General features: G+C 43.9%; 190 protein-coding genes, 2 pseudogenes and 1 riboswitch. Of the genes and pseudogenes, 136 read left to right on the top strand and 56 right to left on the bottom strand.

The window, feature by feature from the left end:
• From PGH26_RS01950 to csaB, 4 genes are all read right to left on the bottom strand, one after another.
• Nucleotides 1-1,587 (bottom strand): hypothetical protein, encoded by a 1,587-nt coding sequence (locus PGH26_RS01950; RefSeq protein ID WP_323692357.1) that lies wholly within the window; start codon nucleotides 1,585-1,587, stop codon nucleotides 1-3.
• A 428-nt stretch (nucleotides 1,588-2,015) separates the two neighbouring features.
• Nucleotides 2,016-3,524 (bottom strand): murein biosynthesis integral membrane protein MurJ, encoded by a 1,509-nt coding sequence (gene murJ, locus PGH26_RS01955; RefSeq protein WP_323692358.1) that lies wholly within the window; start codon nucleotides 3,522-3,524, stop codon nucleotides 2,016-2,018.
• An 88-nt stretch (nucleotides 3,525-3,612) separates the two neighbouring features.
• Nucleotides 3,613-4,788 (bottom strand): glycosyltransferase family 4 protein, encoded by a 1,176-nt coding sequence (locus PGH26_RS01960; protein ID WP_323692359.1) that lies wholly within the window; start codon nucleotides 4,786-4,788, stop codon nucleotides 3,613-3,615.
• Between the two features lie 3 nt (nucleotides 4,789-4,791).
• The gene (gene csaB / locus PGH26_RS01965) at nucleotides 4,792-5,913 is read right to left on the bottom strand and encodes a polysaccharide pyruvyl transferase CsaB (protein ID WP_323692360.1); all 1,122 of its coding nucleotides are present in this window, start codon (nucleotides 5,911-5,913) and stop codon (nucleotides 4,792-4,794) included.
• A gap of 518 nt (nucleotides 5,914-6,431) precedes the next feature.
• Between csaB and PGH26_RS01970 the strand changes: the two genes are divergently transcribed.
• The 5 genes from PGH26_RS01970 to PGH26_RS01990 all read left to right on the top strand — a co-directional run bounded on the left by PGH26_RS01970 (nucleotide 6,432) and on the right by PGH26_RS01990 (nucleotide 16,131).
• Entirely contained in the window at nucleotides 6,432-7,151 is a 720-nt protein-coding gene (locus PGH26_RS01970) for a WecB/TagA/CpsF family glycosyltransferase (RefSeq protein ID WP_323692361.1), read from the top strand.
• Between the two features lie 67 nt (nucleotides 7,152-7,218).
• A complete protein-coding gene (locus tag PGH26_RS01975) occupies nucleotides 7,219-8,493 on the top strand; it encodes a nucleotide sugar dehydrogenase (protein ID WP_323692362.1) in 1,275 nt (424 codons plus the stop codon).
• 295 nt (nucleotides 8,494-8,788) lie between these two features.
• On the top strand, nucleotides 8,789-10,201 hold the full coding sequence (locus tag PGH26_RS01980; RefSeq protein ID WP_323692363.1) for an O-antigen ligase family protein: 1,413 nt from the start codon (nucleotides 8,789-8,791) through the stop codon (nucleotides 10,199-10,201).
• A 402-nt stretch (nucleotides 10,202-10,603) separates the two neighbouring features.
• Nucleotides 10,604-13,519, top strand: a complete 2,916-nt coding sequence (locus PGH26_RS01985) for an S-layer homology domain-containing protein (RefSeq protein WP_323692364.1) — start codon at nucleotides 10,604-10,606, stop codon at nucleotides 13,517-13,519.
• 98 nt (nucleotides 13,520-13,617) lie between these two features.
• Complete coding sequence (locus tag PGH26_RS01990) at nucleotides 13,618-16,131, top strand: S-layer homology domain-containing protein (RefSeq protein ID WP_323692365.1); 2,514 nt, start codon at nucleotides 13,618-13,620, stop codon at nucleotides 16,129-16,131.
• A 508-nt stretch (nucleotides 16,132-16,639) separates the two neighbouring features.
• On the opposite strand, the gene PGH26_RS01995 is transcribed toward PGH26_RS01990, so the two are convergent.
• A complete protein-coding gene (locus PGH26_RS01995) occupies nucleotides 16,640-17,731 on the bottom strand; it encodes an integrase core domain-containing protein (RefSeq protein ID WP_323692366.1) in 1,092 nt (363 codons plus the stop codon).
• A gap of 917 nt (nucleotides 17,732-18,648) precedes the next feature.
• On the bottom strand, nucleotides 18,649-18,990 hold the full coding sequence (locus PGH26_RS02000) for a hypothetical protein (protein WP_323692367.1): 342 nt from the start codon (nucleotides 18,988-18,990) through the stop codon (nucleotides 18,649-18,651).
• Nucleotides 18,991-20,402: 1,412 nt separating this feature from the next.
• Here PGH26_RS02000 and PGH26_RS02005 point away from each other — a divergent pair.
• The 8 genes from PGH26_RS02005 to PGH26_RS02040 all read left to right on the top strand — a co-directional run bounded on the left by PGH26_RS02005 (nucleotide 20,403) and on the right by PGH26_RS02040 (nucleotide 28,032).
• Nucleotides 20,403-21,683, top strand: coding sequence for a replication-relaxation family protein (locus tag PGH26_RS02005; protein WP_323692368.1), 1,281 nt, complete (start codon nucleotides 20,403-20,405; stop codon nucleotides 21,681-21,683).
• A 162-nt stretch (nucleotides 21,684-21,845) separates the two neighbouring features.
• The gene (locus PGH26_RS02010; protein ID WP_323692369.1) at nucleotides 21,846-22,694 is read left to right on the top strand and encodes a bifunctional DNA primase/polymerase; all 849 of its coding nucleotides are present in this window, start codon (nucleotides 21,846-21,848) and stop codon (nucleotides 22,692-22,694) included.
• Nucleotides 22,687-24,192, top strand: coding sequence for a hypothetical protein (locus tag PGH26_RS02015; RefSeq protein WP_323692370.1), 1,506 nt, complete (start codon nucleotides 22,687-22,689; stop codon nucleotides 24,190-24,192). The genes PGH26_RS02010 and PGH26_RS02015 overlap by 8 nt, the downstream gene beginning before the upstream one ends.
• Nucleotides 24,193-24,258: 66 nt before the next feature.
• Nucleotides 24,259-24,570: a hypothetical protein gene (locus PGH26_RS02020; protein ID WP_323692371.1), complete on the top strand. Its 312-nt coding sequence runs from the start codon at nucleotides 24,259-24,261 to the stop codon at nucleotides 24,568-24,570.
• Nucleotides 24,567-25,430 carry a tyrosine-type recombinase/integrase gene (locus PGH26_RS02025; RefSeq protein ID WP_323692372.1) on the top strand — a complete coding sequence of 288 codons (864 nt, stop codon included), beginning with the start codon at nucleotides 24,567-24,569 and terminating at the stop codon, nucleotides 25,428-25,430. The genes PGH26_RS02020 and PGH26_RS02025 overlap by 4 nt, the downstream gene beginning before the upstream one ends.
• A 15-nt stretch (nucleotides 25,431-25,445) precedes the next feature.
• On the top strand, nucleotides 25,446-26,084 hold the full coding sequence (locus PGH26_RS02030; protein ID WP_323692373.1) for a hypothetical protein: 639 nt from the start codon (nucleotides 25,446-25,448) through the stop codon (nucleotides 26,082-26,084).
• 118 nt (nucleotides 26,085-26,202) lie between these two features.
• Nucleotides 26,203-27,102 (top strand): tyrosine-type recombinase/integrase, encoded by a 900-nt coding sequence (locus PGH26_RS02035; protein WP_431312513.1) that lies wholly within the window; start codon nucleotides 26,203-26,205, stop codon nucleotides 27,100-27,102.
• Nucleotides 27,103-27,126: 24 nt separating this feature from the next.
• The gene (locus tag PGH26_RS02040) at nucleotides 27,127-28,032 is read left to right on the top strand and encodes a hypothetical protein (protein ID WP_323692375.1); all 906 of its coding nucleotides are present in this window, start codon (nucleotides 27,127-27,129) and stop codon (nucleotides 28,030-28,032) included.
• A 272-nt stretch (nucleotides 28,033-28,304) separates the two neighbouring features.
• Here PGH26_RS02040 and PGH26_RS02045 read toward each other — a convergent pair whose 3' ends face one another.
• Together PGH26_RS02045 and PGH26_RS02050 are read right to left on the bottom strand one after the other, a co-directional pair.
• The gene (locus PGH26_RS02045; RefSeq protein WP_323692376.1) at nucleotides 28,305-29,066 is read right to left on the bottom strand and encodes a hypothetical protein; all 762 of its coding nucleotides are present in this window, start codon (nucleotides 29,064-29,066) and stop codon (nucleotides 28,305-28,307) included.
• A 335-nt stretch (nucleotides 29,067-29,401) separates the two neighbouring features.
• Nucleotides 29,402-31,099, bottom strand: coding sequence for an ATP-binding protein (locus PGH26_RS02050; protein ID WP_323692377.1), 1,698 nt, complete (start codon nucleotides 31,097-31,099; stop codon nucleotides 29,402-29,404).
• Between the two features lie 216 nt (nucleotides 31,100-31,315).
• Between PGH26_RS02050 and PGH26_RS02055 the strand changes: the two genes are divergently transcribed.
• From PGH26_RS02055 to PGH26_RS02070, 4 genes are all read left to right on the top strand, one after another.
• The gene (locus PGH26_RS02055; RefSeq protein ID WP_323693448.1) at nucleotides 31,316-33,241 is read left to right on the top strand and encodes an Ig-like domain-containing protein; all 1,926 of its coding nucleotides are present in this window, start codon (nucleotides 31,316-31,318) and stop codon (nucleotides 33,239-33,241) included.
• 230 nt (nucleotides 33,242-33,471) lie between these two features.
• Nucleotides 33,472-33,876: a hypothetical protein gene (locus PGH26_RS02060; RefSeq protein ID WP_323692378.1), complete on the top strand. Its 405-nt coding sequence runs from the start codon at nucleotides 33,472-33,474 to the stop codon at nucleotides 33,874-33,876.
• Nucleotides 33,877-34,353: 477 nt separating this feature from the next.
• Nucleotides 34,354-35,232: a tyrosine-type recombinase/integrase gene (locus tag PGH26_RS02065; protein ID WP_323692379.1), complete on the top strand. Its 879-nt coding sequence runs from the start codon at nucleotides 34,354-34,356 to the stop codon at nucleotides 35,230-35,232.
• 732 nt (nucleotides 35,233-35,964) lie between these two features.
• A complete protein-coding gene (locus tag PGH26_RS02070) occupies nucleotides 35,965-36,297 on the top strand; it encodes a magnesium chelatase domain-containing protein (protein ID WP_323692380.1) in 333 nt (110 codons plus the stop codon).
• Between the two features lie 276 nt (nucleotides 36,298-36,573).
• Here the strand turns inward: PGH26_RS02070 and PGH26_RS02075 are convergent, their stop codons facing one another.
• Nucleotides 36,574-37,347, bottom strand: a complete 774-nt coding sequence (locus PGH26_RS02075; RefSeq protein WP_323692381.1) for an IS3 family transposase — start codon at nucleotides 37,345-37,347, stop codon at nucleotides 36,574-36,576.
• Nucleotides 37,348-37,750: 403 nt separating this feature from the next.
• Between PGH26_RS02075 and PGH26_RS02080 the strand changes: the two genes are divergently transcribed.
• The 14 genes from PGH26_RS02080 to PGH26_RS02140 all read left to right on the top strand — a co-directional run bounded on the left by PGH26_RS02080 (nucleotide 37,751) and on the right by PGH26_RS02140 (nucleotide 50,016).
• Nucleotides 37,751-37,894 (top strand): hypothetical protein, encoded by a 144-nt coding sequence (locus tag PGH26_RS02080; protein ID WP_323692382.1) that lies wholly within the window; start codon nucleotides 37,751-37,753, stop codon nucleotides 37,892-37,894.
• A gap of 568 nt (nucleotides 37,895-38,462) precedes the next feature.
• Nucleotides 38,463-39,998, top strand: a complete 1,536-nt coding sequence (locus tag PGH26_RS02085) for a YifB family Mg chelatase-like AAA ATPase (protein ID WP_323692383.1) — start codon at nucleotides 38,463-38,465, stop codon at nucleotides 39,996-39,998.
• A gap of 21 nt (nucleotides 39,999-40,019) precedes the next feature.
• Nucleotides 40,020-40,622: a transposase gene (locus PGH26_RS02090; protein ID WP_323693449.1), complete on the top strand. Its 603-nt coding sequence runs from the start codon at nucleotides 40,020-40,022 to the stop codon at nucleotides 40,620-40,622.
• Between the two features lie 759 nt (nucleotides 40,623-41,381).
• Nucleotides 41,382-41,555, top strand: coding sequence for a Zn-dependent hydrolase (locus PGH26_RS02095; protein ID WP_323692384.1), 174 nt, complete (start codon nucleotides 41,382-41,384; stop codon nucleotides 41,553-41,555).
• The gene (locus PGH26_RS02100) at nucleotides 41,542-42,117 is read left to right on the top strand and encodes a Fic/DOC family protein (protein WP_323692385.1); all 576 of its coding nucleotides are present in this window, start codon (nucleotides 41,542-41,544) and stop codon (nucleotides 42,115-42,117) included. The genes PGH26_RS02095 and PGH26_RS02100 overlap by 14 nt, the downstream gene beginning before the upstream one ends.
• A gap of 422 nt (nucleotides 42,118-42,539) precedes the next feature.
• The gene (locus tag PGH26_RS02105) at nucleotides 42,540-42,749 is read left to right on the top strand and encodes a magnesium chelatase domain-containing protein (RefSeq protein WP_323692386.1); all 210 of its coding nucleotides are present in this window, start codon (nucleotides 42,540-42,542) and stop codon (nucleotides 42,747-42,749) included.
• Entirely contained in the window at nucleotides 42,749-42,979 is a 231-nt protein-coding gene (locus PGH26_RS02110) for a hypothetical protein (RefSeq protein WP_323692387.1), read from the top strand. The genes PGH26_RS02105 and PGH26_RS02110 overlap by 1 nt, the downstream gene beginning before the upstream one ends.
• Nucleotides 42,973-43,209 carry a magnesium chelatase subunit ChlI family protein gene (locus PGH26_RS02115; RefSeq protein ID WP_323692388.1) on the top strand — a complete coding sequence of 79 codons (237 nt, stop codon included), beginning with the start codon at nucleotides 42,973-42,975 and terminating at the stop codon, nucleotides 43,207-43,209. The genes PGH26_RS02110 and PGH26_RS02115 overlap by 7 nt, the downstream gene beginning before the upstream one ends.
• A gap of 65 nt (nucleotides 43,210-43,274) precedes the next feature.
• A complete protein-coding gene (locus PGH26_RS16155) occupies nucleotides 43,275-43,736 on the top strand; it encodes a transposase (RefSeq protein ID WP_431312514.1) in 462 nt (153 codons plus the stop codon).
• A 516-nt stretch (nucleotides 43,737-44,252) separates the two neighbouring features.
• Nucleotides 44,253-45,008 carry an Ig-like domain-containing domain gene (locus tag PGH26_RS02120; protein ID WP_323692389.1) on the top strand — a complete coding sequence of 252 codons (756 nt, stop codon included), beginning with the start codon at nucleotides 44,253-44,255 and terminating at the stop codon, nucleotides 45,006-45,008.
• 14 nt (nucleotides 45,009-45,022) lie between these two features.
• Nucleotides 45,023-46,675 (top strand): hypothetical protein, encoded by a 1,653-nt coding sequence (locus PGH26_RS02125; protein WP_323692390.1) that lies wholly within the window; start codon nucleotides 45,023-45,025, stop codon nucleotides 46,673-46,675.
• A 501-nt stretch (nucleotides 46,676-47,176) separates the two neighbouring features.
• Complete coding sequence (locus PGH26_RS02130) at nucleotides 47,177-48,277, top strand: DNA sulfur modification protein DndB (RefSeq protein WP_323692391.1); 1,101 nt, start codon at nucleotides 47,177-47,179, stop codon at nucleotides 48,275-48,277.
• On the top strand, nucleotides 48,271-49,314 hold the full coding sequence (locus tag PGH26_RS02135; RefSeq protein ID WP_323692392.1) for a DNA sulfur modification protein DndB: 1,044 nt from the start codon (nucleotides 48,271-48,273) through the stop codon (nucleotides 49,312-49,314). The genes PGH26_RS02130 and PGH26_RS02135 overlap by 7 nt, the downstream gene beginning before the upstream one ends.
• 153 nt (nucleotides 49,315-49,467) lie before the next feature.
• A complete protein-coding gene (locus PGH26_RS02140) occupies nucleotides 49,468-50,016 on the top strand; it encodes a competence protein ComK (RefSeq protein ID WP_323692393.1) in 549 nt (182 codons plus the stop codon).
• A gap of 445 nt (nucleotides 50,017-50,461) precedes the next feature.
• Here the strand turns inward: PGH26_RS02140 and PGH26_RS02145 are convergent, their stop codons facing one another.
• From PGH26_RS02145 to PGH26_RS02160, 4 genes are all read right to left on the bottom strand, one after another.
• Nucleotides 50,462-51,976, bottom strand: a complete 1,515-nt coding sequence (locus PGH26_RS02145; RefSeq protein ID WP_323692394.1) for an Ig-like domain-containing domain — start codon at nucleotides 51,974-51,976, stop codon at nucleotides 50,462-50,464.
• 702 nt (nucleotides 51,977-52,678) lie between these two features.
• Nucleotides 52,679-53,662 (bottom strand): lysozyme inhibitor LprI family protein, encoded by a 984-nt coding sequence (locus PGH26_RS02150; protein ID WP_323692395.1) that lies wholly within the window; start codon nucleotides 53,660-53,662, stop codon nucleotides 52,679-52,681.
• Between the two features lie 241 nt (nucleotides 53,663-53,903).
• Complete coding sequence (locus PGH26_RS02155) at nucleotides 53,904-54,701, bottom strand: hypothetical protein (RefSeq protein WP_323692396.1); 798 nt, start codon at nucleotides 54,699-54,701, stop codon at nucleotides 53,904-53,906.
• Nucleotides 54,702-54,848: 147 nt separating this feature from the next.
• Nucleotides 54,849-55,340: a sigma-70 family RNA polymerase sigma factor gene (locus PGH26_RS02160; RefSeq protein WP_323692397.1), complete on the bottom strand. Its 492-nt coding sequence runs from the start codon at nucleotides 55,338-55,340 to the stop codon at nucleotides 54,849-54,851.
• A gap of 689 nt (nucleotides 55,341-56,029) precedes the next feature.
• On the opposite strand from PGH26_RS02160, the gene PGH26_RS02165 reads away from it, so the two are divergent.
• From PGH26_RS02165 to PGH26_RS02220, 12 genes are all read left to right on the top strand, one after another.
• On the top strand, nucleotides 56,030-56,578 hold the full coding sequence (locus PGH26_RS02165) for a competence protein ComK (protein WP_323692398.1): 549 nt from the start codon (nucleotides 56,030-56,032) through the stop codon (nucleotides 56,576-56,578).
• Between the two features lie 187 nt (nucleotides 56,579-56,765).
• On the top strand, nucleotides 56,766-58,121 hold the full coding sequence (locus PGH26_RS02170) for an Ig-like domain-containing protein (protein ID WP_323692399.1): 1,356 nt from the start codon (nucleotides 56,766-56,768) through the stop codon (nucleotides 58,119-58,121).
• 351 nt (nucleotides 58,122-58,472) lie between these two features.
• Nucleotides 58,473-58,607: a hypothetical protein gene (locus tag PGH26_RS02175; protein WP_323692400.1), complete on the top strand. Its 135-nt coding sequence runs from the start codon at nucleotides 58,473-58,475 to the stop codon at nucleotides 58,605-58,607.
• 93 nt (nucleotides 58,608-58,700) lie between these two features.
• On the top strand, nucleotides 58,701-59,681 hold the full coding sequence (locus tag PGH26_RS02180) for a glucosaminidase domain-containing protein (RefSeq protein ID WP_323692401.1): 981 nt from the start codon (nucleotides 58,701-58,703) through the stop codon (nucleotides 59,679-59,681).
• A 314-nt stretch (nucleotides 59,682-59,995) separates the two neighbouring features.
• Nucleotides 59,996-60,349 (top strand): IS66 family insertion sequence element accessory protein TnpB, encoded by a 354-nt coding sequence (gene tnpB, locus PGH26_RS02185; protein ID WP_323692402.1) that lies wholly within the window; start codon nucleotides 59,996-59,998, stop codon nucleotides 60,347-60,349.
• Between the two features lie 67 nt (nucleotides 60,350-60,416).
• Nucleotides 60,417-61,988 (top strand): IS66 family transposase, encoded by a 1,572-nt coding sequence (gene tnpC / locus PGH26_RS02190; protein ID WP_323691474.1) that lies wholly within the window; start codon nucleotides 60,417-60,419, stop codon nucleotides 61,986-61,988.
• Nucleotides 61,989-62,254: 266 nt separating this feature from the next.
• A complete protein-coding gene (locus tag PGH26_RS02195; RefSeq protein WP_323692403.1) occupies nucleotides 62,255-62,878 on the top strand; it encodes an Ig-like domain-containing domain in 624 nt (207 codons plus the stop codon).
• A 45-nt stretch (nucleotides 62,879-62,923) separates the two neighbouring features.
• Nucleotides 62,924-63,454, top strand: coding sequence for a DUF6431 domain-containing protein (locus PGH26_RS02200; RefSeq protein WP_323692404.1), 531 nt, complete (start codon nucleotides 62,924-62,926; stop codon nucleotides 63,452-63,454).
• A 134-nt stretch (nucleotides 63,455-63,588) separates the two neighbouring features.
• Nucleotides 63,589-64,851 carry a DDE-type integrase/transposase/recombinase gene (locus PGH26_RS02205; protein WP_323690949.1) on the top strand — a complete coding sequence of 421 codons (1,263 nt, stop codon included), beginning with the start codon at nucleotides 63,589-63,591 and terminating at the stop codon, nucleotides 64,849-64,851.
• Nucleotides 64,844-65,647, top strand: a complete 804-nt coding sequence (locus tag PGH26_RS02210) for an ExeA family protein (protein WP_323690948.1) — start codon at nucleotides 64,844-64,846, stop codon at nucleotides 65,645-65,647. The genes PGH26_RS02205 and PGH26_RS02210 overlap by 8 nt, the downstream gene beginning before the upstream one ends.
• Nucleotides 65,644-65,901 carry a DUF5348 domain-containing protein gene (locus PGH26_RS02215; protein WP_323690947.1) on the top strand — a complete coding sequence of 86 codons (258 nt, stop codon included), beginning with the start codon at nucleotides 65,644-65,646 and terminating at the stop codon, nucleotides 65,899-65,901. Before PGH26_RS02210 ends, PGH26_RS02215 begins: the two co-directional genes overlap by 4 nt.
• A gap of 133 nt (nucleotides 65,902-66,034) precedes the next feature.
• The gene (locus tag PGH26_RS02220) at nucleotides 66,035-68,203 is read left to right on the top strand and encodes a hypothetical protein (protein WP_323692405.1); all 2,169 of its coding nucleotides are present in this window, start codon (nucleotides 66,035-66,037) and stop codon (nucleotides 68,201-68,203) included.
• A 237-nt stretch (nucleotides 68,204-68,440) separates the two neighbouring features.
• Here PGH26_RS02220 and PGH26_RS02225 read toward each other — a convergent pair whose 3' ends face one another.
• From PGH26_RS02225 to PGH26_RS02240, 4 genes are all read right to left on the bottom strand, one after another.
• Complete coding sequence (locus tag PGH26_RS02225; protein WP_323692406.1) at nucleotides 68,441-69,262, bottom strand: zinc ribbon domain-containing protein; 822 nt, start codon at nucleotides 69,260-69,262, stop codon at nucleotides 68,441-68,443.
• Nucleotides 69,263-69,274: 12 nt separating this feature from the next.
• Nucleotides 69,275-70,681 (bottom strand): TcaA NTF2-like domain-containing protein, encoded by a 1,407-nt coding sequence (locus PGH26_RS02230; RefSeq protein ID WP_323692407.1) that lies wholly within the window; start codon nucleotides 70,679-70,681, stop codon nucleotides 69,275-69,277.
• 393 nt (nucleotides 70,682-71,074) lie between these two features.
• Complete coding sequence (locus tag PGH26_RS02235) at nucleotides 71,075-72,829, bottom strand: GMC family oxidoreductase (protein WP_323692408.1); 1,755 nt, start codon at nucleotides 72,827-72,829, stop codon at nucleotides 71,075-71,077.
• A gap of 28 nt (nucleotides 72,830-72,857) precedes the next feature.
• Nucleotides 72,858-73,661, bottom strand: a complete 804-nt coding sequence (locus PGH26_RS02240) for a gluconate 2-dehydrogenase subunit 3 family protein (protein WP_323692409.1) — start codon at nucleotides 73,659-73,661, stop codon at nucleotides 72,858-72,860.
• A gap of 600 nt (nucleotides 73,662-74,261) precedes the next feature.
• Between PGH26_RS02240 and PGH26_RS02245 the strand changes: the two genes are divergently transcribed.
• The 4 genes from PGH26_RS02245 to PGH26_RS02260 all read left to right on the top strand — a co-directional run bounded on the left by PGH26_RS02245 (nucleotide 74,262) and on the right by PGH26_RS02260 (nucleotide 78,318).
• The gene (locus PGH26_RS02245; RefSeq protein WP_323692410.1) at nucleotides 74,262-74,738 is read left to right on the top strand and encodes a GNAT family N-acetyltransferase; all 477 of its coding nucleotides are present in this window, start codon (nucleotides 74,262-74,264) and stop codon (nucleotides 74,736-74,738) included.
• A 360-nt stretch (nucleotides 74,739-75,098) separates the two neighbouring features.
• On the top strand, nucleotides 75,099-75,878 hold the full coding sequence (locus PGH26_RS02250; RefSeq protein ID WP_323692411.1) for a gluconate 2-dehydrogenase subunit 3 family protein: 780 nt from the start codon (nucleotides 75,099-75,101) through the stop codon (nucleotides 75,876-75,878).
• Nucleotides 75,879-75,901: 23 nt separating this feature from the next.
• Complete coding sequence (locus PGH26_RS02255) at nucleotides 75,902-77,665, top strand: GMC family oxidoreductase (protein WP_323692412.1); 1,764 nt, start codon at nucleotides 75,902-75,904, stop codon at nucleotides 77,663-77,665.
• 80 nt (nucleotides 77,666-77,745) lie between these two features.
• The gene (locus tag PGH26_RS02260) at nucleotides 77,746-78,318 is read left to right on the top strand and encodes an SCO family protein (RefSeq protein WP_323692413.1); all 573 of its coding nucleotides are present in this window, start codon (nucleotides 77,746-77,748) and stop codon (nucleotides 78,316-78,318) included.
• A 64-nt stretch (nucleotides 78,319-78,382) separates the two neighbouring features.
• Here PGH26_RS02260 and PGH26_RS02265 read toward each other — a convergent pair whose 3' ends face one another.
• A complete protein-coding gene (locus PGH26_RS02265; RefSeq protein WP_323692414.1) occupies nucleotides 78,383-80,632 on the bottom strand; it encodes a TOTE conflict system archaeo-eukaryotic primase domain-containing protein in 2,250 nt (749 codons plus the stop codon).
• Nucleotides 80,633-80,967: 335 nt separating this feature from the next.
• Between PGH26_RS02265 and PGH26_RS02270 the strand changes: the two genes are divergently transcribed.
• Complete coding sequence (locus PGH26_RS02270; protein ID WP_323692415.1) at nucleotides 80,968-82,116, top strand: SEC-C metal-binding domain-containing protein; 1,149 nt, start codon at nucleotides 80,968-80,970, stop codon at nucleotides 82,114-82,116.
• A gap of 120 nt (nucleotides 82,117-82,236) precedes the next feature.
• Here the strand turns inward: PGH26_RS02270 and PGH26_RS02275 are convergent, their stop codons facing one another.
• The 5 genes from PGH26_RS02275 to PGH26_RS02295 form a co-directional block, all read right to left on the bottom strand.
• Entirely contained in the window at nucleotides 82,237-82,359 is a 123-nt protein-coding gene (locus PGH26_RS02275; protein ID WP_323692416.1) for a hypothetical protein, read from the bottom strand.
• Between the two features lies 1 nt (nucleotide 82,360).
• The gene (locus PGH26_RS02280; RefSeq protein ID WP_323692417.1) at nucleotides 82,361-82,648 is read right to left on the bottom strand and encodes a hypothetical protein; all 288 of its coding nucleotides are present in this window, start codon (nucleotides 82,646-82,648) and stop codon (nucleotides 82,361-82,363) included.
• Nucleotides 82,649-83,062: 414 nt separating this feature from the next.
• Complete coding sequence (locus PGH26_RS02285; RefSeq protein WP_323692418.1) at nucleotides 83,063-84,817, bottom strand: sulfatase family protein; 1,755 nt, start codon at nucleotides 84,815-84,817, stop codon at nucleotides 83,063-83,065.
• Between the two features lie 106 nt (nucleotides 84,818-84,923).
• Nucleotides 84,924-85,676 carry a hypothetical protein gene (locus tag PGH26_RS02290; protein WP_323692419.1) on the bottom strand — a complete coding sequence of 251 codons (753 nt, stop codon included), beginning with the start codon at nucleotides 85,674-85,676 and terminating at the stop codon, nucleotides 84,924-84,926.
• Nucleotides 85,677-86,446: 770 nt separating this feature from the next.
• Complete coding sequence (locus PGH26_RS02295) at nucleotides 86,447-87,364, bottom strand: NADP-dependent oxidoreductase (RefSeq protein ID WP_323692420.1); 918 nt, start codon at nucleotides 87,362-87,364, stop codon at nucleotides 86,447-86,449.
• A gap of 133 nt (nucleotides 87,365-87,497) precedes the next feature.
• Between PGH26_RS02295 and PGH26_RS02300 the strand changes: the two genes are divergently transcribed.
• The 5 genes from PGH26_RS02300 to PGH26_RS02320 all read left to right on the top strand — a co-directional run bounded on the left by PGH26_RS02300 (nucleotide 87,498) and on the right by PGH26_RS02320 (nucleotide 93,401).
• On the top strand, nucleotides 87,498-87,683 hold the full coding sequence (locus tag PGH26_RS02300) for a DUF4177 domain-containing protein (RefSeq protein ID WP_323692421.1): 186 nt from the start codon (nucleotides 87,498-87,500) through the stop codon (nucleotides 87,681-87,683).
• Between the two features lie 604 nt (nucleotides 87,684-88,287).
• On the top strand, nucleotides 88,288-89,550 hold the full coding sequence (ltrA, locus tag PGH26_RS02305) for a group II intron reverse transcriptase/maturase (RefSeq protein ID WP_323691043.1): 1,263 nt from the start codon (nucleotides 88,288-88,290) through the stop codon (nucleotides 89,548-89,550).
• A 284-nt stretch (nucleotides 89,551-89,834) separates the two neighbouring features.
• Nucleotides 89,835-90,632: a DUF3100 domain-containing protein gene (locus PGH26_RS02310; RefSeq protein WP_323692422.1), complete on the top strand. Its 798-nt coding sequence runs from the start codon at nucleotides 89,835-89,837 to the stop codon at nucleotides 90,630-90,632.
• The gene (locus PGH26_RS02315) at nucleotides 90,632-91,084 is read left to right on the top strand and encodes a hypothetical protein (protein ID WP_323692423.1); all 453 of its coding nucleotides are present in this window, start codon (nucleotides 90,632-90,634) and stop codon (nucleotides 91,082-91,084) included. Before PGH26_RS02310 ends, PGH26_RS02315 begins: the two co-directional genes overlap by 1 nt.
• A 628-nt stretch (nucleotides 91,085-91,712) precedes the next feature.
• The gene (locus PGH26_RS02320) at nucleotides 91,713-93,401 is read left to right on the top strand and encodes a methyl-accepting chemotaxis protein (protein WP_323692424.1); all 1,689 of its coding nucleotides are present in this window, start codon (nucleotides 91,713-91,715) and stop codon (nucleotides 93,399-93,401) included.
• Nucleotides 93,402-93,460: 59 nt separating this feature from the next.
• On the opposite strand, the gene PGH26_RS02325 is transcribed toward PGH26_RS02320, so the two are convergent.
• Nucleotides 93,461-95,167: a methyl-accepting chemotaxis protein gene (locus PGH26_RS02325; protein ID WP_323692425.1), complete on the bottom strand. Its 1,707-nt coding sequence runs from the start codon at nucleotides 95,165-95,167 to the stop codon at nucleotides 93,461-93,463.
• A gap of 281 nt (nucleotides 95,168-95,448) precedes the next feature.
• On the opposite strand from PGH26_RS02325, the gene PGH26_RS02330 reads away from it, so the two are divergent.
• A complete protein-coding gene (locus PGH26_RS02330) occupies nucleotides 95,449-97,143 on the top strand; it encodes a methyl-accepting chemotaxis protein (protein ID WP_323692426.1) in 1,695 nt (564 codons plus the stop codon).
• 285 nt (nucleotides 97,144-97,428) lie between these two features.
• On the opposite strand, the gene PGH26_RS02335 is transcribed toward PGH26_RS02330, so the two are convergent.
• On the bottom strand, nucleotides 97,429-97,971 hold the full coding sequence (locus tag PGH26_RS02335; RefSeq protein ID WP_323692427.1) for a GbsR/MarR family transcriptional regulator: 543 nt from the start codon (nucleotides 97,969-97,971) through the stop codon (nucleotides 97,429-97,431).
• A 195-nt stretch (nucleotides 97,972-98,166) separates the two neighbouring features.
• On the opposite strand from PGH26_RS02335, the gene PGH26_RS02340 reads away from it, so the two are divergent.
• From PGH26_RS02340 to PGH26_RS02355, 4 genes are read left to right on the top strand one after another with little or no spacing between them, the layout of a single operon-like run.
• Complete coding sequence (locus PGH26_RS02340; RefSeq protein WP_323692428.1) at nucleotides 98,167-99,429, top strand: quaternary amine ABC transporter ATP-binding protein; 1,263 nt, start codon at nucleotides 98,167-98,169, stop codon at nucleotides 99,427-99,429.
• Nucleotides 99,422-100,273: an ABC transporter permease gene (locus PGH26_RS02345; protein WP_323692429.1), complete on the top strand. Its 852-nt coding sequence runs from the start codon at nucleotides 99,422-99,424 to the stop codon at nucleotides 100,271-100,273. The genes PGH26_RS02340 and PGH26_RS02345 overlap by 8 nt, the downstream gene beginning before the upstream one ends.
• Nucleotides 100,270-101,172 carry a glycine betaine ABC transporter substrate-binding protein gene (locus PGH26_RS02350; RefSeq protein ID WP_323692430.1) on the top strand — a complete coding sequence of 301 codons (903 nt, stop codon included), beginning with the start codon at nucleotides 100,270-100,272 and terminating at the stop codon, nucleotides 101,170-101,172. Before PGH26_RS02345 ends, PGH26_RS02350 begins: the two co-directional genes overlap by 4 nt.
• Before the next feature lie 55 nt (nucleotides 101,173-101,227).
• Entirely contained in the window at nucleotides 101,228-101,401 is a 174-nt protein-coding gene (locus PGH26_RS02355; RefSeq protein ID WP_323692431.1) for a hypothetical protein, read from the top strand.
• Nucleotides 101,402-101,811: 410 nt separating this feature from the next.
• On the opposite strand, the gene PGH26_RS02360 is transcribed toward PGH26_RS02355, so the two are convergent.
• Nucleotides 101,812-102,738, bottom strand: a complete 927-nt coding sequence (locus PGH26_RS02360; RefSeq protein ID WP_323692432.1) for a nuclease-related domain-containing protein — start codon at nucleotides 102,736-102,738, stop codon at nucleotides 101,812-101,814.
• Nucleotides 102,739-103,133: 395 nt separating this feature from the next.
• Between PGH26_RS02360 and helD the strand changes: the two genes are divergently transcribed.
• The 13 genes and pseudogenes from helD (at nucleotide 103,134) to PGH26_RS02425 (ending at nucleotide 121,913) form a co-directional block, all read left to right on the top strand.
• The gene (gene helD, locus PGH26_RS02365; protein WP_323692433.1) at nucleotides 103,134-105,359 is read left to right on the top strand and encodes an RNA polymerase recycling motor HelD; all 2,226 of its coding nucleotides are present in this window, start codon (nucleotides 103,134-103,136) and stop codon (nucleotides 105,357-105,359) included.
• Between the two features lie 629 nt (nucleotides 105,360-105,988).
• Nucleotides 105,989-106,486 carry a PH domain-containing protein gene (locus PGH26_RS02370; RefSeq protein ID WP_323692434.1) on the top strand — a complete coding sequence of 166 codons (498 nt, stop codon included), beginning with the start codon at nucleotides 105,989-105,991 and terminating at the stop codon, nucleotides 106,484-106,486.
• Entirely contained in the window at nucleotides 106,483-107,958 is a 1,476-nt protein-coding gene (locus PGH26_RS02375; protein WP_323692435.1) for a PH domain-containing protein, read from the top strand. Before PGH26_RS02370 ends, PGH26_RS02375 begins: the two co-directional genes overlap by 4 nt.
• Nucleotides 107,959-108,029: 71 nt before the next feature.
• On the top strand, nucleotides 108,030-108,857 hold the full coding sequence (locus PGH26_RS02380; protein ID WP_323692436.1) for a tryptophan-rich sensory protein: 828 nt from the start codon (nucleotides 108,030-108,032) through the stop codon (nucleotides 108,855-108,857).
• A gap of 458 nt (nucleotides 108,858-109,315) precedes the next feature.
• Nucleotides 109,316-111,502, top strand: coding sequence for an NAD-dependent epimerase/dehydratase family protein (locus tag PGH26_RS02385; protein ID WP_323692437.1), 2,187 nt, complete (start codon nucleotides 109,316-109,318; stop codon nucleotides 111,500-111,502).
• Nucleotides 111,493-112,404: a hypothetical protein gene (locus PGH26_RS02390; RefSeq protein ID WP_323692438.1), complete on the top strand. Its 912-nt coding sequence runs from the start codon at nucleotides 111,493-111,495 to the stop codon at nucleotides 112,402-112,404. Before PGH26_RS02385 ends, PGH26_RS02390 begins: the two co-directional genes overlap by 10 nt.
• Nucleotides 112,394-114,226 carry a DUF2194 domain-containing protein gene (locus PGH26_RS02395; RefSeq protein ID WP_323692439.1) on the top strand — a complete coding sequence of 611 codons (1,833 nt, stop codon included), beginning with the start codon at nucleotides 112,394-112,396 and terminating at the stop codon, nucleotides 114,224-114,226. The genes PGH26_RS02390 and PGH26_RS02395 overlap by 11 nt, the downstream gene beginning before the upstream one ends.
• A gap of 1 nt (nucleotide 114,227) precedes the next feature.
• Nucleotides 114,228-115,643 carry a GT4 family glycosyltransferase PelF gene (gene pelF, locus PGH26_RS02400; RefSeq protein ID WP_323692440.1) on the top strand — a complete coding sequence of 472 codons (1,416 nt, stop codon included), beginning with the start codon at nucleotides 114,228-114,230 and terminating at the stop codon, nucleotides 115,641-115,643.
• A 2-nt stretch (nucleotides 115,644-115,645) separates the two neighbouring features.
• Nucleotides 115,646-118,762 carry an exopolysaccharide Pel transporter PelG gene (pelG, locus tag PGH26_RS02405; RefSeq protein ID WP_323692441.1) on the top strand — a complete coding sequence of 1,039 codons (3,117 nt, stop codon included), beginning with the start codon at nucleotides 115,646-115,648 and terminating at the stop codon, nucleotides 118,760-118,762.
• Nucleotides 118,762-119,472, top strand: a complete 711-nt coding sequence (locus PGH26_RS02410; protein WP_323693450.1) for a polyphosphate polymerase domain-containing protein — start codon at nucleotides 118,762-118,764, stop codon at nucleotides 119,470-119,472. Before pelG ends, PGH26_RS02410 begins: the two co-directional genes overlap by 1 nt.
• 11 nt (nucleotides 119,473-119,483) lie before the next feature.
• Nucleotides 119,484-120,164: a DUF4956 domain-containing protein gene (locus PGH26_RS02415; RefSeq protein ID WP_323692442.1), complete on the top strand. Its 681-nt coding sequence runs from the start codon at nucleotides 119,484-119,486 to the stop codon at nucleotides 120,162-120,164.
• Nucleotides 120,165-120,376: 212 nt separating this feature from the next.
• A pseudogene (locus PGH26_RS02420) lies at nucleotides 120,377-120,760 on the top strand (ATP-binding cassette domain-containing protein); the annotation flags it as partial.
• A gap of 337 nt (nucleotides 120,761-121,097) precedes the next feature.
• Nucleotides 121,098-121,913: an STAS domain-containing protein gene (locus PGH26_RS02425; protein ID WP_323692443.1), complete on the top strand. Its 816-nt coding sequence runs from the start codon at nucleotides 121,098-121,100 to the stop codon at nucleotides 121,911-121,913.
• A gap of 113 nt (nucleotides 121,914-122,026) precedes the next feature.
• Here PGH26_RS02425 and PGH26_RS02430 read toward each other — a convergent pair whose 3' ends face one another.
• A complete protein-coding gene (locus tag PGH26_RS02430) occupies nucleotides 122,027-122,335 on the bottom strand; it encodes a hypothetical protein (protein WP_323692444.1) in 309 nt (102 codons plus the stop codon).
• 296 nt (nucleotides 122,336-122,631) lie between these two features.
• Here PGH26_RS02430 and PGH26_RS02435 point away from each other — a divergent pair, with 296 nt between their 5' ends.
• Nucleotides 122,632-123,945: an S-layer homology domain-containing protein gene (locus PGH26_RS02435; RefSeq protein WP_323692445.1), complete on the top strand. Its 1,314-nt coding sequence runs from the start codon at nucleotides 122,632-122,634 to the stop codon at nucleotides 123,943-123,945.
• A gap of 55 nt (nucleotides 123,946-124,000) precedes the next feature.
• On the opposite strand, the gene PGH26_RS02440 is transcribed toward PGH26_RS02435, so the two are convergent.
• Both PGH26_RS02440 and PGH26_RS02445 read right to left on the bottom strand, forming a co-directional pair.
• Nucleotides 124,001-124,690 (bottom strand): N-acetylmannosamine-6-phosphate 2-epimerase, encoded by a 690-nt coding sequence (locus tag PGH26_RS02440; protein WP_323692446.1) that lies wholly within the window; start codon nucleotides 124,688-124,690, stop codon nucleotides 124,001-124,003.
• 12 nt (nucleotides 124,691-124,702) lie between these two features.
• Nucleotides 124,703-126,253, bottom strand: coding sequence for a maltose/glucose-specific PTS transporter subunit IIC (locus tag PGH26_RS02445; protein ID WP_323692447.1), 1,551 nt, complete (start codon nucleotides 126,251-126,253; stop codon nucleotides 124,703-124,705).
• A 150-nt stretch (nucleotides 126,254-126,403) separates the two neighbouring features.
• On the opposite strand from PGH26_RS02445, the gene PGH26_RS02450 reads away from it, so the two are divergent.
• The 4 genes from PGH26_RS02450 (at nucleotide 126,404) to ltrA (PGH26_RS02465) (ending at nucleotide 132,072) form a co-directional block, all read left to right on the top strand.
• A complete protein-coding gene (locus tag PGH26_RS02450; protein WP_323692448.1) occupies nucleotides 126,404-127,198 on the top strand; it encodes a MurR/RpiR family transcriptional regulator in 795 nt (264 codons plus the stop codon).
• A gap of 388 nt (nucleotides 127,199-127,586) precedes the next feature.
• Nucleotides 127,587-128,999, top strand: a complete 1,413-nt coding sequence (locus tag PGH26_RS02455; protein WP_323692449.1) for a YfcC family protein — start codon at nucleotides 127,587-127,589, stop codon at nucleotides 128,997-128,999.
• 19 nt (nucleotides 129,000-129,018) lie between these two features.
• Nucleotides 129,019-130,203: an amidohydrolase gene (locus PGH26_RS02460; protein WP_323692450.1), complete on the top strand. Its 1,185-nt coding sequence runs from the start codon at nucleotides 129,019-129,021 to the stop codon at nucleotides 130,201-130,203.
• A 606-nt stretch (nucleotides 130,204-130,809) separates the two neighbouring features.
• Entirely contained in the window at nucleotides 130,810-132,072 is a 1,263-nt protein-coding gene (gene ltrA / locus PGH26_RS02465) for a group II intron reverse transcriptase/maturase (RefSeq protein WP_323692451.1), read from the top strand.
• Nucleotides 132,073-132,160: 88 nt separating this feature from the next.
• On the opposite strand, the pseudogene PGH26_RS02470 reads toward ltrA (PGH26_RS02465), so the two are convergent.
• A pseudogene (locus PGH26_RS02470) lies at nucleotides 132,161-132,745 on the bottom strand (manganese efflux pump); the annotation flags it as partial.
• Between the two features lie 945 nt (nucleotides 132,746-133,690).
• Here PGH26_RS02470 and rbsK point away from each other — a divergent pair.
• From rbsK to PGH26_RS02490, 4 genes are all read left to right on the top strand, one after another.
• Nucleotides 133,691-134,593: a ribokinase gene (gene rbsK / locus PGH26_RS02475; RefSeq protein WP_323692452.1), complete on the top strand. Its 903-nt coding sequence runs from the start codon at nucleotides 133,691-133,693 to the stop codon at nucleotides 134,591-134,593.
• Between the two features lie 24 nt (nucleotides 134,594-134,617).
• On the top strand, nucleotides 134,618-135,817 hold the full coding sequence (locus tag PGH26_RS02480) for a M20 metallopeptidase family protein (RefSeq protein ID WP_323692453.1): 1,200 nt from the start codon (nucleotides 134,618-134,620) through the stop codon (nucleotides 135,815-135,817).
• The gene (locus PGH26_RS02485) at nucleotides 135,814-136,734 is read left to right on the top strand and encodes a nucleoside hydrolase (protein ID WP_323692454.1); all 921 of its coding nucleotides are present in this window, start codon (nucleotides 135,814-135,816) and stop codon (nucleotides 136,732-136,734) included. Before PGH26_RS02480 ends, PGH26_RS02485 begins: the two co-directional genes overlap by 4 nt.
• Before the next feature lie 75 nt (nucleotides 136,735-136,809).
• Entirely contained in the window at nucleotides 136,810-138,099 is a 1,290-nt protein-coding gene (locus tag PGH26_RS02490) for a uracil/xanthine transporter (protein ID WP_323692455.1), read from the top strand.
• Nucleotides 138,100-138,111: 12 nt separating this feature from the next.
• Here PGH26_RS02490 and PGH26_RS02495 read toward each other — a convergent pair whose 3' ends face one another.
• Nucleotides 138,112-139,104, bottom strand: coding sequence for a LacI family DNA-binding transcriptional regulator (locus tag PGH26_RS02495; protein ID WP_323692456.1), 993 nt, complete (start codon nucleotides 139,102-139,104; stop codon nucleotides 138,112-138,114).
• A 176-nt stretch (nucleotides 139,105-139,280) separates the two neighbouring features.
• Between PGH26_RS02495 and PGH26_RS02500 the strand changes: the two genes are divergently transcribed.
• The 4 genes from PGH26_RS02500 to PGH26_RS02515 all read left to right on the top strand — a co-directional run bounded on the left by PGH26_RS02500 (nucleotide 139,281) and on the right by PGH26_RS02515 (nucleotide 142,889).
• Complete coding sequence (locus tag PGH26_RS02500; RefSeq protein ID WP_323692457.1) at nucleotides 139,281-140,510, top strand: NupC/NupG family nucleoside CNT transporter; 1,230 nt, start codon at nucleotides 139,281-139,283, stop codon at nucleotides 140,508-140,510.
• A gap of 64 nt (nucleotides 140,511-140,574) precedes the next feature.
• On the top strand, nucleotides 140,575-140,724 hold the full coding sequence (locus tag PGH26_RS02505) for a hypothetical protein (RefSeq protein WP_323692458.1): 150 nt from the start codon (nucleotides 140,575-140,577) through the stop codon (nucleotides 140,722-140,724).
• Between the two features lie 508 nt (nucleotides 140,725-141,232).
• Nucleotides 141,233-142,387 (top strand): PstS family phosphate ABC transporter substrate-binding protein, encoded by a 1,155-nt coding sequence (locus PGH26_RS02510; protein ID WP_323692459.1) that lies wholly within the window; start codon nucleotides 141,233-141,235, stop codon nucleotides 142,385-142,387.
• A gap of 106 nt (nucleotides 142,388-142,493) precedes the next feature.
• Nucleotides 142,494-142,889 carry a hypothetical protein gene (locus PGH26_RS02515; protein ID WP_323692460.1) on the top strand — a complete coding sequence of 132 codons (396 nt, stop codon included), beginning with the start codon at nucleotides 142,494-142,496 and terminating at the stop codon, nucleotides 142,887-142,889.
• A gap of 302 nt (nucleotides 142,890-143,191) precedes the next feature.
• On the opposite strand, the gene PGH26_RS02520 is transcribed toward PGH26_RS02515, so the two are convergent.
• Entirely contained in the window at nucleotides 143,192-144,028 is an 837-nt protein-coding gene (locus PGH26_RS02520) for a GNAT family N-acetyltransferase (protein WP_323692461.1), read from the bottom strand.
• Between the two features lie 110 nt (nucleotides 144,029-144,138).
• Between PGH26_RS02520 and PGH26_RS02525 the strand changes: the two genes are divergently transcribed.
• A complete protein-coding gene (locus PGH26_RS02525; protein ID WP_323692462.1) occupies nucleotides 144,139-144,705 on the top strand; it encodes a hypothetical protein in 567 nt (188 codons plus the stop codon).
• Nucleotides 144,706-144,834: 129 nt separating this feature from the next.
• Nucleotides 144,835-145,572, top strand: coding sequence for a sulfite exporter TauE/SafE family protein (locus PGH26_RS02530; RefSeq protein WP_323692463.1), 738 nt, complete (start codon nucleotides 144,835-144,837; stop codon nucleotides 145,570-145,572).
• Between the two features lie 55 nt (nucleotides 145,573-145,627).
• Here the strand turns inward: PGH26_RS02530 and rsgA are convergent, their stop codons facing one another.
• The gene (rsgA, locus tag PGH26_RS02535; protein ID WP_323692464.1) at nucleotides 145,628-146,692 is read right to left on the bottom strand and encodes a ribosome small subunit-dependent GTPase A; all 1,065 of its coding nucleotides are present in this window, start codon (nucleotides 146,690-146,692) and stop codon (nucleotides 145,628-145,630) included.
• Between the two features lie 373 nt (nucleotides 146,693-147,065).
• Between rsgA and PGH26_RS02540 the strand changes: the two genes are divergently transcribed.
• Nucleotides 147,066-148,493, top strand: a complete 1,428-nt coding sequence (locus PGH26_RS02540; protein ID WP_323692465.1) for an IS1096 element passenger TnpR family protein — start codon at nucleotides 147,066-147,068, stop codon at nucleotides 148,491-148,493.
• A gap of 74 nt (nucleotides 148,494-148,567) precedes the next feature.
• Here PGH26_RS02540 and PGH26_RS02545 read toward each other — a convergent pair whose 3' ends face one another.
• Nucleotides 148,568-149,878, bottom strand: coding sequence for an aminotransferase class V-fold PLP-dependent enzyme (locus PGH26_RS02545; RefSeq protein ID WP_323692466.1), 1,311 nt, complete (start codon nucleotides 149,876-149,878; stop codon nucleotides 148,568-148,570).
• A 182-nt stretch (nucleotides 149,879-150,060) separates the two neighbouring features.
• Between PGH26_RS02545 and PGH26_RS02550 the strand changes: the two genes are divergently transcribed.
• The 3 genes from PGH26_RS02550 to PGH26_RS02560 all read left to right on the top strand — a co-directional run bounded on the left by PGH26_RS02550 (nucleotide 150,061) and on the right by PGH26_RS02560 (nucleotide 153,819).
• On the top strand, nucleotides 150,061-151,221 hold the full coding sequence (locus PGH26_RS02550; RefSeq protein ID WP_323692467.1) for an ankyrin repeat domain-containing protein: 1,161 nt from the start codon (nucleotides 150,061-150,063) through the stop codon (nucleotides 151,219-151,221).
• Between the two features lie 188 nt (nucleotides 151,222-151,409).
• Nucleotides 151,410-152,348, top strand: a complete 939-nt coding sequence (locus tag PGH26_RS02555; RefSeq protein ID WP_323692468.1) for a carbohydrate kinase family protein — start codon at nucleotides 151,410-151,412, stop codon at nucleotides 152,346-152,348.
• A gap of 217 nt (nucleotides 152,349-152,565) precedes the next feature.
• On the top strand, nucleotides 152,566-153,819 hold the full coding sequence (locus tag PGH26_RS02560) for an MFS transporter (RefSeq protein WP_323692469.1): 1,254 nt from the start codon (nucleotides 152,566-152,568) through the stop codon (nucleotides 153,817-153,819).
• A gap of 116 nt (nucleotides 153,820-153,935) precedes the next feature.
• Here the strand turns inward: PGH26_RS02560 and PGH26_RS02565 are convergent, their stop codons facing one another.
• Nucleotides 153,936-155,507 carry a putative bifunctional diguanylate cyclase/phosphodiesterase gene (locus PGH26_RS02565; protein ID WP_323692470.1) on the bottom strand — a complete coding sequence of 524 codons (1,572 nt, stop codon included), beginning with the start codon at nucleotides 155,505-155,507 and terminating at the stop codon, nucleotides 153,936-153,938.
• Nucleotides 155,508-155,818: 311 nt separating this feature from the next.
• On the opposite strand from PGH26_RS02565, the gene PGH26_RS02570 reads away from it, so the two are divergent.
• A complete protein-coding gene (locus PGH26_RS02570) occupies nucleotides 155,819-157,204 on the top strand; it encodes an ABC transporter substrate-binding protein (RefSeq protein WP_323692471.1) in 1,386 nt (461 codons plus the stop codon).
• A gap of 319 nt (nucleotides 157,205-157,523) precedes the next feature.
• Here PGH26_RS02570 and PGH26_RS02575 read toward each other — a convergent pair whose 3' ends face one another.
• Nucleotides 157,524-158,396, bottom strand: a complete 873-nt coding sequence (locus PGH26_RS02575) for a glycerophosphodiester phosphodiesterase family protein (RefSeq protein WP_323692472.1) — start codon at nucleotides 158,394-158,396, stop codon at nucleotides 157,524-157,526.
• Between the two features lie 155 nt (nucleotides 158,397-158,551).
• On the opposite strand from PGH26_RS02575, the gene PGH26_RS02580 reads away from it, so the two are divergent.
• From PGH26_RS02580 to PGH26_RS02595, 4 genes are all read left to right on the top strand, one after another.
• Nucleotides 158,552-159,685, top strand: coding sequence for an ABC transporter ATP-binding protein (locus tag PGH26_RS02580; protein WP_323692473.1), 1,134 nt, complete (start codon nucleotides 158,552-158,554; stop codon nucleotides 159,683-159,685).
• A complete protein-coding gene (locus PGH26_RS02585) occupies nucleotides 159,682-160,584 on the top strand; it encodes a carbohydrate ABC transporter permease (protein ID WP_323692474.1) in 903 nt (300 codons plus the stop codon). Before PGH26_RS02580 ends, PGH26_RS02585 begins: the two co-directional genes overlap by 4 nt.
• Before the next feature lie 56 nt (nucleotides 160,585-160,640).
• Nucleotides 160,641-161,399, top strand: a complete 759-nt coding sequence (locus tag PGH26_RS02590) for a carbohydrate ABC transporter permease (protein ID WP_323693451.1) — start codon at nucleotides 160,641-160,643, stop codon at nucleotides 161,397-161,399.
• 304 nt (nucleotides 161,400-161,703) lie between these two features.
• The gene (locus PGH26_RS02595; protein ID WP_323693452.1) at nucleotides 161,704-163,053 is read left to right on the top strand and encodes an ABC transporter substrate-binding protein; all 1,350 of its coding nucleotides are present in this window, start codon (nucleotides 161,704-161,706) and stop codon (nucleotides 163,051-163,053) included.
• A gap of 931 nt (nucleotides 163,054-163,984) precedes the next feature.
• Here the strand turns inward: PGH26_RS02595 and PGH26_RS02600 are convergent.
• The 3 genes from PGH26_RS02600 to hutG form a co-directional block, all read right to left on the bottom strand.
• Nucleotides 163,985-165,091 (bottom strand): M24 family metallopeptidase, encoded by a 1,107-nt coding sequence (locus PGH26_RS02600; protein WP_323692475.1) that lies wholly within the window; start codon nucleotides 165,089-165,091, stop codon nucleotides 163,985-163,987.
• A 119-nt stretch (nucleotides 165,092-165,210) separates the two neighbouring features.
• Nucleotides 165,211-166,419, bottom strand: coding sequence for a sodium/glutamate symporter (gene gltS / locus PGH26_RS02605; protein WP_323692476.1), 1,209 nt, complete (start codon nucleotides 166,417-166,419; stop codon nucleotides 165,211-165,213).
• Nucleotides 166,409-167,374: a formimidoylglutamase gene (hutG, locus tag PGH26_RS02610; protein WP_323692477.1), complete on the bottom strand. Its 966-nt coding sequence runs from the start codon at nucleotides 167,372-167,374 to the stop codon at nucleotides 166,409-166,411. Before hutG ends, gltS begins: the two co-directional genes overlap by 11 nt.
• A gap of 130 nt (nucleotides 167,375-167,504) precedes the next feature.
• Here hutG and PGH26_RS02615 point away from each other — a divergent pair, with 130 nt between their 5' ends.
• The 19 genes from PGH26_RS02615 to PGH26_RS02705 all read left to right on the top strand — a co-directional run bounded on the left by PGH26_RS02615 (nucleotide 167,505) and on the right by PGH26_RS02705 (nucleotide 188,577).
• On the top strand, nucleotides 167,505-168,383 hold the full coding sequence (locus PGH26_RS02615; protein ID WP_323692478.1) for a LysR family transcriptional regulator: 879 nt from the start codon (nucleotides 167,505-167,507) through the stop codon (nucleotides 168,381-168,383).
• Between the two features lie 479 nt (nucleotides 168,384-168,862).
• Nucleotides 168,863-169,597 (top strand): polysaccharide deacetylase family protein, encoded by a 735-nt coding sequence (locus tag PGH26_RS02620; RefSeq protein WP_323692479.1) that lies wholly within the window; start codon nucleotides 168,863-168,865, stop codon nucleotides 169,595-169,597.
• Nucleotides 169,587-170,195, top strand: coding sequence for a DedA family protein (locus PGH26_RS02625; protein ID WP_323692480.1), 609 nt, complete (start codon nucleotides 169,587-169,589; stop codon nucleotides 170,193-170,195). Before PGH26_RS02620 ends, PGH26_RS02625 begins: the two co-directional genes overlap by 11 nt.
• A 12-nt stretch (nucleotides 170,196-170,207) precedes the next feature.
• A complete protein-coding gene (locus PGH26_RS02630) occupies nucleotides 170,208-171,386 on the top strand; it encodes an MGDG synthase family glycosyltransferase (RefSeq protein ID WP_323692481.1) in 1,179 nt (392 codons plus the stop codon).
• A 236-nt stretch (nucleotides 171,387-171,622) separates the two neighbouring features.
• A complete protein-coding gene (locus PGH26_RS02635) occupies nucleotides 171,623-173,446 on the top strand; it encodes a S8 family peptidase (protein WP_323692482.1) in 1,824 nt (607 codons plus the stop codon).
• 363 nt (nucleotides 173,447-173,809) lie between these two features.
• Nucleotides 173,810-174,985: a hypothetical protein gene (locus PGH26_RS02640; protein ID WP_323692483.1), complete on the top strand. Its 1,176-nt coding sequence runs from the start codon at nucleotides 173,810-173,812 to the stop codon at nucleotides 174,983-174,985.
• A 15-nt stretch (nucleotides 174,986-175,000) separates the two neighbouring features.
• Nucleotides 175,001-176,242 carry a metal-dependent hydrolase family protein gene (locus PGH26_RS02645; protein ID WP_323692484.1) on the top strand — a complete coding sequence of 414 codons (1,242 nt, stop codon included), beginning with the start codon at nucleotides 175,001-175,003 and terminating at the stop codon, nucleotides 176,240-176,242.
• Nucleotides 176,243-176,429: 187 nt separating this feature from the next.
• Nucleotides 176,430-177,857, top strand: coding sequence for a M20 family metallopeptidase (locus tag PGH26_RS02650; protein WP_431312529.1), 1,428 nt, complete (start codon nucleotides 176,430-176,432; stop codon nucleotides 177,855-177,857).
• 16 nt (nucleotides 177,858-177,873) lie between these two features.
• Nucleotides 177,874-179,397 carry an AbgT family transporter gene (locus PGH26_RS02655; protein WP_323692486.1) on the top strand — a complete coding sequence of 508 codons (1,524 nt, stop codon included), beginning with the start codon at nucleotides 177,874-177,876 and terminating at the stop codon, nucleotides 179,395-179,397.
• An 18-nt stretch (nucleotides 179,398-179,415) separates the two neighbouring features.
• Complete coding sequence (locus PGH26_RS02660; RefSeq protein ID WP_323692487.1) at nucleotides 179,416-180,702, top strand: amidohydrolase; 1,287 nt, start codon at nucleotides 179,416-179,418, stop codon at nucleotides 180,700-180,702.
• A 582-nt stretch (nucleotides 180,703-181,284) separates the two neighbouring features.
• Nucleotides 181,285-181,971 carry an MgtC/SapB family protein gene (locus PGH26_RS02665; protein ID WP_323693453.1) on the top strand — a complete coding sequence of 229 codons (687 nt, stop codon included), beginning with the start codon at nucleotides 181,285-181,287 and terminating at the stop codon, nucleotides 181,969-181,971.
• 84 nt (nucleotides 181,972-182,055) lie between these two features.
• On the top strand, nucleotides 182,056-183,696 hold the full coding sequence (locus PGH26_RS02670; RefSeq protein ID WP_323692488.1) for a glycerol-3-phosphate dehydrogenase/oxidase: 1,641 nt from the start codon (nucleotides 182,056-182,058) through the stop codon (nucleotides 183,694-183,696).
• A 401-nt stretch (nucleotides 183,697-184,097) separates the two neighbouring features.
• A complete protein-coding gene (locus PGH26_RS02675; RefSeq protein WP_323692489.1) occupies nucleotides 184,098-184,394 on the top strand; it encodes a rhodanese-like domain-containing protein in 297 nt (98 codons plus the stop codon).
• A 38-nt stretch (nucleotides 184,395-184,432) separates the two neighbouring features.
• Entirely contained in the window at nucleotides 184,433-185,002 is a 570-nt protein-coding gene (locus PGH26_RS02680) for a sulfurtransferase TusA family protein (RefSeq protein WP_323692490.1), read from the top strand.
• Nucleotides 184,999-185,394, top strand: a complete 396-nt coding sequence (locus PGH26_RS02685; protein WP_323692491.1) for a DsrE/DsrF/DrsH-like family protein — start codon at nucleotides 184,999-185,001, stop codon at nucleotides 185,392-185,394. Before PGH26_RS02680 ends, PGH26_RS02685 begins: the two co-directional genes overlap by 4 nt.
• A gap of 34 nt (nucleotides 185,395-185,428) precedes the next feature.
• Complete coding sequence (locus PGH26_RS02690) at nucleotides 185,429-186,550, top strand: MBL fold metallo-hydrolase (protein WP_323692492.1); 1,122 nt, start codon at nucleotides 185,429-185,431, stop codon at nucleotides 186,548-186,550.
• Between the two features lie 18 nt (nucleotides 186,551-186,568).
• A complete protein-coding gene (locus PGH26_RS02695; protein WP_323692493.1) occupies nucleotides 186,569-186,796 on the top strand; it encodes a sulfurtransferase TusA family protein in 228 nt (75 codons plus the stop codon).
• Nucleotides 186,797-186,857: 61 nt separating this feature from the next.
• A complete protein-coding gene (locus PGH26_RS02700) occupies nucleotides 186,858-187,634 on the top strand; it encodes a sulfite exporter TauE/SafE family protein (RefSeq protein ID WP_323692494.1) in 777 nt (258 codons plus the stop codon).
• A 61-nt stretch (nucleotides 187,635-187,695) separates the two neighbouring features.
• On the top strand, nucleotides 187,696-188,577 hold the full coding sequence (locus tag PGH26_RS02705; RefSeq protein ID WP_323692495.1) for a DMT family transporter: 882 nt from the start codon (nucleotides 187,696-187,698) through the stop codon (nucleotides 188,575-188,577).
• A gap of 60 nt (nucleotides 188,578-188,637) precedes the next feature.
• On the opposite strand, the gene PGH26_RS02710 is transcribed toward PGH26_RS02705, so the two are convergent.
• Nucleotides 188,638-188,925 (bottom strand): hypothetical protein, encoded by a 288-nt coding sequence (locus PGH26_RS02710; RefSeq protein ID WP_323692496.1) that lies wholly within the window; start codon nucleotides 188,923-188,925, stop codon nucleotides 188,638-188,640.
• Nucleotides 188,926-189,001: 76 nt separating this feature from the next.
• Nucleotides 189,002-189,099: riboswitch (SAM riboswitch) on the bottom strand.
• 591 nt (nucleotides 189,100-189,690) lie between these two features.
• Here PGH26_RS02710 and PGH26_RS02715 point away from each other — a divergent pair.
• From PGH26_RS02715 to PGH26_RS02765, 11 genes are all read left to right on the top strand, one after another.
• Nucleotides 189,691-190,695, top strand: a complete 1,005-nt coding sequence (locus PGH26_RS02715) for an ABC transporter substrate-binding protein (RefSeq protein WP_323692497.1) — start codon at nucleotides 189,691-189,693, stop codon at nucleotides 190,693-190,695.
• 5 nt (nucleotides 190,696-190,700) lie between these two features.
• Nucleotides 190,701-191,732 carry a FecCD family ABC transporter permease gene (locus PGH26_RS02720; RefSeq protein ID WP_431312530.1) on the top strand — a complete coding sequence of 344 codons (1,032 nt, stop codon included), beginning with the start codon at nucleotides 190,701-190,703 and terminating at the stop codon, nucleotides 191,730-191,732.
• Entirely contained in the window at nucleotides 191,719-192,537 is an 819-nt protein-coding gene (locus PGH26_RS02725) for an ABC transporter ATP-binding protein (RefSeq protein WP_323692499.1), read from the top strand. Before PGH26_RS02720 ends, PGH26_RS02725 begins: the two co-directional genes overlap by 14 nt.
• Nucleotides 192,500-192,919, top strand: coding sequence for an ankyrin repeat domain-containing protein (locus PGH26_RS02730; RefSeq protein WP_431312515.1), 420 nt, complete (start codon nucleotides 192,500-192,502; stop codon nucleotides 192,917-192,919). Before PGH26_RS02725 ends, PGH26_RS02730 begins: the two co-directional genes overlap by 38 nt.
• A complete protein-coding gene (locus tag PGH26_RS02735; protein WP_323692501.1) occupies nucleotides 192,916-193,266 on the top strand; it encodes an antibiotic biosynthesis monooxygenase in 351 nt (116 codons plus the stop codon). The genes PGH26_RS02730 and PGH26_RS02735 overlap by 4 nt, the downstream gene beginning before the upstream one ends.
• A 752-nt stretch (nucleotides 193,267-194,018) precedes the next feature.
• Nucleotides 194,019-194,363 (top strand): antibiotic biosynthesis monooxygenase, encoded by a 345-nt coding sequence (locus PGH26_RS02740; protein ID WP_323692502.1) that lies wholly within the window; start codon nucleotides 194,019-194,021, stop codon nucleotides 194,361-194,363.
• A 131-nt stretch (nucleotides 194,364-194,494) separates the two neighbouring features.
• Nucleotides 194,495-195,391: an ABC transporter ATP-binding protein gene (locus PGH26_RS02745; RefSeq protein WP_323692503.1), complete on the top strand. Its 897-nt coding sequence runs from the start codon at nucleotides 194,495-194,497 to the stop codon at nucleotides 195,389-195,391.
• Nucleotides 195,392-196,129 carry an ABC transporter permease gene (locus tag PGH26_RS02750; RefSeq protein WP_323692504.1) on the top strand — a complete coding sequence of 246 codons (738 nt, stop codon included), beginning with the start codon at nucleotides 195,392-195,394 and terminating at the stop codon, nucleotides 196,127-196,129.
• 3 nt (nucleotides 196,130-196,132) lie between these two features.
• A complete protein-coding gene (locus PGH26_RS02755) occupies nucleotides 196,133-197,248 on the top strand; it encodes a sensor histidine kinase (protein ID WP_323692505.1) in 1,116 nt (371 codons plus the stop codon).
• The gene (locus PGH26_RS02760; protein WP_323692506.1) at nucleotides 197,245-197,850 is read left to right on the top strand and encodes a response regulator transcription factor; all 606 of its coding nucleotides are present in this window, start codon (nucleotides 197,245-197,247) and stop codon (nucleotides 197,848-197,850) included. Before PGH26_RS02755 ends, PGH26_RS02760 begins: the two co-directional genes overlap by 4 nt.
• A 136-nt stretch (nucleotides 197,851-197,986) precedes the next feature.
• Complete coding sequence (locus PGH26_RS02765; RefSeq protein ID WP_323692507.1) at nucleotides 197,987-198,487, top strand: DUF1648 domain-containing protein; 501 nt, start codon at nucleotides 197,987-197,989, stop codon at nucleotides 198,485-198,487.
• 252 nt (nucleotides 198,488-198,739) lie between these two features.
• On the opposite strand, the gene PGH26_RS02770 is transcribed toward PGH26_RS02765, so the two are convergent.
• On the bottom strand, nucleotides 198,740-199,003 hold the full coding sequence (locus tag PGH26_RS02770; RefSeq protein WP_323692508.1) for an excalibur calcium-binding domain-containing protein: 264 nt from the start codon (nucleotides 199,001-199,003) through the stop codon (nucleotides 198,740-198,742).
• 546 nt (nucleotides 199,004-199,549) lie between these two features.
• On the opposite strand from PGH26_RS02770, the gene PGH26_RS02775 reads away from it, so the two are divergent.
• The 4 genes from PGH26_RS02775 to PGH26_RS02790 all read left to right on the top strand — a co-directional run bounded on the left by PGH26_RS02775 (nucleotide 199,550) and on the right by PGH26_RS02790 (nucleotide 203,976).
• The gene (locus tag PGH26_RS02775) at nucleotides 199,550-200,389 is read left to right on the top strand and encodes a MurR/RpiR family transcriptional regulator (protein ID WP_323692509.1); all 840 of its coding nucleotides are present in this window, start codon (nucleotides 199,550-199,552) and stop codon (nucleotides 200,387-200,389) included.
• A 111-nt stretch (nucleotides 200,390-200,500) separates the two neighbouring features.
• Nucleotides 200,501-201,394, top strand: a complete 894-nt coding sequence (gene murQ, locus PGH26_RS02780; protein ID WP_323692510.1) for an N-acetylmuramic acid 6-phosphate etherase — start codon at nucleotides 200,501-200,503, stop codon at nucleotides 201,392-201,394.
• 50 nt (nucleotides 201,395-201,444) lie between these two features.
• Nucleotides 201,445-202,824: a PTS transporter subunit EIIC gene (locus tag PGH26_RS02785; RefSeq protein WP_323692511.1), complete on the top strand. Its 1,380-nt coding sequence runs from the start codon at nucleotides 201,445-201,447 to the stop codon at nucleotides 202,822-202,824.
• 81 nt (nucleotides 202,825-202,905) lie between these two features.
• Nucleotides 202,906-203,976, top strand: a complete 1,071-nt coding sequence (locus PGH26_RS02790) for a DUF871 domain-containing protein (protein WP_323692512.1) — start codon at nucleotides 202,906-202,908, stop codon at nucleotides 203,974-203,976.
• A 52-nt stretch (nucleotides 203,977-204,028) separates the two neighbouring features.
• Here the strand turns inward: PGH26_RS02790 and PGH26_RS02795 are convergent, their stop codons facing one another.
• From PGH26_RS02795 to PGH26_RS02835, 9 genes are all read right to left on the bottom strand, one after another.
• Entirely contained in the window at nucleotides 204,029-205,378 is a 1,350-nt protein-coding gene (locus tag PGH26_RS02795) for an Ig-like domain-containing domain (RefSeq protein ID WP_323692513.1), read from the bottom strand.
• A 238-nt stretch (nucleotides 205,379-205,616) separates the two neighbouring features.
• On the bottom strand, nucleotides 205,617-207,350 hold the full coding sequence (locus PGH26_RS02800) for an AMP-binding protein (RefSeq protein WP_323692514.1): 1,734 nt from the start codon (nucleotides 207,348-207,350) through the stop codon (nucleotides 205,617-205,619).
• An 85-nt stretch (nucleotides 207,351-207,435) separates the two neighbouring features.
• Nucleotides 207,436-208,914 carry an aldehyde dehydrogenase family protein gene (locus PGH26_RS02805; protein ID WP_323692515.1) on the bottom strand — a complete coding sequence of 493 codons (1,479 nt, stop codon included), beginning with the start codon at nucleotides 208,912-208,914 and terminating at the stop codon, nucleotides 207,436-207,438.
• Between the two features lie 618 nt (nucleotides 208,915-209,532).
• Complete coding sequence (locus PGH26_RS02810) at nucleotides 209,533-210,681, bottom strand: acyl-CoA dehydrogenase family protein (RefSeq protein WP_323692516.1); 1,149 nt, start codon at nucleotides 210,679-210,681, stop codon at nucleotides 209,533-209,535.
• Nucleotides 210,682-210,703: 22 nt separating this feature from the next.
• Nucleotides 210,704-211,897: an acyl-CoA dehydrogenase family protein gene (locus PGH26_RS02815; RefSeq protein WP_323692517.1), complete on the bottom strand. Its 1,194-nt coding sequence runs from the start codon at nucleotides 211,895-211,897 to the stop codon at nucleotides 210,704-210,706.
• 222 nt (nucleotides 211,898-212,119) lie between these two features.
• Nucleotides 212,120-212,554, bottom strand: coding sequence for a Zn-ribbon domain-containing OB-fold protein (locus PGH26_RS02820; protein ID WP_323692518.1), 435 nt, complete (start codon nucleotides 212,552-212,554; stop codon nucleotides 212,120-212,122).
• Between the two features lie 13 nt (nucleotides 212,555-212,567).
• The gene (locus tag PGH26_RS02825; RefSeq protein WP_323692519.1) at nucleotides 212,568-213,731 is read right to left on the bottom strand and encodes a thiolase C-terminal domain-containing protein; all 1,164 of its coding nucleotides are present in this window, start codon (nucleotides 213,729-213,731) and stop codon (nucleotides 212,568-212,570) included.
• 16 nt (nucleotides 213,732-213,747) lie between these two features.
• The gene (locus PGH26_RS02830; protein ID WP_323692520.1) at nucleotides 213,748-214,191 is read right to left on the bottom strand and encodes a MaoC/PaaZ C-terminal domain-containing protein; all 444 of its coding nucleotides are present in this window, start codon (nucleotides 214,189-214,191) and stop codon (nucleotides 213,748-213,750) included.
• The gene (locus tag PGH26_RS02835) at nucleotides 214,192-214,641 is read right to left on the bottom strand and encodes a MaoC family dehydratase N-terminal domain-containing protein (RefSeq protein WP_323692521.1); all 450 of its coding nucleotides are present in this window, start codon (nucleotides 214,639-214,641) and stop codon (nucleotides 214,192-214,194) included.
• Between the two features lie 140 nt (nucleotides 214,642-214,781).
• Between PGH26_RS02835 and PGH26_RS02840 the strand changes: the two genes are divergently transcribed.
• Nucleotides 214,782-216,830: a helix-turn-helix domain-containing protein gene (locus tag PGH26_RS02840; protein WP_323692522.1), complete on the top strand. Its 2,049-nt coding sequence runs from the start codon at nucleotides 214,782-214,784 to the stop codon at nucleotides 216,828-216,830.
• A gap of 45 nt (nucleotides 216,831-216,875) precedes the next feature.
• Here PGH26_RS02840 and PGH26_RS02845 read toward each other — a convergent pair whose 3' ends face one another.
• Both PGH26_RS02845 and PGH26_RS02850 read right to left on the bottom strand, forming a co-directional pair.
• A complete protein-coding gene (locus PGH26_RS02845) occupies nucleotides 216,876-217,202 on the bottom strand; it encodes a DUF378 domain-containing protein (RefSeq protein WP_323692523.1) in 327 nt (108 codons plus the stop codon).
• 145 nt (nucleotides 217,203-217,347) lie between these two features.
• Nucleotides 217,348-217,848, bottom strand: a complete 501-nt coding sequence (locus PGH26_RS02850; protein WP_323692524.1) for a competence protein ComK — start codon at nucleotides 217,846-217,848, stop codon at nucleotides 217,348-217,350.
• 347 nt (nucleotides 217,849-218,195) lie between these two features.
• On the opposite strand from PGH26_RS02850, the gene PGH26_RS02855 reads away from it, so the two are divergent.
• From PGH26_RS02855 to PGH26_RS02875, 5 genes are all read left to right on the top strand, one after another.
• Entirely contained in the window at nucleotides 218,196-218,642 is a 447-nt protein-coding gene (locus tag PGH26_RS02855) for a DUF4385 domain-containing protein (protein ID WP_323692525.1), read from the top strand.
• Nucleotides 218,643-218,814: 172 nt separating this feature from the next.
• Nucleotides 218,815-219,537 (top strand): GntR family transcriptional regulator, encoded by a 723-nt coding sequence (locus PGH26_RS02860; protein ID WP_323692526.1) that lies wholly within the window; start codon nucleotides 218,815-218,817, stop codon nucleotides 219,535-219,537.
• A gap of 160 nt (nucleotides 219,538-219,697) precedes the next feature.
• A complete protein-coding gene (locus PGH26_RS02865; RefSeq protein WP_323692527.1) occupies nucleotides 219,698-221,077 on the top strand; it encodes a YfcC family protein in 1,380 nt (459 codons plus the stop codon).
• A gap of 63 nt (nucleotides 221,078-221,140) precedes the next feature.
• A complete protein-coding gene (locus PGH26_RS02870) occupies nucleotides 221,141-222,232 on the top strand; it encodes an NAD/NADP octopine/nopaline dehydrogenase family protein (protein ID WP_323692528.1) in 1,092 nt (363 codons plus the stop codon).
• Nucleotides 222,233-222,336: 104 nt separating this feature from the next.
• Nucleotides 222,337-223,233, top strand: a complete 897-nt coding sequence (locus tag PGH26_RS02875; protein ID WP_323692529.1) for a diacylglycerol/lipid kinase family protein — start codon at nucleotides 222,337-222,339, stop codon at nucleotides 223,231-223,233.
• Between the two features lie 515 nt (nucleotides 223,234-223,748).
• Here the strand turns inward: PGH26_RS02875 and glpK are convergent.
• A complete protein-coding gene (gene glpK / locus PGH26_RS02880; protein WP_323692530.1) occupies nucleotides 223,749-225,242 on the bottom strand; it encodes a glycerol kinase GlpK in 1,494 nt (497 codons plus the stop codon).
• A gap of 138 nt (nucleotides 225,243-225,380) precedes the next feature.
• Nucleotides 225,381-226,382, bottom strand: coding sequence for a YsnF/AvaK domain-containing protein (locus tag PGH26_RS02885; protein WP_323692531.1), 1,002 nt, complete (start codon nucleotides 226,380-226,382; stop codon nucleotides 225,381-225,383).
• A 312-nt stretch (nucleotides 226,383-226,694) separates the two neighbouring features.
• Between PGH26_RS02885 and PGH26_RS02890 the strand changes: the two genes are divergently transcribed.
• Nucleotides 226,695-228,515 (top strand): cation:proton antiporter, encoded by a 1,821-nt coding sequence (locus PGH26_RS02890; RefSeq protein WP_323692532.1) that lies wholly within the window; start codon nucleotides 226,695-226,697, stop codon nucleotides 228,513-228,515.
• Nucleotides 228,516-228,541: 26 nt separating this feature from the next.
• Here the strand turns inward: PGH26_RS02890 and PGH26_RS16160 are convergent, their stop codons facing one another.
• Together PGH26_RS16160 and PGH26_RS02905 are read right to left on the bottom strand one after the other, a co-directional pair.
• Nucleotides 228,542-229,453, bottom strand: coding sequence for a methyl-accepting chemotaxis protein (locus PGH26_RS16160; protein WP_431312516.1), 912 nt, complete (start codon nucleotides 229,451-229,453; stop codon nucleotides 228,542-228,544).
• A 387-nt stretch (nucleotides 229,454-229,840) separates the two neighbouring features.
• On the bottom strand, nucleotides 229,841-230,542 hold the full coding sequence (locus PGH26_RS02905) for a YflT domain-containing protein (RefSeq protein WP_323692533.1): 702 nt from the start codon (nucleotides 230,540-230,542) through the stop codon (nucleotides 229,841-229,843).
• Nucleotides 230,543-230,686 lie beyond the last annotated feature (144 nt).

Here is a 230,686-nt window from a genome sequence, read left to right on the forward strand (position 1 = left end):
TCACCCCTGTTTCAAATGCTTCGTAACCTTCTCAATCAACTCTTCACCGCTATCTTCCAAAAACTTCATCTTCGCATCAATCAACTCATCAAAGAACGCATTCCGCGCCAACCCCATCTCTTCCAGCAGACTCTGTGTCTCCACCAAATCCACCAGCGTCAATTGAGGATAGTCATCGCCGGAAAACGTGCCGTCCGGCCGCGCCTGATACCACAAATCCCCATTCTCCCGAATCCATCCGCCTTGATCCGCGCCAAAGGCTTCAATACCTTTCATGACGCTCTTGGCAGCTTCTAAATACTTCGCATCGTCCGTATCGCGATACGCAGTCAGCAAAATCTTCAAACCGCCCAGCTCATGATTCAATGACGCATGGGGGATAGCCGTCTCCGGGTCCTCATCGAAATAATCGACCACCATGAATCCGTCACCGGCTTCGATCGTTTCGCCTTTTTCAATCCGTGACAGCAAGTAATCCGCATACACCGGCACATACAGCTTCGACTCATCCACCTCGTCGTCGAGTTTCTTCTCCGTATCATCCAAGAAAAAAGCCACGTATTCGTTATACCGCGTGTCGACATAAGGCGCTTTAATGCCATACGCATTATTCAGCCAGGCGCTCGTATACTCCGTCGGCCAGCGCGTCCCGCCGAACTCAGCGATGTAATTCAACAAGTTCACCCGGGAATTCAACACCATCGTTTCAAAAAACAGCGACTCCGACTTCCCATACCAGTCCAGCGCCACATCATCTTCCATGCGGCCAATCACACGGCCATAGCCCATCTTCGTCCCAGGATCGATCGAGAACGGGAGCTTCGTATAAGGCCCATCCATCGTCAGCCAATTCAACTGGGAAAACTGATTCTCTAAAGCGAAGTCAATATAATCATACTCTTCATCCTCAGACTCGAACAACGGCGCATCCGCAAGCAACACCCAAGACTCAGCGACCTGATGACCGTCAGCCTTCGACCCGCGGGCAAACCCATCATCCGTCACCGTCAGATCCTGCACTTCTTTGTCGAGTTCGCGAATCCGACTTTCTCCGACATCATATTTCTTCACAAGTTCTTTCGATGTGAATGAATTCCCGACAACCGCTTCCTGAAAAGCATTGTTTTCAATCGTCAGCTTCCCGAACGGATTCACAGTAGGATCCGTTCCGAACGTATCATGGTGAGGGTGATCCACTTTGCGCGGATTCCAGGAAGTCAGCTGGACATCACTCGCTGCGTTAAAGTGATAAGACGTCTTTAAGCTAAGGCTGAGCCGGCCATCATTCTTCAGCCGCTCAAAAAGAAACTTCGACCCATTGCCAAGCGTCCGTTCCGTTAACTCGAACGTCCCGACCTTCTTGCCGAATCGATGTACAGCATATGTATGGGTAACCTCTTTTGTATTCTCCACGTCCCGGACCGCATCTTTTTCAAAAGACAGCGACACCAACCGCGGCATTTCGACCATCACATGGATCGATTTCGTGGCTAACACCTGATTCGTCACTGTCCCTTTCAAAAAGATCCCCGCAACGCCAGCCAGCACAAGAATCCCCAGCAGCACCCCAACAATCCATTTTCTCACCAATCCCACTCCTTTCGATAAACCCTGTAGTGCCAGAACCGTGGCGGGATGTATGCATTTTTCTCCATTGTTTATGGGCTACTCCATTCATAGGGAGGCAGGCTGTCGCACAATTCGCAAAGGGCGCGAATGGTGTGACAGTCTACCACCCGCCGACCTTCCCGAGCAAAAGTGATCAAGCAACCACCAACCCCGCTCAAGCGAGCACAAAAGTGATCAAGCAACCGCCAACCCCGCTCAAGCGAGCACAAAAGTGATCAAGCAACCACCAACCCCGCTCAAGCAAGCATAAAAGTGATCAAGCAACCGCCAATCCCGCTCAAGCAAGCATAAAAGTGATCAAGCAACCGCCAATCCCGCTCAAGCAAGCACAAAAGCGATCAAGCCACCATCAAATCCGCTCAACCACAAAACGCCCATGCAAACAGTTACCCCCGCTTCAACAACCCAACAAACCGTCTAAACCCAGCACGATAAAACACAAACAGCATCCCCGCATACACCACCGCACCAATCGGAACCAGCGTCGCCAGCTGCACAATAGGACCAAAATGACCCAACCCAACAAACACCTTAGCAGCCCAAACAACAAGCCCCATAATCACAGTAGGAATCAGCACTTGCGGCACCATCCGTCCGAAACGTGCCAATTCTTCCTTGCCCAGGTCCTTATACACCACAACCATCGACACCGCGAAGAAGTAAATACTCACGACTGACGTCGCAACTGCGAGCGCCGGATAGCCGAAACGGTCGACCAGCAGCCAGTTGCTCAGGAAGTTAATCAAAATCGTCGTCACACTAATCCTGAACACAACTGCGGTTTTCCCGCGCGCATACATCGATTTCGACAGCATGAGCTGCATCCCTTGGAAAACGATGACCGGCAAATACAGCATGAGCGCGATATGCGTCTTATGCGTATCGAAAGCCGTGAACTTCCCGTGTTCGTAAATGAATGCAATGACAGAGTCCCCGATAACGAGCAACCCCGATGCAATCGGAAGCAGCGTCACAAGCGAAATCTCCATCCCACGGAAAAACGTTTCTTTAAACTTCGCGCGATCTTCCGTCTGCTCACTCATCAGTGTAAAGATGATGGCGGCGAGCGTCGTCGCGTAAATTGCATTTGGAATACTCACGATAAGCGAAGCGTTATTCAAATACGTCACCGCACCATCACCCGTACCGGAAGCAAACGCCTTGTTCACGAACAGATTCACTTGCCCGACAACCGAGTTCAGCAGGGAAGGGACGATGAGCAGCAAGAACGCATTCCGGAACTTGATATCCATCTTGAATTCCAAACGCCACTTATAATCTGAACGGAACAAGTAAAATAATTGAACAATAACCCCTAAAATCGTTCCGAAGATGAATCCGTAAACGAGCGAAAAGATGCCCCATTGATCATTGAAAAAAATCGCGAATACGACAGAAAACAACGTCGCAAGTAATTTCGATACTTGAGACGGGACGAAAATACGTCGTGACTGCAAATAAGAATCCAGCAATCCGCTGAGGGCAATGACCGTCATGAACGCGAAGAATACCTGCGTCATCGGGATCGCAAGCGCTGCGGTATCCGGCTTCATGTTGCCATATAAAAACGGCAACAAGTAAGGAGCCCCGAACCATCCGATGAAACTGACGGCAACAAATATGATCATCGTCCAGTTCAGCAGCGCGTTCGCATTATGATCACCCATGTCACCTGACTTGCGGTTTTTAATATACATCGGTAAAAAGACATTATTGAATCCAGTGGAAATCATCGCAACGACTAAAGTAATGAACGGAAACGCCAGGAAATAAGCATCCGTTTCATGCGACACTCCGAACTTTGTTCCAACAATCGATTCCCGCACTAATCCCGACAGCTTCAGCACTAGCGCTAACATAGCGGTCCAAAGCGCTGCCTGTTTTAACTTCCCCATAAAAGTCCTCCAATTTTCTTAATGTCAGCCAAACAGCTGACAATAAATTCAAAAAAAGCTCCCTGATTCGCACCAGGGAGCTTCGCAATCAGTGTTTCAATGCTTTCAAGTAAATCGCTTCGTATTTCTCAGCTGCAGCAAAGTGTGAGTACTCTTCAATAATCTTCGCGCGGCCCGCTTCAGCAAGCTGCTCGCCGTATGCCGGATCTTCCAGCAGCTGAATCATCGCGTCACTCAACTCTTCCACGTTTTGCTCTTCAACAAGCAATCCATCTTTTCCGCTGTCGACGATCTCTTTCAATCCTCCTACTGCACACGCAATCAACGGAACACCAGAACCCATCGCTTCCAATGCAGAAATCGAAGTCGCTTCTTCAACACCCGCCGAATAGATCGACGGCACAAGTGCCACATTCGCTAACGCATAATACTGCATCATCACCGAGTGATCGACTGCACCGAGCATCGTAATGTGATCCGATACGCCAAGTTCCGCAGCTTTTTGCATCATCGGCTCCATCATTTCACCCGTTCCCGCAAATACGACACGCGCATTCGGGAACTTCTCAACAACAGCAGGGAGTGACAAAATCGGATACATGACGCCGTTTTTCTTCGTCAATCGACGAGGTACAAAGAAAATCAGCTCGTCTTGAGAAAATCCGTATGTATCCCGGAACTCAGCACGACGTTCAATCTCAGGCTTAAACGACTCAACGTCAATGAAGTTCTTGATCATATTGCCCGTCACGCCAGTTTCTTTCAAAATGTATTCCTTAATACGTGTATCCACTGTAATGACTTCACGCGTCGCTTTATAGCCTTTACGCTCTGCTTCTTGAAGTTCAGCCGCTTCCGGAGACCCTTCAATGACAGAACCTTTCGAAATTCCCTCAAACGTCAAATAACCGTGAACCGTACTCACAACAGGGACATTCGATTCCAGTGCAGCAAATGTCGTAAATACGTCTTGCGCGTTAATGATGTCGTATTCTTTCTTCGACACCGCTTCTTTAATCAAGATCGCAAGCTCGTCCTGACGGCGTTTCAGCGTCCAGACGTAGCCTTTCCCTTGTTTCATTTTGTTCAATAAAAACGCAGGGCCGCGTACGATGCCGTCACGCTTCCATTTCGGAACGTCCGTGAACGACACGACATCCACTTCATGTCCGCGTGATTCAAGTCCTGCTTTTAATGTCGTCAAGTGGACGGACAATCCGCCCAAATGAGGATAATCATATACAGTTGCCAGTAAAATTTTCACCGCTTAACGGCCTCCATTCAAAAACTGTTCCCGCAGCAAGTCCACGTTTCGGATTGCTTCGCTTCGTAATACCTGGACGTTCGGTTCCATCTTTTGTTTCACGGCATCGCTGTTGTCGAGCGCGTAAATCGCCTGTTCCAGCAAGCCTTCTTTTGTAAATGAACCGAGTTCAAATGAATGCTCCCACATCCCCGAACGCTTCAAGAAGCTCTCGACTTTGCGGTCATAGCTCAATCCTACATGAGGAACATTCGACAACGCTGCAAAGATCAGCGCATGCAAGCGAAGCGCAATCGTCAGATCCGTCTGTTCAATGAAGTTATAGAATTGATTCGGCGTAAAGTGCTCACCGAGGATCTTCGTCTGATCCGCATGTTTCATCAACGCTTGTACTTTTTTCGACACGTTTGTATCATATGGCGGCTCCATCGGGACAAATACCGGCGTAACCTTCCGTTGTTCAATCAATTCATCCAGAGTCCATGCCAATTTCTCAATATACGCATCTTCATGCTCAAACCAAGGACGCGGCGCAACCGCAACCAAGCGCTCGTCGCCTGTTAAATTAAGTGAGTCATAAGCAGACGTATCTTCATCCGGTTTAAACGCAAACACGATGTCCGCAGTAACAACCGTTTCAGGCTTTGTAACACCCAAGTTCTCCAAATAAGTCTTTGAATACTCGTCCCGAACTGTGACGAAATCGGCTTTGTTCGCAAGACCCTTCATCAACGTCTTACCCCAGTTACTCGTAACAGGGCCAATCCCTTGAGAGAAGAACATCACTTTCGTTCCGCACAGCTTCGCGAGCAATACGATAAGTAAGTAGTAGGGAAGGGGGCCGAAAAGAAACTTGGTCGGATACGTGTCTTGCAACAACCCGCCGCCTCCAGAAATCAGCAAGTCCGCTTTACGAAGCGCTTTGACCTTCTCCTTATTCCCATGACGCCATCCGCGATACACAGCAGAGACGCTATGATCCGATGCCGTTTTCTCCGGTGACAAGGAAAACACGGTAATCTCCGGGTGATCCAGTTCCGCACGCAAGTTGTCGATGATGGCCTTCAAAATCGCCTCATCCCCTGTATTTCCTAATCCGTAAAAGCCGGACAGTACAATTTTCAAAATGATGATCCTCCTTAGATATATATACGTACATTGTAGATAATTGACCACGGTGTTGCTCTGCGCTGCAGACGGACGCTTTCCGCGGGCTCGATCTCAGCCTCCTCGGTCGCTGCGCTTCCTGCGGGGTCTTCGATCTTCGCTGATTCCGCAGGAGTCGCCGTCTTCCGCTTCGAGCAACGGATCTTGTTATAGATAACGAAATCTCTAGTAGAAAGATTCCTAAATAGACACTTAGGTTTGCGGCAGCGTCCGCTCGACTCCTGAAGGATAAGCGAAGGCTTAAGACCCTGGACTGAGCGCAGCGAGGGAAGCGGCTTAAGTCGAGCCCCTAGGAAAGCGAGCGGTAAGCAGCCGCAAACCGTGCCAAAGTAATCCCATTATAGTAGTAAATAATTATCCCAGTTGTTCACACTATCGGGCTAATTTTAGCACTATCTGAACAGGCTGTGCAAGCTGTTGTGGTTTCTGATATACTAAGACAATTGAAAGTAGCAATTGAGTGGGGGCACCCGGAGATGAAAGAGAGTTACTTAGGCGTGAACGTGTCGCCTTTGACATACGAAGGAATCATAGAAGAAATTTGTCTGCGCATCAGCAGAAACGAACAATCGACAATCATCGCAGTCAACCCCGAAAAGGTCATGACCGCGCAGAAAGATCCACAAGTACGCGACCTCATCAACGGCGCTACGTTCCAGATTGCGGACGGCGTCGGGATTTTGCTTGCGTCGAAATTGAAAAAAGGCACGATTACATCCCGCGTGACTGGGGTAGACATGATGGCGCGGCTCTTGAAATTCGCGCAAGACGACCAGCAGCCGATCTATCTATACGGCGCAAAGAAAGAAGTCGTTGAAAAAGCAGCAGCCAATATCCAAAAAGACTACCCGGGAATTCCGATTGCAGGCATGACGGATGGCTACGAACAAGACGAAGAAGCACTCGTACAGCGCATACACGACAGCGGAGCACGCATCCTATTCGTAGCACTCGGAAGTCCGAAACAAGAATTATGGATTCGCCGCAACATGGAGCGGCTCCGTAACGTCCTAGTCTTTCAAGGAGTCGGTGGCAGTTTTGATGTGTTCTCAGGAACTGTCAAACGGGCACCGTCCTTTTTTAGGAAAACGGGCACAGAATGGTTCTACCGCCTGTGCAGTGATCCGAAACGCATCAAACGGCAGCTCAACTTGCCGCGTTTTCTAGTACGCGTACTAACTGATAAATCACAGTGATTCAACAACTATTAATCCAACAACTATTAATCCAACAACTTATAATGAAGGAAAGAGGCAAATTCCAATGAAAAAAAGCATTTGTATCGTAGGTCTTGGCTATATTGGACTTCCAACTGCCGTAATGTTTGCCAACCACGGCCACCAAGTTCACGGAATGGACGTCAACGAACCTGTTGTAAAGAAAATCAGCAACAAAGAGTTACATATAGAAGAGAATGGACTTCAAGAGTATTTGAATGAAGCCATCGACAGCGGCATGTTGACAGTATCGACAACACCGCAAAAAGCAGACGTCTTCATTCTTGCAGTTCCGTCACCAATCAAACCTGACAAAACAGCAAACCTTGAGTATATCCGCTCTGCAGCAAAATCCATTGCGCCGTTTGTCGAAAAAGGGAACCTCGTCATTTTGGAATCAACAGTCCCACCAAAGACTGTCCAAGATATCGTAATCCCGGAACTTGTCCCGACAGGACTTGAAATCGGCACAGACCTTCTCGTATCCCATTCACCTGAACGAGTTATCCCAGGTAAAGTATTCGAAGAACTTGTCACAAACGACCGGATCATCGGCGGAGTGAATGAAGAATCTGCGCGTGCAACGTCTGAACTGTACCGCTCATTCGTTAAAGGGCAGCTGCATGAAACAGACGATACAACGGCGGAGCTCGTCAAAGTAATGGAAAACACATACCGCGACGTCAACATTGCATTCGCAAACGAACTCGCGAAACTGGCAGAAACAATCGACGTAGACATCTGGGAAGCCATTCGCCTCGCGAACTTCCATCCAAGAGTCAACATTCACCAGCCAGGCCCTGGTGTTGGCGGTCACTGTATCGCAGTAGACCCATGGTTCCTCGTTGAATTAAATCCAGAACTCGCAAAATTGATCCACCTATCCCGTACAACAAACGATGGAATGCCGGAATACACAGCACAACTCACTGTAGATCTGTTGTCCGCATTGAATGCCGAACATCCGAAAGTCGCTGTACTAGGACTAGCCTTCAAAGGCAACATCGACGACATGCGCGAAAGTCCATCACTCGACGTCATCGAAGAGATGACAGCAAAAGGCCTAACTGTCTCAGCATACGACCCGCACATCAAAGTCAACAACATCGATGAGCAAACTCAAAACTTGGAAGAAGCTCTAAAAGACGCATCCGCAGTCGTCATCCTAACAAGCCACGACAGCTTCAAACAACTCGACCCGGCAAAAGTAGGCGAACTCATGAAGAACAAACTCCTCATCGACGCCAAAAACTGCATCGAGCGTACAAAGTGGGAACAAGCCGGCTTCCGCACACACGTACTAGGTAACTCAAAGAACTGAACTCCAAGGGTGCCTGGTCCCGACACCATTTGCGTTCTTTGCGAATTGTGACGGGACCCGGCATCCCGTGCGAGAGTTAAATTTCATTAGCACGTTGATCTGCGCTGCAGGCGGACGCTTTCCGAGGGGCTCGACTTCAGCCTCCTCGGCGCTTCGCTTCTGCGGGGTCTTCAGCCTTCGCTGATCCCTCCGGAGTCGCCGCCTTCCGCTCCGATCAACTAAGTAACTTGCAATCATCTAATCTTATATAGAAGAAGATTAAACTAAACCATATACGAAAGAGGAACCTGCCCCAATGGAACTTAACCGACACAACATCATGCTCGCGCTCGTCGCCTTCGTCATGATCCAGCCGATCATCGACGTACTAACGACAGCGTCGCTCTTGTTCATCGACCTTCCGTTGACACTCGGCGTCATCATACGCCTGGCATACCTAGGCATCATGGCCATCTGGATCGTCAACGAATCACGGAAAAGCAAACGCGCGCGGACTTACTTACTATACCTAGCAGGTCTGGCCGTATTCGTCATCATCAACTTCATCGTCGGATACACCGTCAAAGAACCGTTCTACATCATGCAAGAGCTGACCTACTACACCAAAGTCGTCTACTTCCATGTATTACTCTTCGGTTTCATATTATTACTAGAATCAATGAAAAAAGAAGATGGCTCCGACAACGCACGGCAGCTCATCAACTATTTCCTGATTGCATCACTCACAATCAGCGTCGTATTCATCATCGCTCATCTCACTGGAACGAGCATGGCAAACTATGCCCGCTCGAAAGAAGGGTGGACCGGCTGGTTCTATGCGGGGAACGAAATCGGAGCTTCGATGTCGATGTTGCTGCCGATCACTGCACTCTTTGCAGTCTATAAAACAACGACAACTAGAAAGCTGCTGCACTGGCTGCCATTTGTATTGCTATCTATCGCAATGCTCGGGCTCGGAACGAAAGTTGGCTATGGCGGGATCCTGATCGTTTTATTAAGTATCTTCTTCGGAAGTCTGCTGTTACTCATTACGACAAAAGAATACCCGGCTCGACAACGTGTCAAAGCCAATTCGTTTGTCTCGTTGCTTCTATTGATTGTCCTGATCGTAGCAACACCGTTTACACCAGTATTCGGCAATATGTATGCACATCTCGACATTCTCGGGATTTCCCTAGAAAAGCCGCCTGTCGAACTCGACGCGGATGGCAACGAAATTCTTCCTGAAGACGGGGAAGACGAGGAACCGCTGATCTCAAGCGAACAATTTGAGAATCTAGTATTCAGCAGCCGGGAAACCTATAAAGCGAATTATGTCGAACAGTTCAAAGATGCACCGATCAGTCAGAAGTTATTCGGAATGGGCTTCGCCGGAAACTATGATGCACCAGAACCTCACAAACCATTGAAGATGATTGAAATGGACTTCCATGATTGGTTCTTCTCATTCGGAATAGTTGGCTTCCTTTATATGGTCGCTCCGATTATATGGTTTGCTGGAAGTTTCATTGTGAAACTGGTTATGAACCTCAAACAAAATTTTAATTACTTCAGCATTCTCACAGGAATCTCGTTCTTGATCGGAATTGGTATCAGTTATACAGCGGGTCATGTGCTGACAGCACCTTCTGTTTCGATTTGGCTGGCGTTCTTGCTGGCGGTTGTGACGGTTGTATCCCGGGATGGAGATATACGTCCAGAATTATAAAAAATAATAAAAACAGCCTTGAATCGGTTCAAGGCTGTTTTTATTTTTCTAGAGTTGAGTGGGAATATACAAACTGAAAGATGATAGATTATGTGTGATCTATATGCATTCTGTCAGTATCTCTGTTTATTACTGTCACAGCAGTGTCCCGTGGTGGCAATATAAGTCCCAAATTGTAATCGAATAGAAATGTTTAAAGTTACCACATACAGGTTGCAAACGTTTTTGACTTATGTATAATAGAATAAGAGTTTAGATACTGCAATTTGTCTGTAATTCTTGAAATCTTTTTGAAGATTTGTAGATTTATAGAGAAAGTGGTGGTATAGTTAAACTGTGTTTCACCGTTGGTGGCAACACCGATGAAATTGGATTACCTAAAACAGGGAGGAATACTACACAATGGCTCAACAATCAAAATCTTACAAAAAGTTTGTAGCAACTGCTGCAACAGCTACTTTGGTCGCTTCGGCAATCGTACCAGTGGCATCAGCTAACGTAACAACTTCTGCATTCACGGACGTACCTGCTTCTTATAATGAGGCTGTAGAATTCGTAGTAGCTAACAACATCGCACAAGGTCTAACTGCAACTCAATTTGGCATCAACAGCCAAATCAAACGCGGTGACGTTGCAATCATGATCGCTGCTGCAGCTAACTTGAATGATGAAAAAGCTCCAGCTGCTGGGTTCTCTGATGTACCTAAGCGCGGTGCTTTAGCAATCAACTCTTTGAAAGCTGCTGGAGTTATCAGCGGTAAAACAACTACTAAATTCGGCTTTGAAGACAACGTAACTCGCGGAGAAGCGGCTCTTATGCTTCAAAAAGCTTTCAAGCTTGAAGCTGGAACTACTAAAAATGATTTCTCTGATGTATCTGACCGTTATGATGCAGCAGTTGACGCTTTAGTTGCTAACAAAGTAACTAGCGGTATCAATGCTAAACAATTCGGTACACAAAACAACATCAAACGCGGAGACTTCGCTAAGTTCTTGTTCGCTCTTAAAGAGTTAATCGAAGTTCCAGACGTAGCAGCAGATGTTACTTCTGTTGACGCTACAAACCAAAAAACACTTATGCTTAAAGGTGCTGGCCTAACAGGACTTAAAGCTGCTGACATCACTGTTGAAGGTAACGGCGTTGCTTCTGTAACTCCAGTTGCTGACGGTAAATCAGCTACAGTAACTTTGACTGGTGAATTGGCACCTAACAAAGCAACGACTGTAAAAGTTAAATTGGGTGAAGAAACAAAAGAATTCAAAGTAACTTATACTTTCGGACCTAAAGCAGCTTCAGTTAAATCTGAAGTATATGACGACGATACTGCTAACCAGCGCTTGACTCTAATGATCGATGGCGTTGCTACTGACATCGATTACTTGAACACAGCTGGCTATGAAGTTAAGTTCACTGCTTATGATAAGGATATGAAACCGACAACTGAATTGTTTGACGGTTCTACTTCAAGCACGACAGGCAAATTGAAGACTATCAAAAAAATCGGTGATTACTATGTACAGGCAGTAGTTTCAAAAGACTCTACTATCCTAACATCTGAAATGACTAAAATCGAAGTCCGTAACTTGGATAACGCTGCAACGACTTCAACTGAGTTGACTTTGGTTAACAATGCAAACAAAGATATGGAAATTGACAAGACTTTGGTTGTTGGTGAAACAGCAGTCATCGACTCATTCTACGTTGGAAACGGCCAGACAATCGTCGGCGTTAAAAACCTTAAGGATGTAAAAGTAACTTCTTCTAACGAAGCAGTACTATCTGTTAAAGACAACGAAGTAACAGCTGTTGGTCTTGGAACTGCAACTATTACTTACAAATATGGTAACGCAACTGTAACTCGCGATATCACTGTTGCAGGTGCTAAGCGTGTACCTACAGCTGTAGCTGCAGGCGCTGGTGTTGTTAAACCAATCGTTGGTGGATTCTCAACATTCAAAGTAGCTGTAACTGACCAGTATGGTGACGACTTCCTTCCAACTGCTGGAACAGTAAAAGTATCATTCCCGCAAGGCGTTGACTTCAAGACTGCTCCGACTACTACATTCGGAACAGGCGTCATCCAGCACACATTCGATGTTGCTAAAGGCGGACAAACTGGATCTGTTATTTACAAGGATGCTAACGATAACGTCATCGGTACGTTGACTCTTCAAACTACTGAAGTGAACAACAAAGTATCAACAATGATTAAAGGCGGCACATTCAATGGAGATAACATCATCAACACATTCGATGAGCGTGACACAGTTGCTAACTATACTTTGAAGCAGTACACTTCTGAAGGATTATTCAATGGAGATATCAGCACTGCTGATGTCGCTGGCTACAAAGTGAAATTCGACAGCAAAATCGTAACTGTTAATGGCAACACAAATGGCGAAGCGACTCTTACAAACGCTAAGCTAGAAGTTAAGCCAGCTAACAACAAGGTTTCTGGAACTACAAACGTAGTTGTTTATGATAAGGACGGCAAGTTGGTTGACCAGGTATCTGTAACAGTAACTTCTGGTGCTGCTAGCATCCAAACTGTGAACTGGAAGACTGCTCCAACAGTTAACTACATCAAGCAAGTTAACTACAAAGACGTTCTTGATATCACACCGGCTGCTGCAGGTTCAGACGATGTTGTGAATGGTATTGCGTTGAACATCTCTCCAGTAAACAAAGTACGTATTGATAACACAGGTCGTCTTTACCTTGATAAGAACGACAACGGATCATACAACCCTGGAACAGGCGTTGACAGCGATGAGTACCTAGGAACTCTTTATGCTTATGTAACTACTAACACTAAAGACATGAGCAACGTTGGAATCAGCAATGCTGTAAATGGTTATGTTGGTCTTCCAGTTAAAGCTGGATCAAAAGGTATCATCACATTCGCAGTCCGCAATGACAACAACCAAGCTGTTCTTGCTACTAAAGATGTAGCTGTAGATGTATTGCCGAATGCTGGTACTACACCACCGGTAACACCACCAGTTGGAAATGAAACAATTGCTATCACTTCTGCAACAGGAATTGCACAAAACCAATTAGGTCTTGAGTTCCTTGGTGCTGCTGAATACAATATTGCTGGTACAGTTGCAAACTCTACTGCTTCAGAAGTAGTGTTGACATTCACTGGTGCTGATCCAACTGAAACAGTTAAAACTGCTGTTGTTGATGGAAAATACAATTTCAAAATTGCTGCTACTGAGTTATTTGGAAACTTTAATAAAGTAACTGCTACAATCACGGATAAAGATGGTAAAGCACAAACTGCTACATCTACCATCACTATGACAATTAACTAATTCAATCTGCACTTACCCAAAAGTCTAAAGGGGCAGCATAGCCCCTTTAGACTTAAGGTTTATTCAAAAAAACGCATTAATTATATGGAGGTATTTACATGAAAAAAGCTTTATCGCTAACATTGACTGCTGCTTTGGCTGCATCGGCTTTAACACCTGCTGCCGCGTTTGCCGCTGAAACCCCAACTGCAAAAACTGGTCTTTACAATATTGAAACAGGAGTGTTTTACACTACTACTCAATTCAAAGCACTAACAAAAGTTCAACAAAAGGCTATTATTAAAGATGCTAATTTCTTTATCGTTTCTAATGGTATGGTTTTTAAAGGATTAGACTTAGTTCTTAAAACTACTACTGAACTTACAACTGCAGGTCAAACTCAAGAAGCTTTCCAAAATGAAAAGAAAGTTACTTTGACTCCTCAAGGTACAGTTCTTGATAAAGATGGAAATGTTATAACTAAAGATCCTGTAGCTCCAGGTTCTGTAGCAGTTGAATCTGTAATGGCGATTAACGCTAAACAAGTTGAAGTTAAGTTCAGCGTTGCAGTTGATAAAACAACTGCTGAGAATGAAGATTTATACTTTATTCAACGTACAGGTGATGCTTCACCGGTTAAATTATCTACTGTAGATGCAACAGCTGTTGCTGAACTACAAGAAGATGGTAAAACTGTAGTAATTACTACGACTAATGATATCGAAACTTCATTCTCTATCAGTGGTGCTGCAACTCCATTTAAATTCGCAGTTGATGGAGTGAAAACTGCTGCTAAGGAAGCAATTGAAGCAAAAACTTTCACTATCTCTGTAAGTGACAGTGTAGCTCCTACTTTTGTATCTGCTTCTGCTTCAGCAAAAACAACTACAAACAACGTTACTTTGAAATTCAGTGAGCCAGTTGTAGCAACGTCTGGTGTTGTAAAAGTAAACGGTGTAGCGGCATCTGTTGCTCCAGGAAGCAACCCGACTGAATTAACAGTTACAACTGGTGCAAACCTTGCTTCAGGGTCAACTTATGAAGTTGAGTTATTGAACTTCAAAGATTTTTCTGGAAACTTCTTGACTCCAAACCCAGTGAAAACTTCTGTTACAGTTGCTTCTAACGTTACAGCTCCAACTATTAGCGATGTGAAGGTTGTTAGAGATAATCTAGTGGAAGTAACTTTTGACAAAGCTATGAAAACATCATCTCTAAGTAATACTTCTGTACGTTTACTAGATGGAAATTACACTAACATTGCTCCAACAAACATTGTTTCTGTAACACCAAAAGCTAATACTAGCAACCGTGTATTCCAAATCACTCTAGATAATACACCTGCTTTACCATTCAATAATGGTGTATTTACTGGAACTCTAGTATTCACAGATTCTATTGAAGATTCTGTTGGAAACACTTTAAATACTACTAACCGTGTAGTTTCTATATCTGAAGATACTACAGCTCCTTCTGTTGCATCTGCAAGCTTCAAAAAAGCAGATACTACTGGAGCAACTTATGGAGGAGTTGCATTAACAAACGGTGCTGTTGTTGTTAAATTCAACGAAGGAGTTTCTAAAGCTGTTTCAACAGTTGGAACTCTTAAATTAATTGATAATAATGGTAACGATGTTACTTCAACTTATTTAACAAATGCAGAAATGACAGCTGCTCAAGTAAACCCTAATGATAATACTGAGTTAGTTATTCCATTAAATACAACTATAACTACTGCAGCAAACATTTCTTCATTCACTTTGCGTTTACCAAGTGGGGTAGCTGCTGACCTATCCCTTGCAACTAACAGCAGTAACTCTTCAGTAAACACATTTAATGTAGAAGCTGGCACGAACACTTCTGGTGACACAGTAAAACCAGTTATCGTTTCTGCTACTCCTGCTGCAAACAATGAAATTCAAGTTGCTGTAACTGAAGCTAATCTTGATAACTCAAGTGCAATCAACTTAAACAACTATCGTTTGGATGGAGCTCCACTTCCAACAGGTACTTATGTAACTGTTACTGGAACTGCTCCTAACTATGTAATTCACTTACATTTACCAGCTGGTTCTATCTCTAAATCAAGAGACTACGCTCTAAATGTATCTGGTATTAAAGATACTGCTGGCAATGTGGCTAGTATGTTTGTGGATAACACAGTTGCTTTAGTTGACGATGTTATGCCTGAGCTTAAAACTGCTTCACTAAACACTAACGGGTCTTTAACTTTAGGTTACACTGAAGCATTAGCGGGTGTTATTGCAGCTACTGACCTAAAAGTAACTCTAAACGGTAAAGTTGTAGACTCTGCACAACTTAACCTTGTTGCTGGTACTGGTGGGGAAACAGGTAAAGATGTATTAACTGTTAACCAATTAGTAGACCAAGGTGCGAATTTAGCTTACGGTGGTGGAGATGATACGCTTTACATCGATGTAGATGGTGTGGCTGGATACCTTGCAGGTACAGATATCCTAATCTCTACTGGTTCATTCACAGCAGCACAAAATGGAGTCGTATATGACTTGAGAAATGCAACAACTCTTAAAGTCGGTACTGAAACTTCTCCTGTAACTGCTGATGGTGAAGGAAATGCATTAAAGGGTAACACTACTATTACAGTTAAGTAATAGAGATTTAGAAAAGCATACTACTGCGGACCACAAAAACCAAGCACTAGTCAGACAATTTGACAGGTGAATGAAGTAGAACCCCTCTAATCGAGTAACGGTTAGAGGGGTTTTCTTTTGATTTCACAACCGTACCAACTGGATTTGAAAATATATTTTATAATCCTGAATACACGAAGCGTTCTCATCCATTCAACCGGGTGAGGACGTTTTCTAATTTAGGAGGAGAAACCATGAAAGAAACTAACCCGTACACTCAACACCTGTCGCCTTCAAAAAGTCCATCCGACGAATTTACTCGCAAAATTCGTTGGGTGTCGCCTTTAAAAAGTAAACCCGCACAGAAATCCCTAAGAATTCACTGGTTAGATCTTCTTTTTGACTAGTAGATATAAGAAACCGAATTGGTTTTTCGCTAAAAGAATATGCTCGTAAAGTGACTATAAAAAAGAAAGGCATGACAAATAAGCCTTTCACAGGATATTTTTTAAATTTTAGTGTAATGGAATTAACCAGTTTTTTTGTAAGAGTGATAAAGACCGTTTAATAGAGATGTTGATTCCAGTTTTGTTTCTTCTACTGAGGACGGTAGATAGGCAAGTGAAGTAATTGGCGTTTTGCCATTAATGCCTTGATGTGTTCGATGATTGTTGTAATAGCTGATGTATTCCCGTAACAGTGAATGTAGATGCCTGTCATTGAGTGGGATGATATGATCCAACAGTTCTCTCTTCACTATTCCAATGGCTCTTTCAGCGTACGCATTTTGCCAGGGTGATCGATAGGCGGTTTTCTTCGAAACGATTGCCGATGATTGTAGAAATGATTGAAACGCTTTTGAACGGAAAATTGGGTCGTTGTCATGTAACAAATACTTGGGGACTTTGCCGAAAGGTGTTGCGTTTCGGAATTGTTGGATGGTCCATTCAGCTGTTGGATTAGTGGTAACTCCAAAGAAGACAATTTCCCGGCTTTGATGGTTAATGATGAGCAACCCATACAGCACTTGGAATTTTAATGTGGGAATGGTGAAGAAATCAGTCGCCCACAACTCGTGATGATGATTGCTTAAGAACGTCTTCCAGGATTGCAGCTGTCTTTGAGAAGGTGGCTTCTTGGTGGTCGGTAAGTATTTGGCGATCGTGTTAGGAGCTGGCGTCTTTTCAATCCCTAAAGCAAGTAACCTTTCATGAATTTTCTCCGGTGACAATAATGGGTTGTCCTTATGTATACGTTTAATCAAGTGGATGGTCGCAGGTGAAATGGTAGGTCTGCCTAATTTCTTCGATTTCTTTCGCCAATAAAATTTGAAGGCGGTCCGATGCCACCCGATGACAGTTGCCGGTTGCACAACTAGGATCAGCCCTTTCCAGTTACCTAAATACTTTGAAAGAAATACCCAGAGTTGCCGGAATACCGAAGTCGGCGTAGGGGATGGTAATTTTTCTTTCTCATAGCGTTGAACGTACAACGCGAGCTGGCTTCTAAGAGCGATGTTTTCCATACGAACTGCCTGTGATGATTTGAAATAGAGTAGTATAAAGTGAACTAGATGGCGCATCCATTCTATTATGTGGACTTTAAGCATATAGATATTCATTGGTTTCCTCCTTTGCTATCTCTATAACACCCATTGTAACTGAATGAGTTTGGTAGTTAATACCTGGATTATATACAATTTGAGATAAGCAATCTGCACTGGACCACATGCAATTTAAACACTACTATTCATTTCAAAATTGCATACCTTTGAAAATTTTAAGATTACAGACAGAGACAATAGAATGGAAGGCTAACCATATGGATCGTGACAGTCATAATCCTACATGTTATACTTAAAGTATTATTGGATGCGGTTTAAACTGAGTGGATTAGGCACACTGGGTTTAGTCAGTAAATAGCATCCGTTTTAAAGGCGTTTCGCACAAATGGTGAGAATAAACCACTCTTATGTTGGCAGGCTCAGAGGGGTTTATTTTTTTGCCGATAAACAAATATAATATCGGCTGTAGTGTACATTTTACTGAGGACCAATTAACACGAATGTCCATATACCATATATCCCCTTCATTATCTACATACATAATCAGATAACCTACGTGCCCTTTAATCAACCCCTTGGTCAGAGGGCTTTGTGCTGTTTTTGATCACTGTTTAAAGTCATTCGCAAGATGCTCGTTGAACAGAATTTCATTAAGTGCTAAGTACTTGTACCACCTACAATTTAGATGCTAACCAGATAACTCAATCAACGTTGTAATAATGAAGATTCTCATCAATAGAGGAGTTGGTAAGCATAGCTTATTCACTCTCATAGGTTGAAGATAGTAAGTGTATTCTCTGTTTGAAAACCATTTTTAAAATGTTGTTTATACGAACCTTTGTTAGAGCGGAGATTCGAATTTCTTAAAATGTATCGTCATCGTCGTCATACATACATACATACATACATACATGACAATTTTAGGCGATTAATATAAACCTAGTGTATAAATCAAATAGAATTCAAATTTGATATCAATCACTTTTAGATTCATTTCGAATCTCAATAAACCTCTTTAGGAAATCTTCACGGTCTTTTAGTATCTGGTCTAATGGAGATGATTTTGCTCGAAAATCAGTGATGTCTTTTGTATTTAAAAAGACTCTAGCTCTCTCTGCAAGATCACTACTGTGGGGAGTTAAACGTTGCAAAGTTTTTCTTTTGCTGGTATCTCGTTCATTACTAGATTCATTAAAATTAGACATTGGTGATAAACATAATTCGAATTCAGATTGAGCAAGATAATCGATCAAACGATTTAATTCATCTGCACTATGAAGTGTAATTTTGAAATCCATAGGGAAGTTATCATTCATTTGTATGTAGCTCCTTTTTAAAATAAGATTTTAAAATCTAAAGAATGGTACTCAGATAATTTAATGTCGCTTTATGAAAAATGCATTAAGACATATAGTCTAGCGAGAGTGTGTGGACTGTGTTGCAACCATATTATACGTTACGACTATGGAAAGGTAGTTTGGGTCTCCCCAGAAGCAGAAAGCTCTTGCTGTGACTTATTACTGGCGTGTAGAGCATAGCCATTGAGAGCCATATCAAGGTTTCAAAAATGTGTACTTTAAATTGCTCAACTCTGTACAATGGTTTTTCATACAGTCTTTAAATGCTGCCATTTCATCGTCATAACCGTCATGAATGTCATTTGTTAATCAACAATTCTCAATTTGCAAACGTTAAATGTGGGCTCTCTCGTATAGGGAGTAAATGAATTCACTATAATCTTTTGAGAACTATTCATTCTTTCGAAATTCTCTCAATATGTAGATTGTAGTATAAGCTTGATGTGAATAGTCAATAACTTGGAATCTGAAATAGGATTGTCCATACAATACAGAAAAATTAATATTACGAGTTATAAGCCGTTTACCTTACAATAATATCTCATAATTAATAGCTCCGGGAATTTAATTGCAGTCGTATATTAGTCAATTCAAGGGCAATATTGTCGGGGATTTTGTTAATGGCTGGATGAATGCAGAAAAGTCCATGAGACAGCACTCTTTTGTTAAGTAATCCATGAGGTAATATAGATTACTTAGTAATAGAGTAGGAAATCTTGTTTACTGTTTAATTTTATCAGTGGCGAGAAAATAGTTCTAATTGGCAGCGAGTCATTTAACGGACATGTGTATTTACACAAATATGAAAATCGATGTTTAAACTTTATCTTTTTTAGGGATGCAGATAAACACCGATTATTCATGGAATAGTTTTCTGAATTGATATCGGAATTAAAATAAAGAAGTATTCGGACCTTTTTATCTTTTAACGTATAGTGCAAAATGAAAGTACATATTTTTTCAACTCTACTTGGAGAGTAGGTACTCATCGCTTTCGCAGGCTAATCTAGCCCCTGGATTAGGAACCATGCCAACAGAGGCTCTATGTCAAATTGGAATATTGTATAGTCGTAATTGCAAACTTATGTATACCGGTTTTGCAAAACACAGCTACTGAGTATTTATCTTATCCAGCGATTGATGAGTAAACAAATAAACTTTTTAGTGTTGACAGTCTGGGATCTAATATGTTATTTTAGATGTAGTATATTACTAAGTAATCTTGTCACTGTATATCTAATAAAGACGAATCATTTATTAAATAAATTAGATTAATATATTTAGTTTATAACTTCCATGGAAGCACCAGGAAGCATGCATTTGCATGCCTTCTGGTGCTTTTTTATTTGAAATTTTAAGGAGGCTTACTTGTGTCATCATTTAGCACTTACAACTTATCAGATAGATCCAATGAATTACTTAAATTACTTCATCTATATCGAGGTATGACCGCGAAACAATTAGCTAAGTTCGTGTTTAACGTGAAAGAACTAAGTACTTCTCAGGAAAAATCTATATATAATTATTTATCAGCTTTGCGTAAGCGAAACTTGGTTACTTCTTATCGCTCTACAAATCAACTTAGAGGCTCTTCTATTTTCTATTTATCCCAATGGGGCTACAACTACACATTAGACTTACTAGATATTGGATTAGGTCAGTCGAATGATGGTTGGTTACCGGCAGGAACCGAAGAGAGCTCCAGTTCAGAGTTTTCATACGAACTGTATACACCTCCCTTGAAGCAACTCGACCACCATTTGCAACTGATAGACTTTTTCATAAGTATTCATATTTTTGAGGAAGAAAACTATTTTAGCTATGAAGTTAAACATCGGAATAATTTATATGCGGCTAAGAAATTCAAAGTAGATGGAAAGGTAAGCAGATATAGACCAGATGCTGAAATCTTATTAAATGGGAATTTGTTTACCATTGAAATCGATCGAGGTACTGAGAGTCACGAGCAACTCTGTGCGAAGTTTGAGACTTATAAAAAATATCTAGAGTTGCAGCAGGATAAGGAGTGTCTTAGAGGAATAATTTTTGTAGTAGAGTCGAAGGTTAGAAATCACGGTGTTAGGAGAAGGTGGGAAAATATTTTAGGTGCATTCTTAAAAGTACTATATAAGTTTAAGAAAAATATCAAATTAATTTTAACAACGTCAGACAGTATTGAAGAAACTCTATTACATGAACTTAATCGTGAGAATTATTATAACCGTCTACAATACTTTGTCGACCAATGGAACGTGGAATATGAAGAGATTAAGCAATTGAAGCTGGGGAACGGAACAAAAAGTAACTTCTTTATAGGACAATCAGGTAATAAAGCGCAACTATATTTTGCAGGGATCTCTGGATGTTTTGACAGTACATTCTTAGTAGAATATTTAAGTAACTGTAATTTAATACCTAAAATTGAAGAGACCTTAAGAATGAAAGGATTAAAATCATCTGGCGTTAGTGTTATCGTTTTTACACCTTCAAGTCAGCATCCCCATATACCTTTGAATCTAGATACTTTCAATTTGAATAAAACAATTACAGTTCCATTGGCTAAAATATCTGAAACCATTGAGTATTCTTGTATAGAAACTTATTTAAAAATTCCAGATCATTTTTATAAAGAAGATGTTTTCTATGAATAGAACTTTTATTCTCAAAGAAAGTTTCTTGGTTTTTTTGCAGTATTTTGAATTTGAGGTATGCTCAAATTGAAGGTGATTGGATTATCTAATTGAAAGGGGTGATGCGTAATGTATGTGCTAGCACCATAAGGAAGTATGGAATTATTACGAGGGAGTGATCAGGTGGAAAACAACATAATGGTTGATGAAGCATTAAATCTACTGGAATTGCAACTAGTACCAATGCCATTGAATGGTAAAAGACCACTCATAAAGAATTGGCCAAATAGGTTTGTGAAATGCGGGATAAGTAAAGAAGATATCCTTCATGGGATTGAAGTTGGAAATCGTAAAGTGGTCACATACGCAAACAAAAACATCGGAATTCTTACAGGAGCAATATCAAAATGTATTGTGGTTGATGTAGATGACATGATACTACTAGAAAGGTTAAGGGAGTACGGAGATCTACCAGAGACTTGGATGGTGAAAACTGGGAGAGGTATTCATATCTATTTTGATTACGACCCAGAAGTTGCTTCAATGAAATTGTGGGGTGGAATTGATATCTTATCAGATAAAAAACAATGTGTAGCACCGCCATCCAAAAATACAAAAGGGGGATACTATGAGTGGATACTCTCCCCCAATTGTGTCAAGAAGGCAAAAATACCAGAGTGGTTTAAAATGTTGTTGGCGCAACATAGAACTATCCTACCTTCCCCATCAGTATATCTGAATGACGAAAAGAATAATAGACAGAATGATAATGGCATCAATCTGAGATCTATTCATTGGCTAGCGCATTTAACTAAACATACATCTAATATTAAGGGAAAGGAATGGGTAAGTTGCAGATGTCCTTTTCACGATGATCGAAATAACTCCTTTAGCTTTCACGTTCATACAGGCAGTTGGTCATGCTTTGCGGGTTGTGGAAAGGGAAATGGAATTCAGTTTCTGCAAAGGATTTATAATATTTCGAAAAGTGAAGTGTGGCAATTGTTAAAGGAGCAAAATCGTGATGGATGATAAGCTATTAAATAATGCTGAGGCAAATAAATCTAGTACGCAACTCACAAAAAAAGAACTTGTTCAACAAAGTTTTGAACAGAATGGACTTACTTTTGGTCAAGTCATGATTCAATTAGCATATTGCGCAGAAGAATTTTTTGTTACTGAGACATCTGAAGTTTACGCCACAATTCCCATAAGAAATATCCATGAAAATCTTGCAGTGAAAAGTGCAATGTTTAAGAAGTGGTTACGTGCGGAATTCTTTGAGCTTATCGGTAAAGCACCTTCATCGGGTTTATTAACTGATGCGATTGACATGGTGGCTGCACGTGAAGAACTGACGTCTGAGAACATTAAAAACGTTGCTATTCGAATAGCGGAAAAGAGTGGAAAGCTTTATATTGACTTAGCTAATTCAAAAAGGCAAGTTGTTGAAATCGATACTAGTGGGTGGCGAGTGATTGAGAACAATCGTTGTCCTATCAAATTCATACGTCCTTCCAAACTATTGGAGATGCCAATGCCAGTTAGAAACGGAAGTATTGATGAGTTAAAACGCTTTGTTAACGTTGAAGGACATGATTGGGTTCTGTTTGTATCCTTTATATTGACAGTATTGAGGTCAAAGGGGCCTTTTCCAATACTCGTTTTTCAAGGGATATCAGGTAATGGAAAGAGTACACACTCAAGGGTGATAAAAAGATTGGTAGATCCCCAAACTGTAGAGATTGCATCTCTATCTAGGAATGAGGATGACCTTTTAATCTTTTCAAAAGAAACGATTCTTCCAGTATTTGACAATGTGTCGAATATTAGTAACGAAGCGTCGGATAGTCTGTGTAAGCTTTCTACAGGCGCAGCGATATCTACTCGTAGTTATTATACGAATGGTGAAGAATTTATAATGTCTAGTATGAGACCGGCAATTGTTAATGGTATTGATTATATTGCCCATCGTTCGGACTTCGCAAGTAGATCCATCATAATCAATTTACCTGTATTAGGAGGTAGAAGAAAAGATGAGAAAACTTTCTGGGAACAGTTTGACGAGGCAAAGCCAAGAATATTTGGAGCATTTATAGACGTTTTATGCAAATCCATAACCGACCTACCGACAATTAAGATTGATAATCTACCACGCTTAGCTGACTTTGCATTGTTATCTGTAGCTGCGGAGAAGCACTTTGGATTTGAAGAAGGTGCGTTTATGAGGGCTTTTGAGAGTAATCATTCTGTAGCTGCAAAGGATGCTTTAGAAGGTAGCTTAATTGGGTTAGCGATAGAAAAATGTTTAATGACTCGTGAAATAATAGAAGGGACAGCGGATGAAGTTCTAACCTTACTAAAGACTTTTGTTTCACAAGAAGACTTTAAAGACAAAAATTGGGTCAAGGCAAATCATTTTAAAAATCTAATGGATCGTATGCAACCCACTCTTTTGAAAAATGGCATGACTTACGAGTACGTTCGAAAATCACACGGTAGAATCCATACGATATCGAAGATTCAGTAACCCCTTTTATTTATTAACGATACAAGCAATAATAATCACTGTTTTGTTAAATAGGGAGGAAATATTATGCATATTAGAGAATGGAATACAATTTCGTTCATCTTTTCTGAACATCCTAAACTTAGAAAATATGCTTACTGTATAGACAAGCATGCAGGAATTCTCAATACAATTGAACTCATTCGAGTTTCAAAATCTTGGTCAACTACAGAGAAATTCTTCCTAGATTTTGTATTACATCTATACAGTGCCAATAACAAAATCGACTTAACCTTAATAGATAAGTTAGACGATAAGAACCGAAGATTGATTTTCAGGGCAATTAGTTATCGCTTTAATAACGGAATTGATCTGGATGAGATGGGGGAATTAGCATGACTTATGAAGAGGTTTCAGAAGCCTATTTACAATCTATCAAGATCAGGGGCTTTAGTAAAGAAACCTGTAGAGGCTATATGAGAGACTTAAAACAATTTGAAGTATTCATTATTGAACACTTTAATGGCTCTGTCTACATTGATGAAATTTCTATGAATGATGTTGAGAAGTATATGCACTATTTGACGGAAGAAAGGAAGTTGAAACCTCGTAGTAGGAACAGGTACTTATCCAGTCTTAATTCCATGTTTACGTATGCACTCAAGAATGAGTGGGTCGAAAAAAATCCAGCGGCATTAATTGATGCAGCGAAAGTGATTGAACAGCAAAAAGATTCATTAAGCGAAGAAGAAATCGATCAGCTGTTAAAAGCTGTGGAAAAACCGATTTTAAGAATGGCGATATTGTTAATGGCCAAAACAGGTATGAGGATAAATGAGGTAGTTGAGTTGAAAACATCAGCAGTTGATTTGGAGTTAGATGTAATTCATGTGATTGAAGCAAAAGGAGGGAAGTATAGAAAATTACCTCTAGCAAAATCTCTGAAGCCGGAGATTATTGAGTATTTAGAAACTGTTAGAAAATCTGATTCAGAATATTTTTTTGCAACTACAAAAACAGGACGATTATCAGCGCAGTACGTCAATCTTACGATAAAGAAAACAGGCAAATTAATCGGCATTGAAAAGAAAGTTACCAATCATACACTCCGACGAAGTTTTGCGACAAACCTATTGAAACGTGATGTTAATATAGTTGTCATTCAAAAACTACTAGGACATGCGAGCTTACGGACCACTAGCATATATTTAAACGTGATGACAGTTGACTTGCGCAATGCGGTTGACTTATTAGAGTAAAGGGAGGAAAAAACAATGGTTTCTGAATTACATGATGTAGATCGAGCCACAGAGATTCTACTATTGCTAAAACAAGGTAGCACACGTGAAGATTTAGCGAGTAAATATGGTCATAGTGATTACCGATCGGTAGATGCGTACATGCGACGTAAAAACTATACTTGGTCCCCTGAAATGAAAACGTATATACAAAAAGAAGGTATTATATCAAGTTCAGAGGTTCATGAAGTTCATACAGGAAAGGCATTACAAATTTTAGATCTATTTAGCCAAGGGTTAGACGCAAAATCTATTGCAACAAAGTTATTCTTTACTGATCATAGATCCTTAGCAGATTACATGAAACAGAAGGGATACAAATGGAGCCTAGAAGAACGAAATTATGAGAAGATTAGTGGCTTACAAACAAATGATGTAGAAGATTTTAAGACTATTACAGCTTCGGAAATTGTCGAGCAAATACCAAGATATCTGATTCCTGGCATACCGCAGGGGAAGAACATTCACATGAGTCATTTGTTAAATAGCTTAATAGTTGAGTTTTCTAGAGAGAAAAATATAAAGCAACGTGAAATCTTCGAAACTGCAATTATCGATTTTTTACAAAAATATGGATATGTACATGAAATCAAAGCGCTATTTAAAAGTAAGTGAGACTTTAGTGTTCTTAGAATAGCCCTTCTCGGAACAATCCTAATTAAAATCCCTGTAGATTGTTCCGAGAACAGGGTTGCGATTAAATTTAGTAGTACCGAGAACGATAATGGGGGAAGTGAAGAATTTGGATCTTGTAAATTCATTCTCGAATTATTTAACTGAGGAAGCAAAAGACAAGAAGACGGTTAGCGTCTATAAGCATATTGCATTTGAGTTTTGTGAATGGTTAGGTAGCGAAGATAAAGTTTTGTCGGCAAAGCCAATTACTATTAAGGATTATATAACGCATCTACGACATGAGAAGATGTTAAGTGCAGTAACGGTAAATAAATACATTGCTGCATTGAAATCTTTATACATTTACGTTGAAGACTCGGGACGCTTAAAGCTCAATCCAATGATCCGCATCAAACGGATTGCTGTATCAGAAAACTTTAGTGAAGACAACAAGTGGCTCTCGTATAAAGAGCAGGATCGTTTTCTAGCTTTTGCTGAACTTGAACCAAATGAATGGTTGCGTATTCGTAATGCTGCCATTATAGATTTGATGTTGTATACAGGCTTACGGGTTCAGGAGGTATCTGATTTAATCATGGAAGATATATCTCCTGAAGGAAAGAATATAAGAATAATCATTCGAGATGGAAAGAAAGCAAAGTATGCCGTAGTAAAGCTAGTCCATAAGCATGCTAATAATTTAAAAAAGTGGATGAAGCTTAGAAAGCAATCCTCAAAGCAAATCCACATAGATTCAGTTTACCTTTTTGTATCAGAGCGTTCCGATAAGTTAAACGTGAGAAGTATACACAAATTCATACAGAAGTACGGAATGCTAGCAGGAATGGAATCAGTTTCTCCACATCGTTTTCGACATAGTTTTTGCAAAAACCTTGCAAGGCAAGGAACCCCGATAGAAATCATTCGACGATTAGCAAGACATGAAAAAATAGAAACAACTGCTATTTATATTGATCCGTCAGGAGAAGAGTTGATTGTAGCGCTAAATAAAATGTGAATAAAATTAAGGAGAATAGAAGATTTGAATATTCGGATGACCGTTGCTAATTCCCGAGGTGTAATAATGAGTTTAGATGAATTAGACAATAATCAGGATTTGAAAGACACATTAAGTTGCGTTGATTGTCAAAATAAAATTTCATATGTCTCGGCATCTATTAAAAACAGTAGACGATCTCATTTAAGAGCAACTTGGAATCATAAAGCGGATTGCAAATTCAATGGGATTGGACTGTTTCGACAACTATGTAAAGATTCAGATGGAGCATTCACTGAGATCGGTGAAGGCAAGTTCCTATTTCAGATTGATTTAAATAACAAAGAACGTAGAGGAATGTCTATTTCAAATAGACAAGCTGAAAATAAACCCACTTCTCTTTTAAGTAATCAGAATCTAGAAAATCGATTCACATCCTATATTAGGACGCTTAAACGCATTGTCGAAATAAAAAAGATGCTGGAAGAAAGTGACGAGAATGACGTTCGTGACAGTCAAATACGTAATTTAATAACTCTTCAAATCAATGGACAAAAGGTGAATTGGAGTCAATTTTATTATGAAGAAGAAACTGGGCAATTAAAAAAGTGTTTTAATTATGGACAAAAGGATACGAATAAAATCGTTTGTATAGAAGGGATGTATTCTATTCGTAAAGTACATGATACCTTATACGTTCTGACGCTCAAGAAACCATTTGAAAGAGATAGAAACGAACACGGACATAAAGAAATCCTAAGTGTAAGTTTTCAAATTCGTCAAAAGGAAATCGCAGAGAACTTTCAAAAATCTATAGATGCAGGTATGAATAAGGCAACGGTGTTATCGGTAGTGAATTGCTCTAAATCAGCTGTTAAAAACGATGATTATCTGTATTTAGATATAAGAGGCGACATTATAAGCGGAAAACAAATTTATTTCCATAAGTAAAATCTAAAGGCCCCAGGTTGATCATTCAAACTGGAGCCTTTTGTGTATCTTTGATTACTTATTTGAGCTTTAGGATAATTGATGTGCGAAGCTGCGTGAAGAAAACGCATCTCGTTCTTTAATGTCGAGCTTTAACAGCGTTAGAAAATTATGCGAAGTAGCATCAGTAAGATATATAGTTCTGTATTACGTTAGTGCAATAAAATTTGGAAGTTACGTATGATGGTGCAGAAAAGGTAATATTCTGAGCGCAAAAGAGAATCATTTCAATTTTAATGATTATTACTATCTGGATTACTGTCATATAAATTCATCTCATTCCAGGAGTTTTCCTTTTCATTCCAATAATCTTTGGCTAATTGCATATATCTAACAACGTCTTTAGGAACTAGTAATGGTCTTTCACCTTCAAGAATTAGTCTATCGACAAAATCCTTATTACTGAGAAAATAGATTTTTTTACAATAATCATAGATGTTATCAAATGTATTTAGAAAGTCTATTAGTGGTTGCTTATTGTATCTAGAATTACTGAGTATTAATTCGTCTTTTTTAGTATAATATTGATTTAGATGATAAACAAAAGTATCTAATCTATCAAATGGTTTAATACCTTTAAAACTGTTCATTCCGCCTGTTGCTGGCATGATTGAGAAGTTCAGAAGTGTGTGATGTCTTCTAGAACAATAATTTAAAAGCTCGTTGCTTTCTCCTAATATTTTTTTGAATTTAGATACTTTTTTCTCGTTAAAGTTAAAATCACAATCTCCACCTAAAGTGAATTTTGACCACTTTCTCTCTTCGTTGAAAGAGGAACTATCTATTTTGATACGTACTAAAAGTCTAGTATACGTAATATTCTCATGTTTGAACCTACGTAGTCGTATATTATTTAAATCGAATTTAGCTATTAACGGCCACTGTTTTGTATCGTATACCTTTTTGTAATGTTCCCATGCGAGGGGCGATGAATCAACATCATAATTGACATCATTTTGTTCTTCGTAAATCAGTGAATCCAATTGACATGCCATAATTCTGAAAACACTCCTTTATACTATACGGAATAATACAGAAAAATAAATGAAAATCAAAGAACTGCTTATGATTATAGAAAGTGACTATAATGACGGTGGAATTGGAAAGGAAATTATATCGAGTATTTATTATTTAGGAAAAGGACAATTAAAGGACCATTAATTGTCCTTTAATTGTCCTTTAAAAAAGAGTAGAAACACTGTTATATCAGCGTTTTAAGAAATTCATTATAAAGTTTAGTCCCATTACAGGACAATTAATTGTCCCAAACTGTCATTAAAGGTCCGAAATGGACCATTAATTGTTCCGTTCTATATATGAAATTTGAAAACTAGTCTGTCTTAGGAAGCAAAGTGTATTTAGCTCCTCTCCCTATACCTAACATTACGACACCCTCAGATTCAAGCTGTTTGACAATGCTATAAACTTTTTTTCTATCCCAACCTGTCATGTCTCTAATATCTTTATTTGTAAGATCTTCATCTCTCAAAAGGGTTAAAATTCTCATCTTAACGGCTTCGTCATCCAAATTAATTTGACGTTCATAACTCATCTTACCTTTCAGAGCATCAGAAGTAATCTTTGAAAGGGTATAGTAACGTCCTTTGCCTCTGCCTATTGCTTCAAGAAGACGTAAATCATTTGTTAAATTGCTTAAAAGTTCTCTTGCTTGATCTTGTCCGCGTTGAGCGACTCTCATAGCTATATGAGTATCTATTTGTTCATGTCTGAGTAAGTACTGAAGAATCAGAAGATGATCAACATCTAGAGATACGCCCTTTTTGGATAAATCAGATATAAATTTTTTGAAATCAGGAAAAAGTGATGATGCGATTAAGTTTAATTCAATACTATTTCCAATTTCTCGATAACTAGGAGGCTCTTTACCTTCAATTAATAGAGAACGATAAATGCGAGGAACGCCCATATTCGTTCGGTTTACTAAGTGTAATCGATCAAGAAGTTCCATTAGATGATGATTACGAGGAACTGAAGGATGATGTAAAATGTTTTCAGAATTAATTCCACCAATAAATGAGCCGGGATTAGTTAAGATAAGCTTGTCGGGGTATTGTTTTAGCATTACTGTGCCAAAAATTCTATAATCACGATGAGTAAACGCATTCATTAAAGCCTCTCTGATTGCGATTTTAGGATAGGTACTGAATTCCTGGTGAAACAATCCTGATTCCACAGTAATTATTGGGTTATTGGTTGCTAGATAACGTTCAAGCTCATGGAGAGCAACGGGTATAGGTTGATACCCTTCATCACGGCCAATGTAATCTGTATCATTTCTCATTTTTCTATACGCCCATCTGTACTCTGGTAGTAATCTTTGGATTGCCTCACTTTTACCAAAAATGAGTAATCCTCCTTTTGTGAAATAACGTCCTTTTAAAGCTCCAATAGACTTCAACAGATTTAAATCATCCATATTCAATAAGTCTTCTGGCACGCTAACCTCTACCATCTTTTCTCTCACTTTTTCCAATGCTGCGGCTGAAACGAGACTTGTCCATTCTTCAGGAATAATCTCAGCAGTAATATCTAGAGCAACTGAAGATCCAACCATTTCTTTTCGCAAAGAGCCCGTCAAAGGAATGCATTGATCTCCCTTCCGTATGCTTGCTGAGCCATCCGTATTTGTGTAAGGGGCCATTTCACCGGTAACACTAACTACAAGTAATGTTCCTGTTCCTTCTGGAACGGAAATGAGCTTGAAAACAGCAGATAAATGGGGATCGGTCTTTTCATAAACTCTTTGTTGTAGGGCATATAAATCTAAATCGCTAGGAACCCCTCTGATTGCATTTATTCGTTTTTGAACTTTGTCCGCTACACCATAAACAACATGTCCACCACCGCCATTTGCCATGCAAATGGCCATATGAATTATTTTTTTGACATTATCATTGAAGCTTCTGTTATCCCACTCTTTAAAATCAAGATCTTGATCTTCTAAGTCATCCGCAATGCAATGTTCCAATTGGTCAAGAAGTGGTTCAATCTCATCGACTGATCTCATTTAACCATCTCCCCATATATGATTGTCTCTATAGTGTACAATATAGCCGTCATTTAACAAAAGAATACAAGAAAGATCGAAGACAAGTAAGGATCATTAGGCAGTTGCATCTTGGAAGTTTAAATAAATAAAGGTATATATTTCATTTAATAGTAAATATCACATAATAAAAAACCTTGCAATTATGATGCTTTATTCTTTAAAAGTTTAAAGGCGATTAACGCTAAAGAAGTACAAGTAACATTTAACAAGCCTGTGAAAACAAGCTCAGTTATCAGTGATGTGGCGGCTGGAACACTAGTATCTAATATTTTCACTGTAACACCTTTAACTACAAACTCTGTAGCTGCTTCTAACCCTGGTACTTTAACAGGTTCATTATCAGAAGATGGTAAAGTATTGACTTTAACTGCAGCAACAGCAGCTAAATTTAATGGTCGCTATGATTTCAATATGGCAGCTGATAAAGTTGAAGACTTAAATGGAAATAAACTAGGAAACTATGCGGAAGTTATAACAGCTAAAGATACTGTGAAGCCTACTCTAGTTGGGACAACATATACAAACAACACAACTGCTAAAGTTAATTTCTCTGAAGTTATAAATCGCACAACAGCTTCAGTAACAGCTAAGTATGCTGATGGAACTCCAGTGGCATTAAATCTATTAGGACTTGATTCATTAACAGGAGAAGGTAAAGATATTACTGTTACTTTAGGTGCTGTAGACACTAATAAAGATATCTTAATTACTTTTGTAGGTATTGAAGATATGAATGGTAACCTATCATCACCAAATCCAATAACAGTAACAGTTAAAAAAGATGACAGTGATAAAGTGAAACCGGCAATCGAAACAATTACACCTACTTCTTCTACTTCATTCTCAATTAAATTCTCAGAAAAAGTTGTTAAAAAAGCAGGATTTGCAGGAACAGATATTACAGTAAATACTGCTAGTACTACACCTAGCAATGTAACTGTTGATGCTAAAGATGCTTCATTAGTACATGTGACTGGTATTACTTCTTCAGGAATTGACCAAATTGACGTTGCAGCAGGTGCTTTCTTAGATTTGTCTGGTAACCCTGTGGATGCTACTACAAAACTTGTTAACTTTAAAGCAGATACTACTAAACCAGTTGTAGCTTCAACTGAAGTCAAGACTATTAATAAAGCGGAATACCTTGTTGTTAACTTTAATGAAGAAGTAAATCTTAAGACTGGTAACGCTGTCTTCACTACTAAGAAAGCAAATGGTGAAACTGCTACTGTAACAGTAGCACATACGGCAATGGCGCTTCATGCACCAGTTAACGGTAAGTCAAAAGCGATTCAAATCCCATTAGCTACACTTGCATCAGGAGCAACATATACTGCTGACCTTGATGCAGCATTAGTTGATGATAACTTTGGAAATGCAAACGCAGTTGTTAAAAACTTAACAGTAGCGGTTCCAGGTGCGGTAAAAGTTACTCAAGAAATGAAGGCAGCTGCAGGAAACGTTACAGTGGTACCTGCATCAGCAACAGTTCCAGCTAATAGAGTTCTAAAAGTAGAATTCAAGAATGAGTTAGATGTAGCTAGTGCTGAATTAGCATCTAACTATACTGTTCAGGGCGCTACAGTTGAAAAGGCTGTAATTAATCAAAACTCTGGTGGTAACTACAACGTTTATCTAACATTAGCTCAAGATTCAGTTAAGTTAGATGGTTCATACGAAGTTTCTGTAAAGAACGTTAAAGCTAAAGATGGTTTAGCTTTAGAAAACACATACACAGAAAATGTTTCATTAACTGAAAACGTTGCACCAACTGTTACAGGCGCTAAGTTTGTATCAGCTGCAGGAGGTTCTGCGACAGGTATTGAACTTACATTCTCAGAAGTAGTTGAAGCAACAAATGCTGATTTGAATATCTTTGAAGTATTTGTTGGTGGTTCAACAGTTGCAGTACCTACAGCTAATGCTGATTTATCTAGTAACACTACAAACAAAGCAACTCTAACTGTTTCATTAACTGCAGCACAAATTGCGCAAGGAATTACTGTTAAATTGAATCCTACACCGACTACAACTGGAACAAAAGTTACAGATGCTAACGATAACGTTCTTAAATTTGATTCAATTAAAGCAATTTACTAATCTCTAAAGTGTGTGTACCTGTGCGTAACGCAATTCAGACACTAATCAGATAATTCGATATGTGAATGATTTGGAGAGCCCTCTAATCGAGCAATCGGTTAGAGGACTTTTCTTTTACAATCACAACCGTACCAACTAGCATTTCAAATAGATATTATAATCCTGAATACACGAAGCGTCCTCATCCATTCAACCGGGTGAGGACGTTTTCTAATTTAGGAGGAGAAACCATGAAAGAAACTAACCCGTACACGAACACTCAACACACCTCAGAAACATCACTCACACAGTCTGCACAATCCAATTCACATCTAGCCAAGCTCATTTCCAGTGAAGTCAATTGGTTTGTTCATACCTTGCGAAAAGACTATGGAGTTAAGGTCACTGCACAAGACGTAAGTAAAGAAGGATTGGAGCTAGGTATGGATGAAGTAGACGCGGCATTCATTCCACGAGAACTGTTTGAAATAATTCCAAGTACATTGCTCTACGAATTGATGATTGTAGAAGATAGCGAAAAGAATGTTTGGTGTGGAACGATTGGATTCTATCCGAATTCACCGGAATGGTGTCTGCAAGTCATTACAAAAAACGATGAAGTCCAACTGAGAAAATTGCTGTCAATCATCGACTAATACTCACGACAGAACTAGACAACTATCCTAGCAATCTCACGACCGTTCTACTTTGCAAAAGAAGAATTGGACGAGAAGGTTGCTAGGACAATAATTTGACGGTTTTCACAGGCTAAAAAGACACGACAGAAATATAATACTGTCGTGAGTTTGTCTGTTTGCACATTCCATCATCAAACTGTAATGACCATTCAAATTCTAAGGAGATGCTTTTCATGTGGAAGAAATCAGCACTAGCCATATTGGTAACAGTACTAGCGGAAGTCAGTAAGGAACTCGCTTCATTTCAAGAAATTAGTAAGAAGCTACCGGAAAGGAAATCGTCATGAGTAAGCTACCTAAACTACCCATCACGATTCCAGCACCAGTCATTGAGCTAGTTGTCACACTGCTAGTCATCATCATCAAACGGAAATAGACCATGAATGCCTCTCTTTGAGGTACTCATGGTCTTTTTTTAATGGAGGAGGAACAGTCATGCAATCAACGATAGAAGCATTTGAACAGTGGTTATTTGAAGAAGGACGTGCACCTAGAACGATAGAATCGTACGTGTCAGACGTAAAAGGGTTCCAACAATTCCTAAAGGAAAAAGCAGCAGGTGAAGAACAACCATTGTCGCGGTTCTCATTCGTTCGCTTTAAAGACCACTTACTACAGAAGAACTTTGCAGTCGCGACCATCAACAAGAAGGTGAACAGTCTGAAAGTGTACAACGATTTTCTAAGAACCACGGGAATTCTAAGTGAAAGCATCATCGTATTGAAACGGGATAAGATACATATTGCCGCTGGAAGTGAAGCAGCTGTCACGAGTCTGTCTGAGGAACAAGTGGAACAGCTATTGTTCTTTGTCGAGAACCGCAACAAGGTTAGCGCACGTAACAAGCTCATTGTCTACCTAATGTTATACACAGGCGTTCGAGTGTCTGAACTCGTCAGCATCAAACTCACAGACATTGACTTCCTCACCAGTCATCTTCAAGTCATCGGCAAAGGCGGAAAGAGACGTGAAATCGGCTTGAAACCGGAAGTGCTACGGTTGGTAAGGGAGTACATCAAGGAAGAGCGTTCTGCGTCTGTTTTCTACCAAAGTGACTATCTTTTGGTGAGTCAGCGTGCAGAAAAGATGCATCGGGATGCGGTGAGAAATTGGCTTGCAAAGATTTCAAATGAATTGGGATTCTGGCTACATCCACATATTTTTAGACATACATTTTGCACAAGGTTGTTGAAAAAAGGGGTAGATTTGACGACTGTCAGTAAACTCGCCGGACATTCTACCGTCAACATGACCGCAAAATTCTACATTCAGACAACACGAGAAGAGAAAATGAATGCGATTAATCGTTTGTAGAAATGTAAAATACAGGAAGGAAAACCTGTAAATGCAAGACTGAATTTTAGAAATTTTAATTAGGGGACATTGTGAAATTCAGATAGTGAGGATTCTCGTGATATATGTAAAGGCTAGGGCTACTAGTCCAAACGTCTTTTCCGTCGGGAAGCCTCACTTTCCATAAACATCAAACGGGAAGGCTTGGTCTGTCATGAAATCTTACTGAAATAAGAAAATAAAGTATGTGAAAACCCTTTAGGTAAAGCATTTGGGTGTTGTTCTTAATTGAAATTAAGTATAGGGTGCCTGTGCACCACACAATTCAGACACTATTCCGACAATTATGTATGCAAATGAATCGAAGAGTCCTTTAATCGAGAAATCGGTTAAAGGACTTTTTCCATTCTAACAGGTTCAGCCCTACTATAAGTTTCTCATACCCCTATCGAGATATGGATATGAGAACTTTTTTGTTAATCTTCTACTATGCAGATATCCCTTTTTCATACAGAGAATCTTCGGTTTCATAGCAACTTATAAAATTCCCCATTCTCATACTTTGCATGCTTTTATTGTATCGAACTTCAAGTTTGTGCGGGCTTGGCCGAAATTTTTTTGTGAGAAACGCCTTTGTTAGTGTATTTGTAGTACACATGAATTGTCGGACACTTCGAAAATCCTGTTTTGGCAAGTGATGCCGGTTCAGATATACTATCTGCAATGAGGTAGAAGAGAAGCGGGGTGTAATGGATGGGGCAGGATATATTAAGTGTTGGGCTTGAGGGGATGAAAGGTCATATCGTGCGGGTGGAGGCAAATGTGCGGTCGGATAAGGATCAGTTTGTGATTGTGGGGCTGCCTGATGCCTCGATTAAAGAATCGAAGGAGCGGGTGCTGAGTTGTTTGCATGCGTTGGATGTGGATCTGGATATGAAGAAAGTGACGGTGCATTTGTCTCCGGCGGATAAGCGGAAAACGGGGACGGGGTATGATGCAGCGATGCTGGTGGCCGTTCTTAAGGAAGTGATGAAGGAACCGATTCCTATCGATTCTTCTACATGCATTCTTGCCTCGCTTTCTTAAAAAAACCGGTGCCTGTGCACCACACAATTCAGACACAATTCTGTGAATTGTAGACTGAGTTGAAAAGAGAGATCGCTTTTCCTCCGGGATAGCGGTCTCTTTTTCTTTTGGTGGAGACATCGTGAAAAAAATACTTAGGGTGTAAGCCCCCAATCAAATAACGCATAGGCGACGCAGCGCCCCGCTTGGTACGATATTTGTATTAGTATAAGTATAGGGTGCCTGTAGTCAAGCCCCTTAAAAATGGACACAAGCTTTCATAGTGAATTGTGCGGATTAGGCGCTTTCAAGATACGTAGTTAGGTATGCATTTGGTGATAAATAACCCAACCGTTTCTGACTACGTACTTCTTTATAATATTTGATGAATTTTGGAATAGCTCTCTCAAGAAGTGCTGATGTATCAATTGAATAATGATAGGGTAATTCTGTCTTAAAGTGTGAAAAGAAGCTTTCGATAACGGCATTATCCCAACAGTTTGCTTTGCGTGACATGCTGGCAAGGAAACCAAGTTCACGCGTTAATTGATTATAACGATGCGATCGATAAACATTACCTTGATCAGTATGAATAACGACTTGCGAGAGGTCTTTAAGGTTTCGCTCTTGCATTGCTTTACGAATCGTTTCTTCCATCATCTTGTTGTTAGAAGAACGTCCTACTACGACGCCAATAGGATTACGATCGTATAAATCCATTATTGCGGATACATAAACTTTTTCATCTCCTCGTGTAAATTCAGTCACGTCCATTACCCATTTGCGATTGGGAAGTAAAGCACTAAAATCACGCTCAAGAAGATTGGGATAGATATAACCGCCTACTTTAGTTTTCTCTTCTTTAGTATACTTTTTACGTCGGATTTTTGATTGAATATTCATTTCTCTCATAAGACGAGCTACACGTTTATGATTAATTATATAAGTATAGGGTGCCTGTGCACCGCACAATTCAGACACTATTCCGACAATTATGTATGCAAATGAATCGAAGAGTCCTCTAATCGAGCAATCGGTTAGAGGGCTTTTTCTATTAAAACGTCTTTGCATACCCTTCAAATATATATTATTATACTGAAATAATAATTAGCGTAATTTCCATTTAATGGAGTTGTGCTTATTTTAATTGGAGGGAATATTGATGAAGATACATAAAAAAGAGTACCTGTGCACCATACAATTCAGACACTATTCTGATAATTATTGCAGTTATGCATTGAATTAGTTTACTAATCTGTTAGTGGAACACAAGGGGACAGGTCCACTGTGTCATTCGTAGTTGTTTACTCAGGGGAACAGTGTTGGTTTCATTAGCAGATTAATTTTAAAAGGTTGGTCGTGTGATCGGACTTTTTGTTTGGGATGAAATTTGATAGAATGGGAAGGTAGCTGAAATTGTTGGGGTGGTAGGTTGTCGCAAGTCCTTTCCGTAACTGGAAAGGAGGTGATAATCATGGAACTTTTTCTTGAGTTTTTAAAAGAAGCTTTGAAGGGGGTTACACGGGCGGTAAGCTCGCATTTCTTTCAAAAAGCCTTTTTAAACAAAAAGAAAACCACCCCTCGCCGTCAGAAGCATAAGGGTGGTTCTCGCAAATAAACTTTGTTCGACAACCATCACCCTAACGGCTGAGGCTGCAGGAGGGAAGAGTTAGCGCTCTTCTCTCTTTACTATCTATACCAATTATAACGAAAATGTATACATGATTCAAGGAAATAAAAACGTATACCTGTGCACCGCACAATTCAGATACTATTCCGACAATTGTCTATGCAAATGAATCGGAGAGTCCTTTAATCGAGCAATCGGTTAAAGGACTTTTTCCATTCTAACAGGTTCAACTCTTCTTTAAGTTTTGAATAGCCCAAAATGGATATGAGAACTTTTTTGTTAATCTCCTACTATGAAGATATCCCTTTTTCATACAGAGGGTCTTCGATTTCATAGCAACTTATAAAATTCCCCATTCTCATACTTTGCATGCTTTTATTGTATCGAACTTCAAGTTTGTCCGGGCTTGGCCGGAATTTTTTTGTAAGAAACGCCTTTGTTAGTGTATTTGTAGTACACATGAATTGTCGGACACTTCGAAAATCCTGTTTTGGCAAGTGATGCCGGTTCAGATATACTATCTGCAATGAGGTAGAAGAGAAGCGGGGTGTAATGGATGGGGCAGGATATATTAAGTGTTGGGCTTGAGGGGATGAAAGGTCATATCGTGCGGGTGGAGGCAAATGTGCGGTCGGATAAGGATCAGTTTGTGATTGTTGGGCTGCCTGATGCCTCGATTAAAGAATCGAAGGAGCGGGTGTTGAGCTGTTTGCATGCGTTGGATGTGGATCTGGATATGAAGAAAGTGACGGTGCATTTGTCTCCCGCGGATAAGCGGAAAACGGGGACGGGATATGATGCAGCGATGCTGGTGGCCGTTCTTAAGGAAGTGATGAAGGAACCGATTCCTATCGATTCTTCTACATGCATTCTTGCCTCGCTTTCTTTGGATGGCCGGCTTGAATCGTTCCATGGACTAATTCCTGCAATCCAGCAAGCCGTTCTGCTAGGGTTCAAGCGGGTTTTGCTGCCGCCTGTAGATGTCCGTGTCCTTGGTCAGTCCCTTACTGCTGAGCTAATCCCGCTTGCGGATGTGCAGCAACTGCTCGACTGCCTGCGGGGACAGATGACATTTGAGATGGATGTGCCTAAAGTACTTGTGAAAGAAGAGGAAGCTGTGGATTTAGCGTATCTTCCCGACTTTTCGACAGTTCGTGGTCATAAGGAAGCGAAACGGGCGCTTGAGATTGCAGCGGCGGGAGGTCACCACGTACTGATGACGGGGCCACCAGGGTGCGGGAAAAGTATGCTAGCGGATACATTTCATACGATTCTACCTGATTTACGGAATGAGGAGATGCTTGAAGTATATAGTATCTATCACTTGGCAAAAGAGCGCAGAGGATTTTCTTCACGACCTCCATATCGATCACCCCACCATTCTGCTTCTGCAATTTCCTTGATCGGAGGAGGAACCTATCCAAAACCAGGTGAAATTTCACTCGCTCACCGCGGCGTATTGTTTTTGGATGAACTTGGTGAATTCTCAAGAAAGACACTCGATATGCTGCGACAGCCGATGGAAAGCGGAGAAGTGACGATTAGCCGGGTGCGCCAATCCGTAACCTATCCAGCCACTTTCACGTTGCTTGCCGCGACTAATCCATGCCCATGCGGCTACTTTGGATCTAATGAACGGTATTGTAGCTGTTCGCCACAACAAGTGCGCACGTATCAGCTGAAAGCTTCCGGCCCTCTATTGGATCGACTTGATTTTGTTCTATCTTTAACCAGCGTTGGCTTGAAGCAAGAAGAACACTCAGAGAGATCGGAGGTCATTAGAAAACGAACGGAACAAGCATATCAGTTGCAGTGGAGTCGTTACAAAGGTGGATGGCTAAACGGAACTGTACCAGGGAGTCTCCTGATAGAGGAGTGTGGGTTGACGAAAGAACACACAGAGCAGCTTGAAAGTATTTGTTTCCATGAAAAATGGAGTAACCGGACACAGGTGAAACTCATTCGAATTGCACGGACAATTGCAGATCTTGCCGGATCAGCAACTATAACGGATGCTGCAATTGAGGAAGCTGTTCACTGGAAACGTCTTGCATCCCTACATCACGAGACCAATCGCTCGACGACGATTTGATAATGAAAGGGGGCGGCAATCATTACTCGACGCAAAAGAGACTGGCGGCCAGGAGCCTATTACCATGTCATCATGCGCGGCAACAACCGCGCGAATGTCTACAATAACGACCAAGACAAATATCATCTCATGCGCTGTATCGCGGATGCACACGAACGCTATCCCTTGACCATCCTGGCGTATTGCATCATGTCCAACCACTTCCATATTCTCCTGAAGTCAGAAGATAATCTCAGTAAAATCATGAGTCTTATTAACCGCCGCTATAGCGATTATTACTCCAAGCGATACCGTCACGTTGGCCGAATCTATCAGCGCCGCTACTTCGCTAAAGAGATCGACAGCCCGGCAGCGCTGCTAATTGTCAGCCGCTACATTCACCGAAATCCAATTGAGACAAAGATCCCGATGGTGAAAGCCCTCCGCGATTATCCTCACAGTTCCTATCCAATTTATTCGAAGGTTTATAGCACTCCTCCTACCTACATCGACACCAATCTCCTTCCGCTTTGCCTTCCTCCAACCTTCAAGAAAACGACCGAAGGATATACTGACTATTGCCTGCAAGAGTTCGGAGAAGAAGAGAACGTCCAAGTGATGGAATGGGTGGAGGACATGACATAAAGCGAGTTGCTGTTATAATTCCCTTGTCTATGAAATCAGGTATCTGGACCCTACACAATTCAGACACTAATCTGACAACTCTGTATGATAGAATGAAATTAGAAATCCTTTAACTCGAGAAGTCGGGTTAGGGGATTTTCCTCATCTGGAATGAAAGGGGTGGAGTCTTCTGATCGAGGAACCGGTCGGGTGGCTCTTTTCTGTTTTCCGTGTAAGCGTCAAATACTCCCCACTTCCTAATCAGTCTCCCCTCATGAGATACTTTCCTCATCAGAAAAATGAGGTGAGGTTCTATGACGAGAGACGAACGAAAAGAGTTGTGGGTAGAGCGAATACGCCGATTTTTTAGAGAACCTTCCTCCGCTTCCTGTATGAAAAACGAGACGAAGTATATAATCTGCTGACCGGCGTTCGGGAAGACGGAAAACTTCCGAGATATGCGGTGCCTGGACTTGTCCGAACCAAGGCCATCTACATGAACGACCTGATTGCCAAGCTGACCTCCGAATTCAGCGAAGAATAGAACATCACACGCGGGAGATTGTGGAAGCCGCGATCATCGAGTATTTGCAGAAATACGGCTTCAAGCAGGAGGTGGAGTCGCTGCTGAGAAAATAAAATCATAAAAGAGAGGAAACAACTTCAGCCTTATTTATCGGGGCTGTTTTTTTGCTGCGTATAGCTTTGCTGTAGTGGCAAATACTGAATAGAAATTGTATAATGAAAGGAAGGATATCATGAAGAAGGGGGTTACTGACTGTGAAGGAATTAACGCGGGAATCGAAGGAATTTAAAAGAGTCTTGCACAATCTTCATCTGGAAAATCTGAGTCTTTCTCCCGATATGCAAAAACGAGTGGTTGAGCTGATTAATGCAAAAGCTTCGATTTCTCCTAACTTGATTAAGGACGTATTGCGACATGGAAAAGTATAACGAACGAGATAACGACAATTATCTTTTACAACATAACTTGCTCGGGATTGATTCCCAAGAAGAGTTGAAAAAGGCTGAATCATTGTCTTTCTCACTACGTGCAGCAGCATTGGAACAAGGAGAATTCTCAGTGGATTCTTTTACAATGATGGGGTTTCAAGACCTGCATTTCTATTTATTCCAGGATATTTATCCGTTTGCCGGGGAGTTTCGAGATGTACAATTGATGAAGGGAAACACCCGCTTTTGTCAGGTTCAATTTTTAGAGAGTTATGCTATAGATTTATTTCGTGAGCTAAATGAAGAGCCCTCCTGGAATTCGTTAAAAGAAGCGGCTAATCGTTTAGCTTATTTTAAATCGGAACTCAACATGCTTCATCCCTTTAGAGAGGGAAATGGCAGAACGACACGTATCTATATACGAGCCTATGCGATTAAGCGAGGGATAGATTGGTCGTATGAAACGATTGATCGTGATAGGTACATGCAAGCCATGATTCAATCGGTAGTGGATATAGGCGAGTTACAAGAATTATTTACAGAATCGATTAATTACGTTTAAATTGAGTACCTGGACCCCACACAATTAAGACACTAATCAGACAACTCTGTATGCTAGAATGAAATTAGAAATCCTTTAACTCGAGAAGTCGGGTTAGAGGATTTTTTCATCTGGGGGACAGTGAAATTCTTTATACAATTCAAAACTTATCCACTTTCATACTTTGGCAGGTTTTTGCGTAGCAAAGTTCAAATTTGTCATTAGCACTCCCAAATAATGTATCGTTAAACCCCATACGTATCACTTTTGTACCGACACTGAATTATAAAATACTTTGAAAACACCGTTTTGGCTGGCCTTGCGAGTTCAGATATACTATTTGCAATGAGAAAGAAAAGAAAGCGGGATGAGATGTTTGGGACAGGAAGTTCTGAGTGTCGGGTTAGAAGGAATGAAAGGACATATCGTTCGGGTGGAAGCAAATGTCCGGTCGGATAAACGTTGAGTTTGTGATTGTGGGGCTGCCTGATGCATCGATCAAAGAATCGAAGGAACGGGTGCTGAGCTGTCTGCATGCGCTGGATGTGGATCTCGATATGAAGAAAGTGACGGTGCATTTGTCTCCGGCGGATAAGCGTAAGACGGGAACCGGCTATGATGCGGCTATGTTAGTACAGTTCTCAAGGAAGTGATGAAGGAACCGATTCCGCTCGATACTTCTACATGCATTTTAACGTCACTCTCTTTGGATGGCCGCCTGGAATCGTTCCATGGACTGATTCCTGCCATCCAGCAAGCGGTTCTGCTCGGATTCAAGCAGGTATTGCTGCCGCCCGTTGATGTTGGAGTTATTGGGAAAGCTTTATCTGCAGAACTGATCCCCCTTGCCGACTTCCATCAGTTGCTGGAAGTCTGTTGCTAGCCACTTGCGGACTGACTGATCAACAGAATTACCTGCTGGAGACGATTTGTTTCAGCAACAAATGGAGTAACCGGACCTTGGTGAAGCTGATCCGTCTTGCCCGCGCCATTTATGATTTGGAAGAAGTACCATACATAACAGAAGCGTCCATAGAAGAAGCAATCTACTGGAAACAGATGGCCGACCTCCATCAGGATGCACAACGAATACACAGCACGTCAGAAAGCTGAAGGAGGGATTAACGATTCCCAGACAGAAACGCAACTGGCGTCCAGGAGCCTTTTTTCATGTTGTTATGCGCGGCAACAATCGTGCCAACATTTACAACGACCCGCAGGATAAATACCATCTCATGCGCTGTATCGAAGACGCATATACACGATGTCCTTTTACCATAATGGCATTCTGTATCATGTCTAACCATTTTCATATCCTCATGAAGTCAGAAGAGGATCTCAGTAAAATCATGAAGCTGATCAACCGCAGGTACAGTGATTACTGCTCCAAGCGATACCGTCATGTCGGCCGCATTTACCAACGGCGCTACTACTCAAAACTGGTAGACAATCCTGCTGCCCTCTTGTTTGTCAGCCGGTATATCCACAGAAACCCCATTGAAACAAGAATTCCGATGGTCAATGATCTGAAAGACTCCCCCACAGTTCTTTTCCACTCTATATTAATCCGTATTCGGAACCACAATCCTACATGGATATTAGTCTGCTGCCCCTTTGCCATGCCTGCCCCCTTCATTTGAAAAAACGACAGCCGGATACGGTTTATATTGTTTACAGAAGTTTGGTAACGAAGAAAATGAAGAAATGTTGGAATGGATGATGGAAATGCAGTAGATTTAGAGGTGGCACGACCATCACAATTCAAACTGATTTATAGTGAATTCATCAAGTTATTACAGATAAAGCAAAAGAGCTCATCGTCCCCAAGAGGGAATGGCGAGCTCTTTCTGCTTACAAAGACATAGCTGAAATTGTAACGCCAATAATTGCATGATGATTGCCAATCTAAGATACTTGCACCTCGGTACAGGTAAGCTTTTTTATGATTTCATTGTACCGAGTATGCTAATTTCACGACAGATGAACAATACCTCTGATTTGTGGACCGATGTTGTCGAGATGGGTTAAGTAGAGTTCTGAATAGTGTCAGAATTGTATGTGGTCCAGGTACCTCGTTAAAAAAATTTTCTCATATTGAGTATAGGCCTATTGTAATGTAGTATATAAGTGGTATGTATACAGGGAGAGGAAGAGTGATGACGAGGATGATAAGATCGATTAAAAATGGAATGAGTCTTCTTTTTGCATGTGTTTTATTGCTAGGAGGATTGGCGCCAGCAGTGAGCGCTGCGATCCCTACATGGAGTGAGCCGATTGCTCCGAAGACAACAACGGATGTTAATAAAGCATGGACAGTGACCTATTCGGACACCATCGATGCTTCGACTGTAACTGCTGACAATGTTCGGGTGGTTACGGAGTCTGGGGCACCCGTGAAAACGGATGCTGTGGTTGAAGGAAAGACGATTCGTGTCGTTCCTGTTGCAAGTTATGCACCAGGTAAGTATCTATTGTACGTAGGACCAGGAATCCATTCCAAAAAAGGTGAGTTGCAAAAAGCGGATATCAAGTTTTCGTTCGTTGTGGCTCCTGAATCGGAAGCAAAGCCTCAGGTAATTCAATCGATTAAAGAGGGTAGCGTTCAGATTGGTGGTCAGCAATATACTGTGACACCACAGCTGAAAGAGCTGTTTTCTGTTGCTAATAAGAATGCATTGAAGAATGCTTCCGTTACGTTCACAGCTTCAGGGAGTCAAGTGACTGAAGTTCAAGATTTATATCTTGTGAATGGTGGCGATCAGATAGGGGAACAAGTTCTCCAAGGTGGGGGAGGCAAAATCGTAGGGAATCTATACGTAGAAAGCGACTACTATCATGTGCGCAATCTGGCAGTTCAAGGAGATATTCTGTTCTCGGAAATAGTGACGGAAGCTTCACAGCCGACCACTTGACTGTAGAGGGGAAGGTGACGGTACCTGAAACAGTACAGACGGCTGTCCAAACTTTTGCGGCCTATCCCACTACACGAATGACGATTGTTTTCCAAGACTCCTCGATTGCAGTCATCGAGATTAGTAGGAAGGATACGTATGTACAAGGAATGGGGAACACGCAAGTGACTTCAGTGGCGATCATGGCCAATTCTGAACTGTACTTCGATACGAATGTTATCCTCCCGAATGTGAAGATTTCAAAAGGGGTTACGCACATTGACTTGAACGCGACGATCAAGAACGTTGTGATTGAATCGAGCGATGACATCCACATCACGGGAAGCGGAGACTTTGAAAATGTTACTGTCAGTACAAATAAGACGGTGGACTTTGCTGCGAAAGGATCCATCGGCAACCTGAATATGGAGAATGGGACAGGGACTGTTGAGTTAGGCAATGAACTAAACGTATCGAATGTGACATTGCCTCCGGGCAAGACGGCAAACGAAGTAATTAGCAACTTTGAAGGGGTCAAAGATAAAATCGAAAAAGTCGACAATGTCGATAATCCCGCTTATATCCCTGGACAAGTGCCGGAGAATCCGAACGGTCACTTTACAGCAGGCGTGTCGAAGGTTGAAGGTCGGTATGGGTATGTCTCGTTAAATGTTAAAAACCAAGGTTCTTACGAAGTAAAGTATTTACAAAAAGATCGTTTCGTAACACCCCCTACAAACCCCGGAGCAATCGGACAGCAAGTGCCTAAAGGAGCTGTTAGTTTCAAGGATGGCGATCAAATCATCCAATATTATGGACATGAGCTGTTCGTATACCAAGTGGATGCTGCTGGAACAATCAATGATATGAAGGAACTGGATGATCATACAATTGCCCCACCTCGTTATGAACTGGTTGGCAGATCTCTCACTGTAACAGTTCCCATGATTCCTAAGCATTTATCCAATTATGGAGATAGTACAAACCTCTTTATAACAACCGAGAATTTTGCCCAATCCTTTGCAGATCTTACCGAAGATAAATGGACAAAGGTTGATGGTCTTCTGTCCATCACCCTACGATTGAATGGGGACGTTAAAGGGATTACAAAGGTCATAACTGACTTTCCTTCAGTTAAATTTATGTCTTACCTAAATAGAGAATCCAACCCAGTCACTGAAAAGCTATTATTAAATGAATTATACTTACTTTTAAAGTTCGATCAGCCAAAGACTAGAAGTTTTTACATCTATGATTCTATGCATTATTTAGCTTGTGGATATTACGGTGATTTTTCTAATATGGATGACCGTTGCAAAGAACCAGACTTCAAGCCTTTTCAGAGTGATTCTTTAAGTATGGCAACATATCGACAAGAATTATTGAGAAACGAGTTGTCCATAACTACTGCTATAGACTTCAAACGAATTATTGCGAAAGTCGATCTACAGCTGAAAGACAAAGTAGTGACTTATATCAAAGCGGACAAACAAGTGACCGACTTATTCAAAGATGATTTCTATCAATACGATGAGGGAAATCAACTTAAACCGGAAACGACACAGCGAGATATCGACACCGCTCGCCTGGCGGTAAATCAGGTAAGCGATGAATTCACAGAGAAAATGTACCTGAATTGGTTATTGGACACAGCAGGCAGAGAATTATCTGGAGAGTCTGGTAGATAATTCGAATGAAATAGATCACTCCTCTAACCCGTTGGTATGGGTTAGAGGAGTTTTTGTGTTAGTTGTGGATTGTTTTCCCAATATAGAAAGAAAAATGACCATTACTATGCGGAAACTGAAAGAAGAAGGCATTAATATCTCGTATAGAAGAACGGAAACACATTATGAATATGAATTGCTCCATTCATTCTCCTTTAGATATATAAAGCAAGTCGATTTTCGAGGCGATATTAGTACAGAACATATCATTATTCTTGCCAAGCAGTTATCAGATTAGATAGTAGGAGAAGGTTATGGAAAGTAATCATAATATTTAACGAAATGTGCTATGTAATGTGATCGAATGATGCGATAAATCATGGAGAATTGAATTTGTCAAGGAACTGGAGAAAAGTTGGTTGAAACAACCAAATGACAGAAAAAAAGGAGGTAACTTACATTTAGAGTGGACAACATCCAATTCGCTGATTATACTGAAAATATAGGGAAGGGGGAGGGCAGATGGTTGGAGGAGTAACGACTATAATACCAGGAATCCATTATATGCAATTTGGCAAGGAAGTCCTGTTTACGCACATCCGGTTTGCAACACTTGAAGCAATTTTTGAAGTGGATCAGCAAGTGCAGCGCCAGTTGGATCCTCGTAAACGAAGGGACATACGAGATTTCATCCTCAAAAGTTTGGAACAGGATGAGCCATTCTATTTTTCTCCATTTGTTTTTTCCAGCCGGAAACAGATTGAAAGAGGGGAGGAGGATTTCGAACTAGTTGCAGGGAGCAAACTATACATAATCGATGGCCAACACAGAGCATCAGCGTTCTCGTCAGCACTCAGTCACTTGAAATCTCAAAAAGATGCAGCGGAAGAAGCGGGAGATTTTAAAGATGCTGAAAAAGTCAGGAGTCAAATTGATCGTTTAAAAGTATTTCCAGTAACGATGCAAGTATATTTGGATTTGACACAGCAGCAGGAGAGACAACTTTTTACGGATCTTAATACTGAACGTTGTGAAGCCCATCCAGGGCTCCGTATGCAGTACGATCAGCGAGATGCATATATTGCGTTGACACGTGATGTTGCACATCGGTTGAGCAATCATATGGATATAGAGTTTGAAGCGGCAAGGTTAACGGAACAGAATTCCTCAATAACCACATTGACTGCGATGAGAAAGTGTTTGGTTTCACTATTTGAAGGAACGCTTAGTGAGAAAAAGGGGGAACCCTATTATCGCAATTGCAAACCATCGGAGGTACCCCTTGTTGCAAAGCGGTTCTTTGAATCTTGGGAAGAGATCTTTCCAAAAAAGATGCCCAATCGTGAAAACTATGTTTGTTCAAAAACTGGCATCCAAGTAGCATTAGCACAAACGGCACATACGTTAACACGCGGGGAAGGTATTTCACATAAAGAAGCGTTTGAGCTGCTAAAGCTATTGAATAAGCAATGTACGTGGAAACACGATGATCCTGCATTCGCTCATATGTATGACAAAACAGGAGGTCGTATCAAAAATCATTCCTCCACAACGAGTATCAAGCGGACGGTTCTTCAATTCTTGAAGATGATCGACCAAGAAAGGATGGCGGTTTTGTGCTGACGGCATCTGTATTCACTAGAAAACAAGGCATTGCTGTTTACCGCTTGGACGAACTGATCGAACGGGTGGAGGATGGCCGGATCGAATTACGACATGAGAGTAAACACCAAATCAAGATGATTCGAAGGTATATGCTAGACAATGTAGCAAGCGGACAAGTTTACTTTCCTCCGATTGTCGCACGAGTTGAAGTAGGCGCATTGGCAGAAGGGCGGCCAGAGCAATTTTCTGTGATAGACGGTACGCAGAGACTTAAGGCTATGGGGCAATTGAAATCATTCATCACCCGTCTGATCAGCAGCGACGATCCGGAAGAGCACAGCAAAGGGTACATGATGAACAAAATGCTCAATAAGATTGAGATCGCTGTACAGCTGTTTGAAGGATTTACAGAAGAGGAAGCAGACCAGCTGTTCATCGACCTGAATACGAAAGGAAAGAAAGTGTCGCTGTCAAAGCGGATTTCCTATGACTCACGGAACGAACTGAATCGAACTACCAATCTACTAGTGGAGACGCATGCAGGGCTGCAACGTGCAGGCATTGAACAAGAGAAGATTTCAATTCGAAGACCGCGAAATAAAAATCTAGTCTCCTTATCTCAATTACGGCGGTTGGTCGGGTATTTTATGACCGGACAGGGGATCCATTCAAAGCCGATGGCGCAGCAGGAACAAATTATTGAAGTGGCAGAACATTTAGAAGTAATCGGAATTTGGCTGGACGAGCTGTTTACACTTTCGCCTGAAGAGTCGATCGGAAACTATGAACAGTCCATGCTTGCAAATTTCACGCTGCTAGCTGCGGTTGCGGAGTACGCATACGCCGGCCTGTATGATGTCACGCTTGAACAGAAAAAGTTGCAAATAACGGATCGTATGAGGAAGTTGCAACATATTAATTGGCACTCCAGACGGGAAGAATGGAAGCGCTTCGACGGAGCTACACGAGGAAAAGAGCAGTTGTACTTCTTTAATCAGGATAAGGCTACACACGCCGCTTTGGTTACGTGGCTTCGCCGTGAAGGAGGTGAGTGATTGAGAAGGAAAGAAAACGAAAGAAATCTCCGAGTGTGATAGTCCTGCAAGACCCACTCGGAGATGCTCGGCTGGGGTATACCAGCTATTACGAAGTATACCCCTTTTTTCAAGGGAGCACCACGTTCCCGTAAAAAAAGGAGGAAACTATGAATGACACACAACCAACATGGCATCTTAACTACTGAAGCAAGCATCATCTTTCCACATTTTACTGAACGAGGTGAACTCCACTCCAAGTACATGGAGGGAGATCGATTTTACATCGTTGAGAAGAAGCCCTACGATCTCATCGACTTCAACTTGCGCTTGAGCGGTACCAGCTTAAAGGGCGCTGTGGAAGGAGCCCATGTGGTCCTGGGCTCAGGTACCATGACTCCTGTTGTTCTAAGTAAGAAACATTCGATTTACTGGACACCAATCATGTCACCAAAATCTCCACACTGCATTTGGGTATCACTCGCCCATATCCGGAAATTTGTCAAGAACAAGAAAGGTGAAGTAACGGTGTATCTAAAAAATGAGAGTACTGTCGACTTGCCTTGCAGCTACTATAAATTCGAACGGCGTATTTCACGAGCGTACACACTTCGATACAAGATCGAGTCTAATGCAGACCAAGTAGTGAAAGTGGCTGAACCTTATTTGAAAACGTATTACATTCGGAAGAAGTTGGGATTGAATTATGAGGTGGAGGAGTAAGGGATGAGGATAGGACTAAGTAAAGAATAAACAAACCGCAGTGGAAGGTATGTACCATACATTTTAATCGACGAATACTAAGTATGAGATAGAGTTGAGGAAGTAACGTGTAAAATCGTTGTCTTCTCTGATGTTGCCCATCCGGGTGAGTGTCACTTTTTTAACTGCATCGTTTGAATTCACTTCATTGGATGTAATTGTCTTGCTTAAGAAATGGGAAACTATTTTTTTTAGCTGTTTATTAATGAGGAATTAGGAGAGCGTAACCTAGCTGCGTAGTTATCACACCAATAAGATGGTTTGCGCTTAGTGACTAGCTTTTACCGCCACAAAAAAGTAAGCCCTCTAATCGATTACTCGATTAGAGGGCTTACACTATCTTTTCCTATCTACATAGTTTCTCTACAATGTATGAGTTGTGTGTGGTCCAGGCACCTAATGCGTATTATTTATCTTGTTGAAGTTTATATTCTAACTGTCGAGTGTTTTTGGGAATCGGATAGACCGGTTGCTTGGAATCCCGATTCGCCTTGAAAAACTCAATTTGATAGTCCTTCATTTCCTCGGAATAACCATGACCAATCCCGACATCCAGTATAAACATCGCGTTTCCTCCACTTTGATGGTATAAATCCATCATCATTTCTGCACGGGGGAGTGTTTCTTTACTAAATGCCCGGATAATGATATTACGTTCTGTCTCACTAAAGGCATCCGTGTAAGGCAGTGTAACATTACTGTCGTCTTTACCCATATAGACGAGTTTAGCCATTTTATTTACGTCAGGCAGGCTAAACTTCTTTTCTGTAATCATCTCGTAGTCTGACACACCGATTGGGAAAATCAGACTTTGGCCTTTGTGCTGTGCAACAGGCATCATCATATCATCAAGTGTTGCTCCGGATGCTACCGCTTTAACAACTTCTGGGTGGAGCATAGAGAAACGGTCAGTAAAGGTCCCGCCCGAAGAATAGCCGGACAAGTACATTTGATCCGTCTCTACACTTTGTACGTAACTGTTTAAGTAGGCTGCTGCATGCTTGAACATTGCGATGATTTGCTCGTCGTAATCGATATAATCTTCCGCGTTTAAGCTGAGCTCTTCATAGCCTCTGCGTATATCTTTTGCAAAGTCGAACGTTAATAACTGCTTGAAACGTGCAGTATCTCTATCAAATGAATGTTCATCTATACAGTTCATTTCTCTGTTTTCATCTCTGTAACAGACGTGTGATCTAGGTGCAGCAGGCATAATCATAGGTACCCATAACTGTTCTGCTGTCTGTACTGAAAACTGGGATTGATCGTGCAAAGTACGTTTTACCCAATACTCGGTTCCATCTGCACTTGTAGGGCCGCTATTTGCTGTGTCCAATACGATATAGCGCTTGGCTCGGTTATTACCATCTTGATATTTATAGTTGGCTGAAGGAATGCGAATATAATAAGGGAAATTAAAACCTTTTTCAGGCATTGCGGGTACTCTAATAATTTGGGAATCCGTATAGTTAGGATCTGCTGCAACTTTTACAGGGTCAATGATTGAATTCAAGTCGCTAGTTGTTTTGAAGGGCATCTTATAACGATTACCATTATTCAGGAATATTTTAAGAGTATAAGCTTGATTGGTTTCATACCGTTCAATAGGGTGAATGGTTAATTGGTTTAGTCCGGAAATTGAAATTTTCACTGGTATGAATTCTCCGCTTTTCTCAATTACAGCGCCATCCACTTTGTTTAATGTAACCTCTTGGTTAAAGGTAACTGTCCATTCCTTTTCTAGCGGGACATCGGTTTTTAACGGGAATTCGTTCCATTCACCCGCCTGTAATCTAGCAGTAACCAATGTTTCATTTTTTATTCCAAATTGGTCTAGACCATCGTGCGCACTCGCTGTAAAATTCGGCCACCCTAATAATAGTCCCAAAATTAGGGTGATTGGTAATGTTGTTTTTTTCATTTAGTTCGCCTCCGATGATACTTTTTACCTATTTATCATATGACATAAGACGCTTCATGACAAGGTGAGCTTGATAGGTAACTGTACCTCATACAATTTCATATTAAACGCTGTGTACCACACGATTATTTCACAAAACTACGGCTGGATACAATTCGAATTCTCTTCAAAAGTTTGAAGATGTGAAGAGAAAATGAAGAAATATTGGTCTGGATGATGGAAATACAGTAGGTTTAGAGGTTGCTGTATCGCCATAATTCAACATGATTTATTGTGAAATCATCAAGTTATTTCAGTGAAGTAAAAGAGATCATCGTCCTTTAATGAGGATTGATTAACCCTTTTTGCTTGCAAAGAATAGCTATAAGTATTAACTTCGATGATTTCAGGAAGATTGCCAATTAAAGATAATTGCAGCTTGGTATATGTTTAATTTTAATGATTTTATTGAAATGAATTATGAGTAGTGTATGAACTGCATGTGGTCCAGGTACCTTATACAATATATTTCAGATAATTTTTTAATGAAATATGAAACCCTCTTCTCGCTAAGTTGAGTAGAGGGTTTTTAGGCATGTGAAACCACTTCAGAAATTGCAAATTCTAGTAATGAATATTTTTACTTTGGGAATCTTTTATGATGGTACGCACGTCTGACAACTGCCAAAATCATTTAGCAGCTGTACATTGAAAATTATCTGCTTAACGTAAATAGTTTACAATCAAATAATCCACCCGTTCAGTCGTTTGCGTAGCCAGATAGTCCATTCCAATCGCTCTGTCTATTGCTGTATCTGCAGAATAATCGGCGAATCCTTGCTCTTTTTGCTGTATCCAGCGTTTTTGGTCCGCTTTCAATTTTTCGAATTCATTTGCGGGCATCGTCTGTTTTAATTGCCCCCAAATTTCATTCAGCAAATTATCCCATTCATTGTAGTACTGCCCGTAAAAACCTTGACGCATGTCCTGATCATTTGGATAAGCAGTTCTTGCTTCAAGAATGATCTGGTCACGAAGCTGATCTGCTTTCTGCTGATAACGGGATTGTAAGCTGCCGCTTGGCGCAGCAGGTGAGGTCTGCTTCTTATCCCATTTGGATTTCAGTTCGTTTTCTTTAGATTTCTGTTGCTCACGTTCTTCAGCTTTTGCAGCTTCGTCGTTTGCTTTCTCCTCAGCCAGTGCTTTCTCTTCAGCTTTCTGTCTCTTCTTTTCAGCTGTCTTTGCCGCAATTTCCTCTTGGTCGCGAATCTTTTTTGCAGCAGCTGCTTCCTTTTCTTCTTTCTTTCTAGCTATTTCAATTTCCTTGTCCATATCCAGTACACGCTCGAAAGAGAGGTGAAGATCTTTACTTTCAGCATCCATGAAATTGAGGATCTTGATTTTGTTCTTAGCTTCTATTTTTCCTTCCATAAAAAACTGGTAAGTGGATGTTCCTGGTTCTGCAATGTCAATGATGAATTTGCCTTTCTCCAGTTCAGTAACTCTGTAATCTACAGTCATGGGAGAACTGTCAGCGCCTTCGCGTACTGCCAGCCGTCCATCACCGAATTCGACGTATCGATCTGTGACATCTGCGTTTTTAATCTTCCAAGTACCTGCTAATTCTTCTTCAACGGAACGGCCGCATCCGGTCAATACAACCCCGATAATTACAAATAGCAATGCAAAATGTACAATCTTTTTCATTATAAATCTTCCTTTCTGAGTCTTATCATGAACGAGTAGTAAAAAGAACCTAGTTGTCTAAGTAAGTACTAGGCCAATTATATCCCGGAAGTATTTGGAAGTAAAACCTTATTTATAGAAGAATTGCGGAATAAATAGTCTGTGAAACATAACACAGAGTCAAAATTGTATTTCATTTTTCTTTTGTTTGTACTTTTGAAACAGACCATGAAGCAAAGGGGAGTCGTTTATGAGAATTGTCTCACTCCCCTGGATACGAGAAATCATCCACCGAAACACTATACTCCTGATGAATCGTCGAAAAAAGCTCGTCTAAAATCATTTGACGCAGAACTCCGCTGAAGTATCCGGGCAAGCTGCGGATGTTTTTGGATTTAGAAGCCATGACGGTAATATGAGTTGCCCGATAAGCGAGAGTTTCAAAGAGTTCATCAAGACCTTTATAAATCTCGAATTTCAGCATGCGTCCAGATAATGATTTGTGGATTCCATAAAGTTCCCGTGCTTTTGAGTGATCTCCCGTGAAGGCAAGCAGGGATTTCATTCTTCCAAATAGCGTTGTGGATAACCTTTCAGACGAAGGCTGAGACGTCTTTATAAGATCTTTAGGCTTTTGAGATTTAGAGAAAGAAGGTTCGTTTTTGAATTGTGGCTGAGAAACCGCGTCCTCATTAACTTCCTGACGGGCTGTTCCACTGTCCATTTTCCCCTGGTCAACTATAGGCAAAATAACATAAATGTTAGCTCCCAGACCGCTCATCACTGGCCGTACATAGTGGATGCGTTCGATGATTTCAAGATTTTCCAACTTGCGGAGTGAGCGGCGGACGGTCGAGTTCGAAAGTCCGAGTTTCGTTTCAATCGTCTGGTGTTTCAAATGGGCAGCTAAATATTTGACGGAGTAACAGCGGATCATTTCCAGAACGGAGCGATCTGTTTTGTTCATAGCATTCCAATGGATGTCGACATGGCGACGTGCAGCAGTGTCCATTTCTTCTTTTGAATTGAAATTAGCATAACGAGATAGATAGTGTGTCATGTTAGAATCCCCTTTTTACAAGCTATATAGAGATGAGGGGACGAAAAGTAGACAGGTGGTTCAATTAAATTTTTGAAATGACTCAAACTATGCAAAAATAACGCGCTTCCATAGTGAATAGCGCGTTATTGCTCTTACTTCGTATATTCAGCTAGTCTTTCTGTCAATGAGTTGTCTTCTCAACTTTTGCAGAAGACGTTCTTTGCGTTTCTTTACACCGGGAACGGAAATTCCGAAATGAGCAGCGCACGCAGCTTGCGAGATTCGGTTTTCATAGAGTAAAACAAGCAGCTCCCGTTCTTGTATGGAAAGTTCAGTTAAGATGTCTTCCAATGGACCATAATCGATTTCTGTTAATGGGGTTGCCCCTGCAAATTCCAACAGGTCGTCTTCTGCAGACATATGCACGTCATTGAAACGGGTTTCCCGTTTTAGTTCATCGAGCATCGCACCATAAACAGAACGGTAGGCATAGGGGGTGAAATTCCCTTTGGTTTCGTCGAATCGCTGCCACGCCTGCCATAGTGCAACTCTTCCTGTTTGCCGGAAGTGATCGTAATCACGATAGATGTGCAATTTTCGCATGACGGCAGATAACATCGGTTCATATCGGTCAAGTACTTCTTCGAATGAGTTCAAATTAGTCAGCCTTTACAGGCCGTGCACGACGCGTTTGTATTCCCTGGGTGACTTCATCATAAAGAGAGCATTTCGAAAAAACGAGTTTTGGTTTTTGAAAAACCGCTTAGGATTTAGTGAAGAATTTCATAGAATTTCTTGAGTTTTAGCCAAAGTATAATTCAATTTTCAATGTATAAATATGGATGAAATTATGTTCTGCAGATTTTATCGAATTATTAGTTCATAGATCTACATCAATAAGGGGCCAAATGTGTACCATTTTGATACGTATTGTATTTTTATGGATTTTACTAGTTAAAATTACGTTAAATACTTCTATATATTTCAATTTTTCTATTGCTATTAACATGGGATATTATATAATAAAATTAATTGAGTATATTCTGTTAATTTTATGAAGGTATTGAAATCGTTTTACTGAAATGGGAGATCTTGCATGACGCTGTGGATTCTAAGATTTCGATAACTCATTTGTTCCACAGCAGATTGATAGGATTATGGGAGGTTAGAAAGGTCATTAAAGGAGGTGAGTGCAGTTGTGAATGGAACGCAAAAAAACCTTAAGCGATACTAGTCTGCGCAGACCCAATCGCTTAAGGCAAAGCAGCTGGGTATACCAGCCTATATGCTAGTATACCCTTTTTAAACTAAAAATAAAGAGAAAACTGAAAAAGGGGAGTAGAATCTTGCATACTAAAGAGACTTATATCATTACAACAGAAACGAGTGTCATCTTTCCATATTTTAATGAGTGCGGCAGGTTGCTGTCTATGATACTAGAAGGGGATCAGATTGTGATTGTGCGCTGCTCACCGACAGAAATCATCGATTTCAATTTGCGTCGCGGCGGCAGCAGTTTGAAAGGTGCGGTGGAGGGAGCCAATGAGATCTTAGGAAGCAGTTCGTTGTCCCCGGTTGCGATCAGCAAAAAACATGGCATTTACATGACCCCTACCTGTTCATCCAGACTGCCCGAATGTATATGGATGGCGATTGGACATGTTAAACAGTACGTGGAAAACGAAGAGAAGCAAGTATCAGTCATCTTAAATAATGGCAGTCGAGTGGATCTGCCCATCAGTTTTTATAAATTTGATACGCGCTATCTACGCGCATGTAAGCTTCAATATGGGATTGAAACGAATACCGATCAGGTCATGAAAGTGCGTGAGAAATACACGCAGTCTTATATACTTAAGAAGAATGTGAAAGGATTGAATTATACGGAAGAGTAATCCGAAAGTTAGCGATACTTAGAGTAGAATCCCTTGCCGTTACTATCGGCTAAGGGATTTTTGAATTAAGAAGGACTGTGACCCCTTAAATTACATGAAGAGAAAATTATGCCGATAAAACGATTGATATGTATTTTGGCAGTCAGGCTGTCAGCAAGAAAAAATTACTTTAAAAAAGGGTGAAATCATGAGTAAAAAACAATTTAAAGCAATCGTATCCTATCTTTTTTTAACTGCAGCTATGCTTGTGGCGATCGGAATCGGGGGAGCGAGGTTCCACGCTGCGCATGCTGAAACTTCTATGGCAGCAGAGGATGTCTATTTAACACCAATGGAAATCTCTGATCTGATGAAGCCGTGGACTATCACTTTTTCACAGCCAGTTTCAACAATTGACTTTAAAGAGGGCTTTGTCTATATCCTGAAAAACAATAGAGAGCAGGTGAAAACTGTTCCTTCTTTTTCAGCAGATGGACGAGTCTTGACGCTCACCCCCGTTTTGCCATATGAATGCAATCAAGATTATGTGGTAAAAGTGACGAAAGATGTCACTAGTGCCAAGGGGAGTAAGCTTTCACGCGGAATGCTGCGTTCTTTCTATTGCACAAATCCCGATACCATTGTGCCAAGAAGTGCAGCGGACATACAGAAGAAATGGAACCAGCTGAAACCTGTCTATTCTGGACCGCTCTTTGAAGACGAACCTCTCGCAACTGCGCCGTATAAGAAAGGGAAGCTGGCGTCTGGAGTTTCTGAAGATGCGAAGAATATGGTGAATTTCATACGGTATCTAGCTTATTTAGAGGAAAGTGCCCGTATTGATGAGGATTATGAGAGCGCAGCTCAAGCAGCTGCAGTCGTCAACGCCGCGAATGGTACAATTTCCCACGCGCCGAAGTTACCTAGTGGTATGCCAAATGCATTGTATGAAGAGGGTTTCCGTGGTGCCAGTACAAGTAACTTAGCGATGGGATATGAGTCTATCATTTCTTCTATTAGAAAAGGGTATATGTCTGATGCCGATACGAGTAATCGTGATAGAGTGGGACATCGCAGATGGATTTTGTCTTCTCACTTAGAATCGATCGGTTTTGGGATGGCTTATTCGCAAGCAGGGCGCGCATCTTCAGCCATGAAGGTATTTGGAGACACTGCTAGAGTTCTGCCCTATACAGAAATTTCTTGGCCGGCTAAAGGTCAGATGCCTGCGAGTTTTGTGGGGGAAAATGATCCATGGTCCATTTCGCTAAATCCTGATGTGTACGATGCTTCCTCTGCACAGGACCTGAAAGTTACGTTGACTCGTCAAAGAGATGGACGTACTTGGAAATTTACAGCACTTGGAGAAACTTCGGATGGCTATTTCAATATTGACTATGGGAATTATGGCCACACACCTTTTACGGTAATTGTTCAGCCGAAAGCAACGGGAGGATATATACCTGGTGATGTCTACGATTTGAAAATTACTGGACTGCAAGGAATCGATGGACAGCCATTCGTGTATATGCAAACTACTTCGTTTTTTGAGTTGAAGGAGTGACTTAGTTTTTTTAGACCACGTCATCAGAAAACTAACAACACTGTTATTTGAAGAATTCGTTGGAAATTAAGTTGCGGATCGAGACAATCATGCTCTGATTTTGAAAGGTCTATTATGACACAGAAAACTAAAAGGAGACATATTCGAATGCTCGCGTGTGTCTCCTTTTCTTACTTCAATTTAGTTACCTAAGTAACCAGTCTGATTTCTATTAGAGTGGGGTTCCATTGTTTGTATATAGAAATAGAAGTTCAAACTAGATTTCTTCCGTTAGAATTGTTTAATTAATTCCAAATTCATCCTATAATTTCATTGGTTTTCCTGTATAATCACTCCTTAGGGGGAGATATCTTGAAAACTTTTAAAAAATTTATAGTAACGAATGTACTTATGTGTGCTGTTGTATGTACAGCGTTAATAGTTACAGCTCAGGCTGCAAATAATCCCTGGCCGCATGAACCAAAAACTCCAACGGACATGCAATGAACAATTAAATTCAGCAATCCAGTCGATAAAAAGACTGCTACTGCGGATACAATCTTTGTAACGAATAGTGCAGGTGAACAGTTTTATATTCCTATGGCGAATAGTAAACTGCTGCCGTCACAAACTGTAACGAATCAGTCGTATTACTACGTAAAGAACGGTTCAATATACCACAATCTTTATTCTCATTCTGGTAAAAAGTTTGAGGTTTACGAAGCGGGAAAAGCTCCTGGCTTCATGGAAGAAGGAAAAAAGTATTACAGCACTGACAGCGCTAATTTTACAAGTGAATCAGGCAAATTTGTGGGTACTGCACATCAGTATTTTCAGTACTTGCCATTGCTAAGTAAGACAAGCTATACGGCAGAAGAGATTGATGTGTATATTATGAAGAAACTTCAGCAACTTGAAAAAGACTATCCAAATAATCCAGACTATAAAAATGCAAGTCAACGCAGTAAACTAATTGGAATCGGGACGCTGTTAAAACAAATGGAGAGCACATATCATGTCAATGCCCTCCACGTATTAGGCATCTCACAGAATGAAAGTACTTATGGGTTAAGTGACCATGCTCAAAAGAATAACAACTTATTTGGTTTGTATGTCTCAGATACAAATCCAGCGAATAAACAATTTTCAAGCATTGAAGCAAATGTGAAGGAGCTTATGACAGCTTTTTTAACGAAAAATTATTTACCTCCTAAAGGGGCCTATGCAAATGGGACTAATCTTGGAAACAAAGCGGTGGGGGTAAATGTAAAGTATGCATCGGATCCATACTGGGGTTCTAAAATTGCGGGGCACATGTACCGCATAGACCGTGAAATGGGCGGACATGAACTTGCGAATCCTAAGGATATCCGAATTGCCAACACGAAGTCTTTAAAATTTCGGTTGGATCCTAGTACAAATCAGGACTATGCGTATCACTATAAAAATATTGGAATGCCGCTAACCGTTATTGACGATCAAATTGCCGAAGCGCCATGGATGATAGTCCAGTCTGATATTGCGCCGCATGGTGTGTTGTACACGCATGGGGATTTTGTAGACAAGTTGCAACTGCCTTGAAAAGAAAATGAATAATTCTGCAATAGACCTTCTCTTAACTGATTTTTTGTAAGCCCCCAATTAAATAACGCATAGGCAACGCAGCACCCCGCTTGGTACGATATTCGTATCAAACAGGAGGTGCTTTCTTTGTTTTTAAACCCTTTAACGATAGTCCCCGTTTCCTTACAACCCACCAAAAGTGAACAAACTCCAGCAAATCCAACGAAGACCTCCGGTCACTGTCAAATCAAGATTGGTAGCGCTGAAGTCACACTCCAGAATGGCGTGGATGAACGGATTATCCAAGTCATTATACGGGAGCTGATGAACCAATGAGGCAAGATTATACAGATGTTCAGAATATCTATATTGTCTGCGGAAAAACAGACATGCGAAAAGGAATTGATGGACTCGCTACACTCATTCAAGATTCCTTTGATTTAGATCCATATGGTGATTCTATTTTTCTGTTCGCAGGTGGAAAAAAGGATCGATATAAATGTCTATATTTCGATGGTGATGGTTTCGCTATGTTGTATAAAAGACTCGATGCCGGAAAACTTCAATGGCCACGTAGTGAGCGGGAAGTGAAAAATCTAACGCAGCAAGAACTTCGTTGGTTGCTCGAATGGTTAGCTATTCAGCAGCCAAGAGCGATTGCTCCTTCATTAAAAAGCTCCTTTTAAAAACTTCTGTTCATGGGCTCCGCTATCCGGTATACTACGTTCAACAAGAAAGAAAGCGGTGAAGGAAATGGCCAATCGTACCTCTGAACAAGCATTGGAAAAAGTCATCAGTATGTTGGAAGAGCAATTGGCGCATTCCAATCAACAGAATGAACAGCAGTCCAAGCAAATCGAAAAACTAACTGAGCAGGTTCAGCACTTGACGAAGATGCTTTTTGGATCAAAATCCGAGAAATCAAGATACAATGTGCCCGACGGGCAAAGCTCTTTGTTCGATGAGGAAGAGGACCCTTTTCACGATTCTGAGCAAACAGAAGATCAAAGCCAACAGGTGATTTCTTACACTGTTGTTCGTAAAGCATCGAAGAAGAAGCGGAATGACCATTTTCATGAAGGTGTGGAAACGGAAGTTGTTCATCATTATCCTGACCTACTCACCTGTAGCTGTTGTCAAAATGATTTGGCAAGAATCGGTGGGATAGTCGTTCGAGAAGAAGCAGAATTCATCCCTGCCAAACTGAAACGTATTCAGCATATGGAGCACTCCTATGAATGCAAACACTGCAAACTAGATAGTTCTATAGCAGCCAACATCGTGCGCGGAAAGGCACCTCAACCGGTGATTCAACGGAGTCTCGCAGGTCCAAGTGTGCTAGCCAAGGTCATATCAGACAAATATAATCTTTATCTTCCTCTATATCGTCAGGTAAAAGAATGGCTTCGTCATGGGTTGGAAACGAATGATAAAAATCTATCCAACTGGGTGATCAAGGTTTCAAATGAGTGGCTATTGCCTTTATACCAACGGATGACTTCACTAGCGATGCGAAGGACTGTCCTACATGTTGACGAGACAACAGCGCAAGTGATTTATCGGCCTGATGGAAAGCCTGGGAACACGAAGGCATACAATTGGGTCTACAAAACTGTTCCCTGCCAAGGACCTGTGATGGTGCTTTTCCATAGTTCGCTATCGCGAGCACGAGAAGTTCTGAAGAACTTCCTTGGTGATTACAAAGGAACAATCATTTGTGATGGCTATTCTGCATACGGCGGTTTACCAGGTGTCACCTTTGCCAACTGTTGGGCGCATGTTCGTCGTTATTGGCTGAAAGTCGACAGTAAGAATGGTAGGATTGGCGTCGACTATTGCAATCAACTCTATCGACTTGAGAACAAATTCAGAGAAATGCGTCCTGGCAAAAGGCGACGAATGCGAAAGAAGTATTCCAAACCGATTGTGACCGCCTTTTTTAAATGGATAGAAGAAAGTCATTTCTATGGGAAGAATGCGATTGCCACTGCAACTGACTATACATTGAAAAGAAAAGATGAACTCCAACGTTTTCTTTTCGATGGGCGGATTGAAATTGATAATAATCCAGCTGAAAATGCCATCCGTCCCAATGTTCTGGGTCGGAAAAACTGGCTTTTTTCTGTCAGTGAAGCAGGTGCTCAAGCAAATGCGATCTGTTTGAGTTTGGCTGAGACTGCAAAAATCCATGGAATCGATTTCTATGCATATTTGAAAAAAGTATTAACGGATTTGCCGTCTCTTCATTTCCAGCAGACTTCTGAACTATTGGATGCTTATTTTCCGTGGTCGCCGCAAATTCAAGAAACATGTAAATTGAGATAGCCCTTCGTCTTCAAATTATTGAAGAGAAGGGCTATTTGTAGAGCATGCCGAAAGGCTGTGCTTTTTTATATTACGGGCTTACGATTTTTTAAGAGAAGGTTCTTTTATGTCAACTGTGTTTTTAATATCCGTCTTCAATCAATTGGGTATGCTTAATTAATAGGAATACAACTAACAATTTATTGATACTTTTGTTCTAGTATAATACTCCTTAGCATGCTATTCTGAAAAGGATGGACGAGTACTTAAAACTGAGGAGGAACAAGATGAGAAAAGTGTTTAATGTGTTTGCAATTGCTTTGATGGTAGTCTTCACTGCGCTTACAAGTTTTCAGCCAAATGTACAGGCTGCGGGTAACGGAGAGTGGAAAGTAATTGAGTCAAAAACGACTAGTGACGTCAATAAGCCGTGGACAATTACACTTTCTAAAGAAGTTGATGCAACTTCCGTAAAGGCAAATGAGAACGTCTATGTGCTGACTGATTTAAACGAGAAAAAAACAGTGCAGACGGAGGTATCTGGAAACACCATTAAAGTTATACCGTCCAGCTCATATGAAACTGGAAAAACGTATGAATTGTTAATATTAGATACCGTGAAGTCAAAGAACGGTACTTCATTAAAAAACACAAAGTTCAAGTTCTCTGTGAATACTGAGCAGGGATCTGCCGATGTGAAAATCACAAAACCTGGTGTTTATGGGGGGACCTCTGCTAATCCTAAAGTCTATACAGGTGATGTTTATGTAGAAAGCGATGGGGTTAGTGTAAAGCATGCTGTTATAACAGGTAATTTAATTGTAACAAATGCTGTAGACGCTCACTTTAAACCATCAGAAAAGACTATGCCTTTTTCAAATTCCTCCAGATTGCACACTGTACACTTCTGAGATAATATGCTAAATTTTTTGCATATTAATTCGGGAGGTTTTTTTATGATCATTTCTCATAACTTTGGAATCGGATTAAAAGAATATCAAGAACGAGGGATTTCCAACGCATTTCCTCTATTTGATCACTGTCCACATTGTCATTGTGTATCACATGGAAACATCCATCGTCACGGATTCTATTGGAGAAATGGAGTGAATGATGAACTAACCGTTAGAATTCCCATTTGTCGTATGAAATGTTTGATGTGTCAAACGAGTTTTTCCATCTTGCCTGACTTTCTTCTCCCATACTTCCAATACACGCTTTTTACGATTCTTAGCCGTATTAAACGCGTTCTTGATGGAAAGAAGAACAATACTTATTGGCAATTACTACACTTTCATTTGAAACGTTATTTGAAGAATTTAAAATGGATTCATAGCTATTTCATAGACAATGGGAGTGTTTCGGGGATTTCTTGCGATGAAAGAAAAGAAGCCAAAAAATATATGAAAAGGATCCTGGATTTTGGCGAATCCTCCTTCTTACGAAGGAGCTGGGGTCACTTATCAAAATATTTTATGGCACATTAATTCTACCACAAACCACTAGATAATTTACAGATTATTTATCCCACACACCTTTTTCATAGTCGGATAATTGGGATAAATGTAGAATAATACTCATGGATGACCGGTCGTCCTTCCAATTAAAGGAGGAAGATTCCATGAATGAAAAAACAAGAGATGAAGTGGCCTTGTTTCGTTACGGCCTCATTGCGCCATTAGTAAATCAACAAGTTGAGGCAAAGACGTATTTGAATGAGATTGAAGGAAAGATGCATATGGTTCCACATTATGGTGAACGTAAAATCGCAGCTAAAACTGTACAGGAGTGGCTACTTCACTATCGAAGAAATGGCTTTGAAGCGTTAAAACCAAAGAAGCGTGCAGATCGAGGCGTATCAAGGAGGCTCTCGTCAGATGAACAGGATCATCTACTGGACAAACGAAAAAAATCCCTCCATATGCCCATCAGCGTCTTCTACGAACAACTGATTAAGAAAGGAGAGATCAACAAAAATGAAGTTTCATACTCTACTATAAATCGATTATTGAAAAAACACAACCTTGTGGGGAAACATATTGGAGTAACGCAGGAAAGAAAACGATTTGCCCACGACAAAGTAAACGTACTATGGCAGGCAGACTTATCCCATGGACCGTACCTAACGATAAAAGAGAAAAGCGTAAAAACCTTTTTGATCGCCTATATAGACGATTGTTCAAGGTTAGTGCCCTACGGGCAGTTTTTCACATCGGAAAAGTTTGATGGATTACGTGTTGTCACAAAGGAAGCATTAATTAGACGGGGCAAGCCAACCATTATTTACGCAGATAACGGTAAGATTTATCGCTCCGAAACATTACAGTATGCCTGTGCTCAAATAGGCATCACGCTCGCACACACACAGCCCTATGATCCTCAAAGTAAAGGCAAAATAGAAAGGTTTTTCAAAACCGTCCAGACACGTTTCTATCCGCTTTTAAGAAAAGATCCTGTCCATTCTGTAGAGGAGTTAAATGAGCGCTTCTGGCGATGGCTAGAAGAAGATTATCACCGTAGAGTGCATGCTTCCCTTGAAGGACAAACCCCTCATGAGGTCTTTCAGTCTCAGCTTGATCATGTAACCTTCCTTGAGGATATCGATGTGCTAGATACAATTTTCTTGAAACGTGAGCATAGGAAAGTAAAAGCAGACAGCACAATTACGCTAAATAAGAAACTGTATGAAGTACCCAATCGCTTCATAGGGGAGTCGATTGATATACGAATCGATGATAAAGGGGTTTATATTTTTGAAGAAGATAAACGTGTGGGAGAAGCAATCCTGGTCAACGTACATGACAACGCACACGTAAAGAGAACACGTTCTCCATTCTCTGTAGCTATCCATTCAGAAGAGAATGGAGGTAAGACACATGTATAAATCATTTTACTCCTTAGCACGCACTCCATTTTCAAAGGAATTGGGATCGTCAGAAGCTTTCCAGTCTGAGGATTATCAGGGTGCTATACAAGGACTACAGTATTTACAGAAATCAAAAGGAATCGGTCTCTTGATAGGCGATCCAGGTGTTGGCAAGACATTCACCCTCAGAATGTTCACAGAATCACTGAATCCGTCCTTGTATCATGTCGTCTATTTCCCCCTGTCTACCGGAGGCGTCATGGATTTCTATCGGGGTCTCATCTACGGTCTTGGAGAAGAGCCTAAATTTAGGAAGGTGGATCTTTTTCGGCAAATCCAACAAGGTATCGAAAGAATGGCTGTCGAAAGGAAGATGACTCCTGTTTTCATCCTGGACGAGATGCATATGGCAAAGGATGCTTTTCTTCAAGATATTGCGCTCCTGTTTAACTTTCAAATGGATTCCAAGACGCCATTCATCTTAATTTTATCTGGATTACCTCACCTAAAAACGCGCTTACAATTACAGCATAATCGTCCGCTAGCGCAGCGTCTTATTATGAAATACGAAATTCATGCCCTTTCAAAGGACGAAGTCGTTACCTATATCGCTCATCACATGACATTAGCAGGAGCTAAAATGCCAATCTTTAATGAAAATGCGATAGAAGCCATTGCCTTGCGTTCACAAGGATGGCCGAGGGCCATCAACACATTAACCATTAACAGCTTATTATTTGGAGCCCAATTGAAAAAGGAAGTCATTGATGAGGAAGTTGTTCAGTTAGCCATTGAGGATGGTAGCTTATCATGAAACGAGGGATATTGGTCTATGATCACTCTATTGAAGAATGGCGCCTATGGATAGGACACACACGCTACTGGATCCAGCAGGGCTATTCATTCGAAGTCAAGATTGATCAGTATTATTTCACTGCATTTCTAGAAAAAGATAATGATTGGTTGGTAACTTTAAATGGGGACGTTGTGTTCACGCTTCATGAACACGAGATTTATAAAGTACGCGTTCAAAAAGAAGATTATATTCCAGTAGATGCCCCTTTCTAAGGGGTATTTCTTACGAATCGCTAGCTGAATTAATTTGAAAATATATATTCACATTATGAGATAATGTGAAAAACTGAGCGCATTACCCCAGATTTACTCCTGGTTTATTGTGCAAAACAGTAGCTGGAATATTGTGCCCGGTTACACAAATGCAGTTGGAGAAGGAGAAGTGACATTCGATTCTGTTACTGTTAAAGGAGAAACTAAGATTCTTGGCGGCGGACCAAATAGTATCCACTTCAAGGATTCTGTGCTTGTAACAGTTATCGTCAACAAGAATAATGGTTCGATTCGTGTGGTTGCAGAAGGTGCTACCACGGTACAAGAAGTGCTTCTGGAATCCAGCGCAATTCTTGAAGCTGCTTCATCGGCAGCGACTATTGAAAACGTAGAGATTATGGAAGGCGTTGCGAATAGTACAGGACCGGTCAAGTTAATCGGAACATTTGATACGGTTAATAACCGCGCCACTTCTGTTGAGATTCAGTTACCTCGAGAATCATCTGTCAATGAATTGATATTATCTGCACTGTCTTTCATTAAAGGACAAGGGCTCATTAATCGATTGAACGTTACAAGCAGCGGAAATGATTCCACTGTTGAGAGTAAGCCGCAATCCGTTGTTCTTGATATCTCAGGACACGTAACTGTAGATGGAGAGAAAATCGAAGAAAGCTATTCGAATGTTGTAAAGGCGACAATTCAATCGATTCAAGCAACCATGAGTTATACGCGTGTCGACTTGAAAGAGCCTAAGTATGATTTAACTGCACAAGATTTTATAATTACAGCTGAAAGCAATGGGCAAACTATCCCGTTGACTAATTTGACATACAATGCAACTATGCAAATGTTTATGTATAATCCACTGCCTGTAAGCTATAAAGATATCGAAATTACAGTCAGGAAAAATCCTGCATCTGACGCTTTGACAGAAGGTGTCTTTTCGAAGAAGTTTTACAGCACAGAAGGATTTAGCGGAAGAATTACCGATATTTTTGGAAAAGGCTTAGCAAATATGTCACTTACATTTGAAGATTCATATGTTCGTGGAGTGACAGATCGCAATGGTTATTACTTTGTTGAGGCGCAGCCAGGAGTACATTACGGTACGATTAGTGGACCAGGATTCATCAAAACAACGATTACTGGCAGTGTAGCAACTGGCCGATTCACTACGGGTATTAACGAAACAGCGATCCGTGCAGCAGCGACAGATGAAATGAAAATCATGCTCACTTGGAACGATATGGAATCAGATATGGATTCCCATCTAGCTACAGAAAACTTCCATGTTTACTATGGTGATAAAACCTATGGTGATTACTCTGAAAGCGGAAAGTACATGGAATACGTCGATTTAGACTGGGATGACACACAATATTTCGGTCCTGAAACGACAACGATTCGCAAATGGCAGGATGGACGTTATATTTTCTTCTTGCATAATTACTCCGGCGATAATGCAATGAGTTTATCAGATTCAAAAGTTCAGATTTTCCAAGGGAATTCAGAAACACCGACTCATACTTTCAATGTACCAGCGGACACTGGTGATGATCGATACTGGGGCGTGTTTGAACTATTCGTTTCTGAGAATGGACGTAACATGGAGTTGAAAGAACTTAACCAAATGGCAAGACACGAAGAGTGGCTCATTCGTCCGTATGACAGTTTACTAGATGGAATTCAATCATTGAATGATCAATTATCAACAGAGCAAGATGCAAGTGAAGTTGCAAAGTTACAAGCAGTGCTAACTGAGGCGAATACGATATCAGCAAACAAGAAAGCAACCACTTCTGAATTCTTAGCGGTGCTTCGTAAAATCTCAAAAGTTATTAAATATAAGGACACTCAAAATTCTGGTCCGTTATATGCATTCCTGCCAGAGTATGAGGACTATAGTAAACCGTTTGAGTGGAAAGGATTTATCCGCGAAAACCAAGAGCATGATTTGCGTGACAGTGATCGTGTGACACTGAAAGCTCGGATAGGTTATTGGGATGAAGATTGGTATGACTATACCTATTTAGCAAATCAAAAAATCCAGTGGGTGGTAAACAGTACGGGTCAAACGACTGAACATACGACAAAATTACCTGCTAACTATGATGACAGGTATGAGGCGATTTTGTTCGATGGAACGTATGGAGAGCTAAAATCGCTTTATAGTCAAGGATTTTTATTAACGACTACAACTAATCAAAGGCCCGGCAACTGGTACACAGTGGAATTGGCGCTTTCGTCAAATGAATCATATAACGAGTGGAGTATTTATCAGGAATACTGGGAACAGTAATTACTGCTGAATACCTAGTACGTAAACAATTCAAATCTAAGATAAGGCTCGTACAGCAAGTGCGGAAAACCCATGAATTCACTAAAAAGGAGCTCATTGTCCCTAAGCGGGAACGATGAGCTCTTTAGTGTTTCAAAAGTGCAGCTGAAAGAATTTTTGTCTATAGGATAGCCAATTCGAGATTTCTAGTTTTCTTCACACATGAGTTGAATCGCAAGTTCTTGTACGAATTCCCAATCAGAAATCCATTCCCATATAGCCGATCAGTTCACCAATTGCGGAATCCATAATCAGCAGGCTGATCAGGAAACCGAGGATTGCTGTGAATGCAATATAGAATAGGAATGCATAAAATCCATCGATGGATTTGGTTTGATGTGCGAGCAGTTTGATCATCACATACGTGGGTACTGTACCGAAAGCCAGGATGATTCCGATGTACAGGATGATGCCTGAAACCGTGTAAGAACTAATGAGCGCAAGAAGAATACTTACTGCTGAAAGTGCAATCGGAAGTGCAAAGTACCCGCCGATTTTACGGATGATCTCACTGAATGTTTGATTCTCCGAGAATAGCTTACTGGTCACGTAAACAGAAGTTAAGTTTACAGCCAAAACCAGCAACGAGAATAGGGCCAAGTAAAATACGATTGTTATGATAGAAGGTCCTTCATAGATTCCGTATGCGGCTCCGAAAAGTGAACGAATGATTGAGTAGATTGCGAGTGCCGTGAGCAGGATGTAAAGACCGATGCTCAATAAGCTATTCTTCAATCCCGAATTCACTTGTTGGAGATGAGCAGAAGGTGATTTGACTTGCTGCAGAAGGAAACTCAAAAATAATTTGGATTCACTCTTCAGCTTTTCAATTTGTTCGTTCGGTTGGGCAGGTGCTGCTTCTGGCTGCGGTGCTTGTTGATAATACTGGGCAGGATCGGGTTGAGTTGCAGCCGCTTCAGTAGGTTCATTGTTCGTTGTGTTGCTAATCATTGCGGTACCGCACTTTCCGCAGAAGTTTCCCTCTGACTGAGTGTGCCCGCATTTTGGACAAGTTTTCATGTGAACGACTCCTTAGTATTTTGTCTTTTTTGTCTCCAAGTCAATGATGGCGTCTATTACGTAATCGCCATTCACCTTGGAAATTACATACTTTTTCTTTCGATCGTATCGCAGTGGCGGGTCTTTATAAGAACTGTAGTTGAATTTCTCATAAGATAGGAGTTCAAATGAACCGGAAGACTGCGGCGTTACTGAAGTGACGTCATTCAACAGGAATTCATAGGCATAGCCCGGAATGGTAATATGATCCGATACGAATTTCGCATAATCGATACGGATTTGAGAACCGGGTTTGAAATAGTCTTCAATAAAACTGAAGTCTGCATAATAGATGGCATCTTGGTAATCGGAACGGAAACTTTTATAGAAATCTTCCACCTCTGTGATTTCTTCTGAAAGCTGCTGTTCCTGCTGGACATGTTCGAAAGCAAGATAGATTTCTTCTGAGACTGCAGGAACTTCAGCGGATTTCACTTCTTTACCATCTTTGTCTTTGCTGACTGCCTGTATTTTGATGGACTTGTTCAATTGTGCAGGATAGATTTCCTTGAGTTCACTCACTTTTTTCTTTGTGGATGTTCCATTAATGTAGACAGTTGCATCTTCCAAGTCGGAGTTCAAATAGAGTGTAGTGAAATCCCAATCGATATCCAGTTGCTGTCTATTTGACTCATCCGGAGTTAATGTATACGTACCTTTTCCTGCTAGTGGCATAAGCCCGCCAGTCGATTCGAAGGACCATTCGTATTCTCCAGGGATGAATTGACCGATTAAGGCAGATTCCTCGGCTTGAGCTGTCGTGATTTCCTTACCGCCGAAATGGAAGGTTGTATTTCCAAGTGGCGGTATAACTGTAACAGCAGTCGGCAAAATCGTGAAATTCACGTCTTGATAGAGTCCGAGGATTACAGGTTTCTTCGTAATGGAGATGAATTCTCCCGTATCGTAGATCATGTCCGCAGGCTGTTTGTTTTTAATCTTTTCTGCTTCGTATGTAAGTTCGTTTCGGAGATCTTTCCAGCCGTACTCACTGACTAGTGCATAAAAATTATCGGCACTCGCAATCGTTCCCTTTTTCAGGTTGAATTGCTTAAAGAATGCTTCATGATCCTGATTGTTGTAAGCGGTATTCATGCTGTCGATTTTCTTCATAGGATCGTACATGTTTTGCAAAATGAAATGAGTTGATATAAGTCCGATAGCTGCAATGCCTGCTAGAATCAGCATGATTTTAGAACTTTTCTTCATAGGCTTTTTCGGTGGAACTGCGGACCTTTGTGCGACGGGTGCTGCAACAGGTGGCGGTGAAGTGGGCTTGGCTGTCTGCTGTGCATCATTCACTTGAAACGTCTTTCCGCAATTTGAGCAAAAGTCCGCTTCTTCCGGGTTCGGTTTTCCGCATTCTGTACAATATTTCATAATTTTGTCTCCTTTCTTCGTTTGAATTGTATTATACAGGAACAAAAGTAGGAATAAAAGAGTGCGTACATGTGCTTATCTGTCAATGAGAAAGCAGGAAATTTGTAGGCAATTCTTCTAATCATATGCGTGAAGGTGAAGTTAATGAGCAGGAATGAAAATAAAAAAACGAATACCTCAACTATCGGATAGAGAATAAAACCATGCACAATTCAAATTCAGCATCAAACAAGTCCTTCAAGTGAAAAAAGAGCTCATTGCCCCTTAGCGGGAGCGATGAGCTCTTTGTGATTTTAACTATATAACTCGTAATCTTTTTGTCCGGAGTAAGTCATTTAAGATTCCTTATTTCCTCAAGGATGAGCCGAAACGCGGCCTTTTTACTCATTTCAATCAAGCATTCTTCTCAAGCAACTTCTCTGCTACATTGCCGCCTTCTTTTAAATAAGTGAGCATGCCTTCAGCAGCCCGGTAGGCGAAAGCGCCGATTGTGACGGTCGGATTGTAGTTACTGTTGTGCGGGAAGGATGATCCGCCGACGACGAATAGGTTGTCCATGTCCCACATTTGGGAATAGGTGTTGACTGCGGATGTTGCCGGGTCTGCCCCCATGATTGCACCGCCGAAGAAGTGGTCGGTGTAGAACTTATGGTCGAATTCGATATCGTCTTTTACCTCAGTGACGTTCATCGAATCGGCACCCATTTGTTTCATGATTTCTTCGCAGCGGGCAACGCCGGCTTTCGCCCGGTTGCGGTCTTGCTGTGAGTAGGTCACAGTTACGCGCAGAAGCGGATTGCCGAGTGCATCCTTATAGGTAGGATCCAGATCCATGTACGTTTCTTTGTTTGGCAAAAAGCCGCTTTGAGCGGTGATGAACAAGTTTCGGTTGAAGTATTTCAAAGATTGTTTCTTGAACTCCTTGCCCCATCTCGGTGTGCCTTCAGGGACCTCGTTATGCGCAATTGGGCGAGTGCCGAGCTGGCTGTAATGCACTTCGTAGCCGTGCAAATAGTCGAGATTTGTATGGTCTTCGTTGTCTCCGCTGAAGTCATCGATCGATGCTCCGAGACCTCCAGTACCCATGAAATTGTTGAATTTCTTCTCTTCGAAAAATCCGCGTGCGCCGATATAAGTTGATAAGTTATTGAAGTGTCCGGTGAAGTTCTTGCCGATGATTCCTTGGCCGGTCTTTGGATTGTACGGCTGTCCGATTTTTGACGTAAGCAGCAGCTGTGTATTTGTGAAAACGAAACCGGCAAGCACTACGATATCGGCAGGCTGTTCGAATTCTTGGCCAGTAGTGATGTCCGTATATACGAGGCCCGTCGCTTTTTTACCATCATGGCTCACACGGTTAACGTTGGCACTGTTGCGGATTTCAAGATTGCCTGTCTTAGAAGCAGTCGAAAGTACGGTGCCGATCGGATCGGCTTTTGCACCGAAGTCACAGCCGTATTCTTCACAAAATGCACAGTAGACGCATCCGTTGATCTTCTCGCCGTCCGGGTTCTCGTAGTTTTGGGACATGTTGGCTGACGGGATCCGGTATGGATGATAGCCAAGCTCTTTTGTCGCTTTGCTGAATAACTTGATCGTCGGCGTATCTTTCATCGGAGGATTCGGATACTTGTCAGAGCGCGGAGGACCGATCGGGTTTTCCTCACCCGAAATGCCAGCGGTCTTTTCGTATTGATCATAATAGGGCTCAAGCTCATCGTATGTAATGCCCCAGTCCTGCATGGTCGATTCTTTCGGGATTTTGTCTTTGCCGTATCGTTCCACAGTTTTGCTGTAAATCTCAAAATCATATGGGAGCCAGCGGAAAGCCATACCGTTCCAGTGATTTCCGGCGCCTCCTGTATGATTTCCGAGACGGGCGTTCGAGTTGTTACGGACAGGAATCGCTTCTTTGTTGATGGAATTCCTGGAAGTCATCGTCGTCTTACTTAAGTCTTGCATGAGATCATAGCGTTTTGAATAGCGCAATTCGTCTTTCGTACCGACGAAGTCTTCGTGCTTCTTATCTTGACCCCGCTCGAGGATGACGACCTTATAGCCTGCTTTCGTCAGTTCGGCAGCTGCGATTCCGCCGGTCCATCCTGACCCGACGATGACTGCATCCACTTTCTCTAATTTCTTGACCATTGAAACTCCTCCTTATACACGTAGTGATTTAATGTCCTTGGTAATCTCTTAAGCTGACAGGTTCAAGTTTTTGGAATTCATCCTGCTCGATATAACCGGCATATGACGCTTGCGCTCCTGGGAACTCTTTCATCTTCCAGCCTTCCATGTTGCGGTTGCCGCCATACTGCGGATCTGAATAGGCGCCTTCCAATGTGGATTGCAGCAGCAGATTGAAAAACTCGGATGCCTGCACGCCCCTCATAGCGACTTTGTCGTTTTCGAAGTCAGTCAGCAGTTCGATCTGCTGGTCCTCTGTTGCGCTGTCGAATGCTGTACTGAACCGTTTCTGACTCTCGTCATCGAGTGAACGGAGTCCAAGCAGGAACAGATCCCCCCGGTCTAAAATCGATTGTTCACCGGCAGTACCAGCACTTTTATCATTGTCTTCCAATTTGACTGCATAAGGACTGTGACGGTAATCGCGGCCATTAATGCCCCAGCGTCCCGCCAGCTGCTTGTCTATGTAATAAGGTACACCGAGTTTGATGGCACCTGGACCATGCTCATCTTCCGGCAAAATCTGTTCGGTTGCTGCGGACAGCACATCGAAATCGTGAGCACGCGTGAAGAACTGACGAGCTTCCATTGACATTGCTTCATGTTCTTTTTTGTTCACAACCTTTTTCTCGTCTTTCTTATCGAAACGATTGGTGATCAGCCCTCCGAATAGCGAACCTCCGACAAGTCCTCCTGCAAGAACTCCTGAATTCTTCAAGAATTTCCTCCGGCTCATGTCCTGCTGATGTTGTGCTGCCTCTTTGGCAGTCCGAGGCGGTCGATTTTCCTCCACGTTCAATCCCTCCTGAGTCCTCAAATTTTTGTTGAATTATGGTAACCCATTTATCAACTGACCTACTATAGCATACTAGATGCTTCGGTTGTCGAATTAAGTCGGAATACCAGAATGAATGATTCGAAAGTCTTTGATTTTTGTAAAATATTAATAGTTCCTTTAGTGAGTTGGATTTCAGGAGTTGTTATAAATTCACAGATTATTTTCGAATGACGTAAGAGGGATGGCGATGAACCTGGAGAAATCGATTGCTGGACCATAGGGGATAAAGAAAATATTTGCAGTATAAAAAAGCCATCGTTACCATCACTAACCGAGATCGATGAACTTTATTTTGTTTCCAAGGAATAACAAGAATTGTACTTGCGCGTAATTTAGTTAATGATGATCTATCGAAGATTCTTGAATTCCGATACATATTGTTTTACTCGTATTCTGAAAGGTGTCAGAATTGTATTAGGTCCAGGTACCGCTATAAAAATTAATAAAATTATAACGTCCAACTATTATAGAATTATAATAAGTTGGAAGTTTCAAATCTATAAATTAGGGAGTATTTTGTAACGAAATACTAGTCTTATTCAGGAGGATGAACACATGCACATTCGGGAAATGACCGTACAAGATAATGCAGCAATCGAAGAAATTATTAAGCGCTCATTGGAGTCTGTCGGATTGGATATACCGGGAACAGCCTATTATGACCCTCAGCTCGGTCACTTGGCGGACTTTTATAAGAGTCAAGATAACGCGAATTACTGGGTTGTGGAAAACGATGAGGGGGTTGTTGTCGGCGGGATTGGAATTGCCCCCTTTAACAGAGAACAGGGAATATGCGAGCTGCAAAAACTGTACATTGCACCAGCTGCACAAGGTCAGGGACTATCGAACGGCTTGATGGAAACAGCCCTGCAATTCGCGAAACAGCATTACAGCGCCTGTTATTTGGAAACTTCCACTCAACTGAATGTCGCCAATCAGTTGTATGTAAAATTCGGATTTACGCTGCTGGATGAACCGATTGACGGTTCTGATCATCATACGATGGATGCATGGTATTTGAAAAAACTTTGATGGATTTCGTCTGTACATATAGCAATCACTTAAGGGGGATGGTCTAACAACCCCCCCTTTTTTGTTTGTCTTCAAATCATCTTCAATGAATCTGAAAAATAGTTCGTTAATCGAACTATTAGTATATAAAGAATAATAAAGTGTATGTTATTGCCAAAAATGAGCGGTTGTAATTTAGAAAAAACAGCAGTATACTTCATAAGTTATCCATTGTCCAACAATTTTGTACATATGCACGAGTCGGTCTGCGTGCTGCATAGCAGTTTGAAAACATAAGTACCAGTGGAATGCATGCGTATTCAAATTTCTGTGGATAAGCAGCTTTACAACTATAAAAACGGTTAGAGGGAGGAAAAGCGAATGGCAGATAAAAACACGAATAAGCCAGAAAATAATGGACAAGTGGCAGATCCAAGTCGCCGTAACTTTGTTAAGAATTCAGGGATCGCTGTCGGAGGAGTAGCAGGAGGAGCGCTGCTCGGAGGACTTTTCACAAGTCAATTCGGTAAAAAAGACGATAAGAAATCTTCATCGGGTGCCGATAAAAAGCCCGAGAAACGATATGAAGAAGCTCGCATGTTCTTTACTCGTTTTGCCGATTTTGCAATCCTGGAGCAGGCAACTGAGCGTATTTTCCCTGAAGATAAAAACGGTCCAGGAGCAATTGGACTAGGGGTTCCTTATTTCATTGATAAGCAGCTTGCAGGTCCATACGGTAACAATGTAAAAGATTATCGACAAGGTCCTTTCACGAATGGTAATGGAACTGCAGCAGATTCCAGCTTGAATCGCGGAGAAATTATAATTAATGGTTTGCGCAAGATGAGCGATGAAAGCATGAAGCGTTTTGACGCTAAGTTTGATGATGCATCTGAAGAACAGCAAACTGAGATTTTGAAAGACTTTGAAGCAGATAAAGTTCAATTAAAAGGAATCAGTTCAAAAGCATTCTTTAAATTGCTGCGGACATTGACGCTGGAGGGCGCTTATTGCGACCCATTATATGGCGGAAATCGAGATATGGAAGGCTGGAAAATGAAAGAATATCCAGGTTCTATTGCTTCTTACGCGAATATGATCGAAGAAAAAGAATTTATCAAAATGGATCAAATCAGTTTAACAGATTATCAGCCAAAATAATAAATGAGTAAGGAGTGAATACTATGGCAAAGATGTTACCTAAAACAGATGTAGTCATCGTTGGTTCCGGCTGGGCAGGCGGAATTGCAGCAGCGGAATTATCGAAAAAAGGATACAAAGTAGTTGGTTTGGAACGAGGTAAAGCGCAAGTGCGTGAAGACTTTATCGGATCAAAAGACGAACTTCGCTATGACAGCCGCAAGGTCATGTTCCAGGACTTAAGCAAAGAAACGTTGACGATTCGTAATACAACGGATGAAGTGGCATCGCCAAACCGAAGTAACGATACGAACGCGATTAACGGAACAGACACGGGCGGTTCAGGTGTTCACTGGAATGGCATGGTGTATCGCTGGCTTCCGACCGATTTTGAAATGCTCAGTAAAACGGTTGAAAAGTACGGGAAAGACATGATTCCTAAAGACATGACCGTGCAAGACTGGGGAATTAAATATGACGCGCTGGAACCTTATTACGATAAGTTCGAGAAAGCAACCGGCATATCAGGTGAGCCAGATCCATTGCGCCCGGGGCAGCGTTCAAGCGACTACCCGACACCGCCGCAAAAAGAAACGGAAATCATCCGTACATTCACGAAAGCAGCGAAAGAACTAGGATACCATCCATATCGAATTGCTTCTGCAAACCTTTCAGAAGCGTATACAAATCCGGACGGGGAAACGATTAACGGTTGTGTTTACTGTGCATTCTGTGAAGCATTCGGCTGTGATTTCGGGGCGAAAGCCGATCCGATCGCTACCGTGCTGGCAACTGCTTCGAAAACCGGAAATTATGAACTCCGCAATAATGCGTATGCAGTCCGCGTAGTGCATGAAAACGGTAAAGCGACAGGGATTAAGTATGTCGATACAGAAACAGGTGAGGAATTCATCCAGCCTGCTGATTTAGTAGTAGTCAGCGGATTTGTATTCTCGAATACTCGCTTGATGCTGTTATCTGAAATCGGAAAACCATATAACCCTAAAGATGGAACGGGTGTAATCGGTAAGAATTTAACGGCTCACCAACGGAACTTGACGCATACACGCGTACGCGGTTTCTTTGATGAGAAGAAGTTTAACCGGTATGCTGGAACAGGTGCACTGGGTGTAACGATGGATGATTTCAATGTTGAGCAATTGGATCATACGAAATTAGACTTCCTGCACGGCTTCTGTCTAAGAACTTCTCAACGCGGAGATCGCCCGATTTCGAATAACCACGTTCCTGAGGGCACGCCTTCATGGGGGCCGGAATTCAAAGAGAAATCCCTGTTTTATGCGAATCGGCGCATCGACGTACAACAGCAGAACGGTGCACTACCTTGGCGCGAAAACTATATGGACTTAGACCCGACGTATCGGGATGTATTCGGAGATCCATTGCTGCGGGTGACAAGCAAGTTCCATGACCAAGATCGGAATATTGTGAAGTACGCGCACCAAAGATCGAAGGAATTGCTTGAGCAAATGGGCGCGGACTATATCACAGTTCCTGACATCAATGAAGACACTGAATTTGATAAAACGTCTTTATCTGACCACACAGGCGGCGGTGTAATCATGGGTGAAAATCCGGAAACTTCTGCTGTGAATAACTATTCACAAGTATGGGATATGGATAATCTATTTGTAGTCGGAGCTTCATCGTTCCCTCATCTAGGCAGCTCTAACCCTACTGCGACGGTTGGTACATTAGCGTATCGTGCAACTGAAGGCATGATTAAGGTGCTGGAAAACGGCGGACAGCTGATTCAAGACGGGAAAGAAACAGCAGCTGCTAAGTAATAATGAAATGACGATAAAATAGGAAAGGGTGTGTTCAACCGCCCTTTCCGTTATACATACGATAGCGAGGATGTGTGCCTATGAAGATAAAAGCCGCCGTGATCCTGTTTGCAGCCCTTGTACTTCTTAGCGCATGCAAGCCGAAAATCGAAACGAATATGTCCGAAACGATACCGGATTTCAAATACACAACGCAAGATGACCAGCCATTCGGATTGAAAGACCTGAAAGGCGACTGGTGGATTGCTTACTTTTCCTATACCCACTGCACAACGGTATGCCCGCGAACAACAGCGAATATGGTAAGCGTTCAACAAGATTTGAAAGAAGCCGGCCTGTCCCCGCAAATCGTCTCATTTGGCATCGATCCCGAGAAGGATACTCCAGAAATTCTGAGACAATATGCCAAGGATTACGGAGCCGATCTGCATTCATTCACCTTTTTAACAGGATATGATTTCGAAACGGTTCGTGATCTGTCCATGAACACGTTTAAAGCGGTGTTAGATACAGGCGCATTAGACCAGCGCACGCATAGTTATTACTTTTATTTGATCAACCCCGAGGGGAAGATTGTGAAAAAGTATAATGGCTTGAGCGGAGAGGATAATGATTTGCTTGTGGAGGATGTGGAAACGGTGTTAGGAAAGTAGAAATAAATAGAAAATCACTAATGACCCCTAGCTAAATCGAAGGGGTCATTAGTGATATTTTTAATCAAAATAGTTTCATTTGTTCTGCTTCTGCACGGTTTTCTTCTAATGTTTTATACCCTAACTCCCGAAAACCTTTCTGACGCTTTTCTGCCATGGTGGCTAGTGAAGGTACTTTTCTATCAATATAGTCATAGACCCGCACTTCATGTTTTCCACTATGGTTTCGATGGAGTCGCCCAACGTATTGAGTGAGTATACCTTTTCCGGAAATAGGCATGACAAGTAGTAATGTGTCGAGTCTCGGGAAGTCGAATCCTTCTCCAATATACTTCCCAGTCGCGATTATGAGGACTTCTTCATCGTTGTGAAGATGTGAGATTCTATTCAAAGCTGCCTCACGCTCTTTCTTCTTCAAACCACCTGACAAAGTGATAACATTTTTAACGAATCCCTTAAACAGCTGACCCAATATATTCACGTGATTGACGCGTTCGGTAAGTATAAGAGGAGTTCTTCCTTCTTCAAGTGCCGCAAGTACGTCTTCAAAAATAAGCTGGTTACGTGTGTTATCTTCCACAAGTTCTGTATATATCTGCTGAATAGTTTCGGCTGTTGTTTGGTAATTCGTTGGCCGCTCCATTAAAATATGGTGGTAGGGGCGTATTTGTGATTGAGATTTTGCATCTGTTTGGTAGAGAATGGGTCCGCACTGCATCGTAATAATGGGATGAAGACCGTCTTTTCGTTTAGGTGTTGCGGTTAGTCCTACCACGTGTTTCGCACGAATGGCTTGCATCACGCGTTCGAATGAAAGTGCAGAAAGATGGTGACATTCATCGACGACCACTTGTCCATATTGTGTGACGACAGATTGAATGGCACCTTTTGTAGTTAGCGATTGAATGGTTGCGACATCGATTATTCCAGTCGTTGTCTTTTTCCCACTCCCGAATTGTCCAATAGAGGTACGAGGGACATCGAGAAAAATGGCTAACTGTTCCATCCATTGTTTTAGCAATTGTGTCCGATTCACTATGATAAGTGTATTTACTTTACGTTCTGCGATTAATGCAGCGGCAGTCACCGTTTTCCCGAAACCAGTTGCAGCTGCGAGAACGCCAGAGTCTTTAGACATCAGTGCATGGATTGCATCCTGCTGTTGAGTAGCTAACGTTCCTTTAAAGTCGACATCTATAGGATTTCCGGTATTACGATTTTCTTCAAATTCGAGAGTGATATTTCTAGACGTCGTCAATCTTATTAATTCTTGTTCGCATCCTCTAGGTAGTATGAGATGCGTGCTGTTTTGCAATGAGCATTCGATTTGTGTTGGGATATTATGCGTTGATAAGCGGTTGGCTCGAGCTTTATAGAATGCAGGGTTACTGAAAGAGGCTAATTGTTTAAGTTCATTATGTAAGGACTCTGATAAATTTGCTAAAGGTATGTGCATGCCGTTTTTCCATATGACAGGGAGTACTGTTAGTTGACTTTCAGCAAATATGGATGGAGAGATTCGTTGAATTGCCTTCTCAACAGTTGTCTTATTTATCTTTGGGATTGTGGACATGTACTCCCATTGGTCTGTTAAAGGTTGAAAGGTATTATCTGTGAAAACGCTGTTTCCATTCATGCGAGGATGGCGTTGTAATGGCAGTGCAATGAGATTCCCGATACCTCCTTCTTTCAAAAAGTCTTGGCTAGGAAAGAAGCGGTCGAATGATACAAAGGCATTGTCTTTCTGCTTAGATTGAGCTTGTTCAATTAATATCCTTCCAAGCTGGCGTGCTAATGAAGCGGGGATGGCTTCGGAGAAAAAAATCCATACGTGTGCGCCATCACCTGATCGAGAACGCTCGATATGAAAAGGGAGTTGTGCGTGTTTGCAGCTGGCTGCAAATGCCAGGGCATCGTCCCGCCAATTGTTTTTATCAAAATCTGCAGCGAGAAACCAGCACGTGTTGTTTGGCAATAGCGGATAAATACCGATTGTTCGTTTCCCGCTTAAGTGATCGTAAAAAGCCTGATCTGACAGGGGGATATAAGTATCGTTAGTCGTAGCTGGCGAGTAGGTGGATTTTCCATCTTTTGCGTTGCGGCGTATAGCGAAAACGTCAGTCCGTCCTTTGAATAGATCGCGAAATAGCTGTACTTTTTTCAAGGCTGAAGAATCATTCTTTACATGTGTTATTTCGGGATTAAGTGCAATACTGGGAAGGTGATGCTGAATGAGTTTTCTTAAATACTCATTCTCGTTTTGAAGTCTTTTGCAGTCATCACATAAGCTTATATTTTGGTCTGATGATTTCACAGAGCATCCTCCTCTCAGTTATCTGTATTGGCTTGTTTTCACTAGTGATTTCTAGGAATAATACTAGTGAGAAAGACGAATTTATATCTGTTACTAATAGAATAACATGACTATTAAAAGGGGTTCTAGGATGAAGTAAACTTGACAGTTGGATTGCTGAAATAATTTGTACTCATCAGCGGAAAACTACTAATGAAAATGATTAAGAGTTGATAAAGCGTATAATGAAATCAAACTTCTAATTCTCTCAACTTATGATAACTCTAGTCAGGTCTTTGTGATTGAAGTTGAATGAAGGAAGCGGATTATTCTAACGATGTATAGGAGATGTTTCTATGAACAACCGATTTATATCTGAAATCGAACCATATCTAGTAGCTGATGAAGAAATTGTACAGAAGTTCGTTTTATATGCGTTGAAAGACTATCCATCTATGCCGATCGAATGGCAAAATCGATTGTTGGAAGAAGCCCTCACAAATGAGAAGAGTCGGACATCCATTTTGCTGTATGCTCCCAGGAAGGAAGCGAATGGAGAGACTGTACGGCTGTTACTTGCTCTTTTAAAAGTAGTTAAACCGGAGCGTGCTCATCTTGTTGCAGGTGCATTAACTAAATTGAAACCGGAATTGTTGGTAGAATGGAATAAGGAACTGGCTGGTTGTGTGCCACACCTCGTTTTAGAGGAAGCGCATTTTCTTATTGAAGCTTCTGACGATGAGTTGTTCGAAGCCTTTGATACTGGCATCGCGCAACTGGAGATGGAGCAGTCATATAATTATGCACTGTTTAATCGAGTTATTAGAAGGATGGAGCAGTTAGTCAAACGCGGTGTATACGGAAAAGCAAGAATTGAAAATGTGTTGAACCGACGTTCAAAGAATTTGTATTTCAATTATGAAGAAATCGTTGCTGTACGAGCAATCGGGTTGTTGAAGTTAGAAGAGTATATCCCGTTTTTGTCGGAACTTCTTGTCAGGGATGAAGATGTCTTACTTGAAGAAACGGCAGAAGCGCTCGTCCAGTTCCAAACAGATGAGGTTGTAGAAGCTGTGACTCCATATATGTTAAATCAGGAGTCCGTAATTTTTGCGATTGCTGTGTTATCTGGAACGAAACTTGAGAGTGCTGAAAAAGCCTTGTTTGAAAACTATTACAACGTTCCACCTTACTTGAAGGACTGGGTGCTCGAAGCACTAGCTCATCAATTGTCTGACAAGACTTTTCCATTAATCGACACATATATTGAAGATGGTGGAATCAGTGCTGAAATAGACATGGATCTAGTTTCTTATAGTTTGTATACAATCAAAGGTAAAAAACACCCGGAAATGACGGATTGGAAGACTTCTTATGAAAATAAGCGAAATCGTCGCATGAAGTCGATATCCGGATTTGCGCCAGTAAAAAACGAAGTTAAGATAGGAAGAAATGATCCTTGTCCTTGCGGCAGCGGAAAAAAATATAAGAAGTGCTGTGGTTAAGAGTCCCATGTAATCTAATAGCTTGTGGGCTTTTGTACATGTAGTCCTTTGCAGTGTCTACGAAAATTGGACATTACAACATACAAAATCGCCAGACAACATCAGCTGTCTGGCGATTCCTCATTTCCCTTGTTCTTTCTTCAAGTTTTCCATCCGCTCTTTATACTCATCCATTAACGCAGTGATGCGATCCACTTCGTTTTTGATCATCGACCGTTTTTTCTCTTCCGTTTCATTCATCATGTCATGATATTCTGTTTCGCGTATTTTCGATAATCTCAAGCAAATCTTGTGTAGTTTGTTCATTGATAAGTTCTTCTTCTTCAAGTAAAATGGCAGCACCGGCGAAGCGGTCGCTTTCCGTGTTAATAGCGAATGTAATTTTATCGCTTGAGCGGCGAACGGTTTCGTAAGCCATAGCTTCTGGCCATCCAACCGGTTTTTGAAAGACTAAGGTAGCGAGATCGAGGTCGGAAGGAAGCCAGACTTTCGCGATGCTGGAGGTCATTTCTTCCAATGTATCCGCGGCCATATATGTCCCGTTCCCTGCTTCGGCGACCTTTGTTAATGTACCTGCAGGAAGCTGTGCCAGTTCTTCGGGTGTTGCTGCTGGAACACTTATGGAGGCATCCCCGGATTTTTGGTTGTCTTCATGAGCGACGGTGGTGACTTTTTCAGCTGCGGGTTCAGGTTTGTTGGAGCACCACGTGAAAACAATGCAGGCAAAAAAGGACGATTAGCGCGGATTTTATCTTCATCAATGAACAGCCTCCTATTGAAAGGTTTGGTACATATACGAAGAATTACGAAGACAGTTTCAAGTAAATCAGTTAGCTATCCATTAAGGTTAATCCATTTGACTGCAGATATAGAAAATCCTCTGCCTCGTATACATCGAGGTAGAGGATTTTTTCATAAATAAAACCTTCTATGCATCTTCGTCATCTCAGCCTTTTTTCGGCGTTAACCTCTTCTGTAAATGCTGCCCTTCCAGCATATTCAAGAGTGTCCGTTGAATGGCTTCGGTTTCAGGCGAACAGCATCCGGGATCCGCTAAGTTTTTCGTTTCAAGCGGGTCGTGCGCAAGATTGTACATTTCATATTGGTCCGGAACAGGTTTGGTTTTGACGACTTCCACTACACAGCCGTCTTCTTCCACAAACGTCGTATCGCTGACGCCGGGATCTGTCCAAAATTGGGGATTGTCATAGTAGCGGGCGAACTTCCAGATTTCTGATGTGCCATTGCACCCCGTTTTTAGTGAAGCGACGATTGCTTCGATGGAGCTTGGTTCGACGACGGTTTCATAAGGCTTTCCTGTAATGAGGTTCGTTTGATGAAGTCCTTTGAACACGTTGTCATCAGTCATGAAATACAAAGGTTCATCAGCACGGAAGAACGTAGGATTTCCTCTCAGCAGCGGTGTTAAATCCCTTCCGACGAACGGCCGGGGTTCGATATGATCGATGGCCAGCTTTTGTCGGATTTCTGCTGCGTCAATCCCGGCCAATCCCAGCAATGTTGGTAAAATGTCGACATGGCTGGTGAGGGAAGTTGTCTGTTTTGCATGGGGGAAGAGTTTTGGACTGTGTATGACGAAAGGAACATGGATGGATTCTTCGTACATCGAATACCACTTTTGGTATAGCCCGCCTTGTGCGCCGAGCTGTTCGCCGTGGTCGGATGTGAAAACAACGATTGTATCCTCTGAAAAGCTTGATTGCTGCAGTGCTTTTAGTACTTTCATCATTTCATCGTCAACTTTTTTCTGTAAGCTGTAATACAGCTGGCGGTAGAAATTGTTGTTAATGATCGGCTGTAATCCTTTTGGGTAAGTGAGTCGGTAGCTGTCTTGAACAGATGGTTTGGTTGACAGCGAATCGTGAGTTGTCGGAGCAGGAGGGATGTGCGGAAGTGATGGATCCACTTCGAAGTTAAAAGAGGGAAGGAGTGCAGAAAATATGCCATAGAGCGCAATGTCATGCGGGTTCACGAATGAGCATTGGATGAACCATGGCGCGTGATTATCTTTGCCCCTTGCTGCATGATCCAACGCTTCGATCAATTCAACTGTCTCCGCTGCATACACTTCATCACGTCCGCTCGTTCCGAATCCTGCGGACGATGCTGAATTTCTCGGGTCGGTTCCATGCGGATCCGGTCCAATCCAATCGGAAAATCCGAACGCTCCTAAGCGGTCTCCTTCTCGATAAATTCTTTCATTCTTCTTATTGGGTGCTCCAGTAATTGTGTTGTAACTTGGCAAAGCATTTTTTGTGCCGGGAATCACGATATCCGGTTCGGAAGCATGCCATTTGCCTTTCCAAAACGTGTCATACCCCGCAGCCCGAAAGTAATCGCCTGCTGTCGGGACTGTATTTGGGTCCAGCCAGAACTGGTCGGCATCGTACGAACCTTTCGCGGCACCCGGCGTTTGGGATACGCCATGCAGGGACGGATAATGTCCGGTATATAATGTTGTTCGACTTGGTGCGCAAGCAGTGCTTCCGATGTAATGATTCAAAAACGTCATCCCGTTTTTCATTAACAGCTGTTGCGCAAGCAGCTGTTCACGTCGCCACTTTTGAAGTTCTTTTGTTTCGTATACTGGCGGGAAGCGGTCTTGATCGACCATAAGAAATAAGATATTCGGTTGCTTTTTACCGCAACCGCAGTCGCAATTTGCAGGATGATCTTTCATGAGGTTCACCTTCCTAATTTGTAGGTACCCTCTAGTGTATGACGGACGAGTTCGAACGGGCGTGTGATTCGCATAGAGATGGAAGGTGAACTAAGGTGGACGGACATCAGAATTGGAACAATCTCAGAATTTCTCCGATGGCAGTATCTGCAATGAACGCAGCAAGAAGTATGGAAGCAACCGTAGTGACGGCAATATAAAAGAGGATCCCGTAAAAACTATCGATGGATTCAGGTTCATTGAACAGGATTTTACAGATTGTAATTAAAGGGATCAGGATGAATGCGATGAAAATAGCAATTGATAGAAGAATGGCGGATAGAGTAAAGGAATGGACGAATGTGAGCAGCAGACTTACAGCGGAAAGTGCAATGGGGATGGCATAGAATCCACCTAGTTTTCGAGTGAGTTCCGAGAACGATTGTTGGATTGAAAATAGTTTGGCAGTACTTGTGACTGCGACAAGATTCACTGCGACAACGAGTATGAAGAAAATACTTAAGTAGAGAACCACTTGGAAAAAGGATGGACTCAGAGTGATGAGGCTTGCCGGAAATGCTGCATAGAAAGCGGCGGACGTAAGAAGGACGAAAAGCAGAATGCTGAGAATGCTGTTTTGCAATGAACCGCCAGTCGATTGAAAGTGGCCAGAGGGTGATTTGAGTTGTTGAAATAGGAAGTGGGTGAAATTCTTCGCGTCTGTTTTCAATTTTTCGAGAGAGTCATTAGAGGACGCAGTCGATACTTCTACAGCGGTCGTTCGTTTGCGAATCGCGGAAAACGAGTTCCCGCATACCGCACAAAAGTTTCCGTCAAGTTGCGAGTGGTTGCAAACTGGACAAGTTTTAATGAGGGTCACTCCTTTTTTAGTGGTGGGTGTTGATGGGTACATGGCGTAAGGGGAGGAAAGTTCGACTTTGTAGATGGTATGTGTGAGGGGGAGGGAATAGAAAGGAAATGTGTGGGGATGTGGATTATTGGAGAGGGATAGCTCGCGGGAAGTGGGGGAGGAGGTATCCGCCGCATGGCGTGGGGAATCGGCCAGACTGGGAGGGAAATCGGCCACGTGGCTAGATAAATCGGCCAGATGCAGAGGGGAATCGGCCACATAGAGACAACAATCGGCCACATGGGGCAATGAATCGGCCAAAGCGCACAATTCAAGTGCTTGAAGGGATTAATTGGTGGCGCTACGCTTGATTTAGGGAGGAATAGAACGCTGGAAGGGAGGGATAGTAATTTGTCCGACACTTAAGTTGGGTTGATCATCACCGAGGGGAGAATGTCCGACACGTAGGGGAGTTTCTCCATCACATCGGAAGATTTCTCCGACACCCAGCGAAGTTTCTCGATAACGGGGCACAATTCAATGACTTTAAGAGATTAATTGGTAGTGCTGCGCTTGTTTTAGGTAGGGCTAGAACGCTGGGAGATAGTGATAGTAATTTGTCTGCCACTTAAGACGGATTGACGTTCACTGCGGGTAGAATGTCCGACACGTAGGGGAGTTTCTCCATCACATCGGAAGATTTCTCCGACACGCAGCGAAGTTTCTCGATAACCGGACACAATTCATCCTTAAATGGGCGCGAGAAACCCCCATTCCGCGTTGCGAAATAGGGGTGGATTTTAATCTAACGTCAGTACTAATTTCCCGCGAGCGTGTCGCGTTTGAGTTTTCTGGAGGGCCTCTAGTCCTTGCTCAAATGGATAGGTTTGTTCGATGACGAGCTGGTATGTACCGTCTGCGATCTGTTGGATGAGCGCTTCGATTTCATCTCGGACATCCGCCTTATGGGGAACGAATGCAGCTGTTATGCCGCGTTCCGGTTCGATGCGGTCGCCAGAAATGGTAATGACGGTTCCGCTGTCTTTAACGACGTGCATACTTTCAGTTCCTGTGCCTGGCTGGATGGCAATCGCTGCGTCGACACCGCCAGGCATCCATTCGCGGATTTCATCTGCCCAGTTCGGATCACGATAATCCACAGTTTTATCAGCACCAAGCGATTTCATGTAGTCGTGGTTTTTAGGAGAAGCGGATCCCGCCACTTTCCAGCCTCGTGCTTTGGCAAATTGAATTGCGAATGTCCCGATCGCCCCGGAAGCACCGGCGATGAATACCGAATCGCCTTCATTCAAATGGAGTGCAGTGAGCGCTCGCATAACTGTATTTCCTGCGACGGGAACTGCTGCCGCTTCTGCAAATTCCATACTTTCGGGAATCGGCAGGATGAGCGAATCTTGCTGGACCGCTGCGTATTCCGCCCACGTGCCGCCTTTAGGCTGCATCATACTGACGAATGCGATGCGATCCCCTTTTTGAAAGCGCGTCACCTGGCTCCCGATTTCATCGACAACCCCTGCTGCTTCAATTCCGATTGGGTAGGGATAGCTGATCTCTTGAGGAAGAAAATACGAGTCATGGATTCCGACGCCGACAGCTTTTACACGAACGAGTAATTCATCATCATTGATGGAAGGAATCTTCACTTCCTCAAGCGCAATATCATCTGGTGCGGCACTGCGTTTAACAAATGCTTTCATGCAGAATGCAACTCCTTTTGAGATTTTAGTAAATTCAGTATATCATAACGTTATTGCCAGAGTCGTAATGAGGATTCTAGCATTTTGATTAAATTACTTTCAAAATCTGAGTGTCATAAAAGGAGGATGTTGTATGTACACATATAAGGTCGTGACCATTAAGAGCAGTTGGAAGGGTGAGCCTAAAGAGGATGAGGAGCAGGTGATAAATGAGCATGCTGCTCAAGGATGGCGGCTGCATTCCATCATTCCGTTTTCTTCGACTACAGGAGGGACTACTGATTTAAAGCTGATTTTTGAAAAGGAAGCTAAACTTTAATCGACATCTGAATGTTTTGAGCTTATCTGTGAATGACAGATAAGCTTTTATTAGTGTGCCCAGCATGGGCGTAATCTATAGGGTGCAAGTCCCGAACTGTGAAGGTAGAAGTAACAGTTAGCTTAACGCAAGGGTGTCCATGGTGACGTGGAATCTGAAGGAAGCGAGCGGCAAACCTCTGATCTGAGGAACACGAACTTCATATAAGGCTAAGTACAATTGGGTGAGTTTGCTAAACAAAACAAAGCCCTTTCTACCGAAGGTTGTACGGAGTAGATGAAGCAGATAGGTGGAGGGAAAGATTACGTTCTTACCTGGGGAGGTCTGACTGATACGTCAAGTACTCTTGATAACCTATCCAGTGATGGATAGCTGAACAGTCAGAAGTCAGCAGAAGCCATAGTACCATTCTGACTCGAGAGGAATGGGAAGGGCTGAACGATTAAGAGAGAACAACATCTTGGCATTCAGTAAACTGCGATGAACACAGATAACCGTAAAGGCATACTTGAAGGAGGATATGGTGAATTCCATGGGGGACTTCAAGATGGTAGAGCAGAACTGGCATAAGAAGAACCGTTGTTCACGGAAAGAGGCGTGACGAATGTTGATGGAGCAGATACTATCACGGGAAAATCTACTTTCTGCCCTAAAAAGGGTAGAGCGAAATAAAGGTAGCCATGGTGTGGATGAAATGCCCGTACAAAACCTACGAACGCATATCGTGAAGCATTGGGAGTCCATGAAAATGGAACTGTTAGAGGGAACTTATGAACCGCAACCAGTCCGCAGGGTCGAAATCCCGAAACCTGACGGTGGCGTGCGATTATTAGGCATCCCTACTGTGATAGACCGGCTCATTCAACAAGCGATTGCCCAGATTCTCACTTCGTTATATGACCCAACGTTTTCAGACCATAGCTATGGCTTTCGTCCAAAACGAAGCGCCCATGACGCGGTAAGAAAGGCGAAAGGATACTTAACAGAAGGAAATCGCTGGGTAGTCGATATAGACTTGGAGAAATTCTTCGATAAAGTGAACCATGATCGACTCATGGGGACACTGGCGAAACGGATTCAAGATAAACGTTTACTGAAGTTAATCCGTAAATATCTGAAGTCAGGCATCATGATACATGGCGTGGTGACGAATAGTGAAGAAGGGACACCACAAGGTGGTCCACTTAGTCCTCTACTTTCTAATATAGTCTTAGATGAATTAGACAAAGAATTAGAAAGAAGGGGTCACCTATTCGTCCGTTATGCCGATGACTGTAATATCTATGTGAAAACAGAGAAAGCAGGGCGTCGGGTGATGAACTCTGTGACTTCATTTATTGAAGCGAAACTGAAGTTGAAAGTGAATGGAAATAAATCCGCAGTTGACCGTCCCTGGAAGAGGAAATTTCTTGGTTTCAGCTTCACCGTTGGTAAAGAACCTAAAGTTCGTATTGCCAAAGAAAGTGTTAAACGGATGAAGAATAAAATCCGTGAGATTACTTCTCGGAAGAAACCTTACTCGTTAGAGTATCGGATGAAGAAACTCAACCAATATCTGATGGGATGGTGTGGATATTTCGCTCTGGCAGATACGCCAAGTGTGTTTACTAAATTCGATTCGTGGATTCGAAGAAGACTACGCATGTGTATGTGGAAGGATTGGAAGAAACCCAGCACTAAAGTGAGGAAACTCGTAGGATTAGGTGCCCCGAAAGGGAAAGCTTATGAATGGGGGAACTCTCGGAAAAGTTACTGGAGAATTTCTAAAAGCCCAATACTACACAGAACCCTTGGGAACTCCTACTGGAGTTCCCAAGGGCTCAAAAGTCTAATATCTCGTTACGAAACTTTACGTCAGCAATCTTAATTGAACCGCCGTATACCGAACGGTACGTACGGTGGTGTGAGAGGTCGGGAGTTAATCACTCCCTCCTACTCGATCGTTTTGAATAACATTTTCTGTTAACGCTTTAATAGGATAAAATATTTCTTCCTTTTAACTGAATTATCTAGTATACTGCATATCATAGATTTTATTGAGCAGGCCATTTAGTGTCTTAATTACTATCAGTTTAATCAGAAAATATACGCGGATAATGAATCGGAGAGATGACGATTCGGCTTCGAATAGGCGAAGGGGGAAAAGTGACTATGCAAGATGGAAATACGGCGATGGGATTATGGAAAGATTGGCGATTACACGCAATTGTACTGGTGATTGTTATCGTGACAGAATTAATCGGAACGTTCAGCATTAAAGTCGGCCCTGGGGTTGTGCTGCTGCTACCAATGTTATATGCATTAATCATAGGAATTATCTTGTACTTTACGCCAGCTGTGAAAGCACGGCAGTCAATGAATGCAGAGCCGATCATTGTGCTGGGTGTTTCGTTATTGCTTGCGAAAATCGGCGTAATTATCGGACCGTCGCTGCCGGAAGTCATTGCGGCGGGACCGGCACTTTTGCTTCAGGAGCTTGGAAATCTCGGGACGATTTTGATTGCGCTGCCAGTTGCGATTTGGCTTGGCATGAAGCGTGAAGCGATCGGGATGACCCACTCGATTGGACGAGAGCCGAACGTGGGCTTGATTATGGATAAATACGGAATGGGGTCGCCGGAAGGCCGCGGTGTCATGGCGATGTATATTTTCGGCACGGTATTCGGTGCTGTGTTTTTGGGGTTGCTCTCAGGATTACTCGCTACGATTACACCGCTCAGCCCGCTATCGTTTGCGCTGGCTTCAGGAGTCGGAAGCGGAAGTATGATGGCGGCAGCAAGCGGTTCATTGATCGCCGCATTTCCGGATCTTGAAACGCAGATTATTGCGTTCTCAGGAGCGAGTAACTTGCTCTCCTTATCGACCGGTCTATGGGTCAGTATCTTCATTGGACTGCCGCTCACCGAAAAAATGTATGGGTGGATGACTCGGAAGAAGGAGGGGTATTGATGCTGAAGAATATTCAAGAATGGGTGTTGTTATTGGTCATTGTAGGCGTCAGCGGTCTTGTCGGGAACTGGGTAGGCTATGATGTCTTCCCGCTAACTGCGCTTCCTGGGATGGCAGTTTTAATTGGGATTTGCTTGGCAGGTTTCATTTTAAAAGAGATCATCCCGTTGAATTTTCCGAGCATCGCCTACATTTCAATCATTGGAGTGGTCGTGTCGATGCCGTGGTTTCCAGGGTCTGATAAAGTTGTAGAATGGACGACTCAAGTTCAGCTGCTTGCGCTGACAACGCCAATTCTAGCGTATGCGGGGATTGCAATCGGCCGTTCATGGTCGGATTTCGTCAAGCTTGGCTGGCGGACGTTGATTGTCGCAAGTCTTGTGATGATCGGAACATTCCTCGGTTCGGCGGTCATTGCAGAGATGATTTTAGGTTTCCAAGGGATTATTTAATAGAGTGAGGAAGGCCCAGTCGCGTTTGTGCGGCTGGGTCTTTTTAATTGGGGAAGGTGAATCGGCCATATGAAGCCCTGAATCGGACATTTGGCGGTGTGAATCGACCATATGCGCAGAGGAATCGGCCAAATCCAGCGTATAACCGGCCACATGGAAGAATGAATCAGCCACGGCACACAATTCAAAAAGATTAAGGGATTAATTGGCAGCGCTGCGCTTGAATGTGCGGGCTATATCAGCTGGCGCGGCTTAATCGGCCAGATGAAGCCCTGAATCGGACGTTTGGCGAGAAGAATCCGCCGACCATTGAGAGAAATCGGCCAAATCCAGCATAGAATCGGCCATACAGAAGAATCAATCGGCCACGGGCCACAATTCCACGATGTTAAGGGATTAATTGGAAGCGCTGCGCTTGAATGTGAGGTCAATATCATCTGGCAATGCTAAATCCACCAGACCCTAGCAAACTAAAATTAATCAAAACGTCCTATGCTGAAATATAGTATATTACTAAAATGGTAGTGACTTTGTACCTCGGTAAGGATATAATTATTCATTGTAATGAAACTTATGTATGTGTGTATATTGTACTGTCATCACTAGATAGAAGGAGAGTAACATTATTATGAAAAGAAGAGTTAAATTTAAGAGCATTAGAGCGCGACTTTACTGGTCGTTTGGTATAGTGATGCTCCTAGTGCTTGCGTTAGGGTTTTTTGCGTTGAATTCCATACAGAGGGTTAACGAAAATACCAAGACCTTGATTGAAAAGGATACAAAACTAGTTGCTGCCGATTTAAGGCTGGCGAGTACGATGGCTGGGAGTATATTAGCTGTTCGAGCGTATTTGTTGTTGGGAGATCCTCAATATAAAGAAGAATTTGAGATGTTAGATGACTATGGTGCGAACCTTCGAGAAGAGGTTGAAAAAATTGGAGGAGATCTTGGAGATATCGGTGAAAGGACATCGAAATGGAACGAGATGCTGTCCACTGATGTTATTGGGATGTATGACGCCAATCGCAAAGAACGAGCGATTAAGAACTTGGAGAGCTTATCAAAAGAAAGTACGGAATTGATTGCAGAATATCATAAAATTGCGGATCGGCGTGAGAAACAAACCGCTTCTCGCGGCGATGAAATCATTCACAGTGGAATCATTACATTGAGATGGGTTTTTGCAGTGTCAATTCTGACATTGATCGTAAGCGGGACCGCATCTGCTTTGACGACAGCAGCCATTACGAAACCGATTATGCAAATTAGAAACCGGATGCAATCGATTGCCGGTGGGGATTTAAGTCAGGAATCTCTCGAAATTCTTTCTGAAGATGAAGCCGGGCAGCTTGCGGTCGCGATGAATGAGATGAGTGACAACACACGTAATATGCTGAATCGCATCAATGATGTGTCATCCTCCGTTTCGGCACATAGTGAAGAATTGACGCAGTCCTCGACTGAAGTGAATCAAGCTTCTGCGCAAATCGCAGTGACGATGCAGGAATTGACATCTGGAATCGAAAGTGAAGCCAATACGGCCACTGATTTGGCGATGGCGATGGAACGGTTTGTGGAACGCGTCGAAAGTGCAAATGAACGAGGAGAAGCGATTCAAAAAGCTTCTGAGAACGTCATGGAACAGACGGTAACTGGATCGGCTTTAATGGAAACATCTACAGAACAAATGCAGCGAATCGATGCGATTGTCCAAGAAGCGGTAACGAAAATCAAAGGGTTGGATAGTCAATCGCAAGAGATTTCGAAACTCGTCGTTGTCATTAAGGACATTGCAGATCAGACGAATTTACTGGCGTTGAACGCGGCGATTGAAGCAGCTCGTGCGGGTGAGCATGGTAAAGGGTTCGCGGTTGTCGCGGAAGAAGTGCGTAAACTGGCTGAACAAGTTGCTGTTTCTGTGACAGATATCACTGGCATTGTCGGGACGATTCAGCAGGAGTCCAGCAGTGTAGCAGGATCCCTTGAATCCGGATATACAGAAGTGGAAAAAGGGACTGCTCAATTATTGACGACTCAAGAGACATTCGCTGAAATCAGTAATGCTGTGAATAAAATGTCAGAGGATATCGGAATTATTTCGGAGAACCTTTCTGAAATTGCAGCAGGCAGTGAAGAAATGAGTGAGTCAGTAGAAGAAATCGCGGCAATTTCCGAGCAATCTGCTGCTGGCGTACAAGAAACATCCGCTGCATCCCAACAGACCAGCAGCTCCATGGAAGAATTAGCAGGCAGTTCTGCACAACTAGCAGTGTTAGGACAAGACTTGAACGAACTGGTGAATGAATTCAAATTGTAAAATGAATGGTTACACGTAAAAAAGCAGCTTCTCCAAAACTGGAGAGGCTGCTTTTTAGGTTAATTCAAATGAGTCATGAGTTCATCCAGCAATCGCAATACTTCTGTGGATGCTTTTTCAATTTGCTTGAGATCGTTTTCTGCAGCTTGTAAATTGCCTTGCCCGTAGTGTACAGCGGCTGACTTGGCAAACTCATGGACATCTCCATGATGCTGATCGAGTTCTTTATACGCAGGAAGGTGTCCGAGCGTTCTTGCAACATCCTCATTCGTGTACCATTTTCCAAGCCGGCAGCCCAATTTGGAGCCGACATCTTCAGGACGGATTGTTTCCAAGCCGAGCAGCATGTTGTAAATACGCCATTTCCACAAAATATGATCTGCTTTTGACAGCTGCAGAAGCGCTCGTGAAGACAACTCTGTATTGGTTGCTGCAACAGTATTGAGCCGGAACGCATTGAGTTCTTGGCTTAACTCATATACAGCATTGGATGTGCTTGTGCTGAAAGTATGAATGTTTTCCTGGTTTTTGTTGATGTGTCCCATTCGGCTCGCGATTTGGTCAATCGACAGTGCTTGCTGTTCAGAAAGTGCAGCTGTATTCGTAATGTCTGCATGAATCTCTTCAATTGCATTGACAATCGAGTGGAGCATGGTCAGAGATTCGTTCGCTTCATTTGTAGCACTATGGATGGATGAAGTCGTTTCCGTAATGGAAGTCGATACATCATTTGCGTACGTTTTTAAATATGAGACATTATCGGATGCCACGTCGAGTGCCGCAACCGTATTTTCAGCAAGTTTTCGGACTTCCTGTGCAACGACAGCGAACCCTTTTCCATGCTCGCCTGCCCGCGCAGCTTCAATGGAAGCGTTGAGTGCAAGCAAATTTGTTTGGTTTGCGATGCTGTTAATCAGCTCGACGACTTGTTCAATATCGGTGACACGCTTCTGGAGTTTGGCAAATGTATCTGAAATTAATGTAATTCCTTGCTCTGTCTGCAGAATTTGGCGTATCGCACGTTCGATTGTCTTTTTACTATCGGATGCATATTGGACGGAATCGGTTGTTTTTTCTGAAATCCGGGCAGATGTTGTCGCGACCTCAGCGATTGACATGGTCATTTCTGCAGTAGCGATTCCTGAAGCTAAAAGTTCCTCGCTTTGACGTTCGATATTAAAGATCAGGTCTTTCATATACATGATCTTGGCATTTGAATCGACTAATCCCGTAATCTCACTGACAATGCGTTCGAGTGATTGCTGCTCGTAATATTCCGAGGCAAGTTGCAGTTCGACTGTCATTGCGGCATTGAAAGATCTCATCTTTTCGAATGATTTTGATGGTTTGAAGTTCGTTTGCTGCAAGATTGCAGTCTGGACGATAAATCCGAATTCGTTCATCACAGCCATTACCCGGCCACTATCAAAGCTGTGCGCATACAAGAGGTCGTAAAATTCATGAGCACGGTGAAGGTAGTCTGCGTCACGTTCGCTGTTAAATAGATTTTGGACATATTGCTCAATCTCTGATGAGCATTGTTCACTTGAGAAACTTTCGTTCGAGTCGTTTAGCAGTCTCTTTAACGTATCTGCCAATGAGAAAGAAACAGTGTTTAACTGTTCATAGATTTGGTGTAAGTGGTGCAGGTCAAGTTCTTGGAAATGGGCAAAACTGAGTTTGGGTTGCAACAATCCGGGCGCGTGGAAATCTGTCCCGCGTGCAAAGGGATCGTCTATCTGGAATTTTTGGCGCAATGTAACCATTCGTTAGCCTCCTAATAGGTCAATGTATTTAGTATAGTGTTTGTGAATTAAGATTACAAGGTCATGTTTTATGTCTGCATTAGTATATTGAAATAAGGTATTTAGTATTAATTAATGAAGATTGAAAGGAAATAAATAGGGGTGCTCCTTTTAAAATAAAAAATATTAAAAAAACGTTAAAATTAGTGACTTTAGTCCTTTTTGGAGGTATAATTACGAAGGATTTTATACCATTAAACTATTTAAAAGTGATTCGTGGGAATCAGAAAAGGGAGAGCGTTATGAAAAAAGGATCAGGTTTTAAAAGTGTGAAAAGCAGATTACTAGCGTCGTTTGGGGTAGTTGTACTGCTCGTCATCGCGTTAGGTGTGTATACGATAGTGTCGGTCAATCAGGTTAATCAAAAGACCCAAGAGATAGTGGAGACAGATACGCAGTTAATGGCGATTGACTTAAAGCTTGCTAATACGATGGCGGGCAGAATGTCAGCGGTTCGTGCTTATGTGTTATTTGGAGATGAAGCCTATAAAGAAGAGTTTTTTACGCTGACGGAATCAGGTAAAGAGCTCCAGGCCGCAGCTGAAAAGTTAGGTACGTCGGGTGAATTTGGTGAATTAGTTGATCAAATGATTAACTGGCGAAAAAAGCTTACGACTGAAGTAATCGATATGTATGATGCCAACCGCAAAGAACGTGCAGCGAAAAACCTGGATGACTTGTCTATAGAAGGCAATGAGTTGATTGCCAAGTATCATGAGATTGCAGATAAACGGGAAAAACTTACGAATACCCATGGAAAAGAAATCATTTCAAGCGGAAAAGAAACGCTGACGTGGATTGCTGTCGTATTGCTGCTGGTTCTTGTGATCAGCATCGGTGCTGCGCTATTTACGGCACGTGTCATTACGCTGCCGATTAAGCGGGTAATGGAACGTATGAAGCTGATTGCTGATGGGGATTTAAGTCACGAACCGCTTGCTGTAACTTCAAGAGATGAAGTAGGGCAATTAGCTGCGGCTACGAATGAAATGAGTGAACACACGCGAGAGATGCTACGCCATATTAATGACGTTTCTTCATCCGTTTCAGCACACAGTGAAGAGTTAACTCAGTCTTCGACGGAAGTAAATGCGGCGTCACAACAAATTGCAGTGACGATGCAAGAACTGACTTCAGGAATTGAAAGTGAAGCGAACACGGCAACGGATCTGGCCATGATGATGGAGCGTTTTGTAGAACGCGTTGAAGATGCCAATCAAAAAGGGGATGCGATTCAGAAAACGTCACTAAACGTGCTGGATCAGACGGCGAACGGATCTCGATTGATGGAGACGTCTACTGAACAAATGCAGCGGATTGACGCAATTGTCCAAGAAGCCGTAACGAAGATTAAAGGGTTGGATGTCCAATCTCAAGAGATTTCAAAACTTGTTGTTGTGATTAAGGATATTGCGGATCAGACGAATTTGCTTGCGTTGAATGCAGCAATTGAAGCAGCACGTGCGGGTGAACACGGCAAAGGGTTTGCAGTGGTCGCAGAAGAAGTACGTAAACTGGCGGAACAAGTTGCTGTTTCTGTGACGGATATTACAGGCATTGTTGGAACGATTCAGCAAGAGTCCAGCAGTGTTGCGGGGTCACTGGAGTCCGGTTATGAAGAAGTGGAAAAAGGAACTGCGCAACTGAAGACGACCCGAGAGACGTTTGGTGAAATTAGCAATGCGGTGAACAAGATGACTGAGGATATCGGCATCATTTCTCAAAATCTCGGAGAAATCGCAGCAGGCAGTGAAGAAATGAGTGAGTCCGTGGAAGAAATCGCGGCCATTTCCGAACAGTCTGCAGCTGGTGTACAAGAAACCGCAGCTGCATCAGAACAGACAAGCAGCTCAATGGAAGAAGTGGAGGGCAGTTCATCACAACTCGCTCAGCTTGCTGAGAATTTGAATGGATTGGTACGGCAATTTAAGTTGTAAGGGAACTGATTTGGAAAATGGCTCACCCGCTGAATACTGCGGGTGGGCTTTTTGTTTGTACTGGATAGTTATGATGTGGGAAGGTTCTCGATCAGTTGAGTGGAGTTGTCTGACATTGGGGGTGGATTGTTCATCAGATATGAGAGTTTCTTCATCACATTGCAAGATTTCTCCGACACCTAGAGAAGTTTCTCGCTAACGGGACACAATTAAGCTATGAAACTGCGTCACTTGCAGTCAGTTATGCAAAAAACGACATCTTCGCTTGAGAAGATGTCGTTTTTGTTAGTCCTCTTCCAGTCTGGGAACGAGGTCGAATATTTTTTGGTCTTCGAATGCATCGATGAGCCGGTCGAGCCAGTCGTAATATTCGCGGATGTAAAGCAGTTTTTCAATATCTGACTCAATTACTGAGAGAAGTTCATCAGTGATGTCGTCAGCTTTTTTTAGTTCCTTTAGTTCAGCAAGTGATTTCCGAATTGCAGCTGTATGCAGTGAAACAGCTCTTCTCCATTTGACGGTGAACATATCGACGAAAATCTGATACCAGTCGTCTTTTACTTCATATAAGTCTTTTCGGACACCGCGCTCCCACACACGTTCAACGAGTTTAGCTTCTGAAAGTGAACGGATCGATGTACTCATGCTCGTTTTACTCATTCCGAGTTCTGCGGACATGTCATCTAAAGTAAGCGGACGGTTTTCAAAAAACATCATACCGAATTGTCTTCCTGCAGAAGGCGGAAGTCCATAAAGATGGATGTTTTGTGCAATCGATTCGGTAATTCGCTTACGAGACTTCTCTAGTTTTTCGTACGCATCCATCATGGATGAGCCTCCTTGTGATGAAGAAATTTCATCAGTCTTTGAACACTTCAGTATAGCTTAGAACATCGGAAAAAGAAAATCAATCATTATGTACAGAAAAAACTGTACGTACGATATATAAAGTAAATCATTTGTATTACAAACAGATTACAGCTATACTATGAAACATCGTAATTAGTGAATCGGGGGGTTCGTATGGAAGAGGCAATTAGAAATAAGAAAATTGAAGTGAGAAACGCGTCGAAAATCTTCGGGAAATCGAGCAAGCGCGCGGCTCAACTTCTTAAAGAAGGCAAAACGAAGAAAGAGATATTGAAAGAAACAGGTGCGACCGTTGGTGTTAATAACGCAGCATTCGATGTACTCGATGGTGAAATATTTGTCATCATGGGCTTGTCGGGAAGCGGAAAGTCTACACTCGTGCGCCTGCTGAACCGGTTGATAGATCCAACATCTGGCCAGATTTTATTGGACGGAGAAGATATTGTGAAGATGAATAAAGAGCAGCTTCGCAATGTTCGCCGGAAGAAAATCGGAATGGTGTTCCAGAACTTCGCGTTGTTCCCGCATCGGACGATTCTGGAAAATACGGAGTATGGACTTGAGATTCAAGGAACTGCAAAAGAAGAACGCAAGAATCAAGCGATTGAATCGCTGCGTCTGGTCGGACTGGCGGGCTATGAATCTCAATATCCGGGCCAGCTGAGCGGCGGCATGCAGCAGCGGGTCGGGCTGGCTCGAGCGCTTGCAAACAATCCTGACATTTTACTGATGGATGAGGCGTTCAGTGCACTCGATCCATTGATTCGTAAAGATATGCAGGATGAATTGCTTCAGCTGCATGAAGATATGGGCAAGACCATCATCTTCATCACCCATGACTTGGATGAAGCGCTCCGGATTGGCGATCGAATCGCACTCATGAAAGATGGGGAAATCGTACAAATCGGTACTCCCGAAGAGATTCTGATGAATCCATCTAATGACTATGTCGAGCGTTTCGTCGAAGACGTGGACCTGTCAAAAGTACTGACAGCGAACCACATTATGAAGCATGCGGATACGGTTCAGATTGACAGAGGACCGCGTGTTGCGCTTCGTCTAATGGAAAGTCTGCGAATTTCATCGATTTATGTAGTAGATAAAGGCGGTCGGCTAATGGGTGCGCTGACTGCTCAAGATGCAGTGACTGCAGCAGAAAAGAATTTGAAAATCGAGGACGTTTTGATCAAAGATGTCATTACAACATCGGGCGAAAGTGTTCTGACGGAGCTCTTTGATATCGTTTCGACGGCAACGATTCCTGTTGCAGTGGTCGACGAAAAGAACCGTTTGAAAGGGATTATCATCCGCGGTGCCATGATTGGTGCGCTTGCTGGTGACAATCAGTTCATCAACGAGAATGGTGAAATTACAGAGGACGAACAGCTTGAAGCGGAGGTGACGGCACATGAATGAGTTATTACCGCGCTTACCGTTCGCAGATTGGATTGATACCGGTGTTGACTGGCTGGTGGATGTAGCTGGACCGTTGTTCGATGGAATTGCGACAGGACTTGAAGCCACAGTCGAAACGTTTGTCGACATCATGGACTTCCCGCCGTCGATTTTATTGGCAGTCATTTTTGCATTGCTCGCTTGGTGGTTCTCGACGAAAAAAATCGCGTTGTTTACGCTGATCGGCTTTCTCTTCATTGACTACCTAGGGTATTGGTATCCGATGCTTCAAATGCTCGCGCTCGTTCTGACTTCGGTCGCAATCGCCATTATTATCGGGGTGCCGATTGGGATTTGGATGTCGCAGCAGTTGATGGCACGCAGGATTATCACGCCGATTCTCGACTTGATGCAAACGATGCCGGCGTTCGTGTACTTGATCCCGGCAATCTTCTTCTTCAACATCGGTGTCGTACCAGGTCTTGTCGCATCGATTATCTTTGCGATGCCGCCGACAATCCGGTTGACGATGCTCGGCATTGAGCAAGTTCCGAAAGATTTGATTGAAGCTACAGAAGCATTTGGTTCAACGACGTGGCAGCGCTTACTGAAAGTGCAGATCCCGCTTGCGAAGCCGAATATTATGGCGGGTGTGAACCAGAGTATTATGCTTTCACTATCTATGGTTGTTATTGCGTCAATGGTTGGTGCACCAGGACTTGGAACGAAAGTGTATCAAGCTGTTACGCAACTAAAAACCGGTGTAGGTGTTGAAACGGGTGTCGCAATTGTACTCGTTGCCATCATTCTGGACCGTATAACGCAACACGCAGGACGATCTAAACAAGGGGGAAAAGAATCATGAATTGGACAAAGAAATTAGCAGGAATCAGCGCAGTATCACTACTGGCATTAGGGCTTGCAGCATGTGGGGATGACGATGCAAGCAAGGATGGTAATTCTTCGGATAAAACAGCTGGAGAAATGGTAGATTACAAAATCACAGGAATTGACCCGGGTGCTGGAATCATGGAAGCAACAGACCGTGCCATCAGTGACTACGGGTTAGATAAGTGGGAACTAACGACTGGATCTGGTGCTGCGATGACAGCTGCATTGAAGAAAGCAGTTGACAAAGAGGAGCCGATCATCATCACAGGCTGGTCTCCGCACTGGATGTTCACGAAATATGATTTGAAATACTTGGATGATCCAGAAGGCTCGTATGGCGGCGCGGAAGAGATTCACACAATCGGCAGCTTGGATCTTGCGAAAGACAAGCCTGAAGCACACCAAATTCTTCAAAACTTCAAGTGGGATGAAGAAGACATGGGTGAAGTGATGGTGGCAATTATTGATGGAGAAGATCCAGCAGATGCCGCACAATCTTGGATTGACGAGAACCAAGACAAAGTAGATTCATGGACGGAAGGCGTGGATAAAGTCGATGGCGACGAGTTCACATTCGTTTATGTCGCATGGGATAGTACGGTTGCCAGCACGAACGTTATGGCGAAAGTGTTGGAAGACCAAGGCTACAAAGTGAAAATGTCTCAAGTTGAAGCTGGACCAATGTGGACAGCAGTGGCAGATGGCAGTGCAGACGCATTGCTCGCAGGCTGGCTGCCAGTGACTCACAAAACATATGCCGAGAAATATGATGGCAAGTTCGAAGATGTGGGCACAAGCATGGAAGGCGTGAAGATTGGATTGACGGTTCCCGAATATATGGATATCGATTCGATTGAGGATTTGAAGAAGTAATAGAGGTTTTAGGGAATCCCCGCTGGCTGATTGGATTGGCTGGCGGGGGTTTTTTGTGTTCCGCGAGGGCAGGGGGGCAGGAATCGGCCAAGTTCTGTGGGATATCGGCCACATAATAGGTGGAATCGGCCGTATGGCGCTAAGAATCGACCATATCTCTTGTGAAATCAGCCACATAGCCGGTGGAATCGGCCGTATGGCGCTAAGAATCGGCCACATGTGGAAATGAATCAGCCGAAGGACACAATTCCGCCTGGTTAAGGGATTAATTGGTAGCGCTTCGCTTGTTTTCAGCAGCGACTTCCTGCCAACAGCGGTAATCGGCCATATCTCTTGTGAAATCAGCCACATAGCCGGTGGAATCGGCCGTATGGCGCTAAGAATCGGCCACATATAACGAACAATCGGCCACATGTGGAAGTGAATCAGCCAAAGGACACAACTCCGCGTGGTAAAGGGATTAATTGGTAGCGCTTCGCTTGTTTTCAGTAACAACTTCCTGCCGCCAGCGGTAATCGGCCGAATCTCAGGTGAAATCGGCCACATGTGGAAGTGAATCAGCCAATGCAAGAATTCAACATGGCGTTGGTAATGGCTAGCATAAAAACTACAGTGAGAAAACTAAGAAAAGCACACAAATTACGTGTGCTTCACGAAGTTAGAAGTATATGTTCGACCGCGATTATTCCCGCTAGGAATCAGTCCCATCTCTGTGATTAGACGTAACGCAGATCGGGGACTTTTCATCTCGAGAAATGTTCGGAATGATTTGTTTGAAAGTGGTTCATCGATTAGCAAAAACCAATCTTGAATCGCTTGTCTATGAGCATCCATGGAATAGGTTTTACAGACAGAACAATACCAGCCCTTTCGACCTTTTCGCATCCCTAAACGATTACAGCCTGGACATTCAACACCGCCTTTAATTTCAAAAGGTTGGATATTGAATTTCGCGCAAATGGACTTAGGGGTATATTCTTTGTGTGCGTTCAGCAAAGATTGCGTGAGTCTTAAAAGATCATTTTTAGTCATAATGGAGGTACCGGTCAGCAAGCGTCGGACATGTTGCGGAACAAGTCTTGGAAACAATGTTGGGATTTCAGTGGGCGGAAGCGTAATCCGTTGTTTCGCATAAGCGAGCACAACGCATCCAAAAACCGGAAGATGAATATCTCTTTGGAGCAGCCAATCTTCAAAAAGCTGACATGTATTGCTAACTTGTGCTAGCGGGCTAAGGAATCCGCTAACTGTGCCGTTATCTGCTATACGAATTAATTGTGGCGGATTATCTCGTACGGAAAGGTCTCCGGCTATATTTTTCACTTCACATATTAAAGCGAATTCAGTCGTAAGCAGGAGAGTGTCAATTTGAAATAGTGAACTAGAGGAGAGGGATAAGTCATTGAGGATGCATGTCTCGTCAGGGAATCGGTAATTTTTTAACACGCGATCCAATTCTTGTTCTCCGCCAAATCCAGCATTCATATTCATGAGTTGTGCTTGGATTTTGGGGAAGGCGGGGTGTTGTGCGGATATTCTTCTAAGGGCGGCGTTCAGCCCATCCATGAGGATAGGTGAAGTTCTTTCCTTTACTATTATTGCATTCACTTCCTTTCGAGTAATAAATTAATAGTATCATACTATTCAGATATATGGAACGCAGGAATCATTAGGTTGTCTATTACATTAGTTGTTGAAGGGAATCGGTCAAATCGGAAGGAATATCGGCCATATAACAGAAACAATCGGCCGTATAGCTCAGAGAATCGGCCAAATCTGATGAACAATCGGCCATTCGCTAGAATGAATCGGCCACAACATGGGATACAGAATTTTCCGTCATTTACTGTTGCGCTTCGCACTTCTGAATGGTACAATCACCTTCTGTTTCAAATTTCCCCAGTATCATTTCTATATCCGGAAACGACAGGACAAATTCTAGGAAAGCGGAGGATCTGTACATGCAGAGACACCCTGATTTTGAGTTTGAGGCTGAGCGTCTGGACTATACGGTGCATTACATGCGACGGCTTTTGGAAGAGTCGCAGCGTGATGTCGACGCCTCTCAAGAACAAATTCGTCACGCGATGGCGGATTTGGATTATTTGGATTCCAGTATGAGCTACATTAACATCCTCACGAACACACGGTTTTTCGAAATGGCGAGGTCCCAGAAAGAGACGTTTGAAGCTATCCAGAAGAAGCCGTATTTTGCGCGCATCCACTTTCAGCCTAATGATGAAAAAGACCAATTTCTGTATATCGGCAAGACATCGGTGTTTCATCAGGAGACGCAAGAACCTATCATTGTCGACTGGCGATCGCCTGTCGCGAACGTATATTACGATGGGCGTTTAGGCGACATGACCTACGATGTCCGCGGTGAAGAAGTGAGCGGTCATCTGCATTCAAAGCGGCAATATCAGATTGAAGAGGGCGAATTGCTCGATGTCCGGGACATTGACCTCACCACGAATGATGAGTTGCTGCAGGAAGCGCTGGCTGGAAAAGCGGATGTGCGATTGACGGAAATCATCTCGACAATCCAGTCGGAACAGAATGATATTATCCGCGCGAGTTTGCGTAAGCCAATCATCGTACAAGGGGCTGCAGGCAGTGGAAAGACGACGATTGCATTGCACCGTATTTCTTATTTTCTTTATACAAAAGGAACGGATTTCCCCGCTGAAAAATTGATGATTCTCGCACCCAGTAAATTATTCATGGACTATATCGGGGACGTGCTTCCCGAGCTCGGCGTGGGCAGTATTTGCCAGACGACGTTTGAGGAATATGTGCTAAATGCGACAGGTTTGAAACTGAAATTGACCGATACGAATAGCAAATTGGAAAGATTAGCGTCATCGGATTCATTGGATGAACCGACAATTGCCATTGCGAGGATGAAAGGGTCTGAAGCGTATCGGACCATCATTGCAAGGTACGTGAAAAAACTGGAGCAGCAGACAGTCGCACTTTTTGAAGATGTATTCATTGAAAACTATCGAATCATGGGTACGAAGCGATTGCGCAAGCTGTTCTTGGAAGACTTTTGCTACTTGCCGATTGAAAAGCGGCTGGAGCGAATTAAACTAATCATGAAATCTGAAGTGACGCGCAAACGCAAGCAACTCTATCAGCTTTTATCAGATAAATATGAGGCCGCACTTGATAAAGCGCTATACGGCATTCGTGACGATGAAAAACGCCGGGCTCGGATCACGCGCATCATGGACGAGCGCGATGAGCGGCTTCCGAAGATTGAGAAGGAAGGCAAGCAAAAGGTTGCTTCCTATATGAAGAGATTTAAAAAGTTCAACGTGAAGCAATTGTATCGGAGTCTGTTGACGGATTCCGGCTTGCAAACAGAACTTGCGCCAGAGTGGTCGGAAGCGTTCAAGGTTTCGTTCCGGGAAGTCCATGTGAAAAACACGTGGGAAACAGAGGATTTAGCTGCGCTTTACGATTTGCATGTACAGCTGAAAGGCATCGAGAGTGAATGGAAAATGCGTGTTGTTTTCATTGATGAAGCACAGGATTACAGTGAATATCAGCTGGCGGCGCTGCATGACGGACTTGAGACGGAATTGTTCACGCTGGTCGGCGATTTGGCGCAAGGAATTCATAGTTATCGGGCGCTGACGTCATGGGATCTGGTGAAAAAAATGCTGCCGACCGCTACGTATACGACATTGCAGAAAAGCTATCGGACTACGATTGAAATCATGAATTTAGCAAATCAAGTACTTGCACAAATGGAGGAAGATTTGCCTCTGGTTGAGCCCGTCGTCCGGCATGGAATCGAACCTGTATTTTATGAGATGAATGAATTGGACGTAAGCCGAGTGAGTGAAATCTATGAAACGATTGTGGGACGAGGTCATCGATCTGTTGCGATGATTTGCAAAACGAATGCCGAAGCGAAGCACCTTTTTAAAGTGTTATCCGAGGGTGGCATGGCTGTCCAACTGCTCGATGACCAAAGCGACATCGACGATTCCCGTATGCTGATTGTGCCAAGTGTTTTGTCGAAAGGACTGGAGTTTGACGCTGTCATTGTGGCGGCATTTGACGATCCGTTTCGGGATTCACCAATTGACCGCAAGTTGCTGTATGTCGCGATGACGCGGCCGATGCATGAGTTGCATGTGCTGGGAAATGCAGCAAAAGAAGTATTAGGCAAATAAATGCTAGAATCCCGCGAGCGATGGATGCGCTGCGGGATTTTTTGTGTGGTGGTGGGCGGGATCGGCCAAATCTCAGCGGAAATCGGCCGCATAACGGGAAGAATCAGCCACACGCCGCCAAGAATCGGCCAAATCTAGCGAACAATCGGCCGCAGGGGAGAATTAATCAGCCTCGAGACACAACTCACTGGCGTTAAGGGATTAATTGGTAGCGCTGTGCTTGTTTCGTACAGTGTCCGCACGCTGACAAATGGAATCGGCCAAAACTCAGCGGGAATCAGCCGCATAACGGGAAGAATCAGCCACACGCCGCCAAGAATCGGCCAAATCTGACGAACAATCGGCCACATGGGAGAATTAATCAGCCCCGGGACACAACTCACTGGCGTTAAGGGATTAATTGGTAGCGCTGCGCTTGTTTCGTGCAGTGCCCCCACGCTGACAAATGGAATCGGCCACATTTAAGCGGAAATCGGCCGCATAGCGGGAAGAATCAGCCACACGCCGCCAACAATCAGCCACATAGCCGAAACAATTAAGCCCGAGCCACAACTCCCTCCATCGCATCCTTTGAAACTCTTGTCGAAATTTGGTGTAATAGGAGTAGGCATAAACTAGGGGGATTCATATTGAAGAATGACATTCAAGCACCGACCCAGCGATTAGCAGATCGTACAGTGTCAGCATTTAGGTGGGCATCGATCATAAGTCATGGGATTCTGCTTGTGATTTTAGGGATAGTATACGCCGCCAGCTTGTACTTCTCATGGTGGACGTGGACGCAGTGGGTCGTTTACATACTCGCGGGACTTGCGGTATTATCGGGAATCTGGTCCATCGGATTCAGGCCGGTCTATTTACATAAACACTTCCGATATGGAGTAACGGATGAATTTCTGCAAATCAAATCGGGTGCGTTCCATGAACACTATGCGCTCATTCCAATGACGAAAATTCAGGCGGTTTCCACGAGCCAGGGGCCGGTATTAAGGCGGTTCGGCTTGTATACACTGGAAATCGAAACGATGGGGTCGAGTCATGGCATTCCCGGATTGCCGAAAGAAATAGCGATTGACGTTCGAAATCAAATTGCCCGCTGCGCGAAAATCAAGGAAGTGGATGAATGATGAACATGAAGCGCTATCATCCGTTATCTATCCTGTTTGAGTTCGCCGCATTTTTAAAAAGTTATGCCATCCTCGCATTTGTCGTGGTTGTCAACATAAATTCGGACTCGTGGTTTGCCTGGCTTGGGCGTATTCTTTTGATCGCAGCAGTAGCCCTGACACTCATTGCGAGTATTATGAAGTGGTTTACCCGAAAATACGCAGCGGGTGAGCTCTCATTTCATTTGAAATCGGGTATTTTTGAGAAAACTGAACAAACAATCTACTACGACAAAATACAGAACGTACAGCGGCATACATCGTTTCTTCATAAACTGTTCAAAATGACTTCCCTTACCTTTGAAACGGGCTCGACGGGCATGAACTCTAATGTGAAATTCGATGTATTAACACGTTCTGAAGCAAATCGGCTGGAGTCGTTTGTAAAAGAATTCATGTATGATGAAAGTGTAACAAACCTCCAGGAATCCGAATCGGTTCTAAATAAACCAAAGCGACTGGTCCACTTCACTCCAACTCGGAGCGATACGGTGAAAGCATCGTTCACGTCATTTAGTTTTTTACTCATATTAGTAATTGGTGCGTCCCTTTTTTCTAAAATCAACCAGCTGTTCGACGTAGAGGATTATGTGGAAGGCTGGCTCGAATCCGTTTTGACATCAGGGTGGCTCATTGCAGGAGTGACAGCAGTTCTCGTTGCCCTCGCTGTGACGGTTGGGATCATTTGGACGTTTGTGAAATATGGAAACTATGAAATTGCATCAGACGAAAAGCGTATCTATATTTCTAAAGGGGTTTTGGATGAAACCGCGTTTTCCATCGCGAAGAATCGTGTGCAGGCAGTGGAAATTACTCAATCCGTCATGAAAAGAATTCTTGGACTTGCCGAAGTGAAGCTGATTAGTGCAGGGAATCTTGGAGAGGATGAGGATGAAGTCAGCACGCTGTATCCGTTTTTGCCGGTGAATCGTGCGTATGCCATGATTGCAGAATTGCTGCCTGACTACGAAGTGATTACAGACAGCAGCCGATTGCCGCGCAGATCATTAATCGCCCGCCTCATTAAACCTTATTGGCTCTGGCTGATCATCACGGTTTTGCTTACTTATTTCAGACCGGCAGTATTCAAATTAGATATAGGTTGGGCGATTGTGTCAATCGCACTTCTGCTTTTGATCATCCTCAGCCGGATACTCGGGTTTTGGAATACTTCCTATGCACTAAGAGGACGGTTCATTCAATTGAGTGAAGGGGTCTTTGGGAAAACGACGTTTATCACGCGGCGCGACAAAGTCATTGAAATATTCGTAAAGCGGACAAAGCTTCAGCAGTGGTTCGGCCTTGCGACGATAGGATTTATTAACCGCGCTAAACCGGTTCGCTATGAAACGCTTGCGGACCTGCCGATGAAAGAAGCGGGAGAGTTCGCGGATTGGTATGCGGAGCGGGCAGAAGAAGTACAATTACAATAGGGAAGTTTTAAATGAAACAGCTTCAGGAATAGAATAAGAAGTGACGTCTTTCTATAAAAGGGGTGGTTACATTGGGACGACGAAGAAAGTTTGGGAAAATGAGTGTTGTTGTACTCGTCACGTACGTAGTAATGATTGTCATGAATTACCTGGCAAATGCGTTGCCGTTGAATGGGAAGACTACTGGAGAAGTATCGGATTCGTACAGTAATTTGTTTGCACCGGCGGGCTATACGTTTGCCATTTGGGGACTCATTTATGTGCTGCTGGCATTCCATGTCATTTATCAGCTCGGATTCTTCCGGTCTGGTGAACGGTCGGCTGTAACGCAGCTTATGCAGAAGATTGCGGTGTATTTCTCAGTTACATCTGTCGCGAATGCACTTTGGATTTTGGCGTGGCATTACGGACACCTGGCCATTTCGATTGTATTAATGCTCGTTATGCTGATCAGTCTGATTATTATCAACGGCATGACGGTGAAATCGGATCTGTCATTCAAAGAGAAGTTTTTCATTCGGCTGCCGTTTAGTGTGTATTTCGGATGGATTACAGTTGCGACCATCGCGAATATCACAGCGTATTTTGTATCGATTGACTGGGATGGTTTCGGTCTGTCAGATTCGACTTGGACGGTGATCATTCTCCTAGTTGGAACAGTTATCGGAATCGCAACGTTGTTGAAAAATTGGATTGCCTCATACGGGTTTGTTCTAGTTTGGGCGTATATCGGGATTTATAGCAAACACGTATCCCCTGAAGGTTGGAACGAAGCCTATCCAGGAATTATTATGACCGTTTCGATTTGTATTATCTTACTGGCGCTGCTCAGTCTATGGGTGCTTGTCAAACGGCCGAAGAAACGGAATCGAAGAAACAACAAGTCTATGTTCAGATGATTTTGCAGTGGATACGATGAAGATTGTTAGGGACGCTTCGCATATGCGGAGCGTTTTTTTTTGCCTGAAATCAGAGAAAAACCGACAAGAAATTAAATGTCTTAATCAATACATGTCAATAGCATTTATCGGAGTTATTATTTCAAAAGCTCGTGCAGCTAATCGCATTGGTGAAAAAGAATTACTATGTCTGGATAATAAGACATGGACACATTTGATGAAACACAATGTAAAAGGGCATAAAGTCATTTAACAACTCGCATTAAATTAAAAATACTATTTGCAATATTAGGTTATATTGTGTAATATGTAGTCACTATATACTATGTATTGTGAATTGGGATATAAAACTTGGAAACATCGTAAGTAATTAGGTTTACGAAACAGTTATGATGAACTATTTAAAAGTGGCGGTGGGAGAAAAGGTCTATACAATCGAATAGGAAGGAGATGTCTGCATGAAAGTGCTTATCACAGGAGGTTATGGGTTCATAGGCTCTCATCTGGCAGATCGGCTGCATAAGGAAGGGGATGAAGTTTTCATCATCGACAATATGTCAACTGGGATGTCGGAGAATGTTGGTTTTCGTCATAAGGGATATCGAATGGCCGCTGGGGATCGGGAATGTGAGAACATATTCCGCTCCGAAAAATTTGATGCGGTTGTCCATCTGGCTGCTCAGGTGAGTGTTAGGAAATCAGTGGAAAACCCCCGCCACGATGCAGAAACGAACATCATTGGACTGGTGAACATGCTGACACTGGCTCAGAAATATCACGTGAAGAAATTCATATTTGCGTCTTCAGCAGCGGTATATGGGGAAAGTACCCAGATGCCGTTGAGAGAGGAACTTGGCGGTAATCCGATTTCCCCCTACGGCATCAGTAAATGGCTTGGAGAATACTATTGCAAGCAATGGAGCGACCTTTATGGCCTGGAGACAGTTTCCTTCCGATTCTCAAATGTATACGGACCTCGTCAACGCGGCGAAGGGGATGGAAGTGTCATCCCTAAATTTATAGAGAAGGTGTTATCAGGAGAACCGCTTACTGTTTTTGGAGATGGACTGCAGACGCGTGATTTCATATTTGTAAAGGATTTAGCAGATGCCATTTATCGTTCGTTGTGCGCAGACTCCTTTTCAGGGGTCTATAATCTTTCATCCGAAACAGAAACGAGCATTTTGGACGTGATTGGTATGTTGGAATCCTTCCAGGAAAGCATTGAAGTGACGTTCGATGAACCGCGGGAAGGGGATATCCGAAGTTCTTGTTTAGCAAACGGAAAATTGAAAAACGAACTGGACTGGTCGCCGATCTATAGTATGCAGGAGGGTCTGGCCTTGACCTATGAGGCTGCTCAAAAAAGAGCAGCTCAGCCGGTGATTGCGGCAAGGGGTGGCAAAGATTCGAAAAAAAGTGCGTGGAAGCGAACCGTTCCTTATATTGAAAACATCGCTCTCTTCTTGCTGCTGATCGGCCTCTATTTTTCTACCTTTGACAGTACAGGAGAGCTGCTTACAATTGGTGCCATATTGTACATCACAATTATGGGTGTGATTTACGGGAAACGGCAATCGATCATTGCTGCGTCGCTTTCTGTAGGGGTTCTCATTGTCGGGAAGCTTGCGGGGGGCGGAGATACGGTGTCGTTGCTATATGACTCTAGTTTCTTTTTGGAATCTGTCATCTTCCTCTTCGTCGGACTTGCTGTAGGGTACGCGGTGGAGCGGAAAATCCGTGTCATTGACGATCAGAAGAAATCATTAACTGATTTAGAAGCGAGTTATCGTTCTTTAAAGCTCGTATTCAATGATATGCGCGACGTAAAAGAGGAACTGCAAACTCGTATAAAAAACAGCGGAGACAGTTTCGGAATAGTCCATAGCATCAGTAAACAGCTGGACGGGTCAGAGCCGGAGAATGTGTTTTTAAGTACCGTATCGGTCATTCAATCCGTTATGGGTGCAAAACGGGTTTCGCTATACCGTTTCAATGAAAATCAGACGTATTTAAGACTCACTGCACAGATCGGACAATTGGAATCAGGTGACGTTAAGTCAATCCGCTCGGATGAGCACTCATATATCCAGTCAATTCTTGGCGGCGCACCTCTTTTTGTCAACCGTAAACTAGCAGAAGGTGAACCGATGATGGCTGCACCGTTACGGCATAATGGCCACTTGTTCGCCCTATTAGTCATTGACGATATGGACGCGGACAGTTTTTCACTCTATCACGAAAATCTGTTCAAAGTGGCTGTTGAAATGACAGAATCTGCATTGTCCAGAGCGTATACGTTAACTGAGCTGAAAGAGAAAACCCGTTATGTGTCAGGTACAAAGATTCTCCAAGAAGGTGCATTCCAAGAAATTATGGCAAGTAAACAGCTGGCGCGCGAGAAGGGACACTTGCCTTATCTGCTCTTAGAGTGTAATGACGTAACAGAAAATCCTGCTGCCCTGGCAACTCAAATCAGTCCGTTGCTTAGAGACCAGGATTACTTATATTTACAAGAGAACGGCCGCATGCTCTTATTGCTCTCAAGTTCCTCTGAAAAAGATGGAGAACACGTGATTAGCAGACTTTCCAGAAACCGGATCGGCGCCTCGATTGTCAGAGGCGAGGAACTTCTATGGAACTAGTCCTCGCCTATTTCATCTATTTGTTCGTAACTGCCGCAGTCATCATTATTTTGAAAAAGAGACTCAAGGAACGTGTTTACGTGTACGTTATCGCAGCGGTCATTTTACCTCCAATCGGTCTGCTCTTTGTGCTTGCTGAAATAATCACAAGACGCGATAACGATGAACGCCTCAAAGAACATATGGAACAATTGGATGCGGATATTACAGCCAGCGGCGTGGATGATGTGGATTCCATCATTAAGTTTGATGAACTCAAAGTGATTCCTATTCAGGAAGCGTTAATGGTGAATGACCATTTCACTAGGAGAAGGGTCATGATTGATATTTTAAAAGAGGACTCGCTGCAATATATACAATCCCTCCATTTGGCGGTTCAGAATGAGGATACGGAAACGAGTCACTACGCAGTGAGTGCGATAACGGAGATTAAACGCAAGCTGTCAATTGCGCTGCAAGAGCTGTCTGCAGCCTACAATGAAAACCCGCGAGATTTAGAGACTGCCAGATCGTATGCAATGGTTTTGAAAAACTATGCGGCCAGCGGCTATTTAGATCCGGGGACACTGCGTGCGGCATTGCTTGAGAGTATTGCAATCCACAGCAGTATTCTCGACCATTCTTCTACAGAGAAAAACCAGTCATTTGAAGAAAAGATGGAAGCTGAAATGGTGACGGAACAATACAGTGAAGCTGAGCAAACAGGGCTTGCATATCAGGCGTATGCTCCCGGCCGGGAAGAACCTTATCTGTTCCTTATTAAACTGTACGTCAAAATGCGTGCTTACAGCCGGTTGCAGCAAGTCATCCTGGAGTTGAAGAAGAGCGAGGCGGTACTTACAAATCAGGGATTGTCTGTAATCCGATATTGGGCGAAAGGGGAAGAGGCTGATGTCTCCTAAAGTCACAAAAAGCTTGTATATTGCGGTTACAGCAGTACTGCTTGCCGGTATCATTCTTCAAGTCGCCCGTTCGCAGTTTGTTTTGAAGTCGAGACATAATCATGAGTTATTGGGCATGAGAGAGTTAGTTCTGCATGATGGAATTCAGAAAGAAATCGAAGAGAAGGAGAAATCTCCGCTTTACTGCGTAGCGTATGACCCCGATGATGAGGAAAGTTTGGCGATTAAGGAAAATAGCTTGAAAACGCTTCAGTATATGAAGAAGCAAATTGAAGTCATTGCGTTGGATGGCACGGGCACTCAACTGCAAGAGTGTCATACTGTCCTGTATACCGCAGACAGTTTGGGATTTGGAGGCGGCGCCAATCCGATTAAGTCATTCATCCAGGATGGCGGATATTGGCTGTTTTTAAATACGCTGAACCCTGATACGGAGTTCCAGCTTTTTTACCGGAAAATGGGGATTTCCTCTTATGACGGCCATTTCGATACAAAAGGCATTCACCTGATTCAGAATGTATTGATTGGAGAAGAGGGGCTGGATACGGGAGGTGATTTCATCCAGAACGCTTCGCTTTCGGTTGCTTTGGATGATAGTGCGGAATTGCTCATAGAAAGTCATGACCGTACACCGCTCTTATGGAAAGTTGCTTTAGGCCAAGGGGAAATCATGGTCTTAAATGGCACGATGTTATCTGAGAAAGTGAATCGGGGTTTGATTGCAGGGGCTGTAAGTCTTGTTGAACCTGTATTTGTCTATCCAATTTTCAATTCCAAAGTCTTTTTTATAGATGATTTTCCGTCCCCTGTAGCAAAAGGGACGAATCCGGTGATCTATGAAGAATACAAACGAGAGTTAAGCAGTTTTTATAAAGAGATTTGGTGGCCGGATATGTTATCTGCTGCTGAACGTTTTGGCATCACTTATACCGGGGTTTTGATAGAAACGTATACAGATGATGTGGAAGCGCCGTTTGAATCTCCGCCTGATGCGGACCGGCCGAATGTGATTGCTTATGGCAGGGAAATTATTAAGAGCGGAGGGGAATTGGGGCTTCATGGTTACAATCATCAGTCATTGACGACTGATCAGGCGCAAGCGGATGAATTCGGATATCGGGCTTGGAACTCTCAAAAGGAGATGGGGCAGTCCATTCAAGAAGCAGTTTCCTATGCAAGAAGTGCGTTTCCGAACTATCGGCTTACTTCATATGTTCCCCCATCCAATGTTCTTTCGGAAGAAGGAAGGTCTGAACTGAAAAGAGTATGGCCGGATCTCACTGTAATTTCTTCATTATATTCAGAGGATTCAACTGGAAACGCATATGTACAAGAATTTGAAGTGGCGCAAGACAATGTGATTGAAATGCCGCGAATTTCTTCCGGGTATGGTGAAAGGGAGTTTGACAGGTGGGCGGAAGCGAATGCGATTACATCGCTTGGAGTGTATTCCAAGTTCATACATCCCGACGATGTCATTAGTCAAGACCGCTCCAATAATCAGACGTGGCATGAAACGTATGAACTTTTCAAAACGGACATAGAGCGTGTCTGGAAAACCTACCCGTGGCTGCGTAAGTTTACTTCAACGGAAGCAGGACTGGAAGCCGCTTCTTCGCTCAGCAGTGAAATCGCTGTTGACGTGAAGGGGAATGGGGTTTCAGGAACTGTTGAAAGCACGTTGAATGAACAATATTTCATATTGCGGACAGAGAAGAAAGTGAAGCGGACGAAAGCGTGTGAAATTGAAAAGATCGACAGTCAGACCTATTTAGTCAAAGTGGGGCCGGCCCCCTTTGAAATTATATTGGGAGGTCTTTAATATGCGGATATGCTTAATCGCCGAAGGTTCTTTTCCTTACGTTGCAGGAGGAGTTTCCAGCTGGATGACGAGTTTGGTTTCAGAGATGCCGGAGCACGACTTCATCATTTTCGCAATCGGTGCAGAAGAGGCGCAAAAAGGAAAGTTCAAATGTGCATTGCCTCCCAACATCATCGAAGTGCATGAATTTTTCCTGGATGCGCACCGGGGCGGCAAAAGTAAGTGGGGGCAGCGGTACTCGTTATCAGAACAGGAATTTGAAACATTATCCGAATTTTTAAGAGGGGAACGCACCTTGCAGTGGGAAAACCTTTTCAAATTACTCCGGTCAGATAAATTCAAGTCCCCTATGGATTTTCTCTCCAGTAAAGATTACTTCGACATCATCGAAGAAATCGCGAGAGACTCATATCCAACTGTCCCATTCACAGAATTATTCTGGACGATCAACTCGATGATTTTACCATTGCTGCTGGCAGCCCGAACTGAGCTGCCGGAAGCGGATGTCTATCATGCGGTGTCCACTGGATACGCAGGAGTGATCGGAGCGCTGGCAAAATATTTATACGGTAAACCTCTTTTGCTGACGGAACATGGAATTTACTCAAGGGAACGGGAAGAGGAAATTATTAAGGCAGGATGGGTGGAAGGCCATTTTAAAGATCTCTGGATTAATTACTTCTATACACTTTCAGCAGCGGCTTATACGTTTGCGGACCAAGTCATTACACTGTTTGAGCGGAACAGAGAAATTGAAATTGAACTAGGGTGTGCTCCTGAAAAGATCGACGTCATTCCAAATGGGATCGAGTCGTTGAGTTCAGTGATTGCGGCTGTTAAACCCGATTCGGATGTGATTCGTATCGGAGCAATTGTCCGTGTTGTGCCGATCAAAGATATTAAAACGATGATTCAAAGCTTTGCGATCGTAGAAAAAGAATTACACAATGCCCACCTTTATATTATGGGACCGTTAGATGAAAACCCTGAATATTACGATGAGTGTTTGTCCCTTTGCCAAGCGCTTCAAGTTCAGGGGGTGCATTTTACTGGAATGGTTTCAATACAAGAATGGCTGCCGAAATTGGATATCTTACTGCTGACAAGTATTAGTGAAGGTCAGCCGCTTGCGATTTTGGAAGGGATGGCTGCGAAAAAACCATTTGTTGTCACGAACGTAGGCAGCTGCAAAGAGCTTATGGAAGGCAAGGAATCGGATGACTTTGGACCAGCAGGTATTGTGACAGCTGTCATGCATACAGAACAGATTGCGAAAGCTATTTTGAAACTGTGTGAAAACCCGAAGATGCGGACCGTGATGGGGGAGAATGGCTATCAGCGCGTGTCACGGGATTATCGCAAAGAAACATTCATAGAAGGGTACCGCGGCCTCTATGAAACCATCGGAGGTGACTGAAGATGGCGGGAATTGGATTTGAATTGAGGCGATTGTTAAAAGAAGAAGGACTCATTCAAAATACGAAAGGATATGCCTTTTCAACGATCCTGACGGTTGGCCCTATGCTTCTGAGTATTCTTCTTGTCTTCACGATGAAAGCGATTATGCGATACGGCGATGCCGCGTATGCAGAAGTAGAACTGTTCATTGTCACGATGACGTACATCTTTATCTTTTCAATCATTCTGACCAGCGGCATCAGCATTATTCTGACAAGGTACTTGGCGGATCAGCTGTTTGAGAAAAAGTACGAAAATCTATTGGATTCCTTTTATGGAGCAGTCCTCATTGTGATGCCTCTAGGGGCTTTGATCGGTATTGTGTTTTTGATGAATGCTGAAGCTTCGTTTGTCTATAAATTCACGGCGTATCTGCTGTTTCTCCAAATGCTTCTTATATGGATTCAAAATATCTTCCTATCCGCTTTGAAAGATTACTTCCGCATCTTCCGGCACTTTGCATATGGAATATTAACAGCGCTGCTTACAGGCTGGCTGCTTGTTTTCAGCAATCTGCTTCCGCCATTGGAAGCAGTCATGGCTGGGAATGCAGTTGGGTTTTCCGTCATTCTCTTTTTGACAATGACCCACTTCATTCATTTCTTCTCAAGAAATGACGAAAAGCACTATTTCGCATTTCTTGCGAATGGGAAATGGTACAGCCTCTTATTTTTCTCAGGAATTTTTGTCTATGCAGGCATCTACCTTCAGAACTTTGTCTATTGGACCCGTGAAGATGCATTAGTCGTTGCAAACGTATTTCGGCTTTATCCGTACTATGATGTACCTGTATTTTATGCGTACTTCTCCGTCGTACCTACTCTTGTATTGTTCGTCATTACAGTGGAAACGTCTTTCTATGAAAAGTTCCGGCTCTACTATCGAGGGGTTACCATGGGAGCTTCCTATAAAAGACTGCATAAAGCCAAAAAAGAGATGCAGCAGTCGCTGCTGTCAGGTCTCAGCTTTCTAGCGGAAGTGCAAATCATGTTCTCTGCACTCGCTGTAGCAATCGGATTATTCGTTTTTCCGAAGATGGGCTTTACGATGGAGCAGCTGGATGTCTATATCATTCTCGTTTTAGGATTCTACTTTTTCATTCTCATGTTTGTCATGCTGCATGCGCTTATGTACTTTGACGATGTCAAAGGTGTGTTCTGGTTAAGTTTGCTGTATGTCGTCACAATCACTGTCTTTACCCAGATGACGATGCTGAACTCGCTGGACGGTCTCGGTATGTTCGTCGCGTCATTCGTGACACTTGCCGCCGTGTTCGCCCGCGTCCTTTATGTACTGAAAAATATTAGTTATTATACGTTCTCTTCACGGTCATCGGGAGAACAAAAACTTCATAAAAAGAAAAAGAATCCGTCCTTAAAATGGAAGGCTATCGGAGCCAAGCTTTCGATCCTTGCGCTAGTCATTCTAAGCGGATGCACTCCCGCAAAACAAGCTAAGACGTTTGAATCAGCTACGCCCAATGCTGCAAAAGAAGATGCTTCGATTGTCTCTTCATCCCTTAAAGAGGATAAGCGGCTATACGAACGTGACGTCGATGACTCTGTAAAAGCATTGTATATCACCATATGGCCAGATGAACATCCAGACAAAAGCTCAGTGGACTGGTATGGACTTAACCGGCTGACCGATCGATATTCCACTGCGTCATTATCGATCACGATGGCTGAGGGGGAAGAAGATGGTGAAGGCCCGCGCTCCGGTATGTTCGGAGCGGGGGACGATGAACCGAATGCGAAAATCAGACTTAGAGGGAATTCGGCGAGAGGGGATTCCCAGAAGTCTTATAAAATTAAGCTCTTTGATAAAGCGGGTGTATGGAATGATCAAAGAGTGCTGAACTTGAACAAGCATATTGGAGACTTCTCCAGAATCCGGAATAAGTTGAGCTTTGACGTAATGGAAGACGTCGATGATCTAACAAGTTTGCGCACCCAGTTCGTCCATTTGTATGTCAATGATAAGACCGCCAAAACCCAAACGGAAACGTATGAAGACTACGGTCTGTACACCCATATCGAACAACCGAATAAGCAATTTTTGAAATCACATTTACTGGACCCGAATGGGTACTTATATAAAGTGACATTTTTTGAATTTCTTCAGTATCCGGATCAGCTTAAATTGATAGACGATCCGACCTATGATGAGCAGGCATTTGAAAGTATTTTGGAAGTGAAAGGAAGAAAAGACCACGAAAAACTATTGAAGATGCTGGAAGATGTGAATAACACACACATTCCAATAGAAGAAGTCATGGAGAAGCATTTCGATTTAGACAATTTTTTGACATGGACCGCTGTGAATATTCTTATGGACAACATGGATACGGACGCGAACAATTTCTATCTATATTCCCCTTTGAACTCCGAAAAGTGGTACCTCCTCCCTTGGGATTACGATGGCGCATGGGAACTGCAGCGCAGAGAGAAAGTTATTCGGCCCTATCAGGCTGGTATTAGTAACTACTGGGGATCTGTTTTACATAGACGGTATTTCCAGACGCAAACACATGTTGATCAGTTAACTGCAAAGTTGGAAGAACTGCAGCAGACCATTAATTCTGAGCAAATCACGAAGCGCGTTCATGCGTATGAGAAAAAAGTGGAACCGTTTGTGATGAGTAATCCGGACATGCAGTTTTTACCGGATGAATCTAAGTTGTATGGTACGGAATTGAAGCAGCTCGCATCTGTTCCTGAAAACTCGATGAAGCGTTATTTGGAAGACTTAGAGAAACCGAAACCGTTTTATATGGATCCGCCTGTAATCGAAAAAGACGTCATATCGTTCCAGTGGCAGCTCTCCTTCGACTTACAGAAGGATGATTTGTTTTATGATGTGGAAGTCGCAAAAGATCCACTTTTTACGGAAGTAATCCATACGGAAAAGGGGTTGGTCTCCAATCGATTCGAGATGAAGCGCCCGGCAGACGGTTTCTATTATTGGCGTGTATTTGCCAGAGATGCTAAAGGAAATACGCAAACTTCTTTCGACTTGTATATGGACGAAGAGGAAAACTTCTACTATGGTGCACTTCAGCTGGAGGTGAATGAGTGATGACCTTTCAAAATAAGAAGTTAAGGAACGAACTCAAATTTTACCTTCATATCCATGAGTATTTATCATTGCGCGCCAAAACTTCTGCCATGTTAGAGCTGGACAGACATTCACTATCCGAGAGCGGGTATTCCATTAGAAGTCTGTATTTCGACGGCATGCATGCCCACTCGCTTCACGATAAAAATGACGGGATTTTCAGCCGTGAAAAATATAGAATCCGAGTATACAACGGAAGTAAAGACGTGATTAATCTGGAACGGAAAAACAAGTATGGAATCTATGTGAATAAGGAGTCTGCTCCGCTGACACTTCGTCAATATGAAGAGATTCTGAAAGGAGAGTATGACTCGCTTCGCGGGACAGGCTATCCGCTCATTGATGAATTCCATCGAGCACTGGCTTATCGGAACTTCCGGCCGTCCGCGATTACTGATTATGAGAGGGAAGCGTACATTTACGGCCCGGGAAACGTAAGGATTACGTTTGATAAGCGGCTGGCAGCGGGTGTGAATACGACAGATGTTTTCAGTGACAGTTTGATTCTGGAAGAAGTGCTCCCAGTTGAAGAAACGGTACTTGAAGTGAAGTATGACGAATACTTGCCGACTCAAATTCAACAGTTAGTGGAGGTGAACCAATTCGTCAGATCCGCTATTTCAAAGTTTGTCATTTGCAAAGAAGCAGGAATGCTTCATTTCAAAGAGTGAGGTGACCGGGGATGAATGATTTAATTACTTTTGATAATGTTATAAAGAAAAGTGTTATTAACTTAGAGGCATTTAGAAGTGTCTCCTACATCGATATGCTTTTCGGTTTTACTTGTGCGTTTGCCATTGGGATATTCATCTTCTGGATCTACCGCCGTTACTTTAGAGGGGTTGTCTACAGCTATAATTATAATGTGTCATTTGTGCTGATGACGCTGATCACCGCGATGATCATTATGACCATCAGCACGAACATCGTTCTGTCTTTAGGGATGGTAGGAGCATTGAGTATTGTCCGGTTCCGGACCGCGGTGAAAGATCCGCTTGATATTGTCTATATGTTTTGGGCGATTTCTGCAGGCATCGCTTCAGGTGCAAAGATGTATCCGCTGGCGATTATAGGGTCTCTTTTCATCGGCGCCGTCCTCGCTGTCCTTTCTAAACGGAAAGTTCATAAGCATGCGTACTTATTAATCATTCGTCATACAGAAGAAGCGGCAGATCCGTTGCGGAATGAGTTAAGGAAAATGACGACATCATTGAAATCCAAGAATGTTCGGAAAGGTTATACAGAGCTGACATTGGAGCTGAGTTTACGGGACGATAACACTTCGTTCATGAAGAAGTTGAATGATATTGAAGGAGTCATGGAAGTCTCCCTTATTAATTATACGGGTGATTATGCTCAATAAGTTCCAGTCAACGGTACTTGTTTTAGAGGTCGCTGTGAAAGCTGCTGTCTTTGCGAATGTATCTTTTTGAAAATAGCCGTCCTTTCCAAACATATACTGAACAAAACAAATCCAGTCGACTCGATCGGCTGGGTTTGCTTCGTTCTCTAGTGGTATATTGATAGATATAAGGGGAGACTGAATATTCAACTACCGGAATAGGGGGAATGGGGATGGCGATACTTGACGTAAAAGGATTGACGAAGACGTTTGGAACGTTTAAAGCGCTTGACGGCGTAGACTTCGAAGTGAGAAAAGGAGAAGTTTTCGGGTTCATCGGTCCGAACGGTGCTGGGAAATCGACGACGATCCGAGTGCTGCTGGGGTTATTGAAAAGGGATGCAGGGACGGCCATGATTTTCGGTCAAGATGTCTGGACGGATGCTGTTGCGATCCATGAAAGAATCGCATACGTCCCGGGGGATGTGAACTTATGGCCAAATTTGACGGGCGGGGAAGTCATTGACTTGTTTGCGAGTCTGCAAGGACGTGTGAACACAAAGCGAAGAGATGAGCTGATTGCAAAATTCGACTTGGATCCGACCAAATGCAGAACAGTTTTTACCGATGCTGATGCTCGTTATGGCATTTATAGCGACAATTCTTGTATAACATTATAATTAGGCAGTTTGTGCCAAGTCCCGGAATGGCCGATTGAAAGGATGAACTGGATGGCGGAGGGGAGTTTGTTCGTAATTGCTGGTGGATTGCTCAGTGCAGGAAAGGTCGGCTACCGTAATAGAGACATTCAGTAGGGACTGTTTTAATGTTGAAAACGCAGGCTGTAAAGTGTGTATCAAGGGGGCTCTTTATATACCCCTTATATGATTAATGGTCACCTCTAACTGCATACTGTATAATGGAATATAGGAAATTAATGGAGTGTGATCATGAATGCAGTCATTCGACCAATTTATTAACTATATAGCAAAACATACGGATGAGCTGGCGGCTACAATCGTTAAGAGGGTTGTCGACCAGATACCAAGTGAAGTGCCTGAAGCTGAACAACAGCAGGCGCTGCTCATGTACAAGGAACTTTGGAAATCACTAGGGGAATCATTGCGAGTTGACCAATTTGAAATTCCTGAAGCGCTTATGAAGTGGAGCCGCAGCAACGCAGCTATGCAGACAGAAATAGGCGGCAAAATCTCTGTGATTGTAGATCGCTATCCGCCGACACGCATCGTGTTTTCAAATGTTCTAGTTGAAATCAGCGAAGAAGCTGGACTTTCTTTAAAAGAGTTCGCACAAGTCAACAAACAAGTAAACACGATGCTGGATATTAGCCTCAATGAAACCTATTATGCATTTGAACGGCTATCGGAGCTCTATCGTTCCGAAACGGAACACGAACTCGCGCAATTATCAGCACCGATTGTTCCTTTACAAGATGGAATTGTCGTCATTCCGTTCATCGGTGAAATTACCGACGACCGCTCCTATGCAATTATGAATAATGTTCTGCCAAAAATTGCAGAGATGGATGTGGAGTGCGCAATTGCAGATTTCTCCGGGCTCGTTTCAGTAGATGATCATGTAGTCCGGTCGCTCCATCAAATTGAAGATGCACTTAGTTTGATGGGGATCGATTTCTATACGACAGGACTGCGGCCGGAACTTGCACAGAAGATCGTCAATTCAGGCATGGATTTTGCGGGGATGAAGTATTATGCAACGGTTAAACAGGCTTTGGAAAGTTTGTTGTGACAGTAAGAAGCTTTAACATGCGGATTCTTGTGTTTAGAGTCCGTTTTTTTGCGTCCTGAACATAAAAAACCAGCCGCGATAGTGATGGCTGGTTTACTTGTTAGAAACCCGGTTCAGGATTGTATGTAAGTATTCTGTTTGCTGCAAGTCAGGAGTCTATTTTGAACAGTGAGCTCGTCTTCGGTTAGCAGACCTGATTCACGCAAGTCCTTAAGTCGCTTCAGTTCGCCGGCTAAAAAATCTTGGCGTGAGGAACGCTGGGTACCGTTTGAATTTCCGAGTTGTTTCGTATGACTTCTTATAAACGTGTAGCCTAAATAAAGTGCGCAGCATGTCAGCAGCAGCACGATTCCTAATGTGATTGACTTTGTAAATCCCCAAGTGACTAGAAGGACAAAAATACCGAGAACAGACCAACTCATCGTGTTCAACCTCCACTGTATGATAAGACTATCTTATCTAGAAAAAAAGAAAAAGTATACAGTCCAAAGGAACTATATCTGTTTAATTTAAAGGCTTTTTTTATCTTAATGAATTTATTTATGAAGACAAATGTAAGACTTTGTAATTAATGACCGAATAGTTAATGAAATCTGTTTTCAACAGTGATATCATAGATATTTTGAAAAAGCTTTTGGTTCCCTTATCATTCAAACTTTAAAAAATGAGTCGATATAAAATACAGCGAACTTAACTACTTGCAACAGGGGGAAATGAATTGAAGAGAGAAGCAAAAACATATCGCAAATGGGCGGTACTGATCGTTTTGATGTTGACCATATCCTTCATATCACCAGTCATTGTTGAGGCGGATGGTTTCAGGGATGTATCGCCGGCGTATAAAGAAGCCGTCACTTATTTAACGGAAAAAAACTATACGAATGGAATTTCACCAACACTTTTTGGTACGGGTGACCCGATTACGAGAGGAAGTGCAGCTGTCATATTGGCAAATGCATTGGAACTGCCGATGAACTCTGCAGAATCCCGCGGATTTTTAGATGTTCCTGCACGTGCAGAACAGGCTGTCAATGCTTTGAAGCATGCAGGAATCATACGCGGGAAAAGCGATTCGCACTTCGGATTTACGGATTCGATAAAACGTGGTGAAATGGCGCTGATGCTCAGCCATGCCGAAGCGTATAATTTAACAGGAGATGTCTCTCGTATTGGCTTCCGTGACGTCAATAGCCGTTATGCAGAAGCTGTGGCTGGATTGATTGCTAATGGGATCACAAAAGGGAAATCAGAAACTCGATTTGGAACGGATGATTTGCTGAAACGCGGAGAATTTGCAGTTCTTGTCTATCGTTCAGAAATGGACAAGTTGACGGAGTCGATGCCTAAGACGTACAGCGCGCTTGCGAATCAATTGAAAAGTGGAAACGTGAAGTCTATCAAATTGATCGGTGATAGTATTACTGCCGGGGCTGGCGGAAATGGCTATACAATCCCGGCAGATGGACGCGTGATTTTACAAGACGGGCAAGCGACCTATCGGGAATCATCTAAGCTGGCAGATACGTGGGCAAATCGATTCCGTGCATATGTGGAACGTCCAGAGTTCGGACAAGTCGATTTCTTCAATGCGGGCATTAGCGGGAAAACGGCTCAGTGGTCACTGGAGCGGATAGACAAGCTGGTTTCATCCAAAGAAGATGTGGTCTTTGTGATGCTTGGCACGAACGACCGTCTCATTGGGGACCTCAATCAGTATGAACAAACGATTCGCAAGCTTTTATCTGAAGCAGACAAGCGTTCGAAGCTGATGGTTGTCATGGCACCGCCGCCTTCTACGCAGCAGATCGCACATTATCAATTCTCGCCTGAAAGTATTAATAATCTTTTAAAACGAATCAGCAGCGAAAATGGATATATGTTTGTATCGCATTACGATGCGTTAAGTGAATTCTTGGCGCAGCATCCGGAAACGTCTTATGAAGACTTGATGGAAACAAAGAGTCCTCATCCAACGAGCGCTGGATATGAAGTGATGTGGAAAGCGATCCAGAGTAAGCTGCAGTTAAAATGAATACAACAAACCCCCTTCAAGAGTTTTGAAGGGGGTTTGTCGTATGAACCATGTTTCAACGGGAATTGGTACGAGCATTTTGCAGTTCATTGGCAAACGTACGGGTGATGTCTCGCGGACGTGTAATTGCACCGCCGACAACCGCAGCGTATACACCAAGTTCAAACACCCGTTTAAGCATTTCAGGTGTTGCAATATTGCCTTCTGCAATAACGGGTGCAGTTACGGAGCTCAATACTTCTTTTAAGAACGAAAAGTCGTCATGATACACTTTTTTCCCAACCGTATTGGCCGTGTAGCCATGTAAGGTCGTTCCGATGTAATCGAAGCCGAGCTGTTCTGCGCGAACGGCTTCTTCCACAGTTGCAATGTCCGCCATGAGTTCGACGTGAGGTGCAGCCGAACGAACGTAGTGAACGAGCTCTTCAAGGGATTCCGCCGGACGCTTCGCAAGAGTGGCGTCCATCGCAATCACTTCACAGCCGCTTGCGAGCAGTTCATCTGCTTCAATACGAGTTGCTGTAATGTAGACATCCGATCCCGGATAGTTCCGTTTCACAATTCCAATCACAGGAAGGGACACTTCTTGTTTAATCGCTGTTATATCTTCTTTCGAATTCGCGCGAATCCCTTTTGCGCCGCCTTGATAGGCAGCAAGTGCGAGTTTACTCATGATGAAAGACGAATGCAGCGGCTCGTCTTCGAGTGCTTGGCATGAGACGATTAAGTCTGATGGTAAATGCATGAGATTTCCTCCTTATTGCTCTAAAAGTTCTTCTACTTCGTTCTTTATAACAGATACTTGAGGACCATATACCACTTGGACACCGGTACCATTCATAATGACGCCTTTACTGCCTGTCAATGGGAAAACTTCTTTCTTTACGAGTTCCGGATCTATTACTGTAACCCGCAGACGAGTTGCGCAGTTATCCAGGTCAAGAATATTCTCTTTTCCTCCAAACGCATCGATAATTGTATGAGGACGGCTCGCTTGAGGGTCGATAGATGATTGACCGTCAGCAGGTTCAACCGCTTTTTCATCTTCCCGTCCGGGTGTTTTAAAGTTGAATTTGCGAATCATGAACTTGAATGTGAAGTAGTACAAGAAGAACCAAACGATTCCGATTGGGATCACATACATCCAATTCGTCTTCGCTTCCCCTTGCAATACACCGAAGAGCATGAAATCGATGAATCCGCCTGAGAACGTCTGACCGATTGTAATATTGAAAATGTCAGCCAGCATGAACGCCAATCCGTCAAATACGGCGTGGACCACGTATAGTGCTGGTGCAATGAATAGGAATGAGAATTCAAGCGGTTCTGTAATTCCTGTTAAGAATGAAGTCAGCGCAGCCGAAAGCATGAGACCGCCGACGACCTTTTTGTGTTCTGGCTTTGCTGTGTGATAAATCGCAAGGGCCGCTCCGAGAAGACCGAACATCATCGTAATGAAACGGCCGGACATGAAGCGGGAAGTGCCTTCAAAGAATCGTTCTGTGGTCGGGTCACTTAATTGTGCAAAGAAAATGTTCTGTGTACCTTGAACAAGCTGACCGCCGATTTCCAGGGATCCTCCCAAACCGGTTTGCCAAAATGGCAAGTAGAAAATGTGGTGCAATCCGAAAGGTCCAAGCATACGAAGGATAAATCCATACAAGAATGTTCCGATGACACCTGTCGCATTGACCAAGTTCCCAGCCTCTGCAATTAGATTTTGGAAAAGCGGCCATATGAGATACATGATTGCTCCGAGAATAATGGATGAAAATGCTGTCACAATCGGAATGAAACGCGAGCCGCCGAAGAATCCTAAATACTGAGGCAGCTCAATTTTGTTGAATCGATTGTGCAGCATACCGGCCATGATTCCGACAACAATACCGCCGAATACACCCATCTCGAGCGTTTGAATGCCTAACGCATTTCCTTGTCCGACAGCCGAAAGATTGTCGGCAGCAAGTGTATCGGTGATGGATAAGATCGCATTGATCGTTGCGTTCATGACTAAGTAGCCGACAAGAGCTGCCAGCGCAGCGGTCCCTTTATCGGAACGGGCGAGGCCGATTGCAATTCCGACTGCAAAGATGATTGGAAGATTGGCGAAGACAATACTGCCCGCGCTGCTCATTATAGTAAACAGTGCTTGTAAGAAAGACTGATCTAAGATTGGATAAGAACTGATTGTATTGGGATTGGATAGTGCTCCCCCGATTCCTAACAGCAAACCAGCGGCAGGCAGAATCGCGATTGGCAGCATGAACGATTTCCCGAACTGTTGAGCTTTACCGAAAAAGTTTTTCATTGTAAATACACCTCCTGGAAATATTTTTATCAGAATAGCAAACGCTTTCAGGATTGTCAATGTAAAAATGGACTTATTTTATAGTTTGCGTATGCAGTTTTAGGCTATGCTATGATGTTGGAAAAGCTGAAATGAGAAAGGACTATAATTATGGATTTTGAAAATCGCCTGCAAAAGCACAGCGCGGAGTTCACCGAGAACGATCGTAAAATCGCGGAACATTTACTGAACGAAAAAAATATTGCTCAAAAATCGATTACGGATCTGGCTGAAGAGATTGACGTTTCGCCTTCTAGTATCACCCGCTTTTGCAAAAAAATTCGGTTTGCCAGTTTCCAGCAGATGAAATACGCGTTACTTGCAGCGCGCACCGAAAAACGTGTGAATGATGAAGAAGTGGAGTGTGTAGCCAGTTATTATCAGTCCATTATTGCGTCCACTCAGCAATTCATGGACACAGGCCAGACGGAGCGCATTGCAAATGATCTAATTCACGCAAAGCGTGTTCTGTTTTGCGGTATTGGGAATTCGGGTTTGATTGCAAAAGAATTCAATAGCAGAATTGAGCGGATGGGAATCGATTCAACTGCGATTACGGACGCGCATGCGATGGTTATGAAAAGTGCATTGCTCGTGGAAGAAGACGTGTATATGTGCTTTTCGTACACTGGGAAAACGCAAAGCGTGTTAGACGCTACTCGACAGGCGAAAGATTGCGGAGCACGGGTCATTGTCATTACAACAAATGATGCCGAGGAGCTGACTGCACTTGCAGATGAAGTGGTGCTGGTTGCAAACCATGTATTTGTCGATGATGAAAAGTTTATCAACACCCAAATTTCAAGTTTGTTTTACTTGGATGTGCTGACATACCGTTTGCTGGAAAATTCAAAGTTAATGGAGCAGCGCAACAAAACGCTTGAGGCACTTAAACGATTTGGATGAATAACCATCTGGAAACGCAACTGATTTCACCTCGGATTTGTCTTTTTTAAAAGATGAATTCGGGGTTTTTCTAATTCTTATGATGACTGAATTAACCCTGATCTCTTTGCTGCAAACAGAAACGGAAAGATAAGTAAACTTGAGATGCAGCTCTCACTTTGAATTAATATACATATACTCGTATAGTTAGATTCTTTTAAAAAGAAACAGAATTTTAGTTGACTGGAAGAATACACTGTAGTAGTGTATATGAAATCTAATTACGGGTGAACTGCAATTGGATTGCTAGTAGATGTACATACATTATTTTGCATATGAATCAAAAGGAGGTTTGCAGAGGACTGTTCCAAGGGATTCTTTAAAAAGATAACGGCAGGGGGAAGAATGGATGTCAGAGAAGACGGGTATTTCAAAGAAGAAGTGGCGAATGGAAGCACCGCATCCATTCGTTATTTTATTTACAGTTATCATCATCATGGCAATCGCTACGTACTTAATTCCTGCGGGAGAATATGATCGGGCTGTAAACGATGATGGCAAATCGTATGTGGTAGACGGTTCTTATCATCGAATTGACGCTGAACCTGCAGGGATTCTGCCTGTATTTGAAGCTGTGCATAAAGGGATGGTGCAGAGTGCACCCATCATCTTTTTCATATTCATCGTAGGCGGTGCATTTAACGTTTTCAGAGAATCGAATGCGATTGAAGGGGCATTCGGGAGCATCTCTTCCAAGCTGGAAGGGAAAGAGATGTATCTGATTCCGATTGTAATGCTGTTCTTCGGAGTAGCGGGAGCAGCGATTGGGATGTTTGAAGAGTCTCTGCCTTTCATTCTTATCATGATTCCGCTTGCGATTATGATGGGCTTTGACTCGCTGGTCGGAACTGGAATGGTGTTAGTTGGCGTGGCATCAGGTTTCACGGCCGCTTTTATGAATCCATTCACGATTGGAGTCGCACAGGGGATTGCTGAAGTCCCGATCTTTTCTGGCATGGGATTGCGGGTCATCTTTTGGTTCATCTATATGGCGGTCGCTATTTTGTATGTCCTTCGCTATGCGCGTAAAGTGAAGAGGGATCCAAAGGCGAGTATCATGTATGAGGAGGATAAAAAGCGCAATATTCGCGTGGATTTGATGAAAGAACATTCCTTGACTGGAAAGCAAATCACCACTCTCATCATTTTAGTCGCAACACTTATTGCTCTTGGATTTGGTGTGATCAAATTCGAATGGTACATTACTGAGATTTCCGCGCTGTTCTTAATCATGGCGCTGATCATCGGTCTTGTGAACGGCAAAGGCATTAACGGAACGGCGATGTCATTTGTTCGTGGATGTGAAGAATTGGTAGTGGGCGCATTAGTTGTTGGATTTGCGTATGGCGCATTAGTGATTTTGCAGGAAAGCAGCACAATCGATACGATTTTATATGCCGTTTCAAGTGTTGTGTCGCAATTGCCATCCAGTTTAGGGGCAATCGGAATGTATATTATGCAATGTCTGCTCAATATCATCGTAACTTCCGGAAGTGGTCAAGCAGCACTCAGTATGCCGATCATGGCGCCGCTTTCAGACTTATTAGGTGTAAGCCGGCAAACATCGGTGCTTGCTTTCCAGATGGGGGACGGTTTGACGAATATTATCACTCCGACAAGCGGTTTACTGCTTGCAGCGCTCGCAATGGCGGGAATTTCATTTGCTAAATGGTTCAAGTGGGTGTGGCCGTTAATTTTAATTCAATTTGTACTTGGAGCCATTTTTGTAACGATTGCGCATGTGTTTGTCTGGCCTGCGTAACTACTAAGGAGGAATTATTTTGCTGAATCAATTATTCGAACGGTACGACGGACTATACTCGGAACAGGTGGAAATCCGCCGTCATTTGCACCAGCATCCTGAGTTGTCCAATGAAGAAGTAGAAACACCGAAAATGGTCGCTGAATACTTGCGTAAACTCGGTATCGACGTGCGAGAAGGCGTAGGCGGCCGCGGTGTCGTTGGCACGTTAGTCGGAGGAAAGCCGGGCAGAACGATTGCGCTGCGAGCTGATTTCGACGCACTGCCAATACAAGATGAAAAAGAAGTGGAATACAAATCAAAAGTGCCTGGCGTGATGCATGCATGCGGCCATGATTTACATACGGCGTCGCTGCTTGGTGTTGCCAAGGTGCTTTCAGAGGTACGAGAACAAATCGCAGGGACAGTTGTTTTTGTGCATCAATTCGCTGAAGAAACGACGCCAGGTGGCGCGGATCTCATGGTCAAGGATGGCTGTTTGGAAGGCGTTGACGTTATTTACGGCGCGCATGTCATGTCGACTGAACCTGTTGGGACAGTGCAAGTAATGGAAGGGTATTCCTCTTCAGCGCAAGATGATTTTACGATTGAAGTGATGGGTAAAGGCGGACACGGAGCATCACCGCATGAAACAGTTGACGCACTTGTGACGGCGAGTCAGCTCGTCGTCAACTTGCAGCAAATTGTGAGCCGCCGTGTAAGTCCGCAGCAAGCAGCGGCTGTCACAGTCGGTTCGCTGCATAGCGGTGAAGGGCATAATGTTATTCCAAACCAAGCGATTATCAAAGGAACTGTCCGCACGTATAACGAAGAAGTTCGTGAAATGATTGAAGGCGCGTTGAAGCAAATCGTGAAATCCACATGTGAAGCAGCAGGTGCAGACTATAAGTTGGATTACATCAGTGACTGCCCTTCAATTTGGAACGACTCCGAAGAAACTGCGCGTGTGAAAGATGTCGCAACGAAGATCTTCGGTGACGATAAAGTGAGTTACGGCCCGCCGATGATGGGCAGTGAAGACTTTGCCTACTACCAGAAAGCGGTAAAGGGTTCGTTCTTCATTGCCGGCGGACGAAATCCTGAAATTCAAGCGGTGTACCCGCATCATCATCCAATGTTCGATGTCGATGAGCGCTCGATGGAGTATATCGGGAAAACATTCATTGGACTTGTATTTGAAGATGTTTTGAACGGGCAGTCATAAGTGAACGCCGCAAAAGCTCGTACCCTTCTCGCGGAAGAGGGTACGAGCTTTTTGTGGTGCGCCCAGCATGGGCGTAGTCTATAGGGTGTAAGTCCCGAACTGTGAAGGCAGAAGTAACAGTTAGCTTAACGCAAGGGTGTCCGTGGTGACGCGGAATCTGAAGGAAGCGAGCGGCAAACCTCCGGTCTGAGGAACACGAACTTCATATAAGGCTAGGCGCAACTGGATGAGTTTGCCAAACAAAACAAAGTCCTTTCTGCCGAAGGGTGTGCAGAGTAAATGAAGCAGATAGATGGAGGGAAAGACTACGTTCTTACCTGGGGAGGTCTGACTGATATGTCAAGTACACTTGATAACCTATCCAGTGATGGATAGCTGAACAGTCAGAAGTCAGCAGAAGCCATAGTACCACTCTGACTCGAGAGGAGTGGGAAGGGCTGAACAATTGAGAAAGAACAACATCTTGGCATTCAGTAAACTGCGGTGACACAGATAACCGATAAGGCATGCTTGGAGGAGGAAGTGGTGAATTCCACTAGGGACTTCGAGATGGTGGAGCAGAACTGGCATAAGAAGAACCGTTGTTCACGGAAAGAGGCGTGACGAATGTTGATGGAGCAGATACTATCACGGGAAAATCTACTTTCCGCCTTGAAACGGGTGGAACGCAACAAAGGTAGCCACGGTGTGGATGGAATGCCCGTACAAAACCTACGAGCGCATATCGTGAAGCATTGGGAGTCCATGAAAATGGAACTGTTAGAGGGAACCTATGAACCGCAACCAGTCCGCAGGGTCGAAATCCCGAAACCTGACGGTGGCGTGCGTCTATTAGGCATCCCTACCGTGCTAGACCGGCTCATTCAACAAGCGATTGCCCAGAGACTCACTTCGTTATATGACTCAACGTTTTCAGACCATAGCTATGGTTTTCGTCCAAATCGGAGCGCCCATGGCGCGGTAAGAAAAGCGAAAGGCTATATAACAGAAGGTAACCGATGGGTAGTCGATATAGACTTGGAGAAATTCTTTGACAAAGTGAACCATGATCGACTCCTGGGAACACTGGCGAAACGAATCAAAGATAAACGCCTACTGAAGTTAATCCGAAAGTATTTGAAGTCGGGCATCATGATAAATGGCGTGGTAACGAATAGTGAAGAAGGGACACCGCAAGGGGGTCCTCTTAGTCCCTTACTTTCCAATATAGTACTAGACGAACTAGACGCAGAATTGGAGAGAAGAGGTCATTTATTTGTCCGCTATGCTGATGACTGCAATATCTATGTGAAAACAAAGAAGGCGGGACATCGAGTGATGGATTCTGTCACTTCATTTATCGAAGGAAAACTGAAGTTGAAAGTGAATATGAACAAGTCCAAAGTAGACCGTCCGTGGAAGAGGAAATTTCTTGGATTTAGCTTTACCAATGGTAAAGTCCCGAAGGTTCGAATTGCCAATCAAAGTATCAAGCGCATGAAGATTAAAATTCGGGAGATTACATCTAGAAAGAAACCTTATCCATTAGAGTATCGGATTAAGAAACTTAACCAATATTTGATGGGATGGTGTGGATATTTTGCCTTGGCAGATACGCCAAGCATATTCGCTGCATTTGATTCGTGGATTAGAAGAAGGTTACGCATGTGTATGTGGAAAGATTGGAAGAAACCCCGTACCAAAGTGAGAAAACTCATTGGATTAGGCGCTCCAAAAGAGAAAGCTTATGAATGGGGGAACTCTCGCAAAGGCTATTGGAGAATTTCTAAAAGTCCCGTACTACACAGAACCCTCGGGAACTCCTACTGGAGTTCCCAAGGGCTCAAAAGTCTAGTATTTCGTTACGAAACTTTGCGTCATCAATCTTAATTGAACCGCCGTATACCGAACGGTACGTACGGTGGTGTGAGAGGTCGGGAGTTAATCACTCCCTCCTACTCGATTGGGGGATGCAGCGTTAAAACAGGACCTCGACTAAACCGATCACGATAAGCAATCCGCCAGCAATTCCAGCCGGATACTTGCCAATCCACGTACGTGCAAGAAGGAATCCGAATCGATGGCTGGCGCCAATTGTGATCAATGAAAAGAATCCGACCGAGGAAATCGTGCCAAGCATGGAGCTGCCGCTAACGCCCATTCCGAATCCCGCCGCCAAACAATTTGCGGATAGCAAAAAGCCAAGAGGGAGCGCTTCGCGAATGGAAATAATCCGGTCACCGTCAATGTCTGCAACCGTGGGATTTTCAAATGGATTCGGTTGTACAGGCTTTGGCTGGAGCAACATCCAAATCCCAATACCACATAGCAACAAACCACCTATAAGATCAGCAGACCCGACGGATATATAGGTCGACAATCTGTCACCTGTGACCATTGCGAAATACGTAACTATCATAGATACGAGCGCAATGGCAACGTTCGAGCGAAGGGGGATCTTCGTCTTTTGAATGCCATACGCCAATCCAATCCCCAAATTATCTAAGTTGGCAGCGATGCCTAGGAAAAGTATCATAATCCACTGCATAATCCTTGCCTCCTCGGTGTACTCTGCAGTATATGCAAGTTGAAAGAGGAGGAAGGGGCGTCTGCATTAGGAGGTGGGCGGATTCTTGCGGGAGGGTTGTGGGTCGGGTGGCTGATTAATTCGCTTGAGTGGCCGATTGCGAGCGGGATATGTCCGATTCCTGTTGGTGAGTGGCTGATTCTTCCCGGCATCTGGCCGATCCCATGCACCAAGTGTCCGATTCCACTTCGCAGCGATGCAGCCAGTCCCTCAACGCGCGAAGCGCTGCCGATTAATCCCTTAATGCAATTGAATTGTGTGCTGTTATCGAGAAACTCCGCTAAGTGTCGGAGAAATGTCTGGGAGTGATGGAGAAATTTGCTTGAGTGAAGGAGAAATCTCTTGCAGTGAAGGACAATCCTCTGAATATGTCGGACAACGCAGAGCAGCTTCTCCCAGTGAACTAGCCCATCCCTCAACGCGCGAAGTGCTGCCAATTAATCCCTTAAATCCGTTGAATTGTGTGCCGATATCGAGAAATTCCGCTAAGTGTCGGAGAAATATCCGTGAGTGATCGAGAAACCCATTTGAATGAAGGAGAAATCTTTTGCAGTGAAGGACAATCCTCTGAATATGTCGGACAACGCTGACGCTGCTCCTCCCAGAGAGCTAGCCCATCCCCCAACAGCGTAGAATTGTGTCTCATTATCGAGAAATTCCGCTAAGTGACAAAGAAATACAAAGAGTTGATTGGTAAAGTGCACTTAGTGATCAAGAACACATTCCAAGTGTCGGTCAACGACGACAATGTGTCGCACACCCCCTAAACGCCTCAATTTAATTGACTACTCAAAAAATCTTCCAACTCCTTGCGGAAAATCATTGCCCCAACCAAACTCTCTATGCTATCCTAGAAATGTGTAATCGGTTACACATGGAAATGAAATTCCTGTCTACTACTACTTGAAAACAGGTGATGAATTGAAGAAACGTATTGTCGTTGTCGGCAGTTTAAATATGGATATTATTATCTCAACAGATCGCTTACCCCAAATCGGAGAAACGATTTTAGGCAATGAAGTCAACTACCTTCCCGGCGGTAAAGGCGCCAATCAAGCTGTCAGCATTGCACGCTTAGGCGGTGATATCACAATGATTGGGGCTGTCGGGCAAGACGAATTCGGGAAAAGCTTACTCGAACAAATGGAAAGAAACCAAGTGAACACGGCGTTTATCGACCAAGTCGAAGACGTTAAAACAGGAATCGCGGACATTTTCCACGTCAATCACGACAACTGTATCGTCGTTGTCCCAGGCGCCAACTTCACACTGACTCCTGATAAAATCACTCCAGAAATGGAGCAGCTTATCGCTCAATCGGACGTGTTGTTAACGCAACTCGAAATTCCTCTTGAAACGGTTCAAAGAGTCTTGGAAATCGCAAACAAACATAATGTAAAAACGATCCTGAATCCAGCACCTGCGCAAACATTGCCTGCAGAGTTGCTGCACCTCGTTGACTATTTGACGCCAAACGAAACAGAATTCGCGATGCTTGCTGAGCACACGTTCACCACAAATGATGAACTCGCAACACTTATGACAGAGTGGGAATCCGCGTATAACCAAACGCTGATCGTCACACTTGGCGAGCAGGGAAGCGCACATTTGCAAGACGGCAAACTTGTCGTTACGCCCGCTGAAAAAGTGGAAGTTGTTGATACGACTGGCGCTGGTGACTCGTTTAATGGTGCGCTTGCCATCAGCATTGCAGAAGAAAAATCACTTCCTGAAATGCTTGCATTCGCAACAAAAGTTGCAGCCCGGGCAGTCACGAAATTCGGCGCGCAAGACGGTATGCCGTTTGCAGCTGATTTGGATTAATTCACACTAAAAGGGGACGATACGATGGAAACGATTTCTGTCCAATGGATCGAAGAACGCCTCGACGGGTATCTCCGAGACACATACAAACATTTACACATGAATCCCGAATTGAGTAAGGAAGAAACAAATACTCAAGGCTTCATTCAACAAGAATTGGATCGCATCGGGATTACACACAGAGCGATGGCGAAAACAGGCGTTTGCGCGGAAATTTCGGGAGCGAACCCTGGAAAGACGATTTTAATGCGTTGCGACATTGACGCATTGCCAATCGAAGAAGACACTGGACTCGACTATAGCTCGACAACTAAAGGTGTCATGCATGCGTGCGGTCATGATGCGCACACGACGATCGGTCTCGCGATTTTAACGATCCTGAAAGAGCGCAAAAACGAATGGAACGGAACCGTTAAAATCATGTTCCAGCCGACAGAAGAAGCGCAGCCGGGCGGGGCGAAACCGATGATCGAAGAAGGAATCCTCGAGAATCCTAAAGTCGACGCGGCGATTTGTCTTCATACGAACCCATTCCTTGCTCCAGGTGTTTTTGAGATGAAACCTGGATACATGCTTGCGAATACGGATCGTGTGTACATTACGCTAATCGGTAAAGGCGGTCACGCTGCTGCGCCCCAGCAAGGAATTGACGCAATTGCAATGGCAGGTCAATTTGTTACAGGTGTCCAAAATATCGTGTCACGCCAAACCTCTCCACTTGATAACGGCGTCATCACGTTCGGAACTATCAAAGGCGGGACGACTTCCAACGTACTTTGCGGTCGTGTGGAAATCTCGGGAACAGTTCGTACCATTAAAACAGAAACTCAAGATAAAATCGCATCCCAACTTGAAGTACTGCTTCGTTCCATCACTGATTTCTGGGGCGGATCGTATGAATATACCTTCAGTAAGGGATATCCAGCGAGCTGGAATCATCCTGAATTGACAGATGTACTAACGAAATCGGTTACTTCTACGTTTGGAGACCAATCTGTTGTTGTCAATGAACACCCGTATATGAGCGGCGATGATTTTTCAATCGTTGCAAGTAAAGTTCCTTCCGTCTTCATGTATTGGGGTACAGGTTCATCCGAAAAGGAGAACTTCCCTTGGCATAACGCGCACTACCACGTAAATTTGGATGCGCTGAAATATGGCGTTGCGACAGGTTTACACTGCATTACGGAACTACTAGAATGTGAAAAGGTGGGACAAGCATGAAAAAAGTGATCATTGACGTAGATACTGGTATTGACGACGCAATCGGGATTTTGCTTGCGGAAAAGAGCGGGGAAGCGGACATCCTCGGCATTACGACGGTGAACGGTAACACGTCTTTAGAACAAGCGACGATCAATACACGTAAAGTGACAACATTGCTTGGCCGTGACGACTTGAAAGTGGTTCAAGGAGCATCCCGTCCATTGATGCGCGAACCATTTTTCGAAGTAAGTGTCCATGGGAACGACGGAATTGGCGGCGCGCTGAAAGACATGAAAGTGGAAATTCGGGATGAAGGATTTGCACCTGATTTCATCATAGAACAAGCGAAAAAATATCCAGGCGAGATCACGGTGATTTTACTTGCACCACTCACAAACATGGCGCTTGCAATCCGCAAAGAGCCGCGTCTCAAAGAGTGGCTGAAAGAACTTGTCATCATGGGCGGAGCTGTCGACCATCCAGGCAATATTACAGCAACTGCTGAGTACAACATATACATCGATCCGGAAGCTGCGAAAATCGTCTTCCACTCAGGGATTCCGATTACGTTAGTTGGACTTGACGTGACAGCGAACACATTGCTGACGAAAAAAGACGTCGAAGCGATTCAACCAGGTCCTGCACGAGACTTCGTTGAGGAATCTACGGTTCATTACATGAATCACTACTTGAAGCGAAACGGCCACGAGGCATGTTCAATGCATGATCCGCTAGCAGTTGGCGTTGCCCTCGATCGGACACTCGTGAAAACGGAGAAGTACTACGTTGACGTTGAAACGAAAAGTGAACTGTGTGATGGACAAACCGTTTGTGACTTCAAAAATTATTACAAGAAGGAACCGAATGTGAACGTATGCATGGAAGTGGATGAGGCTCGATTCATCCGGAAACTTGTGGACACGTTAGGGAAGTAACCAATTGGGAGGAGTCTGACATCGGAATGTCAGACTTTTTTCATTCGATTTTTCAAATAGAAAGCAGGAGGTATTATGCCGCGTTTATCAGCACCCGCCTTTTCAGTCGCAGGCGTGCAGTGGCTCTTTTTCATGGTCGTCAACACAGTCGTCGTTCCGTTATCGATCGGAATGGCATTTGGTCTGACAGAAGCGGAAACGGCCGGACTCATCCGAACTTCATTCGTCACGATCGGCATAATGAGCCTGCTGCAGGCTACCATTAGCCATCGCTATCCGCTGCTTGAAGGTCATGGCGGGATCTGGTGGGGACTTGTACTAAGCCTATGCGCTTCCGCACCTGCTATGGGACTCAGTTATGCAGAGCTCGGAGGAAGCTTGGCGCTCGGTATGCTGCTTGCAGGAGCGGTGACGATTGTTCTTGGAGCGCTTGGATTTACAGAACTATTACAGAAAATATTTAACCCGATTGTCTTAGTGACTTACTTATTTTTACTTTCGGTCCAGCTCATTCTGTACTTTTTCAAAGGAATGATGGGAATCAGCGAAGGCGGTGCCATCAATTTGCCGGTTGCGGTGATTTCAGTGGCCATCGTCATCGCGGTGCTCATTATGTCAATGAAAGGCAAAGGAAGCATTGCGAACTTTTCAATACTGATTGGCATGCTGGGGGGATGGATCGCTTACGTAGTCATCTTTGGAAGTGAGTCGGCACCGTCAAATGGGGGCACCATCTTCCATCTGTTCCCGTTAGGCGGACTGCAATTGCATATCGGAATTGTCGTCACGGCATTCATCGCGGGGCTTATTAATATGGCGAACTCGCTCGTTGCGATTTCAACGGTGGAAGAACTGTATGACAGTCAAACCTCTGCGAAACGCTACAAAGCATCTTATTATGTGACGGGCGCAGGGACAATCTTTGCTGGGCTGTTCGGATTAATTCCCTTAGGACCTTATTCCTCCTCGATCGGATTTCTCCAGAGTACACGAATTCTGCAAAGAGGGCCGTTCATCCTTGGAAGTTTACTATTCATCATTCTTGGGCTTGTTCCTGCGTTAGGCAGCTTTTTTTCAACGCTCCCTGCGCCAGTGGGGGACGCGGTTCTATTCGTTGCGTATCTGCAACTCTTCAGTACTGCCATCCGGAATATCCGAAAACTGCAGATTGAAACGGGATCTTTATACAGACTTACGATTCCGATGCTTGTCGGGATTAGTATTTTGAATGCACCTCCAGAAACGTTCAGCTCATTTCCAGTCATGCTTCAGCCGCTCGTTAGCAACGGCTTGCTTGTCGGAGTGCTGCTGTCTGTCATCATGGAGATTATAGCCCGCGACAAACGAAAGGAGCTCGCCCATTAAGGACAGCTCCTTTTATTCATTCATTGTAGATTGTTTGGCAATCAGGGTGACTGGAAAGACTCGGTCGGTAACGATGTCCGGTTCTTTTCGGATTAACCCGACCAGCGAATCCATCGCGGTTTTGCCGAGTTCGTATATCGGCTGGGCAATCGTTGAAAGTTCCGGTGTTATCATCTCTAACCCGATTCCATCAAAACCGATCACTTTCACGTCTCGGGGAACGCGTTTCCCTGCTTCTTGCAAGGCTTTCAGCGCACCTGCAGCCATTAAGTCGTTGCTTGCAAACACACCGTCTAAATTCGGATGAAGCGCCAGCAGCTCTTTCATTGTGGAATAGCCGCCATTAACGGTGAAATCACTATAGCCGATCAAACTCGGGGTAAACCAGTCCGTCCTGCGGCTAGCATCCTCAAAGCCGGCGGTTCGTTCCCGGGATGAAGTAATCGTCAGGGGCCCGCATATATGAGCAATTTTCGAGCATCCCTGCGTCAGTAAATGCTCGACGGCCAATTCACCGCCGCGCCGGTTTTCAACGGTAAAGGAAACGACGGAGTCATTGGAAAACACATTGTCCATGAGGACGACAGGGATGGACTGTTTTTGCAGTCCGTTTAAATGCTCGGGCTCGATTGTATAGGAAGAAATAATGATTCCATCGACTTGTTTTTGAAGCAGTGTGTCTATGTACTTTTGTTCTTTCAACGAGTCGTTATCTGTATTGCACAACATGACCGTGTAGCCGTATTCGTTTGCAGCATCTTCGATTGAGCGGGCGAGCTCAGGGAAAAAAGGATTCAAAATATCGGGGACCATCAAACCGATTGTCGCGGTTTTCATCCCCGCAAGACTTCTTGCGATATTATTCGGCCGATAATTGAGCTTATCAATGACTGCTGAGATGGTAGCTGCCGCTTCTTTACTGACATAGCCGTTCTTGTTCAAGTATCGGGAAACGGTTGCTACTGAAACACCTGCTAACTTGCTTACATCTTTAATGGTAGCCATCAGTATCTCCTCTGTTAAGTAATCGTTTACACAAATATACCAATAATTATGGAACCGTTCAAGGTGCTTTAAATAGTATGTCACAATTTGTTATTGACGCTCCTATTCAACCTGTGGTAAATTGTATGAAACCGATTACACATCGCATCATAATCCATTTACATGAGGAGAAACTAATGAATATCCTAACTGGCTTACTTGGGTGCCTCGTCATCCTTTTCGTTGCTTTTTTGCTCTCGGACAACAAACGCAAAATCAATTACCGCGTCGTAGTAATTGGGGTTGCCATGCAAATTTTCTTTGGTTATCTCGTCTTAAAGTCTTCAGGCGGACGAGCAGTAATTGAAAAGTTTTCTGGCGGTATCCAAAACGTGATCCATTACGGAAATGAAGGACTCGCATTCGTCTTTGGAAGTCTGGCGGATTCATCCGCTCCGACAGGTTTCATCTTCGGAATCCGGGTGGCAGCAATGGCGATTTTCGTCACTGCGCTCATTTCTCTGCTTTACCACTTTGGAATTATGCAATTTTTCGTCCGGATTGTCGGCGGAGGATTGGCGAAAATTCTAGGAACAAGCAAGCCGGAATCCCTTACTGCAGCCTCTAACATTTTCTTAGGGCTTCAAGAAGCACCGGTTATTATTAAGCCATACATTAAAACATTAACACGATCAGAATTGTTCGCTGTCATGGTTGGCGGACTCGCATCAGTAGCAGGCGGAACGATGCTCGCATACGCAGCACTCGGTATCCCGATCAATTATTTGCTGTCAGCAAGTTTCATGGCAGCTCCGGCAGGTCTCGTGTTTGCGAAAATCTTAATTCCTGAAACAGAAGTTCCGAAAAACGTTGTAGATGATGAGCCGAAAGAATTGATTGGCGAAGGCGGAGTGAAGCCAGGCGCAATCGATGCAGTCACAAAAGGTGCCGCTGAAGGATTGAAAATGGCAGGGCTGATTATTGCGATGCTGATTGCATTCATTTCACTTCTAGCTATGGCGAACGGAATTCTTGGCGGAATCGGTGGCTGGTTCGGTCATCCAGACATTTCACTTCAGCAGATTTTCGGATACATCTTCTCACCACTGGCGTTCGCAATGGGCGTGCCTTGGTCTGAAGCAATGACAGCAGGTAACTTGCTCGGTCAAAAAGTAATCTTGAACGAGATGGTCGCATTCACATCATTCCAGCCAATGATTGAAGCGCTGTCGGATAAAACCGTCGCAATCCTGACATTCTCGTTATGTGGATTCGCGAACATCGGATCCCTCGGAATCCTGATTGCCAGCATGACCGCATTTGCTGAAAACCAGCGCGCAGTTGTTGCGAAACTCGGTTTCAAAGCAGTCATCGCAGGTACGCTCGCAAACCTGATGAGCGGTACAATCGCTGGTATGTTTATGTAAATGAATTGCAAAAAAGCACTCGCAGCTGCGGGTGCTTTTTTTGCATGGAGGGGAGCGGGAGACGATGAATTCTTGGGGTTGGCCGATACTCCAAGCCAAATGGCCGATTCTTTGCTCCAAATGGCCGATTCACCCCGGGATCTGGCCGATTCCGCAAGCCAAGTGGCCGATTCCAACACGAAGCTGGCCGATTCCACTATTCTCCATCGTCTAGCCCATCCCTCAACGCGCGAAGCGCTACCAATTAATCCCTAAACGCAGTTGAATTGCGTCCCGTTATCGAGAAACTCCGCGAAGTGTCGGAGAAAAGTCCGTGAGTGATCGAGAAACTTACTCGAGTGTACGAGAACTCTCCCGCAGTGTCCGACAGTCACCAAGAAGTGTCGGAGAACGCCAGCGTCCCCTTCACCCAGTGGGTTAGCCCATCCCTCAACGCGCGAAGCGCTACCAATTAATCCCTAAACGCAGTTGAATTGTGTCCCGTTATCGAGAAACTCCGCGAAGTGTCGGAGAAATGTCCGTGAGTGATGGAGAAACTCACTCGAATGTCGGAGAAATCCCCCATAGTGTCCGACAATTACCAAAAAGTGTCGGAGAAAACCAGCACCCCATAAAAATGAAACACCAGCGCATTGACATAAGTAATCAATGGTGTAATAATACACTTAATGGTCCGTTCTGACAATGACTATAGAAAGTATATCGGATAGGAGAGGATTCAATTGGCTGCTTTTTTATCAGCAACGCTGCTCGTTATACTCGTCGTTATAACTTTTGTTGCTTTCATAATTGCGACGCTAAATGGAACGGCGTATCACATTCCTTTAATCATAGTATTTCCGACAGTTTTATTCTTAGGAGTTTCCTTATCCTTACATAAATTTTTCACGACGCGAAAGAGGATCTTCACCTTCCTCGGCATCGGCAGCATTGCTCTGGCAATTACCGGCTATGTGCCATTTCGGGAAGCATACACGGAAAGCATTCCGAAAGTAGATGAAGAAGCGAATCCAACTTTTTACGAACCATATCGAGAGGATTCTAAACTTGCACGGCTTGAAACACCTGCATCGTTAAAACTTCAGGAGTCATTGCCGAAATTGGATGGTGACACTTGGTTGTACCCTATGTATGCCGCTTTTGCAGAAGCTGTTTACCCTGAAGGGCATTATCCTTCGTATAGCGATGGCGGTCTCGTCATGGAAGATAGCAGAGGGGAAGCGTTTACCCATTTAATTGAAGGCAAGGCAGATCTGATTTTCACAAGCACCCCTATGAAATGGCAATATGAAAAAGCAAAAAAGGCAGGGCTTGAACTGTCAGTGACGCCTATTGGAAAAGAAGCATTCGTCTTTTTCGTGAACGGAAAAAATCCGGTGCAAAACATGACGGCTCAGCAAATCCGGAAGATTTATGCAGGAAATATAGTTAACTGGAAAGAAGTAAGTGGGAATGACATGCCGATTATCGCATATCAGCGGAAAGCGAGCAGCAGGAGTCAGAAGGCGATAGAGCAATTTATGGAAGGTACACCGCTGATGAAACCTGCGACTGAGGACGAGTTTGCAGATGGCCACGGTACCGTTCAGCAACAATCTGAGTACCATAACTATAAAAACGCAATTGGATTTTCCTATCGATTTACAACGTTGGAATTAATGGAAAAGCATAAAATCAAGCTGCTTAAAATAGACGGAGTAGCTCCGACAAACGACTCAATCCGATCAGGTGAATACCCGCTAGTCCGTGATATTTATGCCGTTACAGCTGGCACGGATAATCCGAATGTTCAGCCGTTCATCGACTGGATTGTATCAGAAGAAGGGCAGCAGCTGTTAGAGAAATCAGGCTACGTATCGTTGCGGAATGGGGACTGACAAGCTGAGATTAGCAGAACGAAGCCAAATAACCTGCACAATATCAATATGCCTTTTGAGTATGTTAAATAGTGATTAAGTTCATGTCAAAAAGGAGCTGCTGTCAATGAAAAAGTCAACGCTTATTCTCTCCATAGTTTTATTTGCCAGCATCGTCACTGTCTTGTATATGGCCGTCGACCGGTACACGTATCGTTCATACTCGCCAAACCTGGAGGATCAAGTAATCTTAGGCGAAATGACCATGATGGTGCTCGATAACAAACAGTATCAGGATATAGCATCCAAGGAAACCGTCTACTCCATCCAGCAAGGTGTAAGTCGATTCAATGCGGGGGACCCATCTTCAATGGCTAATTACGAAGTAAGTGTAGTAACCAATCGCCAATCTTATGTATTTACATGTGTCGATCGGACGTGTACGGATGTTTCCAATGGCACGTGGACATATTCAAGATACTTAGAGAACGGTCCGGTATTGCCATTAGACATCGATGAATGAATCGTACGTCATCCTGTTGCTGATGCAATTTACCAAATGCTTCTCCATTCCTCTCTTTACATACTGTACAATAATTGAAAACAGACCGCCTTTCTGATAATAAACCCAACAATCTCCGAACCAAGCTTCGTTTGCGCATGCTCCGGTAATTCCTCCATTCCTAATCACGCGGGCTTCGCCCAATAAATTCCTGCGTCCATCGAGGGGGGAAACCTCAAGCTGATGAAAAGCAAGAGGATCCAATGTGCCGTATTCTTCTGTCCAAACTGTATCGAAATGCCTGAACAGACAACCGTGTCTTCCTATTTGACTGCTAAGTTGCGGAGTACTTCATAATAATCTTGCCGTTCTTGTTGCACAAATCCGATTCTCTCATACAACTTCAATGCGTTTTCATTTTTAGTTTCGACATCTAATTTAATGGTATTTCCAGTCGGGATTTCATGTTGAACAATCCATTGCAGCGCCTGACCGCCATAGCCTTTACCTCTGAAATCGGCGAGGATTGCAAATCCAGAAATGTAGGATTCATTGTAACTGCGGGTTACTCGAATTTTGCCGAGCGCGGTTCCGCCTGATTCTATAATATAGCGTTGTTCTTTAACACGCGATAAGCGCTCACTGTAATAAGATTCCGCATCTTCTAATGAAAGCGAAAACGCTTCTGCATCCAATGCAGTTTCAAACGATTTGTCTTCCGGGACGGCCGTTCTCAATGCGATGTCTGCCGTTTCCGACAATTCTTTCGCATGCCAATGCATATGGAACTCGGAAAACGAATAGTCACACGGCTGTACTGACATCCATCCTTTCGCGGATTCTGAAGTTCCGGGTGCATTGAATAACACCTTCTTGAATCCTTTATCTTCAATCACTTGCTGCGCTTCATGCCAGAGTTTTGTGAAGTGTCCATTTCTGCGTTCTTCCGGAGTCACCATGCCGCAAACTTCAACTGTGGAACCGAATCCGTATAGCGCTAAGTAGGCAATGAGTTCTTCATCCCTAAAAACAAAGAAATCCAGTGAATCATCTGTCCGTTCCCGAAGCATCTCCCAATTTAATTTCAGTTCAATCGTGTCGTATTGCTCACATTGCTGTTGTAACTGCTGGATTCCTTTAAGTTGTTTTGCTGTCAGCATGCCGTACCTCCAATGATAATTCACAGATTTTATTCTTCGTTCTGCAAATATTGTGTTCTTTTATTATGCTATACTGGTTCAAATGAAACCCATAGGAAGAAGGTATTCAAATGAAAAAAGACATGCGTTATATATGTTATCCATTCATGAGAGAATCTGCATCGACGGTAGACTTTGAAATTCGTACAGATTCATTGACGACTCGAATCGGGGAAGCCTTATCTTTAACTGAAGACGTTGAAAAAGTTCAAACCGATCTTCGCTGGCTCCAGCCGCTTGCCTACCACTTAAATGGTTCAGTCCGCGGGAAACAAGCGATCTTCCCTGAAGACCTTCAGCGTCTTAGCGACGTATATGATGAGTATGTGAACGAACTGGGTGAATTGATCGAACAATTCGTCCTCCCGCAAGGCACCCATGCGGCCACTGTCCTTCACGTGTGCCGAAGTGAAGCTAAGAAATCGGTACGTGCTCTCCACAAAGTATCGTTAGAACGCGACGTTCCAGAAATCCTTTTCGATTTCGCCCAGCTCATGGCAAACGTGTTGTTCGTAATGGCTGTCTATACCAACAAAGCTCAAGGATGCGACGAAATCCCATTCATCAGTAAATCTTATCCTGAATGGAAAAAGAAAAAGAAACAAATTGACAAGGTGAACTCGTCCTCTGAAGCTTGATTGTTGGATATGTGGTGATTGGTGCAATAAGTGCACTATAAGAAGAGCTTATGTTATTCATTCGTAACTAACGAATTACCTTATCTGTCGGAGAGAGGTATACTACAACAGATGAGGAGGCAGATGACGATGGAATACATTTTGCTCTTTTTTATAGCGCTGGTTGCAATGATGCTTGGAACGCTTGCAGGGGGCGGTGGACTTATTACGATGCCCGCGATGCTGCTAATGGGAATTCCAATCCATTCTGTAATCGGAGCCAGTAAAATCTCCACGACTTTCAGTTCCTTCACTACGTTTCTAACCGTTTTATTGAAAAAAGAGATTACTCTTCGCGAATCATGGTGGATTTTACCAGTCTCCCTGACAGCAGGGACATTGGGCGGAATTACCGCAACCCATATTCCAGAGTCCGCACTTTATAAACTTGCGATTGTCTTGCTGGTCGGTGCATTTTTTACATCATTTCTATCGAAAGCAGACTTTGCGGGACAAGCGACACTGCAGCCTTCGAAAACCGGCGTCGCTGGATTGGTCGGCATCGGGCTATACGATGGTTTATTCGGCCCGGGGCAAGGTACGCTTCTGCTCTATTTGTTCAATCAATTACGGATTTCCTACATGCGCTCAATAGGATTTGTTCGGCTCGCTTCGTTTTCTAGCGGGTTAGGAGCTGCCATCAGCTATATCGCGATGGGGAAAATTATTTGGCCGATTGCATTCGTACTTGTCTTAGGCTCTTTATCCGGCGCTCAAATCGGAGTGCGCATTGCAGAAAAACTGAACCCGCAACACGTTCGTATTCTATTGCGCTTAGTCATTGTCGGCTTGATTGTCCAGCTGGTTGTGAAAGCCATTTTAAAATAAGAAAACGCGAAAGCAGCCGATTCTTTAGCCGCTTTCGTTTTTTATTGTCCAACCATCATTTACGCTGGGATTTTGTAAGAGCTTTCCATCGTTTTCGTTCAGCAGATTGTGCTTGTGCATCCGTTTTTCGATCCAAGTATGCGATTTCCCGCTGCAATTTAAGGTAGCTGGCGAAACGGTCTTCCGCAAGAGAACCGTTACTTAACGCTTGTGAAATGGCACATCCCGGCTCGGATCTATGGCTGCAGTCATTGAATTTGCATGACTCGGAAAGTGCGTCAATATCTGAAAAACTGCCTTCAATATCCTCGCTGTCGTTCCATAATTGAAATTCCCGCATACCGGGTGTGTCTATTAAGACGCCGCCTGCAGGGAGCGGCATAAGTTCGCGGTGAGTTGTTGTATGTCGTCCTTTGGCATCATCTTCCCGGATTGTTTGGACTGTCATGGTCTGATCCCCGCAGATTGCGTTGACTAACGATGACTTCCCGACACCTGATGAGCCTAGTAAAGCCGCGGTTTTCCCGCCTTTAAGCAAAGTTGTGAGCTGATCAATTCCGGCACCCGTTTTACTGCTGACAGCGAGTACATCAGTGCCGAATGCAATGTCGCGTGCTTGGTTGATGAAATCATCAGGAGTATCACTCAGATCTGCTTTTGTCAGTACAATAACTGGAACTGCCCCCGAGTCAAAGGCTGCGACCAAGTACCGTTCCAGTCTTCGAATGTTGAAATCATCATTCATGGAAGTGACCAGAAATACGATATCGACATTGACTGCAATCAGCTGTTCAGACATGGAGTCTCCTGCAGTTTTACGAGAAAAAATGGAAGTTCTCGGAAGAATCGAATGAATGATCCCGCGTTCTTCGCCTGGCATTTGTTCAATTGCGACCCAGTCACCGACGGCAGGATAATCTCTTCGGTCGAGTGCGTGATGGAGTAAAGATCCAGAGCAGACAGAAAGCCACTCGCCGTGTTCAGTTATAACCCGATACATATGTTTGTGTTCTAAAATCACGCGTCCAGCTGTGCAGTTGCTTGATTTGAAGTCGTGTTTCTGTTCATTCCAATTCAGTTGGTGAAGTTCGTTCCAACCGTAATTTTGCAGTGTGTTCAATTCTATTCCTCCTAAATATGGGCATATAAAAAAAGCATAGTGTCCTGGATCGGACTCCATGCTTTCACGCGCATATCAGAAGAAACATGCCGAGTTTAGGGCATGGCAGGTGAAGGTATGGGTCCAATCCAATTTACATGTGTCAAGTTGAAATTAGTCATAGTCATCACCTGCTTTCTGAAAGTTAAATTAATCATAGAGGATAGCTGTTTCAATGTCAATGAATTTTTCGAATTCACTTGCAACGGAAGCGTTAAGCTGGAAAAACTAAGCAATTTCGCTATCCCGGCTTCTGCAGCCGCAATGCACGGGGAAATTATGATACACTTAATCTCACTAGCAACCTAATACATGCAATAGATGAGGTGACTCAATGAAGTCTTATATCGTAAACATTACAATGGTTCATGTAGAACCTGCTGTCAGGCGAAGAGTGATCATGCCTGCAGGCGCGACGTTCAATCGTCTCCATGAAATGATTCAGCTAATGACAAACTTTGAGAGTTACCATACGGATCGGCCGTATCACTTTTTTGAAGTTGAGGTTGATGGATTGTGCATAACAGACAATCCAGTTCAGCGAGAAGAACTTAAGCACTCTAAAACACTCATTCCTAAGCTTCCGACGCGGGTGAAAATTGATGAATATTTGGAGAAACACAAGCAATTGATGTACACATATGATTTTGGAGATGACTGGCGCTTCTCGATTGACCTCGAAGAAATTGCAGAAGATTATCACTTCGGTTTCCCGACTTTGCTTGACGGGGAAGGAACAGCTCCTCCAGAAGACGTCGGAGGGCCGCCGGGATATTCCTCATTCCTGGCTATCATGAATGATCCCTCACATCCCGAGCATGATCATATGAAGCAATGGGTATCCAGTGCGAGATATCACTCTTATGATAAAGATCGAATCAATGACATGCTGAAATTAGTTAAATATAAGAAAACGGAATGGGATCATATTCATCATAAAAATTACATGGTTATTAGCGACCCGTATCGCGAATCTGAACTGTCAGAGGAGCAAGCAGCGGCTAAAGCTGAAAAACCAGCTCCCAAAAAGCAAGTAAACCATGGACTGAATTCTGCGCAGCAAGAAGATATAGAGCTTTATATTAAAGCGATGACCCGGTTATATGGAATGGTCCAGTTTGAACAAGTGGTTACTCTGTATAACATTCAAAATGAAGACCAGCTTACAGTTAAGAACTTGCAAGATTTCCTGACATCGGACAAGGTAGCCTCAAGCCTGAAAAAAGAAGATATTCTATTTAAAGATTCCGTTTTCCTTGGTCCGAAGCTCGCAGGAATCGTTCCTGAACAATTTGTCAGGGAAACCATTGAGAAACCGTATTATCAGCCTCCAAAAGAACAGCTGCTTCGCTATGCGGACCCTGGGTATTATGATCAAACACCTGAATTGGTTCATTTGGAAAAGTTATTCCAGAAGGAAAACATTCCTCAGATTCAAATTGATCGGATGCTCCATACGTTCATGACGGGATTATCGATGTGGCATGCGAATTTCATGGAAGTCATCGGACGACTGATGGCGCAGGCAGGCCGCTTGCCTGAAGAGCGTGTGAAACAAATCGTTCCTGTTGCTATTAATGTTGCGAATGCGGTCCGTCTTATTGAAAACAGAGGGCATACCCCTCAAGAGATGTTTGAATTGGAACGTTCTGACGTGCAACCGTTGACGGAGCAGCCTGATGCACCCGAAGTCAAAGTCGGACGCAACGACCCGTGCCCATGCGGCAGCGGGAAGAAGTATAAGAAATGCTGCGGACGTTAACCGCGGACAAACTGAATGCCCGCATCTGTTTAAATAACAGGTGCGGGCATTTTACTGATTCTATCGGTATAAGATTAGTGAACACGCGATTTCAATTGTTGAATTACGTTGGATAAAATGTTGAAGAATCGATCGATTTCCTCGACTGTATTGTAATGGACGAGACTGATCCGAAGCGCGCTTCCTCCAAATGGTGCAGCTAATCGCTTCATAAGGTTAATCGCTAAATAGTTCCCAGTCCTCGCTTCGACACCCGCATCGTTCAAGGCATGACCAAGCATATCCGTTTCAATTCCTTCGATATTGAACGAGAACACGGGCAGCCGTTCATCTGCATGTGCTGCGTTCTTTCCATATAAGATAACACCTTCTGCTTCTGCAAGGTTAGCGAGGAAGTGATTGGTGAGCTGCTGTTCATACAAATGAGCGAAATGCATGGCACCGGCAATGTTACGGCGGCTTGGACGTAAGATTCCAAACAAGGCCTCATCTAATACAAGCCCATTGGCTTCTGCATCTTTTGTTAGTCGTGTTAAGTATTCCATCGAGCCGATGAACCCTTCGATCCCTTCATGGTTTTGCGAGCCGACTTCAAAGAAATAGGCGTCTTTCCCCAATTCTTTCTGAATCCGCCAGCCCTCCAGCCGTTCGAGCCGATCTCTGTTTATATATCCGAATCCCATGTGAGGACCGAAAATTTTGTAGGTTGAAAATGCTGCAAAGTCGACACCTGCTGCCTTTACATCCATTGCAATATGACTGGCGGCTTGCACACCATCCGCCACAACAAGTGCGCCTGCTTCATGTGCCATTGCTGTAATTCGTTTCATGTCATGAATGGTTCCGGTCGCATTTGACGCCCATCCTGCTGCAACGATTTTCGGTTTCAGCGCCAGCAGTTTTTCATAGTGATCAAAATCCAAGTTTCCTTGTGAATCGACATTCCATACGTGAACGTGAATATCTCGTTCTGCCAGCTCCAGCCATGGATTCACATTTGCGTGATGATCCGCTTCTGTAATGATAATATGGTCCCCTGCACGCAAGTCTCTTCCAAGATGATGTGCATACAAATGGAAGAAGTTTGTTGCATTCTGACCGAATGCAATCTCAGTATGATCTGCTGCACCGACTAAATCTGCAGCGAGCTGCCGGGCATCGACAATGGTTTGCTGCATCTCTGCTGTACGAGCAAAAATGGTCCCTTTCTGCGCATTCCGATGGATGTAATAGTCCGTGACACGGTCAATGACGAATTGCGGCACTTGTGTCCCCGCGGAGTTGTCGAAAAAAAGGACTGGACGGCCTTTATACGTGTTCCCAAGACTGGGGAAGTAGGTGCGCGCGTGTTCAAATGTTTGTTTGAGTGCCTGATGCTGGTTCATGGAATCATCCTTTCTATGAAAAAAGTATAGCATGGTTAATGAAGGAGCTGTTGTGCAATTGTTTCAGTGTCTGCTTGGTGTGAATGCCCCCATTCCCAGTCTGATTGTCTTTTGAGGAAAAACTCCACCACATCGAGTACACTGAAAATAGCAAGTATACGATTTTGAAAAGGGGATAGAACATGGAAGGAAACACCTCGTTGATAGATGCAGTCCAGCAAGGGAACCATCAGCTGATTTCACAATTACTCGAACAGCATGCAGATATTGAGGCGACGGATGAAATAGGAAGAACTGCGCTCATGATGGCGGTCCAGCGCAATGACGTAGATGCAGTTGCCCAATTGCTTGTGGCTGGCAGTGATCCCAATCATCGTGATACCACAGAGTTAACACCTTTCATTTGCGCTGGCGCGAATGGGTTTACAGCGTCTTTGAAGCTGATGGCTGCAGCAGGTGCAGATGTAGCCAGTGTGAACCGTTTTGGCGGAACCGCATTGCTGCCTGCTTCTGAAAAAGGGTATCTACATACTGTAGAAGCCTGTTTAGCAGTTGGTGTTCCAATTGATCATGTGAATCATCTGGGGTGGTCTGCATTACTGGAAGCAGTGATTCTAGGTGATGGCGGAAGGTTGTATACGGATGTGGTGCAGACGCTGCACGATGCAGGTGCTTCTGCTCATCTACAAGACTTCGATGGCAGGTCAGCAGTCCATTACGCAGATGAACAGAAGCAGAATCGCGTTCTGGAAATCCTGACAGAGACATTGGAAGATCCTCAGCATCCCGCGGTAATGGAAGCGAAGGCTTTTACAGCGGATGGTGACTGGTCAGCAGCCTCACAAACGATTCAGTCCGCACTGGAGTCAGACGGGGATAACTTGGACTTGCTGTATTACGCTGGTTATTTCCTGTCTCTGCAAGGCCGCTGCAAGGAATCACTTGAACACTATAGCCGGGCTTTGGAAGTTGCACCGGATGCGCTGGAGTTCTATTTTTACACAGCAGGATGTTACCGTCTGATGAACCAAGCAGAAGATGCGCTGCAAGAATTCGACAAAGGGGCTGCATTAGCGCTCGAAAATCCCTTCTTCCTCTATCACAAGTCGAATTACTTACGGGAACTCGGCAGGCACGAAGAAGCCATTGGAGTAATGGAAGAGCTTGTTCGAAGACATCCTGAACGCTATGATTTCTGGTTCCATACTGCGAACAGTTTACGCTCGCTGGGTCGTCACGAAGATGCGATCAAGGCGATTGAATACGCGATTGAATTACAGCCGAACAATTCCCTTTATGCGAAACACAAGGCTCAATCTGAGCATTTGTTAGCAAATAACTAATTCGATTTATAGCTGCGTTGTCTTAGGACAAGGCAGTTTTTTGATCTTCAATGGAGAGAGCGATTTGCAGTGCTGGGAGAGAATAATCGTCATTTTGAGTTGAAGATGCGTAAAATAGCTACTCTTCTATCTGGGGCACTTCCATGATAAACTGTATAAAAACTTAGAAACGGAGTACACCATATATAATGAAGAAACATGTACTGATTTATGGCGATGTATTCGTCGATTACATTGCAGAAGACGAGAGAAATTCATCATTTAATACTTATTTAGGCGGAGCGACAGTCAATGTAGCAGCTGGCATTGCACGATTGGGTGCACCCGTATCTTTCATCACCATAACAGGAGACGACGAAACGTCAGACTTTGTGCGCAAAGAACTGGAGAAGGAAGGAGTGGACTTGACCCCTTCAATTGTAAAGCCGGAAAAACGGGTAAACGGGGTATATGTCCATTTAACACCTGAACATGATCGCGTCTTTTCAAACTATCAAAATGAAACACCAGATATGCAAGTAACTGCAAATGACTTGCAACGAGAAACTTTCCAACAAGCATCTATTTTACATATTTGTTCAGGTACAATGTTTCATCCGACGGCTCTCGAAACGACCCGGAAAGCAGTAGACCTTGCAAGAGAAACGGAAACCCTTGTTTCATTCGATGCGAATATCCGACCGCTGCGCTGGGAAAGTGAGGAACTTTGCCGCGAAACAACAGTTTCATTTCTGACTAGTGCAGATCTCGTTAAGCTGACGGAAGAAGAGCTGATGTTCATGATGAATACGGATACGCTGGATGAGGGGATACTCCGACTATCGGCTTTTTCAATTCCTGTAGTCTTGATTACGCAGGGTGATCGTGGCACGCTCGCGATCATTCATGGTGAACAGTTTCAAATACTTTCTCCAAAAGCAATTCCTGTGGATACAACTGGTGCGGGGGATGCATTCATGGCAGGGATTTTACGTCAGCTTCATCTAGATGGGTACCCGAAGAATACTACTGAATGGCAAAAAGTGATTCGTTTTGGCAATCAAATGGGGGCTTTATGTGTCACAAAAGCAGGCGCTTTAACAGCGATGCCTTATGCAGATGACCTGGATGATGTTAGTTTTGAGTAAAGGGGTCCTGTAAGCTGGAAAACGGAAAGTCATCGTATCGATTTTTACAAACAGTTGGATAGTACATTGAAAATTCTTTTCAGACTACTGGAAAGAATTTTATTATTTAATTAGACGTCAAAACACTAGCATGAAATGGTATACTATACTAGTTAGAAATGTCGCGGTATTTCGAGGGTGGAAGCAATACAAAAAACAAATACAAGGTGGTAATTTTATGGATAAGACGAAAAGTAAAATTCACTATGCCTGGTGGATTCTAGTAGGACTTTGTTTGATGGTCGGACTTGGGAAAGGTGCACTTAATAATACAGCGGGTCTTTTCATCACTCCGGTTGCTAAGGACTTAGGAATTGGTATTGGAAATCTAACGCTTTACTTAAGTATTTCTTCAATTGTCACATTGATTTTCTTGCCAATTGGCGGAAAGATGATGGCGAAGTATGACATTAAAGCGCTGCTTATTGGTGCTATCATTTTACAGGCAGGAGCATTCGCTGCATTCGGCTTCATGAAAGCTGTATGGGGCTGGTATATCTTGTCTATTCCATTGGCAGTCGGAGGCGTGTTCATCACTGTTATTGCGGGTCCGGTTTTAATCAACCAATGGTTCAAGAAAAGTAACGGACTGGCACTCGGTATCATGGGTGCGGCTGCAGGAGCACTTGGTGCGATCTCCCAACCGATCGCTGGTAATTTAATTGCAAGCAGAGGCTGGAGTCAGACGTACATCATTATCGGTGCAGCTGTTTTGATCATCGTTATTCCTGTTATTCTCCTGCTTATCCGTAAATCACCAAAAGATAAAGGGTTACAGCCGTATGGCGCAGCTGCAGATGGTGAAGCGGCGACAGACATGAATGATAAAGGGATTGCAATGGCCGTTGCAAAGAAATCCGGTGCATTTTATGCATTGACACTCTTCTTCTTCCTGATCACTGCAATTGCGAGTTTCTCAATTCATATCCCAACGTTCCTAGCGAACAAAGGATATTCTGTTGAGTTTTCTGGAACGGTGATGGGGATTTATATGATCGGTGTTTTACTGGGTGCGCTGATTCTAGGTGTGCTTAGTGATAAAATCGGTTCTAAAAATACGTCATTGCTTGCGATGTTACTAGGTATTTTGTCAATCTTCATGTTACTATTCTTCTCTGAAAGTGCGACACTCATTACAATTGCTGCTGGTATACTTGGTTTCATGGCAGCGTCAATTGGTACACTTGCGCCAACGCTTGCGTCTACATTATTCGGCAGTAAAGACTATAGTCAGATCTATGCAATGGCTTCACTGGGACTAGCAGTGGCATCTATTATTGCGTTGCCGGCATATGGATATGTTTATGACTTCACGGGAACATACACAATGGTTCTTTGGATCATTGTTGCGATGTTCGTCATTAACATTGTTGCGATATTTTATGCATTCAAGAGTAAAAAACAATTGGTCGATCAAGGCCACTGGAACTGATCGATTCAGCCTGTCCACACCTCTATTAATAGAGGTGTGGATTTTTTTTCGCTCATCTGCGTGTAATAAAAAAAGCTGCTAACGTGTCTTTATAGACGCGTTAGCAGCTTTTTCATTCAGTTAACTTTCAACAATGAGGAAAGGCAATACGCAGTTTCTATCTCTTCAGCAGGCAGTGGTTTGCTGAACAAGTACCCTTGACCAAATTGACAGCCGCACTCTGCTAGAATTGATGATTGGCCTTCCTCTTCGATTCCTTCAGCAATAAGCTCCATATCGAGGTTGCGACCCATATCGATAATCGTTTGTACAATGGATTGAATCGGTGGATGAGTCAGCATCTCCATAGTAAAGGACCGGTCAATTTTCAGATAATCAATTGGTAAAAATCCAAGCTTGCTTAAAGAAGAATATCCTGTTCCAAAGTCATCAATGGCTAATTTCACGCCAAGTGCACGTATTTCCTCGATAATGCGTACAGACTCGTAATCATCCTGCATCATGGACTCGGTAATTTCCAATATGAGCAGATGAGGAGGAAACTGCGTGATTTCGAGAACGTCTCTGACGACACTCGGGAATTGCGGGTTTCTGAACTGGCGAATAGAGACATTTACTGCAAGACCTAACGTGTCATTTAAATAATGCCATTGTTTTACTTGTTCACACGCAGATTCTAACACCCATGTACCAATTTCGTTGATCAATCCTGAACGCTCTGCCACGGGGATGAAATCTCCAGGCGGGATAAGTCCCAAGTCAGGGTGTTTCCAGCGCACCAGCGCCTCAAAACTTTTAAGGCGTCCAGTTGACAAGTCAATGACAGGCTGGTAGTGGACGAGTAATTGTTCCGTTTCACATGCATTCCGGAGGTCATTTTCCAGGATCAATTGTTTCTGGTCATCATCTTCTGCCAGCTGGGAGAATACTTTGTAGCTGTTGCCGCCTGCCTCTTTTGCCCGATACATAGCCCGGTCCGCGTTTTTTAATAATGTCACTGAATCTGAACCGTGTTCGGGAAGGTGGCTGATACCGATACTTGCAGAGGTATATAGCAATGTGTTGTTGACTTCGAACGGTTCTTTAAACGCATTGAGTATCTGCTCGGCAATTTCAACAGCTCTTGAATTAGGCAATTCAGATACAATGACGAACTCATCGCCACCGTGACGAAACACTTGTGCTCCCATTGGAATTGCTTGTTTCAGACGTATACTGACCATTTTTATGAATATATCTCCCGACAAATGGCCCATCGTGTCATTGATGGACTTGAAACGATCGAGGTCGATAAATAGAATGGCAAGCTCTGAACGTTTTGCAGCCATTTTGTCGAGGACTTGAAAAAGTCTGTAACGGTTTTGAAGACCTGTCAGAAAGTCGTGATTGGCATTATAGTCCAATTCAATATTGGACAGTGTCAGCTTCTGATGAATCTTGTCATTCTCAATCAGCTGCTTTTGCAAAGAAGAGGCCGTTCTTTCCGTTTTTTGAATCAAATATATGAAAATCGGTATAGAGAATAGAAGCATAATACTGGTCCCTAATAGGTTGTACCAAATCTTGTTTTTAAAGTCCAGATGATAAAACTGAATGAGCAGTTCTTCACAAATAATTGGCAGAAGAACTACAAAGATAATGAGTAAAAAAAGACGCTTATATTTAAAACGCTGTGTCGTAAGCTCCATATATTGACCGCCATTCTAAAGGTAATGTGAAGAATTGAAGTTAATGGGAAAACATCCATCGGAAGGATATACGTCATGTATCGACAAATTTCGAGACATATGAATAGGAACATTTGATTATGATTTATGGAAAATGCTAAATTAATTAATTTTATTTCCTTGTGACGTTAGTCTTGAACGTCTATTGGAAAAGAATGGAAACGTAAAATATGTTATTATTAAACTGAAAAATAAATATATTTGTGCAGATGATTTTTCCATTTAACTAATTCTTTAGGAACAACAAATTGAGAGAAGAGGTGGAGAACGATATGAGGAAAATGCTGAATGCTGTTTTGCTTATCGTAACAATCTTAACTCTGGGTGTTCTTACTGCTTGTACAAATAAGGTATCCGACACACCGGACGGGAATCCGGAAACAGGAAAAGATCCTTCTCAGTCTGACACAGATCAGCCAAACGCATCGGATATGAAAACACCTTCCATTAAATTTTGGCACAGTTTGTCTGGTGAAGAACAAGTAGCCTTAGAAAGCATCGTGGAAGGATTTAATGAATCACAAGATCAGGTTGAAGTGACCGCTGAATTTCAAGTCGGCTATGAAAAAGCGATGGAGAAATGGCAGCAAGTGAGCGGAAAGAAAGAGGCGCCTGCATTAATTCAAATAGAAGATCTAGATACAAAATCTATGTTAGACAGTGGTAAAGGCGAGCCGATACAAACGTTGGCGGATAGTGGCGGGATTGACATCACTGGGTTAGACGCTGCTGTTTTGAACCATTACAACTATCAGGACAAATTGGTTTCCATTCCTTTAACTGCGTCAATACCGATGATGGTTTACAACAAAGATCTATTCGAAGAGGCAGGACTCGATTCGGAAAAAGGACCTGAATTGATTTCTGAACTGATCCATTCAGGGGAGACTTTGACAACCGATCAAGCAACAGGATTTTCAATTCCCTCTGAGGGCTGGCTTTTTGAAAACTGGCTCGCGATTATAGGCGGCGAGTATGTCAACGAGCGTAACGGCCGGGCGGGAAATGCGACAAAGGCTGAATTCAGCAGCGATGCAGGACGTCTGGTATTCCGTACATTACAGGATATGAATGAAGCCGGGACATTCAAAAGCTTTGGACCGGACTGGGAGGATACACGCGATGCGTTTGTTTCCGAAAAGACGGCAATCTATCTAGAATCTTCGTCTCATATCGAAAAAGTAATGTCCGACGCAGCATTTGATGTGGACGTTGCCTTTGTGCCAGGAGGAGATGAGTTAAGAAGAGAAGGCGTAATCACCAGCGGCTCATCCGTATGGGTGTCAAACGAAATTGACAATGAGCAGCGAGAAGGGGCTCTTACGTTTCTCACTTACTTTTTAACGCCAGAAGTTCAAGCGGAATGGCATGTGAAAACCGGTTATTTAGCCAGCAACCCGAAAGCGTATGAAGAAGAAACAGTTCAAATGAAATGGGAAAACCAGCCTTACTATCAAGCAGTGATAGATCAGCTGCACGACGCAGAATCTTCTCCTGTAAACCAAGGTGCTCTGTTCACGGCGCATCGTGAATCCCGGCAGGCCATTGTCACCGCATTGGAAAAGATGTACGAAGGGAAGGAGTATCAGGCAGCACTTGCAGAAGCAGCTGATCGAACGAATACTGCAATTGAAAAAGGAAATGCTAAAGGAGAATAATAGAAGGGGATTGGACTGCATAAAGTTGTAAAGCTGCTTATGTTTGACTAAAGAAAATCAGCGCGTGCTAGTTCTCTCTACGAAAAATTCCAGAGCCGTTTCGAAATGTCAGTTCATGACTTTTCGGAACGGCTCTTTTTTTTGAGCCGATTAATCCATAAGAAGGAGCTGCGCCGCTTATGGGTTATTTAATTGAATTCATATCTTGAAAAGGACTCTGGCCGAATCTGACTAGAGCTTTTCTGAGATCGGTTAAAGTAATAAATTTGGATATGGCAGAGAATGTTAGCATACATTATATTGTGCATGTTCAGAAAATTTAATCACCTTCAGGATCTTGGTTTAAAAGCTGGAGGATCAGGTCGGGCTTATCAGTGAAAACGCCATCTATTCCCATCGAGAAAAGAGAAGAAAATTGTTCTCTTTCATTGACGGTAAAAGGATGGATAGCAAGCCCTGCTTGGTGGACTGCATCTACGAGCTGTTCCGTAACGGCGGTTGCATTTACTCCGATCCCGGATGCGTAGTGAGTGACTTGTTTCAGTTTTGAAGATGACAAATTCGCTTTTTTCTTAAATGAATAGAGTTGAATTAAAGGAGTTTCGGGACTCAATTCATGTACTTTTTTCAGGCTGTCACTGCTGAAGGATTGAATGATTACTTTCGGAATTGAGTCCTCTCGGTTTAACAGATCATGCCCCGCCAACTGGTCAATAAGCTGCTGTTCGATGCCGGGATATCGATCAGGAGACTTGATTTCAATATAGTAATTGGTTTGGTCACCGAATTCACGAAGTACTTGTTCCAAAGAAGGGACTCGAAGACTTGAGAATCTTTGCGAAGCGAATTCGTTCGTCGGCTGGTTGAATTCGTCGGCAGGTTTGAAAGCGCCTAAGGTATCGGAAGTGATTTCATCAATCTCCAATTCACTGCCGTTCAATTCAATTGAATCATTGTGAAGAACAACCAGTTTACCGTCTTTTGTCCGGTGCAGATCGAGTTCAATATAATGGGCGCCCATATCGATCGCCAGCTCGTAAGAAGGAAATGTGTGAGCGGGCGCATAGGCAGAAGCCCCGCGATGAGCAATGACTAGAAAAGGTTCTTCGGGCAGGGCAACAGGCTTTTGGTAATCGGAAGAGCAGCCGGAAAGCAAAAGAATGAGTAAACTGGCAACCTTTAAAACCTTCAAAGTGATGTCCTCCGATTCTATTGAAATGTAAAGCGCATGTAAAGAAGATGTTAACTTATGTAAATAGTGCGAAAACCTGTTACGTAAAATGATACCATGACCTTGTTAAGAGTGACAGGTCAGATGGAAGTTGACTACCCGAAAGGATGGATTGGATGAAAAGAGTCGAACTGATTGACGTGTCAAAGTCTTATGACAAACAAGTCGATGTGATTTCGAATATCGACGTAACGATCGAACCCGGAGAATTTTTTGTGCTGGTCGGTCCTTCTGGGTGCGGTAAGAGCACGATGCTGCGGATGATCGCCGGCCTGGAAGAGATTACAGATGGAGTACTTCAAATCGGCGGGAAAATCGCAAATCATTTATCTCCTGACAAGCGCGAGCTATCGATGGTCTTTCAAAACTATGCGCTTTATCCACATCTAACCGTTCGTCAAAATATAACATTTGGGCTCGATGTTAAGAAAGTGAAGAAAGCTGTGCAAACAGAAAGGGCGAACGAAGTCGCAGAGATGCTCGGGTTAACCGGTTTTTTGAAACGGAAACCGCGCGAACTTTCAGGAGGACAGCGGCAGCGGGTTGCGCTTGCACGTGCGATTGTGAGTGAAGCGCCAATTTGTTTAATGGATGAGCCTCTTTCTAACTTGGATGCGAAGCTGAGAGCGCATATGAGGACAGAGATTCGCAGAATTCAGCGTAAACTCGGCATTACGATGATCTACGTAACGCACGACCAAGTGGAAGCGATGACGATGGGTGACCGGATTATGATTCTGCATGAAGGAAAGATCCAGCAAGTCGGAAAGCCCGTCGACATCTACAACTTCCCAGCAAATCCTTTTGTTGCGACGTTTATCGGATCACCGCCGATGAATGTCAGTCCAGCTAGAATGGAACCGACGAAATCAGGGATTTTCATTGAGGATACAATTCATATCCCGATGAATGAAGACCAATTGATTGCGAGTTCTGCAAGGTCGCTGCTCGCAGGAATTCGGCCCGAGCAAATAAAACCGGTTCTAACAGGAAGTGAAGTCGGGAATAAGATACAAGTTGAAGTGACGAATGTAGAGATTTTAGGGAATGAGACTGTATTTTCATTCCAAGTAGGGCAGCGGGAATGGATGGCAAAATGGAGTGGCCAATGGGATATTGCGATTGGCGATCATGTTCCGATTTTGTTAGGTTCTGAATTCTTCTGTGTATTCGATGAAGAGACGGGAGAGCTGATCCGTAAACCTGAAGGTCTTGAGCACCTTTCGATTGCGAAAGAGGTGAGCTTATGACGGCAGTTCGAGCTCCTGGTATGTGGAAACGTTCTTCCGATGTGCGTGTTGGATTTTTATATCTGCTGCCATCCATCATCTTATTTGCAGTATTCCTATTTTATCCGATGATCCGGACGATTTATCTAAGTTTCTTTTTGACTGATCAAAACGGCAACGCCGCGGTCAATGTCGGCTTCGAAAACTACAGCTACTTGCTCACATCAATGGAATTTTTGAATAGTATGAAGGCAACCGGGTTATTTGTCTTATATACAGTGCCCATCGGAATTATTCTAGCATTATTTTTCGCGTTGCTCGCAAATGAGAAATTGAAAGGAATCGGCTTTTTCAGAACGATGTATTCGTCGACGATGGGGATATCTGTTGCGGCATCTTCAGTGATCTGGTTATTTCTGTTTCATCCAAGCGTAGGGTTATTCAATCGGATCCTGCTCGCCATTAATCTCCCGCAAATTCAGTGGCTGCTGGATCCGGAGTGGGCACTGCTGTCAATTGCAATCTCCACGATTTGGATGAACACCGGATTCTCGTTTCTGATTCTTCTTGGAGGATTGCAGAATATCGATGAGCATCTGTATGAAAGCTCACGAATTGACGGAGCGGACTACTTTTACAGACTTCGGCGTATTACGATTCCCATGCTGTCCCCAACATTATTTTTCATCATCACGATTTCTTTGATCAATGCGTTCCAGACCTTTGGCCAAATTGATATTTTGACGAAAGGCGGGCCTTCCCAATCGACAAACCTGATTGTCTACTCGATTTATCGGGAAGCGTTCATCAATTATCAGTTTGGAACTGCCAGTGCGCAAGCGGTCATTCTTTTTATCATCATCCTGGCAGTTACGATCCTTCAATTTAAGCTTCTCGAAAAGAAGGTGCATTATCAGTGAGAGACTCGACGCTTAAGAAAGTCTGGATTTACTTTTTATTGATCGTTACTTCGCTTATGGTGTTCTTCCCTGTGTTGTATGCGTTCATGATTTCGTTTATGAGCGGACCGGAAATTTTACAAGGACGATTTTTCCCGGAAGTCTTCAAGTTTGATAACTATGTGAAGGTGTTCGATAGACTTCCGCTGATGAACTACTTGTTGAACAGTTTCATCGTGTCGCTGACTGTGATGTTCGGGCAATTAGTCGTTTGCAGTCTGGCGGCCTATGCGTTTGTATTCATCCCATTTAAAGGAAGGGATTTCGTATTCTTCTTATTCATCTCGACGATGATGATTCCGTGGGAAGCGACGATGATCCCGAACTTCTTCACGATTCAAAAGCTCGACTGGCTGAATACGTATCAAGGGATGTCGTTGCCGTTTTTCGCGCTCGCATTCGGAACGTTCTTGCTGCGCCAGCATTTTAAAACGATTCCGAAAGAGTTGCAAGAGGCGTCGCAAATTGCAGGTCTCGGCAGGTTTGCATTCTTTTGGAAAGTGATTTTGCCAGTCTCGAAAACGAGTCTGGTCACACTAGGGGCATATGGGTTCCTGACGACGTGGAATATGTACTTGTGGCCGCTGCTGATCACGACGAATAGTTCGGTGCGAACGGTTCAAATTGGACTAAAGCAGCTGCAGTCTCAGGAGATGTCAACCGATTGGGGGGTGGTCATGGCTGGTGTCATCGTCGTCATCATTCCGACGTTATTGCTGTTGTTTATCGGACAAAAGCAACTTCAGAAAGGGTTGTCGCAGGGGGCTTTGAAGTGAAGGTGTTAGCTAACGGTGTTGCTTAGTACAAAATGTGCTCTCAACGCTTCGCTTTTGTTCGCAAAAGCCGTTCTTCGTTACGGCTTTCACTGCAGGTGGACGCGGGCCTACAGGATGTAGGTCATGCAACCGTTGCGGCAGGACGCTGCGAACTTAGGTTGTTACCATAGCTGATTCCTAAGGAGACGCCACCTCCCGTTTCGAACAACGGATATTGTGTGACTAAGCAATTCCAAAATGAGGAACATAAAGATGAAAACTTTGAGACGGGGTGTAGAGGAAGATGAGGAAAACTGTGAAGCTTATGTTATTATTTTTAACGATAATTAGTTTGGCGGTACTTGCAGCATGTACGAATAGTGACTCCAGCACGAAAAGTGAGGGCACTAAGGAAGACGGCAGCAAAGGCGAAGCGACAAAGACAGAGGATGGAAAAGTGTCGATTGAGTTTTGGCACGCGATGTCGGGAACCGGGCAAACTTCGTTGGATGAAATCGTTGCGAACTTCAATGATTCCCAAGATAAATATGAAGTAAAAGCTGAATTCCAAGGGACCTATGAAGAATCATTGACGAAACTGCGCAGTGTTGGCGGAACGAAAGATGCTCCTGCTATCACGCAAGTCTTTGAAATCGGTACGAAGTATATGATTGACAGCGGTTATATTGAGCCGATCCAGAAGTTTATCGACAAGAATAATTTCAATGCAGATGAGCTCGAACAGAACATCTTGAACTACTACAAAGTGGACGATGAGTTGTATTCCATGCCTTTTAACTCTTCGACGCCAGTGATGATTTATAACAAAGAAGCGTTTAAAGAAGCTGGACTTGATCCAGAAAAAGCACCTGAAACGTTTTCTGAAGTGATCGATGCAGCTGCTAAGTTGAAAAAAGGGGAAATGTACGGATTCTCGATGCTGACATACGGCTGGTTCTTTGAGCAATTACTCGCAACACAGGGCGGCGAGTATGTGAATGAAGACAACGGCCGTACTGGAGATGCAACTGAAGCTGCATTCGACAGTGATGAAGGACGGCTGGTATTTGAAACGCTTGATACGATGAATAAAGCGGGCACGTTCGGTAACTTCGGAACAAACTGGGATGACATCCGTGCGGCATTTGCTTCTAAGAAAGTCGCAATGTATTTGGACTCATCTGCAGGTGTTGCGGGAGCAATCGATACAGCGCCATTTGAAGTCGGAGTTGCTTATATTCCATATGCTGATGAAGTGAAGCGCAATGGAGTCGTCATTGGAGGGGCATCGCTTTGGATGTCGAAAGGAATTGCTGAAGAGGAGCAAGACGCTGCTTGGGAATTCATGCAATACTTAACGACGCCTGAAGTTCAGGCGAAGTGGCATTTGGATACTGGTTATTTTGCAATCAACCCGAAAGCATATGATGAAGAAAACGTGAAAGAGAAGTGGGCGGAGTTCCCTCAATATAAAGTGACTGTGGATCAGCTTCAAGATACGGTGCCAGGTTACGCAACTCAAGGTGCACTCATCTCCGTGTTCCCGGAGTCGCGCCAGCAAATTGTAACGGCACTTGAAGACATGTATCAAGGCAAAGATCCGGCGGAAGCATTGAAACAAGCAGCTGAAGGTACGAATCGTGCGATTGAAGTTGCGAATAAAACGAAAAAGTAAAGGTGATGCGCTCCGCTTTGGCGGGGCGTATTTTTTTGTCTTGGAAGGGATGGGCTATCCCGCTAAATTACGTGCTTTCAGCGTTCTCCGACAGTTTATGGTGTTTGTCTGACACATGGAGTGTTTTCTCTGACGCAGGGTCGTATTTCTCCATCACATAAGTGGATTTCTCCGACACATAGCGGAGTTTCTCGATAACGGGACACAATTCAAGTGCGGAAAGGGATGAATTGGTGGCGCTGCGCGCGTTTAGGGGTGGGCTATCCCGCCGAATACATGACTTCAGCGTTCTCCGACAGTTTTATGGGGTTTGTCTGACCCATGGAGTGGTGTCCCTGTCACAGGATCGTATTTCTTCATCACATAAGTGGATTTCTCCGACACATAGCGGAGTTTCTCGATAACGGGACCCAATTCATGTGCGGAAAGGGATAAATTGGTGGCGCTGCGCGCGTTGAGGTAGGGGCTATCCCGCTGAATACATAACTTCAGCGTTCTCCGACAGTTTGGGGTGTTTGACTGTCAGATGGAGTGTTTTCTCTGACACAGGATTGTATTTCTCCATCACATAGGTAGATTTCTCCGACACATATGGGAGTTTCTCGATAACGAGACACAATTCAAGTGCGAAAAGGGATTGATTGGTGGCGCTGCGCGCGTTGAGGGATGGGCCAGGGGGGAATCGGCCAAACGGATAGAGAAATCGGCCGTATGTCAGGTTGAATCAGCCAAATGCCGGCCTGAATCGGCCAGATCGAGAGAGAAATCAGCCAGATGCCAGAGTTAATCGGCATCGGGACACAATTCAAGCATGGAAGAGGATAAGTCGAGCTGCCCAAAGCGAAAGATCTATGCAATCCCGTCACCAACGCAAAAAAGCCATCCCATGAATCAGCAACAATGCCAGATTCATGGAACAGCTCGGCTGAACTCAGCCTAAGATTCTTAGTTCGCGCGGGAACGTAGACAGTAATTCGACTTCGCCGTCTTCGTTAATATAAACGGTATCTTCAATGCGGACGCCGCCTTCGCCTGGGATGTAGATGCCAGGCTCGATTGTGAACACGAGGCCGGGTTCCGCGATTTCTTCGTTGTTCATGTGAATGGAAGGCTCTTCATGGACTTCAATTCCGAGACCATGGCCGACGCGGTTATTGAAATACTCACCGAAACCTGCTTCTTGAATGACGCTTCTTGCAGCAATGTCGAATGTTTTTACAGGATTGCCAGCTTGAACTGCATGGATACCAGCCTGGTTTGATGCCAGTACTGTATCGTAAAGGAGCCGCTGGCGATCGGAGGCTTCTCCGATAATGAACGTGCGCGTCGTATCGGACATGTAACCGTCTTTAGCGACTCCGAAATCGATTAGCAAATAATCACCGACTTGCAGTTTGCGCTCGCCAGGCTCACCGTGAGGCAATGCCGCTTTTTCTCCAGATAACACAATCGTAGAGAACGATGGACCATCTGCACCGAATTTACGCATTAAGTATTCAAGCTCAGCAGTCAGTTCAGATTCAGTCATGCCGACTTTCACGAGCTTGATGCCTTCTTCAAGAACGCGCTCAATAATTTCAATCGGCTTTTTGAGTGCGGCAATTTCTTCACGTGTTTTCCGTTTGCGCAGCTTGTTGATGAACGCCTGAACATCTGCCACTTCTGCTGCAGGGAATGCGGTGCGGAATTCGTTGTAGCGGAAATAGCTGAATGCTTTCGCTTCGATTCCGAAGCTTCCTGACAGGTCACCGACAGTGGAACGAATAACGTCAAACGGAAGTTGTTCATCCGAAATCGCGACAATTTTTTCGATATCAGAGCTCTCTGCAGCTGCATCCTTATCAAGTGCAGGGGCGAAGAGAATCGTTTTCCCTTCGGATGCTTCCATGAAGAGCCCTAGAAAACGCTCGTGTGGATCTGAGTTGAAACCTGTGAAATAGAATACGTTGGCGGGATCCGTTACGAGCACCGCAGAAAGTGATTGGTCTTGAAGATGTGTGCCCAGCGAGCGGCGCCTTTTTTCGTACATGTCAGTCATGATGAATTCCTCCTGGATATGCAGTATATGGCTTAATTATGACGCAGATGGAAGAAGAACGACAGGAATTTGCATAGAAAACCAGCAAAAAACCGGCTGCGGGGAGCCGGTTTTGCAAGTTAACTGAAGATATTCATCGTTGTAATGATGATTGGCATCGAAACAACGTCAATTAGGAACGCGCCGACAATTGGAACGATTAAGTACGCTGTGCGTGATGGGCCGTAACGTGCCGTTACAGCTGCCATATTGGCCATAGCATTTGGAGTTGCGCCAAGTCCATGTCCTGCAAAACCTGCGCACATCACTGCGGCATCGTAGTTTTTGCCGAGAATGCGGAACAGAACAAAAATCGCAAATAGGACAAGGAATACAACTTGTACAAAAACGATTACGAGCAGTGGAAGGGCAAGATCCGCAACTTCCCATAGCTTAATGCTCATAAGTGCCATGGATAAGAAAATCCCCAGAGCAACATCGCCGATAAGAGTGATGCTGCGCATATGCACGATATTGCCGTTAATGCGATCGACCACGTTACGAATGACAACTGCAACAAACATCGCGCCTACATAGTTAGGCAAGACGATGGGGTTTTCCATAAAGGAACTTGTAACTTTCTCAAACAGTTCACCCAGCAATGATCCCCCCGCCATAGAAGCGACGATGAGGAACGCTTGCATCGTGAAGTTGTCGACATTGATGGCAGGGTCATGGGCTTCTGCAACATACTCGTGAGACTCTTCTACTTCACTGGATTTTAAGTCGTGTTTTTTGATCAAATACTTAACAAGCGGTCCGCCGACCAATCCGCCTGCAACCAAACCGAATGTTGCAGCGGCAATTCCGATAGAGAACGCGGAATCGATTCCCATCGCTTCCACAGTGGTTCCGTAAGCGGTCGCGCCGCCGTGTCCGCCTTCCATGGAGACAGCTCCGGCCATCATTCCGATAAGAGGATGAATGTCGAACAAGTAGGACATGGAGACACCGATGACGTTTTGCATAATCGCAAGGAATCCGCAAGCGACCCAATAGATGATCAAAAGTTTTCCGCCCAGTTTAATGAGGGCAAAGCTTGCGCCAAGCCCGACTGTTGCGAAAAACGTCAGCATGAATAAATTTTGCAGGGATGTATCGAGCGTGAAGCTCACAAGCCCTGTTGCTTTCAAAATGGTTGCGAGAATCGCGAATAGCAATCCTCCGACAACGGGGGCAGGAATACAGAACTTCTGTAAAAGCTTGGTTTTACGCACGAGTGCCGTGCCGAGTAAAAACAGCGCCATTGCTAGGAATAGCGTCGTTATTTGATTCAATTCAATCGTCATTCTGTAAACCTCCAAGTAATGAGACAATCGCTTCGTTCGTCAAGTAGGCGCCCAGTTTTACAGTACGGCCGCCTTCATCGAGTGAAGGATTGATTTCTGAGATGTCAAATGAAAGCGTTTTCTGTTCAGATGCAACCATGCGGATGAGTTCTCGCACTTGCTTAGGGGAAAGTCCGAAAGGTGAAGGTGCACTGACGCCAGGAGCAACAGCAGCATCCAATACGTCGGAGCAAAGTGTTAGCATTATATAATCTTGTGATGCAATGAATCGGTGAAGCTGCGTATAGATCTGTTCCACTGGCAGTTCTCCTAATTCGCGTTCAGTTAAATAGTGAACGCCAAGGCGGTCTGCTTCGTCAAATAATGACTGAGTGTTGCCAAACTCTTGAATGCCTACGACGTAATAAGATGTAGTGGCATCGGTATCAAGCATTTGTTTGAACATAGTCCCTGAAGACGTCTGTTCTGTATAACTGCGTAAATCGAAATGTGCATCGATGTTTATGACACCGATTTTTGCATCAGGACCGGCAAATTCCCGGACACCTAAATAGTGACCGAAAGCGGTTTCATGTCCGCCCCCAAGAATGACAGGCTTCATATTGGCTTCCAAACTTTCCCGTACGGTTTGTCCGAGTTCTTGCTGGGCCTGTTCAAGCTGGTCATCTTTGCACGCAATTGTTCCTAAATCTACTATAGTATGGGACTCTGGCTGTCTCCATGGAAGCTTCGCTAGTTCCTGGCGAAGTGAATCCGGTCCTGCAGCAGCTCCAGTGCGTCCGTTATTTCGTCGAACTCCTTCGTCAGATGAAAACCCGATCAGTGCGCAAGTTGGATTGGCAGCGCTTTCTTTCGGAGTGTTCAGCTGCATGACTTGGTGAAGACGAAATGCTGCATGATTGGTAACATCATCGATTCGGCCGCTCCAGATTCCTGGTTTCGTTGCGTTGATCATAAGGGTCACCCTTTCAAAGTTAAGTGCAATTCGCTTCATTATACGAGCAGTCATTTATTAATTCAAATATCTAAAATTCATTTACTTATGCCTTTAGGGTATAATAGATCGAAAGAAGGAGATGAGGAGAATGGACATTAAACAGCTTCGTTACTTTGTAGCTGTCGTGAAAGAAGGCGGTTTTTCCGGCGCTGCCGCTAAATTACATTTGTCCCAGCCTTCACTGAGTAAAGCGGTCCGCACGCTAGAGGAACAAATCGGATTTCAGTTGCTGGAACGGACGACGAAACGAGTTAATATGACGGAATCGGGGCAAGTGTTTTACAAGCGTGCCTTGTATATCCTTGCTGAAATGGACATCTTTGAAAAAGAAGTGAATGAAGTAAAAGTGGCGGGCAGCGGGGAAGTCCGGCTGGGGATGATTGAATCCGTGAAAAACTGGATACCGAACGTATTAAGCTGGTACAGAAAGCAATACCCGGACATGCATGTTGTCCTAAAGGAAGTCCTGGGACGCAATGATATTGAGCAGGCACTTCGTGATTATGCAGTGCATATTTGTTTGACAAATGAATTTATCGACGAACCGGATATTGTAACGGCTCCTTTGTATACAGAAAAACTGGTGCTGGTCATGAGTGCCAGTCATCCGTTAGCGAATCGGGATACTGTTCATCTAGCTGATCTGTCAGAGGAACCTTTTATCATCACGAGTAAAGGGTTCCAGACGAGAAAGAATATAACAGAAGCGTTTGAAGAAGCGGGCGTGGGCATGAATTATTCTTACGATGCAGATCGTTTCGAAACCATTTTGACATTAGTCGAAGCGGGAATAGGAATCTCCATTATCCCAAGAAATTATATTGGAGAAGTCGTTCCCGATCATCTAGCCATTCGTGAACTTGACAGCCCGAGCTTAGAGCGGACGGTGTACCTCGCTTACGTGAAAAACCGATATCGTCCCCCTGCAATTGATGCGTTATTGCAAAGGATGCTAGAGAGCGTTTGATAAAATACTGAATTACAGCAATCCTTGTTAGCAGGGGATTGCTGTTTATTTGTAGTTAAGGAAAGTAGAAACAGGATGAAAATGGTTGGAATCCAGGTGGATAGTAAAAAATCGAATGTTAGTTTAGTCTTCGAGAAGGTGCATACTCCACAACGCTTGCACACAATAGCCATAATCTTGTATCTGTCGGTACGAACACAGCAGATGATCCCTTTGTTTGTGGAATAACTTCTGCTGCAGTATTCGTTGCATCGAAGCCAATACAAAAATATGAAAAGGTAAAGAAACCGTGCATGAACGCTATGCACGGTTTTTCCATATAACTAAATAGACACTTCCAGCTCCTCTTTCGAATCTTAAGAAAGTCTTCATGAATTCCCTAGTTATTTCAAAAGAAAGATTTGTCATACTTATAATGTTCAACTGCCAAAAGAATGGGTAAAACATAGTATACAAGAGATATGAGAGGAGGGAGATGGATGAAGAAATGGAGACTGATTGTCTTTGCTGTTCCATTACTGTTCTATAGTCTTTACACAGTTGCCGCAACGCTGTTTATCCGCACGACGAGTATTGGAATTCGGAAGAAGGTCCGTAACGGAAATGGAATTGTGCTTACATTCGATGATGGTCCGAATCCGCTTTATACACCCAAACTGCTGGATTTGTTAGCGCACCATACTATTAAAGCTGTCTTTTTTGTAGTAGGAGAGCATGCCGAAAACAATCCCGAAATCATACAACGAATGCATGAAGAAGGTCATTCCATCGGCATCCATCATTACAAACACGTTTCGAATTGGCGTCTCACTCCCGAACAAACCCGTCAGCAAATCAGTCGGACAGCTGAAGTAATTAAAAGGATTACGGGAAGCGAACCTGTCTTTTATCGACCGCCTTGGGGGCGTTTCAATCTGGCAGCTCCGATTGTCTCCCGGCGATACGAAACGATCATGTGGTCGTACATTTTAGGGGATTGGAAAGTCCGGACTTGCAAGGAAACTTTGGCCGAAAAGTTACGTGCCATTCCAGCAGATGGCTCAATTGTTGTGCTGCATGATGATGGAAGCAACCCCGAAGCGGATGACAAAGCCCCGGCACATATGCTTTCAGTGCTGGAATCGTATATTCAGGAAACGACTGAAAACGGAATCCGGTTCCTATCTCCTGATGAATTGATGATGAGTGGACAGGGGCAGAGTCATGTCCATTGAAGCGCTGACAGATTATCTGCTTCAGTATGGCAGTATCGTCATTTTCATTTTATTGTTTTTTGGAATCGTCGGTATTCCTTCCCCTGAGGAATCCCTGATTTTTTTGATCGGTGTTTTGATCGCTCAGCATCAGCTTCACCCGATTCCCTCTGCGATTGCTGCGGCTGCTGGGGCGTTTGTTGGAATGCTGACAGCGTATGCCGGCGGTCGATTCATAGGATACCCGCTGCTGCACAAAGTGGGGAAATTCATCGGATTGACAAAGGAACGCTGGGAAAAAGCGGAGCAATCGTTTAAACGAAGACGCAAACGGACGGTGCTGTTCGGATTTTACATGCCGGGTATCCGGCAAATCAGTCCTTATTTTGCGGGACTGACAGCCATGCCGTTCTTTCAGTTTGTCACGCTCGCGATCTTTGGAACAATCCTTTGGGTGATGCCTTTTCTAATTGCAGGCTATGTACTTGGCCGCTCGTTTCATGTCAATCCAAGTTATGCCCCGCTCGTAGGTGTGTTTTTCTTAGTGATGATGGCGGGCTGGCTGCTCGTTAAAAAAGTGAAATCGAAGAAAGCGAAAAACAGTGAATCTCGTACATAGGAGGTGCGGAAATTGAAGAAGATCTTGTTTTTTCCCCATTTACAAATGCAATCAGGACATCATCAGGCAGCAGAAGCGCTGATGGATCTCATCCAGCAGAGATATCCGGAAGCGGAAGTGAAAAAAATCGATTTATTATCAGAAACGAATAAATTGCTCGAACGGGTGATTACAACGGGCTATCTGCAATGGATAAAATTTGCACCCCGTCTATACAGCAAGACGTATAAGAAACTATATTTCAGCCAAGAACCGATAGACGAACAGTATATTTGGCATCAGCCGCTGTTTTTGCATAAATTAAAAAGAATGTTAAAAGAGGAGCAGCCAGACCTCATTTTCTGCACACACAGCCTGCCTTCCTGCATGCTCAGCAAATTGAAATTATCAGGTCAGTGCCAGGTGCCTGTCGTGAATGTCTACACAGACTTTTTCGTCCATGATTACTGGGGACATCGTGGAATTGATGCACATTTCCTGCCGACATTAGAAGCGAAGGAACAGCTTGCAAAGGATCCGAATGTACCTGGAAAGCTTATGGTCACGGGTATTCCAGTTCATCGTAAAATAACCCGTCCTGACAGTAAGACCGGATTGCGCCAGAAACCCCGCAAGCCTGTCATCCTTTTGGCTGGTGGAAACAGTGGATTAGGATGTCCCTCCCGCATGCTGCAGGAACTGGACGAAGCGGCGGATTTTCAATTTGTCGTGCTGTGCGGTCATAACGAACGGCTCTATCAGAAAATCAACTCTTGGAATCTCCCGCATATCCGGCCGCTAACCTATGTAACTTCCCGGGAAGAAATGAACGCTCTCTATGAAGCTGCAGACGCAATGGTCACAAAACCTGGCGGCGTCACAGTCAGCGAAGCGCTGCGCAAAAGGATCCCGATGTTCATCCATTCCGCATTGCCTGGTCAGGAAGAAATGAATTTGGAGTCGCTCATTCCAAAAGGACTCGTTAAACAGCTGGTACCCGGACAATCGCTAGTTGATCAATTGAAAGAAACTCTGACAGATGAGCAGCAGATGGAATCGTGGAATAATGCCATGGATGTCTATGCTGCCGAATTGACCACCCAAACGGATGAACAGATTCTAAAGGTCATCGAAGAGCTGCTGGCTCCGGCAGAAGAAAAAGTTCACAACAAAGCAACATCGCTAAAGCGCAAATCGGTAACAGCTACGTAAGGAGGAAAGATTCATCAAAAAAACGTTTCGAATTCGTAATAAAACCTTCAGCCTGCGCCAGTCACTGCATCGCAGGCTTTTTGCTATGCGTTCTGGGGAATGAGCAGCTGACTTTGGATGTGCCATAGAATCATCTTACTCTGAAAGAAAGAAACTCTGACTTCTTCCTATAAATCCACTCTATTTGAAACCGATATACCTAATGAGAAATCCAATGTTGAAAGAAGGAAGTTAGAGTGGGCAAGATACGCTTTTGTTTTACGTTCGTCGCTGCAGCCCTATTAATTACTGTCAGTCTGTTATCCGGAAATCTGGTTTTTGCTAATGCGGAGACACCGCCAGTGAACCCGGTTACTCTCCATGAAACAACGAGTGAACTTCTCGTACAATATGTCGATGTTCCAAGGTCGATTGCAACTGTTCCTTCGATACCTGCAGAAACGGAAGAAGTTACGGATATTGCACCTTCCGTTCAGCTGTTGAGTTATGAAACGGCATCAGATATGAAAGAGGCGGCTCAGCAATTGGAGAAGCATCCGCTCGTGAAGCGGGTTGAACCGAATGTTGAGCGCACAGTGTCAGCGGTCGCAAATGACCCCTATTATCGCAACCAATGGTGGATTCCTCATGTGAAAGCACCAAGCCTTTGGAATCTTTCAAGTGAACAAATCCGACCTGCTGTTGTCGCAGTGATTGACTCTGGGATTGATCGTTCCATCCCGGACTTTAAAGGACGAATTGCTCCGGGGGGATATAATTTTGTGGAGAACACAAGCGATATCACTGATACCCACGGACATGGTACAAGTGTGTCAGGAGTTATTGCTTCAGTGTTGAATAATCAGTACGGCATCACTGGAATTAGCGGTCCTTTCGATGTCTCCATTTTGCCGCTTAAAACAATACGGGGAGACGGTACAGGAACCGTTTCTATGAATATCCAGGCAATTGACTATGCGATTGAAAAACATGTCGATGTCATTAATATCAGCCAAGGCGGAATGACCCCGTCGCAAATCGAAAAAGATGCCATTCGCCGTGCTGCAGATGCAGGAATTCTCATTGTTGCATCCGCAGGAAACGACGCGGAAAAAGGAAATCCAATCATGTATCCGGCAGCGTACGATGAAGTGCTTTCTGTTGCGTCTGTAAACGAATCGAATAAGCACTCTGCATTTTCCACATATAACGAAGGAGTCGACTTGAGTGCCCCCGGTGAAAGAATTGCCACCAATCATCCGGGCGGAACGCTCATCTATGCATCAGGCACATCATTTTCCGCGCCCATTGTAGCGGGTGCAGCAGCCATGATAAAGACGGAGCTGCCGAGCCTCAGCCCTGGACAAGTAACTGAGCTGTTAACAAGTTCGTCAACAGACTTAGGAACTCCAGGTAAAGATCCATACTATGGAGATGGAGTATTAAATTTGGAGCTGCTAGCAGCCGCAATGAATAAGAAAATACTAGAGACTAAAATTGTACATCCAACGAGTATTCAACTGGACAAAAGCACGCTTTCGTTAACAGTCGGGAATCCTGCCACTCGATCTGCTGCTGCACTTAAAGCGACAGTCCTGCCGGAAAATGCCGCAAACCGTTCGGTCATTTGGAAATCTTCAAATTCAACTGTTGCGTTAGTCGATGAATCAGGAAATATCACAGCGCGAAGTGAAGGGAAGGCCACCATTACAGCAACGACTGCTGATGGCGGGTTAAGTACTTCCGCAACTGTCACAGTGACAATGATTGCACCATTTACCGGTGATTTCCCGGATATGACAATCGATGACGCCAAGATATTTTCCGTGAAGTTCAATACACTGCTCATAGCCAGTCGAAATTATGGAAATGATATTGCAGTTTCCCGAAACGCCGATGGAACAAATGTCGTAGGCGGAGTCAGCGTACAAGTAGACGAGGGAAATCCGCACATTCTTTATATAAAACCAATAGAACGCTGGGAAAAAGGAGTATTCTACCTTACTATCAAAAAAGGGCTGCCTGCGGATTCCGGAAAAACGTTAATCCGCAACACAAAATTGAAGTTTATTGTCAATTAACAGCTCATTATGGTGACATCAACCGTGCGATATTCATTCGCGCGGTTTTTTAGTGAATAAAAGAAGTTATCAAAACATCACTTTTTTTATAATAGTATAGGAAGGATCTATTAGGAATTCCTTTAAAGGATAAAGTATCCTGAAAAAGGAAATGAATACGAATGCAATTGTTAGAAAATCTTTCATTTATACAAAACTGATAAGGTCAAGGAAGTAAGCGATTACAAAATATAACTAACTGACAGAAAAGTCGAAAGGTATCGAAAAAACTATTTACATATAAAAAAATGGGTGATATATTGGATACCTCGCAACGGACGTACTGCGAAATACTAGTTCAAACATATAAGGGGGATGAGCCGAATGCTTTCAAATCCACTAATAGCAACCGTGTTAATACTATCTTTAATTGCCCTTGGCGAATGGCTCTCCATTATTTCAAGAGCAAGAGTTCCGATGCTGCTTACAGCAATGGTCGGATACTTGGTACTCTCTTGGACTGGAGTATTCCCTGCAGACCTTCTGGAAGTCTCTCAATTTGCCGCACTTGGTGCCATCCTAATTGGTCCGGCAATTGTTCATATGGGAACTATGATTCCATTTTCGCTCTTAAAGACGCAATACAAAGCTGTCATTATCGCCCTTGGCGGAGTCTTGTTTTCAGGGATTTTGATTTTACTGATCGTTCCATTGATTTTCGATTACCCTACAGCGGTAGCGGGGGTTGGACCGATCAGCGGCGGTATCATCGCTCTTCTCGTAACCACTGAAAAGTTGAAGGAAATCGGTTTAACATCCATCGTTATTATTCCAGCTCTTGTAGTAGCATTCCAAGGCGTAGCGGGTATGCCGCTTGCGATGCACTTCATGAAAAAATATGCCGGCGTCATGCAGCGTCAAATTGACGACGGCTCATTTGTTTCCATGACAGGAAAATCTTTTGCTGAAGATGAAATTGAAGAAGCTGCACCTAAAAAGAAGAGTCCGCTCCGTTCAAGTGCAGTCCTGAAATTGTTCTTCGTCTTTGCAGGTGCAGGAATTGGAGTCACGCTAGGTACAGTCACACCCATACACTACACACTTTGGTGCTTAGTAATCGGGATCATCGGTCTGAAACTCGGTGTGTTCGAATCCAGTGAATTGGAACGGGCAAACTCATTTACAATTACTATGATCGGAATTATTTTCGTCGTCATCGGTTCGATGGCTGGCGTATCACCAGGTCAGGTGCTGGAAAATCTGCCTGCCATTCTTACAATCCTTGTGATTGGGACAATCGGAATTTCAGTTGGCGGCTATCTTACCGCGAAACTTGTTAAATGGAACCCGTACAAAGGAATGCCGGTTGCATTAACTGCGTTGTTCGGCTTCCCAGGCGACTATATTCTTTGCGAAGAGGTCAGCCGGAGCTGTGCACGAAACGAGAAAGAAGAAAAAATGATTTTCAATGAATTGCTTGCACCGATGATTATCGGTGGATTTACAACAGTAACCGTTGCATCCGTAGTCATCGCAGGTATTTTGATCAACACACTATAAACTGGAGGGTTTTTCATGACACACACAATTATTAAAAACGGACTGCTAATCGATGGAACAGGTGCAGAACCGAAAGAAGGTCACATCGTAGTCGTAAAGGATAATAGAATTGAGTATGCAGGAGAAGAGTCAGGCTATACAGCAACTGGCAATGAAACCACAATCGATGCACAAGGCGGAACGATTACACCGGGATTCATCGACACACACGTTCATATAATGTTTGAATACTCACCAGTGTCACAGCGTCTGGCTACTCCGTTTTCGTACATGTATTATCAAGTTCAAGAATATATGAAAACAACGCTAAATGCGGGAGTTACCTCAGTTCGCGATGCGCTTGGTACGGATTTGGGGGTAAAAAAAGCTGTAGAAGACGGTTTGGTTTCCGGACCGCGCATGCAGCTGAGCATTAACGCGTTAACGACTACGGGCGGACACGGTGACGGTTACACAGTTTCAGGGAATACGTTGGATTTAATGCATTCAGACTATCCTGGGATGCCAAACGGGATGTGTGACGGCGTTGAGGAAGTTCGCAAAAAGACACGTGAAATGCTGCGCGCTGGCGCTGAAGTCATTAAAGTCCACGCAACTGGCGGTGTATTGAGTGCAACGGATCACCCTGAATTCACTCAGTTTTCATTGGAAGAACTGAAAGTGATTGTAGAAGAAGGGAAGTTCCGCAAAAACACACGTGTTATGGCCCATGCACAAGGTGCAGAAGGGATTAAGAATGCAGTCCGTGCAGGCATTCATTCAATTGAACACGGAATCTTCATTGACGATGAAGCGATTGAACTTATGGTCGAGAATGGGACATTCCTAGTACCCACGTTGCTCGCTCCTGTCGCAGTTCTCGAAACGGCAGATGAAACAGGAATGCCGGCAAGTGCTGTTGAAAAATCCAAAGAAGTGATTGATATCCACGTTGCCAGCTTCACGAAAGCATACAAAGCAGGCGTGAAAATCGCAATGGGTACAGATGCCGGCGTATTCAAACACGGCACGAACTTGCGTGAACTTGAACTGATGTGCAACGCAGGAATGACGCCGATGGATGCGATCGTCGCTTCTACAAAAACTGCGGCAGAATGTCTCGGCTGGGAAGAAAATGTAGGGACCATTGAAGCCGGCAAATTTGCAGACATTCTGGTGATTAAAGGCAACCCGCTGGAAGACATTAAGTCTCTATCGAATCATGATACGATTCAAGTTGTTATGAAAGACGGCAAGATTGAAAAAGACATTCGATAATTTGATTTCCTCCATATATATTCATATGGAGGAAATTTTTTATCCAGTCTTAAACCAATTAGTTAGCTCTAAATACCTTTCTTAAAACAAATATCCTGTCGAGTATTGACGAAACACTAAATACTAATTACGATGAAGTCAGTAAATTAGTTGTATTCAATATATTAAGGGGGAAAAGCTAGTGAGTTTGCAAGCATTCACGAAACAATATATCGAGAAACACGCAGCCTATTTCGAGGAAATCAGTGAATACATCTTCAATCATCCGGAAACACGATTCGAAGAATATGAATCTGCCAAGTATTTATCCGACAAATGTGAAGAGCAAGGCTTTCATGTAGAGCGCGGCGTGGGTGGAATTGAAACCGCATTCACAGCAACTTTTGGTGAGGGGCATCCTGTCATTGGATTCTTGGGGGAATTCGATGCATTGCCGGAATTGAGCCAAGAGCCAAATAAAACGGAAGAACAGCGCTGGGAGCGGCATATTGGGCATGGCTGCGGTCATAACCTGCTTGGAACCGGTGCTTTCGCAGCGGCCTGTGCGGCAAAAGCGTACTTAGAAGAACACAAGTTATCGGGTACCGTGAAATTCTTCGGATGCCCGGGTGAAGAGGGGGGATCGGGTAAAACGTTCATGGCACGTGAAGGCGTATTTGATGGAACGGATCTCGCGCTTACATGGCACCCGTCACCCTCAAACAGCATCATGAGCTTAAGCACCCTCGCAAACATTCAAGTGTTCTACAGGTTCAAAGGCGTTCCATCGCACGCAGCCAACTCACCCCATTTAGGACGCAGTGCGCTCGATGCGTTGGAACTCATGAACACAGGCATTCAATATTTACGCGAGCATATGCCGGATCAGGCACGAATTCACTATGCCATCACTAACACAGGCGGATTTGCCCCGAACGTCGTTCAAGCGAATGCGGAAGTCCTGTATTTGATTCGCGATGTCGATACCGAAAGCGTGATGGATCTGTTTGAACGCGTGAACAAAGTAGCTCAAGGCGCTGCTCTTATGACTGAAACAACGATGACGTACGAAGTGGATAAAGCATGTTCAAATTACATTCCGAACCGTGCACTCGAAAGTCTTCTGTATGAAAGTTTAACGGAAATCGGCATCGAGCCGCCGACTGAAGAAGAGAAAGAATATGCAAAAGGAATCTTTGAATCACTCTCTAAAGGCGAACAGAAAGATTACCTGGGTGTGATGAAAGGGTTCGGCTACGCAGGAGACGGTTCTGAATTCAAAGGGAAATTTGTTGCTGATTGCATCTCACCTTACGAAATTCCGACTGAAATCTTGACAGCTTCGACAGACGTATCCGATGTCAGCTGGATCTTGCCGACTGCCCAGTTATCGACTTCTACGTCCGCACTTGGCACACCGCTGCATACGTGGCAGATGACAAGCCAAGGGCTATCAACAAATGCACACAAAGGGATGCTGCGCGCGGGAGCATCGATGGCACTCACAGCATTAAAGATTTTTGAAAACACAGACTTGCTTGCGCCGATTCGTGATGAATATATCGAGTTTGCTATAGAAAACCCATACACATGTCCGATACCTGACGGCGTAACGCCTTCACCGCTCGGAAGTTAAAAAAAGAATAGGGGGAATGGGAATGGAAACAGCAAAGAAGGGGTTTTTTAACAAAGCATTGAACGGCATCGAACGGGTGGGGAACCGGTTGCCGGATCCGTTCATTCTATTCGTAGGCATGGCTGTAGCTGTCATGATTGCATCGTTCATCTTCAGCATGTTTGACGCATCGGTGAAGCACCCGGGTACTGGCGAAACATTGCCAATCAACAACTTGCTGTCAGGTGAAGGACTAAAGTACATCCTTGAAACGATGATTACGAACTTTACAGGCTTTGCACCACTCGGTATCGTGCTTGCAATGATGCTCGGTATTGGATTGACTGAAAAAGTTGGCTTGTTCGATTATGCCATTAAGAAATCGATTATGAAATCACCGCCTTGGCTGCTCACTTATGCAGTTGCATTTGTCGGTATCATGGGGAATATCGCTTCCGATGCTGCGATGCTTCTCGTTCCGCCGCTTGCAGCAATGATATTCTATAAAGTAGGACGTCATCCGCTCGCGGGTCTAGCAGTCGGTTATGCTTCAGCAGGTGCAGGATTTACCGCTAACCTTTTCATCGTAGGAACGGACGCATTGCTCTCTGGTATTTCAACAGAAGCTGCGAAGATTGTAGATGATTCAATTATCGTTACGCCAGTGGATAACTGGTATTTCAATATTGTTTCGGTATTCATGCTTACTTTACTTGCCGGATTTATCACATCAAAATTCATCGAACCGCGTCTAGGGAAATACAAAGGCGATGCTGTTGAATTGGAAGTGGAAGAAGAAGATCCCCGTTCAGGAAAAGCATTGCGCAACGCAGTGATTGCAGGACTATTATATGTTGCACTTCTAGCGGTCGGAATCTTTTGGCCAGACAGTCCTCTCCGCGGTGAAGGCGGTACCATTATTCCGTCGCCGTTCATCTCAGGGATCGTCCCAATTATTCTATTCCTATTTTTAGTAGTAGGGATCACGTTCGGTATTTCAGTCGGGAAGATTAAGAGCGGTAAAGATATCGCAGGCTACATGGCAGAATCGATGAAAGACATGTCTGGTTATATCGTTCTGATCTTCGCGATTTCCCAGTTCATAGCGTACTTCAGCTGGTCGAATATTGGGACTTGGATTGCCGTAAACGGCGCAATGTTCTTAGAATCTATCAACTTCACAGGAATCGGTCTTATTATTGGATACATCATTTTTACAGCAATGATGAACTTCCTGATTACATCGGGATCCGCAAAGTGGGCATTGGAAGCACCGATTTTCGTGCCGCTCTTCATGCAGCTCGGGTATCACCCGGCATTCACTCAAGTTGCATATCGTGTTGCGGATTCATCCACAAACATTGTAACGCCGCTCTTGCCGTACATGGTTGTCGTACTGACCTTCATGCAGAAGTATGATAAAAAAGCTGGAATTGGAACGCTCATTTCACTCATGCTGCCGTTCTCAATTTGTTTCTTAATTGCTTGGATTCTGCTCATTCTCGTATTCTTCTATGCAGGAATTCCATTCGGACCAGGAATCTCACCATTTTTGAACTAACCGTTAGGGGGAAACAAGATGGTTTACAAGCTTGAAGAAAAACTGACGGAATGGCGACGCGATTTGCATCGCCATCCGGAACAGGGATTTTTGGAAATGCGCACGGCTTCAATCGTAGCTGCGGAAGTTACGCGGCTTGGCTTTAATGTACGGCTGGGTAAAGATGTTATGGCAGAGGATGAAATCTTAGGGAAGCCGTCAGATGAACAAGTTGCAGCGCACGCAGAGTGGGCGCGGGAACACGGGGCTATTGAAGAATTCATGCCATATTTTGAGGAAGGCTTTACAGCGGTGGTTGCAGAGTGGGATACAGGCAGACCTGGTCCCGTCACTGTGTTCCGCGTTGACATGGATGCGCTGCCGATTTTCGAATCATCGGATGAAGCGCATGTCCCCGGACAACTTGATTTCCGCTCAATCGCGGAAGGCTCCATGCACGCCTGTGGACATGATGCGCATACTTCGATTGGACTTGGGCTCGCGACAATGGTGGCAGAAGATCCGGAGGCGTTCAATGGAACAATCCGAATTCTGTTCCAGCCAGCTGAAGAAGGGGCGCGCGGAGCCAAATCGATGACCGAAGCAGGAGTTGTCGATGATGCGGATTTCTTCATAGGCATCCACATTGGCACAGGCGTTCCTCACAGTGAGTTCGTGTCTGCAGCGAATGGCTTCATGGCATCCACGAAAATGGATGTTACGTTCAGCGGCCGCGCTTCTCATGCGGGTGCCCAGCCGGAAGAAGGAAGGAACGCCTTGCTCGCAGCTGCCAGTGCTGCCTTGAACTTGCATGCAATTTCACGTCACTCTGGAGGAACGTCTCGCGTGAACGTTGGCGAACTTCACGGCGGGGGAGGACGTAATGTCATCGCAGATACAGCTGTTATGAAACTTGAAACGCGCGGCGAAACGTCTGAAGTAAATGATTTCATCCGCAGTCAAGCCGAGAACGTATTGCGCGGAGCAGCGGTCATGTACGACGTCGAGTGTTCAATCGACATTGTCGGCGAAGCGATCAGCTGCAGGTGCTCTGAAGGGTTAGCTGCCATGGTGGGCGCAGTTGCAAACGAGACGATGGGGATTACAAAAGTCCATCATGCAGACAATGCGTCTGCCGGATCCGAAGACGCGACATACTTCATGGAACGCGTGAAAGAAAAAGGCGGTCGGGCAACGTACTGTATTTTCGGCACGGAGCTTGCAGCAGGTCATCATAATGAACGATTTGACATTAAGGAAGAGACTTTGCCAGTAGCGGTCGATGTATTATATGGGACTGTACTTGCATTGAATGGAAGAGAATAGAATGAGTGAATCCCCGGTTGGGCCGTTTTTGAAAACGGTCAGGCCGGGGGTTTTTTATGCGGAGATGTGGCGTTCTGGGAATTAATCCCTTAAAGCAGTTGAATTGTGTCCCGTTATCGAGAAACTTCGCTAAGTGTCGGAGAAATCACACTGTGTGATGGAGAAACACTGTCATGTGTCGAAGAAATCTCTCGGCAAGATGGACAAAGCACTCGAGGTGTCGGACAACGTGAACCAACCTCACCCAGCGAGTTAGCCCCTTCCTGAAACAAGCGAAGCGCTGCCAATTAATCCCTTAAAGCAGTTGAATTGTGTGCCGTTATCGAGAAACTTCGCCAGGTGTCGGAGAAATGGTCAGGGATGATTGAGAAATTGACATGAATGTCAGAGAAAGCTCCAGGGGTGTCGGACAATGACCCGCAACTGTCGGAGAACTCAAATGAAGTCACCTCAGCGAGATAGACCTTCAATAAAATTTCCACAATACATGTACTTTCTAGCATGTTGTGGCATTCTTCGAGTACACTGAAAATACACTTAAATATACAATCCGTTCAGGAGGTGGGGCAGGTGGACTTTTGGCTGGAAGCAGAAATGATCATGAAGTTAAGTATATCGGCAGTACTTGGGTTAATAATCGGGTTGGAACGGGAACTGAAAAGTAAACCGCTCGGCTTGAAAACGAGTCTTGTCATCAGCATCGTCAGTTGTTTATTGACAATCGTTTCAATTGAATCGGCATACACGTTTCCAGATAGTGTGAGCGGAGTCAAAATCCAAATGGATCCACTCCGTTTAGCGGCACAAATTGTATCGGGTATTGGTTTCTTAGGTGCAGGTGTAATTTTGCGGCGCGGCAATGAGAGAATCTCTGGACTGACAACAGCTGCAATGATTTGGGGAGCGGCGGGGATTGGGATTGCCGTAGGTGCTGGATTTTATATGGAAGCAATCTTTGGTGTAGTATTGCTTATGCTCAGCGTGGAACTGATTCCATACATCGTCATTAAGTATGGGCCGAAACGATTGCGCTATCAGGAACTTTCACTTCGAATCAAAGTAAACGAACAGTCAAGTATTGAAACAGTGATGCTGGAATTGCAGCGCCAGCGATTTAAAATATTCCAATCCCGTATTAAAGATCTTGATGAGGAAGGAATGCATTTGCTGGAAATCAAAGCAAGAGTGTCGGCCAAACGAACGCTACCGGAAATCTATAATTTGATTAAACAAATTGAATTCGTTCACACAGTGGAAGTCATCAGCTAGCAAATACAGGACTTTGCACAACTTAACGTGTACAGTAAGGATAGATTCTAATTATTCGGTCTAGAAAAAGGAGACGATTTACTCATGAAACCATTTTCGCACACGAATCGCACTCATAGTTTACAACAACTCTCAACCGCTCGTTACGATGTGATCGTCGTTGGAGGCGGGATTACTGGAACCGGAATTGCATTGGATGCTGTGTCGAGGGGATTAAAAACGCTGTTAATAGAAATGCAAGACTTCGCTGCAGGAACTTCGAGCCGCTCCACAAAATTGGTTCATGGAGGCCTTCGTTACTTAAAGCAGCTGGAAGTGAAACTAGTTGCGGATGTGGGTAAAGAGCGGGCAATTGTCTACGAAAATGCACCGCACGTGACACACCCCGAATGGATGCTTCTCCCGTTTTACAAAAGCGGAACGTTCGGGAAACTGTCGACGTCATTTGGTCTTCAAGTGTACGACTTTCTGGCGGGAGTAAAAAAGTCTGAACGCAGAAAAATGTTATCTAAAGAGGAAGTGCTCAAACACGAACCGCTCCTGAATGAGGACGGGTTGATTGGCGGCGGCGAATATGTGGAGTATCGCACAGACGATGCACGGCTAACGATGGAAGTCGCAAAAAAAGCCCATGAGCAAGGCGCAGATTTGATTAATTACACAAAAGTGACTGGGTTTTTATATGATGAACAAGGCAAAGTGAATGGTGTTCAACTGGTCGATCAGCTCACGGGCGATTCGTATACCGCACATGGCACAATTGTCGTGAATGCAGGCGGACCATGGGTAGAACAAGTGATGAGTCTTGACGAAAAAGTAGAAGCGCACAAATTATTGTTGACGAAAGGCGTTCATTTGGTATTCGATCGTTCCGTATTGCCACTCCATCAGCCGATTTACTTTGACACGCCAGACGGTCGAATGATCTTTGCGATTCCGCGCAATGGGAAAACGTATGTTGGCACTACGGACACAGTGTATGAAGCCGATTTGATTAATCCTAAAATGACTGATGAAGATAAAGAATATTTATTGCGAGCAATCACAACGATGTTCCCGAAAGCATTTGTCGGAATGAATGATATTGAGTCGACCTGGGCAGGAGTGCGTCCGCTAATCCAAGAAGAGGGAAAAGGAACATCTGAAATATCCCGAAAAGACGAAGTGTGGGAGTCGTCGACAGGCTTGTTAACCATCGCAGGTGGCAAGTTGACCGGATATCGGAAAATGGCCGAAGAAATCACCAATAGTATAAGCAAGAAATTGAAGACTCAAGGTGTTAAAGTAGGGCCATGTGTGACAAAAACTTTGCGTTTATCAGGCGGTGAGTTTAATAGACCCGGAGATTACCGGGCATACGTGGAAGACCGTGCAAAGGAACTGACGAAACTCGGTTTATCTTTCCAAGATGGCCTAAATATCGCTTCTATGTATGGTACAAATGCGAACCAAGTTGCACAACTTGTGAGCCATGTAAATCCATCTAGTCAACTCCCGCTCGCGATCCAACTGACATTGCTATACTCAATTGAGTACGAAATGGCCATGACACCAGTCGATTACTTCATGCGCAGAACAGGCGCAATCTTCTTCGATATTCACTGGGTGGAACAATGGAAAGCACCTGTCATTTCTTATATGAAGGAAGTTCTTAATTGGTCAAGTGAACAAACGAACCAGTACCGTGAAGAACTCGAAGCCAGACTGGCCGATGCAAAAGGGTAAGTTCGAATATGTGATATGAATTGTAGCGCCGCCATGGATGGGGCGCTTTTTTGATTCGTGGAGGGTGCGTGTATCCTGAGAGTTGCTCATAAATTCGAGATTCCGCTCATAAACGCTGAGAAATGATCATAACCTTGATATTTTGCTCATAAAACTTGGATAGTGCTCATAAAACTCGAAATGCGCTCATAAGCTAATATTTCCGCTCATAAACCTCAAAAAGTGATCATAAATCAATAAATCCACATAAAAGGCAGCACATGAAGTGCATCACACATCCAATCACGTTCGTTGACAATGAAACACCCACTGTGTAATATACGGTACAGGGTATTAATCCCGCATATATTTTTTATTTAAAATTATACCCCTATGGGTAACTAGTAAAGGCGGAGACCATAATGAAAGAAATCACAGCACAAGAAGTACAGCAGCTGTTAGCTGACAAACAACCGATGCATTTAATTGACGTGCGTGAAACGGACGAAGTAGAAAGTGGCAAAATTCCCGGAGTTACGCATATTCCGCTCGGCCTGCTTGAATTCAAACTGCAAGACTTAGACAAAAAAACTCCATATACACTTGTGTGCCGCTCAGGCGGGAGAAGCGGCCGCGCCGTACAAATTCTTGAAGACCATGGATACCAAGCAACCAACATGGCTGGCGGAATGTTGGCTTGGGACGGACCGATTGAATAACTGCAAATGATTTTTCCACGAATGAAAGAGGCGATCACATGATTGAAACGGCACACATCGTAGACGCGAAAGGGCTTGCTTGCCCGATGCCAATCGTACGAACCCGTAAAGCAATGAAAGAATTAGTACCCGGGGACGTATTGGAAGTGTTAGCGACGGACAAAGGTTCAACAGCTGATATAAAAGCGTGGGCTGCTGGATCGGGTCACGCGTATCTGGGAACAGAAACTGAAGAAAATGTGCTGCACCATTTTATAAAAAAGGACAGCGCACAAGCAGAAGTGAAAAAAGAAATTCCTGTAATCGACTTAGCAGCTTTTGTGAAGAAAATGCAGGAAGAACAGCTGACAATCGTCGACGTGCGTGAACAACAGGAATTCGACGCAGAGCACGTTCCAGGTGCGCTTCATATTCCATTAAACGAAGTGGAAGCACGAATGGATGAATTGAACAAAGAGGAAACGATCTATCTAATCTGCCAAACCGGCAGAAGAAGCGGCATCGCAGGTATTCGGCTTGCGGAAAATGGATTTAACAATGTCCTGAATGTAGTACCGGGCATGACCGATTGGACAAAACAAACAATGAAAAGAGGAAATGAATCATGACGAATCGTACAGCAATTATTGCAGCAAATGGAGAACTTTTTGACGCCTACAAAGTATTTAATATCGCAACAGCGGCAGCGGCAAGTGAACATGAAGTAACAATTTTCTTCACATTTGAAGGACTGAACTTGATTCACAAACAAGCATTTCAACAACTCCCTTTACCAGCAGGAAAAGAGCATTTTGCAGAGGGGTTTAAGCAGGCCAACGTTCCGGAAATTCCAGAATTGATCGAAATGGCTCAAGAACTGGGTGTGAAATTCATTGCGTGTCAAATGACGATGGACGTTATGGGATTGGAAGAAAGCGCATTTGTCGACGGAATCGAAGTGGGCGGCGCAGTCACATTCCTGGAGTTTGCGAAAGAAGCAGACGTAACGCTAACGTTCTAATACTGAGTACTAATGGAGTGAAAGGAGAATATATATGACAGTTCGTATGATGAAACCACAAGAAGTGGCACGGTTCAGTATTGATCGGAAACCGCTTTTCATTTTAGATGTACGCAACGAAGATGCATTTGCAGATTGGAAGATTGAAGGGGAGTCTTTTGACTATTTGAATGTCCCTTATTTTGAGTTGTTAGATGGCGTCGATATGATAAAAGAGAAATTGCCGACTGATCGTGAACTTCTCGTTGTTTGTGCAAAAGAAGGTTCTTCACAAATGGTAGCTGAAATGCTCTCTGAAGAAGGAATGGACGCTGCCTATCTTGAAGGCGGCATGAAGTCATGGAGTGAATATTTAGAGCCGATTAAGATTGCAGACTTGAAATCAGGCGGGGAGCTGTATCAATTCGTTCGTTTAGGAAAAGGGTGCCTTTCTTACATGGTGATTGATGACAACGAAGCAGCTGTGATTGATGCGACACGTATGACTGACGTGTTCTTAGCGTTTGCAAATGAAAAAGGAGCTGCCATTCAACACGTATTCGATACGCACTTGCACGCTGATCATATTTCTGGCGGACGTACGATCGCTGAAGCAACAAATGCAGCGTACTATCTTCCGAGTGAAGACGCAGAAGAAGTAGTTTTTGATTATACACCATTAACAGACGGCCTAAAAGTGAATGTCGGCAAGACTTTAATTGAAGCTGCATTCTCTCCGGGGCATACGAGCGGGTCGACGTCGTTTATCATTGATGATGCTTATTTGTTAACTGGAGATATTTTATTCATCGATTCCATCGGCCGGCCTGATCTTGCAGGTAAAGCTGAGGACTGGGTAGGGGATTTACGCACGACACTGTATTCGAGATACGAAGAATTATCTGGAAAATTAGTTGTATTGCCAGCGCACTTTATGGAGATGAATGAAGTCAATTCGGATGGCAGTGTTGCAAAGAAACTGGGCGCATTATTTGCTGAAAATCATGGGCTGCAAGTGGATGATGAACAAAAGTTCCGTTCACTCGTTACTGAAAACCTCCCGCCGCAACCGAATGCGTATCAAGAAATTCGTCAAACAAACATGGGGGCGCTCACTCCAGACTCAGAAACGCAGCGTGAAATGGAAATTGGGCCGAACCGTTGTGCAGTAAGATAATTAAGGGGGAACTATACAATGAAAGCAGATCACTTTTTAGACGCAACGGGTTTATCATGCCCGATGCCTATCGTTAAAACACGCAATGCCATGAAGGAAGTTAATGTTGGAGAAATTTTAGAAGTGAAGACGACGGATAAAGGCGCGAAAGCCGATTTGGCTGCTTGGACAAAGTCAGGCGGACATGAATTGCTTGAGCAAACAGAATCCGATAATGTCTTTACATTCTTCATTAAAAAAGGATAAGTTTGAATGGGGAAGGGGGAGACGTGTGCCTCCTTCTTTTCCTTGAAAGAAGGGGAAAGAGATGAGCAGCAGTTTCATCATCGTGTTTTTTCTGATCGGATTTATCGGTTCGTTTTTATCCGGAATGGCAGGGATCGGGGGAGCTATCGTCAAATATCCGATGCTTTTGTATATTCCACCGTTATTTGGACTATCAGCACTGACTGCCCACGAAGTAAGCGGGATTAGCGCTGTGGAAATCTTTTTTGCAACAATTGCAGGCGTGCTGGCATACCGCGGAACAGGGCTTCTGCACAAGACACTTATCATTTATATGGGTGGCGCTGTTTTAGTCGGAAGTTTTATCGGCGGACTCGGGTCGAGTATGCTTTCTGAGCAAGCAGTCAACATGGTATACGGTGTGCTTGCAGTTGTGGCAGCTGTATTGATATTTATTCCACGGAAAAAGGTGGAAGACCGGCCGGCAAGTGAAGTGACATTTAACAAGTGGCTGGCGGCTGGGCTTGCGTTAGTAGTTGGTGCCGCGTCAGGTGTTGTCGGAGCAGGAGGCGCATTTGTGCTCGTTCCTATCATGCTGACCGTGCTCGCAATCCCAACTCGAATCACTGTCGCTTCGTCATTGGCAATTACGTTTATTTCTTCGATTGGTTCTGCGGCGGGTAAAATCGCAACGGGGCAAGTGTTGTGGGGGCCGGCACTAGTTCTAATTGTTGCGGCGTTGATTGCCGCTCCGCTTGGTGCAAAGTTCGGTCAAAAGGTGAATCCGAGCGTATTGAAATGGATTTTAGCAGTGCTCATTTTAGCCACTGCGATTAATATTTGGAGCGATTTGTTATGACGGTATTCAACATCGGGCTATGGTAAAATACTAGCGTATTACGTATAGACCGGAGGCTATTATGACAAATCGTAACAAAGGTATTCTACTATTATTAGCGTCGGCATTTGGCTTTTCACTTATGACCGCATTCGTGAAATTATCCGGGGATGTCCCGACGATGCAGAAAACGATTTTCCGTAATGGCGTATCGATGATCATTGCATTTTTCTTCGTCATTCATTTTAAAGAAAGACTGTTTGGCAAGCGGGAAAACCAACGTTTGCTATTGCTGCGGTCTGCACTAGGGGCAATCGGCATCATACTGTTCTTCTATGCGATCGACCATTTAGTACTTGCAGATGCGGATATGCTGAATAAAATGAGTCCGTTTTTCACCATTGTATTTGCGGCACTATTTTTAAAAGAACATGTAAAGCCATTTCAGCTGTATAGTATTTTGCTCGCCTTTCTAGGGACATTGTTCATCATCAAGCCGTCGTTTTCACTTGATATTGTCCCGTATGCAGCGGGGATTTTATCCGCAGTATTTGCTGGCGGCGCATACACCGTATTGCGAGCACTTGGAAATCGTGAGCAGTTTTACACGGTCGTGTTTTACTTCTCGACATTTACGACCGTTGTGCTATTGCCGTTCGTAATTTTCACGTACCAATCCATGACGCTGAAACAGACGGTGTATTTATTAGCAGCAGGGGTGTTTGCAACTGTGGGACAATTCGGGATTACGCTTGCGTACAAATACGCACCGGCAAAAGAGATCTCTGTGTTCAACTATTTCACGGTCGTATTCTCCGCAATCCTCGGCTTCGTGCTGCTTGGTCAAATTCCGGATGTTTATAGCTTCATTGGCTATTTCATTATCTTCGGTTCGTCTCTCTACATGTTTTTACGCAATCGAGGCGGGGAAGAAGTGCCTGCTGAATTAGCAAGGAAAGAGTAATAATTGTTATGAATAAAACCCTCATTCTCACGAGTTTTCGTGGAAATGAGGGTTTTTGTGTTAGTTAAATAGCTGGTTTGCATCTGGACCGAAAGTGTCTTTCAGCAACTTTTGTTTGCGTGTTTGAATCTGGACAGCAAGATCATCGGCCTGCCGCTGCAAGTCCGCGATTTCTTGCAGCTCTTTCTGAAGCGCTTTTTTCGACAGCAAGTCACCTTGGTCGAAGTAGTCAATTTCTTGCTGAACGCGTGCAAGTGTCTGATGACGTTTCATAGCACCAGCCGTGCTACGCGGTTTTTGTTTTAAAATCTGTTCTTTTTCCATGTGTAATTGTTCAATCTTCCCCATATAAATCACTCCTCTGAAATTTGCCAAACAAAAAACTCTTCCCCCGAGCAGAGAAGAGTTGCAGCAGCGCAAATTCTCCTCATCGGCCAGGTTTCCCTGTTGGCAGCAGCACCTTGCGTGAGCAGGTTGCTGAGACGTCATCGGGCCAAGTCCCTCGGTCTCTCTGGATAAGAAAAGAGTCGTTCATTCAGTTAGCTATAGTCTAGCATATTTGTTCGGGACGGGCAATATGCCCGACAGGCAGGCGGCTCCGCACACGTTCTCCGACGGTTCATCGTGGTTGTCCGACACATTGAGATAGGTCTTCGACACCCGAGCCAACTTCTCGATCACTCCGCAAGATTTCTCCGACACATAGCGGAGTTTCTCAATAACGGGACACAATTCAACTGCTTTAAGGGAGTAATTGGGTGCGCTTCGCTTGTTTTAAGTGCTGGGTACCCTTGCTGGCTGGGGTATCAGCTATATAGCGCAGACTATCGGCCATATCAAGGGAAGTATCAGCCACATGACGAAAATAATCGGCCACATGCAGCCAACAATCAGCCAAATCTCGAAATTAATCGGTCAAGGGACACAATTCAACAGATGCGAGGGGGGATTGGTAAATCCTCCTTTAACCTTATGCATAGATAGTGATATTTCCCAGCCTTATCCAATGAAGCATAAGTACCAATTCTGAAAACTTAATTGACAACGATTCTCATTATCATTTATACTCGACTCATTGAGAGGGATTCTCAATTAAAAAAGGGGGGAGTCAAGTTGAAGAAGTATATTTTAGCAGCAGTATTAAGCGTTTGTATGACAGCACTTGCCGCATGCGGCGGTACGGATAGCGGTGAAGAAGTATCTACAGAAAAAGCGCCTTCTACAGAAACAGCAAGCGCTAAAACTTCTCAATCAGATAATGCTAATGAGAATAAAGAAATAGAAATCGCGGATGCAACAGGTCAGAAAATAATATTTGAACAAGCACCTGAATCTGTCGCGGTGCTCAGCAGCGGTGATCTGGATATGCTGTTAGCGCTCGATGCGAATGTAGTTGGCCGTCCTTCATCTCAAGGAGAACCGGCGGCTGAACTGAAAGATATCCAAGAGATCGGTAATCCGCACCAGCCAAACTTTGAAAAGATTGCGGAAGTCCATCCTGAAGTTATGATTGCGTCGCCGAGTTTTAAGCAGTTTGCGGCAAACCTTGAGGCTCAGGGGACGAAAGTCGTTTATACACAAGCCAATTCTGTAGAAGATATTTTACAAACAATCGACATGTTTGGAACGATGTTAGGGAAATCTGATGAGGCTCAAAAAGTGATTGCCGGGCTGAACGAACAATTGGATGCACTTGTTGGCGCTGAAGGTGAAAATGGTGTGAAAACGCTTCTTGTCTATGGAGCACCTGGGTCTTACTTAGTGGCACTTCCGAATTCATTGTCAGGTGACTTGCTTGAACGTGCTGGCGGCGAAAACATTGCGTCTGATTTCCCGCAAGAAGAAAAGTATCCGCAGTATGCAAGCCTGAGTACTGAAAAAATTATTGAGCGAAATCCTGAAGCAGTTATGCTGATCACGCACGGAGATCCGGAAGGTGTTAAAAAGGCATTCGAAGGAGAAATGGATAAGAACCCAGCGTGGAAAAACTTGGACGCCGTAAAAAATGGAAAGGTAACAGTATTGCCTTCTCATTTATTCGGTACGAATCCTGGAACTAAAGTAGCAGACGCACTTCAAGTGATGAACGACAGTTTGAAAGAAGCAAAGTCTAAATGATTGCGGTGAATGAACAAAAGAACGAAAGAAGCGTCAATCATCCGCTGGCAAAGCGCCGGACTGCGGTTCTGATAGGAGCTGCTGTACTGCTTTTGATAGCAGCAGCTGCAAGTCTGATGATTGGTTCCGTTTCGTTTTCGTTCACTGAAATTATAAATGGATTATTCAACTCTACAGACACCCTTGAACGAAGAATCGTTTGGGAGCTGAGGCTGCCCCGTCTGCTGATCGGATTAATTGTGGGAATGTGTTTAGCAGCATCGGGTTCCATTCTGCAAGGGATTATGAGGAATCCGCTAGCCGATCCAGGGATTATTGGCGTATCGTCCGGAGCAGGACTTGCGGCAACAGCCATCATGATTTTATTCCCCGCGTACATCATGCTTTTGCCTGCTGCTGCATTTCTTGGAGCACTCGTTACAGCACTCGTGATTTATGCAATGTCTTGGCGGGGCGGGACGTCTGCGGTGCGCATCATTCTCGTAGGTGTGGCAGTGAATGCAGTTATCGGAGCTTGTATGAGTGCGCTTATGCTTCTCTATAGTGATCGCGTGCAATCGGTTTTACCATGGCTTGCCGGAGGAATCGCAGGAGCTGGCTGGGTGCAGTTCGGAACAATTATCTGGTATTCACTTGCAGCTCTGGTTCTCGCGATTTTTGCGATTCCTCATATCCGGATTTTACGGCTGGGAGATGAAGTCGCAAAGCTGCTTGGACATAAGGTCGAGCGAAGCCGCTTTTACTTAATCGTATTGAGTACATTACTCGCGGGGATTGCGGTCAGTGTTTCAGGGTTAATCGGATTTGTGGGACTCGTTGTCCCGCATATAATGCGTTCACTTGTGGGAGGAGATCATCGATTTTTGCTACCCGCATCTGCGCTGGGCGGTGCATTGCTAGTCGTAGTCGCAGACACTGTTGCACGCACAGTGTTCAATCCGATTGAATTGCCCGTCGGAATATTACTGTCATTCCTGGGAGGTCCGTTCTTCCTGTACTTAATCCAGAAACGGAGGGATTCGTTTGCTGACAGCTAAAGAATTGTCATATCGTCAATCGGAAACATTCAGCTTGGAAGATATCAATCTGCACATTCCTGAAGGGGAGATTGTCAGTCTGATAGGGCCGAATGGTTCTGGGAAATCAACGTTTTTGAGAGTCATTTCGAGATTGCTGTCACCTGACGAAGGGGAAGTTATTTTGGACGGGCAGCAGATTGTGCAAATGGATACGAAGGATGTCGCCAAAACATTGGCGATGCTGCCCCAGATGCAAGATCATCAGCTCGATTTAACCGTTGGGGAACTTGTGGAATTCGGCCGTCACCCCCATCGGAATCGGTCAGGAAGATTTTCTGCAGAAGATCGGGAAGTGACGGAATGGGCACTTGAAGTGACGCATATGAAACCATTTCGCAACCGGCTGCTGAACTCGTTATCAGGAGGTGAACGGCAGCGGGCATGGATTGCGATGGCCGTTGCCCAGCGACCGAAAGTCTTGTTGTTGGATGAACCCACGACCTATTTGGACATTGCTCATCAGCTGGAAGTGATGGAGCTCGTAAAAGAACTGAACGCAACATTCGGGATGACCGTCGTCATGGTGCTTCATGATATTAACCAAGCCGCACGGTACAGCGATCGGCTCGTTGTCTTGAAAGATGGCTGTATCCGATTTGATGGAATACCTCAGTGTGTCTTATGCAAAGATATGTTCCAATCGATTTTTGAAATCGATGCAGATATCTTTACAAAGAATGGAATGTGCTTTTTCACACCTACTAAATTACGAAGGGATGAGGTCTATGCGACAGGAAGGCGAAAAGAAGGGGCAATTGGATAATGCGTTGGTAAGGGAGTTTATTATCGCAGCTCATGGGAATTTATCTGAAGTGAAGGCGTTGCTGGCAGTGGAACCCGCACTTGTGCACAGTGTTATGAATTGGGGCGGAGATGACTGGGAAAGCGGTCTAGGCGCTGCAGCTCATACAGGAAATCGTGATATTGCTGAGCTGTTGCTGGCAAATGATGCGCGCATGGATATATTTTCAGCAGCCATGCTTGGCGACTTGGAAATCGTACGCAGTCTGATTGAGCGGTATCCGTTAATGATCGATGCGAGAGGGGCCCATGGTATTCCTTTGCTGCGCCATGCAGAACGCGGTGGAGAAGCCGCACGTCCAGTTCTTGAATATTTATTATCAAAAAGGGAGGCACTTGTATGAGCCAGATGACAGCAGTGAACACGATTAGCATTGAAAAGGGAAGAGCCCAGGAAGTGGCGGATCGGTTTGCCAAGCCGAAATCCGTCCACACATTCCCTGGATTCGTCCGGATGGAAGTGTGGATGAAAGAGAATATTGAAGATCACGACGAATTGCACATCTGCACGACGTGGGAAGATGAAAAGTATTTCAAAGACTGGCTGAAAAGCCGTGAAAACGATAAAGCACACGGGCAGTCCGCTCAGAAGCCTGAAACTTCAGAGGAAGCGAAGTCGAACCCGATTCTCGGAGCGAAGTTATCGACCTATGTAACTCTCGTTCAGCATTTGCCAGCCGTGGAAGTATAAATAGAAGAAACATGAACGCTTTGCCTTCGGGTAGAGCGTTTTTTTTAGTGGGACAATCTTTCGTTCTTCGACAGTTCATAAGGTTTGTACGACGAGAAGAGGCTTTTCTCGGACAGTGATGAAAGTTTCACCATCACTCCGCAAGATTTCTCCGACACATAGCGGAGTTTCTCGATAACGAGACACAATTCAACTGCTTTAAGGGATAAATTAGGTGCGCTTCGCTTGTTGAGGGAAGGGGTGCTCCGCTGAAGATGGTGTCCTAAACGTTGTCTGACAGTTCAATGTGTTTATTTGACACATAGCGATTTTTCTCCATCACCTGAGCTGACTTCTCCATCACTCCGCAAGATTTCTCCGACACATGGCGAAGTTTCTCGATAACGGGACACAATTCAACTGCTTTAAGGGATTAATTGGGTGCGCTTCGCTTGTTTGGAGTGCTAGGTGACCTCGTTGGATGGAGAATCGGCCATATGCCACAGGTTATCGGCCATATCAAGGGGAGTATCAGCCACTTGAAGAACGGAATCGGCCACATGCAGCAAAAAAGCGGCCAGATCCGCAAATTAATCGGCAAACAGACACAAATCAGGCTAGGGGATTCCCTATTTCCTCAGCTGAAATATTGTGAGAAGAGTTCTCAAGGCGTATGCTTAAAGAAGAGTTTTCGAGTGCACAGATGCTAGAACAGTTCAGTTTAGCTGCTGTGTACAAAAAGTGGATTTGCCAACTACAAAGGAGGCGCTCGTATGAGCCAGATGACAGCAGTGAACGTGATTCGTGTTGAAAAAGGGAAAGGATCTGAAGTTGCAGAACGCTTCGCCAAACCTAAATCCGTCCATACCTTTCCGGGATTTGTCCGCATGGAAGTGTGGATGAAAGAAAATACTGAAGATCATGATGAGCTCCATGTTTGCACAACTTGGGAAGACGAAAAGTACTTTACGGAGTGGCGTGAAAAGCGTGCTATTGAAAAAGCAAAAATTCGAGCGGAACAAGAGAAAAACCAAACGGGCACACCTCCGCATAATCCCATTCTGAGTACAGAGTTATCCACATACGTCACAAAGGTTCAACATTTACCTGCTGAATAGTAGTTGAAACGTGAAAGCTTTGCCATCTGCGCAAAGCTTTTTTAATATGACAAGTGTCATGAGAACTGATGACAGAATGGACTGCAACTCGCTCACGACTTTCAGTACGATAAAGTCAAAGGAGTGAGCGCATGACAACAATCATTGATTGTGTGGGAGTGGAAAAATCATTTAAAGGAAAGGTGGCTGTAAAGGGCTTAACTTTTCAGATTGATAAAGGAGAAGTGGTGGCGTTATTAGGACCGAATGGAGCGGGGAAAAGCACAACAATCCAGATGCTTCTTGGTCTGCTGGAACCTTCAGCAGGGAGGATTACTATTTCAGGAAAGCATCCAAATATGAAGGCAGTTCGGGAACGGACAGGTGTCATGTTACAGGAAGTCAGGTTGCTGGATACAGTCACCGTCAAAGAAATCCTTCAATTGGTTCGAGGGTATTATCCACGACCGCTCTCAATAGAACAGTTGACTAAGCTAACTGGGCTAGATGAAAACTCACTGAATATGCGCACTGAAAAGTTGACGGGCGGCCAAAAACAGCGTGTCAGTTTCGCTCTGGCGCTGGCTGGTAACCCAGATATGCTATTTTTGGATGAGCCAACTGCCGGCATGGATGCCATTGCACGGAAAAAGTTTTGGAAATCGATTGGGGAACTTGCAGAACGCGGCACAACCATCATTTTTACTACCCATTATTTGGAGGAAGTGGAGGTTGCAGCGACCCGGGTTTTGATGATCAATCACGGCGAGCTGATGGAAGATGAAACGCCGGCAATGATGAAAAAGAAGCTGGCTAGGCAGCGGATAACATTCACAACGAACGAGCCGCAGCACCCAGGGTTTTTTCAAGAAGCTGGCGTTTTGGATGTTCATGTAGATGGTAAGAAAGTGATAGTTTTCACTGAAAATCCTGATTCTATTTTGAAAATCTTATATACACTTAATCTTGAAATGAGTGATGTGACAATAACTAAAGGAACAGTAGAAGATGCATATAATCAGCTGACTAACCGTCGGGAGGTGAGCTGATTGAAGACTTTATGGAATGAATGCCGGGTCGAGGCATTGCGTGTTTTCAGAAATCAGTATTTCATTTTTTGGTCGCTTCTCATCCCGATTGTGTTTTATGTGTTATATACGAAAATCATGATACAGAATGTAGGCGACCCCGAATTGTGGGAGAAACACTTTCTCATGTCAATGACCGCGTTCAGTGTGATGGGAAGTTCAATTATGACACTTGGACTCCGTCTTGTTCAGGAACGGAATCAGGGATGGACAATGTATTTAAGAACAACCCCCGTATCCGGAGCTGTTTATTTCATTGCAAAAATGGCGGGGCAAACAGCAGTGCATGCCGTTATCATTATAGTAATCTTCGCAAGCGGGGGACTGATCAACGGGATTTCGATGCCTGCTATCGAATGGGTCACAGCAGGTGTATGGATTTTGCTGGGAGCAATCCCGTTTCTAGCCCTGGGAAGTTTAATCGGTACGATGAAGAAGTCCGACACAGCATCGGGGATTAGCAACCTGATCTATTTGACGCTTGCAGTGATGGGAGGGATTTGGATGCCGATAGAATCACTTCCTGGACTGCTGCAGAAAATGGCATCTTGGTTACCATCTTATCAGTATGGAGCTGGCGCTTGGTCGATTATACGCGGAGATGTCCCTAATCTAGGGGGGATCCTGATTTTGATCGCTTATACGATTGTTTTCATGGTACTATCAATTCAACGAAGGCGGTTGCAGGAGGCGATCTAGCAGATGAAATCATTTGAATTATTTCCAAGACGATTCGGCTGGATTCCATACGTGTTTCTTGCATATTTGGCAATCCCATTATTTCATGTATTGTCGGAAACCGGCACGAAACGGATGCTTGGAGTAGTTCTGTTAGCAATATTTGTCGTCGCTTACCGTGAAGCTTATCGAGCGGTGCTGGATGCAAGGCTGATTATTTGGTCTGCAATCCTCTTCGTTCTCATTCTGGCTTTGGCTTGGTTCTACCAACCTTATAATCTGATATTGGCTTTTTATATATCGAATTTCATTGGATGGATTGGAGACAAACGTCTATTTAAAAAATCGGTAAGTGTGTTCACAAGCAGTCTGGTCCTCTACGGCCTGTTGCTGGTGGATGAATATGGAATGGAAACAGGGATAGGGGTTTTTCCATTCATTATAGTAATGGCACTCACGCCTATCGCTGTCCGCAACAGCGCGGAACGCAGCAGACTTGAAGAAAAATTGGATGCTGCGAATGAACAAATCCGTGAATTGAGCCGGCAAGAAGAGCGTGTACGAATCGCGCGGGATCTCCATGATACGCTCGGACATACGCTGTCATTAATAACATTGAAAAGCCAGGTGGTCCAGCGCGTTCGAAACGATTCTGAAAGGGTCTTAGAAGAAGCGAAGGGAATTGAAAATACATCGCGTTCAGCTTTAAAGCAAGTAAGAGAATTAGTGAGCGACATGAGAGGGAGTTCCGTTGCAGAGGAGCTGATACAGATGCAGGAAATTCTTTCTGCTGCTTCTATCGAGCTGAAGACGGAACTTCCTGAACCCCTTCCAGAACTGGCTCCACTCAAGCAAACGATTATTGGAATGTGCATTCGGGAGCTGGCAACAAATATTGTCCGGCATAGCGAGGCTTCAACGTGTTTCGTATCGATTCAGGAAACAGATGGCGGCTTGGTAACGAGCATCAAGGACAACGGAATTGGCATGATGGGGGCTCATTATGGGAACGGCCTGAACGGCATCGTTGAACGGCTGGCATTAGTGGAAGGCACTCTGTCAATTCAAGACCAATCGGGTACTCAGTTTAAGCTGATTGTTCCACTTCCCATTACAACGAAAGGGGGAGAAACTGGATGATTTCACTCTTGATTGCAGAAGACCAAAAAATCTTACGCGGCGCACTCGGCACGCTGCTCGATTTTGAAGAGGATCTAACCGTGATTGGGCAAGCACAAGATGGAGAAGAAGCATTACGATTAATTCAACAACTGAAACCGGATGTATGTATTCTGGATATTGAAATGCCAAAGATGAGTGGATTAGATGTTGCGGATCAATTAAAAGCAGCGGACTCTTCTTGCAAAGTTGTTATTTTGACGACCTTTGCGCGGCCTGGATACTTTGAACGTGCACTTCGGTCGGATGTCAGAGGCTATTTGTTAAAAGACGGTTCCATTGAAGAACTCTCACATGCAATCAGAGAGGTGATGCAAGGGAAACGTGAATATTCTTCAGAACTTGTGATGGGACATTTTTCGAATGAAAATCCATTAACAAAACGGGAACAAGAATTGCTGAGCCACGCAGCGAATGGCCTTACATCCAAGGAAATTGGAACGGAGCTGTATTTATCGCCAGGGACAGTCCGGAACTATTTGTCCGAAATCCTGCAGAAGGTCGGTGCAAAAAACAAAGTGGAAGCGCTTGTGATTTGTCGGGAAAAAGGATGGCTGGATTGAAGAATACTAGTGAAAATGAAGGCGGCCCGAGCGTAATTGTGAGAGCGGTTTTTTTGTATGGGAGGGTAGTTGAAACCTTCAGCATCCCTTTTCGTAGAATAGGAAACAGACTTGATATGAAAAGGAAGTGGAGGACATGCAAAAGCCGATTCAACGTGTAGAAACCCGCAAAACAAAAATAGATCGAGTTTGTGACGTGGTCGCTGCGGGCCTTTTCCTCGCCGTCATTTTCTATACCGTTTTTCAATGGGGGAAGTTGCCGGATGAAGTACCCATCCACTTTAACTTAGCGGGCGAAGTGGATAACTTCGGCTCAAAATGGTTTCTATTGCTGCTGCCGATGATTGGTTTAGGGATGTTTGCACTGCTGGAGGGATTAGAGCGTTATCCTGAAGCGCATAACTATCCTAAACGTTTAACTCAAGCAAACGCGAAAAGGTTTTATCAAGCCAGTCGGGAGCTGTTGAACCGGGTTAAAAACCTCTCACTCCTATTAATAGGTTACATTCAATGGGAAATTGTCCGTGCAGCACTCGGTGACTCAATTGCCATGAGCTTATATGTTTTCCTTATAATACTTGTGCTGATGGGTACCGTAATTATTGCGGGTGTGGCTCAAATGAGGCAAATCAAATGAAAAGAAGCATCCTCCAGAAAAATAGTGGAGGGTGCTTCTTTTACTGTTCGGATTTAAGTCGCCGCTTTGGATGAATAACACAAATATAAATCTGATAGGTGCCGAATAACAACGTAAGCGTCAATATAGGAGCCAAGATGTTCTGTGGTTCTATGATGAAATAAGCACAAGCCAGAGCAACTACATAGACAAGGTATCCAATTGAAAAGAGTTTTTACTCGTCAATGTGCTCCCCTCTATTGTTTGTAGAGCTTAACGTTCGCAGGCGATGCCGTCTTTGTCACGATCTAATTTAGTGTGACTGTTATAAATTGCAGCGTTGACAGTCGGTGCATATTTAGTTTTCCCGCCTTTATTGCGCACCGTGGCATTCATCGATACTCCGCCCTTGTAGGTTTGATTCAGCATTGTGCAATTTTTAAATTTTGCTGGTGCCGCATCTGCAGGCTGTGCCGGTATGGCTGCGACTCCTAAAGTTAATACGGCTGCAGTTAACACCGCTCCAATTTTCTTCATCGTAAGCGCTCCATTCAAGTCTTGAATTTTAAGACAATTATACAAGGTTTCCAAATGGATGGGAAGACAAATTGTTGGATGAATCGGTGGATTGTGTGCGCTGGCCGATAGATTCTTCTACGTGGCTGATAGTTTGCTGGATATGGCCGATTTATCATGAAGAGTGGCCGATTGTTTTCGCCACATGGCCGATTTTCTCTGCGATCTGGCCGATTCCACTCGCGCATCAAGAATGCCCGTCCCTAACGCGCGAAGCGCTACCAATTAATCCCTTAACGCGGTTGAATTGTGTTCCGTTATCGAGAAACTTCGCTAAGTGTCGGAGAAATCGCGCGTTGTGATGGAGAAGATTCGTTCACTGACGAAGAAAGGTTTCCACATGTCGTACAAACCTTAAGAACTGTCGGAGAATGGAAAATGGGCAGCTGGCAGTGGATGGCGCTATCCCTAATCACACCTCCGAAAACTTCGAAACTTTCGATTGAACATTGTCAAAAGACTCTCACTTCGTTCATAATGAAAGGAATAGAGTAGGAGGGGAATTAGATGCTGGGACAAATTAGAGGGCAATTGAACCGGTTCTCGAAAACAGAGCTTAGAATCGCAGAATATATCCTGAACAACGCAGAACTGATTCCGACCATGACGACTAAGGAATTGGCGGCGAAGACGGACGTCAGTGAAGCATCTGTCGTGCGCTTTACAAAGTCTGTAGGGATTGCCAGCTTCAAGGCGTTCAAGATTTTATTGGCACAGGAGCTTGCAACCACGGAAGAGTACATAACGGATTTTTCAATCACACAGAAGAAAGACTCTCCTTATGAATTGTTTCAAAAAGTGGTCCATGTCAACCGCGGGGCGATCGATTTGCTGCTTGCTTCTATTGAAAAGAAAGAACTTGAAAAGGCAGTCAAAGCGTTTCAATCGGCGCATCGTATTTTGTTTTACGGAGTAGGCGGGTCGGCGATTGCAGCGATGGATGCTCAATTTAAATTTGCGAAACTCGGTTACCAAGTGGAATATCATGCAGACTTTCATTACATGCTGTCGGTAATCCCATTTTTGAGCGAGAACGATATTTTTGTAGCCATCAGTATGTCTGGTGAAACGAAAGACGTCGTTGAACTGGCGCGGTTTGCGAAGAAACAGGGGGCTACGCTCATTAGCATTACCAATCTGAACAAATCCCCTCTCTCAAAGGAGTCGGATATTCAACTGGCAACACCGAATGTCGAGAAGGATTTTCGCGTTGGCAGTATTACGTCACGCATGACACAGCTGACCGTTATTGATAGCTTATATATCAGTCTCGTGAACCAAATGGGCGAGTCTATCATCGATCGATACCAGAACGCGCGGGAACAGGCGGTGAAATTGAGAAGGTAATGAATTTTGCATAAAATGAAATTACATTTCATATATTAGTAATAAACTATTGACTTATAATTTCTCAAGAGCGTACAATAGAGCCAATGAATTGGTGAAAGGAGTGGGCGCATGCTTGAGAAATTGGGCACGGAACAACGCAATGCACATACGATGTCATTAGACACGATGAGTGTCACAGATGTGCTAAAAGCGATGAATAAAGAAGATGGCTCTGTAATTGAGGTGATTTACCAACAGTTGCCGAAGATCGAAGAAACAGTAAATGCCGTGATTGATTCGTTTCAAAAAGGCGGAAGACTGATTTACGTTGGGGCAGGAACAAGCGGCCGTCTTGGAATTTTGGATGCAGTTGAATGTGTACCGACATTTGGTGTCTCACCAGATATGGTCGTTGGTTTAATAGCCGGAGGGTTGAAAGCGTTCACAAAAGCTGTAGAAGGCGCTGAAGACGATCCCGAGCTGGGCGTTCAAGATTTAAAGGATATTCAGATGAATGAAACCGATACCGTCATTGGAATCGCGGCAAGCGGAAGAACCCCTTATGTGATTGGTGCACTGGACTATGCACGCGAAACAGCTGCCCATACAGTGAGCATTAGCTGTAACGCAGGCGCTGAAATGAGCAGCCATGCTGACATTGTAATTGAACTCGCAACTGGCCCCGAAGTATTAACAGGGTCCACTCGATTAAAAGCAGGAAGCGCACAGAAAATGGTTCTCAATATGATTTCAACTGCCGCGATGATTGGAATCGGCAAAGCATACGAGAACTTGATGATTGACGTTCAAGCGACGAACTTGAAGCTTCAGGAGCGTTCAAAACGCATCATCATGGAAGCAACAGGTGCTGATTTAGAAACGGCAGCATCTTTCTATGAAGCTTCCGGAAAACATGTGAAAACAGCGACCGTCATGATTTTACTTGATTGTTCAAGAGAACAGGCGCAAGAACGAATCCAAGCAACAGGCGGGTTTGTTCGAAAAGCTACGCAGCAAGCATAAAATGGTTTTGTTGAGTCATTCACTAGCAGTTAAGAGAGGGAGGGTGCAGGATGAGAAAAGAGCAGCAAATGGCGACGGGCATACTGGAACACGTTGGCGGCAGAGATAACATTCGTAAAATCGCCCACTGTATGACGCGGCTTCGTCTAACATTGAAAGACGATAGTAAAGCAGATATTGCGGCATTGAAAAAAGTCGAAGGTGTCATGGGGGTTGTCGTCGACGAAACTTTACAGGTCGTCATCGGACCCGGGACTGTGAACCGGGTTGCAGATGAAATGAGTCAGCTGACAGGTCTTGGAATCGGGGAAGAGTCAGAACCCGAGTATGACAGCTTAACATTTGAAGAACGTGCTGCGATTGACAACGAACGCAGAAAAGAGAAAAACCGGACACCGTTCAAAAGTTTCCTAAGAAGAATTGGTAACATTTTCATCCCTCTGATTCCGGGACTCGTTGCATCAGGAATTATTAACGGAGCGGCGAACTTTGCGAAAAACGCAGGTGTCGATCCGACCCAAACATGGATGCAGATTTTGCTGCTTCTCGGAACGAGTGTCTTCACGTACTTGGCAGTCATTGTCGGTTGGAACACAGCGAAAGAATTCGGTGGAACACCTGTGCTTGGCGCCATCGCCGGTATGTTCTTATTCAATCCATTCCTTGCAGAAATTACGATTTATGGTGAACCGTTAGTTGTCGGGCGCGGGGGGTTATTTGGGGTCATCTTTGCTGCATTCCTAATGACATTTGTTGAAAAGAATGTGCGTAAGGTAATGCCGGCAGCGATTGATATCATCTTTACTCCGCTGATTACCGTACTTACTGTTGGCTTCTTCTCGCTTTATGCAATTGTACCGGTTGCTGGCTTATTAGCTGATGGAATTACAAAAGGACTGACAGCAGTTCTTGATGTAGGCGGAGTTTTTGCCGGGGCTATCCTTGCAGGATTCTTCTTACCGCTCGTCATGGTAGGATTGCATCATGGACTCACACCAATCCACTTGGAATTAATCAACACATTCGGTAATACCGCGTTGCTGACAATTCTAGCAATGGCTGGAGCCGGACAAGTGGGTGCCGCAATGGCAATCTTCGTGAAAACGAAAAACCATCGTCTCCGTAATATTATTAAAGGGGCATTGCCGGTAGGATTCCTAGGAATTGGGGAACCGCTGCTCTACGGAGTTACATTGCCGCTCGGCCGCCCGTTCATTACCGCTTGTATGGGTGCAGCGCTCGGCGGCGCATTCCAAGCAGTGATGCACACGGCAGCGACAGGGATTGGTGTATCAGGAATTTCCCTCATTCCGCTCATCGATGACGGCAAGTACTTGTACTACTTCCTTGGACTTCTAATCGCGTATGGCGGCGGATTCTTGTTCACCTATCTATTTGGATTCAAAGAAGAAATGGCACGCGATATTTAACAGAAAACAGCATTCGTCTCCATTAGCGATAATGGGGATGAGTGCCTTACTTTTTGTTACGGGAAAAGGATGGTGAACGAGATGCTCGGCATGTCGGTCTATTTAGGAACGGTCAGCTTCACAGAACACGAAAAACGGTTACGTGAGATGAATTCTGCGGGCTTTCAATCCATTTTCACGTCACTGCATATTCCAGAAAATGATGCGTCTGCCTACAAGGATGAAGTTCAACAGCTTGGGAAGTTAGCACAAGAGCTAGGAATGGAGCTGATGGTGGATGTCAGTCCCAGTGCGCTCGACAATCTTGGATTTACATGGGACCAAGCAGAAGGATTGCTCGAATGGGGAATTAGCGGATTGCGTCTCGATTACGGAATCTCTCCGAAAGTGATCGCGGAATTGTCACAAGTGATGCGTATCGCGCTGAATGCGAGCACGGTGACCCATGAAGAATTAAGTGAGATGAAAGCTGAAGGGCTGCGTCTGGAAGCGACGGAAGCATGGCATAACTTCTATCCGAGGCCGGAAACGGCACTGGATCTGGCTGATTTCATTCAACGAAACAGCTGGCTGCATGATGAAGGTGTGCGTGTTATGGCGTTTGCACCTGGAGATGGCCAACTTAGAGGTCCGCTCTTTGAGACGTTGCCTACGCTTGAAAAACACCGGCACGTATCACCGCTCGCAGCAAGTTTAGAGCTGATGAAAGAGGCATATGTCGATAAAGTTCTCATCGGGGACCCGGGTTTAAGTGAGACAAGCCTAGCGCAATTTAAAGCATATCAGAAAAATATCATCCAACTGCGCGCGAAGTCATTTGAACAAGCAGACCCAAAAGCATTAAAAATGGCTGGGACACTCCATACAAATCGTCCGGACAGCGCTCGGGATGTCATTCGTTCCAGTGAATCCCGGCCTGCGGCAATGAAATCAGGAAGTTCCGTTCCTGCACACTATTGCGCACCGCGGCCGAAAGGAACAATCACTGTCGATAATGAGCGCTATTTACGTTATCAAGGTGAGCTTCAAGTGACGAAAATCGATTTATCAGCAGATGAGAGAGTGAATGTCCTGGGTCAAGTGATCGAAGAGGATAAGGCTTTACTGAAATACATCGGCGGCAACCAACAATTTGAACTAGTTTGGTGTTGAAAAGGTCAAAAAACTCACCTTCAATATTAGCGGAAGGTGAGTTTTCATTTGGTTATTTCACATAGAATGTTTTCTTGATTGATTTCTTCAACGTTTTACCATTATGGCTCTTAATCTCTTTGTCGATAAACAACGTATATCGCTCACCTGTTTTATATGCCTGCTGTGGTGTAATGACAAGGGATTTCGTTGCAAGATCATATGTGGTAGTAGTTGCAATTAAATTATTAGCAGAATCAACAACTACTACATTCAATTCAGAAATTGCTTGTTCATCTAATGGTTTACTGAACTTAATGTTCCAAGGTTTGAAAGCATCTTCAACGGGTGCCTCTGGTTTAACTTCAGCATCCTGCTCATTCTTAATTTTCTCGATGACAGTGTTTTGAATGCCGTTTATTTTATCTGTTGCAGCGGTTAAGTCCAGACGCAATTGCTCAATGCGTTCATAGCGTGAAGTGAGTAAGGCCGGGTCTGAAATACGTGTTGCGAATGAATCTAACTGACGAGATATACCATCTAAACGATGGCTAAGAGAAGTGAATTTACCAGTGTAATCGTTATACTCTTCAACTGCATCTTCAAGTTCTTCAGCAAGATCCGCTTCTTTTTCAGCTTTGTCCTCAGCTTCCTCTTCAGCCTTTTCCTGTTCGTCTTCCGCTTTTTCTTTGTCTAGTTCGGCTTGTTTTTCAGCTTCTTCTTTATCTTTCTGTGCTTGCTTTTCCGCTTTTTCTTTCTCTTTTTCAGCTTGTTTCTCAGCCTTTTCTTTTTCCTTGTCTGTTAACGGTTTTTCAGAAGGAGCTGCATCCTCTTCCTGCGATTTAACTGGCACATTGGGAACGTTTAAAGGCAGAACAAGGCCTGGATTCTCTTCGGTGGGTTGTTGTTCTTGATTTTGGTCTTTAACCTTGTCTTTATCTTTATCTTTGTCTTTGTCTTTATCTTTATCTTTATCTTTATCTTTGTCTTTGTCTTTGTCTTTATCTTTATCTTTGTCTTTATCTTTATCTTTGTCTTTGTCTTTATCTTTGTCTTTATTCTTATCTTTGTCTTTGTCCTGATCTCTGTCGTTATCATCATCAGATGTCATTTTCTCGAATTTGTTTTGGTATTTGACAATGAGCTCTTCTACTTTCATTAATTGCTTATCAATTGAAAGTAATTGCTTTTCAGCGCCCTTATTGGAGTAGTCTCCACCGTTTTGCTGCTCGCTTCCATATCCAGGATTTTGTCCATTTGGGTTATTTGATCCTGATTGGTTTCCATTATAATAAGGGTTTTCATAACCGTTAGGATTCCCTGGGTTTGACGAATTATCATAAGCTGATGCAATGGATATTGGTGACAAAAATGTACTAGCTGCGAATGTAGCGGCAATAATAGGTGCGTATAACTTCTTCATGCTTATTCTCCTCTGGCCATTTGGCAATTTATAATTTTATGTAATTAAATCGTACACCTGGAAAGTTGACTAATCCTAGTGCCAAATGAAACTATTTACGTAACTGGAAATATGTTTTTGAAACTTCAATAGGCATAAATACCTTATATGAACTATGCATAATATACAACTTGTACAGGGATAATGGCTTATTAAGGAAGATGAAAAACGCCTCGCCACATGGGCGAAGCGCGCTCAATCATTGGTTTTCAAGTTCCATCTTTTTCAAATGGATCTTTGAAATCTTTCCGGCAGCCGTCATTGGGAATTGTTCCATGAACTCAAGTTCACGCACTTTAGAGTAATGGACGACGCGTTCGTTCGTGTAGGTCATCAACTCTACAACGCTAAGCGTGCTTCCAGGTTTGACAATGACAAATGCTTTTGGAATCTCTCCAACGCCTTCCACAGGCTTCCCGATCACAATCGCATTTTGCACCGCAGGGTGGGAGACGATTACTTCTTCGATCCGGCTGGGATATACGTTATATCCATTGTAGATCAGCATTTCTTTTTTACGATCCACGATTGCCAGGTAGCCTTCTTCATCGATAATTCCGATATCACCGGTATGCAGCCAGCCACCGCGAAGCGTCGCCGCAGTTTCTTCGGGTTTATTTAAATAACCTTTCATCACTTGCGGCCCTTTAATACAAATCTCGCCGCTTTCGCCTGAAGGGAGAGGTTCTTCACTGATTCCATCAAGCGAAACGACTTTGATTTCCGTATTATACGTAGGCAGTCCAACAGTTCCAATTTTATGGACTCCGCCCGAAATCATAACACTGCCAGCCACAGATGCAGTGGCTTCCGTCAATCCGTAGCCTTCCCCAACACGCGCATTCGGGAACATTTCTTTCAGCAAGCCCATTTCTTTTTGAGAAAGCGGGGCAGCTCCAGAGCTGATGTTGCGAATGGCAGAGAAATCATACGAGTCGATTCCCGGCAAATTCAGCAGCACATTCCACATAGCAGGTGCTCCGTTAATAGAAGAAACTTTGTATTTCTCCATTAACTCTAAGAACTGGGCAGGGACAAAACGATCCGGTAATAGTGTCGTTACGCCTTGCGCCATAGGGGAAACGATCATGCCGATTCCGCCGGTAATATGGAACAGCGGGGAAGGGCTTAACCGAATCTCCTCCCCAAGGGGAATCAAATACTTTTTCTTGTAAGATTCCCTGTCCTGATCTACCGCAACAAAACGCAAGGCTCCATCCTCATCGACCACAGGCAATGCCCCAGCTGTCCACGCTGCAATTTGTGTAATATTGCTCACTAAGTTCGCATGTGTGATCATGACGCCTTTCGGACTTCCTGTCGTACCGCCGGTGTAAGCGATGTGCACTAAGTCTTCCTGCGGATCAATGCCAGGATCGAATTCTTCGTCCGACGCAGCAGCTTTCAGTGCCGCAAAACTGTGCCATCCGTCGAAAGTTGAGACATCTGCGGGAGTCTCATTCGAATAGATCTCGGATTCACCGGTCATGATGACTTGCTGTACACCTGTATCCGCAAGTACTTCCTGAATCGACTTTGCCACCGATTCGTGCGTAATGACGACTTTCGTTTCAGAGTCATTCAATTGATACGTCAAGTCACCGGCAGGCAAGTATGGATTCAGTGGGGAGTAAGCAGCCCCGGATAAAATAATTCCATAATACGCAGCTACGTATTGAGGACATGTAGGAAGGTGTGTAGACACCGTCATCCCGCGTCCTACGCCAAGCGTACGCAGTGCATTTGCAAACCTTTTTGCTTCTGTGTAAATCTGGTCATACGTAATCCGTGTGTCGCGATAAATGTAAGCATCTTTAGGACCGTATTGCTTAACGCTTCCTTTTAAGATGGCTCCTGCTGACACATTCGGAATGTCGAGTACTTCTGGCAAATCTTGATCGTAATTTTCTCTTTTTGAAAGTTTAACGTTCATTTGACCACCGCCTCCCTCGAATATAGACCCAATCCCTCTGAATTAAAGTATCTCGATTGGCGTGAACACCAACCGAGATTGGAAATTAAAGTTCAATAACACATGCTTTTTCGCGTGAATAATCTTCAATAGAGTCTGACCCGAATCCACTGCTCTTGACACCGCCGAATGGTAAATCCACACCGACTCGTGCATACGTGTTGACCCATACGTTTCCTGCTTCAAGTGAAGCAACCATGCGGTGGGCACGACCTAAATCTTTCGTCCAAACCCCGGCAGCCAGTCCGAATTCAGTGCCGTTCGCCAATTCAATTGCTTCTTCTTCGGTATCAAATGGAATCATGACGGCAACGGGGCCGAAAATCTCTTCCTGGCAAACTCTTAACATATTAGACTCTGATTTAAGAAGAGTAGGCTCGATCCAATAACCGTCCGCCAAGTCGCTTCGATCTGGAATGAGTTCAGAACCGCCAGAGCGGCCGCCGTAAACGAGCTCCGCGCCTTCATCCAAACCAAGCTGAATATAGGAACGTATTTTTTCAAACTGTGATTTGTTTGCGATAGGGCCAGTAGTTGTCGTTGGATCCATCGTCGAACCAAACTGTTTCAACTCTGGATTTTGAAGGTAATTTTTAATGCCTTCAGCGACCTGATCAATAATCGACCGGTGAACGAGCAGACGTGAACTTCCCACGCAAAGCTGCCCCGAGTTTCCAGTGAAAATACTATATGAACTGATGGCCTCCACTGCTTTTTCTATATCGGCATCTTCAAATAGGATATTGGCAGACTTTCCACCCAGCTCTAAAATTAAAGGCTTAGGCTTTCCAGCAGTTGCTCTTGCGATGGAGCTGGCAGTACCGCCTGAACCTGTTAAACTCACTTTATCAACATCCGGGTGCTCGACAAGCGTGTCTCCAATTTCAGAGCCCGGGCCGCAAATGACGTTGAGGACGCCTTCAGGGAAAACATCTTTCAGCAAGTTAGCAAGATGAAGGGAAGAGACCGCCGATTGTTCAGATGGTTTGATGACAACCGTGTTTCCTGCAGCAAGTGCATAAGCTGCTTTAATTGAAAATGTAAAGAGTGGAGCATTCCATGGTGTAATCCCTACAACCACCCCATAAGGCTCACGCAATGTATATCCGAGACTTGTGGGACTCATAGGAACGGTTTGACCCCGATTCGCTTCGGTCGCTTTTCCCGCTGCATCCAGCCAAACTTGCTGTAAAACAGGAATCAGTCCATACGAAGTTTCCCGGATCACCCATCCGTTGTCTTGCGTTTCAAGTCCAGCAAGTTCTCCGCCATTAGAGGCGATAACTTCAGCTGCATCACGCAAACACGCAGCCCGCTCACCAGCCGACAAAGCTTTCCACGCAGGGAACGCCTTCCGTGCCGCTTCAATTGCCGTCACGGCATCTTCCTTGGAACTTTTAGGCACCCGCGCCCATACCTTTCCGGTAGAAGGATCCATACTATCTGTAAGTGCACCGCCTTTAGCTGTACGTAATTCTCCGCCAATCAGGTTCTGATACTCTTTCAAGTCTGTAGACACTGCCATCATCATTCTCCTCCTTATATAGGTGTTTTTATTTGTGATTCTATTGGAATTCCTCTGGTGTTGTAGGGAAGTCTCCGCAATTTGTGGAATGCGCTCATAAATCGCGGAAAGTGATCATAACTTATGGAAAGCGCTCATAAAACACGAGAAGTGATCCTAACCCTCGGAATGCGCTCATAAATCGCGGAAAGTGATCCTAACTCATGGAATGCGCTCATAAATCACGAGAAGTGATCATAACCTTTGGAATGCGCTCATAAATCGCGGAAAGTGATCATAACTCATGAAAAGCGCTCATAAAACACGAGAATTGATCATAACCCTCGGAATGCGCTCATAAACCGCGGGAAGTGATCATAACCCTTGGAATGCGCTCATAAATCGCGGAAAGTGATCATAACTCATGGAAAGCGCTCATAAAACACGAGAAGTGATCATAACCCTTGGAATGCGCTCATAAATCACGGAAAGTGATCCTAACCTCCAACACATCCTCCAACACACTAGCTGTCTGTTTATACGCCTTTATCCACACACAATAAAAAGTTACTAACAATTCATCAACAAAGTATCCACTAACTGTGCCTTGTTTACTCACAAGTTATCAACAAGTTATCTTCAAGAAACGGGAACAGCATCACGCTTAGCAGGAACCGAGTGCCAGCCAAGAGAATGTGCCGTCGCTTTACGTGAATCGCGTACGGAACCGAAATAGTTCTCATAATATCGAGCGCGTTTCAAGAACAGCTGCACATCCAATTCTTCCGTAAACCCGATGCCTCCGTGAATTTGAATCGAATCACCAGCCGCCTTGATATACGCTTTTGAGATGAACGACCGGGCACTGTGCACAGCCGCGACTTTATCCACAGCATCTGTTTCGACAGCCCATGCTGCATAATAGGAAAGAGAGCGTGCTGTCTCCAGATCAAGCTTCATGTTAACAATCCCATGCTTAATCGCTTGGAAACGTCCAATTGGCTGATTGAACTGAACACGGATTTTTGCATACTCCGCTGTCATTTTGACCAGCTCATCCATTCCGCCAACCATGCTCGAACATAGCGCAGCGTTGAAGTGGAGAAGTCCGTGCTTCAACATATCCGCGGCGTTTCCAGGTTCACCCAGCAGTTCACCAGGTGCAGCATCAAATGTCACTTCAGCAAGCTGCTGAGTTTCGTCCACAACAGAGAGCGTCCGCACTGATGACAGGTCGCTGGCTTTTACAAGAAATAGAGATTTCCCTTCAGCTGTTTGTGCTCCTGTGATAAAAACATCTGGATCGCCAATGACAGGAACCAGCGTTTTCGTACCCGTCAACGCATAGCCGTTCTCCGTTTTCGCTGCAACACAGCAGAAAGAGTTAGGGAAGAGACTCGTGCCTTTTTCGTACCAAGCAACAGAAATCGTACTTGCGCCTGACGCAACATTCGGCAGCCGGGCCGCTTTCTGTGCAGGTGTTCCGAAAGACTCAAGTAAAGGAACAGCAAGAGCGAGTGTCTCAAGCTGAGAACCCGGCAGCAGCACGCGTCCGGTTTCTTCAAACACGGGAACTAAGTCGAGTGCGCCAAGGCCAAGACCATCAGATTCTTCCGAAACGGGAATCGCTGTGACGCCCATTTCCGCAAGTCCTGAAGCGGCGCTTTTAACGACGTCGAGTTTGCCGTCAATGACAGCGCGAGCGGCTTCTGTTCCGTTAAGGTTGTTCATATATTTACGAATCGCTGTCCGAAACAGCTCTTGTTCTTCGCTTAATGCAAAATCCATATCAATCACCTCTCCAGTTCAGTTATCGTCCTAAGTCTTTTGGCAATCCAAGAATGCGTTCGCCAATCGTGTTGCGCTGCACTTCACTTGTGCCGCCGCCGATTGTTGCGCCGAATGATGCCAGATATTGTCGCTGCATCTCTCCGTCAAACAACGCGTCGTCATGGGTTAGTACGCCTGCATGACCTTGAATTGTCATCGCAAAGTCGAAAACTTCTTTCGTCAACTCGCTCACCAGGAGTTTATCCAACGAACTTTCAGCCCCTGGCTTGCCGTTTTTGAGTGTATGGGTAATATTTCGATAATAATTCAGCTTCGCGCCGTTAATGCGGGCGTGTAAGTCAGCGAGTCCGTCTTCTACAAATGGATCTTCGATAAGAGGAGTGCCATTCACACGGATCGTTTTCGCCATTTCAATGACACTGTCGAACTGTTGCTCCAGCGTAAACACTTGCGCCGCAATCCCAGAACGTTCATGCAGCATAAGCGCGATCAGGACAGCCCATCCTTTGCCTTCTTCACCGACGATGTCCTCGTCAGTCGCTATGGCATCGGTCAAATAGACTTCATTGAATTCCTGATGCCCATCCATTTGAACGATCGGGCGAGTCTCCACGCCTTCCTGGTCCATATCGAGCAGGAACACCGTAATGCCTTCATGTTTCTTTTCCGATTGGCTGGTTTTCGTGAGTAGGAAACAACGGTCTGCCAGATGCGCAAAACTCGTCCAAACCTTTTGTCCGTTAATGACCCATTTGCCATCTTTCTTCACAGCGGTTGTTTGGAGTGCCGTCAGGTCAGATCCGGCACCCGGTTCTGAATACCCTTGGCTCCAAACTTGCTCACCCGTTAAGATTTTTCCGATGAATTCATCCTTCTGCGCATCCGTTCCCATTTGCATAAGGGTCGGTGCGACCATGTGAATCCCGATATAGTTCACAAGGGGAGGGGACTTGACGCGAACCATTTCTTGGTGATAAATGATTTCTTCCATGAGCGTCGCATCACGCCCGCCATATTCTTTCGGCCACGAAATCGCTGCCCAGCCGCCTTCATATAATGTTCGCTGCCAATCGCGGAGGGATTTTGAGTAGTGTTCATTGTCTTCAGGAAGTTTCCGATCACCTTGCAGCCAACCTTTCGGCAAGTTCACCTCAAGCCAGCCACGCAGTTCCCCGCGAAACTTCTCCTCTTTTTCCGTAAATGTAAAGTCCATTGAGACACACCCTTTCAAATTTAGCTGAATAATAGACGGTGTTGATTTTCGCGGCAGGCGGACGCTTTCCTAGGGGCTCGATCTTAGCCGCTTCCCTCGCTGAGCTCAGTCCAGGGTCTTCGATCTTCGCTAATCCCTCAGAAGTCGCCGCCTTCTGCTTCAATCACCGGATTTTGTGTGACAAGTCATATGTTTTAAAAGAATGAGAGATATCAGTAACCATTATTTCCGAGCCAGCATCCACTGCGGCAACGCGCGGTCATCCGTAACATCTACCCACGTCATCTTCAATGGCACGCCAATCTCAACATCCGCCGGATCACACCCAATAATATTCGCCATAATCTTCACATCAGGCGCAGCATCCAGGGCAGCAACCGTAATCACAGTCGGCAACTCATGCTGGAACCCCGGTAAAAACGGTCGGTACGACACAATATACGAATACACCGTCGCTGAAATATCCGAACCTAACAACTCCCACTCCGTTTCCGGACTTCCACAAGTCGGACAAGCCGGCCCAGGGGGATGAATGAACGAGCTGCACTCAGCACACTTTTGCAACTTCAACTCATGTCGATCCGCGGCGTCCCAATACTCATGATTATCCAAGGTTTTCAATGGAATCGGCTTTTCATATGCAGTCTGTTTAGTCATCAAGACGCCTCCTTTAGTTTCGTAAAATCATCGCACCTGCGATATCAGGACCGGCCCAGCCCGTAGAAATTCCGAGCTCACAATCCTTCACTTGGCGATCTGTACCTTTATAGTCATGCCGTAATTGACGGACAAGCTCTAGTACGTTGTTCATGCCATGTGTATAGCCTTCAGAGAGCATGCCGCCCGCAGTATTGGAAGGAAGACTTCCACCCATTTTTAAATTGCCGGCTGCAACGAAATCACCGACTTCACCGCGTTTCGCAAACCCATACGCTTCAAGCTGGCGCATCACGACCCAGCTGAAGCAGTCGTAGATCGAAGCCACTTGGATATCTTCGGGTTTTACGCCTGCGGACTTGTACAGATCTGCTGCTGCGTGATCAGCCGCAACTTCGTCCACTTGCGTCCAGTAATGAACATGTGAATGTGTCGTCCGCGGAGCCATGCCGGCAATGAAAACAGGCTTAGACTTACAATTTTTCGCGTTCGACGCAGAAGTTACAATGATTGCATTCGCTTCATCCAACTCCACGCAGCAGTCATGGATATTGAATGGCATACTGATGTCAGGCGTTGCGAGATACGTTTCCATATCCAGTGGTTTTCCATTCAAAAATGCATTCGGATTGCGTTGTGCATGCTCGTAGAAGCTGATACAAACATGTCCTAAGTGCTCTTTCGTAATTCCGGTTTCATGCATATGACGATTCGCGAACATCCCGAACCATTGCGTAGGACTGGCGGAACCATACGGCATGATGAAACTTCCGCCCGGGAGCATGGATTGAAGCATATCCGGGTCATATCCGCGTCCTACTTTGTCACCCGAACTTCCATTCATCGAGCGATAAATCAGGACGGTTTCTAACATGCCTGCTTCAATTAATGCAACCGCGTCTGCAATCAGCAATTCCGTACTGCTGCCGCCGCCGCTAATGTCTTTTACATACTTCGGGTGACAACCCAGGTACGTAGCGAGTTCATGTGAAGGACACGAATCTCCGCCAGTGGAATAATTCATAATTCCATCGAGATCTTTTGCTTCTAACCCCGCGTCAGTGAGTGCATTTCGGGCCGCAGTGAGCGCCATATGAAGGGGAGTCGTACCTGATTTTCGGGAGCGCTGATTTTCGCCGACACCGACGATTGCGCATTGATTTGAATAAGTTGACATCTATGCTACCTCCTAGTCAGTCGTGCTCGATTTTACAAGTAAGTGCTGCAGATCCAGTTCCAACCTTTTCACCAGGAGCTTTTTCTGCAATCAATTCAAGGACAGCTATGCGCTCGCCATGAGATTCAGTAAGTTGTTTCACAACACCGCTGCACGTAATTACATCCCCTGGTTTTGTCATAGCCCCAAAACGCATATTAAAGTTGCTGACAACAGATTCAGTCCCAGCTAGTTCCTGCACGTATTGTCCAAGGAACCCCATAATGAGCATGCCGTGTGCGATGACACCATCCATGCCGATGCTTTTCGCAAATTCATCATCTGTATGGAGAGGATTCAAATCGCCGGAGGCTTGCGCATACTGGACAAGTTGTTCACGTGTTACAGGCGGTTTCGTAAGCGGTGGAAGCTGCATCTCCACGTGCAGCTCAGAAAAAGGAATTTTTGTAATCGCTTTCATTCAATTGCCCCCCTTTTGTGCGGGTCTGTAGATAATCGTGTTGCGCGCGACTGCCGCGAGAACGCCATCTTCTTTTTTCATTTCCGTATCGAGCACAAGAAACTGCATCGTCCCGCTTTTCCCGACGCGATCGTACACGTCAGTCACAGCCATCGTGCATTCAAGGCGATCTCCAATGCGGACAGGCTGGTGGTAGATGAATTCCTGTTCACCGTGCAGCATCCGTTTGAAATCCAGCTTTAGCGGTAACTCGACGCTGCTGCCAAGTGCAACCAAAAATGTGGGCGGCACGGATACGCCTTTATAAGCCGTATCATTCGCATAGGTTTCATCGAAATAAAGGGGATTCTCATCACCGATTGCCTGCGCAAAGCGAGTCACATGCTCCCGGTCGATTTCAGCAATATAAGGGTTGCTGGATATTCCAATCATGCTTTTATCTAAATCCATGAGGCACCTCCGAGTGTTTTCATATTAAAATTCTGCCTACTTAAAATAGTATGTTAATTCAGTTGACAGTTCAATGTAGAAATCTCTATAGTTAGTAATAGATAATTAGAGATTGTTCCATATAGGGAAGAGGGAAAGCAATGTCATTACCCATTGAAGCTTTATTAGAACGGATCGGAATCACTGTTCCTTATTCGGTTTGGATTGTGAAAGACGAGCTTCAGCAATTTTATCCACTCGTCAACACGGGCGACATGATGCCTCCGAAAACGAAAAGGACAAATAAGAGACCGATTGAAGTCATACAAGATGCAGGAAGAAGTGTTGTTCAATTCACTTACTCACAAGAATATCGTGTCGTCTTATTAGTAGAAGGAGATACCGATTTAAATGAAATCGAACTGGAGATGATCTTCGACTTTTTGCACAAAGGCTATTCGGAGTATGCGGATGAAACCGGACGTGCTAAGCTAGCGCGAATTGTCGACAGCATTCGCTACACGACAGCTTCACTGGACTTGGAGGAAGTCTTTTCGCACATTTTGACACATACACTCGATGTTATTACGAATGCCGATTATGGAACGCTTTGGCTGTACGATGAACTTCGTGAGAAAATCATCTGTAAAGCCTCGGAAGGATATCGATTCGAAGAAATTCAACTAATGGAATTTGAATTGGGAGAAGGTCCGGTGGGGTATGCATTTGAAAGGGGAACCCCAGTTATAATTACGGATCCGAAAGACTTTCATTACGAAAAAGTTAAACGTATTTCTCCCGAAAACAAGAAACGCTGGGGGAGAAGAGTCGAGGATATTACCAATATTAGATCGGTCATTGCCTATCCGATTGTAGTGGACGACCGTATTGAATGTGTCATGTATTTAGGGCAGATCAATTCAGAACAACTCCTGACTGAACGGGATTTGTGGCTGTTGCAAATCTTTACGACACAGGTCGGAATCGCAATCCGAAATGCTAAGCAGTTCGCCAGCATTCGGGAATTAAATGAGAAATTAGTACAGCGGGATGCCATTCACGCAACACTTACCGAGTTATCGGTGCGAAATATGGGAACGGAGAAAATGATTGATGAGTTAAGCAAAATGGCGGGACAGCCCTTGGTATTCGCAGATTTATTGATTAACGAAATGATCCCTTCAACTGCTAAGCTGCCGCAGGGAATATCCTACAAAAATCTGCTTGAGAAGATTCAGCTAGAAGGAATATCAAAGACCATTATTCTTACAGAGACGGGGGATGTCGTTTTGTACCCGATTCGGTCGGGATCTGTTGTTCTCGGCTGTCTTATTTCCGCATCTTCGAAAAAGCTGGAGCGGATTGGCGAGTTAGCAATTGAGCAAGGAAGTGTGCTGCTTGCACTGGAGCGGGTTCAAAAGCAAAATGTATTAGCGTTTTACTACAAAACCCAGAGGGAACTGTTTGATGAATTGCTGCATGCAGCGAATCCTGACGTCTTGAAAGAGAAAGTGGAAGCGCTTGGCATTCGGAATATGGAAGGATTTGCGGTCGCGATGCTTCAAGTGACTGGATGCTCGGATCCCCAGCAGCTAGAAGCACACGTATTCAGATTGATTGCGGAACTGCGTTCATCAGCCAGCGGATTCATACAAACGATATTCGGTTGGCAAAACAAAGTGATTGTGGTCGCGGGAGTGACTGGACTATCGGAGTTGTCATTTTTTGAGAAGAAGCTGGAGGAGTTAGTGGTCAACCGGTCAAAGGAAGATTCGGAGTACGCGCTTCACGGTGGCATTGGTTCACTCGTTCAAGAGCCGCGTCAAATCGAACAATCGTATCGAGAAGCAGAAATCGCATTGACCAATCCAATTGCAGGGCAGCGAAATCATCATCTTGTTCGTTATACCGATATCGGCATTAGCCGATTGTTTACGAGCCGCAATACAGAAGAAGTGAATAAATTTATAACCGATATATTTGATCCGCTGCGTGATGCGGATCGCTCAGACGGGACATTGGAACAAACGCTTCTTACATTCTTTGCAAGTAATCGCTCAGCAGGAGAAGCCGCTAATAAGCTTCACATACACATCAATACGTTGTACCAGCGATTGAAAAAGATTGAAGAAACACTGGACCTTTCTTTGAAAAATACAGACGATGCCCTTCAGCTGCAGCTTGCCTGCTACTTGCGTCAAAGGGCGTGAAGTATGCAAAAACCGCCAGAATCAATTGATTTGGCGGTTTTTGTATTAAAGCATCGTATCATCATCTGACCGGCGTCGCGCATCATCCCGAAGTTCTGTGAAATCGGGTTCATCGCCGAATTCTGTCCCGTAGTTTGGATTGGAGAACCTTGTATGCTCCGCATCAGGGTCCGTCGCATCATCCGTTTCAAACAAAATCCCGAGACTGACAATCCCGCTGATCCCGACTAAGGTGTAAACAATTCTGGATAACACCGAAGCTTGACCGCCGAACAATGTGGCAACTAAGTCAAATTGGAAAAGTCCAATGAGTCCCCAATTCAACGCCCCGATGATGACGAGAACGAGTGCAATTCGTGAAACGATTCGCATGGTTTCAACTCCTTTTCTAATTAGGATTCATTTTCCAGCTGAAAAATCATCCATCCTTAGCTTTTGTCAAAAGTTGTTTTTCATACATACATCCAAAAAAATTAAAAAGCGCCCAGCAGAGTGGTCGCTTCAAAACGTTGGCTCGTTAACGATTTTGCCATTCATTTCTAAATAGAAATTGTTCAAAGTACAGTTCTTTTTTAGACTGGGAGGAATGACTAAGCAGTGTGTGCAGGCGGCCGTTCTGCTGATGAATGATATGAAGTGAAGCTGGCACGATCACTTTAATATCAGCGGAAAACGTAAGTTCAGTCGTCTTTTTGTCGATTTCCGCGGTTGTAAAGAAATGATTGAAAATCCAACAGCACGTATCGTGTTTAGAGGAGCTGGTCGGAAAAACACCGATACCTTCAGATAGAATGAATGGAGGTTTTTGCTTGAATTTCAAGATTTCGCACGCCGCACGTTTTTGTCTCAGCTTCGTAGAACGATTACGGACACATACTAAGTTAAGAAGTTGCACAGGTGATTTTTTAGAAGTGTAAATCCCATGCAGCGTAATAATTTTGGATCGACTTCCTTGATCATCTTTGTGCGACATGAGTGCCAAAGCTTGGCTATCCAACAAATAACTTTCACAGTTCATTCCAATTCAGCTCCTATAACTGTTTAATAGTTCCATTATACGACATATTTTGTATTTAGAATAGTGTGAAAATGAAACTATTTGTCGACAGGATTCGACAAAGATGTGGGTCGTTTGAGGTGTGACTAGCTAATAGTCACATTTCTTTTATTGGGTTAATTAAAAGTAATGCTGAGTTAAACAAAGATAAATAAAATTGTTTAGTAAGCGGTAAGTTCCCGGGCTTAATAAACTGGTTCTTTAAAATAAAATAAAACATAAGCGGAAATGAAGTTGCGAATCACAAGGCAAATCTGTTTCACGAACTAACTGGAGGGTAAATAAGTGAAAAAAGGAAGTGTCACATCATGGCATTCGACTACGATCTCGACTATAAAAGTCTCGATCTCCGCAAACACCCTGAACTTTATAAAGTTGGTAAAGGGGAGCAAGGCGTGTTGCTTGTGGAGCCTTACAAAAGCGAGATTTTGCCGTTTTGGAGATTTAAGACGCCTGAGATTGCTCAAGAATCTGCGGACAAGATCTGTGAATTGTTTGAGGCCTATCGAGAAAACGACGACTTTGTGGGAATGGATATGGCTCGGAAATTCATCCAAATGGGATATACTCGCGCACGCAGGTATACGAATTATAAAGGCGGACGGAAATATAATGAAGATGGCTCAGTGAAAGCGCGTCAAATTGATGAAGAGAAAGCGAAGTCTGCAGCAATTTTTAAAGAAAGGTGGGATGAAATCAGGAAAGATGAAGACTATTTGAAACGCAAGAAAGCTCATCAGAAAGAGTATGGATGAGGCGGCACAATCCCTTGCTTAGAACGATGCATAACTTCTGAAACACCAAGCATAGGACAGCATGAAAAACTTATTTGAAACCGTTTTCAAAAAACTCTTTACATAGCTTTGGGAAATCTGTATAGTTTTGAATAGTTATAATATTATAACCTGACAGACAGAGGTGGGATGAATGAAAATCGATAAAACGGCCACAACTCCTTTATACGCTCAAGTTGAGGTCACCTTGGAAGAAAAGATTATTTCAGGTCAATGGGATGAAGGGTATCAGATCCCGACAGAAACTGAATTGGCCAAATCACTGGAAGTGAGCAACATTACGATTAAACGCGCTATCATGAACCTTGTTGATAAAGGGATGCTGATTCGCCAGCGGGGTCGGGGAACGTTTGTGACCGGGCAGCAGACAGAGAAGAATATTCATAAGTCCGAGTTTATCAAAATGGATGAACAAGTGAGCAGCGCCCATGATTTACTTTCGAGCGGAAGTCATGGAACGTATCCAAATGTTGCGAAAAGGTTAGGGAAATCCGCGGATGCTGAATTTGTTTATTTGGAACGGGTTGGTTATGAAGAAGGTGAGATAGTTTCTTTGGAGTATACCTATATTCCACAAGACATCTGGCCGGAAAACGAGCCGATTATTAACAAAGATGTATTCATATATGATGTGTTGAAAAAGACTTGCAGTGTTACTCTTAAACGATCTAAAAACTACTTTTCTGGTGCAGTTGCAAATGAGAAGGAAGTGAAATTACTTGGAGTCCGTCCGAATACCCCTCTATTTGTATGGGAGCGAATTACGTTTTCAGATGAAGGGGAGGGTGTTGAATACTCTAAATTCGTCATGAAACAGGACAAAGAGAAGTATTACATGGAACTGGAACTCACATAACGAGTAAAAACTGTGCTTGGCATGGTTTTCTCTTCCTTTAAATGTTATAACATTATAATTTATTAGACGAATATAACGTTTGGTTCCAATTGACGGAATAGTCAATCATTATACATGAGGGGATTGGTGGGGAAATGGAAAAGGGGAAAAGAAGTGGAAGGTGAAACCGCCTACTACCACAGCATTGCTAATGTTCATGATTGTACTTGTGGCGATGCTTACGTATGTCATCCCTGCAGGTCAATTTGATCGTGCAATGGATGAAAAAACTGGACGGGAATTGATTGTTGCAGACAGTTTCAGCTATACAGAGCAATCACCCGTTGGAATTGGGGGAATTCTTTCATCAGTATTTGGCGGGATTGTCGGGGCTGCTGAAATTATTGCATTTGTGCTAATCGTTGGCGGGGTTTTTGGAGTAATTGTAAAAAGCGGTGCCATTAATGCGGCACTGGCCAGACTTATTCATCGATTAAAAGGCAGAGAATCCATTTTTATCATCATTGCGATGACAGCTTTTGCAATCGGCGGGGCGACGTTCGGGATGGCGGAAGAGACGCTGCCTTTTGTTGCAATTGTGCTGGCTGCGACAATCGCAATGGGGTATGACCGAATCATTGCCGTTTCAATTGTTGTGGTAGGAGTGTATGCAGGTTACTCGGCAGGACCGTTGAATCCGTTCAACGTAGGGATAGCCCAAGGAATTGCCGAGCTTCCTTTGTTTTCAGGAATCGGATTGCGTTCAGTAATGATGGTCGGAGGGTTGATCATCGCGATTCATCACACATTAAGGTACGCGAAAAAAGTGAAAATGGATCCCAAAACCAGTTTGCTTGTGAATGAAAAGGAAATCGAAGCAGATAGTTCGCTATTAGACGATCTGACTATGACAAGACGACACAAATGGATTATGGCTGTTCTAGGCTTATCTCTAGTAGCACTCGTATTTGGTGTTTTGAAATATGGCTGGTATTTAGGTGAAATCTCTGCGCTTATGCTGCTTATGGGAATTGTCATTGGCATGATTGCATTCAAAGGGAGCTTTAACCAGTTCACGGATGAATTCATGAAAGGCGCAGCTGAGATGACAGCGGCCGCATTAATTATCGGGCTATCCAGGGCGATCCTCGTTGTTATGGAAGAGGGCCAAATTATTGATACATTGGTGTACGCAGTTTCAGTTCCGCTTGGCAGTCTTCACAGCGTCTTTGCGGCATGGGGCATGTATCTCTCTCAAGGGCTCATCAATTTCATCATCCCGTCATCTACCGGGCAAGCGGCAGTGGTCATGCCGATTATGTCGTCAATCAGTGATGTCATCGGAATTAATCGCCAAATAGCTGTTCAGGCATTTCAGTCAGGTGATGGCTATTGGAACATGATTACACCCACACATCCTGTACTGATGGCTGCGCTTGGAATCGCCGCAGTATCTTTCGGAAAATGGATTCGATTCGCAGGCCCGCTCGTTTTTAAATGGACGATTTGGACGATGATTATATTGGCAGTTGGAGTTTGGATTGACTGGGGACCATTTTAATACAATCAAACATTATAACATTATAAACAAATAGATAAACGACACAACTAGGAGTGATGACAGATGAGTAAGATGCTGAAATGGACGATCATTGGTGGAGGAAACGGTGGACAGACGACAGCCGGGCATTTAGGAATGATGGGATTTGACGTCACGATTTACGATATTTTTGAAGATACGATCAATGCAATCAAAGAACAAGGCGGCGTTCATCTTCAAGATGCGTTAACGGGATTCGGAAAAGTCGCTTGTGCAACAACGAGTATGGAAGAGGCGCTGAAAGACGCAGACATCGTCTTTGTGACGGTACCTGCAACAGCCCATGCATCGGTCGCAAAATCATGTGCGCCGTATTTGAAAGACGGTCAGATTGTCATTTTGAATCCTGCCGCGTCGTTCGGATCGCTCGTTTTCCGGAAAACGCTGGATGATGAAGGGTGCAAAGCTGATGTGACATTAGGAGAGACCAACACATTGCTCTACGGTTGCCGCATTATTCAGCCAGGGACAACACAAGTATTTGGATTAAAGAATCGGATATTAACCGCCGCGCTGCCTGCAACAGAAACGGCTAGAGTCGTAGAAACGCTTCAAACTGCATTCCCGCAATTTGAAGCATGTGAGAGTATTCTAGTTACAAGTTTTGATAATACAAATCCGATTTTACATCCAGCAACAACGTTATTTAATACAGGAATCATTGAATCAGAGCAGGATTGGCGATTCTATGTGGATGGATTTACACCAAGCATTGGACGTTATGTGGAAAAGATGGATGCTGAACGGATGGCAATCGGCAAAGTATTTGGGTTGGAATTGCTATCGTGCATGCAGCAGATGGAAGTTGAGTACGATGTATTCAAAGATACGTTGTCCGAATCCGTTAGCAGTAACCCTGTTTATCAAGATATTGGCGGACAGAATACGCTGGAAACCCGCTATTTAACGGAAGATATTCCAATGGGATTGGTTCCATTCATTGAGCTAGGAAAGATGGTAAACCTTCCTACAATCCATATGGAAACAGCTGCAACTATGGGGCAGTTGCTGTTGGGCCGCAGTTTAATGGAAGGTGCGCGGACGCTCGAAAACTTGGGAGTGAAAGGAATGTCTGTGGATGAATTCTTGGAATTTGTTCAAACCGGACGTAAATGATTGTAGAGATTCAGCAGCGTATGAATGTTTTTCGAGATAGGTTATCCGAATATCTTTAGAGGGAATAGTACATGTAACAAGTACCCCTAAAAGGAGGAAACCACATGCACGCATTTAATAAGGCTATGCTTATTTATAATGAGCATGCTGGGGATGATGACGTGGAAGCGAAACTTTCCGCAGTTGTGCCAGTGCTTGGGCGAGCGGTGAAAGAGCTGACGATTAGTAAACCCGAAAATCCTGAAGAAACCCGCCGTCTGTGTGAAACAGCAAGTGACATGGAATTGATTGTCATCATGGGCGGCGACGGAACGGTTCATCAATGTATAGACGCTATTTCGAAACTTGACGTGCGTCCGCTGCTTGCAATTTTACCGGGAGGAACATCGAATGATTTCACACGGACGTTAGGCATTCCTCAAAACTTAAAAGATGCTGCTGAAGCCTTGCTCGCTGGAGAAATCCGTGCAATCGATGTAGGAAGAGAAGGAAATCAGCATTTCATTAACTTTTGGGGGATCGGACTCGTTGCGGATACTTCCGAAAATGTGGATGATGGGCAAAAGAAGAGTTTCGGTCCGCTGAGTTATATGGCCAGTACGATACGCACGATGCGTGAAGCAGAGAGTTTTCCGTATCATCTTGTTTCGGATGGAATCGATTTGCAGGACGAGGCAATTGCGATATTTGTATTAAACGGCAGTTCGCTCGCGACAACACCGATTCCGATAGCGGCGATTAGCCCGTCTGACGGGAAATTGGATGTGCTCGTCGTAAAGAATTCCAATTTAGCCATGCTGCGAGAATTGGTGTCGCTTCGGAAGCCTGAAACGGATCCGGCACAACTCGATATGCTGGAGTATATGCAAGTAAGTGAGTTGCAGGTTTCGGCACCGAGTCAAAGGAAAGTAGATATGGACGGTGAATTATACGATCTGCAATCGGGAAAGATTGAAGTGCTGGCTGGCCACTTGAAGATGCTGGTTCCTATAATGAAATAAGTAGTAGTGGACGCTTCATCTTACGGGATGAAGCGTTTTTTTCGTTGGGGATTTCGTTGGAAAGCGGGGGTGGGGGAAGGGGGAATCGTTCACTTGTCGGGATGTATCGGCCAGTTGGCGATGGGAATCGGACAAATCGATGGGTGAATCGGCCATTTGGAGTAAAGAATCGGCCACACGCAGGAATTAATCGGCCATGGCACACAATTCAACAGCGTTAAGGGATTAATTGGTGGCGCTTCGCTTGTTGTGTGGGCTATCCCACTGCAGAAACACTCCCCTAGACGCCAGGGAACGGTTCTCCATCACATAAATGGTTTTGTCCGACACATGGAGTGTTTTCCCAATCACATAGCGTCCTTTCTCCATCACCTAGGTGAATTTCTCCGACACCTAACGAAGTTTCTCGATAACGGCACACAACTCAACAACTTCAAAGGACTAATAGATAGCCCTTCGCTAACTTAAGGATGCAAAAAAGCACACCCAACTCACTGGGTGCGCTCCTTAAATCCTTACTTAAACACTTGAGCGGCCTTCACGGCTTTTTGCCAGCCCGCGTACAATCCATCGAGCTCTACTTCATCCATCTCCGGCTTAAACTCTCGATCCAGCTGCCAGCGATCGGCAATCTGTGAGCAGTCTTTCCAGAATCCTACCGCAAGACCCGCAAGATAGGCTGCCCCGAGCGCGGTGGTTTCATTAATAGAAGGACGTTCAACGGGAACGTCTAACAAATCTGCTTGGAATTGCATCAAGAAATTGTTCGCAACCGCACCGCCATCCACTCGCAAAGACTTCAGCGAAATGCCGGAATCGGCTTCCATCGCATCCAAGACGTCTTTTGTCTGATAGGCGAGAGATTCCAGCGTCGCGCGGATGAAATGCTCTTTCGACGTCCCGCGAGTCAGCCCAAAGACCGCTCCCCGGACATCGCTGTCCCAATGGGGCGTGCCGAGGCCGACGAATGCCGGAACTACATAGACACCATCCGAAGAAGTGACTCGTTCTGCATACGCTTCACTTTGTTCCGAACTTCTCACCATACGCAAACCGTCACGCAGCCATTGAATGGCGGAACCTGCTACAAAAATACTTCCTTCCAATGCATATTCGACTTTGCCGTCAAGTCCCCAAGCGATGGTTGTCAATAGGCCATTGTCAGATTGCACCGCTTCTTCACCTGTATTCATCAACATGAAACAACCGGTGCCGTACGTGTTTTTCACCATGCCTTTTTCAAAACAGGCTTGCCCGAAAAGTGCGGCTTGCTGATCCCCGGCGATCCCGGCAATCGGGACTGCGCGACCGAAAAATTTACTGGGTTCTGTATGCGCATATACTTCCGAAGAAGGACGGACATCGGGGAGCATTGCAGCGGGAATGTCCAAAATATCAAGCAGTTCCTCATCCCACTGCAAATCGTGAATGTTGTACATCATCGTTCGTGAAGCGTTCGAGTAGTCCGTAATGTGTGCTTCGCCGCCAGACAATTTCCACACAAGCCACGTGTCAATCGTACCAAACAACAACTCCCCGTTTTCCGCTTTCTCCCGGGCACCCTCCACATGATCCAAAATCCATTTAACTTTCGTTCCAGAGAAATACGGATCGATCAGAAGACCGGTTTTCTGACGAATCAAATCTGCATGGCCAGCCTCTTTTAACTCTTCGCAAATACTAGCGGTTTGCCGTGACTGCCAGACGATTGCATGGTAAATCGGATTGCCGGTATTTTTATCCCAGACAACCGTGGTTTCTCGCTGGTTTGTAATGCCGATTCCAGCGATTTGTTCTGGGGATAAATTCTTCTCAGACAACACACCGGCAATTACCGAGAGAATGGAACTCCAAATTTCAGTAGCATTGTGTTCTACCCATCCGGCTTGAGGGAAATACTGTTTAAACTCTTGCTGTGCAGTGAACACGGATTCTCCTTGTTCATTGAACAAGATCGCCCTTGAACTGGTTGTTCCTTGGTCGAGTGCAAGCATGTACGCCTCTTTCATACCATCTTCCTCCTAGCGTCAATCGCCTCCGCCAGGGAAGCGTTTTCTTCAGTTTATCATAATGCAGGCAAGTCCTTGCTATTCCAGGAAAAGAAGTGAAACCCCTTGCCAGTAATGAGGCAAGGGGAAGGATGGTGATTAGAATTTATCGGTACGGTTCCGGTCCATATTTGTTAGGTCACCTTTAACGTTCACATTCTCTGTTTCGCCTTCTGTATTCACGTTCACTTCTTCACGTTTCACCGTCTCGTCTACGTGCTCGGTATCTGTGACCCGTTTTTTGTTGATGACAATCTCTTCGGTGACAACGGGCTTTTTCGTTACTTCGACCTTTTCTTCAGTGACTGGCACGCGGATGGTTTCATTATCGAACGCAGTTGTTGTCCGGAAATCTTCTGCAGTCTCATCCAATTCGCCGTTTACTGGGCGGCGTTCAATTGTAATCTCTTCATGCTCAACAGGGATATCTACGGTTTTACGGTCTTCCACGATATTTTTGTCGACAGTCACTTCGCCTTTTTGCACTTGCTGTTTGTCGACGTTAAGTCGTTCTTCGTGAACTTTCATTGTTTCCGGCACTTCTTCGATACTGCGGTTCAACTCACCTTCACTGCGTACGCGGTTCGTATCGACTGGTTTCAGTTGTGCATCTGCCGTATGGTCATAGTTTCCATGCAGCGAACCAGGTTCACGGTCAAGCCCGCTTGCCAACCCGGCAGGCTCCGTGGATGCGGCTGTCTCCAGATTCACATCATTAGATGATTCAATCGAAGAATTCCGAGCATTATTGTCCAGGTAACGTGCACCCGCTTCGCCTTCATCTACATAAAGGAGCATCGCACCCTCATGAATCTCACGTGTGTAGCGATCTTTTTCTGCCTCACTCAAGCCAGTATCGCTCAACAGCGTATAAATATGATCTTCCCCTGATAAGAAGTTCATGAACTTGTCCATCCAAGAACCATCTGTCGTCTTCACTTCTGCGTCTGTACGGCTGCGCAGCATATGCAGATCGTGGTCATCTTTTGCGATGACATAAATGTTATCGTCTGAAATTCCGGTTGCTTTCAACTCTTGCACCTTTGCAATCAATTCTGTTTCCGTCTGAAATGTCCCTGCAAAACGTTTGTTGTTATTCATATCTAAAGTTCCTCCTAGAGTTTTGTATTTTAGTTAACCGCTAAACTTTTGCGGTGTTAGGAAATAGATACCCGGCGGTTTACTATCAAAAACCTCATCACAAGCTCAGATAACAAATGTCATATTCTTGTAACCATACTGTTACAGGGGCTAGTGAGAACTTCCTGGAAGTGAATGTAATGGGATAGGGATTTAGGACTGAGGAAAGAATATGGAAAACGAGAATTCAAAGTAGGCAGGAGTCCTCCAGTTTGGTACACTTGTCTCTAACGAAATTCACGGATCATAGGGATCCTGTTAGGAAGTGGGAGAATGGAAGAATTAGCATTAATCAGCGTGGTTGCAGTACTCGCGCTCGGAATCTTTTCTCAGTGGCTCGCCTGGCGGATTCAATGGCCATCCATTGTGATCATGTCAATCGCAGGATTGCTTATTGGTCCTGTTTTAGGATTAATCAATCCGGAAGCCGCGTTGGGTGATTTATATGGACCGCTTATCTCACTTGCGGTTGCAGTTATTCTTTTCGAAGGCAGTTCGAATCTTGATATCCGGGAAATTAAAGGGATTTCAAAATCAGTTACACGTATTGTGACGGTTGGTGCGTTTCTGGCTTGGATTCTCGGATCACTTGCAGCCCACTATTTTGCGGGATTGCAATGGGAAATTGCTTTCATTATAGGAGGGTTGTTCGTCGTAACGGGTCCTACAGTGATTATTCCGCTGCTCAGGAGTGCGAAATTGAAATCCCGGACGGCTGCTGTATTGAAGTGGGAAGGAATTATCGTCGATCCTGCGGGGCCGCTTCTTGCGCTGTTTGCCTATGAAGTCATTAAAGTGTTGAGCAACGATAACTTGACGATGAGTAATCTGCTCAGTTTCTTCGGAGGGGCAGGTCTTGCGATTCTCTTAGGACTGGCAGTCGGGTTACTGATTACAGTTATGGCGGCAAAAGGGCAGTTTCCGGAATACTTAAAATCACCAATTGTCCTGGCATTGGTGTTAATCTGTTTCATGTTGGCAGAAGTCATTATGCACGAAACAGGCATGCTTGCAGTGACAGTGATGGGTCTGACAATTGGCCGTTCGAAGCAATATGTTTCATCCATCGGAAACCTTGGACATTTTGTTGAAAACGTCTCGGTCATGTTAACTTCGACAGTTTTCATTCTATTAACGGCCTCTTTGCCGAGAGAGACAATCGCTCAAATGTTTACACTGCCGATTCTTGCCTTTGTGTTAGTGACATTATTCGTTGTCCGTCCGCTGTCCATCTGGATTTCAACCATCGGTACAGAACTCGATCGGAATGAGAAAATTTTGATCGGCTGGATTGCACCTCGTGGAATCGTAGCACTTACGGTAGCCGGATACTTTTCGAGCATACTTGTCAACGACGGCTATGAAGAAGCAAGCCTTCTGACAGCGTTGACGTTTGCGCTCGTTATTATCACGGTTTGTGCGCACGGTTTCACGATCGGTCCGCTTGCGAAGAAACTGCATTTAGCGAGTAATGAACCGCCGGGCATCTTAATTGTCGGAGCAAGTAACTTTTCAGCATCACTCGGTGCGCAGCTGAAAAAGTTAGGCATCCCTGTTCTTATCATGGATCCTTCTAGAGGACGATTGAATTTAGCCGCTGCGAAAGGGGTCCAGACGTTTGAAGGGCAGATTTTGTCAGAACAGTCGAGATTTGCTGTCGATTTGACTCCGTACAGTACGATTTTGGCGATGACAGGGGACGCGTCCTATAACGCGCTTATCTCCCAATCATTTGCACCGGAATTCGGCTTTAACAATACGTTTTCATTACCAGTTGCCGTAAATCATCAGATGAATGAATCGGAGCTGCCGATTTCACTGAAGGCGCATTTACTATTCCGTGAAGATGCAACGTTTGCAGAGCTGAACCGGAAGATTAATACAGTGTTCGAACTTAGCGAAATTTCGACTGAAGAAGTTGAAAATGTCGATAATTTGCTGGATGAATTACCCGAACAAATTACTCCGCTTTTCATTAAGAAAGAGAACGATTCGATCGTATTTGTCACGTTGCGCAAAAGAATCAATCTAGAAGAAGGCGACGTCCTTGTCGTTATGCGTCCAAAGAATGAGAAAAAGGAGCCTGTCGCTTAAAATGCGGCAAGGCTCCTTTTTATAGATTAAACAATGGTTGTAACGTCATGGGCCTGGCTTTCCAATTCGGCTGCAGAAGAAGCTAAATGGAAAAACGCATCAGTAGCGGATTCAACGTCTTTTTTACATTGTTCAATATTTAGTTGTGCTTTCTCGGTTCCTGAAGCAATCAGACGCACTTCCTTAGTGATCGCTTCAATCCCGTCTCGTACTTCAACAATAGAAGCTTCCACATTAGAGGATAGCTTTCTGACTTCCTTAGCCACCACATCAAATCCGCGTCCATGTTCGCCTGCACGTGCCGCTTCAATAGCAGCATTCAATGCGAGCAAATTCGTTTGTGAGGCTATGGCTCGAATGGTCTTTACGATTCCTTGTATGTTTTCAGAATGGACTTGAAGCGCTTCCAAATTATTCGTATTTGTTGTAGAAACTTCTGCTAACTCACCGATCCGTTTCAGTAACTCTTCGTTCCGGTTACGGCCATCATCCGCTTGTTCAGTAAGTGACTGCGCCATCTGATTGAGTTCTGATACAACACTTAAAGCGGTATCTTGCCGTTTGGTTACATCTGTTGCCACTTTAGTGACGCCGAGGACTGTTCGGCCGTCATCCGCAAACACTGGCATATACGTTGCTTCCAGCCAAATAGCGGAACCGTCTTTGGCTTTTCGTCTAATCTTTCCAGATGAAGAAAGACCGCGCTGTAAATCTTTCCACATAGCGTCGTATGAAGGGGTATTTACAAATTCTGGAAAACATAGTTTCTGATGCTGCATGCCCATCATCTCTTCTGGACGATATCCTACTGCGGCTGCGAATTTCTCGTTTACATAAGCGACACGTTTGTCCATTCCGAATCGGATAATGGCAAGGTTTTGTTCTAGTGCTTTGACAACTAGCGTGTCTGAGACAATCTCTGATGTTAAGACGTTCAAGTCGTTTCCTCCTGTAATTTCAGATAAGTTAAATTCTATTATACATATTGTGAATCAAATGTACTGCCAATCAAGACTTTATTTAATGACAAATTAGTGAATCTGCAAAAATATGAAACTGTAGACCTATAAACTACTTACAGGTTTTACTTTTCATTGAATAACAAAAAAAATTTTTACTAGTAAGTAAATGAATTAGGAAAAAAGAATCATATGAACTTCTCTTTATATACCCGAGTTTATGAAAGAGAAACCATTTCTAATTTAAATACAAAAAAAGAAACAGAGGCCATTTACGCAGCCTCTGTTTCTTTTTTATATGGATTATAAGCGGAGATGTTATTTTGACCTCTACTTAATACTTCCGTCTAAAATACCAATCTTCAGTTAATAACGTTCCGGTTCGTCATCTAGTCTGCTTGGCCGGTCATTGACGGCATCTTGAAACTCTTGGCGGCGCTGTTCCTGTTCGGGATCGCGTCCGAGTTCTCCGGCGAAATCCGTCGTCTCTAATCCATTTGAAACAGAATCATCTGCGGCAACGCTGAATTCAGAACGCTCAACTGGACGCTCATGAACAGGCGTTACTCGATTTTCGGTATGCTGCGGTGCGGTTTCACCGAATGGAGGTTCTTCAGGCGTTCGCGTAACTCCATCACCTGGAGGAGCAACCCAAGTATTTGCGCCAAGGTTTGGATCCCCTGCATTTTCACCGATGCCGAATGGTTTGCCGACTTCTTGATGCTGGCCGGGCATGTCACTGGTTTCATCCACATAAAGCAGCATGCTGCCATTATTGACATCCTGGTAAAAACCAGCTTTTTCATCTTCACTGAATCCAAGATCGTCCATCATACTGCGAACGCGGTCTTCACCAGTCATGAAATCCATGAACTTATCAAGCCATGATTCGTGAGTCGTCTGAACTTCGGCATCCGTCCGGCTTTGCAGCATTTTGACATCATCTTCACTTTTCGCAATTACAAAGATTTGGTGATCCGAATACCCTTCAGCTTTCAGTTCTTCTACTTTAGCCAATAATTCGGGTTCTGTGTGAAACATCCCGATGAATCGCTTTCCTTGTTCCATTTGTGAACGCCTCCTGTTTGAGTTGGAATGTTAGTTTTCAAATGCTAAGTTGTTAATGATTGAATACCCGAGAGGGAAGTTATGAAAACCTGTAAAACAATCAACTACACGAAACGTCATCATTTTGTAATGAAAGTATCATGG

It is taken from the genome of Sporosarcina jeotgali (genome assembly GCF_033304595.1).
Lineage (GTDB): Bacteria > Bacillota > Bacilli > Bacillales_A > Planococcaceae > Sporosarcina > Sporosarcina jeotgali.

What these genes read in the sequence shown, in the direction of transcription:
- murJ (WP_323692358.1), bottom strand. Translation starts at nt 3,524, where the DNA reads ATGGGGAAGTTAAAACAGGCAGCGCTTTGGACCGCTATGTTAGCGCTA.
- PGH26_RS01970 (WP_323692361.1), top strand. Translation starts at nt 6,432, where the DNA reads ATGAAAGAGAGTTACTTAGGCGTGAACGTGTCGCCTTTGACATACGAA.
- PGH26_RS01975 (WP_323692362.1), top strand. Translation starts at nt 7,219, where the DNA reads ATGAAAAAAAGCATTTGTATCGTAGGTCTTGGCTATATTGGACTTCCA.
- PGH26_RS01980 (WP_323692363.1), top strand. Translation starts at nt 8,789, where the DNA reads ATGGAACTTAACCGACACAACATCATGCTCGCGCTCGTCGCCTTCGTC.
- PGH26_RS01985 (WP_323692364.1), top strand. Translation starts at nt 10,604, where the DNA reads ATGGCTCAACAATCAAAATCTTACAAAAAGTTTGTAGCAACTGCTGCA.
- PGH26_RS01990 (WP_323692365.1), top strand. Translation starts at nt 13,618, where the DNA reads ATGAAAAAAGCTTTATCGCTAACATTGACTGCTGCTTTGGCTGCATCG.
- PGH26_RS01995 (WP_323692366.1), bottom strand. Translation starts at nt 17,731, where the DNA reads ATGAATATCTATATGCTTAAAGTCCACATAATAGAATGGATGCGCCAT.
- PGH26_RS02000 (WP_323692367.1), bottom strand. Translation starts at nt 18,990, where the DNA reads ATGAATGATAACTTCCCTATGGATTTCAAAATTACACTTCATAGTGCA.
- PGH26_RS02015 (WP_323692370.1), top strand. Translation starts at nt 22,687, where the DNA reads ATGGATGATAAGCTATTAAATAATGCTGAGGCAAATAAATCTAGTACG.
- PGH26_RS02020 (WP_323692371.1), top strand. Translation starts at nt 24,259, where the DNA reads ATGCATATTAGAGAATGGAATACAATTTCGTTCATCTTTTCTGAACAT.
- PGH26_RS02025 (WP_323692372.1), top strand. Translation starts at nt 24,567, where the DNA reads ATGACTTATGAAGAGGTTTCAGAAGCCTATTTACAATCTATCAAGATC.
- PGH26_RS02030 (WP_323692373.1), top strand. Translation starts at nt 25,446, where the DNA reads ATGGTTTCTGAATTACATGATGTAGATCGAGCCACAGAGATTCTACTA.
- PGH26_RS02045 (WP_323692376.1), bottom strand. Translation starts at nt 29,066, where the DNA reads ATGGCATGTCAATTGGATTCACTGATTTACGAAGAACAAAATGATGTC.
- PGH26_RS02050 (WP_323692377.1), bottom strand. Translation starts at nt 31,099, where the DNA reads ATGAGATCAGTCGATGAGATTGAACCACTTCTTGACCAATTGGAACAT.
- PGH26_RS02060 (WP_323692378.1), top strand. Translation starts at nt 33,472, where the DNA reads ATGAAAGAAACTAACCCGTACACGAACACTCAACACACCTCAGAAACA.
- PGH26_RS02065 (WP_323692379.1), top strand. Translation starts at nt 34,354, where the DNA reads ATGCAATCAACGATAGAAGCATTTGAACAGTGGTTATTTGAAGAAGGA.
- PGH26_RS02070 (WP_323692380.1), top strand. Translation starts at nt 35,965, where the DNA reads ATGGGGCAGGATATATTAAGTGTTGGGCTTGAGGGGATGAAAGGTCAT.
- PGH26_RS02075 (WP_323692381.1), bottom strand. Translation starts at nt 37,347, where the DNA reads ATGCAAAGACGTTTTAATAGAAAAAGCCCTCTAACCGATTGCTCGATT.
- PGH26_RS02080 (WP_323692382.1), top strand. Translation starts at nt 37,751, where the DNA reads ATGGAACTTTTTCTTGAGTTTTTAAAAGAAGCTTTGAAGGGGGTTACA.
- PGH26_RS02085 (WP_323692383.1), top strand. Translation starts at nt 38,463, where the DNA reads ATGGGGCAGGATATATTAAGTGTTGGGCTTGAGGGGATGAAAGGTCAT.
- PGH26_RS02100 (WP_323692385.1), top strand. Translation starts at nt 41,542, where the DNA reads ATGGAAAAGTATAACGAACGAGATAACGACAATTATCTTTTACAACAT.
- PGH26_RS02105 (WP_323692386.1), top strand. Translation starts at nt 42,540, where the DNA reads ATGTCCGGTCGGATAAACGTTGAGTTTGTGATTGTGGGGCTGCCTGAT.
- PGH26_RS02110 (WP_323692387.1), top strand. Translation starts at nt 42,749, where the DNA reads ATGAAGGAACCGATTCCGCTCGATACTTCTACATGCATTTTAACGTCA.
- PGH26_RS16155 (WP_431312514.1), top strand. Translation starts at nt 43,275, where the DNA reads ATGCGCGGCAACAATCGTGCCAACATTTACAACGACCCGCAGGATAAA.
- PGH26_RS02120 (WP_323692389.1), top strand. Translation starts at nt 44,253, where the DNA reads ATGACGAGGATGATAAGATCGATTAAAAATGGAATGAGTCTTCTTTTT.
- PGH26_RS02130 (WP_323692391.1), top strand. Translation starts at nt 47,177, where the DNA reads ATGGTTGGAGGAGTAACGACTATAATACCAGGAATCCATTATATGCAA.
- PGH26_RS02140 (WP_323692393.1), top strand. Translation starts at nt 49,468, where the DNA reads ATGACACACAACCAACATGGCATCTTAACTACTGAAGCAAGCATCATC.
- PGH26_RS02145 (WP_323692394.1), bottom strand. Translation starts at nt 51,976, where the DNA reads ATGAAAAAAACAACATTACCAATCACCCTAATTTTGGGACTATTATTA.
- PGH26_RS02150 (WP_323692395.1), bottom strand. Translation starts at nt 53,662, where the DNA reads ATGAAAAAGATTGTACATTTTGCATTGCTATTTGTAATTATCGGGGTT.
- PGH26_RS02155 (WP_323692396.1), bottom strand. Translation starts at nt 54,701, where the DNA reads ATGACACACTATCTATCTCGTTATGCTAATTTCAATTCAAAAGAAGAA.
- PGH26_RS02170 (WP_323692399.1), top strand. Translation starts at nt 56,766, where the DNA reads ATGAGTAAAAAACAATTTAAAGCAATCGTATCCTATCTTTTTTTAACT.
- PGH26_RS02180 (WP_323692401.1), top strand. Translation starts at nt 58,701, where the DNA reads ATGGCGAATAGTAAACTGCTGCCGTCACAAACTGTAACGAATCAGTCG.
- tnpB (WP_323692402.1), top strand. Translation starts at nt 59,996, where the DNA reads ATGAGGCAAGATTATACAGATGTTCAGAATATCTATATTGTCTGCGGA.
- tnpC (WP_323691474.1), top strand. Translation starts at nt 60,417, where the DNA reads ATGGCCAATCGTACCTCTGAACAAGCATTGGAAAAAGTCATCAGTATG.
- PGH26_RS02195 (WP_323692403.1), top strand. Translation starts at nt 62,255, where the DNA reads ATGAGAAAAGTGTTTAATGTGTTTGCAATTGCTTTGATGGTAGTCTTC.
- PGH26_RS02200 (WP_323692404.1), top strand. Translation starts at nt 62,924, where the DNA reads ATGATCATTTCTCATAACTTTGGAATCGGATTAAAAGAATATCAAGAA.
- PGH26_RS02205 (WP_323690949.1), top strand. Translation starts at nt 63,589, where the DNA reads ATGAATGAAAAAACAAGAGATGAAGTGGCCTTGTTTCGTTACGGCCTC.
- PGH26_RS02210 (WP_323690948.1), top strand. Translation starts at nt 64,844, where the DNA reads ATGTATAAATCATTTTACTCCTTAGCACGCACTCCATTTTCAAAGGAA.
- PGH26_RS02215 (WP_323690947.1), top strand. Translation starts at nt 65,644, where the DNA reads ATGAAACGAGGGATATTGGTCTATGATCACTCTATTGAAGAATGGCGC.
- PGH26_RS02225 (WP_323692406.1), bottom strand. Translation starts at nt 69,262, where the DNA reads ATGAAAACTTGTCCAAAATGCGGGCACACTCAGTCAGAGGGAAACTTC.
- PGH26_RS02230 (WP_323692407.1), bottom strand. Translation starts at nt 70,681, where the DNA reads ATGAAATATTGTACAGAATGCGGAAAACCGAACCCGGAAGAAGCGGAC.
- PGH26_RS02235 (WP_323692408.1), bottom strand. Translation starts at nt 72,829, where the DNA reads ATGGTCAAGAAATTAGAGAAAGTGGATGCAGTCATCGTCGGGTCAGGA.
- PGH26_RS02245 (WP_323692410.1), top strand. Translation starts at nt 74,262, where the DNA reads ATGCACATTCGGGAAATGACCGTACAAGATAATGCAGCAATCGAAGAA.
- PGH26_RS02250 (WP_323692411.1), top strand. Translation starts at nt 75,099, where the DNA reads ATGGCAGATAAAAACACGAATAAGCCAGAAAATAATGGACAAGTGGCA.
- PGH26_RS02255 (WP_323692412.1), top strand. Translation starts at nt 75,902, where the DNA reads ATGGCAAAGATGTTACCTAAAACAGATGTAGTCATCGTTGGTTCCGGC.
- PGH26_RS02260 (WP_323692413.1), top strand. Translation starts at nt 77,746, where the DNA reads ATGAAGATAAAAGCCGCCGTGATCCTGTTTGCAGCCCTTGTACTTCTT.
- PGH26_RS02270 (WP_323692415.1), top strand. Translation starts at nt 80,968, where the DNA reads ATGAACAACCGATTTATATCTGAAATCGAACCATATCTAGTAGCTGAT.
- PGH26_RS02275 (WP_323692416.1), bottom strand. Translation starts at nt 82,359, where the DNA reads ATGATGAATGAAACGGAAGAGAAAAAACGGTCGATGATCAAAAACGAA.
- PGH26_RS02280 (WP_323692417.1), bottom strand. Translation starts at nt 82,648, where the DNA reads ATGGCCGCGGATACATTGGAAGAAATGACCTCCAGCATCGCGAAAGTC.
- PGH26_RS02285 (WP_323692418.1), bottom strand. Translation starts at nt 84,817, where the DNA reads ATGAAAGATCATCCTGCAAATTGCGACTGCGGTTGCGGTAAAAAGCAA.
- PGH26_RS02295 (WP_323692420.1), bottom strand. Translation starts at nt 87,364, where the DNA reads ATGAAAGCATTTGTTAAACGCAGTGCCGCACCAGATGATATTGCGCTT.
- PGH26_RS02300 (WP_323692421.1), top strand. Translation starts at nt 87,498, where the DNA reads ATGTACACATATAAGGTCGTGACCATTAAGAGCAGTTGGAAGGGTGAG.
- ltrA (WP_323691043.1), top strand. Translation starts at nt 88,288, where the DNA reads ATGTTGATGGAGCAGATACTATCACGGGAAAATCTACTTTCTGCCCTA.
- PGH26_RS02310 (WP_323692422.1), top strand. Translation starts at nt 89,835, where the DNA reads ATGCAAGATGGAAATACGGCGATGGGATTATGGAAAGATTGGCGATTA.
- PGH26_RS02315 (WP_323692423.1), top strand. Translation starts at nt 90,632, where the DNA reads ATGCTGAAGAATATTCAAGAATGGGTGTTGTTATTGGTCATTGTAGGC.
- PGH26_RS02320 (WP_323692424.1), top strand. Translation starts at nt 91,713, where the DNA reads ATGAAAAGAAGAGTTAAATTTAAGAGCATTAGAGCGCGACTTTACTGG.
- PGH26_RS02325 (WP_323692425.1), bottom strand. Translation starts at nt 95,167, where the DNA reads ATGGTTACATTGCGCCAAAAATTCCAGATAGACGATCCCTTTGCACGC.
- PGH26_RS02330 (WP_323692426.1), top strand. Translation starts at nt 95,449, where the DNA reads ATGAAAAAAGGATCAGGTTTTAAAAGTGTGAAAAGCAGATTACTAGCG.
- PGH26_RS02335 (WP_323692427.1), bottom strand. Translation starts at nt 97,971, where the DNA reads ATGATGGATGCGTACGAAAAACTAGAGAAGTCTCGTAAGCGAATTACC.
- PGH26_RS02340 (WP_323692428.1), top strand. Translation starts at nt 98,167, where the DNA reads ATGGAAGAGGCAATTAGAAATAAGAAAATTGAAGTGAGAAACGCGTCG.
- PGH26_RS02345 (WP_323692429.1), top strand. Translation starts at nt 99,422, where the DNA reads ATGAATGAGTTATTACCGCGCTTACCGTTCGCAGATTGGATTGATACC.
- PGH26_RS02350 (WP_323692430.1), top strand. Translation starts at nt 100,270, where the DNA reads ATGAATTGGACAAAGAAATTAGCAGGAATCAGCGCAGTATCACTACTG.
- PGH26_RS02360 (WP_323692432.1), bottom strand. Translation starts at nt 102,738, where the DNA reads ATGGATGGGCTGAACGCCGCCCTTAGAAGAATATCCGCACAACACCCC.
- helD (WP_323692433.1), top strand. Translation starts at nt 103,134, where the DNA reads ATGCAGAGACACCCTGATTTTGAGTTTGAGGCTGAGCGTCTGGACTAT.
- PGH26_RS02375 (WP_323692435.1), top strand. Translation starts at nt 106,483, where the DNA reads ATGATGAACATGAAGCGCTATCATCCGTTATCTATCCTGTTTGAGTTC.
- PGH26_RS02385 (WP_323692437.1), top strand. Translation starts at nt 109,316, where the DNA reads ATGAAAGTGCTTATCACAGGAGGTTATGGGTTCATAGGCTCTCATCTG.
- PGH26_RS02390 (WP_323692438.1), top strand. Translation starts at nt 111,493, where the DNA reads ATGGAACTAGTCCTCGCCTATTTCATCTATTTGTTCGTAACTGCCGCA.
- PGH26_RS02395 (WP_323692439.1), top strand. Translation starts at nt 112,394, where the DNA reads ATGTCTCCTAAAGTCACAAAAAGCTTGTATATTGCGGTTACAGCAGTA.
- pelF (WP_323692440.1), top strand. Translation starts at nt 114,228, where the DNA reads ATGCGGATATGCTTAATCGCCGAAGGTTCTTTTCCTTACGTTGCAGGA.
- pelG (WP_323692441.1), top strand. Translation starts at nt 115,646, where the DNA reads ATGGCGGGAATTGGATTTGAATTGAGGCGATTGTTAAAAGAAGAAGGA.
- PGH26_RS02410 (WP_323693450.1), top strand. Translation starts at nt 118,762, where the DNA reads ATGACCTTTCAAAATAAGAAGTTAAGGAACGAACTCAAATTTTACCTT.
- PGH26_RS02415 (WP_323692442.1), top strand. Translation starts at nt 119,484, where the DNA reads ATGAATGATTTAATTACTTTTGATAATGTTATAAAGAAAAGTGTTATT.
- PGH26_RS02425 (WP_323692443.1), top strand. Translation starts at nt 121,098, where the DNA reads ATGCAGTCATTCGACCAATTTATTAACTATATAGCAAAACATACGGAT.
- PGH26_RS02430 (WP_323692444.1), bottom strand. Translation starts at nt 122,335, where the DNA reads ATGAGTTGGTCTGTTCTCGGTATTTTTGTCCTTCTAGTCACTTGGGGA.
- PGH26_RS02440 (WP_323692446.1), bottom strand. Translation starts at nt 124,690, where the DNA reads ATGCATTTACCATCAGACTTAATCGTCTCATGCCAAGCACTCGAAGAC.
- PGH26_RS02445 (WP_323692447.1), bottom strand. Translation starts at nt 126,253, where the DNA reads ATGAAAAACTTTTTCGGTAAAGCTCAACAGTTCGGGAAATCGTTCATG.
- PGH26_RS02450 (WP_323692448.1), top strand. Translation starts at nt 126,404, where the DNA reads ATGGATTTTGAAAATCGCCTGCAAAAGCACAGCGCGGAGTTCACCGAG.
- PGH26_RS02455 (WP_323692449.1), top strand. Translation starts at nt 127,587, where the DNA reads ATGTCAGAGAAGACGGGTATTTCAAAGAAGAAGTGGCGAATGGAAGCA.
- ltrA (WP_323692451.1), top strand. Translation starts at nt 130,810, where the DNA reads ATGTTGATGGAGCAGATACTATCACGGGAAAATCTACTTTCCGCCTTG.
- PGH26_RS02480 (WP_323692453.1), top strand. Translation starts at nt 134,618, where the DNA reads ATGGAAACGATTTCTGTCCAATGGATCGAAGAACGCCTCGACGGGTAT.
- PGH26_RS02485 (WP_323692454.1), top strand. Translation starts at nt 135,814, where the DNA reads ATGAAAAAAGTGATCATTGACGTAGATACTGGTATTGACGACGCAATC.
- PGH26_RS02490 (WP_323692455.1), top strand. Translation starts at nt 136,810, where the DNA reads ATGCCGCGTTTATCAGCACCCGCCTTTTCAGTCGCAGGCGTGCAGTGG.
- PGH26_RS02495 (WP_323692456.1), bottom strand. Translation starts at nt 139,104, where the DNA reads ATGGCTACCATTAAAGATGTAAGCAAGTTAGCAGGTGTTTCAGTAGCA.
- PGH26_RS02500 (WP_323692457.1), top strand. Translation starts at nt 139,281, where the DNA reads ATGAATATCCTAACTGGCTTACTTGGGTGCCTCGTCATCCTTTTCGTT.
- PGH26_RS02505 (WP_323692458.1), top strand. Translation starts at nt 140,575, where the DNA reads ATGAATTCTTGGGGTTGGCCGATACTCCAAGCCAAATGGCCGATTCTT.
- PGH26_RS02515 (WP_323692460.1), top strand. Translation starts at nt 142,494, where the DNA reads ATGAAAAAGTCAACGCTTATTCTCTCCATAGTTTTATTTGCCAGCATC.
- PGH26_RS02520 (WP_323692461.1), bottom strand. Translation starts at nt 144,028, where the DNA reads ATGCTGACAGCAAAACAACTTAAAGGAATCCAGCAGTTACAACAGCAA.
- PGH26_RS02525 (WP_323692462.1), top strand. Translation starts at nt 144,139, where the DNA reads ATGAAAAAAGACATGCGTTATATATGTTATCCATTCATGAGAGAATCT.
- PGH26_RS02530 (WP_323692463.1), top strand. Translation starts at nt 144,835, where the DNA reads ATGGAATACATTTTGCTCTTTTTTATAGCGCTGGTTGCAATGATGCTT.
- PGH26_RS02540 (WP_323692465.1), top strand. Translation starts at nt 147,066, where the DNA reads ATGAAGTCTTATATCGTAAACATTACAATGGTTCATGTAGAACCTGCT.
- PGH26_RS02545 (WP_323692466.1), bottom strand. Translation starts at nt 149,878, where the DNA reads ATGAACCAGCATCAGGCACTCAAACAAACATTTGAACACGCGCGCACC.
- PGH26_RS02550 (WP_323692467.1), top strand. Translation starts at nt 150,061, where the DNA reads ATGGAAGGAAACACCTCGTTGATAGATGCAGTCCAGCAAGGGAACCAT.
- PGH26_RS02555 (WP_323692468.1), top strand. Translation starts at nt 151,410, where the DNA reads ATGAAGAAACATGTACTGATTTATGGCGATGTATTCGTCGATTACATT.
- PGH26_RS02560 (WP_323692469.1), top strand. Translation starts at nt 152,566, where the DNA reads ATGGATAAGACGAAAAGTAAAATTCACTATGCCTGGTGGATTCTAGTA.
- PGH26_RS02565 (WP_323692470.1), bottom strand. Translation starts at nt 155,507, where the DNA reads ATGGAGCTTACGACACAGCGTTTTAAATATAAGCGTCTTTTTTTACTC.
- PGH26_RS02570 (WP_323692471.1), top strand. Translation starts at nt 155,819, where the DNA reads ATGAGGAAAATGCTGAATGCTGTTTTGCTTATCGTAACAATCTTAACT.
- PGH26_RS02580 (WP_323692473.1), top strand. Translation starts at nt 158,552, where the DNA reads ATGAAAAGAGTCGAACTGATTGACGTGTCAAAGTCTTATGACAAACAA.
- PGH26_RS02585 (WP_323692474.1), top strand. Translation starts at nt 159,682, where the DNA reads ATGACGGCAGTTCGAGCTCCTGGTATGTGGAAACGTTCTTCCGATGTG.
- PGH26_RS02590 (WP_323693451.1), top strand. Translation starts at nt 160,641, where the DNA reads ATGGTGTTCTTCCCTGTGTTGTATGCGTTCATGATTTCGTTTATGAGC.
- PGH26_RS02595 (WP_323693452.1), top strand. Translation starts at nt 161,704, where the DNA reads ATGTTATTATTTTTAACGATAATTAGTTTGGCGGTACTTGCAGCATGT.
- PGH26_RS02600 (WP_323692475.1), bottom strand. Translation starts at nt 165,091, where the DNA reads ATGACTGACATGTACGAAAAAAGGCGCCGCTCGCTGGGCACACATCTT.
- gltS (WP_323692476.1), bottom strand. Translation starts at nt 166,419, where the DNA reads ATGACGATTGAATTGAATCAAATAACGACGCTATTCCTAGCAATGGCG.
- hutG (WP_323692477.1), bottom strand. Translation starts at nt 167,374, where the DNA reads ATGATCAACGCAACGAAACCAGGAATCTGGAGCGGCCGAATCGATGAT.
- PGH26_RS02615 (WP_323692478.1), top strand. Translation starts at nt 167,505, where the DNA reads ATGGACATTAAACAGCTTCGTTACTTTGTAGCTGTCGTGAAAGAAGGC.
- PGH26_RS02620 (WP_323692479.1), top strand. Translation starts at nt 168,863, where the DNA reads ATGAAGAAATGGAGACTGATTGTCTTTGCTGTTCCATTACTGTTCTAT.
- PGH26_RS02625 (WP_323692480.1), top strand. Translation starts at nt 169,587, where the DNA reads ATGTCCATTGAAGCGCTGACAGATTATCTGCTTCAGTATGGCAGTATC.
- PGH26_RS02640 (WP_323692483.1), top strand. Translation starts at nt 173,810, where the DNA reads ATGCTTTCAAATCCACTAATAGCAACCGTGTTAATACTATCTTTAATT.
- PGH26_RS02645 (WP_323692484.1), top strand. Translation starts at nt 175,001, where the DNA reads ATGACACACACAATTATTAAAAACGGACTGCTAATCGATGGAACAGGT.
- PGH26_RS02655 (WP_323692486.1), top strand. Translation starts at nt 177,874, where the DNA reads ATGGGAATGGAAACAGCAAAGAAGGGGTTTTTTAACAAAGCATTGAAC.
- PGH26_RS02660 (WP_323692487.1), top strand. Translation starts at nt 179,416, where the DNA reads ATGGTTTACAAGCTTGAAGAAAAACTGACGGAATGGCGACGCGATTTG.
- PGH26_RS02670 (WP_323692488.1), top strand. Translation starts at nt 182,056, where the DNA reads ATGAAACCATTTTCGCACACGAATCGCACTCATAGTTTACAACAACTC.
- PGH26_RS02675 (WP_323692489.1), top strand. Translation starts at nt 184,098, where the DNA reads ATGAAAGAAATCACAGCACAAGAAGTACAGCAGCTGTTAGCTGACAAA.
- PGH26_RS02680 (WP_323692490.1), top strand. Translation starts at nt 184,433, where the DNA reads ATGATTGAAACGGCACACATCGTAGACGCGAAAGGGCTTGCTTGCCCG.
- PGH26_RS02685 (WP_323692491.1), top strand. Translation starts at nt 184,999, where the DNA reads ATGACGAATCGTACAGCAATTATTGCAGCAAATGGAGAACTTTTTGAC.
- PGH26_RS02690 (WP_323692492.1), top strand. Translation starts at nt 185,429, where the DNA reads ATGACAGTTCGTATGATGAAACCACAAGAAGTGGCACGGTTCAGTATT.
- PGH26_RS02695 (WP_323692493.1), top strand. Translation starts at nt 186,569, where the DNA reads ATGAAAGCAGATCACTTTTTAGACGCAACGGGTTTATCATGCCCGATG.
- PGH26_RS02700 (WP_323692494.1), top strand. Translation starts at nt 186,858, where the DNA reads ATGAGCAGCAGTTTCATCATCGTGTTTTTTCTGATCGGATTTATCGGT.
- PGH26_RS02705 (WP_323692495.1), top strand. Translation starts at nt 187,696, where the DNA reads ATGACAAATCGTAACAAAGGTATTCTACTATTATTAGCGTCGGCATTT.
- PGH26_RS02710 (WP_323692496.1), bottom strand. Translation starts at nt 188,925, where the DNA reads ATGGGGAAGATTGAACAATTACACATGGAAAAAGAACAGATTTTAAAA.
- PGH26_RS02730 (WP_431312515.1), top strand. Translation starts at nt 192,500, where the DNA reads ATGCGACAGGAAGGCGAAAAGAAGGGGCAATTGGATAATGCGTTGGTA.
- PGH26_RS02735 (WP_323692501.1), top strand. Translation starts at nt 192,916, where the DNA reads ATGAGCCAGATGACAGCAGTGAACACGATTAGCATTGAAAAGGGAAGA.
- PGH26_RS02740 (WP_323692502.1), top strand. Translation starts at nt 194,019, where the DNA reads ATGAGCCAGATGACAGCAGTGAACGTGATTCGTGTTGAAAAAGGGAAA.
- PGH26_RS02745 (WP_323692503.1), top strand. Translation starts at nt 194,495, where the DNA reads ATGACAACAATCATTGATTGTGTGGGAGTGGAAAAATCATTTAAAGGA.
- PGH26_RS02755 (WP_323692505.1), top strand. Translation starts at nt 196,133, where the DNA reads ATGAAATCATTTGAATTATTTCCAAGACGATTCGGCTGGATTCCATAC.
- PGH26_RS02760 (WP_323692506.1), top strand. Translation starts at nt 197,245, where the DNA reads ATGATTTCACTCTTGATTGCAGAAGACCAAAAAATCTTACGCGGCGCA.
- PGH26_RS02765 (WP_323692507.1), top strand. Translation starts at nt 197,987, where the DNA reads ATGCAAAAGCCGATTCAACGTGTAGAAACCCGCAAAACAAAAATAGAT.
- PGH26_RS02770 (WP_323692508.1), bottom strand. Translation starts at nt 199,003, where the DNA reads ATGAAGAAAATTGGAGCGGTGTTAACTGCAGCCGTATTAACTTTAGGA.
- PGH26_RS02775 (WP_323692509.1), top strand. Translation starts at nt 199,550, where the DNA reads ATGCTGGGACAAATTAGAGGGCAATTGAACCGGTTCTCGAAAACAGAG.
- murQ (WP_323692510.1), top strand. Translation starts at nt 200,501, where the DNA reads ATGCTTGAGAAATTGGGCACGGAACAACGCAATGCACATACGATGTCA.
- PGH26_RS02785 (WP_323692511.1), top strand. Translation starts at nt 201,445, where the DNA reads ATGAGAAAAGAGCAGCAAATGGCGACGGGCATACTGGAACACGTTGGC.
- PGH26_RS02790 (WP_323692512.1), top strand. Translation starts at nt 202,906, where the DNA reads ATGCTCGGCATGTCGGTCTATTTAGGAACGGTCAGCTTCACAGAACAC.
- PGH26_RS02795 (WP_323692513.1), bottom strand. Translation starts at nt 205,378, where the DNA reads ATGAAGAAGTTATACGCACCTATTATTGCCGCTACATTCGCAGCTAGT.
- PGH26_RS02800 (WP_323692514.1), bottom strand. Translation starts at nt 207,350, where the DNA reads ATGAACGTTAAACTTTCAAAAAGAGAAAATTACGATCAAGATTTGCCA.
- PGH26_RS02805 (WP_323692515.1), bottom strand. Translation starts at nt 208,914, where the DNA reads ATGGCAGTGTCTACAGACTTGAAAGAGTATCAGAACCTGATTGGCGGA.
- PGH26_RS02810 (WP_323692516.1), bottom strand. Translation starts at nt 210,681, where the DNA reads ATGGATTTTGCATTAAGCGAAGAACAAGAGCTGTTTCGGACAGCGATT.
- PGH26_RS02815 (WP_323692517.1), bottom strand. Translation starts at nt 211,897, where the DNA reads ATGGACTTTACATTTACGGAAAAAGAGGAGAAGTTTCGCGGGGAACTG.
- PGH26_RS02820 (WP_323692518.1), bottom strand. Translation starts at nt 212,554, where the DNA reads ATGACTAAACAGACTGCATATGAAAAGCCGATTCCATTGAAAACCTTG.
- PGH26_RS02825 (WP_323692519.1), bottom strand. Translation starts at nt 213,731, where the DNA reads ATGTCAACTTATTCAAATCAATGCGCAATCGTCGGTGTCGGCGAAAAT.
- PGH26_RS02830 (WP_323692520.1), bottom strand. Translation starts at nt 214,191, where the DNA reads ATGAAAGCGATTACAAAAATTCCTTTTTCTGAGCTGCACGTGGAGATG.
- PGH26_RS02835 (WP_323692521.1), bottom strand. Translation starts at nt 214,641, where the DNA reads ATGGATTTAGATAAAAGCATGATTGGAATATCCAGCAACCCTTATATT.
- PGH26_RS02840 (WP_323692522.1), top strand. Translation starts at nt 214,782, where the DNA reads ATGTCATTACCCATTGAAGCTTTATTAGAACGGATCGGAATCACTGTT.
- PGH26_RS02845 (WP_323692523.1), bottom strand. Translation starts at nt 217,202, where the DNA reads ATGCGAATCGTTTCACGAATTGCACTCGTTCTCGTCATCATCGGGGCG.
- PGH26_RS02850 (WP_323692524.1), bottom strand. Translation starts at nt 217,848, where the DNA reads ATGAACTGTGAAAGTTATTTGTTGGATAGCCAAGCTTTGGCACTCATG.
- PGH26_RS02855 (WP_323692525.1), top strand. Translation starts at nt 218,196, where the DNA reads ATGGCATTCGACTACGATCTCGACTATAAAAGTCTCGATCTCCGCAAA.
- PGH26_RS02860 (WP_323692526.1), top strand. Translation starts at nt 218,815, where the DNA reads ATGAAAATCGATAAAACGGCCACAACTCCTTTATACGCTCAAGTTGAG.
- PGH26_RS02870 (WP_323692528.1), top strand. Translation starts at nt 221,141, where the DNA reads ATGAGTAAGATGCTGAAATGGACGATCATTGGTGGAGGAAACGGTGGA.
- PGH26_RS02875 (WP_323692529.1), top strand. Translation starts at nt 222,337, where the DNA reads ATGCACGCATTTAATAAGGCTATGCTTATTTATAATGAGCATGCTGGG.
- glpK (WP_323692530.1), bottom strand. Translation starts at nt 225,242, where the DNA reads ATGAAAGAGGCGTACATGCTTGCACTCGACCAAGGAACAACCAGTTCA.
- PGH26_RS02885 (WP_323692531.1), bottom strand. Translation starts at nt 226,382, where the DNA reads ATGAATAACAACAAACGTTTTGCAGGGACATTTCAGACGGAAACAGAA.
- PGH26_RS02890 (WP_323692532.1), top strand. Translation starts at nt 226,695, where the DNA reads ATGGAAGAATTAGCATTAATCAGCGTGGTTGCAGTACTCGCGCTCGGA.
- PGH26_RS02905 (WP_323692533.1), bottom strand. Translation starts at nt 230,542, where the DNA reads ATGGAACAAGGAAAGCGATTCATCGGGATGTTTCACACAGAACCCGAA.